We start from the raw sequence: 227,628 nt of genomic DNA on the forward strand, positions 1-227,628 counted from the left end.
AAGGACCGCACCGAGGTACGCGAGGTCAACTTCATCGGGCCCGACGAGTTCCCGTACGACCAGGGGATGACGTTCCAGGACGGCCGGCCGCTGATCTACGACAGCGGCGACTATCCCGAGATGCTCCGCATGATCAAGGAGCTGATCGGCTGGGATTCCTTCGAGGCGCGGCCCGGCAGGGGCATCGGCGTCGGGTGCTACGTCGAAGGCACCGGCGTGGGGCCGTACGAGGGCGGGCACGTGCAGGTGACCTCCGACGGGCGGGTACACGTGTCCACCGGGCTCACCTCGCAGGGGCAGGGGCACGAGACGGCCTTCGCGCAGATCGTCGCCACCGAGCTGGGCGTGCCCATCGAGCGGGTGAGCGTGGTCACCGGCGACACCCGCAGGTTCGGCTACGCCGTGGGCACGTTCGCCTCGCGGGCGGCCGTCGTCAGCGGCAACGCCATCGCGCTGGCCTGCAGGAAAGTACGCGACAAGGCGCTGCGGATCGCCGCCGACGCGCTGGAGGCCGACCCGGCCGACCTGGAGATCACCGACGGGATGGTGCACGTGGCCGGCACGCCGAGCGCGTCCATCCCGCTGTCCACGGTGGCGGTGCTGGCCAACCCGCTGCGCTACGCCTTCGACGACGAGACGGCCAGGGCCACCCAGTTCTCCGGCACCGCGTCGCCCGACCGGCCGCCGGTCGCCGAGGGCGAGGAGCCAGGGCTGGAGGGGCGCGACTACTACTCGCCGATCAGGTCCACGTTCGCGTCGGGCATGCACGCGGCGATCGTCGAGACCGACCCGGACACGGCCGAGATCAAGGTGGTGCGCTACGCGGTCGTGCACGACTGCGGCCGGCTGATCAACCCGATGATCGTGGAGGGCCAGATCCACGGGGGAGTGGCGCAGGGCATCGGCGGGGCGCTCTACGAGCGCATGGTGTACGACTCGCACGGCCAGCTCGTCAACGCCTCCTTCATGGACTTCCTCATGCCGTACGCCACCGAGATCCCCCACGTCGAGACCGCCCACCTGGAGACGCCGTCGCCGCTCAACCCGCTCGGCGTCAAGGGCGCGGGCGAGGCCGGCGTGATCCCCGTCTCCGCGGTGATCGCCTCGGCCATCGAGGACGCCGAGGGCCTCGAGATCGACCGCATGCCGATCTCCCCGTCCGAGCTCTTCGACCTGCGCGCCGCCGACCGATGACCTGCCGACCGATGGCCCGCTGCACGATGATCCGCGCCGACCGATGACCCGCGCCGTGGGATGATCGGCGCCATGCGTGCGCCCGCTTCCGGTCTGACCGAATTCCCCGCCGTTCCCGCCGACGTCCGCCTGATCGACCTGGCCTGGAACGACATCGCCGAGGTGCCCGCCTGGGTGGCCGGGCTCACCGCGCTGGAGGAGCTCAGGCTCGACGGCAACCGGCTGCGCTCGCTGCCCGACCTGTCGGGGCTCACCGCGCTGCGCGCGCTGCACCTGGACGGCAACGAGCTGACGTCCTTCCCCGGCTGCCCGCCGCGCCTGGAGGTGCTCTTCCTGTACGGCAACCGCGTCGGCGCGATCCCCGACCGGCTGAGCCCCGCCCTGCGGCACCTCGCGGCGGGCGGCAACGGGCTGACCGATGTGCCCGGCTCGCTCTGGAAGCTGACCGGCCTCGAATCCCTCAACCTCGCCGAGAACGCGCTCACCGAGGTCCCGGCCGCGATCGGCGGGCTGACCCGGCTGCGCATGCTGGACCTCGGGCACAACCGGCTCGACTCCGTCCCGCCCGAGCTGGGCGACCTGGACCTGACCGACTACCTCTACCTGAGCGACAACCGGTTCACCGAGGTGCCGGAGGCGATCGGGCGGTTGGACCGGCTCGCCTACCTCAACCTCACCGACAACCGGCTCACCCGGCTGCCCGAGTCGCTGGGGCGGATGGCCGCGCTGGTGGAGCTGCGGCTCTACAACAACCGGCTGGAGTCCCTGCCCGAGGCCATCGGCGGCCTGGCCGGGCTGCGGGAGCTGCACGCGCAGGGCAACCGGCTGACCCGGCTGCCCGCCTCCATCGCCGAGCTGGGCGAGCTGCGCGTGCTCGACCTGCGCAACAACCACCTCCGCGAGCTGCCGGACCGCCTGCCGCCCGGACTCAGGCACCTCGACCTGCGCAACAACCGGCTGCGCGAGCTGCCCGCGAGCCTGCCCCCGCTGGAGAAGCTCGACCTGCGGTGGAACAAGCTCGACGGCGAGCCTGAGGTGCTGCGACGGCTCCGCGATCAGGGCTGCGTCATCCTGCGCTGATGGAATCGCTCGGTTTTGGGCTGATTCGGGGTGAACCGGGGTGATCGAGGGTGCGTACCTCCGCACATGACGACATTTCCACGTCTGGCCGCTTTCGCGCTGCTGGCCGGACTGGTCGCCGGATGCTCCTCAGGGGGCTGGGGCGACTACGTCGCAGCGGGCGAAACGCAGAAACCAGCGGCAATCCTCACCGTCGAGCAACTCTCCGCCAAGGTCGGCTGCAAGCCGAAGATGCAGGTCGAGGCCTCCGACCTCCGCACCGGCTACTGCAAGACCAAGGCGGGTCAGTTCTTCGTCAACACGTTCGCCAGCGAGAAGCTCAAGGACGAGTGGATGGACCGGGCGCCGGAGTACAACCCGCACCTGGTCGGCCCGCAGTGGACCGTCCTGGGCCCGCTCCCGGTGCTGGAGCAGCTGAAGGAGCCGCTCAGCGGCGATCTGCATCTGATGGACCACAGGGTCTCCCAGACGCCGGCGCCACCGAAGTAACCAATCGGTATGAGGTGAACCGGGGCTGGTGGGCCCGCGTACCTTCGCACATGACGACACTTCCACGTCTGGCCGCTTTCGCGCTGCTGGCCGGACTGGTCGCCGGATGCTCCTCAGGGAGCGGAGGCGGCTATGTCGCAGCAGCCGGAAAGCAGGGCCACGCCGCCCCCCTCACCGTCGAGCAGCTCTCGGCCAAGGTCGGCTGCAAGCCGAAGATGCAGGTCAACGCCGCCGAGATCCGCACCGGCTACTGCAAGACCCCCGATGGCGAGTTCTTCGTCACGACGTTCAAGACGCAGGCGGGCAAGGACGCCTGGATGGACGCCGCCCCCGAGTACAACCCCCACCTGGTCGGCAACCTCTGGACCGTGCTGTCCAGTCGCAAGGTGCTCGACCTGCTGAAGGAGCGGCTCGGCGGCGACCTCCACCTCACTGATCACCGTACGAAGCAGATGAAGACCATCGGCTAGCGGAGCTTCAGCAACTCGTACTGGGCCCAGACCTCGGCCGGGGCCGCGACGCGGTCCAGGAACATCAGGCCGTCCATCCGGCAGTCGCAGGGGTTCTGCTCCCTGGTGTTCTGCGGATAGCTACCGCCGATCTTGATGCCTCTCGGGTCCGTCGCCGAGGTGACGTCCGGCTCGGGGTCCCCTTCGACGCCCCACGGGTCGCCGGTGACCGAGTAGAACCCGTCGAGCGGGCGGCCGTTCCTGTAGAGCTTCATCGTCCCCTTGTCGAAGTCGAACGTCGCGGCCAGGAACACCCACTGGTCCCGAGGCAGCACCTCCCGCCAGGGCTTGTTCGCGGCGAACGTCTGGGAGGCGCTGCCGTCCACCCGCCGGGCGAGCGCCACGACCCTCATCTCGCCGTTCACCGTGATGAGCTCGAGCAGGGCCCGGACGTCGTGCCCCTGGGAGTTGCCGCTGAGCACCCCGGCCAGGCCGATCGCGTTGAAGAAGTCGGCCGGGTCCTCGGTGTTGGAGTTGGGCGCCGGGCCGTCGCCCAACATCTTGAACCAGCCCATGACGGTCGCGCCCTTGACGCCGTTGAACGCGCGCAGCGTCGGCACGCCGTCCGCGCCGTAGACGCCGGCCTTCCAGTCGTCGTTGCCGGTCGTGGCCGGATCGACCTGGCGGGTCTGCAGCGCGTACGTGCTGCCCCGGTAGGCCTGGTCGGCCACGCGCATGGCGGCGCCGCCGTTGACCAGCGTGATGTTCGTGCCGGACAGGCCCTGGTCCTGCTCCTGGGCCGGGTCGGCGGGCAGCGGGTGCTCGAAGTCGTACGCGGCCACCACGTGGTCGCGCAGGGTCGGCAGCACGTTCGGCGGGGTCCAGCCGGCCTTGGTGATCTTCCAGATCTTCCCGTTCGCCTTGGACAGCACGTAGAGCTCGCCCGCGCCGTCCCGGCCGAAGCGCAGGTCCACGCGGGTGCTCCCGGCCAGGTCCTGCATGGTCAGCTGCTTTCCGGACGCGTCCACCAGTCGCGGCTTGTGGATCGTGGCCCGGCGGCCGGTGCGCTCGTCCATCTCGGAGGCGACGGTGAAGAAGACCTGGCCGTCCACGATGTCGCCGAACAGGTACTTGCCGTACAGCAGGGGCAGCTTCTGCCCGCGGTAGACGAACCCGCCGGTGACGGCGTGGCCGCTGTCGGAGGTGCAGGAGTGTCCGGGCGGCGGGTCGTGGTCGTAGGCGGCCACCGGGTAGGTGTAGCCGTACTGCGCGTCGTCGTCCGGCAGCGTGTAGAGGTGGCAGCGGTCGGACTTGCTGAACACGAACGAGCCCTCGCGCTCGCTCCAGCCCAGGTTGTCGCCGGCGCCGACGTCGTAGATGGCCTCGATGGCGTGCTCGCCGATGTGGCCGAGGAACAGCCGGTTGCCGGCCTGCGTGTCCCAGCTGAAGCGGTGGGGGTCGCGCATGCCGTAGGCGTAGATCTCACCCAGCTTGCCGGACTGGCCGGCGAAGGGGTTCGAGGCGGGGACGCCGTACTTGCCGTTCGCGCTGTTCGTGCCCGTGGGGTCGATCCTGAGGATCTTGCCGAACGGGTTCGCCAGGTTCTGCGGGTCGTCGCTGGACACCCCGCGGCCGCCGTCACCCGAGGCGACGTAGAGCAGGCCGTAGTCCTTGCCCCCGCGGCGTGCGGCCGGGTTGAAGTCGATCTGCTGGATGCCGTGGATCTGGCCGTTGAAGCCGAGCCGCAGCACCTCCCTGTGGGTGCCGGAGAAGACGTTCGCCTTCGGGTCGGTGGCCGTCCACTCGGTGATGATGCCGTGGAACCTGGTGCCCGGTTGGGGCGTCATGTCGGGCGTCTTCGTGGTCAGCGCGGCGCCCCACTCGGTGTGGACCGTGTAGAACTTGCCGTTCGTCGCGAAGTCGGGGTGGAAGGCGGCGAAGCCGAACCCGCTGCCCAGGCCGCGCCCGGAGACGAAGTCGGGCGCGAAGGCCGCGCCGACGTCGAGGTATTCGCGCGGCTGCCCCTTGTCGAGGAAGTAGAGCTTGCCGTTGAGGTCGTTGACGAACAGGCGGCGCGAGCCGTCGGGGAGCTCGCCCAGGTAGTTGATCCTGGCCGTGCGGACCAGGCGCGGGTCAGTCGGCTCGGGAGTCGTCTCCGTCTTCGGGAACGAGGCGAACTCCTCCAGCGTCAGCGTCAGCCCCGAGGCGGTCGGCTTCTCGGGGATGGGGTCGTCGACGGGGGTCGGGTCGGCCTGCGCGGCTGCCGGCGGCGCGCATAACGCGGTCACCAGCACCGCGGCGATCAGGCACCGGAGGGTTTTCGGCATACCTGTTCACCACCAGGGGAGTCGGGGGGCTATTGATCGGCGCTGTCGCAGGCGGGGGTGCCCTTGACGGTCATGTCGCGCATCCTGCCGATGTTGTCGAAAGAGCCGAAGCCGACCCGGCCCGACGCGAACGTGCGGTCGGTGGCCGTGATCAGCGGCGTCGTGGCGCCGTCCATGTAGACCGCGATGCGGCCGGTCTCGGCGCAGTGGGTGACGCGGACGCGGTGCCACGCCGTGTCGGTGACCGCGGGCGGCGCGCCCACCTGGCCGTTCCACTGGTCGTCGATGCGCAGGCGGTCCGCGTTGTTGACGACGAAGATCCCGTTGTGCGGGTAGATGGTGTTGTCCTGCGAGAGGTGGACGTAGTAGAACTCCGTGTCCGACCGGTAGCCGAACACGATGATCACGTCGCGGTTGCTGACGCTGGTCGGGGTGTCCAGGCGGACCTGCGCGTCGATCCGCACCGAGCCGAACTCGGGGCCCGTCTTCAGCACCGCGTACTCGAAGGGCCGCCGCGGGCCCGGGCGCGCGACGCCGGCCTCGGCGAGGATCACCTGGTCGCCGGGGAACTGCCACTTGGCGGGCGTCACCGGCGCCCAGTTGCGCCCGTCGTTGACGTGCTTCACCTTGGCCTGGCCGGGGCCGCAGTCCGGTGCCACTGTGGCGGTGGCGGCCTGCGCGGGGATCGGTACGGCCAGCGCGAGCATGGCCGTCAGGAGGAGGGTGCGAAAGGCTGACATCCGGGATCCTCTCGCCGGGTGCGCTCTCGTAAGCGCTTCCGAAAGCGCTTTCTTTTGAACTTCGAGCGGATCTTAACCCGGGGGATCAGGCTGTCAAGGGGTCCGGTGAAGCGGTGTCAAGGCGGCGGTGGGGCCGTGGAGGCGCGTACGACCAGCTCGTGCGCGGTGCGGCGGCGGCGCGGGCGCGAGGCGGGCGGCTTGAGAACTAGCTCAAGCGCTTGCTTGCCCATCTCGACCATGGGCAGCCTGATCGTGGTGAGCGCCGGATACACGTCGCGCGCCACCGGCACGTCGTCGAAGCCGGCCACCGAGATCTCCCCGGGCACCCTGCGCCCGTTGTTGAGCAGCCACGACAGCGCGCCCACCGCCATCGGGTCGTTGAGCGCGACCACCGCCGTCAGGTCGGGGTGCGCCCGCATCAGCCGGGCCGTGGCTGCCGCGCCGCCCTCCCTGGTGAAGTCGCCGTGCACGACGGGGAACGAGCGCCAGTCGAGCCCGGCCGCGGCCAGCGCCGCCCGCAGCCCGGCCAGCCGGTCTTCCACCGTGGTCAGGTTGGCCGGGCCGCCGAGCACGCCGAGGCGGCGGTGGCCCAGGTCGAGCAGGTGGTGCATGAGCGTGGAGCCGCCGGCCGCGTTGTCGGGCAGCACGGCGTCCACCGGCAGGTGGTGGCGGCCGATGACGGCCACCCGGCCGCCCGCCGCCGTGAACGAGCGCACCTCGGTGGCGATGTCGGCCTCGGTCGCCGCATCGACGTAGCCGGACCCGGCCAGCACGATCGAGGTCACGCGGTGCGCGCGCAACGCCCGGACCCGGGACAACTCGGCACGCGGGTCGCGCTCGGTCTGGCTGATGAGCGCCATGTAGCCGCGGCTCTCGGTCTCGCGCAGCACGCCCCTGGCGATCTCGCCGAAGTAGGGGTCGCCGACGTCGTGCACGATCAGCCCGACCATGGACGCCTGCCCGCCGGCCAGGGCCCGCGCGTGGCTGTTGGGCACGTAGCCGACCTGGGACGCGACCGCCTGGACGTGGGCGGCGACCTCGGCGCTCACGCCGCTGCTGCCCGTCAGGGCCCGGGAGGCCGTGGCCAGCGAGACCCCCGCGGCCTTGGCCACGTCGACGAGGCGGGGTGGATGAGATCGCTCGGTCATGCGCTGAGAACCCCCCTTGTCCGGGGCCGGATCTCGTGTAATCGTAACCGAAAGCGCTTACGTAAGCGCTTTCGTGGCGCCTCTTCTGACGGGGGATTTCCTCGATGGCAAGAGTTCTCAAGAGCCTGACGATCACTTCGATGTGCGCTTTGGCCCTGACTGCCTGCGCCAAGACCGACGAGCCGGGGACGGCTCAGCCGGCGGGGCAGCAGCAGGGTCCGGTCAAGATCGGCATCTCCCTTCCGCTCACGGGCGACTTCGCCGAGCCCGGCAACGGCATCAAGGACGGCTACCAGGTCTGGGCCGACCGGGTGAACGCCAAGGGCGGCCTGCTGGGCAGGAAGGTCGAGCTGATCTTCCGCGACGACGCCTCCGACCCCAACCGGGTCAGCTCCGACTACGAGTCGCTCATCACCCAGGACAAGGTCAACCTGGTCTTCGGGCCGTTCTCGTCGCGGCTGGTGATCCCCGCGGCGAAGGTCGCGGAGTCGTACAACATGCTGTTCGTGGAGCCGGCCGGGGCCGCCAAGGAGGTCTTCGAGCAGGGCTTCAAGCGGCTGTTCTACGCGGCGCCGGCGATCGCGAGCGACCACTACAACTACCTGGCCGACTACATCATCAAGCTGCCGGCCGACAAGCGGCCGAAGACGGCGGCGTACGCGAGCCTGGACGACCCGTTCGCGCAGGGCACCGCGTACGGGCTGCGGGACAAGCTGGCCGCGGCCGGGATCAAGACGGTCGTGGACGAGGTCTACCCGCCCGAGACCACCGACTTCTCGCCCATCGCCGCCAAGATCGCCGCGGCGAAGCCGGACATCGTGGTGGGCGGCACGCAGTTCGAGGACTCCGTGGGCCTGGTGCGCGCGCTGCAGGAGCTGAAGGTACAGCCCAAGCTGGCGGCGTTCTCGACGGGGCCGACGGAGCCGGAGTTCCCCGCCGCGGTGAAGGGGGCGGCCGAGAGCATCATCTCGCCCGTCGGCTGGTCGGCCACGGCCACCTTCACCGGCAACCAGGAGATGATCAAACGCCACAAGGAGATGTTCAACGGCGAGGCGAACGAGGACACCGCCAACGGCTTCACCGTCGGCCAGGTCGTCGAGGCCGCCGTGAACGCCGCCAAGTGCGTCGACGCCACCAAGGAGTGCCAGGACAAGCTGGCCGACCACATCAGGCAGGGCACGTTCGACACGGTCGTGGGCAAGCTCTCCTTCGACGACCAGGGCAGGCCCGAGCAGGCGCACATGATCCAGCAGTACGTCGGCGGAAAGGTCGAGATCGTGCTCCCCGAGCAGGCCAAGACGGCCGACCTTGTCTACCCGAAGAAGCCATGGTGAGCCTGCTCCTGCAGGGGCTGGCCCTGGGCGTGCTGACCGGAGGCCTCTACGCGCTGCTGGCCTCCGGCCTGTCGCTGTACTTCGGGGTGATGCGGGTGGTCATGGTGGCCCATCCGGCGTTCCTGTTCCTGGCCGCCTATCTGACCTACACCGTGCACACGACGTTCGGCGTGGACCCGTTCCTGGCGCTGCCCGTCACCGTGCCGCTCTTCTTCGCGCTGGGCGTGGCGGTGCAGCGGCTGCTCGTCGCGCGGCTGGCGCCGGACAACCTGGCGATGATGTCGGTGCTGCTGACGTTCGGGATCGCGCTGGCGATCGAGGGGCTGCTCGGGACGATCTACACCGGGTCCTACAAGTCGGTCAGCATGGAGTACGCGACCAAGTCGCTGACGATCGGCGGCGTGCACCTCCCGTACGACAAGATCATCGCCTTCTTCGTCGCGGCGCTCACCCTCGCGGTGCTGTTCGCGGTGCTGGTCAAGAGCCGGTTCGGGCAGGCGCTGCGGGCCACCATCCAGCACCGGGAGGCGGCCCGGCTGGTCGGCGTCCAGACCGAGCGGGTCGCCGGGTACGGCTTCGGCGTCGGCCTCGCCACCGCGGCCGTCGGCGGCACCGTGCTCGCGCTCATCACGCCGTTCTTCCCCGCCTCGCACTGGGTGTGGATCGGCAAGCTCATGGCCATCATCGTGGTCGGAGGGCTGGGGAGCGTGATCGGCGCGGCGCTGGCGGCCGTCCTGCTCGGCGTGGTCGAGGGCCTCGTGCTGGTGACCGTGGACGCCACCTGGGCCACGATGATGTTCTACGTCTTCCTCTTCCTGACGCTGCTCGCGCGCCCCCAGGGGTTCTTCGGAGGCCGGCTTGCGCATCGCTTCTAGAGGGATCCCGCTGCTGGTCGCCTGCCTGGCGCTGGCCTATCCGTGGCTGGTCCCCAACTACTACCTCGTGTACGCGGGCGCGCTGACCGTCATGTACGCCGCCATGTCCACGTCCTGGAACCTGCTGGGCGGTTTCACCGGATACGTCTCCCTCGGCCACTCGGCGTTCTTCGGCCTCGGCGCGTACGGGACCGGCCTGCTGATCGTGCGCCTGGGCATGCCGTGGGTCGCGGCCCTGCTGGTGTCGGCCGTCGCCGTGACGGCGTTCGCCGTGTTCGTCGGCGTCGCGGCCGTGCGGGTGCGCGGCGCGTCGTTCGTGATCGTGTCGATCGCGCTCGTGTCGATGATGAACCTCGTCGTGCAGGGCTGGCGCTCGCTCACCGGCGGCTCCACCGGGCTGCAGGTCCCCTCGCCCTTCCCCGACCTGCACCGGGGGCAGACGCACATCGTGTTCTTCTACCTGTTCCTGGCGCTGCTCGGGCTCGCGCTGCTGTCCTGGTGGTACGTCTCGCGCTCCCGGTTCGGCGCCGGCCTGCGGGCGATCAGGGAGGACGAGGACAAGGCCGAGTCCCTGGGGGTGCCGACGGGGGCGTACAAGGTGACGGCCTTCGCCCTGTCGGCCCTGTTCGTGTCGCTCGCCGGAGGGCTCTACGCGGTCTGGTTCGGCAGCCTCGACCCGATCTTCGTCTTCTCCATCCTCATCGGGTCGTACATGGTGCTGATGAGCCTGCTCGGCGGGGTCAGGCACCTGTTCGGGCCGCTGCTCGGGGCGCTCATCGTGGCCCCGGCCGGCGAGTACTTCCTGATCGCGCTGGGTGAGACGCAGATCCACCTGACCGCGACGGGCCTGCTGCTCGTGCTGGTCGTGCTGTTCATGCCGGACGGCATCCTCGCCCGGCTCACCAGGAGGCGCGCCGGGCCCTCCATCCCGGACGAGACGGCCGAACAACGGCTCCAGAGGGCGGCCCGATGACTTCGCTGCGCACCGAGGGACTGACCAAGTCGTTCGGCGGGGTGCTCGCCGTGGACGGCGCGAGCGTCGAGCTCCAGGAGGGCAGGATCAACGGCCTGATCGGCCCCAACGGCTCCGGCAAGACCACGTTCTTCAACATCGTCACCGGCATGATCAAGCCGGACTCCGGCCGGGTGCTCTACCGCGACCGCGACATCACCCGCCACTCGCCGCACCGCGTCGCGCACGCCGGCATCGGCCGCACCTTCCAGCTCTGCCGCGTCTTCCCGCGCCTGACCGTGCTGGAGAACATGCTGGTCGCCGTCCGCCGCACCCGCCTGCGCGAGCTGCTGGCCGGGCTGCGGGACCAGGGCGAGGTCGAGCGGGCCCGGCACTGGCTGCGGCGCATGGGCATCGAGCACCTGGAGGACGCCGAGGCCCGCGACCTGTCCTACGGCCAGCAGAAGCTGCTGGAGCTGGCCGCCGTCCTCATGGCCGAGCCCGAGCTGGTGCTGCTGGACGAGCCGGCGGGCGGGGTCAACCCGGCGCTGATCGACCGGATCGTCTCGCTCGTACGCGACCTCAACGCGGAGGGCCGTACGTTCCTCGTCGTCGAGCACAACATGGACATGGTGATGGGCATGTGCGACCACGTGATCGTCTTCGACCGGGGAGCGCCGATCGCGGCGGGCCCGCCCGCCGAGGTGCGGGACGACCCGCGCGTGCTGGAGGCGTACCTCGGTGTCTGAGACCATCCTGGCGCTGGAAGACGTCGAGGCAGGCTACGGCAGGGCCGCGCCGGTGCTGCGCGGCCTGACCGTCACCGTGCGCGCCGGCGAGGTGGTCTGCCTGGTGGGGCCGAACGGCGCGGGCAAGTCCACCGCGCTCAAGGTCGCCAGCGGCCTGCTCGCGCCCCGGTCGGGGCGGGTCCTGCTGGCCGGCCAGGACGTGACGGGCCTGTCGCCGCAGCGCCTGCTCGGGCGCGGGCTCGCCCACGTGCTGCAGGGGCACAGCGTGTTCCGCGAGATGACCGTGGCCGAGAACGTGCGGCTCGGCGGCTTCACCGTGCGCGACTCCGCGAAGCTCCAGGCCCGGATGGAGGCGGTCAAGGAGCTGTTCCCCGTGGTGGGCGAGCGGTGGGGGAGCATGGCCGGGCTGCTGTCGGGCGGGCAGCAGAAGCAGGTGGAGTTCGCGCGGGCGCTCATGCTGGAGCCCTCCGTGGTGCTGCTGGACGAGCCGTCGATGGGGCTCGACCCGCGTAACACGCAGGTGGTCTTCGACCAGATCGACCTGATGCGCCGTACGGGCGTCGCCGTGCTGCTGGTGGAGCAGAACGCGCGCCGGGCGCTGGAGATGGCCGACGTCGGCTGCGTGCTCGACCTCGGCCGTGTCCACATCTCCGGCCCCGCCCGCGAGCTGGCCGCCGACCCCCGGCTCGGCCGCCTCTATCTCGGCGGCGCCCCTGTCACCTAGCCCTGCGTGAGGAGGGTGCCCTCCACCCGGACGCGCTTCCTGAACACCCAGTACGTCCACCCCTGATACACCAGCACGAACGGGAGCGTGATCAGGCCGATCCAGCTCAGCATCGTCAGCGTGTACGGCCCGGAGGCCGCCTCCGCCAGCGTCAGGCCGGGGAACGGGCGCAGGCGCAGCTCCATGAAGACCGCCAGGGTCGACAGCACGATCGCCCCCGCCGTGGCCGCGAAGGCCCAGCCCTCGCGGCGGCGCCAGATCAGCGCCGTGGCGGCCGCCAGCGCCGCCATGGCGGCCAGCGCGGGGAACGTGCCCAGGCTCGACAGGGCGGCCACGGCCACCGGAACGGCCACGCCGCTGGCGGCCATCGCCACGATGCGGGCGCGGCGGCGTACCGGGCCGGTGGTCTTGAGCGCCAGGAAGACGGCGCCGTGCAGGGCGCACACCGCCAGCGAGAACGCGCCTCCGAGCAGGGCGGCCGGCACGCTGTCGAACACCAGGTCGGCGAAGACCGCCCCCCACAGGAACGCCGGGAGCGCGCTGCCCACCACGATGCCCAGGTCGCACCAGCGCGGGTCGTTCACCTTGCCGCGCCACTCCAGGCCGACGCCGCGCACGATCAGGCCGACCAGGACGAGCGTCACCGGCAGGTAGAACGAGCTGAACACCCCCGCGTACCAGGCGGGGAACGCGGCGAACATGGCGCCGACGGCGGTGATCAGCCACACCTCGTTGCCGTCCCACACCGGGCCGATGGTCTGCAGGCTCTGCCGCTGCTCGCCGGGGTTGCGGCTGACCAGCGGGGCCAGCATGCCGACGCCGAAGTCGAAGCCCTCCAGCACGAAGTAGCCCGTCCAGAGGAAGGCGATGATGACGAACCACAACTCGATCATTGTCTGCTCCCTCAGTACATCAGCGACGGCTCGCGCCGCTCGGCGGCGGCGGGGGTGGGCGCCTGCTCCTCGACGCCCTTGCGGACATGCCTGGTCAGCAGGACGACCTCGGCCACGGCGAGCGCGCCGTACAGGAGCGTGAAGATCGTCAGGGACGTGGCCACCTCGGCCAGGCTCACCCCCGGGGACACGCTGGAGGCGGTGAGCAGCTCGCCCGCGACCGTCCACGGCTGGCGGCCGATCTCGCTCAGCAGCCACCCGGCGATCACCGAGGCCAGCGGCAGCGGCACCGCCAGGAGCATCGCCCGCGACAGCCACCTCGGGAACTCACGCCTGCGCCGGGTCAGCCAGAGGCCCAGCACCGACAGGCCCACCGTGGCCATCCCGAACCCCATCATCACCCGGAACGACCAGAACACGACCGGCTCGTTCGGCCGGTAGTCGCCCGGGCCGAACTGCTGCTCGAAGCGGCGCTGCAGGTCCTCGGTGCCCTGGACGGTGGCGTTCGGGTCGTGGGCGGACAGGAAGCTGAGGACCTTGGGGATCTCGATGCCCGGGACGAGGGAGAACGCCGCGCCGGCCGTATCGCGCTCCAGGCCCTCGGCGGAGGCCAGCTTCATGGGCTGCTGCTCGTACATCAGCCTGGCCGACATGTCGCCGGTGCCCGCGACGACGGCGCCCGCGAGGGCCGTCATGACGAGGGCGGCGCGGGCCGCGCTGCGCCACATCGGGGCGCGCGTCCTGAGCAGCCAGTAGCCGCTCACGGCCAGCACGAATCCGCCCGCCACGATGAACGCCGCCCCGATCACGTGGGGCACCTGCGCCACCGCCGTGGAGTTGGTCAGCACGGCCCACAGGTCGGTCATCCTGGCCCTGCCGTCCACGACCTCGTAGCCGACGGGGTGCTTCATCCAGGCGTTGGCCGCGAGGATGAAATACGCCGACAAGTTGGACCCGATGGCGGCCGCCCAGATGCACGCCAGGTGCGCCTTCTTCGGCAGCCGGTCCCATCCGAAGATCCACAGCCCCAGGAACGTGGACTCCATGAAGAAGGCCAGCAGCGCCTCCATGGCCAGCGGCGCCCCGAAGACGTCGCCGACGAACGTTGAGTATTCACTCCAGTTCATCCCGAACTGGAACTCCTGCACGATGCCGGTGACCACGCCCATGGCGAAGTTGATCAGGAACAGCTTCCCGAAGAACTTCGTGAGCTTCAGGTAGTGCTCTTTCCCTGTCCGGTGCCAGGCCGTCTGCAGGCCCGCCACGAAGATCCCCAGACCGATGGTCAAGGGCACGAACAGAAAGTGGTACACGGTGGTCACCCCGAACTGCCACCGTGCCAGGTCAAGTGCGTCCATCTCCCCGCCGACTCCCTGAGCTCTACAGCGTGTAGTTTATCTACTTGAAGTAGTACTACAGCTCGTAGAGCAACGCGATGCGAGCTTGGTCACATCGCTCCCCGTTGGTTGTTGCCGCATCGAGGATCCCGTGCGGGCGGGCCCCGGCGCGTCCGCCGCCGGGGTGATTCGGGGGTACGCCTACCGGTCGACAGCCATGGCGGCCAGGTACGCCTGGAGGTTGCCCAGCTCGAATCCGCGGCGCTTGATCTTGTTGACCAGGATGCGGAAGTCCCCGGCCAGGTTGGGACGGAAATGGAGGAGCAGGATGTCGCCCGGGCGCAGGCGCTTGTCGGGCACCTGGTAGGCGATCTTGCCGCCCGGCTGGACGGTGGCCGTCCAGAGGAGGACCGCCTCGATGCCGCAGCTCTTGGCGGCCCTGAGCGTGTCGGTGTTGTAGTTGCCGAACGGGGGCCTGAACAGCGTGGGCCTGGCGCCTAGCTCCTTCCTGATGACCTGGGAGGAGCCGCAGATCTCGCGGCGCTGGGCGTCCTGGGAGAGCAGGCGGAGGTTGGGGTGGGTGAGGGTGTGGTTCTCGATGGCGACGTTGGCGTTGCGGAGCTGCCGGAAGTATCCCCATTTACCGGCACCTACGTATTTCCCTGGGCCGCCGGCCGGGTCCGGGGTGCCCTTGGCCTCCACGGCGTCGCGCATGGCGAAGGCGGTGATGGGGATGTGCTGGTCGCGTACCTGCTTGACGAAGCCCGGATCCTGCTCCCAGCCGTCGTCGATGGTCAGGAAGACGACCTTGCGCTTGGTGGGGATCGAGCTGATCACGGGCGGCAGGTCGCCGGCACGCTCGACCGGGCGCACCTCGCCCGTGCGCGGCTGCTCGCCCGGCGGGCCGTGCCGGGTGGCCTTGGGTCGTGCGGACGGGGAACTCGGGGCGGAGGTGGTGCCGGGCCGGCGGACGCTCGCGGTCCCGGCGGGGGTGCACGCGGCGAGGAGGGCCAGCACGCAGGCGACGGCGGCCGGACGGGGCATGATCTTCAACGCGCGCATGGGGCCCCATCTTGCCAGGCATGATCCTCAAGTCTTGTCTTCCTCTGGCAGGTGTTGCCCTTATCCACCTGGTCCCGGCTGCTTAGAGTGGCGACATGAAGGTGGCGGGTACTGCCGTGATCGGCGTTCAGAGGGATCGGGTGTGGGCTGCGCTCCAGGATCCGGCGGTGCTGGCGAGCACCATTCCGGGATGCGAGTGCCTTGAGGAGACCGGGCCGGACACGTACCGGATGACCGTGAACGCGGGCGTCGCGTCCATCAAGGGCGTCTACCAGGGGGAGGTGTCGCTCACCGACCCGCTGGCGCCCGAGAGCTTCACGCTCAAGGCGTGCGGGCAGGGGGCGCCCGGGACGGTGGACGCCACCGTCGTGGTGCGGCTGAGCGAGGTCGGCGACGGGACCCGGGTCGACTACGACGCCGACGCGGTGATCGGCGGGATGATCGGCGGGGTCGGGCAGCGCATGCTGGGGTCGGTGGCCAAGCGGACGGCGGGGGAGTTCTTCGCGGCCGTGGAGGATCACCTGTGCGCGGCGGCCGTCCCCGCCGGGGTGCAGGCGCCCGCCGAGGCGGAAGCGGTGAGCCCGGCGGGCGGCGCCGTGTACGGGCGGGTCCCCAGACCGCACACGCAGACGCGGCCGTGGGTGATGCTGGCGTCGTTCGGGATGGGGGCGGGCATCGCGCTCACGGGCGTCGCGGTGGGCTGGCTGATCGGACGAGCCTCCCGGCGCCCATGAGGGCTCTCGCGGAAAAGGATCTCCAGGCGTAGCGTGGCTGGTATGCGGCAGGCACACGCGGAAGACGCACGAACCGAAGCCAGGAGAGTCGTTCGCAACCTGCTGGGCGACGAGCGCCCCACAGCCGAGACCTTGATCGTCGACGTGCGCCCGGTGCTCGGGGACGAGCGGACCGGGCGGACGCTGGGGCTCGCGCTCGGAGCCTCGCTCACCCGGCGCTCGGCCGAGCTGGCCGCCATCGCCGCGCTGCTCGTGGGCACCCGCGAGCTGGGCGAGGAGTGGTGGAGCCGGCCCAGGGGCGGCAAGCTGCCGGCCCCCGACGAGGTGGTGCGCACGGCGGTCGCGATCGAGCCCTGGACCGATCTGACCGCGCTGGAGATGCTGGCCGCCTGGATCTCCGACGACGCCGCCGACCAGCTGTGGGGCCGGCCCGTCGCCGAGGTCGACCTCAACTCGTGGCATGCCGAGGACCGCTTCCGGCTGCCGCCCGGGGTGAAGCCCGGGCAGCGGCTGGTCGTTCACTTCGACGCCGGCGGGCGGCTCGACGCGGTCGTCACCCGCAGGCCCGACGAGGATCTCGGGTCCAACCTCGACTTCCACTCGCTGCGTTACTCCCGGCCCGCCGAGGCGCAGTGGAGCTGGGGAGTGGCGGCCGGGCTGGGGCCGCACCGGTTGCCCGGCGAGGACCCCGACCCGTACGCCCGCGAGGTCCCGGCCGCCGCCGGGGGAGTCCTGCGGGCCTGGGCGGTGCGGCACGGCGCCACCCGGGAGCAGCTCGGCGAGCGCTGGGAGACGGTCGGCGACGTGGTGGCCGCCATCGAACGCGTGGACTGGATGTGGCGGAGCGGGGAGTGGTTCGGGTGGTGGCGGGGCGCCTCGGCGCTCGTGGACGACTCGGCGTACCTTCCCTACCGCCTGGAGGAGCTGGCCGCCGGATAGCCGTCCGGCGAAAGGGTTGTGTGACAATCGAGGCGTGTCGCGACGTCGCCTCGGTTATCTGCTCAAGCACGCCAACCTGCGCCTGGGGGAGCTGACGGGGCCGGCGCTGGAGCCGTACGAGATCGACGGGCGGGAGTTCGGGGTCATGTCGGTGCTCCGCACGCCGGAGCCGCTCTCCCAGCTGGAGGCCGCCCAGCGGCTGGGCATCGACCGGACGACGATGGTCGCGCTGCTGGACGGCCTGGAGCGCAAGAAGCTCGTCGGGCGCCGGCCGCATCCCGCCGACCGGCGCAAGAACATGGTGGAGCTGACCGGCCACGGGCGCGAGGTCCTGGAGGCGGCCACCCGCGCCGTGGGCGTGGCGGAGGAGGAGTTCCTGGCAGACCTGCCGGAGGAGGATCGGCGGCTGTTCAGAGACCTGCTGGACCGCCTGGTGTGAGGACGCTCCGGTCCGCGCCCGCGCCCGCGCCCGCGCCCGTGCCCTCGCCCTCGCCGAGCCGGCCGGAGCGGTGGTGGCGGCGGCAGAGCACCTGGTAGCGCACCGGCGAGGCGTCGGTGTCGCCGATCACGACCTGCTCGCCCGTACGCGCCATGACCCCGCCCACCACCCTGGCGTTGAGCTGCCCGGGACGGCCGCACCAGCACAGCACCTCGACCTGCAGCCGGCACACCTCGTCCGCCAGCTCGAACAGCCGCTGCGCCGCCGGGAACATCACCGAGCGGAAGTCCGAGGCCAGCCCGAACGCGTAGACGTCCACGCAGTGCTCGTCCACCAGGTCCGCGAGCTGCTCGATCTGCGGGACGGTGTAGAAGCAGGCCTCGTCGCAGATGAGGAAGTCGATGCGGTCGTGGGAGGTGACCAATTCCACGATGTCGAGGGAGTCCTCCACCTCGATGGCCTCCAGGCCGAGGCCGATCCGGCTGGTGATCTTGGGGCCGCCGGAGCGGTCGTGCTTGGTCAGCACCAGGCCACGCCTACCCTGGCGTCCGTGGTTGTAATTCATCTGGAGTGCCAAGGTGGACTTCCCGCAGTCCATGGGGCCGAAGTAAAACTTGAGCACGGCATCCCGGGCGCCAGACGGCACGGCAGACAAGGCAGACAGTTCAGTCACGGGGGGCCAGCTTAGTGGCTTGGCTTGTTCCATGACCTCGTGGGACATTTCTCCTCTGGAGTTCGCAGGAGGAACAGTGGTCACCGAGCTGAGGAGCCATGCGTAGCGTGCGTATCGGAGTGGACACCGGAGGAACCTTCACCGACGTGGTCGCGGTGGACGAGGAGACCGGTGAGATCCTCACCACCAAGACCCCGTCGACGCCCGCCGACCCGGCGGACGGGTTCGTCGCGGGCATCGAGAAGCTCGGCGCGATCGACGTCGGGTCGATCGTCCACGGCACCACGGTGGCCACGAACCAACTGCTCGAGGACCGGATCTCCAACCTCGGGTTCATCACGACCGAGGGCTTCGAGTACGTCCTGGAGATCGCCAGGCAGAGCGTGCCCGACGGCTACGGCAACTCCTACTTCTGGGTCAAACCGCCCAGGATCGTTCCCGTGCACCTGGTGAAGACCGTCGGGGGGCGGCTCGACCACCTGGGGCAGGAGGTGTGGCCGTTCTCGGAGGAGCAGGCCGTGGAGGTGGCCCGCTGGTTCCGGGCCAAGGGGATCAACGCGATCGGCGTCTGCTTCCTGCACTCCTACGCCAACCCCGAGCACGAGCGCCGCATGCGCGAGGTGCTCTGGCGCGAGCATCCGGAGGCGGTGATCTCGCTGTCGAGCGACGTGCTGCGCGAGTACCGCGAGTACGAGCGCTCGGTCACCACGCTGGTGGACGCCGCCGTCAAGCCCGCCATGCGCGGCTACATCGCGAGCCTGTCCAACCGGCTCGGCAAGCCGTTCTCCGTCATGAAGTCCAACGGCGGCATCCTGTCGGCCCGCGAGGTCGTCAACCAGCCGATCACCACCGTCCTGTCGGGCCCGGCGGCGGGCGCGCTCGGCGCGGCGCTCATCGCCTCCACGGCGGGGCACCCGTCGGTGATCACGCTGGACGGCGGCGGCACCTCGACCGACGTGGCCGTGGTGATCGACGGCGAGCCCTCGATCACCACCGAGGGCTCTGTGGGCCGCTACCCGTGCAAGATCCCGATGATCGACATCATCACCGTCGGCGCGGGCGGCGGCTCGATCGCGTGGATCTCGCCCGAGGGCACGCTCAAGGTCGGCCCGAGGTCCGCGGGCGCCGACCCCGGCCCCATCTGCTACGGCAAGGGCGGGACGGAGGTGACGGTCACCGACGCGCACGTGTTCCTCGGCCGGATCCCGCCCCACCTGCTCGGCGGCGAGATCCCGCTGGACGCCGACGCCGCGCGCGGCGGCATCGAGGCGCTGGCCGACAAGCTCGGCCTCACTCCCGAGCGGACGGCGACGGGCATCCTGGAGATCAGCGCGTTCAACCAGAGCAACGCGATCAGGCAGCTCACCGTCAAGCGCGGGCTGGACGTGCGTGACTTCCCGCTGGTGACGTTCGGCGGGTCCGGGCCGCTGCTGGCGTGCCGGCTGATCGACATCCTCGGCCTGCCGGCCGTGATCGTCCCGCGCGATCCCGGGAACGTTTCAGCGTTCGGGTTGCTGACGGTGGACGTCAAGAACGACTACGTCCGTACGTACGTCACCCGCGACCTCTCGCTCGGCAAGGCCGTCGAGATCTTCCACGACCTGGAGCATCAGGCGGGCGAGGCGCTCGACCGGGAGGGCTTCGACGACCCGGTCTACCTGCGCAGCGCCGACCTGCGCTACTACGGCCAGGCGTACGAGGTGCGGGTGCCGGCCCCGGCGGGCGAGATCGACGAGGACTGGCAGGCCGAGGTGGTCGACCGCTTCCACGCGGCCCACGAGAAGCTGTACGGGTACGCGTACCGCGACGACCCGCGCCACGGCGTCGAATGGGTGAACCTGCGCGTCTCCGGCATCGGCCCCATCACCCGCCCGGCCATCCGCCGCCTGGACAAGGCCGGCGAGGGCGCCACCTCGGTGCGTCCCGTGCATTTCGACGAGACCCGCGACACCGCGATCCACCAGCGCTCCGCCCTCGGCCCCGGCGCCACGGTCATCGGGCCGGCCGTGATCGAGGAGTACGGCTCGACGATCCCGATCCACCCAGGCTTCACCGCGAAGGTGGACGAGTACGGAAATGTGGAGGTCCGCCGTGACTGATCCGATCTTGGTGGAGATCGTCGAGGGCACGCTGGCGTCCGTCGAGAAGGAGGTCGAGACGGCCATCGCCCGTACGGCCCGCTCGCCGATGATCCGCGACGCGCACGACTTCCGCGCGGGCATCCACGACGTACGGCTGCGCAAGCTCACCGGCCGCTCCTACAGCGCGCTCGTCCAGCCGGTGGTGCGCGACTTCCCGGTCGAGACGATGAAGCCCGGCGACGTCTACTTCCACAACGACGTCTACCTCTCCGAGGGCGGCATCGGCCACCTGCCCGACCTGTGCGTGACCGTGCCCGTCTTCCACGAGGGCGCCGTCGTGGCGTTCGTGCAGGCATTCGGCCACCACGACGACATCGGCGGGTCCGTGCCCGGCTCCATGCCCTCGCACGCCCGGTCGGTGTTCGAAGAGGGCCTGATGGTGCCGCCGATCAAGCTGTGGGACCAGGGCGTGCCGAACGAGGCCGCGCTGCGCATCATGACCCGCAACTCCCGCATGCCCGACTCGCTGGCCGGCGACCTCGACGCCGAGTGCTCGGCCTGCCTGATGGGGGCGCGGCGGCTGGGCGAGCTGTTCGACCGGTACGGCAGGCAGGCCGTCGAGGAGTGCTTCGACGCGATCATCTCCAAGACCACCGAGACGTTCCGCAGGGAGCTGCTGGCCAAGATCCCCGAAGGGACGTACGTGTGGGAGGACTACGCCGAGCACGACGGCGTGGACGAGCCCCGCCTGCACGCCCAGCGGATCACGCTCACGGTCGACCACGCCGCCGACTCCCCGCTCACGATCGACTTCACCGGCACGTCGCCGCAGGCCAAGGGGCCGATCAACCACGCGGGCGACTACGCCGACGGCGTGTTCCTGAAGAAGTGGCTGGCCCCGGTGCTGCGCAACCTGGCCGACACGCCCGAGCGGATGGCCGAGCTGGACGTCAACGAGGGCGTCGTGCCCCTCATCAAGATGATCTTCCCGGAGAAGGGCACCCTGCTCACCCCGGTCTTCCCGGCCCCCACGAACGCCCGCACGTTCGTCATCCTGCGCCTGCTCGGCGTGCTCGCCGGAGTGCTGGCCAAGGCCACGAACGGCCGCATGCCCGCCGACCAGGAGACCATCCGCTACACCGGCGTGTACGGCACGGACGCCGACGACCAGCCGTACCTGATGCGCGAGGTCCTGGGCGGCGGGTCGGGCGGCCGCTGGTACGCCGACGGCGAGGACACCATCCACGTGGTGCCCGACTCGCGCAACATCCCGGTGGAGTTCGCCGAGGCGCGCTGGCCGTTCCGGGTGGAGCGGCTGGCGCTGGCCTGCGACTCCGGCGGGCCCGGCATGTTCAGGGGCGGGCTGGGCTACGACAAGCACATCAGGATGCTCAGGGACGCCTCCTACATGTCGATCGCCGACCGCTCGATCCTGTCCTGCTGGGGCGTCAACGGCGGCCTCGCGGGGCGGCCGTTCCGGGTGGAGATCGCGGGCAAGGAGATGGAGGGCCTGGTCGACGACCATCCGGTGCAGGCCGGTGAGCTGATCCGTATCCGCACGACCGGGGGCGGCGGCTGGGGTTCCCCGTACGACCGCGACCCCCGGGCGGTGGCCGCCGACGTGCGGGACGGGAAGGTGTCGATCGCGGGCGCGCTGGGCGACTACGGCGTGGTGCTCGACGGCGACCGCATCGACGAGCAGGGCACCGCCGAGCTCCGCGCCCGACTGCGCCCTCCGGGCGACCGCTTCTTCGACCGTGGGCCCGGGTACGCGAAGCTGTCGGGCGGACGCGCGTACGCCGAGGTGGACGAGCTTTAGGGAGATACCGTCGTGCGCATTGTCCTGGCCGGGCTGGCCACCAGCCATCCGTACACCGACGCCCACACCCTGGCCCGCCACGCGGAGCTGGTGGTGTGGGAGCAGGACCCCGAGCGGCTGCGGCGCTTCACCGGCCAGCACCCGGCGGCGAAGGTGGCCGGCAGCCTCGGGGAGGCGCTGGCCACCGGGCCCGACGGCGTGGTGCTGACCGTCCCCAACCCGCAGGTGCCCGGGGCGCTGGCCCGGGTCCTGGAGACCGGCGCCCCCTGTTTCGTGAACAAGCCGGCCGCCGCCAGCCGGGTCCAGCTGGACGCGCTCGACCGGCTGGCGATCGGCGACCGGGTGCTGTCGAGCTCGGTGCTGAGGTTCGCCCCCGCGTTCGCCGGGGTCCGGGTCGATCCCGGCGAGGTGCTGGCCGTGCGGGCCACCGTACGGCATGACGTGGGGTTGTGGGCCGACGGCTACAACGCCTGGCAGGACACGCCCGGCGAGGGCGGCGGGACCATGGTGACCATGGGCATCCACGGCGTCGAGCTGCTGGTCGCCCTGCTGGGGCCGGACGTGCGGCTGGTGGGCGCCGCCGGGGCCAAGCGGCACTACCAGGGCCTGCGCTCCGAGGACACCGGCGTGATGGCGCTGCGGTGGGCGAGTGGCGTCACGGGGACGGTGGAGATCCTCGGCGTCTCCGAGGGTGAGGCCTACACCGTCACCGTGCACAGGCGCGACGGCTCCGAGTCGATCGTGATCGAGAGCGGCGACGACCCGGTCAAGGGGCTCGGGTACGAGGGGACGATCGACGCGTTCCTCTCCATGGTGCGCGGCGCGCCCAGCCCGGTGCCGTGGGAGCAGACCAGGGCGATCCTCGATGTGCTGGTCACAGCCCGTGAGGTCGCCTGACCCAGTTGTGCGTACCCGTTGACAGCCGAAGTCTGCGACAGTTACGGTCTGGACCGTAAATAACAGACGGAGGAGATACCCGCGTGCGCACGACAGCGGAACTCGAGGAGCGACTGGCCCGGCCCAGCGCCGGGCTGGTGGACGATCTCAGCGGGCTCGACGGCGACATCCTGATCCTCGGCGCCGGCGGCAAGCTGGGGCCGAGCCTGGTACGGCTGGCCCTCAACGCCACGAACGGGGACCGGCGGATCATCGCGGTCTCGCGCTTCTCCGAGCCGGGGCTCGCCGAGTCGCTGGCCGAGGACGGCGCGACGGTGGTGTCCGCCGACGTGGCCGACGAGCAGGCGCTGCGCGACCTGCCCGACGCCCCGAACGTGGTCTTCCTGGTCGGCGCCAAGTTCGGCACGCAGGGGCGCGAGCACGCCACCTGGTTCACCAACGCGTACCTGCCCGGGAGGGTCGCCGACCGCTTCCGGCACAGCCGGATCGCCGCCCTGTCCACCGGGAACGTCTACCCGCTCGTCCCCGTCACCGGCGGCGGCAGCACGGAGGACTCCCCGACGGGGCCCGTGGGCGACTACGCCATGAGCTGCCTGGGGCGCGAGCGGGTGCTGACGCACTTCTCCGAGACGTACGGCACGCCGCTGTCGCTCGTCCGCCTCAACTACGCGGTCGAGCTGCGCTACGGCGTGCTCATCGACCTGGCGCAGAAGATCCTCGTCGGAGAGCCCGTCGACCTGTCGACGGGCCAGGTGAACGTGGTCTGGCAGGGCTACGCGAACGAGGTCACGCTCCGGTCGCTGGCCCTGGCCTCCGCGCCGCCGTACGTCCTCAACGTGACCGGGCCCGAGCTGCTCTCCGTGCGGCGGATCGCCCTGGACCTCGGCGCGGCGCTGGGCAAGGAGCCCGTGTTCACCGGGGAGGAGGCGCCGACCGCGCTGCTGTCGAACGCGGGGCGCTGCCACCGCCTGTTCGGCTACCCCGAGCTCACGCCCGCCGAGCTCATCGAGCACACGGCGCGATGGGTGGCCGACGGCGGGCCGCTGCTCGGCAAACCCACCAAGTTCGAACGCCGTGACGGCCGTTTCTGACCGGCTCCGGCACCCTGCCCGCCACTCTGCCCGCCCACACCGACCAACACCAAGGGGGACCTCACGTGCTCAGCACGGCTCCACAGGCGCAGACGTCCGTTCGTGACCTGTTCAGGCGCGGCCTGGTGATCCCGGCGCACCCGCTCGCGCTCACCGAGGACAGGAAGCTGGACGAGCGCCGCCAGCGGGCGCTGACCCGCTACTACGTCGAGGCGGGCGCGGGCGGGCTGGCGGTGGGCGTGCACACGACGCAGTTCGCCATCCACGGCACCGGCCTGCTGCCGCCCGTGCTCGAACTGGCGGCCCGCACCGCCAAGGAGGTCGAACGCGAGGTGGTGCTGGTGGCCGGGGCGACCGGGCCCGCCGCCCAGGCGGTGGCCGAGGCGGAGCTGGCCAGGTCGCTCGGCTACCACATGGTGCTGCTGAGCCCCTACCGGGAGCTCGACGAGAACGCGCTCATCGAGCGGGCCAGGGCCGTGGGCGAGGTGCTGCCGGTGATCGGCTTCTACCTGCAGCCCGCGGTGGGCGGGCGCACCCTGTCCCGTGACTTCTGGACGCGGCTGGCCGCCGTGGAGTCCGTCGTCGGCATCAAGGTCGCGCCCTTCGACCGCTATCGCACCCTGGACGTGCTGCACGGCGTCGTACGGGCGGGGCGGGCCGGGGAGGTGGCGCTCTACACGGGCAACGACGACCACATCCTGGCCGACCTCATCACCTCGCACCGGGTGGTCGTGGACGGGCGCGAGGTGGAGGTCGAGTTCGTCGGCGGGCTGCTCGGGCAGTGGGCCGTGTGGGTGCGGCGGGCCGTGGAACTGCTGGAGGAGGCCAAGCTCGCCCGGGGCGGTGACGACGCGGTGGTACGGCGGCTGCTCACGCTGGACGGGCACCTGACGGATGCCAACGCGGCCATCTTCGACTCGGCGAACGGGTTCCACGGGTGCATTCCGGGCATCCACGAGGTGCTGCGGCGGCAGGGGCTCTTGGCGGGGCGGTGGTGCCTGGACCCGGCGGAGGAGCTTTCGCCGGGGCAGCTCGCGGAGATCGACCGGATCTGGGGCGCGTACCCGTGGCTCCGGGACGACGACTTCGTCTCGGCCGGGCTCGACCGCTGGCTCTCCTGACCCCATGCCCCTCCTCCCCACCACCCCCACACCCACCACCCCTGCGCCCGGGGTGCGGGGGTCAGAGGGTCAGGCGGTAGAGGGTCAGGGGGCGGCCGCTGGTGCCGCTGGTGAGGTTGCCGGTGCGCTCCGCCAGGCCCGCGAGCTCCAGCCGATGAAGCATGCGCCGGGCCGTGCGCTGCTGGACGGCCAGCCGTTCGGCGATCTCCCGGGTCGTCAGCGGCTCGTCCCCCGCCGCCGCCCGCGCCTCCAGGAGCTTCTCCAGCGTGGGCACCGACAGGCCGACGCGGCGGGCGATGACCGACAGGTTCTGCGCCCCCGTGGGCGCCGGGGTGACCGACTCCAGGACGATGTCCGTGTCCGCCCGCAGCGACAGGACCGCGGCCACCTCGCCGATCCGGCGGGCCCTGGCCAGGGCGCGGCGGGCCAGGCTCTCGGCCTCCGCCGCGCTGCGGCCCAGGCCGAAGCCGACGCGTACGACGTCGTTCTGGCCGGCCAGCCGCGCCAGCATGGGCAGCCCGGTGAAGCCGCCCGTGGCGTCGTGGAGCGGGCCGCGGGTCGTCACCAGCAGGTGCGTGCCGCCGCGGAAGGCCGCCAGGGTGCCGCCGAGCGCCGTGGCCTCGCGCAGCAGGCCCTCCTCGTTGGCCACCTCGACGAGCCCGATCGCGATCTGGGCGTCCTCCTGGGCCTGGCCCTCGGCGGTCAGCATGAGCTGGCGCAGCGCCACCCGTACCGAATGGACGGAGGGCACCAGGCGCAGCACGTGGCGCTCGTCGCGCAGGGCCTCGTGCACGGAGCTCAGGCAGGTGATCACCGCGTGCGCGGGCCCCTTCCGGTGGAAGGTGACGGCCTTCTTGGAGGTCATCTCCGGCCGGTACGGCAGCGTGCGCAGATCGCCGGTGGGCAGCCCGGCCTCGGCGAACGTGGTCTGGACGTCGGCGGCCGACAGCGTGTCGATCGACAGCCGGGTGATGTCCTGGCCTTCGTGCTGGAGGCGTACGAGGGCGCTGAGCAGCGTCGCGCCCGAGTAGTCGACGAACGCCGCCGGGCGGGTGAGCGCGTCGGCGTCACGCGAGAGCATGTAGGGCACTATGCCGGTGAACAGCCACCCCTCCACGGAGGAGGCGTGCGCCTCGACGATCGCGGGCGCCTGAGACTCGTGGTCGTAGTCGAGGCGCAGCGTGCTGACGCCCGGCTGCTCCTCGCAGACGGCCGCGACGTCGTCGACCAGGTCGTGCGGGCCGACGACCCCGATGACGATTCCCACCCACGCCTCCCTCTCGCTATTTTCGGTCAAGACCGCAATCATATCTTGTGAGGTGCCCGGTGAAGTTCCCGTCCATGGCAGAAGCGGACGGCCGTACGCTCGGCGACGAGGAGGTGGCCGCCGCCGAGCGGGTGATCCGCTCGGGCATGCTCAACTCCGTCTGGGGGACCGAGGCGCGGGCGCTGGAGCGTGAGATCGCCCGAGTCTACGGCTCCCGTCACGCGATCACCTGCAGCTCCGGCACCGCGGCCCTCCACCTGTCGGTCGTCGCGGCCGCGCCGGACCCCGGAGACGAGATCATCACGACCCCGATCACGGATTTCGGGACCGTGGCCCCCATCTTGGCGCAGAACGCCGTCCCTGTCTTCGCCGATGTGGATCCCTCCGACGGCAATCTCCATCCGGACGCGGTGGCCGCGCTCATCGGCCCCCGTACGAAGGCGATCATGGCGGTCCACCTGTTCGGCGCGCCGGCCAGGGTCGGCGAGCTGCGCGCGCTCGCCGACGAGCACGGCCTGACGCTGATCGAGGACTGCGCGCAGGCCTGGCTGACCGAGCTGCCCGGCGGCGGGCTCGCGGGCACGGCGGGCCAGGTCGGCTGCCTCAGCCTGCAGCAGTGGAAGCACATCACCTGCGGCGACGGCGGGGTGGCGATCACCGACGACGACGAGCTGGCCAGGCGGATGCGGCTGTTCTCGGACAAGGGGTGGGACCGCGCGGCCGGCCGGTCGCACGCCGCGTTCGGGATCAACTACCGCATGACCGAGCTCCAGGCCGCCGTGGCACGCGCTCAGCTCGCGAAACTCCCAAGCGTTGTCGCGGCCCGCCGCCGCACCGCCGGACAGCTCCTGGACGCGCTGAAGGGCCTCCCAGGGGTACGCCTGCCGCGTCCGGACGGCCACGCCTGGTGGTTGTTCCCGATCGTGTGCCCGGACGGCGACGCGCCCGAGCTGGCCGCCCACCTGGCCGCGGCCGGGATCCCCGCGCGGGCCGGCTACCTCGCCGAGCCGCTGAACAGGGCGCCCGTGTGGGACGCTGCCATCTACGGCTCCTCCCGCTATCCGCTCGAGGGCTACCGGCCCAACCCCTGCCCGCAGGCGGAGCTCATGGTGGACCGTACGCTGCTGGTCATCGACTGGAACGAGGCCTACACCCCCGAGCACGTCGAGCTGATCGCCCAGGAAGTCACGAAATTTCGGGCTCGACCGTAGTTACGTTCATGTATCAGGGATTGACCCGGTCAAGATGCGCTCATTAGGTTTCGGTCAGGACCGGTATTAGTTGAAAGGAAGCCGCCGATGAAGAAGGCAGCGGCAGTCGGCCTCGCGGCCGCCCTGAGCCTCGCGGCCGCCGGGTGCGGATCCAGCAGCGGCTCGGACAAGAGCACCGTGACCCTGTGGATGTATCCCGTCATCGGAGACCAGGCCAAGGCCCAGGCGTTCTGGGGCAAGGTGGAGAAGGACTTCGAGACCGCCAACCCCACGATCGACGTCAAGATCGACCAGCAGCCCTGGGAGGGCCGCCAGGAGAAGGTCACCACCGCACTGGTCTCGAAGAAGGGCTTCGACCTGGTGGTGCTCGGTCCCGACCAGATCCCCCAGTACGCCCAGCAGGGCACGGTCGAGGCGGTGGACGACATCGTCGCCCCGGCCAAGTCCTCCTACCTGCCCAACTCCCTGGCCGCCCTCACCGTCAACGGCAAGCTGTACGGCGTGCCGATCTACCAGACGATCACCGCGCCCATCTACAACAAGAAGCTGTTCGCCGACGCGGGCGTCGAGAAGGTGCCGGAGACGCTGGCGGAGCTGAAGGAGGCCGCGCCCAAGCTGGCCGCCAAGAAGGTCGCCGTACTGGACTACCCGGGCAAGCCCGACGTCAGCCTCAACCAGAGCTTCTACCCGATCCTGTGGGCCAACGGCGGCACGGTCTTCTCCGCCGACGGCAAGAGCGTCGCCTTCAACGGCCAGGAGGGCGTGGCCAGCCTGCAGTTCCTGCTCGACCTGAAGGCCGTGGGCGGCCTGCCGGAGAACACCGCGAGCAAGGCCAACGACATCGAGGGCGGCCCGCTGGCCGCCGGCAAGACCGCCATGTACCACGCGGCCACCGCGGGCATGGCCGACCAGCTCGGCGCCGCCATCGGCGCCGACAACGTCGGCATCGGCCTGCCGCTCGAAGGGACCAAGCGGGTCGCGTTCGGCATCCCCGGCGCCCTGGTGCTGGCCAAGCACTCCGAGAGCAAGGACGCCGCCAAGAAGTTCGCCACCTACCTGGCCTCGCCCGAGGTGTCCGGCGGGCTGGCCAAGGAGTCGGGCTTCTTCCCCGCCCGCACGGACGTGACCGTGCCCGACCAGTCGGCGGCCTCCAAGGAGTTCGCCAAGTCCCTGCAGTACGCCTTCCCCGGCGACACCCACCCCAAGGCCCGCCAGGTCATGGGCGTGCTCGCACCGCACATCCAGGCGGCGCTGCTCGGCAAGGAGGACGCCAAGACCGCGCTCGACGCGGCCGCCAAGGAGGCCAACCAGCTGCTCGGCACCGGCTGAGCCCCCGCACACCGCCAGAAAGGAAACTCCTGGTGCGTCATCGCCTGCGTGACCCGGTCACCGGCCTGCTGTTCGTGCTGCCCGTGCTCGTGCTGTTCCTGATCTTCCGGATCTTCCCGTCGCTCGGCGCGGCGGGGATGAGCCTGACGAACTGGAACATCGGCGGCGACTGGGAATTCATCGGCACGGACAACTACGCCCGGCTGCTCGACGACGTGAACTTCTGGTTGAGCCTGCGGGTCACGCTCGTGTACGTGGCGATCTACGTGCCGCTCACGCTGCTCGTGGCGCTCGGTACGGCGCTGCTGCTCAACCAGGTGGTGTTCATGCGCGGGCTGTTCCGCGGCATGCTGTTCCTGCCGTACGTGACCAGCTTCGTGCTGGCGGGCATCATCTGGCGCTGGATCTACGAGTTCGACGGGCTGATCAACGGCCTGCTGGCCAAGGCGGACCTCGGCCCGGTGGCGTTCCTGGAGCAGTCGGCCGTGATCCTGCCCGCGCTGGCCGTCGTGTCGGTGTGGAAGGGGTTCGGCTACTCGATGCTGATCCTGCTGGCCGGGCTGAAGTCGATCCCGTCCTCCTACCTGGAGGCGGCCACGGTGGACGGGGCGAGCGCGTGGCAGCGGTTCCGCAGGATCACGCTGCCGCTGCTCAAGCCCACGATCTTCTTCGTCGTGGTGATCGAGACGATCAGCGCCTTCCAGACGTTCGACACCGTGTACGTGATGACGGGCGGCGGCCCGGCCAGGGCCACCTACACGCTCATCTTCGGCATCTACGACCACGGCTTCCGATCGTTCGACTTCGGCTACGCCGCCACGTGGGGCATGGTGCTGTTCGCGATCGTGCTGATCGTGTCGCTGGTCCAGCGCCGCTTCCTGGATCGAGGAAACACTTGACATCCTCTCCCTCGTACACGTGGGAGAGTCCCACGGTCGCCCGTGAGAGTTCCTGTTTCACCGCCGGTTGCCCGTCTGGAAGGGACTTCCGTTGAGGTCTTACACCAGCTCCGCAGGCGTTTTAATTGTCCACCAGCCCGGCGGCCAAGATGTTTTTCGCCGCATTCACGTCCCGATCATGGGACGCGCCGCACGTGCACTCCCAAGCCCGCACGTTCAGTGGCATGGACGGTTGGATCATCCCGCACCCCGAACACAGCTTGGAAGAAGGAAACCACCGGTCGACAACCAGCAGGCGCCGCCCGTACCAAGCCGCCTTGTATTCCAGCATGCGGCGGAGCTCACGCCAGGCCGCCTCGGAGATAGCGCGCGCCAAGCGGTGGTTCTTCACCATGGTGCGGACGGTCAGATCTTCCACGGCGATCACTTGGTTTTCGCGAACAAGCCGTGTGCTGACCTTGTGCAGATGATCGCGGCGCCGATCGGCGATCCGGGCATACACCTTGGCGACCTCGAGCCTCGCCTTGGCCCGGTTGGCACTGCCCTTCTCCTTGCGACTCAGCGCCCGTTGCGCCCGGGCCAGCCTGCGCCGATCGGCCCGCTCGTACCTCGGATTCGCGATCTTCTCCCCGGTGGACAGGGTGGCCAGCGCTTTGAGTCCCGCATCCACCCCCACCATGCCCTGCACTGGTTCCAGCGGCGCGATCTCCTCCTCGACCAGCAGGGACACGAACCAACGACCTGCCGCGTCCCTGCTCACCGTCACCGTCGACGGCTGTGCACCCAGCGGCAGCGGACGCGACCACACGATGTCCAGCGGCTTATCGATCTTCGCCAGTGTGAGGCGGCCCTCACGCCAGCGGAAGGCCGACCGGGTGTACTCCGCGGACGCCTGCGACTTCTTTCGCGACTTGAACGCCGGGTATTTCGCGCGCTTGGCGAAGAAGTTTGCGAACGCCGCCTGCAGATGCCGAAGCGCTTGCTGCAACGGCACCGACGACACCTCCCTCAGGAAGTCGAACTCGGCGCTGCGTTTCCATGCTGTGAGCATCGCCGAGGACTCGGTGTAGCAGACCCGCCGCCCCTCGCGGGTATAAGCGCGAGTGCGCTCCTCCAAGGCCTTGTTGTAGACCAGGCGGACACAGCCGAAGGTCCGGGACAGCTCTGCGGCTTGTTCGGGAGTCGGGTAGAAGCGGTACTTGTAGGCCCGCTTCACGCTGTGTGCCACGATGTTCATCTTAGCGTAACCATGGCCAGGATTCGCTTGCTTGTTCCCATCCAGGGCGGCGTCGTGCCGCGTTTCCTCCCCCGTACGAAGGCGGGGAATTCCACGCTCAAGGAGCTTCGATGACGATCACCGCGTTCCGGCCCGTCACCGAGGTGCGGACGGCCCGCGCGGCCCGCCGCCGGTGGTGGCGGGGCAAGTGGCCGCTGGCCGCCCTGCTCGCGGTGCTGTCCGTGCTGACCGTCAGCCCGTTCGTGGCGATGTTCATCGTGGCGCTCTCGCCGGCGGGCCGGCCGACCGTGCCGGCCCGGTGGCCGGACTCGCTCACGCTCGACAACATCGCGCGGGTGCTGGAGTCGTCGGGGTTCGTCACGTGGACGATCAACTCGCTGATCTACGCCGTGGTCTCCGTGGTGATCATCCTGCTCACCTCGTCCATGGCCGGGTACGCGTTCGCCAAGAAGCGCTTCCCCGGCCGCGAGGCCATGTTCTGGACGTTCCTCGCCACCATGATGGTGCCGTTCCAGGCCACGCTCATCCCGACGTTCGTGCTGGTCAACAGCCTGGACGGGGTGGACACGTTCTGGGGCCTGATCGTGCCGACGCTGGCGAACTCGCAGGCCGTCTTCCTGATGCGGCAGTTCATCCTGGGGCTGCCGGACGAGCTGTTCGACGCGGCCAAGGTCGACGGGGCCTCCGAGTGGCGGGTCTACTGGACGATCGTGGTGCCGCTGACCAGGCCGATCCTGGCGACGCTGGGCGTGTTCGTGTTCCTGTGGCACTGGAACGACTTCCTGTGGCCGCTGGTCGTCGGCCAGAGCGACGCCACCCGTACGCTGACCGTCGGGCTGACCACGCTGCGGACCGAGGAGCTGCAGCTGTCGGTGCTCATGTCCTCGGCGGCCGTGTCGGTGGTGCCGTGCCTGCTGGTGTTCTTCCTGCTGCAGAGGTACCTGGTCAACAGCATCGCGATGACCGGCCTGAAATAGGGTCGTGCGGGTGGACATCGCTGTACGAAACCTTCGTGACCGGCTCCGCGGCGCGCTGATCCCCGCCGCGGCCACCCCCATGACCGCGTCCGGCGAGGTGGACCTCGACCTGGTCTCCCGCTACCTCGCCGGCCTGGTGGCCGACGGCGCCACCGGTCTGGCCGTGCTCGCCCACACGGGCCGCGGCCCGTACCTCGCCCCTGACGTCCGCGCCGCCGTCATCGAGCGCGCGGTCGCCTGCGCCGGTAGAGGGGGCGTCCCGGTGCTGGCCGGCGTGGGCGGCGGGGCGGAGGACCCGGCGGCGCAGGCGCGGGTGGCGGCCGAGCTGGGCGCGGACGGCGTGCTCGTCTTCCCGTCGGACGGTGACCGGGTGGCGCTGCACGAGGAGGTGTGGCGGGCGGCCCGGCTGCCGATGATCGCGTTCGACCTCTACACGCGCCCGTGCCCGGCCGGAACGCTGCGCGAGCTGCTGGCGCACCCCGGCGTGGCGGGGCTGAAGACGGCGCTGCTGTCGGACGCGATGGGCTGCCAGCGCGCCATCGCGCTGGCCAGGGAGGCTGACCGGCTGGCGATCACGGGGGAGGACCGCATGTTCGGCCCGTCCCTGCTGTGGGGGGCCGAGGCGGCCCTGGTCGGCATCGCCGCGGCGAGCGTCGGGGTGACCGCCGCGGTCCTGGAGGCGTTCGCGGGCAAGGACCTGCGCGCGTTCGAGGAGGCGTCCGGGCGGCTGGACCGGCTGGCGCAGGTCACGTTCACCGAGCCCATGGAGGGCTACGTGCAGCGCATGCTCTGGCTGGCCGCCGCCGAGGGCCGGGTGCCCGAGACGCATTCCCACGACCCGTACGGCCCGCCCCTCCCGGCGGAGGAGCGGGCCGTGATCGTGGCGATGAGCCAGGCGGCTCATTAGCGGCCCGCGATGGCCACCCGGACGAGGTTGCGGGCGCGCACCGCGTACAGGGCCCGGCGGGAGGGGTCGAGCGCCAGCTTGGGCTCGCCGCCGAACCACTGCCCGGCCAGCCCTTCCACGATGGCCTTCGACGTGAACGCGACCAGGTCGATCTTGTAGATCGAGCCGCCGTCCGTGCAGTACGCCACCCGGCCGGTGACGAACAGCTCGCCGCCCTTCGTCCCGACCTTGATCGTCCTGGTGACCTTCCCGCTCCGCAGGTCGAACTCGAACACCTCGCCCGTGCTCGCCATCCCGTACAGGGTGCCGTTCCTGCCGAGAGCGAGCGAGGAGATCATACGGGCGCCGGGGATCGGCTCCAGCTGCCAGAGCAGCTTGCGCGTGCGCAGGTCGAACGCGGCCAGGCGGGCGGTCGTCGTGACCGGCGGCAGGCCGAGGCCCTCCTGGATGAGGGTGCCCAGGTAGGCGACGCCGTGCCGGGCGACGACCGAGTAGACGGTCTGGCGCTCGACCACCGGCCGGTAGGTCTCGTACGTGCCCTTCCGGGGCGAGTACAGGGAGAGCGCGCCGTTCATGTGGCCGGGCTCCGGCTGGGTGGGCATCACGATCAGGCCCGTCGTGGCGTCGTAGGCGAGGTCGCGCGGGCGGTCCTGCTGGTTGCCGGTGCGGGCGATCAGGTCGGCCTCGGTCTTCCCGCGGCGGTGCGCGTACAGGGCCGCCTGGGTGTAGATGCCCAGGTACGTGGTGTCGCCGACGGTGAGCAGCGTCTTCGGCTCGCCCGAGATGCCCAGCCGGGTCACCTTGCCGGTCGCCAGGTCGTGGACGTCGGCGCCGCCCTTGCCGCCGACGTAGACGCGCCGGCCGTCGGAGTGCACGGACATCGGCTCCTCGGGTGCCGCCTTGAAGCCGCGCTGGACGAGGTTGACGTAGTCGAGCGAGCCGGTCGCCGGGTCGTAGACGAAGACCGCGCTGTCCTGGATGCCGTAGATCCGGCCCTCGTGGGCCAGGATGCGGTGGGTCAGGGCCTCGAAGTAGGGGACGCCGAGCACCTCCAGCTTCTCCGTGGCCAGGTGGTAGCGATAAAACGTGCCGGAGGGGCGGCCGGCGAAGTAGACGTACCCGTCGTGGATCAGGACCGCGACGATGTACTTCTCGCCGGCCGCGGTGGCCTTGACGACCTTGTAGTTCTGCGGCGCGGCCTTCTCCAGGACGAGCAGCTCGCCCAGCGAGTTCATGCCGCCGGCCAGGTGGGTCTCCGACATGCCCATGCTGGAGACCCAGTCGCGGTCGGCCACGGCGGACGGCAGGAGCTCGCGCTTCTCGCCGGTCCTGCGGTCGATCGCGATCAGGTGGGCGTTGGCGCCGATCCCGGCGTACACGTACGTGTCGTCGGCCTGGATGCTGCGGACGTACGCCTCGCCGGGGGCGGGCTGGCCCAGGTCGCGGCTGGTGCCGGTGGCCGGGTCGTACTCCCAGACGCGGCCGGGCTCCGACGTGCCGAGGTAGACCTTGCCGTCGGGGGAGGAGGCCATGGTCCAGATGTAGTGGTCGGGGTATTCGGCGACCTTGGTGACCTGGCCGGCGATCGTGTCGATCTTGTACAGGTCGGATCTCGCGTGGGTGCCGACGTAGACGTCGGTGCCGACCTTGCACATCGCCCAGATGCCCACGCCGGTCGGGATGTCGAAATGGGTCGTGACCGAATCCTGGCCGAGGTCGAACGCGCCGACCACGTTGGGCGACAGGCCGCGCGAGCCGGCGTAGAGCACGCCGCCGACGAACTCGCCGTTGCCCAGCGGGCTGGCGACGCTCGCCGGCCCCAGGTCGGTGAGGGTGCCCTCGGGCTGGGCTTTTTGGTGGGTCGCGGCGCGGGCCGGCGTGGTCGTGAACGTGGCGGCCGCCGTGGTCGCGGCGGCCGCCTGGAGGAAACGACGGCGGGGGATCATGCGCGGGCTCCCTTGGTGAAGTTTGGGCCGCACGCTATAACGGGCTAGGCCGTAATGTCCAGAGCGAAGAGCTCCGCGGCGTTGCGCCAGGCGATCCGCTCGGCGGTCTCACCCGTGAGCCCCGCCGCCGCGACCGCCCCGAACGCCGACGAGGGGTCGATCAGCGTCGCGTCGGTGCCGAACAGCAGCTGCGCCGGGTCCACGGCCGCCACCACCTCCGCGATGCGGCCGGCGGGGAAGTGCGACCAGCAGGGCTCCAGGTAGAGGCGGTCGCAGGCGTTCGCGGCCTCGACGGCGTACCGGAACCCGTCGGCTCCCATGTGCCCGGCGATCACCCGCAGGTCCGGGATGTCCGCGCAGACCTCCGCCAGGGCCAGCACGGACGTGCCCCAGGTGTGCACGAGCGCGGGCCGCCCGGTCGCGGCCACCAGCGTGAGCGCGTCGCGGAGCTGGGCGGAGCCGACCGGGGAACCCGTGTAGTCGGTGTGGATCTTGACGCCGACGAACCGGCCGCCCGGCAGGTACGCCGCCAGGTCCGCCTCCGCCTCGCGCAGCCGGCGCGGGTTGAGCGTGACGTAGCCGAGCAGGCGGTCCTGCGTCTCCAGGTAGGAGGCGAGGGCTCGGTTGCCGGCGGCGGCGTCGTAGATGACGGCCTCGGTGGCGGAGACGATCGCGCGGTCGATGCCGTAGCGGTCCATGGTGGCGAGGTTGGCCTCGGCCACGTCCATGGTGAAGAACCACGGGCCCCAGTGGGCGTGCACGTCGATGATCATGACTGTGGCCTCCTCAGGAGCCGTTCCGCGTTGCCGCCCGCCACGGCGGCGATCTCCTCCGGCTTCAGCCCGCTGGTGGCCAGGCGCAGGAGGGGTACGAGCGGCTCGTAGTGGGGGGCGCGCGAGCCGTACAGGAGGCGGTCGGCGCCGAGTTCGGCGGCGGCGAGCTCCAGCGCGTCGGGGGAGTTGAGCAGGCGGGTGGAGGTGTGGAAGCCGGGCTCGTCCGCGGCGGCCACCAGGAAGTCGCCCAGGTGGTAGAAGTGCGTGTCGAGGAAGACCACGTCGGCCCCGAGCCCCGCGAAGGGCTGCCAGAACCTGCGCACGTCACCGCCGGTGAGCACCACCAGGCCGAGCCGCGCAGCCCTGCGCGCGACGTGCCTGACGGACGGGAAGCCCGCCTCGACGCCCTGCTCGTCGGGGAACAGCCGGATGGCCCGGACGCCTCCGGCGGCCAGCCGCTCCAGCTCGCGCGCGGCGCCGATCGGGTCGCGCAGGTCCACGGCTCCGACGGGGACGACCTCCGGGGCCGCCCGCGCGATCAGCTCGTCGTTGCCCGAGCGAACATCAAACAGCGCGGCCCGCAGGCTCGCCACCGCCACGGCCCTGATCCGGTGCTCGCCCAGCAGCCGCAGCACCTGCTCCGGGGCGCCGGGCGGGCCGTCGCGGTCGGGGTAGGCCCCGAACAGCACGTCCACGTCCAGCGTCACCTCCAGCCCGCCGGCCAGGCGCCACGCGTCGAACGGAATACCGGACCCATCCTCAATCGCCATGGCGCACATCATGCCATTGACGAACTGTGCTTATAAAGTTACGGTCTGGCCCATAATTGCTCAGCAATGAACGCGAGGTGCGCCCATGCTCCGATCCCTCCTGGTAATTCTGTCGGCGCTCTTACCCGCGCTCCTCACCGGCCCGGTCGCGCGGGCGGCGACGGCCTGTGACACCCCGGCCGTGGAGCGATTCGGCCCGGCGTCGGTCACCGGCGCCATCGTGGGCGCCTCCGTGCTCGACGGGCACGCCTACGTGGTGACCCGCGGCCTGAAGCCCCCCGTGCTGGCCGACATCGACCTCGCCACCCGCAAGGTCGTCAGGAGCGTCACCCTGCCCGACGGCCCGGCCACCGGTGAGCCCGAGGGCGCCTGGGCCACGGCCGTGTCCGGTGGCAAGATCTACGTCGGCACCTACCCGGTGCCCGACCTCTACAGCTTCGACCCGGCCACGGGCGCCGTGGAGCGGCTGGCGTCGTTCGGGAAGAACGGCGGCTTCGTCTGGAGCCTCGCCGCCGCGCCCGACGGCACCCTCTACGTGGGCACCTACCCGGACGGCCGGGTCCGCGAGTACGTGCCGGGCACGGGCGCGGTGCGCGACTTCGGCGTGCTGGTCCAGGGCGAGCGGTACGTGCGCGCGGTCGCCGCCGACGCCACCTACGTGTACGCGGGGTTGCTCGACAAGGGTCGGCTCGTCCGGATCACCCGGGCGGACGGCACGGTGAAGGAGCTGGCCGCCGCCCCGACCGGCATCGGCGCCGTCGCCGTGCACGGCGACCGGGTGCTGGCCGCCGCCGGAGACACGCTGATCGACATCCGCTCGGACGGCACGGACGAGCGCCGGGCGACCCTGACCGGCGGCACGATCGATATGCTGACCGTGGCCGCAGATGACACCGTTTACGCCACTTCCCGGCCCGATGGCGCCGTCCACCGCTACCGCGTGGGCGAGACCGCGTTCACCAAGGTCGCCGAACCGCCGTCCCCTGGCGACGAGACCAGACGGCTGCAGCAGCTCGACGACAACACGATGCTCGGCTTCTCGGGCAGCGGCGGCATGTGGTGGCTGGACCTGCGCACCGGCAAGTCCGAGTTCGTCGACCTCATCGACGCCGGCCTGCCCAGCGGCCCGGAGCGGCCGCAGAGCATGCTCGTCGTGCCCAACCGCGCCGTCTACATCGGCGGCCACTTCTCCATGGAGGTACGCGACCTGCGCACGGGCGAGAAGCGCAGGTTCCGGATGCCCGGCGAGCCGAAGGACCTCGTGCGGAAGGGCAACAAGATCTACGCCGCCATCTACCCGAGCGGGCAGATCGTCTCCGTCGACCTGCGTACGGACCGCGTGCGCAGCCTCGGCTACCTGGGCCACGGCCAGCAGCGCCCCTGGGACATCGAGTACGACCCCGCCACCGACAAGCTGGTGGTCGCCAGCGCCCCGCTCGGCGCCAAGCTGAACGGCGCGCTGTCCGTGATCGACCCCAGGGACGGCCGCATCGACGTCTACGAGGGCGTCATCCCCGACCAGAGCCTCATGAGCCTGTCGGTCGATCCCCGGGGCGGCGTCGTCTACCTGGGCGGCGACGTGCTCGGCGGGGGCGGTACCCCGCCGGTGAAGACGTCCGCGTCCGTGGCCGCCTTCGACCTGCGCGCCCGCAAGGTGCTCTGGCAGGTGGACCCGATCCCGGGGCACCGCACGTTCCAGGACATCAAGGTGCACGACGGGCTGCTGTACGGCGTCTACAAGCGCGACTCGGGCACCTGGATCGCCATGGACCTGGCCACCAAGGCAGTGGTGCGGCAGGGCAAGCTCTCCGGGTACGGCGAGCTGACCGTGCACCGGGGCAGGGTGTTCGCGTCCACGTTCTTCGGCGGCGGGAACGCGTACGAGCTGGGCACCGAGGCCAAGTTGCTGGCCACCGGGCTCGGCGACGAGTGGTACACCAACCCGCAGCTGCACTTCGAGCCCGGCTCCTGGCGGGCCTGGGGGCTCGTGGGCCGCGACCTGGCCAGGATCCGGCTCGATCCGCGCTGCCCGTCCTTGACCGTCACTCCATAATCTCTGCTAGTTTCGGTCTGTGCCGAAATATGTGATCGATGCCCACCGGCTCATCGGTCCCGTGCCGTTCGACGACCTGCCGACGGACCCTCGGGACGAGATGGACCGGCTGGGCATCGGCCTGGCCTGCGTCACCCACACGCTCAGCCTCTACTCCGACCCAAAGGCGGGCAACGAGGCGCTGCTCGCGCTCGACGACCCCCGGCTCATCCCCGTCCCCGTCGTGGTGCCGGGGGCCGGGGAACCGGACGGGCCGGACGAGGTGGCGGCATGGGGCGTACGGATGATCAGGCTCTGCCCTGAACGCCACCGCTTCGACCTCACGGGACCGTGGGCCCTGCGGTGGCTGGCCGAGATCGGCCTGCCCGTCGCGATCGACCTCGATGAGACCTCGCCCGCCCAGCTCCGCCACCTCGCCGAGCGCCTGCCCAAGCTGCCCGTGCTCGTCCTCAACCCCGGCTACCGCCGGTTGCGCGCGCTGGCCGAGCTGATGGCCGAGGCGCCGAACGTGCGGGCCGAGATCGGCACCGTCAACACCCAGGGCGGCGTCGAGTGGCTGGCGGCGCTGTTCGGGGCGGGGCGGCTGGTGTTCGGCACGGGCGCGCCGGTGTCCGACGACTGCGGTCCCCGCTTCCTGCTCGACCACCTCGACCTGCCCCAGAAGGACATCGAGCGGATCGCCGCCGGCACGCTGGAGGAGCTGCTGTGATCCTCGACGCGCACGGCCACGTCGGCACCTGGCCCGACTTCCTCATCCCCCATCCCACCGCCGAACACCTCGTGGCCGCGATGGACCGGATCGGCGTCACCGCGATGGGCATCAGCCACCTGCTCGCGGTCGGCCCCGACGCCGTGCGCGGCAACGAGCTGGCCATGGAGATCGCCGGACGTTTCCCCGGGCGGTTCGGGGTGTGGCAGGTCTACAACCCGCACCACCGCACCCCGCTCGCCCGCGCCGGCGTGTGGGGGGTCAAGCTCCACCCCGACGTGCACCAGTGCCGCCTGGACGACCCCCTGTACGAGCCGGTCTGGCGGCTCGGCCTGCCGGTCCTGGCGCACGGCCAGACGGACTCGCCCTGGAGCGACCCCGCCCAGTTCGCCGCCGTCGCGGCCCGGCACCCGCACGTTCCGCTGATCATGGGGCACACCGGGCTCTGGGCGTACGGGTTCGGCCGCGCGGCCCGTCTCGTGGCCGACCTGCCGAACGTCTACCTGGAGACGTGCGGATCGAAGATGACCGGCCGGTGGATCGCCCGGCTGGCCGCCCTGGCGGGGGCCGAGCGGGTGCTGTTCGGCTCGGACGCCTGCTTCCTCGACCTGCGCACCGGCTACGGCCGCATCGCCCTGGCCCCGCTCACCGACACCGACCGCGCCCTCATCCAGGGCGCCAACCTGGCCCGCCTGCTCGGCCACTCGTGAAGGCCCGCCCGTAAAGGGCTCGCCCGTGAGGTCCACTCGTGAAGGTCCACTCGTGAAGGGACGTCTCCCCGTGACGCTCGCCATCCACGGCGGCACTCCTGTCCGCTCGGCCCCCTGGCCCGCCTGGCCGCCGCCCCTCGACCCCGCGCAGCGCGAGCTCGTCACCAAGGTGCTCGAGAGCGGCCTGTGGGGAGCCACGCAGGGCGGTTCCGTGGTGGCGGACCTGACCGGCGCGTTCGCCCGCCGCTCCGGTGTCCCGTACGGCGTCGCCGTGGGCAACGCCACGCTGGGCCTGTTCGCCGCGCTGCGCGGCCTCGGCGTGGGCAGGGGGGACGAGGTGATCGTCCCGGCGTACACGTTCGTGGCCTCGGCCACCGCCGTGTTGCTGGCCGGCGCCGTCCCCGTCGTCGCCGACGTGGACCCGGTGGACCTGCACCTGTCCCCGCGAGCCGTGCAGGACGCCGTGACCGGCAGGACCGCGGCGATCATGCCCGTGCACCTGGCGGGCAGCCCCGCCGACATGGACCCGCTCAACGACCTGGCCGCCCGGCACGGCCTCGCGGTCGTCGAGGACGCCGCCCAGGCGCACGGCGCCACGTACCGGGACCGTCCCGTGGGCGGTCTGGGCGACGCGGGGGTCTACAGCTTCCAGGCGAGCAAGGCGATGACCGCCGGCGAGGGCGGCCTGATCGTCTGCCGCGACCAGACCGTGCACGACCGCGTCTGGTCGGCCTGCAACGTCGGCCGCGCGCCTGGCGGCCGCTGGTACGGCCACCCGTCCGTCGGCTGGAACCTGCGCCTCACCGAGATCCAGGCGGCGCTCCTGCTGCCCTGGCTGGACCGCCTCGACGAGGAGATCGACCGCAGGAACGCCTTCTGCGCCGCCCTGGAGCGCGAGCTGGCCTACGTTCCCGAGGTGAGTGTGGTGCCGTCGCCGGAGGGCACGACCCGCGACTCGCGCCACCTGCTCATGCTGCGCCTCGACGCCGGGGTGGACCGGGAATTCGTGCTGGCCGCCATGGCCGCGGAGGGGGTGCCGCTCGACGCCGGCTACCCGCCGCTCGGCACGATGGAGGCCCTCACCGCCGAGGGCACCCGCGTCGAGCCGTGCCCGGGCGCCGAGGAGGCCGCCAGGACCGTGGTGTGGGTACGCCAGGCCATGCTCATGGACGCCCCCGAGGCGGCCGGCGACGTCGCCGAGGCCCTCGCGAAGGTGCTCGCCAATTAGTTCCTTGGCCGTAATTCGTCATTGACGGCGAAACTAGCCCCATCTTAAGTTTCGGCCATGACCTTAATTAAGCGCATGCTGGCATGCGGCATGGCGGCCACCCTCGCCGTGCTCGGCGCCGCCGCCCCCGCGGTCGCGGCGGCGCCCCGTGTGGAGGATCTCGGCGTCCCCCTCGAGGACGTGCTGCTGATCGGCGGCGTGGTGGCGCCGGGCCCCGGCGGCCGGACCGTGCTGTGGGGCGCCTCGTCGGGCACCCCCGCCCACCTCAACGCCGTCGATCCCGCCACCGGCGCCGAGGTGGCCAGGTACGACCTGCCGGGCGCCGGCGGCTCCTGGGCCGTGGAGGCGACCCCGGACGGCAGCGTGTACGCGGGCACGTACGGCGACGGCCGCCTCTACCGCTGGACGGACCAGGGCGGCGTCCAGGACCTCGGCCGCCCCCTGCCCTCGGAGAACTTCATCTGGTCCGTGGCCGCGGGCGAGGGCGCCACCGTCTACGGCGGCACCTCCCCGGGCGGCCGCCTGTTCGCCTACGACCCCGCGACCGGCGTGCGCGACTACGGCAAGCTCTCGCCCGCCCACGCCTACGTGCGCAGCGTCTCCTACGCCGACGGGAAGATCTACGCCGGCACCGAGGCCCCGGCCGCCGTCTTCGAGATCGACGCCGCCTCGGGCGCGACCAGGCAGCTCCCGACGCCCGACGGCCTCGACACGGCGGGCAAATGGGCGTACGACGTCAACGTCGCGGGCGGCTTCCTCTACGTCCGCTACGGCGGCGCGAGCCCGGGCCCGATGCACGTCTGGGACATCGGCGCCGGCAAGTGGACCGGCGCGCTCGACGCCGTACACGGCCTCGACGTCTCGCCCCCGGCCGCCGATGGCGCGGTCTACCTGGTCAAGAGCGGCGAGCTGGTCCGCTACGACCCCCGTACGCAGGCCACGACGCCGACCGGCCTGCCCTTCACCGGCCGGGTGGCCAACACGCGCGGCATCGGCTGGGCCGAGCTGGGCCTGCCGGACTATCCGGGGAAGAGCGTCGTCGGCCTGCTCTGGCGCGGGCTGATGTTCCGCTACAACCCGCAGACCGGCGCGAAGTCGTTCGTGCAGACGGCGGTCAGGGGCGAGCCCATCGACGTGACCGCGCTCGCGGAGGGCCCAGACCACCGCATGTACGCCGGCGGCTTCCTCAACGGCGGCTTCGCCGCCCTGGACCCGAAGACCATGAACAGGGAGTTCTACACGTTCTCGCAGAGCGAGGACATGATCGCGCACGACGGCAAGCTCTACGTCGGCGCCTATCCCGAGGCCAGGGTCTACGCCTACGACCCGGCGCTGCCGTGGAACAGCACCGAGTACTCGCCCAGCCCCGAGCCCGGCCCCGCGCCGAACCCGGCCCGGCTGTTCGACTTCGCCGCCGACAAGCAGATCAGGCCGCGGGCGCTGGTGTCGGCCGGCCGCTACCTCGCCGCGGGCACCATGCCCGACCTCGGCCAGCTCGGCGGCGTGCTCGCCGTGTGGGACCCGCGGACCGGGACGCTCAAGCACGCTCAGCGCAACGTCGTCCAGGACCAGAGCATCGTCTCGCTCGCCTACCGCGACGGCGTGCTCTACGGCGGCACGTCCATCTACAGCGGCCAGTCGGCGACGCCGCCGACGCAGCCGGAGGCCAAGCTGTTCGCGTGGTCGGTGAAGGCGAACCGGCTGCTGTGGGAGATCGTGCCCGCCGCGGGCAAGCCGGCCGTCCCGGCGCTGACGTTCGACGACCGGGGAAGGCTGTGGGGGATCGCGGGCGGCGAGGTGTTCGCGGTCGACACGAGCGCCCGCAAGGTGGTCTCGCGCGTCACTCTGTCGGACAGCAAGAGCGCGAGCGGGCAGCTCGCGTACAACCGGCGCGACCGCACCCTGTACGGCGCGCACGCCGGCCAGGACGTCTTCTCCCTCGACCCGCGGACCGGACGGCACGCGGTGCTGCGGCAGGGACCCGTGCACCAGCTCGCGGTGCACGGGTCCGGGGACGTCTACTTCGCCGAGGGGCCGCGCCTGTTCCGGCTGACCCGTCAGCAGACGCGGTAGGTGGAGAAGTTCTCGAAGCGTGAGAGGTAGAGGTGGCCGTCGGGGCCGAGGATCAGGTTCGAGATCGGGCGGGCGATGAGCGCGAGCGTCATCGTCCCCGGATCGATCCGGTACGCCTTGCCCTGCACCTTGCCCCACAGGTAGCCCTTGTGGAAGACGAGGTTGGTGTCCAGCCAGACCTGCGTGGCGCTGGACCAGGCGTAGGTCTGGTGCTTCACGCTCCTGACGGTCCGCCCGGTGGCCGGGTCCAGCTCGAACAGGGTGTCCGGGGTCAGCCCCCACAGCCGCCCGTCGCCGTCGAAGGCGATCGAGCCGAGCGCCAGGTCGCCGGGCACGGGGGTGGACTGCCACTTGAGCGAGTCCGTGGCGATGTCGTACGCGAACGCCACGGCGTCGCCCTGCGGCGTGCTGGTGCCGCCGAAGGCCGAGGTGGCGCCGTACACGACCCCGTCGCGGTAGGCCAGGCCGATGATGCTGTGGCCCGGGACGATGTCCCGCCTGATCACGGTGCGGCCGGTGGCGGGGTCGAGCAGGCCGAGCGCGCCGCCGTGGGTGCCGGCCTTGGGCACCGTGCCGAACGCCAGCCGGTCGCCCGCCGAGATCATCGCGAAGGGCCGGTCCTGCTCCTGGCCGCCGAGGTCCAGCAGCAGTTTGGGGGCGGTCCCGTCGAACTCGTAGATCCGGGCGCCGGGGTACACGCCGAGGTAGAGCTTGCCCTTGTGGGTGACGATGCCCTCGCTCTGGCCCACGTTCGGCCAGTTCTGGGCCTGGCCCGTGGCGGGGTCGTAGGCGGCCAGGCCGCCGGTGAAGAACCCGCCCGCGTAGACGCGGCCGTCGGGGCCCGTGCCGAGCGAGCGGATGCTGACGGGCTGGCCGGTCAGCGTGCCGTCGAGCAGCCGGCCCTGCCCGGTCCTGCGGTCGAACTGCCAGATGCGGCCGGTGGAGCTGGTGCCGACGAGGGTGTGGCCGAGCCAGCCGAGCGGGCGGGCGGCGCCCTCGCCGTACCCGGTGAAGCCCAGCCTGCTGATCTTCCGGGTCCTGAGGTCGTACTTCACGAGCTCGTCGTGCTGGAACAGGTAGAGGTCGTGGCCGCGCCTGCCGCCGCCGACGGTGAGGTTGTCGACGTCCGCCACGACGTCCTTCCACGCGCGCTTGCGCAGGTCGTACACGCCCATGGGGTTGGCACCGGTGGAGGTGACGAAGCGGACCAGCAGGTAGCGGCCGGCCACGTCCACGTCGTAGGCGTAGCCGCTGCCCTCGACGGGCGGGTCGATCACCCGCTCGACCGTGCCGGCGGGGGTGAGCACCGCGACCTTCATGCTGCGCGCGCCGACGCCGGCGTACACGGTGCCGTCCTCGCCGACGGCCAGGTCCCGGACGTACTGGTCGCCGGGGACCGGGCTGCCCAGGTCGGCGAAGGCGCCGGTCGCGGTGTCGTAGCGGAAGAGCTTGCCCGTGGGCGAGGTGCCGCCGTAGACGGCCGAGCCGTCGGGACTGGCGGCGACGGTCCAGACGAACGTCTCGGTCGCGATGGGGATGCCGAGCTCGCTCACCTGGTCGGTGGACGGGTTGTAGCGGAAGAGGCGGCCCATCGCCCCGGCGGTGGCGTTGTAGCTGCCGACGTAGACGGAGTGGTCGGGGGCGACGGTGACGGCCCAGGAGCCGAGCGCGAGCGGGAGCAGGCGTTCGGCGATCAGGCGGCCGTCGCGGGCGTCCCTGATCCCGAGCAGCGCCGGGCCCGAGGCGCTGGAGGTGACCGAGTAGACGCGCGGGCCCTGCGGGTGGCGGGCGTCCAGCGCGGTGCCGGCGGTGGTGGCGCCGGTCAGCGGGAGCGTGCCGAGGTTCTGGAAGCCGCACCCGGTGGGTGGGGCTGCGGTGGATTCGGCCTGGGCCGGAGTCGAGAGGGATAAGGCAACGAGGAGTGTTGCGAGGATGGTGCGCACGTACGACCTCCCAGAGCGATATAACGGGCTTGACCGTAATTGGCAGGAGGGTGCCGTGACAAGATGTCGGGATGGGACCGACGCGGATCATGGCGGTGCGGCACGGGGAGAGCGAGGCCAACCTCGCGCACCGGGAGGCCGGGTCGGCGCCCCTGGTCTACGAGCGCGGGGACGACGAGGTCACGCTGACGGACCTGGGCCGGGCGCAGGCCGCCGCGTTCGGACGGTCGCTGGCGGGCCTGCCCGCCGCCGAGACCCCCGAGGTGGTGTGGTGCTCGCCCTACCTGCGGGCGCTCGACACGTGGCGGGTGGCCCTGCGGGCGTGGGGCGCCGGCCCGCTCCCGCTCACCGTGGACGGGCGGCTCAGGGACCAGGAGGCGGGCGCGTTCGCGCGCTACAACCTGGCCGCGATCAAAGAGCGCTTCCCCGAGGAGATGGCGCGGCGGGAGGCCGAGGGCGCCTACGCCTTCCGGCCGCCCGGCGGCGAGTCGCTGGCCGACGTCGTGGTGCGGCTCCGTGATCTCCTCGCCGACCTGCGCGAACACGCGGCCGGGCGGCGGGTGCTGATCGTCGCCCACGACTCGGTGGTGCTGGGCCTGCGCCACGTCCTGGCGGGCGGCCCGGACGCGGACCTGGCCGCCGTCCTGGAGTTCGCGCCGGTGCTGAACGCCTCCGTCTCCGTGTGGGACGCCTCCGGGCTCGTCCGGTTCAACGACGTCGGCCACCTCTAGCCGGTCTCGGCGGCGTCGCCCGTCTCCGGTCGGTCTCGACGGCTCCCGCCACCTCTAGCCGGTCTCCGATCAGCCGGTCTCGGCGGCGTCGCCCGTCCCTGGCCGGTCCGGCCCGGTCTCGACGATCAGGTCGGCCCGGTCGCGCGTCCGGTCCTCGGCGAACCACTTCTCCTCGGCCGCGAACCACTCCAGCCACCGCGGCTCCAGCTCGGCCCCGTCCCGCTCCATGACCCGCGCGATGCGCAGCGCCCGCGGCGCGTCCATCCAGACGGTGAAGGCCAGCAGGCGGGCGATCGAGGCGCGGGCCGTGCCGACGCCCTCGATGACCAGGACCGGCGCGACCGGGACCGCCACGTGCTCGGCGTACTCGCCGCGCACCCAGTCGTACCTGCGGAAACCCCCGGGCTCGCCGTCCCGGAGCCGGACCAGCACCTGCGACTCCAGCGCGTGGAACCAGCCGCCGGGCCCCTCCTCCCACGGCACGGGGAAGTCGTCGCTGTGGATCACCTGGCAGCCGAGCGCCGCCCCCAGCCGCCCCGCGAACGTCGTCTTGCCCGCCCCCGCCGGCCCGTCCACGGCCACCAGCCGGACGGGGCCGCACGAGGGGCGCAGGGTCATGATGCGATCGGCCAGGTGGTTCACCGGACCCAGGGTAGAAGACGTGGTGTGGGCTACTGAGAGAATGTTCTTTCGCCCCGAATGCAAGCAGGAGGTTGATCTTGCTCGGACCCCTCGGTGATATCGTCGTGCTCGATCTGTCCAGGGCCCTGGCCGGGCCGCACGCGGCGCAGATGCTGGGTGACCTGGGCGCTCGGGTGATCAAGGTGGAGCATCCGGACGGGGGTGACGAGTCGCGCGGGTGGGGACCGCCGTTCGTCGGACCGGATCACGAAATTTCGACTTATTTCCTGGCGGCCAACCGCAACAAGCAGTCCATCGCCGTCGACCTCAAATCCGCCGACGGCAAGCGGCTCATCGAGCGCCTCGTCCGCCAGAGCGACGTCCTGATCGAGAACTTCCGCACCGGCGTGCTCGACCGCCTGGGCTTCTCCGTCGAGCGCCTCCACGAGCTCAACCCCCGCCTGGTCATCCTGTCGATCACCGGCTTCGGCCACGACGGCCCGGAGGGCGGACGGCCCGGCTACGACCAGATCGCCCAGGGCGAGGCCGGCCTGATGTCGCTGACCGGGCCGTCGCCCGACGAGCCCTACCGCGTCGGCGCCTCCATCGCCGACCTGCTCGCCGGCATCCACGGCGCGTACGGCGTCACCGGCGCCCTCTACGAGCGCGAGCGCACCGGCAAGGGCCGCGTCGTACGCACCTCGCTGCTGGCCGCGATCACCGGCGTCCACGCCTACCACGGCACCGCCTGGACGGTCGGCGGCAAGGTGCCGGCGGCCGGCGGCAACCACCACGCCTCCATCGCCCCCTACGGCGCCTTCCGCTGCGCCGACGGCATGCTGCAGATCGCCGCGGCCAACGACGGCCAGTGGAAGAAGGTCGCCACGCTCCTCGGTATCGACCCCGACGCCGCGAAGTACGCCACCAACAGGGACAGGTTCGCGCACCGGGACGAGCTGATCGCGGACATGGAGAAGGCCCTGGCGGCCCACGACCGCGCCCACTGGCTGGCCAGGCTGGGCGAGGAGGGCGTGCCCGCGGGCGCGATCAGGACGCTCGACGAGGTCTACGCCTGGGACCAGACCCGCTCGCAGGGGCTGGTCGTCGAGGTGGAGCACCCGGTGCTGGGCACGATCGAGCTGCCCGGGCCGCCGCTGCGCTTCGACGGTCTCGAGGGGTTCGAGCACACCGCGCCACCCGCCCTCGGCCAGGACGGCGACGCCGTGCTCGCCTGGCTCGAAGAGCGTGAACGATGATCCGCATTTCGCGGCACCGGACGATCGTTGCGATGGATCCGCAGCGAAAGCGAGGACATCCATCGCAACTCGCCGAGCGGAGCTCGGCCAGGAACAATTCGTGCGTCAACATTGCAAGGCTGGCCGACATTTAGGGAGCGATAGTGAGCCGTCCGGACGCGCGCACACTGATCGAAACGATCCTCGACCGGGGGTCGTGGAAGTCGTGGGACGCGCCGCCCGCGGACCCCGCGCCGCCCGGCTCCCCCTACGCCGACGAGCTGGCCGCGGCCCGCGCCAAGTCCGGCTACGACGAGTCCGTCATCACCGGCGAAGGGCTGCTCGGCGGCCGCAGGGTGGCCGTGGTGGCGTGCGAGTTCTCGTTCATGGCGGGCTCGATCGGGGTGGCGGCTGCCGAGCGGTTCACGGCCGCCGTCGAGCGGGCCACCCGCGAGCGGCTGCCGGTGCTGGCCGCGCCCGCGTCGGGCGGCACGCGGATGCAGGAGGGCGCGCTCGCGTTCGTCCAGATGGTGAAGATCACCACCGCGATCCAGCTGCACCGGAGCGAGGGCCTGCCCTACCTGGTCTACCTGCGGCACCCGACGACGGGCGGGGTGTTCGCGTCGTGGGGGTCGCTCGGGCATGTCACGGCGGCCGAGCCGGGTGCGCTGATCGGGTTCATGGGGCCGCGGGTGTTCGAGTCGCTGCACGGCTACCCGTTCCCCGAAGGCGTGCAGGTTGCCGAGAACCTCCACCGCAAGGGCCTGATCGACGCGGTGGTCGCGGCCGAGGAGGCGCGGGAGATCGCGATCAGGGCGCTCGGCGTGCTCGCCGACGACAGGTCGCGGGTGGAGGCGGGCACTCCTCCGGAGGAGGACCTGCGGCCCGTGGAGGCGTGGGAGGCGATCACCCGCTCGCGCCGCGACGACCGGCCCGGCGTGCGTACGCTGCTCAAGCTCGCCGCCACCGACGTGACCCCGCTCAGCGGCAGCGGGGAGGGTGAGAACGAGCCGGGGCTGCTGCTCGCGCTGGCCAGGTTCGGCACGGCGCCGGCGGTGGTGCTCGGCCAGGACCGGCGGGTCCAGCGGACCAACTCGCCCCTCGGCCCGGCCGGGCTCAGGGTGGCCCGGCGGGGCATGCGGCTGGCGGCCGAGCTGGGCCTGCCCCTGATCACCGTCGTCGACACGGCGGGCGCCGACCTGTCGAAGGCGGCCGAGGAGGGCGGGCTGGCCGCCGAGATCGCCCGCTGCCTGGCCGAGCTGGTCATGCTCGACGCGCCGACCGTGTGCCTGCTGCTCGGCGAGGGGGCGGGCGGGGCGGCGCTGGCGCTGCTGCCCGCCGACCGGGTGCTCTGCGCCCAGCACGCCTGGCTGTCGCCGCTGCCGCCGGAGGGCGCCTCGGCCATCCTCTACCGCTCGGTGGACTTCGCGCCCGAGATCGCCCAGGCCCAGCACATCCGCGCCACCGACCTGCGCCGCGACGGCATCGTGGACCGGGTCGTCCCGGAGGTGCCGGACGCCGCGTACGAGCCGCGGCAGTTCTGCGAGCGGGTGGGGCGGGCGCTGGAGTACGAGATCGCGAACCTGCTGGAGCTGAGCCCGGCGGACCGTTTCGCGGCCCGCCGGGCCCGCTACCGCAACCTCGGCTAGGAAGCAGCGCTTCGCTGCTTGGGCAGCTCGTACCTCCACAGCTCCTTGCCGCCGGCGTCGTAGCCCGTGAGGGCGACGGTCTCGCCGCCCTTGGGGGCTCCCTTGGGAACCGGGGCCGCGAACAGCGTCACGTTCTGCCCCCACGCGTCCGGGACGGCCTCGGCCGTCGCGGTGGCCCCGCCCTTCATGCGCAGCTCCACCTTGACCGTGCCCGCGGGCGCGTAGCCGTACCAGGCCTTTTCATTGCTGATCCATTGGACTGGTCGCGCGGCGTCGAGCACATCGCTCAGCCGCGCGCCGGGCAGCGGCCCGGGCAGCGGCGCGGCCTCGCCGTTCTCCCAGAAGGCCATGCAGCCCGGCACGAGGAGAGCCGTGATGCCCGCCGGCAGGGTCTGGCGGGCGGCCTCGGACCTCTCTGCCCGCTTCGTGCAGCTCTTGCTGTATTTCGGGACCTGCTGGTCCGGCTTGCCCTTCGCCTTCATGACGAAGCCCCCGACCTCGGTGCCGCGCGGGACGCTGACGTGCCAGACCGGGTACGGGGCGCCCGTGTCGCGCAGGAACGAGGCGCGCACCCGTCGCCCGTCGTAGAGCACCGCTTCGACGGACTCCCAGTCCGCGAGGGCCGGGCCGAAGTAGATGTCGGCGCCGGGGTCCGGCAGGTAGGTGGTCACCTCCTGGAAGGAGCGGGAGTTCCGCGGGAAGTCGACGAGACAGCTGCTCATACCCCTGTTGCTCGGCGCGGGGCCGCCGGTGAAGCAGAACTCGTTGGCTTCATCGGACCTCTTGGGGAACCAGACGCGTACCGGGCGGCCGGAGCCTTCGGTGCCCGGGAGGGTCATCACCTTACCGGCGACCTTGTCGGTCACGTCCGGCGCCGTCATGGCCGGTTCCTCGTTACTCCAGACCTGCTTGCCCGACGCGTCGTAGGCGGTGACGCGGCGACTTTCGGCCGGGTCGTCGGACGGGCTCATGGCGGCGAACACCGTGACGCCCAGGTTCCAGGGATCAGGCCTGGTCACGACGCTCGCCGTGCTCCCGCCGCCGAACGAGACCTCGATCCTGGCCACGTCCTTGCGGGCGAGGCCGATGATCATGTCCCGCCGACCGCTGACGGTCACCGCATGGTCTGTCGCCGGGGGCATCTGCGAGAGTTCGGCGCCGTGACGCGACCAATTCAGCCGCGTCCCCTCCTTCGTCCGGTACGGCTGGACGAAGATGCCCTGGGACAGCTCCATGGGGGCGCTCATGGGCTGCCCGTCCGGCAGGAACAGGCCGTCGCGGGACCACCACCCGAGGCCCTGGCCGTCGACGTCCGAGATCCGGATCTTGGACATGGGCTCCTGAGCCGGATACGTCACGGTCCACAGCCGGTACGGCGCACCGTCCAGGCTCCGCACTGTGCCCTGGAACTCCTGCCCGCCCTTCGTGACACCGGCCACCGCGCCCACGTCCTCGCGTGCCAGCCCCCAGTCCATCGCGGTCGCCGCGCCGTCCCGCAGCGTGCTGCCCACGTACCAGGCGTCCACGTCCTCCCACGCGACGGCGTCGGTGCAGGCTCCGTACGGCTCGCCGGCGGCCCGCTCGACGATGTAGCAGACCTCGGGATAGCCCAGCTTCCCTCTGGCGAACCAGATCCGCAGCGGCTTGCCCTCGGAGGGGTTGTCGACGGACGCCTCCTTGCCGAGGGGCGTGCGCTCCTTCATGAGCTGCTGGTAGATCCCGGTCGGGTCGATCGCGGTGTTCCTGCCCAGGCCCCCGTTGAGCAGCACAGGAACGAACACCGTCAGCAGCGCCACCGGCAGCGCGGCCAGCAGCCACCGGGCCGATCGGCGCCGCGGCCGGCGCTCCATGATGCGCGCCCAGGCGTGCGGGTCGGGCTCGTAGCTCCGGGCGCGGGCGTCGAACGCGGCTCGAAGGCGCTCTTCCAGGTCGTTCACGCGTCCTCCTCCTTCAGAGCCTTGCCCAGGGCCGCCAGGGCCCGGCTCGCGTGCGTCTTCACCGATCCGGGCGAGACGCCCATGGCGTCGGCGATCTCGCGTTCCGACAGGTCCAGCCAGTAGCGCAGGACGAGCGCCTCGCGCTGGCGGCGCGGCAGCCGGTCCACGGCGGCCAGCAGCTCGCGGTGCTCCTCGGAGGCGAGCACGGCGTGCTCGCTGCTGCGCGCCGGTTCGGGAGGGTCGGGGCGGCGCAGTCGTACGAGGCTGAGGTGGCGCAGGCGGTTGCGCGTCAGGTTGCAGACGGTGGAGCGCAGGTAGGCCAGGGCGGCCCCGTCGTCGCGCAACCGCCTTGTGTGCAGCCGGGCGAACGCCTCCTGGGCGATGTCCTCAGGGTCGTCCGCGCCGAGCAGCCCGGCCAGGCGTACCAGAGAGTGGTACTGGGCCGCGAACAGCTCGGCGAACGACGGCTGCGTCGTGGTCGCTGTTTCGGTCACCTCATAGAGACACCCGGAACGGTGGCAGGTTGACTAGGGGACCGGAATCCGTTCGACGCGGATCGAGAAGACCTCCTCGCGGGGCACCACGACCTCGTAGGCGCCGTGGTCGACCAGCCAGTAGCCCAGCGCCTCCGCCTTCATGCCGCTGTGCCCCGTGTAGGCGATGTGCAGCCCGTCGTCGTCCTCGTCGATCACGATGCACGGCTCGCCGCCGAACGCCCCCACCGTGCGGATCAGCACGAGCCACTCCACCTGCGACCTGGCCACCACCCTGCGCCAGTAGCCCGACGCGGGATCGAACCCGTCCAGCTCGACCTCGCTGAACAGCACCACCTGGTCGTTGTCGGGGCCCAGGGCGGCGGGCAGCGTGCGGCCGTCGAAGCGTGCCACGAAGCCGGACGCGACCGGCATGATCTCGTCGTCGCTCACGCGCCCTCCTTCGTCGGTCGCCTGAGCGAGAGTCGGCTGTGTTCGATGGGTCGCTCGCTACGCGCGCTCATGCGGCGGGCCGCCAAGTCAGGCCGTCGTACTCGGCGAAGGGCCGCTCGCCGTCGGCGGTGACGTGGACGATCTTCGTCCCGGCCGGGATCGGCATCGGAACGGTGTGGAACTGCGGCACCACGTGATCCGACGATGTGGTGAAACCGTTGCCGGCGAACGGCGGCGCGTCGCTCCAGTCGCCACCCATGTGGGGCCCGTACGGCACCGCGTACGTGTCGACGTCGCGCGCGTACCAGCGCATCACGTAGAGCTCGGGCACCTCGCCGAACAGCTCCGACCCGTCGAAGGACAGGTCGAGCCCGTGGTAGAGCGACTCAGGCGTGGTCAGCCTGACGCAGTCCTGCACGCGGTAGACGTAACCCGAGATCACCGTGCGTTTGCCCGACAGATATGGCACGAGCAGACGCGGCGGGACAACCTTCTGCATCTGCGTTCCGCTCACGGTACTACTTTACGATCGGTTGAACCTCAGAGAACCCGGTGTTGGAGGCACGGCAGGGTCGCCCTGGCGGCTGTTGTCCATTCGTGATCCACCCGCACGGTCTGCACGCCGGGCGCGGTGCCCAGATCGGCGCGGATCACGCCCAGGGGATCGACCAGCATGCTGCGGCCCACCCCGTAGCCGTCGGACGACTCGGCCGGGTTGGGCGCCTGGCCGACGGCGGCCGTCCACATCGTGTTCTCCAGCGCCCGGGCCCTGACCAGGGTGACCCAGTGGTCCTCCTTGAGCGGCCCGGAGCCCCACGCGGCGATCACCGCGAACAGCTCGGCGCCCTTGTCCACGAGCGCCCTGGCCAGCTCGGGGAAACGCACGTCGTAGCAGGTGACGAGGCCGACCTTGAGCCCCGCGAGCTCCACCACGGTCGGCTCCGCGCCGGGCGCGACCAGGTCGGACTCCTTCGCGCCGAACGAGTCGAACAGGTGGATCTTCCGGTACGCCGCCCGCACCGCGCCCTGCGCGTCGATGGCCACGGCCGTGTTGTGCACGCGGTCGTCGCCCGGCTCGAAGACCCCGGCGATCACCGCCAGCCCGTGCTTCCTGGCCGCCTCCGCCAGGCCCGACACGAACGGCCCGTCCAGCGGCTCGGCCAGGTCCGTGATCCGCCGCCCGTAGCGGGTGAGCGTGGCCTCGGGGAAGATCGCCAGGTCGGCCCCCTCGGCCCTGGCGAGCGCCTCCCGGGCACGTTTCAGGTTCGTGGCCGGGTCAGGAGACACCGGGATCTGGCAGAGGGCGATTTCGGTCACGGCCCGACTCTAACCGGTTGGGTACCACTCGAAACCAGGTCAGGCACCGCCAGATCCACTCAAGAGGCCCGTACCTGAACCTGGCCTGCCACCACCTGCTGAACAGCACCTGCGCCGCCACGGTCACCGCCGCCAGCGCCACCACCGACCAGCGCGTCGGGTCTGTGTCCAGCAGCGGGGTGGCCAGGACGATCACGACGGTGCCGCTGACGTAGTTGGTCAGCGCCATCCTGCCCAGCGGCTCCAGCACCGCCGACAACCACGGCCGCAGCGCCAGCAGCCCCAGCGAGTACGCCGCCGCGCCCGCCAGCGCCGCCGTGCTGTAGAGGATCCACCCGCCCTGGCTCGCCCAGGCGGCCGTCAGCAGCGCGCCGGCCAGCGCGGTGACCGCGAACGAGGGCAGCAGCAGCGACCTGGACGGGCTCAGCCGCCACAGCCCCATGCCGATCAGGAACAGGCCGGGGATCAGCCACGCCCCGCCGCCCACCTGGAGCCCCCACACCAGCACCGCCACCCCGAGCACCAGCACCGGCAGGCCGCCGGCCAGGAACGAGGCCGGCAGCAGCACCGCCGCGCCGTAGACGGCGTAGTAGGTCAGCACCTCGCCGTCGTAGAACGTGTGCTGGACCAGCCCGAGGCAGAACAGCCAGAACAGCCGGCTCAGCAGCGCCCAGCGGCTGTTTCCGCGCAGGAACAGCATGAAGCTGATGCCGAACAGCAGCGAGAAGATCGGGTAGAACCGGCTCTGGAACAGCGCCTCGATGACCCAGTCGACGCCGTTGCGCGGGTCCTTGGCGGTGTGCTGCCAGGTGTTGACCAGCATGATGCCGCCCACCGCGAAACCGCGGAGGGCGTCGAGCTCACGGATGCGCGTCACAGGAACCAGGCCAACCACCATACGAGGAATCCGGCGCCGACGGCGGCCGCCGCGATCTGCGGCCAGCGCCGGTCGCGCAGCAGCGCGGCGGCGGTCAGCGCGGCCGAGGCGGCGGCGATCCAGGTGTAGACGACGGCCGTGCCGGGCACGCCGACGGCGAGCGCGGTCTCGTTCCGGGTGACCAGGGCGTACACGGACTGCCCGACCAGCCCGGCGAAGGCCACGCCGGCCAGCCCGCCGAACGCCGCCAGCGCCCGGCCCCTCAGCGCGCCCGCGACCAGCTGGATCAGGCAGACGAGGGCGAACAGCGCGAAGGGCGCGGCCAGCCAGGGCGACTTCGAGATCTGGTACGGGGCGGCGGTCACGTGCAGGTCGCCCGGCTGCCCGGCGGCGTCGTCGACGCACGGCGAGGCCGCGCCGCCGGCCGGTGCGTCGAGGAACTCCACGATCTTGCGGCGGCCGCAGGGGCTGGTCAGGAAGACGGCGTGGGAGGCGCGGGGGAACTCCTCGAAGCGGGCGCCGGGGAGGGCCTCGGCCGCGGGCCTGGTGGTCCTGGTGGGGGTGGTGGGGTCGTACTGGCCGCCCACCACGTACACGGGGGCCTTGGTGGTGGCGTTGACGGGCTTGGACTTGGGGAGCTGCCACGCATCACACACCGCCTTGTCCCCATTTACGGTGAAAAGTCGGGATTTGGGGGTGTATGTGTTGAACGGGACCTCGTCCTGACACTGCACCGCGTGATACAGCCCGAACTCGTGCGACACCAGCCCTTCGCCCACCGCGTCGGCCAGCGCCCGCAGCAGCTCGTCGTGGCCCTTCGCGAGCGCGCCGACCATGGCGGGCGCGACCGCCGCGAAGTCCGCCTCGTGCAGCGCCTCCGCCATGATCGTGGCCACATCGTCGCCGCTGATCCGCGCCTCGAACGCCTTGCCGAGCAGCGGGTCGGTCGTCGCCACCTGCGCGGGCGTGGCGTTCAGGCGGGCCGTCATGGCCTCGAACGCGTCCTTCATGTTCAGCCGCGCCGCCGTGTCGGCCAGATTGCGGTCGGCGTCGTCGTACCAGTTGACGCTCTCCGGCAGGTACGAGTCCAGCACCACCGAACGCACGCCCTTGGGGTCCGCGGCGGCCACGTCCATCATGACCCTGGTGGAGTAGCTGACGCCGAACAGGTTCCAGGAGTCGTACCCGAGCTTCTCCCGTAACGCGACCACGTCGGCCGCGATCTCCTTCGTGTTGTATCCGCGCAGGTCGACACCCTGCTCCTGGAGCCTCTTGCGGCAGCGGACGGCCGCCGCGCCGACGTCGGCGGGGGGCCGCCTGAGCTGCCCGAGCAGCGCCTCGGCCGTCTCGGGGCACCCCAGGACCGGCTCGGAGTACTTGCTGCCGCGCTGCTCGATCGTCACCACGTCGCGATCGGGGAACATCTGGCTCAGGAACCCCGTCAGCTGCATGGACGCCGACCCCGGGCCCCCGCTCATGTACACCACGGGGTCGGGCCTGCGGTCCTTGGCGGTGGAGGCGTGGACCGCGTACCCCACCTTGATCTTCCGCTCCGGCGCGTCCCTGCGCTCGGGGACCTCGAGAAAACCGCACGTCGTACGGGGTGGCATGGCGACCGGGCAGGCGCTCGGGCCGACGTCCGACGGGGTCATGGCAGGGGGCGTCATTAAAGCGAGGGCTAGCACGACCCGAATGATCACGGGTCGAGACTACCGACAAGGCGCGGCGAACCGCCCATGCCCTTCGCGACATCAGGGGGCGGAATGATGAGCGGCTTTCCCGCCGGGCATAGCCTAAGTGCCGTGACCGAACCACTTGTTGCCAGGATGCGCGCCTTCGGCACGACGATTTTCGCGGAGATGAGCGCACTCGCCGCCGAGACCGGATCCATCAACCTCGGCCAGGGCTTCCCCGACACCGACGGGCCCGCGGCCATGCTCGACCGCGCGGTCCAGGCGATCACCTCGGGCGCCAACCAGTACCCGCCGGGTCCGGGGGTCCTGGAGCTACGCCGGGCGATCTCGGAACACCGCTCCGCCCACTACGACCTCTCCTACGATCCGGCGGGCGAGATCCTGGTTACGGTGGGGGCCACCGAGGCCATCGCGTCGGCCGTGCTCGCCCTCTGCGAACCGGGGGACGAGGTGATCGCCTTCGAGCCGTACTACGACTCGTACGCGGCCTCGATCGCGCTCGCCCAGGCCCGCCTGGTCGCCGTCACGATGCGCCCGGTGGACGGGCGCTTCACGTTCGACCCCGACGAGCTGCGCGCCGCCGTCACCCCGCGCACCCGCGTCATCCTCGTCAACTCACCGCACAACCCCACCGGCACCGTCTTCACCCGCGCCGAGCTCGAGGTCATCGCCGAGCTCTGCCAGGAGCGCGGGCTGATCGCGGTGACCGACGAGGTGTACGAGCACCTGACGTTCGACGGGGTCGAGCACATCCCGCTGGCCACGCTGCCCGGCATGCGCGAGCGCACGGTGATGATCTCGTCCGCGGGCAAGACGTTCTCGGTCACCGGCTGGAAGACCGGCTGGATCTGCGCCCCTCCCGCCCTGGTCACGGCGGTGCAGACGGTCAAGCAGTTCCTCACGTTCACGTCGAGCGCGCCGTGGCAGATGGCGGTGGCGTACGGGCTGCGGCACGAGCTCGAGTGGGTGTCCGCGCTGCGCGCCGGCCTCCAGGACAAGCGCGACCGCCTCATGGAGGGTCTCGCGGCCGCCGGCTTCTCCGTCCTGCGGCCCTCCGGCACGTACTTCGTCCAGACCGACATCCGCCCCCTGGGCTTCGCCGACGGCCTCGAACTCACCCGCCGCCTCCCGGACCTGGCCGGCGTGGTGGCCATCCCGACCCAGGTCTTCTACGACCACGCTGACCGGGGGCGGCACTTCGTCCGGTTCGCGTTCTGCAAGAAGGACGAGGTCATCGACGAGGCCGTGACCCGCCTCAAACGCCTCTCCACCTAACGGGAGTCATCGGGTCGGTGGCGAGGGGCGGAGGCCGTCGAAGACGATGGCGAGGGTCCTCGTCCGCAGGCCCTCGTCCCACCCGTTGTGCTGCGCCGCCAGACACGTGGCGCTCAACAGCGCCAGCAACTCCGCCATCCCCACATCCCCCCGAACCGCCCCGGCGCCCTGCGCCCGCACCAGCAGCGTCTCGATGGCCCCCCGGATGTCCGGCATCCCGGCCTTGGCGTCGATCCCCGCCGCCGCCAGGGCGTCCACGAGCACCTTCTTGACGGTCGAATCCTCCACGATCATCGTGAAGTACTCGAAGAACGCCTCCCCGGCGTCCGGGGCCGTGGCCAGCTCGTCGGCCAGCGCGGCCAGCCGCGCCATCCGGTCGACGACGATCGCCTGGTAGAGGTCCTCCTTGGCGGGGAACTGGCGGTAGATCGTCCCCACCCCTACTCCGGCCAGCGAGGCGATCTCGCGCATCGACGCGGACAGCCCGTCCCTGGCCAGCACCACTTCGGCGGCCTCCAGCACCCGGGCGCGATTGCGTCGCGCGTCCGCACGCATCACAGAGAGCCCCTTCCTCGTTGACAACCGGAACCGTTGTTCCGTATGGTCAACATCCGGAACAACCATTCCGATTCTAGGGGGAATCCCTTGGACTACCTGAATCTCGGCCGTTCCGGCCTGCGCGTCTCCAGGGCCTGCCTGGGCACCATGAACTTCGGCACCGAGTACGGCCTGGCCGCCAGTGACGAGGCCGAGGCGGGCCGGATCATCGACGCGTTCCTCGACGCGGGCGGCAACTTCATCGACACCGCCGACCTGTACCACCGGGGCGAGACCGAGGAGATCGTCGGCCGTGCGCTGAAGGGCAGGCGCGAGTGGGTCGTGCTGGCCACCAAGGGCGCCATGCCGGTGGGTACGGAAGGGCGCGGCCTGTCGCGGCGCCACCTCACCAGAGCCCTCGACGCCAGCCTGCGCCGGCTCGGCACCGACTATGTGGACCTCTACCAGTGCCACCAGTGGGACCCGGCGACGCCGATCGAGGAGACGATGGCCACGCTGGACGGGTTCGTCAGGGCGGGCAAGGTCCGCTACCTCGGCTGCTCCAACTTCACCGCGACCCAGCTCGTCGAGTCGCAGTGGGCCGCCGCCCGCGTGGGCGGCACGCCGTTCGTGAGCCTGCAGCCGCAGTACTCGCTCATCCAGCGGGTGATCGAGGCGGAGATCCTGCCGGCGTGCGAGCGGCACGGGATCGGCGCCGTCGTGTACGGGACGCTCGGCGGCGGCGTGCTGACCGGCCGCTACCGGCACGGCGAGGCCCCCGACCCCGACAGCCGCATGGGCAGGCTGCTCGGCCACTCCCTCCCCGGCGCGAACCGTTGGGCCCGATCGCTGCTCAACGACCGCAATCTGGACATCGCCGACGAACTCGTCAAGGTCGCGGCCGAACTCGGCGCCGCACCGGCAGCGGTGGCCCTGGCCTGGGTGGCGCGGCGGCCCGGGGTGACCTCGGTGCTGATCGGCCCGCGATCGGTGGAGCAGCTGCGGGAGAACCTGGCGGCGTTCGACCTCGACCTCCCGGACGGGGCGGCGGCCCGGCTGGACGAGATCTCCCACCACGACCTCGGCCCCATGGACGGCTCGTTCTTCCACCTCGTCCCCCGCTGATCCAGCCGCGCCCGCACCTGAGCAAACGGAGAGTAGTGAATGGTGAACTGATCGTGCTGGTATCGTCGTGATACCGCCCTCGACCTACGATGGGTGGCATGGCTATGACCCTTCGCCTGACCGACGATCAGACCGAGGCCCTCCGCAAGCGCGCCGAGTTCGAGGGGCGGAGCATGCAGCAGGTCGTTCTGGCCGCCGTCGACGAGTATCTGGCGCGGCACGCTGCGGACGAAGAGGTTCGGCGGCTCGGCGCGAAGTCCAGGGAGCGCTGGCGGTCAGTGCTTGATCGGCTCGGCGAATGACCCGCTATCTCACCTTGGAGCAGGTCCTCGCGCTCGCGGAAGCGGAGCTCGGCGGCGCTCTCGCGGTCAGAGACCTCGGCCTCCTCTCCTCGGCTGTGCATCGGCCGAGTTCCGCCATGTTCGGCCAGGAGGCCTATCCCGACCTGATCACGAAAGCCGCCGCGCTCCTGCACTCGCTCGCGATCAATCATCCGCTCATCGACGGCAACAAACGGTTGTCCTGGCTGGTGACGGACGTCTTCCTGCGGTTCAACGGAGTTGCGCTCGACACTGACGACGACTCCGCCTATGACCTGGTCGTCGCCGTCGCGGCCGGCAAGCTCACCGAGGTCGATGAGATCGCCGACGTCCTGCGTACGTTCACGATCCGGCCCTGACCGACAGCCTGCCCCGGGTCAGCGGCGGCTGGTCTCGTCGCGGGGCTCGTCCAACGGGGTGAGTGTGTCCGTGGCCGCCTCGTGCTCCATCCCGGTCGCCTGCAGCAGGTCCACGACCACCGAACGCAGCTGCGCGATGATCACGTGCGCCGAGAAGCCGAGCCCGTCGGGCCGCTCCCGCGCCGCCACCGCCAGCAGCGCCTGGCGCGCCAGCGTCGGCTCGCGGCCGGCGCCGAGCTCCAGCTGCAGCAGCAGCGCCGCCTCCGAGACCTCGCGCAGGGCCTCCGCCAGGGCGGTGGGCGGCGGGCTGGCCTCCCCGAGCGAGGCGAGGGTACGCCTGCTCAGCACCCGGGCGTTCCGCAGCGCCAGATCCACCGGCACGGCGGCGGTCTCGTAGCGCGCCAGCCTGGCCTTCCGGTGCCAGTGCAGCGGCGAGAGCATCGTGATCTCCTTGGCGGTCTCCAGCGCGTGCTCGAACTCCTCCACCGCCTCCTGCGTGTTCCGCGCCTCCTCCAGCGCCTCCGCCGCCAGCTCCACGTCCCGCTTCTCGATCGCCTCCGCCGCTCGTTCCAGCACCGTGGACAGCGCGTCGAGCACCCCGGACAGGTGCTTGGCCGCGATCGTGAACGGGCTGGCGGGCAGCAGCGCGACCGCCATGACCCCGACGATGCCCCCGGTGAGCGCGTCGGCCATCCGGTCCAGCCCGCCGGCCCCGTCGCCGGGCACCAGGGTGGCCACCAGCACGGCCGACGACCCGGCCTGCGCGACGAACAGCGCCCCGCTGTTCAGTAGCACCGCGACGGCCATCGCCAGCGCCACCACGAGCGCGAGCTGCCAGGCGCCCGAGCCGATCCAGGACACCAGCAGGTCGCCGATGCCCACCCCGAGGCTGACGCCGATCACCAGCTCGGCCACCCTGCGCAGCCGCTGCCCCAGCCCGACGCCCACGCAGATCAGCACCGAGATCGGCGCGAAGAACGGGCGGGGGTGGCCGAGCAGCTCCATGGCGATGATCCAGGCCAGTGCGGCGCCCACCGCGCACTGCGCGATGGAGGGGGCCATGAGGCCGAACGTGCCCAGTCGTTCCTTCACATGATCGCTGAGCCTGGTTCGCACCCCTCTACCTTAAGGCGGATCTCTATGACATTGAGGTCACGTTTGCCCCAGCTACGTCCTTTTCGTCGGGCGTTGTGGGGATTTTTCGGAGCTTGGGGGATCGCTCTCCGCGCCGGGGTCGGGCGAGTCGGTCGATCGGTCGTCGGGGTGGACGTCCAGCGGCGGCAGGGTCGCGACCGCCTCGTCCCGATCGATGCCGGTCGCCTGGAGGAGGTCCACGACGATGGACCTGAGCTGGGCGGTCATCACGTCCGCCGAGAAGCCCCACCGCTCCGCGCCCTGCCGCGAGGCCACCGACAGGATCGCCCGGCGCGCCCTTTCCGGCGAGCGACCGGCGGCGAGGTCGTCCCGCAGCATGAGCGTGGCGTCGGCCAGTTCGCGCAGCTCGCCCGGCAGCCGGGGCGGGAGGGCGCCGGGGCCGTCGAGTGCCACGATGGCCCGCCTGGCCAGCACTCTGGCGTTTCTGAGCGCGTGATCGAGTGGCACGGCCGCCTGCTCGTACCCGTCCAGGTAGGGGCGGCGGTGGCGGTGGAGCGGCGAGATGGTGGCGATCTCCTTGCTCGTCTCCAGCGCCTGCCTGAACTCCTCCACGTTCTTGTGGCTGCCGCGCGCCTCCTCCAGCGCGTCGGAGGCCACGCGCGCGTCGCGGTTCTCGATGGCCTCGGCGATCTGCCGCAACGCGTCGGCCAGCGCGCCGAACGTCCCCTTCGCGTGCCTCCTCGCCAGCGCCGCCGGGCTGGTGGGCAGCAGGGCGACGGCCGCGAGCCCCATGAGCCCGCCGACCAGGGCGTCGACCATCCTGTCGAACCCGCCGCTGCCGCTCGGCGGCAGGAGCGTGGCGACCAGCACGGCCGACGAGCCCGCCTGGAGGACGATCAGCGAACCGCTGTCGAGCAGCACCGCCACGGCCATGGCCAGCGCCACCACCAGCGCGATCTGCCAGGCGCCCGAACCGATCCGCGACACCAGCAGGTCGCCGACGCCGACGCCGAGGGTGACCCCGACGACCAGCTCCACCACCCGCCGCAGCCGCTGGCCCAGCGCCACGCCGATGCAGACCACGACGGCGATGGGCGCGAAGAACGGGCGGCTGTGGCCCAGCAGATTCTTGGCCACGAGCCAGGCGATCGCGGCTCCGATCGCGCACTGGCCGATCGTGGGGGCCATCAGCCTCAGTCTGCCCAGACGCTGATGTACGTGCATGTCAACCACGCCCCTACCCTGCCGTGCATACGTGACACCAGGGTTACGGCGTGATGAGATACGGCCCGTCAGCCGTCCAGAAAGGTGTCCACCGCCTGCAGGAACCGGCTGCGGGCCGTGGTGTGGATCAGATGCCCGACGTCGATCGTGACCAGCCGCGCCCCCGGGATCCGCGTCGCCACCTCCCCGGCGCCGACGGGGCTCTGCTCCCCGCCGCTCAACACCAGCGTCGGCGCCGTGATCTTGCCGAGCCCTTCCAGCCAGGCGGGATCGGGGCCGGCCAGCTGCCGTTCCGTGTCGTGCATCATGCGCCAGTCGAACCCGGTCGAATCGTCCTCGACGATCGGCGGGCGGTTCTTGAAGGGGAGCGGCGGCGGCGCGTCCTCCAGCACCAGCCGCTCGACCCGGTCCGGGTGGTTCATGGCCGCGTGGTACGCCACCACGCCTCCGAGCGAGTGCCCGACCAGCGTGGCGCGCCCGATGCCCAGGTGGTCGAGCAGCGCGACGACGTCCTCGGCCATCTCCGGCACCTCGTACGGGCCCTGGTAGTCGCTGACCCCGTGCCCGCGCAGGTCGGGGGCGATGACGTGGAAGCGCGCCGCGAAGTGCTGGGTGATGCCGTTCCAGTCGTTGTGGTTGGCGGTCCGGCCGTGGATGAGCAGGAGCGGGGGAGCGGTGGGGTCGCCTTCCTCCCGGTACACGAGCTTGATCCCGTTGACGTGTGCTTCGCGAATCACACCGGCGACCATATCGCCCGGCGTCCGGCGTGCTCCCCGGCCCGTGGCGCTGAGCGCACCTTGACATCGTCGGCGGGCTTCATGGGCAGACATTGACCATGAACCCCGCTGACCGGCTCGGATAGCGTCGCGAGGGCGGGGAGGACCGGTAACGGAGAAGGGGCGTCATATGCCGGACCCGATTGAAGTACGCAAGGTGCCGATCGAGAGCGTCACCGACGCCTCCGGTCTCGCCCGGCTCATCGCCGACGGGGTGATCGAGGCGCGCCGGGTGCTCGCCGTCGTCGGCAAGACCGAGGGCAACGGCGGCGTGAACGACTACACGCGCATCCTCGCCGACCGGGCCTTCCGCGAGGTGCTGGCGGAGCACGGGCATCCGGCGCCGGAGAGCGTGCCGCTGGTGTGGTCGGGCGGCACGGACGGGGTGCTCAGCCCGCACGCCACCATCTTCGCCACCACGGCCGACGCGCCCCCGTCCGACGAGCCGCGGCTGTCGGTGGGCGTGGCGATGAGCGAGGTGATCCTGCCCGAGGACATCGGCAGGCCCGCCATGGTGGAGAAGGTCGCGGCAGGCGTACGCGAGGCCATGAAGATCGCCGGCATCGACGACCCGCGCGACGTCCACTACGTACAGACCAAGACGCCGCTGCTCACCCTGGCCACCATCACCGACGCCAAGAGCCGCGGCCAGGACACCGCCATCGAGGAGACCGGCCCCTCCATGGACCTGTCCAACTCGACCACCGCCCTCGGCATCGCCGTCGCCCTCGGCGAGATCGACATGCCGAGCGCCGACCAGATCCACAAGGACCTGTCGCTGTACTCGTCCGTGGCCTCGTGCTCGTCCGGGGTGGAGCTGGACCGGGCGCAGATCGTGCTGGTGGGGAACGTGCGGGGGATCGGCGGCCGCTACCGCGTCGGTCACAGTGTCATGAAGGACGCCCTGGACGCCGACGGCATCTGGGAGGCCATCAGGGACTCGGGGCTGCCGCTGCCGGAGCGCCCGCATCCGTCGGATCTCGGGGGGCGGCTGGTGAACGTGTTCATGAAGTGCGAGGCCGACCCGTCGGGACGGGTTCGCGGTCGGCGCAACATCATGCTGGACGACTCGGACGTGCACTGGCACCGGCAGATCAAGGCGACGGTGGGCGGGGTGGCGGCCTCGGTCACGGGCGACCCGGCGGTGTTCGTCTCGGTGGCGGCCGTCCACCAGGGTCCCTCGGGCGGCGGCCCGGTCGCGGCCATCTCCGACCTGGGATAGCCGGCCACAGGGCCCTGGGGATCAGGGCCCTGGGGATCAGGGCAGGGCCGGGGAACCCGGGTTCAGGGCCAGGGGAGGGCGGTGAGCTCGGGCCATTCCTCGGTCCACCGGGCCACCTTGGCCTCGTACACGTGCCTGGGCGCTTGCCTGGGATTGGGTCGCAGCACCAGGCCGAACGCGTCGGCCACGCCATAGGGCGCGTAGACCTTCCACCGGCCCGACGGCGTGAGCCGCACGCCGAGGGAGCTGGTGGTGGAGGGAAAGGAGTCGATCGCGTCCTCGGCGCTCTCATAGGGCGGGCATGGCACGCCGAACCGCTCCTCGTACCACAGATGCACCCGGGCCTCGTTGCGGATCTCCACCGGCACGTCCCCGAACAGCTCGGCCCCCGCCCTGATCGCCCTGTCCTCGGCCTCCCAGGACAGGTCGGACGGATCGTAGTAGACCAGGTCGTAGTCCTTGATCCCGTGCTCGGGGTCACGGCCGGTGACGTGGTTCCAGATCGTCTGGACGACCGCGCCCGCCGCGACCCACCATCCGGGCAGGTCGAGCGCGCGAGCGCCGTGGAGCACGGTGGTCAGGGTGGGGTTGGCGCCGAGCACCGTCCGTAGGGCGGCGAGCTGCTCGTCCAGGGGAAGGCGTCCGATCCGCATCGCACCTGTCTACCAGCCGGAACCGACATCGTCGGTGGGTACGAGCATGTCGCCGGTGGGGGAGGGTGGGCCTTGTTCTAGCTATGTAGAGTACGAGATATGAAGAGAAGCCTGCGGATGACCATGCCGACCCAGGCTGTCCTCCGAGCCCTGCTCCGTGATCCCGGGCACGATCGCTACGGGCTCGAGGTGTGCGAGCTGGCGGAGCTGCCGAGCGGCACGGTTTACCCGATCCTGGCCAGACTGGAGCAGATCGGCTGGGTGGAGAGCCGGTGGGAGGACCCGGAGACGCACGTCGCGGAGGGACGTCCGCGCCGCCGCTACTACCGGATCACCGCGGACGGCGCGGAACAGGCGCGGGACGCCGTCGCGCGGGCGTACCGGTCGCGCAGGCAGCAGGTGCCCGGCTGGCTGAACCGCCCGGGCCCGGCCGGGGGCGGGTTATGAACGGCTCGCTTCGGCCACTGCTGGAGGCCGTCGGTGACACGCTGAACGGCGAGTGGCTGCGGATGGTCGAACAGGCCCACCTGACGGCGGCCCACTGGCATCGCGGTCAGCGTCGGCGCAGTGGCGAGCCCTACATCAGCCACCCGGTCGCCGTCGCCACGATACTGGCCGAGCTGGGCATGGACCACGAGGTGCTGTGCGCGGCCCTCCTGCACGACGTGCTGGAGGACACCGACTGCCCAGAGCAGGAACTGGTGCGCGAATTCGGCGAGCCGATCGTCCGCCTGGTACGCGACATGGCCGCGTTGCGGGATCCCCGGCAAGTGCGCGTGATCTGGGCGAGTGAGACGGGCGAGCGCGTGCTGATGCTCAAGCTGGCAGATCGGCTGCACAACCTGCGGACGCTGCGCTGGCTGCCCGAGGCGAGGCGCCGGCGGACAGCACAGCAGACGCTGGACATTTTCGCGCCGGTCGCCGGCAGGCTCGGTCTGGGCCGCCTCGAACAAGAGCTCGAACGGCTCGCCATCGCCAACCTCCCCGGCCGGGAAGGCATTCGGGCATCCTTCGGCGTCATCGCCGCGGGCGCGATCCTGCTTCCACGCGAATGGCGTGCCCGCTGGTTGGAGGAGTGGCTGGGTGAACTGCAGGCACTCCCGGACAGGTGGCCGAGGATACGGTTCGCCGTACAGGTGCTCGGCGGGATGCCGTGGCTGGCGATGACCCTGCGGCGGCGGGACAGCCGGGGCGGCCGCCACCGGCCGGGAGTGGACGCCGTGCGGGGCACCGGAGTACGGGCGCTGCTGGCCAGGCTCAGGGGCAGGGGCGGGCGCGGGTAGTCTCGGGGGTTGTGCCGAGCATCCCGCGACCTCTCGATCCCGACGACGACGGTGGCGCCGCGCCCGCCGTGGCCGCCGCCCTGGCCTCCTACCAGGCCGGCACCGCCGACGCCGCCGACGTGCTGAACGCCCTCAGCGGGGCCAGGCTGCTGGTGCCCGTCGTGGCGCTGCTGACCGAGAGCGAGGTCGGCGCGCACGGGCTGCGGCAGGAGAAGGAGAGCGAGATGGCGCTGCCCAAGCTCGTCGGGGCGGACGGCAGGGAGGCGGTGCTCGCGTTCACCGGCAGCCAGGCGCTGGCCCGATGGCGGCCCGACGCCCGGCCGATCCAGGCCACGGCGTTGCAGGTGTGCCGGGCGGCGGTGCAGGAGAAGGCGGCGGCGGTCGTGGTGGACGTGGCGGGGCCGGTGCAGTTCGTGATCGAGGGAGCGGTGCTGGAGGCGCTGGCGGCTGTCGAGTCGGGGACCGTCGATCGGCTCGACGGTGTGACCGTCGCCAAGGTGGAGCCCGTCCGGCGCCGCCGGTGGTTCTCCAGAAAGGGCTGATGACGTACGCCCCGCGGGGCCGGGTGCCGATCGGCGGAGCTGTGCCGGTCGTGGGGTCAGTCCGGCCGAGGCGGGCCGATGGCGTGTGCCGTGCCGGGCGCGTGTCGTCCGCTCGGGGAGGGCCGATGGCCGGGCGCATGCCGTCCGCCCGGGGAGGGTTGATGGGCGCGCGGCAAAGCCGGCAGGTGGATTGATAGGCCCCGCGTGGGCGGGGTGGCGCATTAAGGTCGGCTCGTGGTCGCACTCATGGCGCTCGCCGGGCTGATCTGCGGACGCCACATCCGCGGATTGGCCGACTCCTACGACGAGGGCCCGGTCCACTACGACCTGGGCGCGGTGATCCAGCGATCCGGCCCGGGCGTCGAGCTGGTGACCGCCGCCGTGGCCGCGCTGGTCGCCTGGCGGTTCGGGCTGCCGTACGTACCTTTTGCCCTCATCGGCACCGCGCTGGCGGTCGTCGACTGGCGTACGAGCCTGCTGCCCGACGCGATCACGCTCCCGGCGTACCCGATCATGGCCCTGGCCCTGGCGCCGACGGGAGCACTGCCCAGGGCGCTGGCCGGGGGGGTGGCGCTGACGGCCGTGTACGGGCTGCTCTGGTTCATCAGGCCGGAGGCGATGGGCCTGGGGGACGTCAAGCTGGCCGGGCTCATCGGCATGGCCGCCGCGGCGCTGAGCTGGCAGGCGTGGATCGTCGCGGCCTTCGGCGGCCAGCTGCTCGGCGCCCTCTACGGCCTGGCGCTCCTGCTGTCCAGGCGCGGGACGAGGCACACCCAGTTCCCGTTCGGGCCGTTCATGCTGCTGGGCGCGTTCACGACACTCTGTCTCGGCTGGTGAACGCGGGACATCTCACTAGGCAGCACATGGAAGACTTGTACGCATGTTGCGCTGGTTGACCGCCGGAGAGTCCCACGGCCCCGAACTCGTCGCCATCCTCGAAGGCCTGCCGGCCGGGGTGGAGGTGACCACGGCCGCCATCGACGAGGCCCTGCGCCGCCGCAGGCTCGGTTACGGCCGGGGTGCCCGGATGAAGTTCGAGCAGGACCAGGTGACGATCGTGGGCGGCGTCCGCCACGGCCGCACGATGGGCAGCCCGGTCGCGATCCGGATCGGAAACACCGAGTGGCCCAAGTGGGAGAAGGTCATGGCGGCCGACCCGGTCGACCCGGCCGAGCTGGAGGGCCTCGCGCGCAACGCGCCCCGGTCCCGTCCGCGCCCCGGCCACGCCGACCTGGCGGGCATGCAGAAGTACGGGTTCGACGACGCCAGGCAGGTGCTCGACCGGGCCAGCGCCCGCGAGACGGCCGCCCGCGTCGCGCTCGGCGAGGTCGCCAGGCGCTTCCTCAAGCAGGCGCTGGGCGTCGACATCGTCAGCCACGTCACCGAGATCGGCGGCGCGAAGAGCCCGGCGGAAACCCTGCCCGGCCCCGGCGAGCTGGCCAGGATCGACGAGGACCCGGTGCGCTGCTCCGACGCCGAGGGCAGCGCGGCCATGATCGCCGTGATCGACAAGGCCCACAAGGACGGCGACACGCTGGGCGGCGTCGTCGAGGTCCTCGCGTACGGCCTGCCGCCCGGCCTGGGCAGCTACACCCACTGGGACCGCAGGCTCGACTCCAGGCTCGCGGGCGCGCTCATGGGCATCCAGGCGATCAAGGGCGTGGCGGTCGGCGACGGCTTCGAGACCGCGCGCAGGCCCGGCTCCCAGGCCCACGACGAGATCGAATACACCGCCGAAGACGGCGTGCGCCGCATCACCAACCGCGCGGGCGGCGTCGAGGGCGGCATGACGAACGGCGAGATCCTGCGCGTCAGCGCCGCCATGAAGCCGATCTCCACCGTCCCCAGGGCGCTGGCCACGATCGACGTCAAGACCGGCGAGGCGGCCAAGGCCCACCATGAGCGCTCCGACGTGTGCGCCGTGCCGGCCGCCGGCATCGTGGCCGAGGCCATGGTCGCGCTGGTGCTGGCCGACGCGGCCCTCGAGAAGTTCGGTGGCGACTCCGTCGAGGAGGTCGCCCGCAACCTGTCCGGCTACCTGTCTTCGATGGTGATCAAATGAGCGGGGAGCGAACCCGACGCAGTGAGCGGAGTGGAGGCCCGACGGAGGAGGGACTCCGCGGAGCGAATGAGGAGTGGTGAGCGACCAAATGAGCAGGGTTGTATTGATCGGTCCCCCCGGGTCCGGTAAGACGACGCTCGGGCAGTTGCTCGCCGAGCGGCTCGGCGTCGGGTTCCGCGACACCGACGCCGACGTGGAGGCTGTCGCTGGCAAGCCCGTCTCCGACATCTTCGTCGAGGACGGCGAGGCCCGCTTCCGCGAGCTGGAGCACGAGGCCGTGCGCCGCGCCCTGGCCGAGCACGACGGGATCCTGTCGCTCGGCGGCGGCGCCGTGCTCAACGAGGAGACGCAGGCGCTGCTGGCGGGCCACCACGTCGTCTACCTGCAGGTGGGGCTGGCGGACGCGGTCCAGCGGGTGGGGCTCGCCTCGGCCCGGCCGTTGCTCGTGCTCAACCCGCGCAGCCAGCTGAAGAAGCTGATGGAGGAGCGGCGGCCGGTCTACGAGCGGCTGGCGGTGGCGACCGTGGTCACGGACAAGCGGGAGCCGGAGGAGCTCGCCGACGAGATCATCAAGGGGCTGCCCGCATGAGTGCCACGAGGATCCACGTACGCGGTGACAGCCCGTACGACGTGGTGGTCGGCACCGGGGTGCTGGCCGAGCTGACCACGCTGCTCAAGCCCGGCGTGCGCACGGTCGCCGTCATCCACCCGGAGACCCTGCCGGAGATCTCCGGCAGGGTCGGCGCGGTGCTGCGCGAGGCCGGCTACGAGGTCGTCGAGCTGCCCGTGCCCGACGGCGAGGCGGCCAAGACCGTCGAGGTGGCCGCCGGGCTCTGGTCGGCGCTCGGCCGCAGCGGCGTGACCCGCTCCGACGCCGTGGTGGGCGTGGGCGGGGGCGCGACGACCGACCTGGCGGGGTTCGTGGCGGGCACGTGGCTGCGCGGCGTACAGGTCGTGCTCGTGCCCACGACGCTGCTCGCCATGGTCGACGCGGCCGTCGGCGGCAAGAACGGCATCGACACGCCCGAGGGCAAGAACCTCGTGGGCACGTTCCTGCCGCCCGCCGGGGTGCTGTGCGAGCTGTCCACGCTGGCGAGCATGCCGAGGCGCGACTACGTGGCCGGCCTGGCCGAGATCATCAAGGGCGGGTTCATCGCCGACCCGGAGATCCTCAGGCTCGTCGAGGCCGACCCGGAGGCCGCCACGCGGCCCGACGGCCCCCACACCCGCGAGCTGATCGAGCGCAAGATCCAGGTCAAGGCCGACGTCGTGGGCGCCGACCTGCGTGAGGCGGGCCTGCGCGAGATCCTCAACTACGGCCACACCCTCGCCCACGCCATCGAACGCGAGGAGCACTACGCCATCCGCCACGGCGAGGCCGTCGCCATCGGCATGGTCTACGCGGCCGAGCTGTCGAAGCTCGCCGGCCGCGCCGACCTGGTCGAACGCACCAGATCCATCCTCACGAGCGTCGGCCTGCCCACCGCCTACCGCGCCGACGCCTGGAAGTCCCTGCGCGACCACATGCGGCTGGACAAGAAGAACCGCGGCGCCAAGCAGCGGTTCGTCGTGCTCGACGGCCTGGCCGAGCCGGGCCGGCTCGAAGGCCCCTCGGAAGAGCTGCTCGAAGCCGCCTACAAGGAGATCTCCGCATGATCCTCGTGCTCAACGGGCCCAACCTGGGCAGGCTCGGCACCCGCGAGCCCGACATCTACGGCGCCGAGACGTTCGAGGACCTCGCCACGCTCTGCCGCGACACCGGCAGGAAGCTCGGCGAGCACGTCGAGGTGCGCCAGACCAACGACGAGGCCGAGCTGATCGGCTGGATCCACGAGGCCGCCGACGGCCGCATCCCGGTCGTGCTCAACCCGGCCGCCTTCACCCACTACTCCTACGCCCTGCGCGACGCGATCGCCATGCGCACGGCACCGCTTGTCGAGGTTCACATCTCCAACCCGGCCGCCAGGGAAGAGTTTCGCCACAACTCCGTCGTGGCCGGGGTGGCGACGGGCACCATCGCGGGCTTCGGACTACAGTCATACGTCCTTGCGCTGCACGCTATCGCGGAGATGAACACCACCTCATGAGGCACTACAAGTCCTTCGTCGCTCTCGGCGACAGCTTCACAGAAGGACTGAACGACCCCGGTCATAACGGTCACTACCGTGGCTGGGCCGACCGGGTGGCCGAACGGCTCGCCGCCGACGAACCCGGCTTCCGCTACGCCAATCTGGCCGTGCGCGGGAAGCTGCTCGACCAGATCGTCGCCGAGCAGGTGCCGGTGGCGGTCGAGATGGCCCCCGACCTGGTCAGCCTCTGCGCCGGGGGCAACGACCTGCTCAGGCCGGGCACCGACCCCGACGTGATGGCGAAGAAGCTCGCCCGCGCCGTGCGCGACCTGCGGGCCGGGGGCTCGGACGTGTTGCTGTTCACGGGGGTGGACCCGCGCGACACGCCGCTGATGCGGCGGCTGCGCGGCCGCTTCGCGGTCTTCTACCTGCACGTGCGCTCCATCGCCGACCTCTACGGGTGCCGGCTGGTGGACCAGTGGTCGATGCAGGGGCTGCGCGACTGGCGGGCGTGGAGCGCGGACCGGCTGCACATGAACGAGGACGGGCACCGGCTGGTGGCGGCGCGGGTGCTGGACGTGCTGGGGGTGCCGTTCGAGGACTGGCGCAAGGACTGGCCGTCCCGCACGGTCGACCCCCGGGCGCGGCGGCGCGAGGACGCCCAATGGATCCGCGAGCACCTCGTCCCCTGGATGTCCCGCCGCCTCCGCGGCGTCTCCTCCGGCGACGGGCTCCCACCCAAGCGTCCCGACCTGACCCCTTTTTAAGTCTTTTACGGCTGCGCACGGGCAGGCCACCCGCCGTACTTCGGCTGACGGAGCGGCGAGCCTGGGGCGGAGAGCGGCAGCTTGCGTGACCAGCGGAGCCCCGTGCGAGCGCGACCATGAGCAGAGCCTTCCAGGGAACGGCCGCTGACCCTTCACCGGCTGAGCGCCGTTACGGTGCGCACGCTTGACCGGCTGGGTGCCGAGGAGCCGGACCGGCTCCGGGCTTCCCCCCTTCCCGCCGCCCGCGTTGCGCCGATCCCCACCGCATGGCTGCTCGCCGTACCGGCGCCGGCGCCCGCGTTCAGGCGGGCGGGGCGTTCAGGTGGAGGATTCGGAGGCCAGGCGCTTCAGGGCCGCCCGGGGGATGGCCGGGTCGGTGGTGCGCCAGAACGGGGGGAGGGAGCCCAGCAGGAAGCCGCTGTAGCGGGCCGTGGCGAGCCGGGGGTCCAGGACGGCGATGACGCCCTTGTCGTCCTGGGCGCGCAGGAGGCGGCCGGCGCCCTGGGCGAGGAGGAGGGCGGCGTGGTTGGCCGCGACCGCCATGAAGCCGTTGCCGCCCCTGGCCGCCACGTGGCGCTGCCGGGCCGACGTCAGCGGGTCGTCCGGGCGCGGGAACGGCACCCGGTCGATGATGACCAGCCGCAGCGAGGGCCCCGGGACGTCCACGCCCTGCCACAGCGACAGCGTGCCGAACAGGCAGGTGGGCTCGTCCTCGGCGAACTGCTTGACCAGCAGCATCGTCGAGTCGTCCCCCTGGCACAGCAGCGGCACGTCCAGCCGCTCGCGCAGCGCCTCCGTGGCGGCCTTGGCGGCGCGCATCGAGGAGAACAGGCCCAGCGTGCGCCCCCCGGCCGCCTCGATCAGCTCGACGATCTCGTCCAGGTACTGCTGCGGCAGCCCGTCGCGGCCGGGCTGGGGGAGATGCTTGGCGACGTACAGGATGCCCGCGCGGGGGTGGTCGAACGGCGAGCCGACGTCGATGCCCTGCCAGCCCTTGCCGTCGCCGAGCCCCCACTGCGCGGCCAGCGCGTCGAAGGTGCCGCCCAGGGCCAGGGTGGCGGAGGTGAGGATCACCGTGCGCTCGCCGAACAGCTTGTCGCGCAGCATGCCGCTCACCGTCAGGGGCGCGACCCGCAGCGTGGGCGGGCGCCGGTCGGTGCCCCCGTCGAGCCAGACCACCTCGGCGCGGTCGGACTCCGAGGCGTGACCGTACGCCTCCAGCATGCGCACCGCCGTGTCGTGCACCTCGTCCAGCATCGAGAACGCGGCCTTGCGCTGCCCCGCCTTGTCGGGGTCGTCCTTGTCGGCGCCGCGCGGCCCCATGGCCGTGACGCATCGCGCGGCCGAGTCGCGCACCAGCGCCAGCGTCAGGCCGAGCACCTGCGGCAGCTCGTCGATGCGCCCGGGCGGCGCGGCGGCCAGCAGCGCCTTGAGGTCCTCGCCCGCCTCCATGAGCTGGTCGGCGATCGCCTGCTCGATCAGCCTGCCCACCCGGCGCACCGCCAGCGCCACGGTCAGCTCCGACAGCTCGCCGGTCACCACCGAGGTCACCCGGTCGACCAGCTCGTGGGCCTCGTCCACGACCACGACCTCGTGCTCGGGCAGCACCGGCAGGTCGCCCATGGCGTCGATGGCCAGCAGCGCGTGGTTGGTCACCACGACGTCCACCTCGCCCGCCCGCGCCCTGGCCATCTCGGCGAAGCACTCGGCCCCGCTCGGGCAGCGGCTGGCACCGAGGCACTCCTGCGCGCTCACGGAGAACTGCCGCCACGCCTGCTCGCTCACCCCGGGCACGAGCTCGTCGCGGTCGCCGGTCTCGGTCTCGTCGGCCCACTCCTGGATGCGCTGCACCATGCGGCCGGTCGCGCTCACCTCGCGGGGGTCGAAGAGCTGGTCCTGCTCGTCCTCCTCGGGCCAGCCCGCCGTCGCCTTGTAGCGGCACAGGTAGTTGCGGCGGCCCTTCAGGATCGCGAACGTCGGCTCGTGCGGCAGCTCCTTGCCCAGCGTCTCGGCCAGCCGGGGCAGGTCGCGGTCGACGAGCTGGCGCTGCAGCGCGATCGTGGCCGTGGAGACCACGACGGGCGAGTCGCTGTCCATCGCGTGGCGGATCGACGGCACCAGGTACGCCAGCGACTTCCCGGTGCCCGTGCCGGCCTGGACCGCCAGGTGTTCCTCACCGTCGATGGCCTGTTGCACGGCCTGGACCATGGTCAACTGGCCCTGCCGTTCGCTCCCTCCGAGAGCGTTTACCGCGACCATGAGAAGTTCGTCCGCAGACGGGAGATGGGAGTCCGGCACGGCAGTAAACGCTACCCGCATTCCAGGGTCGCCGTGCCGAACGCGGTGTGATCGGCCAGATGCATCCCGGCGTTCCCGGACCCTCGCGTCGGCACCCGTGGCACACTGGGCGGTCGGGACTCCGGCGGGTCAGAGAAGGACTTCACGCGGAGTGACCAAAGGGGTTCCCGGTGTAGATGGGAAGGCCGGTTCAAGAGGGTTTTCCGGGGTTGAGTGGACGGGAAAAGGCTGGTTAAAGCAGTATGTCTGCCATGTCGGAAGTTGTCCCGTTGCCGTCGTTCGGCGAAGTGTTCTTCGATGCGCGAGGTCAGGAGCGGTGTCTCCGCGTCACGTGGCATGAGGGCACGCTGGTCCTGAGCCTCTGGCGCGGCGAGATGTGCACCGCGAGCTTCCGCATGCCGATGGAGGACGTCGGGCGCCTGCTCGACACTCTCGACGAGGGTTTCGCCGAGGCCACGGGCGAGCAGCCCGCCGTGCCCGCGCACGACCCGGGTACCGAGGTCATGCCCGGCACCGGGCAGTACCAGCGGCCGACCCCACCCGTCCAGCAGCCGCCGCAGGCGCAGCACCAGCCCGAGGAACGGCCCACGGCCGCCCTGTCGCCCAACGACGTCCTCGTGGCCAGGGGCGCCCCTCCGGCCCGCCAGGACAAGCTGGTCGCCTCGTACGGCGAGACCACGGCCCCCAGGGACACCATGCCCCCCGCGTACGGGGAGGCGCCCAGGGACGCCTACGGCGAGGCTCCGAGGGACGCCTACGGCGAGCGGGCCCCCTTCACCGGCCCCCAATACGTGGAGACGACGGCCCCGCAGCAGCGCTACACCGGAGACCCGCTCAGCGGCCCGCAGTACACCGGCGACCCCTTCAGCGGGCCCCAGTACACCGGCGATCCCCTCAGCGGCCCGCAGTACACCGGTGACGCCTACAGCGGCCCGCAGTACGCCGCCGAGCCGCAGCCGTACGGCGGCCCCGCCGCCCAGGCCGACCCCTTCATGGGTCCCCAGTACCTCGACAACGAGCCCGTCTACCAGATGCCCGGCGACCAGCGCCGCCCGGCGCCGCTGAGCACCGACCCGCTCGGCTTCCCCTCCCAGGCGGCCGCGCCCCACCAGCCGCCCCAGCACCAGCCGGCCCCTCCTCAGCAGCCCCAGCACCGGCCCGACCTCTATCAGAACGACCCGTACCAGAACGACCCCTACCCGGCCGATCCCTACGCCTACCAGCAGCAGCAACCACCGCCACCGCCACCGCCACCGCCGCAGGCCCCGGCCGCCGCGGGCCTGGGGACCCCCATGCACGGCATCCCGGGCGCGGGCCGGCGCCGTCCCGCCCCGCAGCCCGTCCGCGACGACTACGCCGCCTACCAGCAGAGTCCCGCGCCGAACCCGGTGGACCCGCTGATGTCCATGGGCCGCCAGGAGCACCAGCAGCCCGACGCGCTGTCCCGCCCGTACGTCGTGGACCCCATGTTCTCCACGGGCGAGCGCCTGCGGCCCGGGGAGCAGCCGGACTACCACGAGCGGAGCGACCGCAGGGAGTGGTGACACGCCGGGTCCGGGGGCCAGGTACGCTCCTCCCGTGAACCCGACCATGGGCCTGCAACTGCTGCTGGTGGCCGGCGGCGCGATCGGCGTCGCGGCCGTCGCCCGGCGCAAGGGCTGGCCCGCCCCCCTCCTGCTGGTGGCCGCCGGCCTGCTGGTGTCGCCGCTGGTGCCGGCGGTGCCGCTGCAGCCCGAGCTCGTGCTGTACGTGTTCCTGCCGCCGCTCCTCTACTCCGCCGCGTTCGACAGCTCCTACCTGCGCCTGCGTGACGTCAAGCGGGCCGTGGCCCTGCTGTCGATCGGGCTCGTGCTGTTCACCACCGCCGCCGTCGGGCTGGTCGTCCACCTGCTGCTGCCGCAGCTTCCGCTCGCGCTGGCGTTCGCGCTGGGCGCGATCATCGCGCCGCCCGACGCCGTGGCCGCCGTCGCGGTCGGCCGACGGCTGGGCCTGCCGCGCAGGGCGCTGACGATCCTGGTCGGCGAGAGCCTGTTCAACGACGCCACGGCGCTCACGCTCTACCGGGTCGCCGTCGGGGCCGCGCTGGGCGGCACTCTGGACATGTGGCACGGCCTCGGCGACTTCGCGCTCGCCGCGGCGGGCGGCGTGGCGATCGGGCTGGCGGTGGCGTTCGCGATGGCCTGGCTGTTCAGGCACACGCGCGACTCCCTGGTCGAGAACACGCTGATGCTGCTGATCCCGTTCGCCACCTACCTCGCGGCGGAGAGCGTGCATGCCTCGGGCGTGATCGCGGTCGTGATCGTCGGCCTCTATCTGGGCAACCGCATGCACCTGCAGGGGTTCGGCACCCGGCTGGTGTCCGACGCCGTGTGGAAGGTCACCGACTTCTTCCTGGAAGCGGTCGTGTTCGCCCTGATCGGGCTCCAGCTCACGACCGTTATCCAGGGCATCTCCGGCTACGACCCGTGGGCGGTCGCGGGCTACGCTGCCGCCGTGCTGGCGGTGACGATCGTCAGCCGGTTCGTGTGGCTGTTCGTGGTGACGCGCCTGATGAAGCTCCTGCGCAGGAGTAACGTGCCCACCGGCCCGCAGACGGTGATCCTCGGGTGGGCCGGCATGCGCGGCGTGGTGTCGCTGGCGGCGGCCTTCGCCCTCCCGCCGGACATCCCCGCGCGGGACCGCGCGATGCTGCTGTTCCTGACGTTCACCACCGTGATCGGCACGCTGCTCATCCAGGGCACCACGTTCCCCGCGCTGATCAGGCGGCTGCGCGTGTCGAGCGAGCAGGAGCAGTACGAAGATCGCCTGGCCGAGGCGGCGGCCCAGCAGGCCGCGCTGGAGGCCGGCCTGGAGGAGCTCACGCGGCTCATCGCCGAGCAGGGCGAGCCCGACGAGATCCAGAAGCAGGTCATCGACCAGCTCAGGGAGAAGTCCTGGCGCCGCTCGCTGAGCGCCTGGGAGCGGCTGGGCGGCGGCACGGGGCAGGGTGGCGCGGAGACCCCCAGCGCCCTCTACCGCCGCCTGCGCCGTGACATGCTCCAGGCAGAGCGGCAGGTCTTCGTCCGGCTGCGCGACGAACGCCGCCTCGACGACGAGGTGATGCGCGACGTGATGGCGCAGCTCGACTTCGAGGAGGCGATCCTGGAGCGCTAGCCGGGAAGAGCCGCGCCGCTCAGCCCATCGCGCTGTCGACGAAGCACCAGCGCCAGTCCTCACCGCGTTCGTAGGACTGGATCACCGGGTGGGCCGTCTCGTGGTAGTGCTGGGTGGCGTGCTTGGCCGGCGAGGAGTCGCAGCACCCGATGTGACCGCACTCCAGACAGCGCCGCAGGTGCACCCAGCGGCCCCCGACGGCGAGGCACTCCTCGCAGCCCTCCGGCGTCTTCGCGGCCGGATCGTCCGCCTGGGAAAGATGCTCGCAAATTGCCATAGGAGAAATCCTAGGACCAGCAGCACGATCAAATTTCGCCCGCCCCTCTTGTCGGCCGCCGGGCAAGCGTGGACATTGTGCTCATCAGGGAGTGACATACGCCACACCATCCCGAGGAGTCGGGTGTGCTGGAGGTCCGCAACCTCGAAGTCGTCTACGACGACGTGATGCTCGTGCTGCGCGGCGTGAGCCTCAGCGTGCCGCCTGGGGCGATCGTGGCGCTGCTCGGCGCGAACGGCGCGGGCAAGACGACCTTGCTCCGTGCCGTGTCCGGGCTGCTCGACGTGCACGACGGCGAGATCACCAAGGGCAGCGTGACGCTGGAGGGCGAGCCCATCCACCACCTCAGACCCGCCCAGATCGTGCGGCGCGGGGTCAGCCAGGTGATGGAGGGCCGCCGTATCCTCGCCGAGCTGACCGTCGAGGAGAACCTCAAGGTCGGCGGCCACACGGCGGCCGAGTCCCACCTGGACCGCGTCTACGGCCTGTTCCCGCTGCTGCGGGAGCGGCGCAGGAGCGTGTCCGGCTACCTGTCGGGCGGCGAGCAGCAGATGCTGGCCGTCGGCCGCGCCCTCATGGCCGGGCCGAAGTACCTGCTGCTGGACGAGCCCAGCCTGGGCCTGGCGCCGTCGCTGGTCGCCCAGGTGCGCGACCTCATCGTGGAGATCAACCGCCAGGGCACCACGGTCCTGCTGGTCGAGCAGAACGCCACGATGGCCCTGTCCATCGCCTCCCACGGCTACGTCATGGAGACCGGCAAGATCGTGATGGACAAGCCGTCCGGCGAACTGCTCGCCGACGACGACATCAAGGAGTTCTACCTGGGGGCCGTCAGGTCCTTCCGCGAGGTCAAGCACTACAAGCGGAGGAAACGATGGCTCTCCTGACGTTCGAGGACGTGCACCTGAGCTTCGCCGGCGTCAAGGCCGTCGACGGCGTCTCGTTCGAGGTCCGGCAGGCCGAGCTGCTGGCGATCATCGGGCCGAACGGCGCGGGCAAGACCTCGATCTTCAACGTGCTCTCGGGGGTCTACCGGCCCCAGCGCGGCCGGGTCACGTTCCTGGGCGAGGACCTGCTGCCGAAACGGCCGCACGAGATCGCCGCCATGGGCCTGGCCAGGACGTTCCAGAACGTCGAGCTGTTCCACAACCTGACCGTCCTGGACAACCTCATGCTCGGCCGCCACCACCACTTCCGCTACGGAGCCCTGGCCGCGCTGCTCTGGTACGGGCGGGCCAGGCGCGCGGAGCTGGCCGCCCGCGCCCAGGTCGAGGACATCATCGACTTCCTCGAACTCGAGGCCTGGCGGCGCCATCCCGTGCGGCTGCTGCCGTACGGGATCCAGAAGCGGGTCGAGCTGGGCCGGGCGCTGGCCATGGAGCCCCGGCTGCTCCTGCTGGACGAGCCGGTGGCCGGCATGAACCTGGAGGAGACCGAGGACATGGCCAGGTTCGTGCTGGACATCCGGGACGAGCTGGGCATCCCGGTCGTCCTCGTGGACCACGACATGGGGCTGGTGATGGACCTGGCCGACCGGGTGCTCGTGCTCGACTTCGGCCGCCCGGTCGCGCTCGGCACCCCGGCCGAGGTCCAGCAGGACCCCAAGGTCATCGAGGCGTACCTGGGAGGAGCCGCATGAGCATCGTCACCAGGGTGCGGGACCGTGCCCGCAGCACCCCCGGCGCGGTCGCCATGCGGCACAAGGACCTGGGCATCTGGCGGGAGGTCACCTGGGCCGCGTACTGGACCCAGGTGGAGCTCGTCGCGCACGCCCTGCTCGCCCTCGGCGTCGAGCCCGGGGATCGCGTCGCCGTCCACTCCGAGAACCGCCCCGAATGGCTCTACGGCGATCTCGGCACGGTCGCCGTCCGGGGCGTCACCGTCGGCCTCTACCCCACGAACCCGCCCGTCGAGGTCGCCTACCTCCTCGCGGACTCCGGCGCGAAGATCCTCATCGCCGAGGACCAGGAGCAGGTGGACAAGGCGCTCAAGGTCCTCGACGAGTGCCCCGAGCTGCGGCGCATCGTCTACCTGGAACCGCGCGGCATCCGCGGCCGCTACGACGACGACGTCCTGATGTCCTGGCCCGAACTGCTCGCCCTCGGGGCCGAGCACCGCGCCGGGCACCCGGACGCCGTGGAGCGCCGCATGGCCGAGGCCGAGCCCGGCGACGTGATGACGCTCATCTACACCTCGGGCACCACGGGCCCGCCCAAGGGCGTCATGCTCACGATCGGGAACGTGGAGTTCGCCGTCAGCACGCTCGTCCTGGGCGGCGGCTTCACCTCCCCACCGCCCTCCGAACGCGACCTGGCGCTGTCCTACCTGCCGCTGTGCCACGTGGCCGAGCGGGCGTTCACCGTGTGGTTCAACTCGGCCGCCGGCGTGCAGGTGAACTTCGCCGAGTCCATCGACACCGTGCAGGCCAACCTGCGGGAGGTGCAGCCGACGATCCTGTTCGGGGTGCCGCGGATCTGGGAGAAGGTCCTGGCCCAGGTCGACATCCGGCTGGAGTCGGCCTCGCCGGTCAAGCGGGCGGTGACCCGGTTCTGGCTGCGGGTGGCCGACCGGATCGGTGACGCGCTGGTGCGCACGGGCGGCCGGCACACCTTCGGGACGCGGCTGGCGTACGGGGTGGGCTGGGTGTTCTGCTACCGCTCGCTGCGCGAGCGGCTCGGGATGCGGCGAGTCAGGTACGCGGCCTCGGGGGCCGCGCCGATCGCGCCCGGCGTGCTCAAGTTCTACATGGGGATCGGCATCCCCATGCACGAGGTGTACGGGATGAGCGAGAACACCGCCATCGCCACCGCCAACCGGCCCGGCAGGGTGCGCCTGGGCACGGTCGGCGAGCCGCACCCCGGCGCCGAGCTGAGGATCGACGAGGCCACCGGCGAGATCATGACCCGGCATCCGGGGAACTTCGCCGGCTACTGGCGCAACCCGCGGGCCACGGCCGACGTGCTGGACGAGGACGGGTGGCTGCACACCGGGGACGTGGGCGAGTTCGTCGAGGGCACGCACGTGCGGATCATCGACAGGATGAAGGACATCATCATCACGGCCGGTGGCAAGAACGTCGCGCCCAGCGAGATCGAGAACGCGCTGAAGGCGTCGCCGTACCTGAAGGAAGCCATCGTGATCGGGGACCGGCGGCCGTACCTGGTGGCGCTCATCGGGATCGAGCCGGACACGGTGGGGGAGTGGGCGCGGCGGCGCGGGCTGCCGTACACGACCTATCGGGATCTGTCGGAGAAACCGGAGACGCGGGAGCTGGTCCGGGGGATCGTGGACGAGGTGAACACCCGCTTCGCCCGGGTCGAGCAGGTGCGGCGGTTCACGTTCCTGCCCAAGGAGCTCGACCACGAGGACGGGGAGCTGACCGCCACCCAGAAGGTCAAGCGCGCCGCCGTCGCCAAGCTCTTCGAGGACCTGGTGGAAGGGATGTACGCCCGGTGAAGGGGCTGCTCGAGACCGTGATCAGGGGCCTGGGGAGCGGCTCGGTGTACGCGCTGCTCGCGCTCGGGTTCGTGATCATCTACAAGGCCACGCGGGTGATCAGCTTCGCGCAGCCCGCGCTGATGCTGGCCGGGGCCGTCGCGGTGAGCTACCTGGCCGAGGTGACCGGCTTCTACGCCGCCGTCCTGCTGTCGGCGCTGCTCATCGCCCTGGTGGCGCTCGGGATCGAGCGGGTCGCGATCAGGCCCATGGTGGGGCGGCCGGTGTTCGTCGTGGCGATCATCACGCTCGGCATCGACGTGGTGGTGCGGGTGGTGGTGAACGGCTTCATCGGCCGGGACGTGCGGCAGGTCGGGGACCCGTGGGGGTTCACGCAGGTGTCGCTCGGGTCGCTGGTCGTGCAGCGGCGCTGGCTGGCCATGCTGCTGGTTACGGCGGTGCTGGTGGCGCTGCTGTTCGCGTTCTTCCGTTACACGAGGTACGGGCTGGCGATGCGGGCGGCGGCGTTCGACCAGGAGACCGCCCTGGCGCAGGGGGTCTCGGTGGGGGCCGTGTTCGCGCTGTCGTGGGCGCTGGCCGGGTTCCTGGCGGCCGTGGCCGGGATGTTCGTCGGGACCGGGCAGGGGATCGAGCAGCTCACCTGGGTGGTCGCGTTGAAGGCGCTGCCGGCGATCATCGTGGGCGGGCTCGACTCGCTCGGCGGCGCGGTCGTGGGCGGGCTGGTGGTCGGGGTCGTGGAGTCGCTGTTCCAGTCGTACCAGGGGGAGTTCGCGCCCTGGCTGGGGCAGAACTTCGCGGTCGTGTCGCCGTATGTGGTGATGTTGATCGTCCTGCTGGTCAGGCCCTATGGCCTGTTCGGGACCCGGGAGGTCGAGCGGGTATGACCGGCACGCGATCCGCGGCGCGCTCCGCCGTTCCTGACATACCGACCGGACGGTCTCGCCGGGTGCGCGGGCGGCCGCTGCTCTACACCTCCTACGCCCAGGACATGGCGCTGCTCGACACCCCGGCGAAGCGGGTGTGGACGGGGCTGCTGGTGCTGCTGGCGTTCGGGCTGGCGGTGCTGCTGCAGGACCGGTCGCTGGAGGTGCTGGCGGGAGCGTACGCGCTGGCCATCGGCGCCATCGGCCTCAACATCGTCACCGGCTACGCCGGGCAGGTCTCGCTCGGCCACGCGTTCTTCGTCGCCATCGGCGCCTACACCGCCGCCGCCGTGTCCGGCCCCGTGGACGGCGAGCGCATCGGCTTCGGCCTCGCGGAGATCTGGATCTGGCTGCCCGCGGCCGGACTCGTCGCCGCCGTGGCCGGGGTGCTGGTCGCGCCCCTGGCCACCCGCCTGCGCGGCCTCTACCTGGCCGTCGTCACGCTCGGGCTGGTGTTCCTCGGCGAGCACGTCTTCAAGGAGTGGCAGGACCTCACCGGCGGGCCCGGGGTCGGGCGCGAGGCGGCGGTCCCGCAACTCTTCGGCGTGCGCCTCGACCAGGACGGGCCGCTCGGCACCAGGGAGCAGTCGCTGTACGTGCTCATGCTGGCGCTGCTCGTCGTCTTCGCCCTGGCGGCCCGCAACCTGGCCCGCTCGCGCGTCGGCCGCGCCTTCGCCGCCATCCGCGACCGGGACATCGCGGCCGAGGTCATCGGGGTGCCGCTCACCCGCTACAAGGTCCTGGCCTTCGGCATCTCGTCGTTCTACGCGGGCTGCGCCGGGGGCCTGCTGTACACGATCTCCGGCTATGTCGAGCCCGGGTCGTTCAGCCTGCTGCTGTCGGTGCAGTTCATCGCGATGGTGCTGATCGGCGGCGTGGCCACCGTGTCGGGGTCGATCGCGGGGGCGCTGTTCATCTCGCTGCTGCAGCCGCTGACCAGGGCGCTGCCGGCGCTGGTGCCGTTCGTGAGCGCGGACACCACGCTGACGCCGAACGTGTTCCAGGTCGAGACCGTGCTGTACGGGCTGCTCATCGTGGTGTTCCTGATCTTCGAGCCACGGGGCCTGTTCGGCCTGTGGGTTCGGGTCCGCAACTACTGGAAGTCCTGGCCTTTCTCCTACTAGAAGGTGATTTTTCATGAAGAGTCGCTATGCAGCGGGATTTATCGCGATAGTGGCCCTTCTGTCCGCGTGCGGCGTCTTCCGGGGGGACGACGAGGGCAGCAAGGGCGGCGCCCAGGCTCCAGGTGTCACCACCGCACCCTGTCCCACCGCGGTGGACGCCAAGAAGGGCTGCATCTACCTCGGTACGATCTCCGACCTGACCTCCGGCCCCTTCGCCGCGCTGGCCGTGCCGATCACCGACGCCCAGAAGGCGTTCTGGGCCCGCGTCAACAAGGCCGGCGGCATCGGCGGCAAGTACGAGGTCGACGTCACCAAGTACGTACGGGACAACAAGTACAACCCGGAGGTGCACCGCCAGGTCTACAACGAGATCAAGGACCACGTGCTCGCGCTGGCCCAGACGCTCGGCTCGCCCACGACCGCGGCCATCCTCGGCGACCTCAAGGCCAACAGCGTCGTCGCCGCTCCCGCCTCGTGGACCTCGGCCTGGGAGTTCGAGGACGTCATGATCGAGAGCGGCTCCAACTACTGCGTCGAGGCCATGAACTCCGTGGACTACGCGATGGACACGTACAAGCCGAAGTCGGTCATGGCCGTCCACCTGGCCGGCGACTACGGCGCGGACGCCGCCGCCGGCGCCAAGATCGCCGCCGAGCGCAACGGCCTGAAGTTCACCAACGTCGAGACCCCCTCGGGCGCCACCGAGCAGGGCCGGGCCATCACCGAGATCACCAAGAACAAGCCCGACCTGGTCATCCTCACCACCGGCCCGGCCGACGCCGCCACGATCATCGGCCAGGCGGCCGCGGCCGGCTACAAGGGCCGCTTCATCGGCACCGGCCCCACCTGGAACCCGGCCCTGCTGAAGTCCCCCGCCGCCCCCGCCCTCAAGGCCCTGTACGAGCAGTCGGCCCCGGGCAAGCCGTGGGGCGCCGACACCCCGGGGCACAAGGCGATGCGCGACGCCCTGCCCGGCGTGACGCCCAACGACGGGTACACCTCGGGATGGGCCTGGGCGTACCCGATGAAGGCGGCCCTGGACGCGATGGTGGCCGGCGGGGACGTGAGCCGCAAGGGGTTGCTGGCGGCCGTCAAGACGCTGAGGACGGTGGACTACGAGGGCATGCTCCCGCCGGAGGCGGGCAACTACGCGGACGCGTCGAGCGCCGCGGTGTTCAGGCAGACGCTGATCAACAAGGTCGACGAGCAGGCGCCAACGGGCGTGACGATCGTCAAGGACTTCTTCACGGGGCCGACGGCGCAGGGGTACACCTTCGACGGTCCTTGCTACAACAAGCTCTAGCGAACGCGAAGGGCGGACTCGTGTGTTTCACGAGTCCGCCCTTTCACAGTGGGTCAGGCGCTAGTTGACGCTGACCTTGCGCTGGATGTCGATGAGGATGTTCATCATCTCGTTCTGGTTGCCCTGCAGATTGTTGATCTTGCCGTCCATGGTCTCGAACCGGGCGTCGATCTCCTCGAACTTCGTGTCGATCTTGGCGTCGAGTGCGGTGACCCGCTCGTCGAGGACGGTGACCTTGGTGTCGAGGGCGGTGACCTTGGAGTCCAGGGCGGTCACCTTCGCGTCGAGGATCTTGACGTGGTTGGCCACGCCGTTGATCCGCTCGGTGAGCTGCTGCCCGAGCTCCGCCTGGTCCGCCCGGAGCCGGATGAACTCGTTGTCCAACTCGGTGCCGAGGTTGCAGCAGAGTTCCTTGAAGCTCATGTTGATCTCCCTTACCTTGGAGGTAAGGGACCGGGGATTGTAGGGATCTCCGGTCCCGCTTCTTTGCCAAGAGGATACCCCGAGGATCGGCGATGAGAAGCGGAATCGAATGAAGATTCCCCTGGTCAGGTGGCAAGTGGCGCTTTAAGTCCGGAATTATCCCCCCGAATTGGAAAGAATTATTTTCAGGTTAAGCGCGGGTGCGAATGGGGTATCGAAATCGCCGCCCCCGCCGGTCGTCAGAGCTTGCCGAGGCCGCGGGCCAGGATGGTGGCTGTGCGGGCGATCGCCGTGTCATCGCCGGTCTCGCCCGCCGCGCGGTTCGTGTAAATGGCCATGATGATGGGAGACGCGCCCTTCTTGGGCCAGATGACCGCGATGTCGTTCCCTCCGCCGAAAGCCGAGTTGGTGCCGGTCTTGTCGCCGATCGTCCAGGTCTTCGGCAGGCCGGCGCGGATGCGGGCGTCACCGGTCTTGGTCGCGATCATCCAGGCGTTGAGCTGCTCCCGGTCCTTGGCGGTGAGCGCGTTCCCGGCCGTGACCGCGCGCAGGTCGCGGGCGATGGACGCGGGCGTCGTGGTGTCGCGCCTCTCCTTGGGCGTCCAGTCGTTCAGCTCGGTCTCCCAGCGGTCCAGGCGGGAGATCGGGTCCTTCAGCGTGCGGAAATACTGCGTCAGGCCCGCCGGCCCGCCGATCTGCTTGAGCACCATGTTGCCCGCGGTGTTGTCGCTCAGGGTGATGGTCGCCTCGCACAGCTGGTTGACGGTCAGGCCGTCCTCCACGTGCTTCTCGGTGGTGGGGGAGTTCGGCTTGAGGTCGTCGGCCGTCCAGCGCACGACCTTCTCCATCAGCCCGGGGTCGGAGGTGCGCGCCTTGTGCAGCACGGCCGCGCAGGCCATCGCCTTGAACGTGGACAGCAGCGGGAACCGCTCGTTCGACCGGTAGCCGATCGTCCTGCCGGTGGCGGTGTCGATGGCGTACGCGCCGATGCGCCCCTTGAACGACGCCTCCAGCGCGCGCAGCTCCTTGCGGGCCTGGGCCTCGCCCGAGAGCGCCTGCACCGAGCTCGTGGCCGAGGCCGCGCCCGCCGGGAGGGCCCCGCCCGTCAGGAAGGAGATGGTCAACGTGGCTGCTGCCGTGAAGCGGCGGTTTCGCATGCTTGGTCCTTACGGTCGTCCGTCAATGGGCAAGGAGCAAAGCAGATGCGATCACCACGTGTCTAATAGCGATATCGCGAAGAAGTCGATATCGGTTCACGCATGAGGGCAGGTCAGAGCCATGATTCCGGCGACGATCAGCCCGGCGGCGTGCACGCACAACGCGGGCACGACCCCGGCCACCCCGCCGAGCACCCCCGCCAGCCCCATGCCGCCCAGCGCGGTGGCGGCGTGGGCGCTGCCCAGGACGCCGAACACGCCTCCCCGCCGGTCGTCGCCGGCGACGTTCTGGGCCAGCGTGACGAAACCCGCCGTCGCGGCCGCCGCGGGCACCCCGGCCAGCCCGATCAGCACCAGCGCCGGCCACAGCGCGGGCACGGCCAGCGGGTAGGTGAACAGGGCCAGGTCCACCAGCCCGAAGACGACCGTCGCCCCGCCCAGCAGCACCCGCGGGTCGGCGCGCCCCGGACGGAGCGCCACGACGAGCCCGCCCAGGATCCCGCCGACCGCCTGCACCGACAGGAACAGCCCGTAGGCGTCGCCCGCGCCGCCGAGCACGTCGCTCACGAAGGGCGCGGCGAGCGTGGCGAAGATCCCCTCGCCCAGCCCCGTGATCATCATGTACGCCACCAGCAGGCGGACGCCCCCGTCCCCCATGGCCAGGCGGAGCCCGGCGACCCACTGCCCGCCCATCGTCGCCGTCCTCGCCGGGCGTCCGGGCGGCCGGAGGGTGGCCTGCAGGGCAGCGGAGACCAGGAAACTGGCCACGTCGATCAGCACGACCGCGGCGAGCCCTCCGGCGCTGACGGCGAGCCCGCCCAGCATCGCGCCCAGCAGGCGGGCGGCCTGGCCGGTCTGGCCGTGCAGGGCGTTGGCCCGTACGAGCTGCGACTCCGCCACGATCTGCGGCACGAGGGCCTTCTGCGCGGGAGCGAGCACGGTGCTCAGGACGCCGGTCCACAGCGCGACGGCGTACACGATCCACACCTGGTCCGGCCCGCGTACGGCCAGCAGCGGCAGCAGGCCGAGCGCGAGCAGCACGTCGGTGACGACCAGCACCCGGCGGCGATCCCACCGGTCGGCCAGCACCCCGGCCAGTGACCCGAGCACGACGTCGGGCAACCGCGAGACCAGCAGCATGATCGCGGTGGACAGGGTGGAGCCGGTGAGGCGGTAGACGTGGAACGCCAGCCCGGTGCTGATCACCCAGTCGCCGGTCTGCGAGATCAGCCCGGCGAGGAGCAGGCGCCGGTAGTCCCGGTTACCGGCCAACAGCGCGCGAACCCCGCCCCCCTCGTCGCGGGTGCCGTCCGATGCACGGACCCCGCCGGCGGGGCGGGGCTCAGTCACCGGAGCCCGTGGGTGGCAGGGGGACGACCAGTTGCGTCACCAGCACGGGCCGGGCGCCGGCGGGACGGGCCGAGGGGTCGTCGACGCGGGCCATCAGCGGCCCGAGCAGCTTCGCCACCGCCGCGCCCAGCGCCGTCACCTCCTCCGCCGTGGCGTAGAGGTACAGGTTCCCCAGACCGCCCACCCCCCGCCACGGTTCGGGCTCGTCCCCGCGATGCTGCTGCCACTCGGCCAGGCGTGACAGCGCGCGCTCGGCGATCACCTGCTCCAGCAGGTTCCGGGCGGCCGCCTGCTCCGGCCCGGCCGCGTCGTCGTCCCACTCCTGGAGGGTCTCGGTCGCCTTCCACGGCCGCTCGCGCTCGTCGCGCGCCGCCGCCTGCTCCACGAAGCCGTACTTGGCCAGCTGCCGCAGATGGTACGAGGCCAGCGCCTGGCTGATGCCCACCTCCCGCGCGGCGTCGGCGGCGGTCATCGCGCCCGCCCTCAGCAGCAGCTCGTGCAGCGCCAGCCGCACCGGGTGCGCGAACGCCCGCATCGCGGCCGGGTCGCTGAGCCGTCGCCGCGAGGATTCCAAAGACATGCTTGGAATCTTGGGCGCCCGTCGCCGGAGATGTCAAGGGAACCTTTGGAATGCGTTGGGTAGGGTCGAGGTATGCGACTCCTCAAGAGCCGATTCGTGCCCCTGGCCGCCTTCGCCGTCTGTGTCTTCGCCGCCGGATGCGGTGAGGTCAACAGCACCATCGACAAGGCCCAAGCGTGCCTCGAAGCCCCGAAGATCGTCGCCGACCTGGGTGCCCAGCTCAAGACGCTCGCCGACGATCCCAAGGCCATGGACAAGGCCCTCGACGACGCCGCCACCAAGCTCAACGACGTGGCCGACAAGGCCGCCAACACCACGATCAAGGAAGCCTCCGACGACCTGGCCAAGACGCTGAGCGGCATCAACGTCACCAACGTCAACGACGCCGTGGACGCCACCCAGAAGGTCCTCACCGAGAGCGCGGCCTATGCCGAGAAGGTGGCCAAGGCCTGTACTGGCTGAATCCCAACTTCTCTAGGGGAAATGGGGACGAATTACCGTTTTTCCCATGGAACCCGACCCGCGTTTCACCTTGGCCAATGAACGAACCTTCCTCACCTGGCTGAGCACGGCGCTGGCGCTCAGTGCGGGTGGGGTGGCGATGGCGGCGGTGCCCGAGCACGTGTTCGTGCCGTGGATCCGTACCGCGCTGGCCGTGGTGCTGGTGACGCTCTCCGCGCTCGCGGCGGGCATGGCGTATCCGCGCTGGCGCAACATCCAGCGCGCCCTGCGGCAGCAGGCGCCGCTGCCGCCCCCCGCGCTGGCGGCGGTCTTCGGGTACGGCGTGGCGGCCGTGGCCGTGATCGCCCTCGTGCTGATCATCCTGGCCGCCTGAGCCCGAGGTCGGATCAGGTGACCCCGGAGAAGGAGATCTGGGACGAGGGGCTGCAGAGCGAGCGCACCCGGCTGGCCTGGGTGCGCACGGCCGTGGCGCTGGCCACCGGCGGGCTCGGCGCGGCCGGGCTGTCCCTCAGGCACGGCCTGCCCGTGCCCTCGGTGGTGGTGTTCGCGCTGGCCGCGCTCTGCGGCGCCGTGCTGCTGATCAGGACCGGGGCGCGGTTCCGCCGCGTGCAGGAGGCCCTGCACGGCGGCAAGCCGCTGAACCCGGGGCTCGACGTGCTGTTCGCCTGGCTCGGCACCATGTGCGTGGTGGCCGGCGCCATCGTCTTTGTTCTGGCGATTCGGTAAGCGCGGTTGCCAGATCCGGAGAAGGAGGCACACACTCGGAGGTGAGGGGGTGACCTCGTTGGAAGAAGAACACAGGATCGTGCCTTTCGAGTGCCGCGGTTGCTGGCACGTATGGGAAGAGGAGTACCTCGTCAGGCACATCGACGACCGTCACGGAAACGAGCGGGAGATCTGGTTGCACGGCGGGCTCCCCGTGCTGCCGCCGTCACCAGGGGGCGTCATGTGCCCGAGGTGCGGCTGTCAGCAGGCCACGACCTTCCCGGACGGTTACCTGTCCCGACATCCGGAGCTGATCCCGCCCGCGGAGCCCCCCGCGCCGGACGCGACTCCGCTGCTCAGCCCGGTTCGGAAGTCCATCTACGAACGACTAACCTGACACTTGGTGAGCATTCCATAGCGGAAAGTGTCATAAAGCCCGTCTTGCGGGCGCGCGAAGTCAAGCGGACACTCGGGATCGACGGCGATCAGAAGCCGGGGGGTGGTCCCAGTGACCGAAGGATTCGACACCCGCGAGACGTGGCCTTTCGAATGCCTTCGTTGCTTACATGTCTGGGAAGAGAACTTCGTCGTCAGACATCTCACAGACGTGCACGGCAACGAGGTGGACCTCTGGCTCAGCGCGGGAGTGACCGTGCCGCCGCCCTGGTCGGGCACCTGCTGCCCGCTCTGCGGCGCGTACCACGTGACCTCGTTCCCCAGGGGGTATCTGGCGCGGCATCCCGAACTCGTGCCCGCCCCCGATCCGGAGCCCGAGCCGGTGTTCGCCGCGGCGACGCCGGAGCCGGGCAGGGTGTCCGCGCCGCGGACCCACCTGCCCGGCAGGCTGCTGATCGCCCTCGGGGTGCCCCTGGCGCTGTTCGTCGGGTACGAGCTGTACGCGAACGCCGTGGCCATGGCGCACCACTAGGGAGCTAGCTGAGGCTCTCCAGCCACGCCTGGTGCAGCCCGGCGTACCGGCCCGAGGCCGCGATGAGCCGGTCCGGCGGACCGTCCTCGACGATCTCGCCCCGGTCCATCACCAGCACCCGGTCGGCGATCTCCACCGTCGAGAGCCGGTGCGCGATGATCAGTGCCGTCCGGTCGGCCAGGATCGTGCGCAGCGCGCGCTGCACCAGCCGCTCGCTCGGCACGTCGAGGCTGGAGGTGGCCTCGTCGAGGATCAGCACGGCGGGATCGGCGAGGAACGCCCTGGCGAACGCGACGAGCTGGCGCTGCCCGGCGGACATCCGGCCGCCGCGCTTGCCCACCTCGGTGTCGTAGCCGTCGGGCAGGCTCGAGACGAACTCGTGGGCCCCGATGGCCTTGGCCGCCTCGCGCACCTCCCGGTCGGTGGCGTCGGGCCGGCCGAACCTGATGTTGTCGGCGACCGTACCGCTGAACAGGAAGTTCTCCTGCGTCACCATGACCACGGCCGCGCGCAGCGCCGGCTCGTCCAGCGTGCGCAGATCGACGCCGTCGAGCAGCACGCGGCCGTCGGTGGGGTCGTAGAAGCGGGAGATCAGCTTGGCCAGCGTCGTCTTCCCCGCACCCGTCGCCCCGACCAGCGCCACGGTCTGCCCGGCCGGGACCGTCAGGTCGAGCCGGGGCAGGATCGGCATCTCCTCGACGTAGGCGAACCTGACGCCCTCGAAGCGCACCTTGCCGCGCGCCCTGCCGTCCGGCAGCCTGGCCGGCTCGCGCGGCTCGGGTACGGAGGGCTCCTCCTCCAGCACGCCCGACAGCTTCTCCAGCGCCGCGCCGGCCGACTGCAGGGTGTTGTAGAACTGGCTGACCTCCTGCATCGGCTCGTAGAACTGGCGCAGGTAGAGCAGGAAGGCGGCCAGCACGCCGACCTTGACCTCGCCCTGCAGCGCCAGCCAGCCGCCGTACAGCAGCACGCCGCCGATCGTCAGGTTGCCGATCAGCTTGATCCCGGTCATGAACGTCGCGCCGAGCTGCATGCTGCGCGCGTTCGCGCCCCGGTAGTCGTCGTTGAGCTGCTCGAAGATCTCCTGGTTGCGCGGCTCCCTGCGGAAGGCCTGCACCGCGCGGATGCCGGTCATCGACTCCACGAAGTGCACGATCACCAGCGCCACCGTCTCCCGCGTACGGCGGTAGACGATCGCCGACTGCCGCCGGAACCACCGGGTGAACAGCAGCAGGAACGGCAGCGGGACGAGCGCCAGCAGGCCCAGGTGCACGTCCAGCACCAGCAGCAGCACGGCCGTGCCCGCCATGGTCAGCACGGCCTTGACCAGCGCGTCGAACCCCGACTGGAGCAGCTCCGCGATGGCCTCGACGTCCGAGGTCAGCCGCGAGATGACCCGCCCGGAGGTGTACTGCTCGTGGAAGCTCAGCGACAGGCGCTGGAAGTGGTCGAACACCCTCCTGCGCAGTTCGAGCAGGGTGCCCTGGCCGATCTGGCCGGACAGCGTCAGGAACGCCCGGCGCGTGAGCGCCTGCGTGATCGCCGCGGCCAGGATCACCCCGACCACGGTCAGCAGGACCGCGGGGCCGGCCCCGCTCGTGATCGGCGGGATGCCCTCGTCGATCCCGATGGAGACCAGGAAGGGGATCGAGAGCCCGGCCCCGTTGGAGACGACGACGATCGCGACGAGCAGCCCGATCTTCTTCCGGTACGGCCTGAGCAGCGCGCCGAGCAGCCGCCGGGAGCGCTCCCGGAGCAGGACGGACACCTTCTCCGGCAGCTCGTCCTGGTCCTCGGAGGACACGCCCCGCCAGGACGCCGTGGTGGTCGTGGTCATCGCAGCGCTCCTTCCGCGGCGTCGTCGAAGTCGGCGTCCTGGGCCAGCAGCTCGCGGTATTCGGGCACCTGGGCCAGCAGTTCGTGGTGCTGCCCGACGTGCGTGATCGTGCCGCCCCGCAGCAGCGCCACCTTGTCGGCCAGCAGCACGGTCGAGGCGCGGTGGGCGACCACGATGCCGGTCGCGTCACGCAGCACGTGCCGCAGCGCCTCCTCCACGAGCGCCTCGGTCTCCACGTCGAGCGCGGAGAGGGTGTCGTCGAGCACGAGGATCCGCGGATGGCTCAGCACGGCCCGCGCCAGGGCCAGGCGCTGCCGCTGGCCGCCGGACAGGGACAGGCCCTGCTCGCCGATGCGGGTGTCGAGGCCCCACGGCAGGTCGTACACGAACATGGCCTGCGCGGTCTGGATGGCCTCGGCCAGCTCCTCGTCGGTGGCGTCGAGCCGGCCGAGCGTGAGGTTCTCCCGCACGCTCATCGAGAACAGCGTCGGCTCCTCGAACGCCGTGGCCACCACCGAGCGGAGGCTGGTCAGCTCCAGGTCGCGCACGTCGTACCCGTCGATCGTGACGCGGCCCTCGGTGGGGTCGATCAGCCGCGGCACCAGGGCGGTCAGCGTGGTCTTGCCGGAGCCGGTCGCGCCCACGACGGCCACCGTCTCACCGGGGCGCACGTCCAGCCAGACGTCACGCAGCACCGGCTCCTCGGAGTCGTGGAAGCGGAACCCGACGCCCTCGAAGCGCAGGTGGCCGCGGGGCCCGTCGATGGTCCGCGTGCCGCCCTCGATGGCGGGCACCGTGTCCATGACCTCCATGAGGCGGTCGGCGGAGGTCATGGCCTCCTGGGCCATGGCGAGGATGTAGCCCAGGCTCGCGATCGGCCAGACGAGCTGGAGCATCAGCGTGGTGAACGCGACCAGCGCGCCCAGCGTCAGCGAGCCCGTGCCGACGGCCAGCGCGCCCAGCAGCAGCACCAGGGCCAGCGTGATGTTGGGGATGATCTCGAGGAAGGCGAAGAACTTGGCCAGCAGCCGGGCCTTGTCCATGGAGGTGCCGTAGACCTTGAGCGCGCCCTCGTCGTAGCGGTCGAAGACGTAGTGGCGGCGGCCGAAGGCCTTGATCGTGCGGATGCCGAGGGCGGACTCCTCGACGAGCGTGGCGAGGTCGCCCTGCTCGTCCTGCACCTGGCGGGAGGTCTTGATGTAGCGCTTCTCGAACCGCAGCGACAGCCACACGATCGGCACGGCCGAGGCCAGCACCAGCAGCCCGAGCGGCCAGTACTTGTTCAGCAGCAGCACGGTCACCGTGATCAGCTGCAGGATGTTCATGACCAGGAAGAGCATGCCGAAGCCGAGGAAGCGCCGGATGGTCGACAGGTCGGTCGTGGCCCGGGATAACAGCTGGCCGGACTGCCAGTCGCCGTGGAAGCCCATGGGCAGCCGCTGCAGGTGCTCGTAGAGGTCGTCGCGGATCGCGGTCTCCAGGCCGAGCACCGGCTTCACCTGGGCCCACCGCCGCAGCAGGATCAGCAGGGCCTCGACGACGCCGACGCCGATCGCGAGCAGCCCGAGGGGGAGCAGCGCGCCGGAGTCCCCGTGGGCCACGGGACCGTCGATGACCTTCTCGCTGATGAGCGGGAGCGCGATGCCGGCCGCGATGCCGACGATCGCCGCCAGCCAGATGAACACCAATCTGACGACGTAGGGGCGGAGGTAGGACTTCATCCGCCACAGGGAGTTGGAGGAGAGCAGGGGACGTTGAGGTATGTGCGTATCGGGAGGCATCCCTTCTAGGCTAATACGAGGGTTCAACCGATTTTCAGTAGCCCGAAGAGTGCGGTTCTTGTACGTGACGTGCGGAAACAGTGAAAGATCTTGCACATTCGGCTGACCGTTACTTTTGTTGTGATCTGTTGGGGTATGTTCTTGGCCCTGCTCGGCGGCCGTCTAGGATGGGGAACTCATGATCGCTGAATCGGAGATGCCGCACCTGCGCCGCTGCGTCGAGCTGGCCGCGCGGGCGCTGGAGGTGGGCGACGAGCCGTTCGGGTCGGTGCTGGTCTCCGGCGACGGGGCCGTGCTGGCGGAGGACCACAACCGGGTGGCCTCCGGCGACAACACGCAGCATCCGGAGTTCGCGCTGGCCCGCTGGTCGGCGGCGCACCTGACACCAGAGGAGCGGGCGGCCGCCACCGTCTACACCTCCGGCGAGCACTGCCCGATGTGCGCCGCCGCCCACGCGTGGGTCGGGCTGGGCCGCATCGTGTACGTGGCCTCGTCGGAGCAGCTCGCCGCGTGGCTGTCGGAGCTCGGCGTCCCGCAGCCGCCCGTACGCACGCTCCCGGTCAACGAGGTCGCGCCCGGGGTGGTGGTCGAGGGTCCGGTGCCGGAGCTGGCCGAGGAGGTCCACGAGCTGCATCGCCGTTTCCACGGCTGAGCAAATATGCCGTTTTACCTGGGATTTGTACTCTCCGTGACAGAGTACGACCATGGTGTTGGGCCGCTCGATCAGGGCCCGGATGACCATCGTGACGGTGGTGGTCTTCGGGGCCGTCGTCCTTCTGGGGATCCTGGCGATCTCGCTGACCTACCCCGTGCGGGCGCGGGCGGACCTCGTCCGGCAGGCTGACGACGCCAGCCGGCACCTGGCCGTGACCATCACCGGGCACCGGTTCAACGGCCCGATCCCGCCGCGGAAGGGTGTCTACCTCTTCCAGGTCGTGAACGCCTCCGGCCAGGTCCTGGCCGCCAGCACCGGGCTCGCCGGCCAGCCGCCGGTCACCCGGGCCTGGCCCACGGGAGGCGATCTGCGGATCCAGACCCGGGTGTGTCCCGGCAGGTGCATGGTCGTCGTGGGGACGAGCAACCCCGCCAGCGCGTACGGGTCCGTCGTCGCCTTCGCCGCCCTGCGTGAGCCGTTCCTGCTGGGCTCGCCGTTCCTGCCCCTGGTTCTGGCCGCCTTCGGGGTGGTGCTGGTGGCGCTGACGGGATGGGGCGCCTGGTACGGGGTCGGCCGGGTGCTGGCCCCCGTGGAGCGGATCAGGGCCGGGCTGGCCCGCATCAGCGCCCAGGACCTGAGCCGGCGCGTCGACGTGCCCGACACGCAGGACGAGGTCGCCGAGTTGGCCGCCACGGTCAACGAGACCCTGGAGCGGCTGGAGGGCGCCGTGGCCCGGCACCGGCGCTTCGTCTCCGACGCCTCCCACGAGCTGCGGACGCCGATCACCGGGCTCCTGGTGCGGCTGGAGGCGGGGCTCGCGGACCCGCACGAAGGCGATTGGCGGGCGGCGATCAAGGACGCCGAGCGGCTGTCGGACATCGTCCACGACCTGCTCCTGATGGCCCGGCTGGATGCGGGGGTGCAGCCCGAGCAGGAGCGGATCGAGCTGGGGAAGCTGGTCGAGGAGGAGGTCGCGCGACACCCCTGCCGGCTGCCGCTGACCATGGACGTGGAGCCCGGGCTCTTCGTCCGCGGCAACCGGCTCCGGCTCGCCCGGCTGCTGACGAACCTGCTGTCCAACGCCGACCGCTACGGGGAATCCCGGGTGTGGATCTCCGTGCGGGGGTGGGCGGACCAGGCCGTGGTGGAGGTGCTGGACGACGGGCCGGGGATCCCGGCGGAGATGCGGGACCAGGTGTTCGAGCGGTTCACCCGCCTCGATCACACCCGGTCGCGGGACACCGGGGGCACCGGGCTGGGGCTGCCGATCGCCCGCGACATCGCCAAGGCCCACGGCGGGACGCTGGAGATCGGGGACGGTCCCGGGGCCCGGATGATCCTGCGCCTGCCGCAGAGCCTGCCCGCCCCCGACGCGACGCGACTCTAGGACTTGCCGAGCTCGACGGTCTCGGCCACCTCGGCGTGCCGCTCGGCCTCCTCCTGGGTGAACCGCTCCGCGTCGAGCCTGTCGGCGATGTCCTCGTCCTGGCGCATCAGGGCGTCCAGGGACTGGCCCGCCATCTCCAGCACGCCCATCTCCGCGTACGCCTGCCGCAGCCGCGGGCTCCACAGCCCGATGTCCTTGACGCACGGAACGATCCGGCTGAACAGCAGCGACCTGAACAGCCGCAGGTATTCGGAGTGGTCGGTGGCCTCCATGGCCTCGTCGACCTCGGCCTTCGACAGGCCCAGGTTCTCCCAGGTCTCCCGTCCGCGCAGCCGGTCGCGCATGAGGTAGCAGCCCTCGATGACGAAGTCCTCGCGCTCGCGCAGCTCGCTCTCCGACAGGTTCCGGTAGTGGTCGCGCAGCGCCATCCGGCCGAAGGCCACGTGCCTGGCCTCGTCCTGCATCACGTACGCGAGGATCTGCCTGGGCAGCGGCTTGGTCGTGATGTCGCGCATCACCCCGAACGCCGCCAGCGCCAATCCCTCGATGAGCACCTGCATGCCGAGGTAGGGCATGTCCCAGCGGGAGTCGCTCAGCGTGCTGTCGAGCAGGGCCTTGAGGTGCTCGTTGATCGGGTACGCCAGGCCCACCTTCTCCTGGAGGAAGCGCGCGTAGGTCTCGGCGTGGCGCGCCTCGTCCATCGTCTGGGTGGCGGCGTAGAACTTCGAGTCGAGGTCGGGGACCGACTCCACGATCTTGGCCGAGCAGATCATCGCGCCCTGCTCGCCGTGCAGGAACTGGGAGAACTGCCACGCCGCGCCGTGCCGCCGCACCTCGTTACGGGTCTGCTCGCTCATCCGCTCCCAGAGCGGGGTGCCGTGGATCGCGATGGTCTGGTCGGGGACGCCCAGGACGTCGTACGGATCGACCTCGAGGTCCCAGTCGATGCGCTTGGTCGAGTCCCACTGCTTGTCCTTGCCCTTCTGGTACAGGGCCAGCATGCGATCCCGGCCGTCGTCGTACTCCCAGGTGAATCGGCTCGCCCCGGCCATCTCGACGTTCCACGTGGAGAGCTCGGCGGGGATGGTGTAGAGGTCGTGGGTCGACATGGAACCTCCCAAGGGGGTTACGTACACCGTACGTACGTCCGCCTTCCGAGAGTTCCACGTACACCGTACGTACGTCAATAGAATGAGGTATGCCTACGGAGCCCCTCTCGCGAGGCCGCATCGTCGCCACGGCCATCGACCTCATCGAGCGCGAGGGCGCCGACGCGGTCTCCATGCGGCGCATCGCGGCCGAGCTCGGCGTCGGTGTGATGTCCCTCTACAACCACGTGCCCAACAAGGACGCCCTGCTCAACGGGGTGGCCGAGGCGGTGCTGAGCGAGATCGAGTTCACCGATGACCCCGGCGCGCACTGGACCGAGCGGGTGCGCATGCAGGCTCGGGCGTTCCGCCAGATCGCCCACGACCACCCGCGCTCGACCATGGTGGTCGTCAGCCGCCAGCTCCACTCCACGGCCGGGCTGCTGCCGGTCGAGCGGGCGCTGGCCACGCTGCGCGGCGCCGGGTTCGACGGGGCGGACGCGGTCAGGATGCTGCGGATGTTCATCGCGTACATCGTGGGCTCGCTGCTGCGGGAGGTGGGGGTGACGCCCACGTTCGCGCCCGTCCACAGCCGGCTCGTCAAGGCCGAGGGCGTCGATCCCGCGCTGTTCCCCGAGGTCCACTCACTGGCGCCGCTGCTGGATCAGTGCGATCACGAGGCGGAGTTCGAGTTCGGGCTGGAGCTGCTCATCCAGGCGATCGAGGTGCACGTGGCGCGCAGGGAGGGCACCCGGTGAGCCCCGGGTGCCCTCTCCCGCCGTCGGCTAGTACCAGTTGTGCGATCTCCAATGTCCCCAGGCGCCGCACGGCCTGCCGTACCTCCCCTTGATGTAGGACAGTCCCCACCGGATCTGCGTCTCCGGGTTGGACTTCCAGTCGCGGCCGGCACCGCGCATCTTGCCCGCGGGCAGTGCCTGCGGGATGCCGTACGCGCCGGACGAGCGGTTGAGTGCGTGATGGTTCCAGTTGCTCTCCCTGGTCCAGAGACTGTCCAGGCAGCGGAACTCCTGCAGGTTCCACGACCGCTGGACCACCTGGCCCAGTGCGATCCTCTTGTTCTTGTTGGGCGTCGCCACCGCCACCTTGGGCTGCGCCTTCGTCGTCCAGGTCCCGATCCGCACCACGGGCGGGCGGTCGGCCCAGGCCGCGGGTGCCCCGATCGCGGTGAACGCGGTGAGCGCGGTGACGCTGATGAGCGCGCGTTTGCTGTCCAAATCGATCCTTGCTGTCGGGTCGCGTGCGGACAGGCGCACTTGCATCGGGCGCCCCTGCCGATCCGCGTCCGTGGCTCGGACGCGGAGGGTCCGCGCGGCCCTCCGGGAATCTGGCACCGCCCGATCCCGCTGGGCGGCCCGAAAGGCGCCGCGACGTGTCCTCTAGCACGATTCCTATTACGTTCGGTCACCGCGGGTCGTCCATCTCGACACGCGGTGGAGAGGTGTTTGCGCGAGCGTTGCGGATAAAAGTCCCTCTCGCAGGCCCGGCCTTGCCCGCCCCGCCGTCCGGCTGAACGGGCCTTGCCGCAAACCGCGACCAACTATGGGGTTTGACCGGGCGGGAGCCGCGGGTAAGCACGGCCTCCCACGACGGGGGATCGGCGGTGGGGTGCCGCCGATCCCCGTCGGGTCGTTACCGCTGGGCCGGTGACGTGGTCACGTACCGGGCCGTGTTCGCCTCGGCGTCCGTGTGCGACCGCTGGAAGCCCGCCTTCTCCAGGACCCTGATCGAGGCCGGGTTCGACAGTTCGACGCCGGCGCACACCGTGTGCACGCCCGGCGCCGTGAGGGCGAACTCCGTCAGCGCGCGCGCCGCCTCGGGAGCGTAGCCGCGGCCCCGGCGGGAGGCCACGATGCCGTACCCGATCTCCAGGGTGCCGTCGGCGGGCGGCCAGAACAGGCCGATGGAGCCGACCACGAGACCGCCGTCGCGCTCGATGATCTGGCGGTGGCCGTACTCGTCCAGCCACGCGGGGTGCTCGGCGAACAGGCCGGCGATGACGTGGTCACCCTCGGCGGGGAAGTCGTCGGCCCAGTGCGCGGACCGGGTGCCGTGCAGGACGGCGTCGGCTTCCCCGGAGGTCCAGGAACGCAGGACGAGGCGGTCGGTGGTCAGGTCGGTGCCGGCCACCGAGAAGAAAGAAGACACTTGTGACTCCAGGTCGTTGATACGACCGGACCGCGCTCTAGGCTCGCGCGGGCCGGAGAAGGGCACGCTGATGACGACTGCCGGCAGCCATATTCATCAACCTCCTTCGCTCCGGAGCGATCATGCGCCTCTCGCGCCGCCGCGAGCTTAGCAGCCCCGCGACGGGGGAGGGCGCGAGACCGAATCACGTTCCGGAGGCGTAGGGTGCGGTTCATGAGCCTCACTGACATCCAGCTCCACACCCTCGACGACGCCCCCACCACCTTCGGAGAGCTGGCGGCCGGCAAGGCCGTCCTCGTCGTCAACGTGGCCTCGCGATGCGGCCTCACCCCGCAGTACGGCGCCCTGGTCAAGCTTCAGGAGCAGTACGGCCCGCGCGGCTTCACGGTGGTCGGCATGCCCTGCAACCAGTTCGCCGGCCAGGAGCCGGGCACGGCCGAGGAGATCCAGGCGTTCTGCTCGGCGACGTACGGCGTGGACTTCCCGCTCCTGGAGAAGGCCGACGTCAACGGCCCCGACCGGCACCCGCTCTACGAGGAGCTGACGCGCACCGCCGACGAGCAGGGCGAGGCGGGCGACGTGCAGTGGAACTTCGAGAAGTTCCTGGTGGACCGGGAGGGCGCCGTCGTGGCCCGCTTCCGCCCCCGCACCACCCCGGACGACCCCGCGGTCACGTCCGCCATCGAGAAGCTCCTCTGAGCGGAAAATCCTTCGACGCCTCGCGAGCGGTCGGCGAGGATGATCGGATGACGTCCGAGACGAGGGTCGCCGTGGTGACCGGCGTGAGCAGGCGGATCGGGATCGGCTACGCCATCGCGCGCGAGCTGCTGGCGACGGGCGCGAAGGTGCTGGTGCAGTCGTGGACCCCGCACGACGCCGAGCAGCCGTGGGGCAGCGATCCCGCGGGCATGGACGGCGTGCTGGAGTCGCTGGGCGGCGTCGGCGACCGGCTGCACCACGTGGAGGCCGATTTCGCGGACCCGGCGGCGCCGGCGTGGGTGATGGAGCAGGCGGTCGGCAGGTTCGGGCACGTGGACGTGCTCGTGGCCAACCACGCCCGCAGCAACCGGCAGTCGCTGGCGGAGCTGACGGCCGCCGAGCTGGACCTGTCGTGGGCGGTGAACGCCCGGGCCAGCGCGCTGCTGACGCAGGCGTTCGCGGCCCAGCACGACGACCGGCGGTCCGGCGGCAGGGTGATCATGTTCACCTCGGGCCAGCATCTGGCGCCGATGCCGGACGAGCTGCCGTACGCGATCAGCAAGGGCGCGATCCACCAGATGACGGCCAGCCTGGCCGACGCGCTCGCCGACCGGGGCATCACCGTCAACACCGTCAATCCGGGGCCGGTCGACACGGGCTGGGCCGGCCCCGAGCTCGCCCGGCACGTCGGCCGCTCGCTCCCGGCCGGGCGCTGGGGGCGGCCGGAGGAGGTGGCCCGGGTGGTGCGCTGGCTCGCCTCGGACGAGGCCGCCTGGATCACCGGGCAGGTGATCAACTCCGAGGGAGGATTCCGCCGCTGGGTTCCGTAATCGTGTGATTCCGCTCCGTGACGGGTAGGGTCCAGGCGTTGGCCTGACGTCCCGCAGGGAGCACGCGATGACGATCAATCCGTACGCCGGCTCGCCCTTCAGCTATGCCACCGAGCCGGCCGTGGGACCGTACTCGATCGTGGAGCTGATGCCCGGCGTCCGGAACCTGCTGGACTACACCGGGCTCCAGCCGGGCGAGCGCGTGCTGCTGCTCATGGAGCACACCGTCGACCCGGTCGTCGTCCAGGCCATCGCGGCGGCCGCGGCCTACCGGGACGCCGATGTGCGCATCCTGTCCGTGCCGCCGTTCAGCCCCGGCGGGTGGGACAGGGAAGCGTCGCTGCACATCGAGACGGCCGCCTTCCGCGAGGCCGACCTGGTGATCAGCGGCACCTGGTGGGGCGAGGTGCACACGGCGCCGCTCTTCTTCGACCAGATCAAGTCACGCTCCTCCCGCTTCCTGTCCCTGCACATGACGGCCACCGCGGGGGCGTTGCTCACCGGCGGGCGGCTGCCCGCCGAGGTCTTCTACGCGCTGCTGCGCCGGACGCTGGGGCAGATGTCGGGCGCCCGCTCGATCCGGGTGACGTCCGCGCGGGGGACGGACGTGACGTTCTCCGGGCTGGCGTTCGACCCGGACCCCGGCGCGATGCGGCCCGGGGACTGGCGGCCCTTCCCGTACGGGGGCGCCAACTTCTGGCCGGCGGACACCGAGGGCGTCCTCATGATCGAGGACAGCACGGTCACCGGCGTGCCGGAGGAGCCCCTGCGCATCACCCTGGAGGGCAACCTCGTACGCAAGATCGAGGGCGGGGTCGCGGCCGAGCAGCTGCGGCGTTACGCGCCCGGTGGCTTCTACATGCGCCACGGCCTGATCGGGCTCAACCCGAAGGTGCGGGTGGCCGGGGGGAACCAGTTCGAGCGGGAGAAGCACGCCGGGGCCTTCTACTGCGGCATCGACGGACTGACCGACGGGGAGCCGGTCACGACGGGCCCGGGTTTCGCGCACTGCGACTGCCAGGTCGACCGGCCCACCGTGCTGGTGGACGGGGAGCTCTTCATCGAGAACGGCCGCCTGCTGATGCTGGACGAGCCGGAGATCAGGGAGGTCGCGGCGCGGTTCGGCCCGCCGGACGTGATCCTCGACGACAACCCGATCATGATCCTGCCCCGCCGCTACACGGGAGGTGGAGCCCGCTAGCGGTGGGGGCCGCAGCTGCCCCGGATGATGAGCTCCGTCGGCAGGACCACGCTGCGCGGCTTCCTGCCGCCCGCCCGGAGCACCAGCTCCGCCGCCCGGTAGCCCATGTCGCGGCCCGGCTGGGCGATCACCGTCAGGGGCGGGGAGCACAGCTCGGCCCAGGGCACGTCGTCGTACATCACCAGCGACACGTCCCTGGGCACCCGCAGGTCCAGCTCCCTGGCCGCGAGCACCGCCGCCTCACCCAGCACGTTGCCCCCGGCGACCACGGCCGACAGGTCGGGGCGGCTCTGGAAGAGGCCCGAGGCGGCGGCGTAGGCGGAGTCGCGGCTGCCGGTGCCGAACACGACGAGTTCCTCGTCCACCGGCGCCCCCACGGCCTCCCTGAAAGCGTTCACCCGGCTCTCCTGGCCGGGGCCGCCGAGGAAGGCGATGCGCTTGTGGCCCAGGCCGCGCAGGTAGCGCACGGCCGTGCGGATGCCGGCCCGGTCGTCGGCCACCACTGCGGGGATGTCCAGCGGGCGGGCCGGTGCGGCGGCGGAGAGGCCGTCCAGGGCCATGAGGTCGGCCACGGCCGCCGCCCGCACGTCCTCCGGGGACGACTGGAGCGGGAGGCGGTCGGCGAAGACCACCGTCATGCCCGCGCGGAGCGCCGGGGACCAGGTGTCCGCGTCGCCCGACGGAACGGCGATCAGGCGGTCCACGCTCTGCTCCAGGAGCATGCCGACCAGGTCGGCCTCCTGCTCGGGGTCGCCGCCCGTGGAGCCGATCACGACGGGCTCGCCGGCCGAGCGGGCGCAGGCGAGCACGCCCTCGGAAAGCTGGCCGTAGAAGGTGTCGGTCAGGTCGGGGACGAGCAGGCCGATGCCGCCCGTGCGGCGTTGGCGCAGGTTGCGGCCCAGGGCGCTCGGGCGGTAGTCGAGCTGGGCGGCGACGGCCAGGACGCGCTCCCTGGTCGCCGCACTGGCCGAGCCGCCCGACAGTACTCTGGACACGGTAGCGACGCCCACACCGGCCGCCTCGGCCACATCCTTGATCGTCGCCCGCTTCTCCATGGAAACGATTCCATCATGGTTTCCGGAAAACGGGAAGACACGCGTTCCCACAAGGGCTGGTCACGCGGTAACCCTTGACACCGATGTCCGTTTCGGGTGAGATGCTTGAAAACGTATCCACGTGAGTGGGTCACGGTAACAACGTCCGGGCCACCGCCCTGGAGCGCGAAGGAATGTCATGGCATCCATCGTTCTGACGAACGTCGACAAGGTCTACGCCGGTGGCGTGAAGGCCGTGAACGGGCTCAACCTTGAGATCAAGGACGGCGAGTTCATGGTGCTCGTGGGCCCATCCGGTTGCGGTAAGTCGACCGCACTCCGGATGATCGCGGGCCTCGAGGACATCAGCGGCGGCGAGATCGCCATCGGCGAGAAGGTGGTCAACCACCTCCCGCCCAAGGACCGCGACATCGCGATGGTCTTCCAGAACTACGCGCTCTACCCCCACATGACGGTCGAGGAGAACCTCGCCTTCGGCCTCAAGCTCCGCAAGATGCCCAAGGCGGAGATCCAGAAGCGGGTCAACGAGGCCGCCAAGATGCTCGGCCTCGAGACGTACCTCAAGCGCAAGCCGGCCGCCCTCTCCGGTGGTCAGCGCCAGCGTGTCGCCATGGGCCGCGCCATCGTGCGTGAGCCGCAGGCCTTCCTCATGGACGAGCCGCTGTCCAACCTGGACGCCAAGCTCCGCGTCTCCATGCGCGCCTCGCTCAACCAGATGCACGAGCGCCTCGGCGTCACCACCGTGTACGTCACCCACGACCAGGTCGAGGCCATGACCCTCGGCGACCGCGTCTGCGTCCTGCGCGACGGCCTGCTCCAGCAGGTCGACACCCCGCAGAACCTGTTCGACAAGCCGGTCAACCTGTTCGTCGCCGGCTTCATGGGCTCGCCCTCGATGAACTTCGCCACCGCCGAGCTCGTCCGCGACGGCGGCGACGCCGCCGTCTCCTTCGCCGGCATCAAGCTGCCGATCCCCGACTCGACCTTCACCGACAAGCCGGGCCTCGACCAGTACGTCGGCAAGAAGATCATCCTCGGCATCCGCCCCTCCGACTTCGAGGACGCGGCCTCGGCCGGCAACCACGCCAACGGCTGGGCCACGCTGCCGGTCAAGGCGGAGGTCACCGAGGAGCTGGGCTCCGAGATCAACGTGCTGTTCCTGATCGACGCCCCGCCGGTCGAGCACAAGGACACCGTCGCCGCCGCCGACGCGGGTGACGACGAAGAGGCCGCGCTGCCGCTGTCGGGCGACAAGTCCCTGTGGACCGCCCGCGTCAACGCCCGCAGCCACGCCCGTCCCGGCCAGAACATCGACCTGGTCCTCGACACGCACAACCTGCACTTCTTCGACCCCGAGAGCGGCCTGTCGATCGGCCACGAGGCCAACCGCTAGCCGACTCCTGCATTCCCGGCCGTGAGCCTCGCTCACGACCGCTCGGGCCCCCACCGCGACCCCCTCCCGCGGCGGGGGCCCGTTCCATTGGATCCGGTACAGGGTCAGCGGCCGATGCTCGACGAGACGCGGGCCTGCAGGCCGCGCGGCACGAGTCTGCCGATCGCGACGATGGCCTTGTAACGCAGGTCCGGCACGCTCACCCGCTTGCCCAGCGCCAGGTCGCGCATGGTCTCCCGCACCACGTCGTCGGCCTTCAGCCACAGGAACCCGGGGATCCCCGAGGTGTCCATCGAGGCCCGCTGGTGGAACTCGGTCCGCACGAAACCGGGGCAGAGCGCCATGATCTTGATGCGCGGGTTGCGCACGTCGCTCGCGGCGGACTCGCTGAAGTTCACCACCCACGCCTTGGACGCGCTGTACGTGCCCCGCGGGAAGAACGCCGCCACCGAGGCCACGTTGACGATCGCGCCCCGGTCGCGCTCCCGCATGCCGGGCAGCGCGGCCAGCGTCAGCCTCAGCACGGCCTCGCAGTGCACCTTGAGCATGCGCACCTCGTCCTCGACCGGCACCTCCAGGAACCGGCCCGGGTGGCCGAACCCGGCGTTGTTGACCAGCAGGTCGACGCCGCCGGCGACCCGGGACTCCACCCTGGCCAGCCCTTCCTCGGTGGCGAGGTCGGCGGACAGCACCTCGACGCCGACGCCGTACCTGAGCTTGAGCTGGTCGGCGCTCTCGGAGAGCCGTCGCTCGTCGCGGGACACCAGGACGAGCGAGAAGCCGTCGGCGGCCAGGCGCCGGGCGAAGGCGGCGCCGAGACCGGAGGTCGCGCCGGTGATCAATGCGGTAGGCATACCTGAACCCTAATGCCGTGCGAGGATGGGCCTCGTGCGACTCGTGGCGGCCTCGACGGCCCTCGTCCTCGTGACCCTCACCGCGTGCGCGCAGGAGCCCGCGCCGGCCCCGCTCGACCCCGTGGAGAGCGCCGCCCCGACGCCGGAGCCCACCGTTACGGAGCCCCTGGAGCACGGAGAGTTACGCTTCAAGCAGATCGCCAAGCTGGAGCAGCCGGTGGCGTTCGCCGTGCGCAAGGGCGACGACCGTCTCTACGTCGCCGAGCAGACCGGCAGGCTGCGCACCTCCGACGGAGACGTCGTGATCGACCTGTCCCGCGAGGTGAGCGGCGGCAACGAGCAGGGCCTGCTCGGCGTCGCGTTCCACCCCTCCGGCCGCTGGGTCTACCTCGACTGGACCGACGCGCGGGGCGACACCCACGTCACCGAATGGGCCTTCGACGGCTCCAGGGCCACGGCCAGGCGCGACGTGCTCACCCAGGACCAGCCCTACCCCAACCACAACGGCGGCCAGCTCGCCTTCGGCCCCGACGGCCACCTTTACATCGCGCTCGGCGACGGCGGCAGCGCCGGCGACCCCCAGGGCAACGGCCAGGACCTGACGACCCTGCTCGGCAAGATCCTGCGCATCGACCCGCGCGGCGGCCGGCCATACAAGATCCCGGAGGACAACCCGTTCGCCGACAAGAAAGGCGCAAAGCCCGAAATATGGGCTTATGGGCTTCGCAATCCCTGGCGGTTCGGCTTCGACCGGGGCACGGGAGGCCTGTGGATCGGCGACGTCGGGCAGAACGCCTGGGAGGAGGTCGACCACCAGCCGGCCGGGTCGCGGGGCGGCGAGAACTACGGCTGGAACACCCGCGAGGGCAAGAGCCGCTTCCGGGGCGCGAAGGGTCGCGACATGGTCGACCCGGTGATCACGTATCCCCTGGGCGAGGGTGGAAACTGCTCCGTCATCGCCGGATACGTCTACCGCGGCGAGAAGATCCCCTGGCTCCGGGGCCGGTTCCTGTACGGAGACTTCTGCGCCGGATGGATCAAGGCCGCACCGGCCGATGGGCCGACCGATGGGGCCGAGGTCGGGAAGGTCGAGCAGCTCTCGTCGTTCGGCGAGGGGCACGACGGCGAGCTGTACGCGCTCAGCCTGCGTGGTCCGATCTACCGGATCGAGCCTGCCTGACCCGCTCGATCAGCCCCTCGACCTGGTCGTTCAGCTTGCTGCCCCGGGTCCAGCCCGCGTAGAGGGTGAGGAAGACGACCACCTCGCGCAACTCGGTCTCGGTGAGCTCGCACGAGCGCAGCGCGGTGTCGAGCTGGACGTCCGTCTGCTCGTGGAGCCCCTGGCCGACGAGCAGCCCGAGAAGGAGCAGGCGCCGCTCCCGCACCGACAGGACCGTCCTCGACCAGACCTCGGCGAACTGTCGTTCCGCCGTCATGCCGAAGGAGTCGACGGTCTCCATTGCGGGTTCTGACATTGTGCGCTCCCGGGGCGGTCGGAAGGGATCCTCATATCTTTCGCTACTTCCCCAGATGAACCAATGGGGGTTGCATGAACGTTGTAGCCACCTGAACCGCCCCACGGGTGACCCGCCACGGAGCGCTACGGACCGTGCACAATGCCTTAATTGATCTGTAACAAGTAAAGCCAAGGCACGGCCAAGATTTGGTCAAGATTTTTCCCTCCGCTTCGCGCTCATTGTGTCGGAAAGCGGGCACAACAACTCCGTTGGTCCGTAAAGCGGAGGTAAGCCCTGGTGAAAAAGGCACGGGGTTTGATCGCGGTCACAGTCGCGATCCTGATGCTGTCCGCGTGCGCCGGACAGCCCGAATTCCATTACGTACGCGACTCGGCGGGCACGACCTACTTCAAGGTGCCGTCCTCGTTCACGCAGCTCAACGCCGACCCCATTGAGCTGTACCTGTCCGGAGACCAGCCGAACTCGGTGGCGGCCCTCCTCCGGGCCCAGCGGGTGTGGTCCACCGCCTTCGACCAGTCCGCGGAGCCGTCCGTCAACCACCTGCTGGGCTCGACGGAGCCCTTCGTCTACGCCACCGTGCACCAGCTCACGGAGGAGCAGCGGGACGCCATCTCACTGAACCGGCTGCGCGACTTCGTGCTGCCGGTGACCTCGCAGATGCGCGAGCTCTACGCGCAGCAGGCCATGGCGACAGGCCAGCCGTCGATGTTCAAGAACTTCGCGCTCCTCAACGACGAGGTCATGACGATGGACAACGGCGCGAGGGGAGTCCGGGTCCGCTTCGAATACCAGATCGGCGAGGACGTCCAGACGTTCGACCAGACCGCCATCCTCGACGAGAAGGGCGCCACGGTCTCCGTCATGCTCATCGGCTGCCAATCCGTCTGTTTCCGGAAGCGCGCCGCCGAGTTCGACAAGATCGAGAGTACGTTCAAGCTGCTCCGGCTGCCTGGATGAGGGAGCACCATTGACCACGACCAATCACCATGAAGGGCTGCGTGCCCCCGGCAGCGGGCCCTCCGACCCCGAATCCGTGACCAGAAAGAAGATGCAGTTCTGGGACCGGAGCAAATTCCTCATCGCCCTGGTGGTGGCCTTCCTCATCCTCACGTGGAAGGTGATGGCCGACTGGCAGGGCGTCGTCGCGTTCCCCGAGGCGGCCCAGAAGATCGCGTACGAATACCCATGGATCTTCTGGCTGCTCGGCGTGGAGGTCGTGCGGCAACTCCACTTCCTGGTCAGCGAGCACTGGTCGGCCTACCACCGCTTCTGGAGCCACCGGGTGTTCGGCGGGTTCGAGCGCTGGACGCACCGGCGGTTCGACGACTGGACGAGGTACCGGCTCTCGCGGGCGCTCAAGGTCACCTTCTTCGTGGTGCTGACGGCCCTGGTGCTGGGGGCGGTGCTGGACGTCAGCCCGTTCGTGGCGGTGATGCAGGCGCCGGCGCTGCTCTGGAACGCGATGCCGTTCCTGATCCAGATCGTCTTCCTGTTCTTCGTGGTCATCATCCAGTTCGTGGGCCTGTTCTGGTTCCTGTCCCGGGGCGGCGTGGAGACGTACTTCCCCGACGACATCAAGACCCGCTTCCACGACGTGTGGGGGCAGGACCACGTGGTCGAGCGCGTCCGGGAGAACATCGTCTTCCTCGAGCGCCCCGACGAGATCGAGCGGCGCGGCGGGTACGTCCCCAGCGGCCTGCTGCTGTGGGGGCCGCCGGGCACCGGCAAGACCCTCATGGCCGAGGCCGTCGCGGGTGAGACCGGCAAGCCGTACGTGTTCGTGGATCCGGGCGCGTTCACGAACATGTTCATGGGCGTCGGCATCCTCAAGGTCAAGGGGCTGTTCAGGAAGCTGCGCAAGCTGGCGCTCCGGTACGGCGGCGTGATCGTCTTCTTCGACGAGGCCGACTCGCTCGGCAAGCGCGGCCGCCTCGCCCAGCAGGGCCCGCCCGGGCAGGGCGGCTTCTCCGGCCTGTCCGGCGTCAACGGCTGCCACGGGCTCAACTACCTGTCCGAGGAGACCCGCCAGGTGCTGGCCTTCCGGGCCGGGCGCGAGTCGCCCGACGAGCCGGGGCGGCGCAACCGCTTCTTCATGGGCGGCGGCATGAACGGTTCGGGCGACCCGGGCACGCTGCAGGCGCTGCTCACCGAGCTGTCCGGGCTCAAGAAGCCGCGCGGGTTCTTCAACCGGCTCGTCCGCCGGCTGCTCGGCATGCGGCCCAAGCCGCCGCCCAAGTACCGCATCCTCGTCATGATGGCCACGAACCGGCCCGACGCGCTCGACGAGGCGCTGCTGCGGCCGGGCCGCATCGACCGCATCTACAAGGTCGGCTACCCGTCCAAGGCCGGGCGGGTCCGCACGTACCAGGGCTATTTCGACAAGGTGTGGCACGAGCTCACCCCCGAGCAGATCGACAAGCTGGCCACGATCACCCCGTACGCCACCGGCGCCACGATCAAGGACCTGGTCAACGAGTCGCTGATCACCGCCATCAGGGACAGCCGCGAGGTCATCACCTGGTCGGACGTGCTGCGGGCCAAGCGGCTCAAGCAGCTCGGCCCGCCCGAGGACGTCGAGTACATCGAGCGCGAGCGGCACGCCGTGGCCGTGCACGAGGCCTGCCACGCCGTCGTGGCGTACGTGACCCGCTTCCACCTCGAGATCGACATCGCCACCATCGAGAAGGGCGCCGACTACCTGGGCATGGTCGCCTCGATCAAGCCCGAGGACCAGTTCACCCGGTGGAAGTCCGAGCACGAGGCCGACATCATGGTCTCCCTGGCCTCGCTGGCCGGCGAGCGGATGTTCTTCGGGGAGGACAACTCCTCCGGGGTCTCCGGCGACCTGTACTCGGCCACGTACCTGACCGCCATGATGGAGTCGTACTGGGGGATGGGCTCCGGCGTCACCTCGCTGCCGGCCCTCCAGGAGCTGGAGATCATGGGCGGCAAGGCCATGCGCAAGGCCCGTCCGGGTGCCGGCGGCACGATCGGCATCACCGAGAGGGAGCCCGCCAGGAACCAGCCCGACCTGACCCCCGACGTGCTGGGGGAGCGGATCGAGTTCAACCTGGTGCGGATGCTGGAGAAGACCGAGGAGCTGCTGCAGGAGCACCGCAGGGAGGTCCTCTGCGTGGCGCACGCGCTGGAGACGCACAAGACGCTCAACGGCGACGACGTGGTGGCCATCATCCGCCGGGAGCCCGGGCCGCTCATCGACGGCACGATCTACGCCTCCGACGAGCTCTGCCAGGAGCTGGAGGACTACCACCGCGACGCGGCCAGGGCCCACAAGGAGCACAGCCACATCGAGCGGGACCTTCCCGGGCCCGTGGAGGAGCCGGTCGAGCTGCAGCCGGTCGCCTACGGCGGTCCCGGCGTGCCGGCCGTCCAGCCGGCGTCCCCGGCGGCGCAGTCCTCGGTGATCCAGGCTCCGCCCCTCATCACGCACGAGGTGAACGGAGAGGCGGCCGAGCGCCCCGAGTTCGTGCCGTGGGCGGCGGCCTCGCCGCCTCCCACGCCCGTGCCCGTCGTGGTGGGGACACCGACCGCCGCCGCGGTCCCGCCTCCGGCGCCGCGGCGCGCTGGCCGGGTCTGGCTGGTCGTCGCCAGCCTGCTCGGGCTCGTGGCGCTGTCCATCATCGCGGCGCTCGCGGTGACAGGCGCGGTGGCGGGCGTCGGCACGAACGCGGCCACCTCGACCGTGGCCTCGCCGGGGTTGCTGCTCCTGCTGTTCGTCGTGGTGGTCGCGGTGATCGTGGGCGCCGGGCTCGCGCTCGTCGCGATCAAGGGGGTACGCGCCGCGCAGGCCAAGGCCGAACGCGAACGCGACCAGGCCCACGCCCGCGCACAGCTCCTGGCGGCGGCGATGGATCCCGACACGGCGATGCGGCTGCTCGGCTACGACGGGAACGGGACGGAGGGCCGTACCTGACACGACGTCTCTGACCGCATGGCGTGGCGCCCTCGGCGCCACGCCATCTTTTACCTTTGGGTTGCCTGATTAACACGGCGTTCACATTCGGGCAAAAAACGGGAAACGGCCGTCCGTAAGACTCGGCGTGGCTGTGAACACCGTGAAGAAAAGGACCGCCGTGAGCTACAAGGCTGAGTACATCTGGATCGACGGCACCGAGCCCACGGCTCTGCTGCGCTCGAAGACGAGGATCCTCGCCGACGGGGCCGAGCCGCCGGTCTGGGGCTTCGACGGCTCCAGCACCAACCAGGCCGAGGGCCACTCGTCGGACCGCGTGCTCCGCCCGGTGTTCGTCTGCCCCGACCCGATTCGCGGCGGTGACAACGTCCTGGTCCTCTCCGAGGTCGAGGAGATCAACGGCGACGCGCACGTCAGCAACACCCGCGCCGTGCTCCGTCCGATCGCCGAGAAGTACGCCGCTCAGGAGTCCTGGTTCGGCATCGAGCAGGAGTACACCTTCTTCAAGGGCAGCCGCCCGCTGGGCTTCCCCGAGGGCGGCTTCCCCGCCCCGCAGGGCCCGTACTACTGCGGTGTCGGCGCCGACGCCATCTTCGGCCGCGAGATCGTCGAGCTCCACCTCGACCGCTGCCTCGCCGCCGGTCTGGCGATCTCCGGCATCAACGCCGAGGTCATGCCCGGCCAGTGGGAGTTCCAGGTGGGCCCGGCGGGCCCGCTCGAGGTCGCCGACCACCTGTGGGTGGCCCGCTGGCTGCTCTACCGGACCGCCGAGGAGTTCGGCGTCGAGGCCACCCTCGACGCCAAGCCCGCCCGCGGCGACTGGAACGGCGCCGGCGCGCACACCAACTTCTCGACCAAGGCCATGCGCGAGGGCTACGACGCCATCATCACCGCCTGCGAGGCGCTCGGTGAGGGCGACAAGCCGATGGAGCACATCACGCAGTACGGCGCGGGCGTCGAGAGCCGCCTGACCGGCGCCCACGAGACCGCCCCGTGGAACAAGTACAGCTACGGCGTGTCCAACCGCGGCGCGTCCGTGCGCATCCCGTGGCAGGTCGAGGTGGAGAAGAAGGGCTACATCGAGGACCGTCGCCCGAACGCCAACGTCGACCCGTACGTGGTCACCCGCCTGCTGGTGAACACCTGCTGCTCGGCCCTGGCGAAGGCCGGCCAGGTCTGACCCGCCCGCAAGCGACGAAGAACGGGCCCCTCGTCTCCGAGGGGCCCGTTCTCGCGTTTGATCACGGCAGGCGGAAGGCCAGGTCGGGCTCGATCTCGGCGACGTCCATCTGGGCCTTCTGCAGGCGGCCCGAATGGTCCCAGTTCATCGCCTGCCAGCGGGTGAACTGGTCGAGCACCCACATGCCGGACTGGCGGCTGCCGTTGCCGGACTTGCCGTTGCCGCCGAACGGGAGGTGGGCCTCGGCGCCCGAGGTCGAGTTGTTGACGCTGACCATGCCCGCCGAGATGCCCTCGCGGAAGCGGAAGGCGTGCTGCGGGTCGGTGGTGTAGATGGAGCTCGACAGGCCGTAGCCGGGCAGGTTGGCCAGCTCGATGGCCTCGTCGAGGGTGCTGAAGGTGGTCACGCCGACGATCGGGCCGAACGTCTCCTCCAGGAACAGGCGGTCGGTGGGCCGGACGCCGTCGACGACCACCGGGTGATAGTAGAGGCCCCTACCGCCGTCGAAGTCACGGCGCGGGTTGTCCCCCGTAATTTTCCCGATATTTCCGGACACGACCTGGTGGTGGGGTTGGATCCAGGTCAGGTACTCCTCGTACCTATCTGCGAACTTCTGGTCGAGCAGCGGGCCCGCCAGCACGTCCTCCTCGGGATCGCCGATCCTGGCCTCGCCCACGGCCCGCGCGAACCGCTCCACGAACTCGTCGTGCACGCTCTCGTGCACGATCACCGTGCCCAGGCTGGTGCAGCGCTGACCGGCCGTACCGAAACCGGAGAACAGCGCGCCCTCCACGGCCAGGTCGAGGTCGGCGTCCGGCATGATCACCATCGGGTTCTTGCCGCCCAGCTCCAGGCAGGCCGACTGCAGGTGCCGCCCGGTCAGCTCGCCGATCTTCCGGCCCACCTCGCTGGAGCCGGTGAACCCGACCTTCTGCACGCTCCCCTCGCTGAGCGCCTGCTCCAGGCCCTCGTACGTCGCGCCGCCGTCGGCGAACACGATGTTCAGCACGCCGTCGGGCAGCCCGGCGGCCACGAAGAGCTGGTACATGGCGTGCGCGGAGGCGGCGGCGTACTCGGCGGGCTTCCAGACGACGGCGTTGCCGCAGAGCAGCGCCGGGACCAGGTACCACGAGGGGACGGCGACCGGGAAGTTGCCCGCGGTGACGACCGCCGCCACGCCGATCGGGTTGCGGAACGTGAACAGGTTCTTGGCCGGCATCTCCGACGGGACCGTCTGCCCGTACAGCCTGCGGCCCTCGCCCAGGAAGAAGTCGCACGTGTCGACGATCTCCCGCACCTCGCCGAGGGCCTCGGCGTACGGCTTGCCGATCTCCTCCGTCACCAGGTGGGCCAGCCGCTCGGCGTTGGCCTCGACCAGCCGGCCGATGGAGGCGATCACCCGGCCGCGCACCGGCGCCGGCACCTTGGCCCACTCGCGCTGGGCCTCCTTGGCGGTGCGGCAGGCGGCCGCGAACGTGCCGGCGTCGGCCAGCCCGACGTGGGCCACGACCTCGCCAGGGCGCGCCGGGTTGGTCGACGGGTACGTGGTGGCGCTTCCCGTCTCCTTGCCACCCACGATGGAAACGATCTGACGGCTCACCGGTGTCCTCCTCGTAGTTCCTTCGGTCAGACAATCATCTCGCCGGAAAAAACCCAACCTGGAAAGAACCCAAGAGGTCAGCCGCTCTCCTGGGCGAGTTTGCGCAGCTCCGGTCCGAACCTCGGGTGCGCGAGCGCGGCGGCGAACTGGGCCTTGAGGTAGTTGAGCGGCGAGCCCGTGTCCCACCAGGTGCCGTCGATCACCTGCCCGTACACCGGGTGGTCCGCGGCGTGCCGGTGCAGGGCGTCGGTGAGGTAGATCTCGCCCTGCGGGTTCTCCTGCCACCTGCGCGTCTGCTCGTGGAGCTCCTCGATGACGCCCGGGGTGACGACATATCCGCCGATGGCGGCGTACCGGGAGGGGGCCTGCTCGGGGGACGGCTTCTCCACCAGCCCGGAGATGAGCAGGCGGCCGCCGCCGAGGTCCTCCTTGACGATCGGCACGCCGTACCGCGAGGCGTCCTCGACGGCCATCGGCATCAGGGCCAGCACGGGGGCGTGGGTGGCGTCGTACGCGGCCTTGAGCTGCTTGGCCCTGGGCACCTCGGCCACGAACACGTCGTCGGCCCACAGCACCATGAACGGCTCGTCGCCGATGACGCGGGCGGCGTTGAGCACGGGCGTGCCGTTGCCGTAGGGGCCGTTCTGGTACAGGTACGTGATGTGGGCCAGCGACGACAGCTCCGCCACCGCGTCGGCCAGATCGTCCTTGCCCGCGGCGCGGAGCTGGAGCTCGAGGTCGGCGTCGGGGGCGAAGTGCCGCTGGATGAGGTCCTTGCGGGACGAGGTGACGATGGTGATCTCGTCGATGCCGGAGTCCACGAGCTCCCGGATGGTGTGCTCGATGACGGGCTTGTCGCCGATCGGCAGCATCTCCTTGGGCAGCGCCCTGGTCAGCGGCAGCAGCCGCGAGCCGAGGCCGGCCACGGGGATGACGGCTTTGTGGACCATGCGTCTCTCCTTGTTGAAGCGCTCCCCACGGCTTATGCCGGGAGATTCCAGCCAGTCCGGGACTTGCCGTAGCGAAGTCCTGCACTGCTGTTGCTTGACGGTTCGCCTTCCGGCCCACGCGGCTGCGTGGTTTGCGCGCCCCAACCCGCGCTGCCGGTCTGGCCTGCGCGAGCTCCGCCCTCCCAGCGGTGAGTATGTTCTTGGCGGCGTTCACGTCCGCATGGTCACGGTGCCCGCACGAGGCGCAGACGAAGACCGCTTGGCTCTTGCGGGACTTCGCTTCCACATGCTTGCACTCATGGCACGTGATGGACGTGTTCACCGGGTTTACAGTAATCACAGAGGTGCCCGTGTACCGGGCCTTGGACCGGACGGCTAGTTCGATCCGATGCCACCCCTTATCCAAGATGGCCCGGTTCAGTCCGGACTTGGCAGCGGCCTTGTTGGGCAGGAACGCCCCCGGCCGTTCCGGGTCCGGCTTAGGCGCAACTGTCGCGGTCATGTTCTTGGTCTTGAGCGCCTCGAACACGATCAGGTCGTGGTCGAGGGTCAGCATATGGGCGGTCTTGGTGGCGAAGTCTGCCCTCCGCCTGCGGATCTTCGCGGCGAACGCCTCCACCCGGCGCGCGGCGCGACGGCGGCGATTGGACCCCTTGCGGGTGCGGGCCCAGTCCCGCTGCAGCTTGGCGGCGTGCTCTATCTCGCGGCCAGTCGCGAACACCTTGTGATGAAACCGCCCCTGGCTGGTGGTCACGATCTTCGCTACGCCGCGGTCCACCCCGATGGCGGTCTCGGGTATGGCGTGCCGGACGGGAGTTTGGATACCGTCGTCGACCAGGAAGCTGACGAACCACCGCTGGCCCTCACACAGCACGGTAGCGTTCTTGACCGCCCCGCCCAGCGGCCGGGTCCACCGCAAGCGAACCCAGCCCAGCTTGGGCAGCTTGACACGTGCCCAGCGCCGGTTGAGCCGCTCCACCGTGATCTTTCCGCCCTCAGGGAACCGGAACGACGGGCGGGTACGCGTTTTGGACTTCCAGTGCACCCTCCAAGTCCCATGCCGAGTACATGCGGCATCCAGGTCGATGAGCGTCTGTTGCAGGCAGTGGCCAGGAACCTCGGCCAACCATTCCAGCTCCGGCTCGCGCTTGGCCTCCACAAGCTGGCGGGCCTGCTCGTGGTAGCCGATGAACGCCTCCCGCCGCCGGTAGGTACGACGCTGCTCCAAGGCGGTGTTCCACACCGCCCGGCAGGCCCCGCTGATCCGCTCGGCGAAGGCGGCTTGCTCGGGGGTCAGGTCCAGGAGGTATTTGCGGCCGGTCAGCATGGGTCTACCTCGACCAGCAGGTGAACATGGTCGGGCACGACGTCGAATTCCACCAGCCATGCCCCCTTCTCCTCGATCACCTCACGAATAGCTGCTTGAACCGCTCCTCGACCCGGCCGTCCAGTACGCGGCGTCGGTACTTGGGGCGCCACGCCACATGGAACGCGCACTGAAAGGCGATCTTGCTGTTGATCCGCAGCGTCACAGCCACGCGGATCAGTATCTGGCACTGGACTCTCTACCGTATGAAGTTTCGAAAGAAGGGCCTACCCCATGGCGCAAATCAGGGGGCAGCGCTCTAGATCTTCGATCGGCCGCAGTGACGTGCGAAAACGCGGCTAGGCCGTGAAGTCGGCGAAATCGAAGCCGGGGGACACGACGCAGCTCACCAGTACCGCCTCGTCGGAGGCCGGGCGGGCCGACTGCCACACGCCGCCGGGCACGATCGCCTGGGGCACCTGACCCTTCTCCACGTCGGCCCCCAGCGTGACCACGGAGTCGCCGATCGTCAGGCTCAGCGGGCCGCCGCGGTGCCACAGCCAGACCTCGTCCGACCTGACCACGTGCGGCACCGACTCCTCGCCCGGCTGCAGCAGGAAGTAGATGCCCGTGGCGCTGGCCCGTGGCCCGGGGTAGCCGTCCGGGTGGAAGGTCACGGACGATCTCCACGTCTCCCGGAACCAGCCGCCTTCGGGGTGGGGGAGCAGGTCGAGGGCCGCGGCGACAGGCGGGCGCTCGACGAACGCCACGGGGGCGCCCGTCACGTCCCTGCGCAGGAAGAGGTTCCCGTCCAGGACGAGTTGCCCGTCGAGCGGGCTGGCCAGGGCCGCCGCCTCGTCGGGCACCTGGATGGACGGGCCGTCGGGGTAGGTTCGCAGCTCCACCTAGGAGAGTTTATGCCGATAAATCGGGACAAGATGGGTGGTTCATTCCCGGTCGATGGGCATCTCGCGGACGGGGCGCGAAATGTCGGTGGAGGTGGCTAGTCTGCGGCAGGTGATCGAACGGTGGAGCCGTGATCAGGTGCTCGCCCTGGCCCCGGACGCGGCGTCGCGGTCGGCCGCGCAGAAGGTCGCGGCGCCCGGGAAATGGTCGGCGTGCGGCACGACGGGCACGGTCGTGTACGGCGAGTGCGAGGGCAGCGGCGCCAGGCCCTACCTCGCCTGCGTCGATCTGACCGAGCCCGCCTACCGGTGCAGTTGCCCGAGCCGGAAGTTCCCGTGCAAGCACGCGCTCGGGCTGCTGCTCATGTGGGCGGCCGACGGGGTGCCCGTCGAGCAGGGCGCGCCGCAGTGGGTGACCGAGTGGGTGGAGGCGCGGGCCGAGCGCGCCGCCAAGGAAGCGGCCAAGATCGAGGAGGCGCGGGCGAAGAAGGCCGCCGAGGTGTCCTCGGGGGAGGCCGACGGTGGAGCTCCCGACGGTGGGGCGCACGGCGGTGGGGCGCACGGCGCCGGGCGGTCCGGTGGATCGTCGCGGTCGGGCGCGGAGTCCGTCCGCCACGGGCGCGTCGCCGCCGGGCTGAGCGAGCTGGAGCGGTGGCTCGACGACCAGGTGCGGCAGGGGCTGGCGGGGGCCGCCGAGCACGAATGGGAGGGGCTGGCCAAGCGGCTCATCGACGCCCAGGCGCCCGGCGTGGCGGGGGTCGTCTCCAGGCTGGTCCGGGTCCGGGCGGACGACGACTGGCCGGGGCGGCTGCTGGAGGAATACGCGCTGATCCACCTGCTCGCCGTCGCCTACCGCCGGCGGGCGGAGCTGCCCGGGGCGCTGGCCGAGACCGTGCTGAGCCGGGTCGGTTTTCCGGTCCCCAAGGAGGAGGTGCTGGCCGGGGCCGCGGTGCGCGATCAGTGGGACGTGCTGGGCCGGCGGGACGAGGAGCAGGACCGGCTGACCTCCCGGCGCGTCTGGCTGCGGGGGCGGCGCAGCGGGCGGGCGGCTCTGGTGCTCTCGTTCGCGCCGCAGGGGCAGCCGCTGGACGCCTCCCTGGTCACGGGGACGACGATCGAGGCCGATCTCACGTACTACCCGGGCGCCGCCCCCTTGCGCGCGCTGGTCGCCACCCGGCACGACCCCGGCGCGACCGACACCATGCGATACGGCCCCGGTGCGGGCGACGAAGCCCGATACGGCTCCGGCGTGGACGACGCGGCACGGTACGGCTCTCACGCGGACGATGGCGCCCGATATGGCTCCGGCGCGGGTGGCGCGGTCGCGGGGACGCCGCCCGGGGTGTCGCCGGAGCAGGCGCTCGACGAGGTGGCCGGGGTGCTGGGCGAGGATCCCTGGACCGAGTCGTGGCCGCTCGTGCTGGCCGGGGTGGTCCCGGGGCGCGACTCGATCGGCGGCCTGCCGCTGCATCGCGCGGCCCGCGACCCGTGGCGGCTGATCGCCGTCTCCGGAGGGCGTCCGGTCACGGTGGCCGTCGAATGGACGCCGCGCGGGCTGCGGCCCCTGACCACCTGGGACGACGAAGGAACGGCGGTGATCCTGTGACCGGCTGGGAGGAGCTGGCCTCGACGGCGCTCGTGGGGACCGATCGCAGGCCGTACCAGGGCGATCTGCTCGATGCCGCCGCTGTGGAAGTGGCGCGGCGAAGGGCTGGCCGCAAGACCAGCGCGGCCGAGCAACGGGAGCAGACGGCCGGCGCGGCTGAGCAGCGGGAACAGGTGCCCAGCAGAGCCGAGCAGCGGGAGCAGGCGGTCGGGCAGAGGGACGGGTCTTCCGCAGCGTCCCCCGAAACCCAGGCTGCCCCTGCCGAGGAGCGGGTGGCTGTGGGGAGGCGGGCGGCGGAGCGGCTGGTGCGGATCATGGGTGGCGAGCACGAGCGGCTGCTGCCCGAATGGCTGGCCGCGGCCGCCGCCACCGGCCGGAGGGTGCCGCCGTACGTGCTGCCCGAGCTCCTGGAGAAAGGACGGCGGGATCGCTCGATCCGGGTGCACCTGGGGGTCCTGGCCGGGCAGCGGGGCCGGTGGCTGGCCGGGCTCAATCCCGCCTGGGACTACCTCCTCGAGGAGCCGACCGGGGAGACGTGGGAGCTGGGCGGCGCCGCGGATCGGCGGGCGCACCTGCGCACGCTCAGGACGGCCGATCCCGAGCAGGCCAGGCGGCTGCTGGAGAGCACGTGGGAGCGCGAGACGCCCGACGACCGGGCCGAGTTCGTGGAGGTGCTGGCCGACGGGCTGAGCATGGAGGACGAGCCGTTCCTGGAGAGCGCGCTCGACGACCGCCGCCGGGAGGTGCGTCAGGCCGCCGCCAACCTCCTCACCCGCCTGTCCGGTTCGCGCATGTCCCAGCGCATGGCCGGAAGGGCGCGGGCCTGCGTGACCATCTCCCGGAAGGTCATCGCCGTCGACGCCCCCCACGACTGCGACAAGGCCATGGAACGCGACGGCATCCGTCCCAAACCGCCCAGGGGCATCGGCGAGCGGGCCTGGTGGCTGCAGCAGATCCTCGCCCGAGCCCCGCTGTCGATCTGGGGTCACCCGCCCGCGGCGCTGCTCACGATGAAGATCCCCGACTGGGACGCCGAGGTGAAGGCCGCCTGGGTGCGCGCCGCCGTGCTGCAGAAGGATCCGGAGTGGGCGCGGGCCATGTTCGGCTGGGACCCGATCGCCGACCTCCTGGAGTCCCTGCCGCCCGACGAGCAGCAGGAACTTGCCGCCGATTTCGTGAAAAAGCATGATCTGGACAGTCAGTTGATCATGGTGTTGGGCGGAGTGTCGTCCCACTGGCGCGAGGGCCTGGCCACGGCCGTCCTCCGCAAGATCGTGAAGGTGGCCACCACGCAGCCGTGGAACCTCGGCGAGCTGGTCAAGCTGGCCGGCGAGCGCATCGACCCGGCCCTGTTCCCGCTGGCGCTGAGCTACTCGCCCGTGGAGTCCGTCCAGCAGGTGGCCGCCCTGCTGCGTTTCCGTGCCGACATGTACAAGGAGCTTCACCCATGACTGTTCTGCGTCCGCACGCGGAAGACCAGTACGCCGAGGAGCTGGCCTTCCTGGCCAAGGACGACGACCGGCCCAGGCCGCCCGGCTGGAAGCTCTCCCCATGGGCCGTGACCACGTACATCCTGGGCGACGGAGACCGCATCACCCCCAAATACGTGGGCGCGCGCCGCATCGTCGAGGTGGCCGTCGCCACGCTGGCCACCGACCGCGCGCTGCTGCTGCTCGGCGTGCCCGGCACCGCGAAGACCTGGCTGTCCGAACACCTGGCCGCCGCCATCAGCGGCGACTCCACGCTGCTCGTGCAGGGCACCGCGGGCACCGCCGAGGAGGCCATCCGCTACGGCTGGAACTACGCCAGGCTGCTGGCCGAGGGCCCCTCGATCGAGGCGCTGACCCCGTCGCCCGTGATGCGCGCGATGGCCGAGGGCCGGGTCGCCCGCGTCGAGGAGCTCACCCGCATGCCGTCCGACGTGCAGGACGCCCTGATCACCGTGCTGTCGGAGAAGACGCTGCCGATCCCCGAGCTCAACCGCGAGGTCCAGGCCGAGCGCGGCTTCAACGTGATCGCCACGGCCAACGACCGCGACCGGGGCGTCAACGAGCTGTCCAGCGCCCTGCGCCGCCGGTTCAACACGGTCGTGCTGCCGGTCCCGGCCACCGCCGAGGAGGAGGTCGACATCGTCGCGCGCCGCGTCACCCAGCTCGGCCGCGCCCTGGAGCTGCCGGAGACGACGACCGGGCTGGCCGAGATCCGGCGGGTGGTGACGGTGTTCCGCGAGCTGCGCACGGGCGTCACCGAGGACGGGCGCACCAAGGTCAAGTCGCCCAGCGGCACCCTGTCCACGGCCGAGGCCATCTCGGTGCTCACCAGCGGCATCGCCCTGGCGGCCCACTTCGGCGACGGCGTGCTGCGGCCCTCCGACGTGGCGGCCGGGATCGTGGGAGCCGTGGTCCAGGAGCCGGTCTCCGACCGGGTGGTGTGGCGCGAATACCTCGAGACGGTGGTGCGCGAGCGTTCCGACTGGCGCGACTTCTACCGCGCCTGCCGCGAGGTGTCATGAGCGAGCGCAGCGAGCGACCCGTTGGACACAGTCGCGAAGTGCGCATGCGGCCGACGAAGGAGGACGCATGAGCGCCCTCCCGGTTCCCGGCGGCGCGGGCGGGCCGATCGTCTCGGTGCTCGGCGTGCGGCACCACGGGCCGGGCTCCGCGCGGGCCGTGCGGCAGGAGCTCGAACGCCTGCGCCCCGATGCCATCCTCATCGAGGGCCCGCCCGAGGCCGACCCGCTCGTCACGCTCGCGCCCGAGCTGGAGCCGCCCGTCGCGCTGCTGGCCCACGTGCCGGGGGCGCCGGCGCGCGCCGCGTTCTGGCCGTTCGCCGCGTTCTCGCCCGAATGGCAGGCCATCCTGTACGGCGCCGCGGCCGGCGTCCCGGTGCGCTTCTGCGACCTCCCTGCGGCCCATTCGCTGGCCGAGGACGAAGATCGGGGCCAGACCGAGGATGGGGACCGGGGCGAGACCGGGGACGACGACCGGGGCGAAACGTCCGGCCTGCGGGCCGACCCCATCGGCTCGCTCGCCGCGGCCGCCGGATACGACGACCCCGAACGCTGGTGGGAGGACGTCGTCGAGCACCGCGGCGACACGCCCTTCGAGGTGATCGCCGAGGCCATGGCCGCCGTACGCGAGGGCTACGAGCCGGACGAGCGGGAGGCCAGGCGCGAGGCGTACATGCGCAAGACCCTCCGCGCGGCCCTCAAGGAGGGTCACGGGCGGATCGCGGTGATCTGCGGGGCCTGGCACGTCCCGGCGCTGACCGGCCCGCTCCCGCCCGCCGCCAGGGACAACGCCGTCCTGCGCGGGCTGCCCAAGGTGAAGGCCGAGCTGACGTGGGTGCCGTGGACGTACGGGCGGCTGGCCTCGTGGAGCGGCTACGGCGCGGGGATCACCTCGCCCGGCTGGTACCACCACCTGTTCGGCGCGCCCGACCGGCCCGTGGAGCGGTGGCTGGCCGAGGCCGCCGCGGTGCTGCGCGACGAAGGGCTGGCCGTGTCGTCCGCGCACGTCATCGAGTCCGTACGCCTCGCGCACACCCTGGCCACCCTGCGCGGCAGGCCCCTGGCCGGGCTCGGCGAGGTCACCGAGGCGGCCAGGGCCGTGCTGTGCGAGGGCGACGACCTGGCCGTCGAGCTGATCCAGCGGCGCATGGTCGTCGGCGACCGGCTCGGTCAGGTCACCGACGGCACCCCGATGGTGCCGCTCCAGCGGGACCTGCGCGATCAGCAGCGGCGGCTGCGGCTCAGGCCGGAGGCGCTCGACCGAGAGATCGACCTCGACCTGCGCAAGCCGCTCGACCTCGACCGCAGCCACCTGCTCCACCGGCTCGGGCTGCTCGGCGTCGACTGGGGCGCGCTGGGCGAGTCGCGCGGGAAGGGCACGTTCAGGGAGACGTGGACGCTGCGGTGGCGGCCCGAGCACGACCTGGCGCTCATCGAGCAGGCCGCGCTGGGCACCACCGTGGCCGGGGCGGCGGCGCAGCGGGCCAGGGACCTGGCCGCGACGGCCCGGACGGCCCTGGCGGACCTGACCTCGCTGGTCGAGCAGTGCCTGCTGGCCGACCTGCCGCAGGCGCTGCCCGAGGTGCTGGCGGCGCTGTCGGCCAGGGCGGCGCTGGACACCGACGTGACGGACCTGATGGCGGCGCTGCCCGCGATGGTGCGCGCCCACCGCTACGGCGACGTGCGCGGCACCTCGGCCGAGGGGCTGGCGGTGATCGTCCGTTCGATGCTGGAGCGGATCTGTGTCGGGCTGCCGGTCGCGGTGACGGGGCTGGACGAGGACGCGGCGGCCGGCCTGCTCAAACACGTGGACGCCGTACACGCTGCCGTCGCGCTCCTCGAGACGGACGACACCGGCGATGAGGTGTCGCCGCGGAGCCGGTGGCTGGTCACCCTGCGGGGCGTCAGCGACCGGCAGGACCTGCACGGGCTCATCGAGGGGCGGCTCACCAGGATCCTGCTGGACGCGGGGGAGCTCGACGACGCGGGCGACCGCATGGCCAGGGCGATGTCCAGGGGGCAGGTCCCGGTCAGGGCGGCGGCGTGGGTCGAGGGGTTCCTGGCGGGCGGCGGGCTGCTGCTGGTGCACGATCCGCGGCTGCTGAGCCTGGTGGACGGGTGGCTCACGGGGCTGTCCGGCGATCAGTTCACCGACGTGCTGCCGCTGCTGCGCCGTACGTTCGGCGGGTTCGCCGCGCCCGAGCGCAGGGCGATCGGGGAGCGCGTCCGCTCGGCCGGGAGCGGCGCGCGGGAAGGGCAGCGGCAGGACGTGGACGAGCGGCGCGCGGCGGCGGCCGTGGCGACCGTGCTCGCGATCCTCGGAAAGGACGACGGATGACCGACGACGAGCGCCTGCGCAGGTGGCGGCTGGTGCTGGGCGGCGGCGACGCCGACGGCACCGGGCTCGGGCTGGAGGGCCTGGACGCGCGGATGGACGCCGCGCTGTCGGCCGTCTACGACCAGGGCGGCAGGGAGGGCGGGCTCGGCGCATCCGCGCCCCGGGTGGCCCGCTGGCTCGGCGACATCCGCTCGTACTTCCCCTCCACGGTCGTCCAGGTCATGCAGAAGGACGCCATCGAGAAGCTCAACCTCACCAGGCTCCTCCTGGAGCCCGAGATGCTGGAGGCGGTCGAGCCGGACGTGCACCTCGTCGGCACGCTGCTCGCGCTCAACCGCGTCATGCCCGACCAGGCCCGCGAGTCGGCCAGGGCCGTGGTGCGCAAGGTGGTGGACGAGCTCGAACGCAGGCTGGCCCAGAAGACCAGGGCCGCCGTGACCGGCGCGCTCGACCGTTCGGCCAGGACACATCGCCCCAAACGGGTGGCCGACATCGACTGGGATCGGACGATCAGGGCCAATCTCAAGAACTACCTGCCGGAGAAGAACACCGTCGTCCCCTCGCGGCTCGTCGGCTACGCCCGCAGGCAGCGGTCGGTGCAGCGCGAGGTGGTGCTCTGCATCGACCAGAGCGGGTCGATGGCGGCCTCGGTGGTCTATTCGAGCGTGTTCGGGGCGGTGCTGGCCTCGACGCGGTCGCTCAAGACGTCCCTGGTGGTGTTCGACACGGCGGTGGTGGACCTCACCGACCAGCTGCACGATCCGGTGGAGCTGCTGTTCGGCACCCAGCTCGGGGGCGGCACCGACATCAACCGGGCCATCGCCTACTGCCAGGGCCTCATCACGCGCCCCACCGATTCGATCTTCATCCTGATCAGCGATCTCTACGAGGGCGGCGTCAGGGAGGAGATGCTGCGCCGGGTGGCCGCGATGACGCAGGCCGGCGTCCAGGTGATCGTGCTGCTGGCGCTCTCCGACGAGGGCGCGCCGTTCTACGACCACGAGAACGCCGCCGCGCTGGCCGCGATGGGCGTGCCCGCCTTCGCGTGCACGCCCGACGCCTTCCCCGACCTGATGGCGGCCGCGATCGAGCGGCGCGACATCGCGCAGTGGGCCGAGCGTCACCTCGCGGTGTGAGCCGTCAAGCGGCCGGTTCACCGTGCGCCCCGCCACGGGCGTCAGTGGCCGGACTCGCCCGGCCTGGCCTTGCGGGGCAGTAGGTAGGACAGGGCGAACGTCAGGACCAGCAGCCCGACCTCGACCCACACGGTGACCTGCATCGACGAGCCGAAGCTCCACTGGCGCGCCAGCAGGTTGAAGAACAGCGTCCCCAGCACGGCGGTGCCGAGCGCGCCGCCGAGCTGCTGGATCGCGGTCAGGGTGCCGGAGGCCGACCCCGACTCGTGCGGCTCGACGCCGGCCAGCACGATGTCGAAGAACGGCGCCATGGTCAGGCCCATCCCGATGCCGACGAAGGCGAGGCTGGGAGCGAGCTGCCAGCCGCTGACGTCGACTCCGGCCAGGTGGATGGTCAGGGCGAGCGCGGCCGCGCCCGCGGCCATGACGGCGGTGCCGATCTGCAGCAGGCCGCGGCCCAGCTTCTCCTGCAGGCCGGACATCGCCAGCCCGAAGCCGACGACGCCGCCGAGCGCCTGCGGCAGCCCGGTGAGACCGGCCTCGAGCGGCGTGAAGCCGAGGCCGAGCTGGGTGTAGAGGTTGAAGACGAGGCCGAGGCCCATCATGCCGGAGAAGAAGGCCAGGCCGGCGACCAGACCGCCGGTGAAGGCGCGCTTGCGGAAGAGCCCGGGCGTGACCAGCGGGTCCTTGCCGGACCTGGCGCGGCGGGACTCGTACCGGGCGAAGATCGCGAACATCACGATCGAGGCCGCCATGGACACGAACGTCCACACGGGCCAGCCCAGCTCGCGGCCCTGGATGAGCGGGTAGATCAGCAGGAACGAGGCCAGGGAGACGAGGAAGACGCCGACGAGGTCGAGCCTGGTGGCGTTCGAGAGACGGTACTCGGGCAGGAAACGCATGCCGGCCAGGGCGGCGGCCAGGCCGAGCGGCAGGTTGATCAGGAAGATCATGCGCCAGCCCGTGCCGAAGAAGTCGGCGTCGACCAGCCAGCCGGCCAGCACGGGACCGCCCACGGACGAGATCGTCATGACCGGGCCGAACATGCCGAAAGCCTTGCCCAGGTCCTGCGGCGGGAACATCTCCTTGATCAGCCCCAGGCCCTGCGGGAGCATGACGGCCCCGAACAGGCCCTGCAGCACCCGGCTCCCGATCAGCATCTCCGGGCTCATCGCGACCCCGCACAGCAGCGAGGCGGCGGTGAAGCCCAGCGCGCCGATCACGAACATGCGCTTCCTGCCGAACAGGTCGCCGAGGCGCCCGCCGGTGATCAGGCCGACGGCCATGGCCAGGGTGTATCCGGCGCCGAGCCACTGCACGATGCTGTCGCTGCCGCCCAGCTCCTTCTGGATCGTGGGGGCGGCGATCGTGGTGACGAGCGCGTCGAGCAGATCCATGACCTCGGCGGCCAGGATCACGAACAGTGCGACCCAGCGCCAGCGGTAGGGCTGGGTCTCGGTCGTCGCCGCTGAGGCGGTGACTGTCATGGGGGGCTCCTTAAAACGGTGTTCTATTAACGAACGCTGTTCGCTTCGAACACTGTTTTAGTGGCGAACACCGTTCGTGTCAAGTACAGTGTTCGTATGGCAACCGAGGACGTCCCGCTTCCCCCGTGGCGCAAGTCGCGCAAGCCGGCCCAGCTCAGGCGGCAGCTCAGCCAGGACCTGATCGTCGAGGCCGGGCTGCGGATCGTCGACGCCGAAGGGTTCGACGCGCTGAGCATGAGACGCGTGGCCCAGGAGTTCGACACGGGCCCCGCCTCCCTCTATGCGCACGTGGCGAACAAGGACGAGCTGCTGGAGCTGATCTACAACCGGGTGCTCGGCGAGATCCGGCTGCCCGAGCGCGATCCGGGCCGCTGGAAGGAGCAGCTGCGGGAGTACATGCTGGAGGTGCACCGGGTGCTGTCGAAGCACAGCGACCTGGCCCGGGTGGCGCTGGCCAACATCCCCACGGGGGAGAACTCGATCCGCATGGGCGAGTTCGTCTTCGGGCTGCTGATCGAGGCCGGCATGTCGCCGAGGGACGCGTCCCTGTCGATGGACCGCATCTCCCTGTACATCGTCGGCGACGCGTACGAGGGCTCCGTCCACTTCGCCAGGATGCGCGCGGCCGGCATGACCGACCCGCAGGAGTACTTCGAGTCCTTCATCGGCCAGATCGCCGGCTACTACCGGGCGCTGCCGGCGGCGCGGTTCCCGCACATCACCAAGTTCGTGGACGACCTGGTCGCCGACGACGGCGAGCAGCGCTTCCGGTACGGTCTCGAGCTGCTCCTCGACGGCATCGAGGCCCGGATGCCCCGCACGCCCTAGGCCCAATTGCCGAGGGCGGCCTAGGACCCCCGCCGGAGGTGCTGACGTGGGGGTCAGCCATACCTTGCCCGGTATGACGATGACGGTTGAGAGATCCGCGGCGGGCGTGGTGTCGCCGCAGTACCGGGCGATCAGCATCGGGCTGGTCGCGCTGGTCATGCTGGTGGCCTTCGAGGCGATGGCGGTGGCCACGGCGATGCCCGTGGTGGCCCGCGAGCTGGGCGGGATGCACCTGTACAACCTGGCCTTCAGCGCCACCCTGGCGGCCAGCGTGATCGCGACGGTCCTGGGCGGGCGGTGGAGCGACGTGCGCGGGCCGCTGCAGCCGATCGCGGCCGGCGTGGCGGGCTTCGTGGCCGGGCTGCTGCTGGCCGGGTTCGCGCCGAACATGGAGGTGTTCGTCGCGGGCCGGTTCGTGCAGGGCCTCGGGGCGGGATTGATCCAGGTATCGCTGTACGTGCTGGTCGCCCGGGTCTATCCGGGAGCCATGCATCCCAAGGTGTTCGCCCTGTTCTCGGCGGCCTGGGTGGTGCCGTCCATGGTCGGCCCGGCCATCGCCGGGTTCGTGGCGCAGAACATCGACTGGCGGTGGATCTTCATCGGCGTCTCCTTGATCGTCATCCCGTCGGCGCTGCTGCTCTGGCGCGGCACCGCGGGGCGTGAGGTGAGCGACGGCATCGCCGCGCCCGCCCCCGGCCTCGGCCGCAAGCTCGTCTGGGCCACGCTGACCGCCGTGGCCGCCGCCCTGATCCAGTACGGCAGCGCGCTCGGGCTCGCCGGCCTGCCCCTGCTCCTCGCCGGGATCGTCCTGCTGGCCGTGGCCCTGCCCAGGCTGCTGCTGCCCGGCTCGCTCAGGGCCGCCCCCGGCCTGCCGACCGCGCCCGTGCTGCGCGGCCTGGCCTTCGGCTCGCTGACGGCCGCCGAGGTGCTGATCCCGCTCATGCTGATCAACGAGCGCGGCCTGACCCCCACCGGCGCGGGCCTCGTGCTCACCGTCGGCGCCCTGGGCTGGTCCACCGGCTCCTGGATCAAGGGCCGCGGCACGATCAGCCACCTGACCGCCATCCGCGGTGGCGCCGCCATGATCACCGTCGGCATCGCGCTGGTGACGCTCGTGCTCATCGACTCCCTGCCGCTCGCGCTCGCGTTCGTGGCCATGGCGATCGCCGGGCTCGGCATCGGCGCGCTGCACCCGACGGTGTCCGTACTGGTGCTGGAGATGTCCAAGGAGGGCGAGGAGGGCCAGAACAGCGCGGCGGTCGGCGTGGGCGAGTCGGTCTTCACCGTGGTGGCCGTCGCGATCAGCGGCGCCCTGTTCACCGCCACCGCCGAGAACTACGCGATCGGCCTGTCCTTCACCGCCGTGCTCGCGGCCGTGGCCTTTCTGCTGGCCCCCCGTTTTGCCCAGTCCCGTACAGCAGGCACTATGGAGGGAGCCGCGTCATAAAAGGGGGATACATGCCGCGAGTGCGGGAGCTTGAGGTCTTCCGGCTTGTCCTGCCGTTCGGCAGGAAGTCGGAGACCCTGCTCGTGAAACTCACCGACCACGGCGGCATGACCGGCTGGGGCGAGTCGATCGCCCCCCAGCCGAAGACGTGGTCCAGGCTGGAGGAGACGCTGGCCGCCCTGCTCATCGGCGTCGACTGGGAGCACCCCGACACGGTGTCGAGCGGCGACCCGGCGGTCGACATGGCCTGCTGGGACCTGTGGACCAGGATGCGCGGGGTGCCGCTCGCCGAGGCGATCGGCGGCACCCGCACCTCGCTCATGGCCACCGTCCGGCTGGCCCCCGACCCGTCCGTGGAGAGCCTCGTGGCCCGGGTCAACCAGCAGATCTGCGCCGGGTACGGCCACGTCACGCTGGACATCAGGCCCGGCTGGGACGTCGAGCCCGTGCGGGCGGTGCGCCAGACGTACCCCGCGCTGACCCTGGCCGTCGACTGCGGCAACGCCTACACCGACCTCGGCCAGCTCGTCGCCCTCGACTCCTACGGGCTGGAGGTCATCGAGCGGCCCTTCGCCGTCGGCGACGTCTACGCGCACGCCTCGCTCCAGGACCAGATCTCCGCCTCGGTCGCGGTCGAGGTCGCCTCCACCGCCCAGCTGGACGACTACCTGACCGTGCGGGCCGCCAGGGTGCTGCTGCTGCGGCCGAACGCGTTCCCCTCGCTGACGGAGGCGCGCCGGGCGCACGACCGGGCCGCGGCGGCGGGCCTGGACATCCAGTGCGCGGGCGGCCAGGGCGCGGGGCTGGCCAGGGCGGCGACGGTGGCGGTCGCGAGCCTGCCGGGCTGCACGCTGCCGTGCGACGTGACGCAGCCGCCGCGCCAGAACCAGATCGTCACGCCGATCGTGGGCGCCAACGCCGGCGTCATCGCGGTCCCGCTCACCCAGTCGGGGCTGGGGCACGACATCGACGAGGCACGGGTGCGAAGGCTGGCGAAGGACACTTTCCACGCGTAAGGGTCCTACCCGATCATTAGGCCGTGCGACTGACGCGGTGGCGGATGTTATGGATCCTGCTGACAAAGAATTTCCTGTCGTGCTTCCTTCCTGAATGGGCGAAGCTCCTCATCGGCCTGGCGGCGATCCTCGGCGCCGGCGTCGCGGGCACGCTCCTCAGCCTGGCGGACGGAAGCATCGTGGGAGTGCTCCTCGTGAGCCTCGGTCTCGGGGCCTGCGCGGTCGCCTTCGCCACGGACCGATGGCGGCGCCGGTTCCGGTGGCGCTGTCCCGCGCTGCCGCTGGACGACCAGCCGCGGCTGCGCGAGCTGGTCGCGGACGCGGCGCGGCTCGCGGGCTTCGACGCCGTGCCCGACGTGCACGTGTCCGCCTGGGCCGAGGTGCGGGCGAGTCGGACCAGGCGGGGCAAGCCGATCCTGCTGGTGGGGCTGCCGTTGCTGCTGGCGGCGGATGAGGCGGAGCTGCACACGCTCATGGTCGGGGAACTGCTCGCCGCCAGGCGGTGGAGCTGGCACGAGCGCTGGGCCGTCCACCTGTTCGTGGCACACCATCCGGACTGGTCCTGGCTGGGTGAGGAGACCGTGTCGCTGCGAGAGGCGCTCTGGGCCGAGACCCGCTCCATCGTAGGGAGCGAGCGCTTCGCCGCCGGTATGCGGGCCGAGCGGCTGCTGTCAGGCGCCTTCGGCTGGCACACGACCCGTTACGTCGCGCCGTTCTCGGGCAGCGGCGGCGCCGCGGACGTCTACGAGAGCTTCCTGTGGAAGATCCAGAGGGACGGGCTGCTGACCCGCGTCCGGCCCGCGCCCGCTCTTCCCGGCATGGCTGAGGTGATCGACTGGGACACCGCTCAGCCGATCGGCGACGGGGTGGCGCTCATGCCGGTGCCTTCGGGCGTGATGGCGACGGTGCCCCCCAAGCTGGCCACCAGGCTCGGGAAGGTCGTCTCGCACAAGCTGATCGGCCGGGGCGGGTTCGCGCTGGGCATGAGGCCGTTCCGCATGGCGGACCTCCCCGTGGAGGCCTGGGCGCGGGTCGGCGCGCACCAGCGCGAGGTCGTGCTCGAGGCGGCGGCCAAGCTGCTCGGCCGTCAGGCCACCAACCTGGACGTCGTCGAGCTCGTCGTCGCCGGGCGCGCAAATGAGCTTGAATGGTGGCATAAGGAGCAGCCCTGCCCGCATCCCACACCGGGCGTCTGCGTGCTGCTCCCGCTGTTCGACGTGGCGCTGCGGCGCAAGGGATATGTGCACGAGCACACCTTCGCCCAGCGCGAGCTGGTCGGTCCCCTCGGGGACCGGGTCGGCCTGGTGGAACTGGCCGCCAAGGCGGAGCGTGGCGAGCCGTACGGGATCTTGCTGGGAGGACTGATGACGGGACGGGACGCGGACGCCGATGCCAGCAGGCTGGCCGCCGAGTCGCTCGCGCACGGCGACCCGACCGGCTGGTTCGAGCGGCTCTACGCCGAGTCGGCCAGTGGTGACGCGATCGTGCCGTGGGACTCGCGGTCCCCGCACTTCCTGCTGACGGAGTGGGCCCACCCCGGCCACGGGCGGGCGCTGGTCGTGGGCGCGGGGCTGGGTGACGACGCCGAGCATCTGGCGGGCCTCGGCTACGAGACGGTGGCGTTCGACGTGAGCGAGTCGGCCGTCCGGCTCGCCCAGGAGCGCTTCCCCGGGAGCGAGGTGCGTTACCAGGTCGCCGACCTGCTGGCGCCGCCCCCGGAGTGGCGGCACGCGTTCGACCTGGTGGTCGAGATCATGACCGTGCAGGCCCTGCCGGAGCCTCTGCACGGCAGGGCCATCGCCGCGGTCGCGGAGTTCGTCCGGCCCGGCGGCACGCTGCTGGTGATCGCGTCGGGCCGGGAGGAGGGCGGGCCGGTGTTCGCGCCGCCGTGGCCGCTGACCCCGTCCGAGATCGGGGCCTTCGCGACCGGCGGGCTGGAGAGCGGGAAGGTCGAGGACCTGCGTGACGGCGAGCGTCACCGCTGGCGGGCGGCCTTCCACCGGCCCGCGTGATCAGACGAGGTTGCCCAGGGGGTCGCTCAGGATGGCGTTCAGCGTCGAGACGTAGCCGTTCGCCAGGGCGAGGGAGTTGACGATGCGCTGGCTGACGGTGGGGTACCCGCCGCTCGGGATGAGGCTGGCCGAGCCTAGGGTGACGGCCGAGCCGAGAGCGGTGAACAGGGCGGCGGTGGCGAGCAGGTGAGCGCGTCGGCGCATGCGGACCTCCTGAGTGATGGTTCGAACATCGCTCAGGAGATCACGGCAGGTCGGGGGAGGGCCGCGCCGCCACAGGGGCAAGAGCGGATCTTTACGGTTCGGGCCGCGGCGGAAGACCGATGGGCTCGACCCGCTTCAGGATCACCGCGTACGTGAAGGCGCCCAGCAGGGCCACGCACGAGATCACCGTCAGGGGGACGGCGAAGGACGACGTCCTGTCCGCCAGGAAGCCGACCATGATGGGGCTGATGATGCCGGCGAAGTTCGAGGCGAAGTTCTGGATGCCGCCGATCGAGGCCACGTACCGGTCGGCCGGGGCGACGTCGGCGGGCAGCGCCCAGATGTTGGAGGCGGCGAACGTCGAGCCGGCGTAGGCGACCGAGAGCAGGGCCAGCGCCATCCACGCCTCCGGCACCCAGACCGCGACGCCGATCACCGTCGAGACCAGGAACCCGCCCGCGATGAACGTCTTCCTGACCCGCGTGAGCGAGTCGCCCCTGGCGATGCGGCGGTCGGACAGCCAGCCGCCCAGCCACTCGGCGCCGATCGCCACCAGGCCGGGCAGCGCGCCGAACAGGCCGAGCTTCAGCAGGCTGAAGTCGCGCTCCTCCACCAGATAGGTCGGGAAGAACGTGAGGAAGAAGTAGACGACCATGTTGAGGCAGAAGAAGCCCAGCATCATCGCCCAGATCGTGCGGTAGCGGAACAGGTCGCGCCAGCGCATCCTGGCCGCGTCCCCGTCGTCGTCGCCCTCGAAGCGGGCCCCGCCCTCGCGCAGGTACGCCAGCTCCTCCTCCGTGATCTTCGGGTGGTCCTGCGGATCCCGATACGTCCGCCACCATCCGACGGCCCACGCCAGCCCGATCACCCCGATGATCGCGAACGTCCACCGCCACCCCAGCCACGCGATCAGCCCCGTGACCACCGGCAGCGCGATGACGCCTCCGACGCGCGAGCCGGAGTCCCAGATCCCGGTGGCCAGCGCCCGCTCGTGCCGGGGGAACCACCGGGCCACGACCTTGGCGCTGGTCGTGGCGGCCGGGCTCTCGCCGATGCCGAGCAGCAGCCGTACGCCGAACAGCGCCGCGAAGCTGCCGGCCAGCGCCGTCAGCGAGGTGAACAGCGACCACCACACGGAGGCGAACGTGAACGTCCTGCGCGGGCCGTACCGGTCCACGAACCAGCCGGCGGCGAGCTGGAAGAAGTCGTACGACCAGAAGAAGGCCGCCAGGATCATGCCCTCCTCGGTCTTGGAGAGCTTGAACGTCTCGCCCATGAACGGCAGGGCCACACCCAGGCTCGCGCGGTCCAGGTAGTTGATGACGAGTCCGGCGAAGACGTAGCTGATCATGTACCAGCGCAATCGGCCGCGGACAGTGGTTCGGAGGGTTGTGGCCATCGCGATCCTCAGTAATATTTCCTATTGGATATTTCCGCTATGTTGCATACATCGCACGATGCCCGTCAAGACCCGTCAAGAACTCGGACCGGAGCGTGAAGGTTGGCCAGTGAGCTCGAAAAGCGCCTGATGGGCCGCGTGCCGGCGGCCCGGCGGAGCGTTCTCACCGAGGACGTCCACGAGCGCGTCAAGGGCCTGATCATGAACGGCGACCTGGAGCCCGGCGTCCGCGTCAACATCTACGCCCTCGCCAGGCTGCTCGAGGTCTCCCAGACGCCGGTGCGCGAGGTGCTGTCCGCGCTGGAGTCCGAGGGTCTGCTGACCAAGGAGGCGCTGCGCGGCTACTCCGTGGCGCCCCTGCTCACGCCCGGCCAGATCGCCGACCTCTACCAGCTCAGGCTGCTCCTGGAGCCGTGGGCGGCCGGGCGCGCGGCCGAGCTGGTGACGGCCGAGGCGGGGGAGCGCGTGCGGGCCGAGCTGGCCAGCGTCCCGAAGGCGCCCCAGGGCACCAGGTACGAGGACTACCACGGCCTGGCCGACCACGACGCCCGCTTCCACGACCTGATCGCCGAGCTCTCGGGCAGCGGCGCGTTGCGGGAGTCCCTCCGGCGTACCCACGGCCACCTGCACCTGTTCCGCATCGAGTACGCGGGCCGGCGCGACGGCGACCCCACGCTGGCCGAGCACGCCCGCATCGCCGAGGCCGTCGTGGCGGGCAGGGCGGAGGCCGCCTCCGAGGCCATGCGGGCCCACCTCGCCGCCGCCCGCGACCGTTTCCTCCAGATGGGACCCTGACCTGACCTGGTGCGCGTGGCGGCCTCGGTGGTGGCTTCAGCCGCCGTTCGCGCGCATGCTCTTCGCCGCGCGGGCGGCGGCGCGGCGGATGCCCGCGTACCCCGTGCAGCGGCACAGGTTGGAGGCCAGCACCGCGTCGAGCCGCCGCTCGTCCCGGTCCAGCTCCGGCTCCTCGGCCAGCGCGCCCGCGAGCAGCATGAGGAAGCCGGGGGTGCAGAAGCCGCACTGCAGCGCGTGCTCGGCCGCGAACGCCTCCTGCAGCGGGTGCAGCTCGTCGCCGTCGGCCAGCCCCTCGACGGTGCGGATGTCGGTGCCCTCCACCTGTACGGCCAAGGTCAGGCAGGAGCGGATGGCCGTGCCGTCCACCAGCACGGTGCACGAGCCGCACACCCCGTGCTCGCACCCCAACGTGGTCCCGGTGAGGCCCAGCCGGTCGCGCAGCGCGTCCGCCAGGCTGGTCCGCGGCTCCACGTCGATCTGGTGGGTCCGGCCGTTGACCGTGAGGCGGACGTTCATGGGGTCCCCGCGTGGTGGACGGCTCGGGCGAGGCAGCGCCGTACGAGCGTGGACAGCGTGTGCCTGAGGTAGGCCACCGGCGCGTGCGGCGCTCCGGGCGGGTCCGCCTCGGCGGCGGCCAGCGCTCCGGCCTCCGCGAACAGCTCCTGCTCCGGCCGCTCGCCCGTCATCAGCCGCTCGGCCCCGACGGCGCGGAGGGGGACGTCCGCCGCGTTCGCGAGCCCGATGCGGACCCACGCGACGCGGCCCTCGGCCAGCCGCAGCATCACCAGGGCCGCGGCCAGCGCGAAGCCGCTGTGGGTGCGGCGGTGCTCGGTGAAGGCCGCGACGGCCCCGGCCGGCGGGCGCGGCAGCAGGACGCCGGTGACCAGCTCCTCCGGCAGGCAGGCGGTCACGAACGCGCCGCGGAACCATGAGCCGGCGGGCACCGTACGCGGTCCCGCGGGGCCGTTCACCTCGATCCCGGCGTCCATGGCCATGGCCAGCGCGCACCACTCCGACGCCGGATGCGCCCAGGCCAGGCTGCCCGCGAAGGTGCCGCGGGCGCGGATGGGCGGGTGGCCGACGTACGGCGCCACCTGGCGGAACAGCTCGGCCAGCGGGTCGTCGAACCGGGCGCGCTCCAGCTGGGCGTGCCGGACCAGCGCGCCGACGTGCACGGAGCCGTTCTCGACCGTGACCTGCGAGAGCCCGGGGATGCGGTTGACGTCCACCACCAGGGCCGGGCGCGTGGTCCGGTAGCGCAGCTCGATGAGCAGGCTCTGGCCGCCGGCCAGCACGCGGCTCTCCGGCCCGTGCTCGGCCAGCACGGCCACCGCCTCCGGTACGGAGGCAGGCGCGACGTAGTCGAATTGTGCCGGTTTCATGTCCCCCATCCCGGGCATCCGATATCGACGTTGGTACCGAAAGCGGGGGTGTCCAAACATTGCGGTACATCGGGATGCCGCTCGCGCGGCGGGAGGATCGCGACCTGGTCACCGGACGGGCGCGCCGGGTCGCCGATCTGGAGATCCCGGGCACGCTGGAGCTCGCGTTCGCCCGCGGCCCGGTGCCGCACGCGGTGATCCGCGGGGTCGACGTCGCCGCCGCGCTCAAGGAGGAGGGGGTGGCGGGCGCGTGGTCGGCTGCCGACCTGCCGTACCTCGCCGCCCGGGCGGTGCCCGGCGAGGAGGGCATGCCGCCATGGCCGCTGCTCGCCACGGGTCGCGTCCGCTATCCGGGGGAGGCGCTCGCGGTGGTCGCGGCCGGCACGCGCGCCCAGGCTGAGGACGGCGCCGAAGCCGTCCGGCTGAACCTCGAGCTCCTGCCCTTCACCCGCACCGGCGCCCCCGGCGATCCTTTGGCGGCGGAGGCGCCCCGGCTGTTCGACGACCGCGACAACCTGGCCGCCGAACGCACCTTCGGCCGCCCGGCCGACGACGTGTTCGCCACCGCCCCGGTCGTCGTCGAAGCCGCCTACCGCGAGCAGCTCCTGCTCCCCACATCCCTGGAGCCACGGGCGATCCTGGTGGACCCGGGACGCGCGGACCGCCTCACCGTGTGGGTCTCCCACCAGGCCCAGCACCGGCTGCGCGACGCGCTCGCCGCGGCGCTCGGGTACGACCGGGAGCGGATCCGGGTGATCGTCCCTGCCACCGGCGGGGCGTTCGGCGCCAAGAGCCAGACCTACCCGGAGTATCTGGTCGCCGCCCTGCTCGCCGTCCACCTCGGCCGCCCGGTCCGCTGGTGCGAGGACCGCGCCGAGGCCATGCTGGCGGGCCCGCGCGGCCGTGGCCAGCATCAGCGGGTACGGCTGGCGGCCGACGAGGACGGCACCTTCCTCGCGTACGAACTGCTCATCGACGCCGACATCGGCGCGTACCCGCACATCGGCGCCTTCGTCCCCATGATGACCGGAGCGATGAGCACCGGCGCCTATCGCACGCCCCGGGTGCACACGCGCGTCAGGTGCGTGCTCACCAACACCGCCCCGACGACCTCCTACCGCGGCGCCGGCCGCCCCGAGGCCGCCTACGCCCTCGAACGCACCGTGGACCGGCTCGCCCGCCGGCTCGGCCTGGACCCTGCCGAGCTGCGCCGCCGCAACTTCATCCGCCCCGACCAGTACCCGTACCTGACGCCGACCGGCCGCACCTACGACTCGGGCGACCACACCGCCGCCCTCGACCGGGCCCTGGCCGCCGTCGGCTACGACGAGGTCCGCGCCGAGCAGGCCCGCCGCCGCGAGGACGGCGGACGGCCGCTCGGGGTGGGGATCGCCACGTACGTCGAACGCTCGGGAGGACCGCCGGACAGCGACGAGTTCGGGAGCGTGGAGGCGTGCCCGGACGGGACGTTCATCGCCCGCGTCGGATCGACGTCCACCGGTCAGGGCCATTTCACCGCGTTCGCCCAGGTGGTGGCCTCGGTCCTGGACGTGGAGGTGGGCCGGGTCCGCGTCGTCGAGGGCGACACCGGCGAGGTCCCCTACGGCTTCGCCACCTTCGGCAGCCGGTCCATGCAGGTGGGCGGCGCGGCCCTGTGGTGCGCCGCCGAAGCCCTCGTGGCCGCCGCCCGCCGCCGCTGCGCCGAACTCCTGGGGGTGGGGGAGGAGGACGTCTCGTACAACGCGGGCCGCCTGATGGTGGGCGGCGACCCCCACACCGGCCTCCAGAGCGACACCGAGGAGGGCCCAGCGCCCCTCGCCGAGCCCGGCCCCCTCCCGGGCCCGCCCGTCGCCGAGCCCGGCCCTCTCCCGCGCCTACCCACCGGCGAGACGGCGGGCCTGCCCAACGTCGAGGTCGGCCCCCTTCCCGGGCTGCCCATCGGCGAACTGGTCGCCCGCACCGGCCCCCTGCGCGCCGACGAGATCGTCGCCCCACCCCAGGCCTTCCCGTACGGCGCCCACGTCGCCGTGGTCGAGGTGGACCCTGACCTGGGCACCGTCCACGTACGCCAGTTGGTGGCCGTGGACGACTACGGGGTGGTCGTCAACCCCATGATCGTCACCGGCCAGGGCCACGGCTCCATCGCCCAGGGCCTCGGCCAGGCCCTCTACGAGCAGGCGGTCATCGGCGAGGACGGCCTGCCCTACGCCTCGACCCTCCTGGACTACCTCCTGCCCACCGCCGCCGACATGCCCCCGGTCACCCTCCTGGAGACCGTCACCCCCAACCCCAACACCCCCTTGGGCGCCAAGGGCGCGGGGGAGGCCGGCTGCATCGGCATCCCCCCGGCCATCGTCAACGCCGTCTGCGACGCCCTCGACATCGACCACATCGACATGCCCCTGACCCCCGCCGCGGTATGGGCGGCCACCACCGAAACCCGGTAGGCGAGCCGGAACCACCCGCGTGGTTCGCCGACGCGTCTAGGGCGTGGCGAGTGCCGCTTCGATATCGGGGACGCGCTCGTGCAGCCACTCCCCGCCGCACTCGTACTCCCACATGAGAGCCAGCAGCGTGTAGAGCAGCCGGTGGTTCGCCAGGTGCGACGGCGCGTCGTCCGGAATGCCCGCGGGGAAGTACGCCTCGAGCATCGCGCGCTGCAAGCCGGGCTCGCGGAAGTCCATCCTCGCCAGGTCCAGCCATGGGCCGGCCGCACCGCAGTCCGCCCAGTCGATGATCCCCTCGACCCGGGACCCGGCCGACAGGACATGCCGCGGGTGGAAATCACCGTGCACGTACACGCAGGGCTGATCCCACCGACGTTCGTCCAGGAGGAGATCCCGGCATCGAGCATGGAGCGTCGGGGTCAGGATTCCGGCATCGGCGACAGGGCCGAGCCGATCCGCCAGCCCCGCGACCTGATCAGCCCATGTTGCCGCACCGGCGCATGGTGGCGAGCCGGACGCCTCCTTGAAAAAGCCCGCACCCCGCACAGGAAGTGAGTGCACGGCCCGCAGCACCGCGGCGACCGTGTTGGCCGCGAACCCGGACAGCGGCTCATACCCCGTCACGTGTTGGGACAGCAGGCACTCGATCGCCTCTGCGTCGATGCGCTCGGCATCGCTCACCACTGTCGGAGTCCGCAGGTCACAAGATTCGCGCGGACCGAACACCGCCCGTCCAGAAGTGCGTCCGCTCGTCACGCGACGGATCGCAAGAAGGCCAGCGTGCGGGAAAGCAGCAGCGCGGCGGCGTCCGGGTCGTAGGAGGGCAGCGTGCGGTCGGCGAAGTAGTGCTGGTCGCCGGGATAGAGGAACAGCCGACCTTGCCCGGCCGACTCGACCACCTCCCGAGCGAAACCGATGTCGCCCTCGCCGACGAAGACGGGATCGGCATCCATGCCATGCACCTGGACCGGCACGCCGTCCGGCCAGGCGTCGCCGAACTCCGAGAGCGGTGCACAGGCGTAGTACAGCAGCGCGCCCCGCGCGCCCGATCGTGTCTGCGCCAGCTTCTGCGCACAGAGCACACCGACCGAGAAGCCGGCGTAGACCAGGTCGGAGGGCAGGTTCTCGACCCCTTGGGTACCACGCTCGATCACCGCACCGAAGCCGAACTGCTGGACGTAACCCATCCCCTCCTCGATGCTGCCGAACGTGTGGCCCTCGAAGAGGTCGGGGGTGTGGACGATGTGCCCGGCCTGGCGGAGTTCATCGGCGAACGCGGTGATGCCCGGAGTGAGCCCCAAAATGTGATGGAACAGAACAACGGTTGCCATATCCATGCAGCATATTCGGAGGTCCTCGCCCGCTGTTGTGGGAATGCGCTGGTCTGGCTGACGGTTATCGAGTCCACGCTGATGGTTTTCGCATTTCCCGCGCTGCTCGTGGCGCTGACGGGCAAGTGGCCTGGACGCCGGTTCACCCAGACCGTGATCGCGTTTTCGAGAAGATGCCCTCGGGTGGCCTGGAGCTGCCGTCCATCTGGCTCGGCTTCGCGCTCATGGCCGCCGCCTATGCCCTGCGCCGAGCCGCCTGCCAAGAAGAGGAGATGAGCATCACAGTGATCGAGCCCATGTCGACAGTCAGCGACACCACTTCACCATGATGAGGCAAGGATTGCCCGGCCACAGGTCGTCCGTCTCCTCCAGCGGCGCGGGCTCATCCATGTTCGGAGGATCGCATCCGAACTTCTACCGATGCGGGTCGATTTTCGGGATGCGCCGCGCCGACCTCCGTTGAGCCGCAGCGCTCATAGTCAACTTTGGTGAACAGCCATCGATGACTTTCGCGGGCAGACCCCGGCCACCGGCGACTCCTAACGTTCTGCGCATGCTCAACACACTCATGGCGCTTGCCGTCCTCACGACGCCGGTCAGCGTCGCGACGCCGCAGCCGTCCCTGCCGTGGAGCTCCTGCCCGGTCGCGAACGCGCCCGAGCTCCAGTGCGCGGACCTGTCCGTCGCCCTGTCGCCCAAGAGCGACCGCACGATCACCCTGAAGGTGGCCCGCCTGCCCGCCACCGGCGCGAAGAAGGGGTCCGTGCTGGTCAACTTCGGCGGCCCCCAGGGGTACCAGATCGCGTTGCTGGGCTCGCGTACGCAGATCTTCGACAAGATCCGTACGTCGATGGACGTCGTGACCTGGGACCCGCGCGGTTATCCCGGACTCAGCGGCGCGGTGCTCCAGTGCGACTGGGGCTTCGTGCGCACCCCGGCGTTCCCCGCCGACCAGGCCGGGTTCGACCAGCTCGTCGCGGCGAACAAGGCCAGGGGCGACAAGTGCCGTACCACCGACCCCGAGCTCTTCGACCACATGGACGCGGCCTCCGACGCCCGCGACGCCGACGCCATCCGCAAGGCGCTCGGCGAGGACAAGATGAACTTCCTCGGGCTGTCGTACGGCAGCACGATCGCGCAGTCCTACGCCCGGCTGTTCCCGCAGCGCGTACGCACGATGTACCTCGACGGCGCCGGCAACCACAGCCTGCATGACTGGGACCGGGAACTCGACTCGATCGCCCGCGACAACGAGCGCTTCATGGACCGGTTCTTCGCCTGGGCGCCCGCGGGGACGGAGAAGCGCTGGCGGGCGCTGATCGCCAAGGCGGACCGCGAGCCGATCCCCGCCCCGAAAGCCGACGCCCGCTACGACGGCACGCAGTTGCGCTCGCTCGCGTTCCTCAAGCTCCGGCCCGGCCCCACCCGATGGGGTGACGTCGTGGCGGCCATCACGGCGGCCGAGGCCGGCGACGCGTCAGGCTTCGCGCTGTCGAGCCGCCAGCCGTATCCGGGCCTGTCCGGCGGCGGGGTCAAGGAGTGCCTGGACTTCCCGCGCCCGGCCACCCAGCGGGACGTCGCGCGCACGGTCAAGCGGCTGCGCGCCATCGCGCCCAATACCGGCGCCGCTTTCCCCTTGGCCTGGCACCTGCCGCTCACCTGCGCCGGCTGGCCGACCCTGGTGACCAACCCGCCCACGCCGATGCCCCGTACGCTGCCGCCGCTCCTGGGCGCGGGCACCTGGCAGGACTACGGGTCCACCCGCCGAGTGGTCGAGCAGATCCCCGGCAGCCGCACCATCGAACACGACGGCCCCGGCCACAACCTCTTCGGCGCGATGGCCAACCCCTGCGTCATCGACCTCGTCAGCAAGTACGTCACCGAACGCCGGCTGCCGTCCCGGGGGACCACGTGCCCGTGAAGCGACGCAAAGGGAGACGCTGGTGGATCGCGGGCACCGCCGTCGCGGTCCTCCTCACCGCCGCCGTGGTGGTGACGGCGATCGCCTTCCCGTCCGTCGCGGCCACCACCTGCCCCGGCTGTTACGGCCTGGAACGGCTCCAGCCCGGCGTGTACGCCGAACCCGGCCTGCCGCCGGACCGGCGCCGGCACGTGAGCGAGGTCGTCGAGCAGGCGAACCAGCGGGTACGTGACTACTTCGGCGGACGGAAGAGCGCTCCGGACCTTCTCGTGTGCCTGTCCGACGACTGCTACCGCAGGATCGGCGGCGGCCGCGAACGCGGCATCGCCGTGCTCAACCGGTCGGTGATGCTGTCCCCGCGCGGGGTCGATCCCGTGATCGCCTCGCACGAGATGACCCACGTGGAGCTGCACGCCCGTCTCAACGGTGCCGACGTTCCGCAGTGGTTCGACGAGGGTCTCGCCGTCCTGGTCAGCGACGACGCCCGCTACCTCGCGCCGACCGGCGACCGGTGCCTGGCCGACTCCCGTCAGCCCCTCCCGGTCACGCTGGACGAGTGGCTGCGGGCGGCATCGGCGGATCCCCAGATGTACGCCAAGGCCGCCTGCCAGGTGAGTCGCTGGGCGGGAACGAACGGCGGGAAGGAGGCCGTACGAACTCTCGTCGAACGGCTGTCAGCCGGACAGGCCTTCCCCGACCTCCGGATACCGGCCTGACGAGCGCCTGGCCCTTCACCGTCGAAGATCAGGGAAGGCGAGCGAGCAGCTCGCGCCCGGAATCCCATCGGCCCAGCCCGCTCGCGGAGTTGATGTGGCCCGCCGAGCCGACGCTGACATGGTGGAGTCGCCAGCCGGCGGCCAGCCGCGACGCGACCTCTGGGGAGCAGTAGGGGTCGTCGTCGCTGGAGACGACCAGGCCGGGCACGTGAAGAGGGGTCGCGTCCACCGCGGTGAAGGTGGGGGCCTCGGCAGGGAAGTTCGGGCCGGTGTTGTCCGGCGGGGCCACGAGGAACACTCCGCGGATGTCCGGCTGACGCAGGGCGACCCAGCGGGCGGCGGCAAGGCATCCCAGGCTGTGCGCGACGAGCACCACGTCGGCCGATGGGCGCTCGTCCACGGCCCGATCGATGGCGTGACACCAGTCGTCCAGATCCGGTTCGTCCCAGGAGGAGGGGGAGATCCGTGCAGCGGCGGCTCCCCACTCCGCCTGCCAGACGGTCTGCCAGTGGTCCGCGTCGGAGCCGTTGATCCCAGGGACGATCACATAGCGCATGGCTTGTCATTCCTTCGTCGTTCGCGGCGTTCGTCCGCGTCCAGGGCGTCAGTATGTGCGAACGGTCGAGTAGAGTCGCCTACCGCTGATGGATGGAAGGTCGATGACGGGCGAGACGACGGTTTCATTGGATTCGGTCGACCATGCGATCCTGGACATCCTGCAGTCCGATGGGCGGCTCGGTGTCACCGAGATCGGCCGGCGGGTCAACCTCTCGCAGCCGGCCGTGTCGGCGCGCATCAAGCGCCTGGAACAGTCAGGTGTCATCACCGGCTACCGCGCCGTGGTCGACCCCGCCCGCCTCGGCCTGAGCATCCACGCGGTGATCCGGCTGCGCACCACCCATGCCCGCATCTCCGCGTGCCTCGACCACTTCGCGCGGTTGCCCGAGGTCACGGACGTCCATCGGCTCACCGGTGAGGATTGCTTCCTGATCGACGTGCACGCCTCCAGCGCCGGGCGCCTTGAGACGATCGTCGACGGCATCGCCCGCTTCGGGCCCGTCACGACGTCGCTGGTGCTGCGGACCTACGAAACGAAGGCGATCACGCCGCCCCGCCCGGCCTGAGCGGCCGAGGCGACGGTGATCCGGGCCGGGGTCAGCCTGGGGAGTACGGGGGCTGCGACTGCGGTCGCAGGCGGAGATCATCACGAATGCGGACGAGGACGGCTGCCCGCGTCGCCAGGATGGAGATCGTTTCCACGACCCCCACCGAAGGAGAAGCATGCCGCCAGCGAACGGCACCCGCATGGCGGTCGCCGCCCTCGCCGTAGCCGGCCTGCTGTCACCCGTCCCGGCCGCCGCCCAGGCACAGCAGCAAGAGCCCGCCGGATCGCGGCAGGCACAGCAGCAAGAGCCCGCCGATCCGCGGCCGGCGCGGCGCGAAGAGCCCGCCGGGCTGCGGGAGGCGCTCGACGCGACCGTGGCCGCCGGCGCCCCCGGCGTGCTGGCCCGCATCGACGACGACCGCGGCACCTGGATCGGCACCGGCGGCACCGCCGACCTGGACACCCGCGAGCCGATGCCGAGCGAGGCGCGGTTCCGGGTCGCCAGCGTGACCAAGAGCATGGTCGCCGCGGTCGTCCTGCAACTGGTCCAGGAGGGCAGGCTGAGCCTGGACGAGCCGATCGGCAAGCGGCTGCCCGGCCAGATCGACGGCGGCGACCGGATCACCGTGCGGGAGCTGCTGAACCACACCGGCGGCCTGGCCACCTACGACCACGCCGCCGAGTTCGCCGACCCCGAGCAGTACGGCAAGCGGACCTACACCCCGCGGCAGCTCATCGACGAGGCCGAGCGGCTGCCCCGGCCCGAGCGGGGCCGCTTCTCCTACTCCAACACCGGCTACATCCTGCTCGGTCTGCTCGTGGAGCAGGTGACGGGCCACAAGCTGAGCGCCGAGCTGGACCGGAGGATCTTCCGCCCGGCCGGCATGACGCGCTCCTACCTGCCCACGACCTGGGACGGCATCCGCGGCCCGCACGCCACCGGCTACCACCTGCCCACGGGCGCCGACCCCGGCCTGCCGGGCTCGCTGCGGCCCATCACGCGGCTGAACCCGTCCTTCGCCTGGGCCGCGTACGGAGTGGTGTCCGACGCCCGCGACCTGAACCGCTTCTACCAGGCGCTCTTCGGCGGCCGCCTCGTCGGCCCGAAGCTGCTGACGCAGATGCGCACCGGCGTCACCACGCCACAGGCCCCGGTCTTCCCCCGGTACGGGCTCGGGCTGGAGTCGGTGGGACTCACCTGCGGTGAGACGTGGGGCGCGACCGGCTCCATCCCCGGCTACCAGACCTTCAGCTTCGCCGACGCCACGGGCGAACGCCGGATGACGCTGTCGGTCAACGTGCAACGCAACGACCGGGCGGTCGCGCGGATGCTGCTGGCCGCCGTGGACGCGCTCAACCGCTACTTCTGCGGTGAGCCGTACAAGCTGCCGGGCTGATCGATCCGCACGTCTGGAGGTCGGCCACCGCGGACGGGGGAGGGTTCTCCTTCAGGCCAGGGCGGCCTCCAGCAGGAGGGTGCCGGCGCCCAGCAGGGCCGCGTCCCGGCCGCCCCGGGCCGGGGCTATCTCCAGGTCGCGCGTCGCCAGCGGCAGGCAGCGTTCCCACACCGCCGCCCTGATCGAGGTGATCAGCGGCTCCGCCGCCGACAGGCTGCCGCCCACCGCCACCACGTCCGGGTTGAAGAAGTTCACCAGCACCGTCAGGACCTCGCCGATGCGGCGGCCCGCGGTGCGGGCCAGGCTCGTGGCCTCCGGGATGGCGTCGTTGACCAGGGTGACGATGTCCGCCGTGCGGGTCACCTCGATGCCGGACTCGCGCAGGGCCGCCATCAGGGCGGCGCCGCTCGCGTACGCCTCCAGGCAGTCCGGATGCCCGCAGGCGCACACGACGGAGGAGTCCGAGCGCACCCGCACGTGGCTGATGTCGCCGGCCGCGCCCCTGCCCCGGTGCAGGTGGCCGTTGACGATGACGCCGCAGCCGATGCCGGTGCCGGCCTTGACGATCATGAGGTTCTGGCTGCCGGGCCACCAGCGCGCCTCGCCCGCGGCCATCAGGTTGGCGTCGTTCTCGACGAGGATCGGCAGGTCGTAGCGGGCGGCCAGGTGGTCGGCCACCGGGAACTCGTTCCAGCCGGGCATGCGCGAGGGCGTCACCACGCGCAGGCTCGACGGGTCCACCGGGCCCGGGATGCCGGTGCCCACCCCCCGCAGGGGGACCGACGGGGGCACGTGGGCGGCCAGCAGCTCGTCGAACGCGTCCGCGATGTGGTCCAGGGTGACCTGCGGGCCGTCGGCGATCTCGCAGCCGCGTTCCTCGATCACGAGCGGCGTGCCGCTGAGGTCCAGCAGGCCGAGGCGTACGTGGTGGGCGCCCAGGTCGGCGACGGCCAGCACGCCGGCGCCGGGGGAGAGCCGCAGCCGGCGCGGACGGCGGCCACCGCGCGAGGTGCCCGAGCCCTCCTCGGCCAGCAGGCCCGCGTCGATGAGCTCCTCCACGCGCAGCGACACGCTGGACGCCGCCAGGCCCGATAAGCGCGCGAGGTCGGCGCGTGACTCGGCCTTGCCGGTGGCGACGAGTCTCAGCAGGTCGCCCTGTGCCCCCTGCACGGGCAGCCGCTGCTTCATGTGAGATACCTACCATGTTCAGACTTAGGCCGACAACGTATTGACTTGCTACGAAATCTCCCACTACGGTCCGGCCTATCTTCGAAATCGAAGGAAGTGACCGTTCATGAAGAGGTTTGTCGCCCTCGTCGCCGTCTCGCTGTTAGGGCTGGCGGCCTGTGGTGAGTCGAGTAGTCCCGCCGTGCCCGGAGCGCCGTCCGAGAAGGGCAGCGACGTCCTGGCCAAGGCGCCCGTCGCGGCGGCGGCCGACATCCTGCCCGGCTCCACCATGGAGAAGATCAAACAGCGCGGCGAGCTCCTCGTGGGCGGCTCGCTGGACGCGCCCCTGCTCTCCCAGCAGAACCCCGCCACCGGCGAGGTCGAGGGGTTCGACGCGGACATGGGCAAGGCGCTGGCCAAGTACATCCTGGGCGAGCCCAAGGTGAAGATCGTCAACTCGGCGTCGGAGACCCGGGAGGCGTTGCTGGCCAACGGGACCGTGGACGTCGTCTTCCAGACGTACACGATCACCGAGGAGCGGGCGAAGCAGGTGGCGTTCGCGGGCCCGTACTACACCTCGGGGCTGACGATCGCGGTGAAGAAGGGTGCGACGGGCATCGCCAAGCCGGAGGACCTGAACGGCAAGAAGGTCCTGGCGGGCGCGAACACCCCGGCCATCCCCGCGATCAAGAAGCTGGCGCCGCAGGCGGAGATCATCACCTTCGGCAGCGACCCGGAGTGCGTCCAGGCGCTCAAGCAGGACCGGGGCGTGGCCTACGTGCAGGATGAGACGATCCTCATCGCGGACGCCAAGAAGGACCCGTCGATCGAGATCGTGACCAAGCCGTTCACCGTGGACCCGTACGGGATCGGGCTCAAGCACGGTGACGACCAGTTCAAGAAGTTCGTCAACGACTGGTTGAAGAAGACCCAGGACACCGGGGTCTGGCAGGACATCTGGAAGAAGTCCATCGGCACCGTGGTGACCGGCGACGCTCCCCAGCCGCCGCAGATCGGCTCCGTGCCGGGGTCCTGATGTCCGTTCTCCTCGATCACCTGCCCGAGCTGTGGCAGGGGCTGATCGTGACGTTCCAGCTCACCGCCGCGTCCTTCGCGGGCGCGGCGGTGCTGGGGGCACTGGTGTGCGCGCTGCGCGTCAGCCCGGTGCGGGTGCTGCGCGCCATCGGCACCGGGTACGTGGAGTCCTTCCAGAACCTGCCGCTCCTCGTCCTGCTCGTCCTGGCCTTCTTCGGCCTGCCGGAGATCGGCGTCAAGGCCGAGCCGCTGGTCACCGCCATCGTGGTCATCGCCGTGTACGAGGCCGCGTACGTCGGCGAGGCCCTGCGCTCCGGCGTGAACTCGGTGGGCAGGGGGCAGGGCGAGGCGGCCCGGGCGATCGGGCTGACGTTCGGCCAGTCGCTCAGGCACGTGGTCCTGCCGCAGGCGCTGCGCACGGTCGTCCAGCCGCTCGGCAACATCTTCATCGCCACCACGATGAACACCGCCCTGGCCGCAGCCGTCGGCGTCGTGGACCTGACGGCCGCCGCCAACCGGGTGAACCTCGTCGAGGCGCAGCCCATCCCGATCTTCGTCGGCGCGGGCCTGGCGTACGCGCTGATCGCCGCGGCGGTGGGATTCGCCACCGGCCGGCTCGAACGCAAGCTGGTGATCCTGCGGTGAGCGTCCTCTTCGACGAGCCCGGCCCCAAGGCGCGCAGGCGCATCCGCGTCGCGACCGTGCTCGGCGTCCTGGCCGCCGTCGCGCTCGCCGTCCTGGCCGTGCGGCAGTTCGCGGCGAACGGGCAACTCGACGCCGCCCGCTGGCAGCCGTACGCGACCTGGCCGATGTGGCGCTACCTCCTGACGGGACTGTGGTCCACGTTCCTGGCGGCGATCGTGTCGGCGGCGCTGTCCATGGCGTTCGGCCTGGTCCTGGCCCTGGGGCGGCTCTCGCACCGCCGGTGGATCCGAGTCCCGGCCGCCGCCTACGTCGAGGTCGTCAGGGTCGTGCCGGCGCTGCTGCTGGTGTACGTGGTGCTGTTCGCGCTGCCGCGCTACGGCCTGGACCTGCCGCTGTTCTGGAAGCTGGTCGTGCCCCTGACGGCCTCGAACGCGGCCGCCTTCGCCGAGATCTTCCGCGCCGGCATCAACTCCGTCGAACGCGGCCAGACCGAGGCGGGCCTGGCCGTCGGCCTCACGCCGCTCCAGACCATGCGCCTCGTCGTGCTGCCCCAGGCGGCCCGCCGCGTGCTGCCGTCGATCATCAGCCAGTCCGTCGGCCTGCTCAAGGACACCTCGCTGGGCTTCGTCGTCAGCTACGGCGAGCTGCTCTACAGCGGCAAGGTGCTGGCGGCCTATAACGGCCTGCTCATCCAGACGTATCTGGTCGTCGCATTGGTCTATCTTGCGGTCAACGTGTCCCTGTCCAAGCTGGCCCGCACCCTGGAAGCGCGCCAGCCCGTCTCTTTCAGGAGGAGAGCCGCTCGTGCCTGACTACGCCGTGCTCGCCGAGGTGATCCGTTCCGGATTCGTGGAGAGCGTCCATTACGGCAGCGCCGTCGGCCTGGATCCGTCCGGGCGTGCCGAGGTGGCCCTCGGAAAGGTGGACGCGCCGGTGCTGCCGCGCTCGTCCGCCAAGCCGTTCCAGGCGCTGGCCTGCCTCACCGCCGGCGCGGCGCTGGCGGGGCCGCGGCTGGCCATCGCGGCGGGCAGCCACACGGGCGAGGACTTCCACGTGGAGCTGGTCCGCGAGATCCTCGACGACTACGGCCTGGACTTCGGCGCGCTGGCGTGCCCGCCGTCGTGGCCGGAGGACGCCCCCACCATGTACGGGCTCATCAGGCAGGGCGCCGACCAGTCCCGCGAGCGCATGAACTGCTCCGGCAAGCACGCCGCCATGCTCGCCGCCGCCGTGGCCAACGACTGGGACGTGCCCGGCTACCTGTCGGCCGGCCATCCCCTGCAGCTCCAGGTCCGTTCGGTCACCGAGGAGCTGGCGGGGGAGAAGACCGCGCACGTGGCGGTGGACGGCTGCGGCGCGCCGCTGTTCGGCCTGTCGCTGACCGGGCTGGCGCGGGCCGTGCAGGGCCTGGTGCTGGCCGCGCCGGGCAGCGCGCCCCACCAGGTCGCCGACGCCATGCGCGCGCACCCCGAGTACGTGGGCGGGACCGGGCACCAGAACACCGAGCTGATGCGGGCGCTGCCCGGCGCCGTGGCCAAGGGCGGCGCGGAGGGCGTGCTGGTGGTGGCCCTGGAGTCGGGCCACTCGGTGGCGGTCAAGGTCATCGACGGCAGCCCGCGCGCCACCACGGCCGTCGCCCTGGCGGTCCTGCGGCGCATGGGCTGCGACGTCTCGACGGCGGCGGCGTTCGAGCAGGTGGACGTGCTGGGCGGCGGGGCCCCCGTGGGCCGGATCGTCGCCCGCGGGTAAGTCGCGGAAGGTCAGAGCATCGCGGGAGGTCAGAGCGAGCCGTCGCAGCCGTCCGTGATGCCCTTCGCCGGGCTCTGGCCGGCCTTCTTGGCGGCCGCCGTCTTCTTGGGAGAAGGGCCGGCGGAGGCGGTGGCGGCGACGGGCGGCTTGGTCTCGCCCGAGTCCCGCATCGCCTTCGCCGCGATGGTGCGGATCCTCTCCCAGTCGGGATAGCCGGTGTTGATCAGCGGCGGCACGAACTGCACGCTCGTCACCTTGGCGTTCTTGACCTTCAGCGCCAGCGGCACCAGGTTCTTGAGCATCCCCCGCGGGATGTCGGTCCTGATCAGCTCCTTGGTGGCCAGCGCGATCCGGTTGAAGCGGGCCAGCACGGTCGCCGGGTCCGCCTGGGTGAGCAGCGCGCCGAGCACGCAGCGCTGGCGGCGCATGCGGGTGTAGTCGTCGCTGAACGTGCGCGAGCGGGCGTACCACATGGCGTCGGCGCCCTTGAGCTTGCGCGTGCCGGCCTTGACCAGGCCCTCGTTGTACTTGCCGAACACCACGTCCTGCTCGACGGTGATCGTGATGCCGCCGATGGCGTCGATGAGGCGGGCGAAGCCCCACATGTTGACCAGGGCGTACCAGTCGACCTTGACCCCGAGGGTGTAGCCGATCGTGTCCATCAGCACCCTGGGACCCTGGCGCTGCTTGCCGCCGAAGATCTCCGGGTGCGCGTCGGCGTACTCCCAGACGCTGTTGAGCAGGTCGCTGCGCCCGCCGCCGGGGTCGGGCGGGAGGCGGAAGCCGTTGGGGAAGTGCTGGGCCATCGGCGTGCCGGGGCGGAAACGCACGTTCTCCAGGTTGCGCGGCAGGCTGAACAGCACGGTGTTGCCGGTCTTCACGTCGACGCTGGCCAGGTTCATGCTGTCGGTGCGGACGCCGATCCGGTTGTCGTCGGCGTCGCCGCCCAGGAGCAGGATGTTGACCCGCTGCCGCCCCGCCCACGGGTCCTCCGGCCGCTCCGCGGCGGCGGCGTCGGACGGCGGGGCGTCGGACGGGGTCTCCTGGAAGATGTCGTTGACCGTGCTCTGCAAGGTCCACACGTACTGCGTGACCACGCCGAACGGGAGCACCACGGCGACGGCGAGGAGCCCCGCCAGCGTCCCGGTGACGATCTGCCCGCCTTGTGGCAGCCGCCCCGGCCGCAGCACGATGAACGAGTGCACGATCACGGCGAACCAGGTCACGCCCAGCACGGCGGCGCTCACGATGATCGTCGTCATCCGCTCGATGAGCGTACCCACCAGGTTGTCGGTCGTCAGCGCGAACGCGACCAGCGCCAGGAGGCCGACGACATAGCAGGAGATCAGGGCGAGGCCGGTTTTGCGCCAACCGGCGCGCAGATGGGCCGCCCCGGGCGCCAGCGCCGCCAGCGCCAGCCATCCGAGAACCGCTCCGGCGCTCGAGGGTTCCTTTGCCTGCCGCACGCCTTCCCCGTTTCCCCGAAATACAACAATAGGCCTCTTACAGAGGCGGCAGCCTACGCACCTAATACGAAATATGTCTTTATCGGAGGATGAACATCAGTAGCCGAACAGACTTCACCGAAATCGCGTACGAAGTCGCCGACCGGATCGCCACCGTCACATTGAACCGCCCGGAGCGGCTGAACGCCTTCACCTTTGCGATGCGCGGAGAGTTGATCGAGGCGTTCGACCGCGCGGACGCCGACGACGGGGTGCGCGCGGTGGTGGTCACCGGGGCGGGCCGCGCTTTCTGCGCCGGGGCGGACCTGAGCGGCGGCGGGGACACCTTCGCGCACGGCGCGGACGGCGCCCGCGGTGAGCTGGTGGACGGGGTGCCGCGCGACGGCGGCGGCACGGTCGCGCTCAGGATCGCCCGCTCGCTCAAGCCGGTCATCGCCGCGATCAACGGCCCCGCCGTGGGCGTCGGGCTGACGATGACGCTGCCCATGGACGTCCGGCTGGCCTCGGCGCAGGCCCGGTTCGGGTTCGTGTTCGCGCGGCGCGGCATCGTCACCGAGGCCGCGTCGAGCTGGTTCCTGCCCAGGATCGCCGGCATCGCCCAGGCCATGGAATGGGCCGCGACCGGCCGGATCTTCCCCGCCTCCGAGGCGCTCGAAGGGCGGCTGGTCTCGCGGGTGTATCCGCCCGAGGAGCTGCTGCCGGCGGCGTACGCGCTGGCCCGCGAGATCGCCGACAACACCTCGGCCGTCTCCGTGGCCGCCATCCGCAGGCTGATGTGGTCGGGCCTGTCGGCGTCCTCGCCGTGGGAGGCGCACGCGGCCGACTCGCGCGTCATGGCCGAGCTGGGCGGCGCGCCCGACACGGTCGAGGGGGTGACGGCGTTCCTGGAGAAGCGCCCGGCGGACTTCCCGATGCGGGTGAGCGAGGATCTGCCGCCCGGTGTCCCGTCATGGCCGGACAATCCTTATGGTGTCTAGCATGTACGAGATCACCGTGCTGCAGCTGCCGGACGACTTCGAGGGCGAGGTCGTCGCGACGCTGGTCTCCAGGAAGGCGGGATCCCGCAGGGCGGTGCTCTACCTGCACGGGTTCACCGACTACTTCTTCCAGGACCACCTCGCCGACCACTACATCCAGCGCGGCATCGACTTCTACGCTCTCGACCTGCGCAAATACGGGCGTTCGCTGCTGCCCCACCAGACCAGGGGCCTGATCAGGAGCGTCACCGACTACTTCCCCGAGATCGACGAGGCCGTCCGCATCGTCAGGCAGGACCACGACGAGCTGACGATCAACGCCCACTCGACCGGCGGCCTGGTCGCCTCACTGTGGGCCGACCGGGTCCGCGGGCGGGGGCTGGTGCAGGGGATGGTGCTCAACAGCCCGTTCTTCGACCTGAACGTGCCCGCCCCGCTGCGCATGGCAGCCGACCTGTTCAAGACGCCCCTCTCGTACACGCGGTGGGCGCTCCCGCTGGGGGTCAGCACCGTCTACGGGCAGACGCTGCACCGCAGCGAGGGCGGCGAGTGGGACTACGACCTGGAGCTCAAGCCGCTGGGCGGCTTCTCCGTGCACGCCATGTGGCTGGCCGCCATCCGCCGGGCGCAGCGGCGGCTGCAGGCGGGGCTCGCGGTGGACGTGCCGGTCCTCGTGCTGGCCTCCACCAACGGGCTGCGGGTAAGCGACCTCGTCCCGGAGGCCCGCTCGGCGGACATCGTGCTCGATCCCCAGCACATCGCCCGCTGGGCCACCTCGCTCGGCCCGCACGTCACGTGCGTGCGCATCCCGGACGGCCTGCACGACCTGGTGCTGTCGGCGGAGCCGGCGCGCAAGCAGGTCTTCGCCGAGCTGGACCGCTGGATGGATGCGTACGTCTACCAGGGGAAAGAGAACAGCCCGTAGTAGGCCGCCGCCACCAGCAGCAGCCCCGTGCCGCCCAGCACGCCGGCGACCGCCACGTGCTGCCAGCGGCCGGGCCGCATGCCCTCGCGCAGCGCCGACACGAACGCCGCCACCGCCGTCACCTCCTGGATCAGCATGAGCGCCGCGAGCAGCCGCACGATGAGCCAGCCGGCCAGCACGGCCGGCCAGGCGCCCGCCTGGTTGACCGAGAACAGCACCAGCAAGGTGATGAACGCGATCACCGAGGCCAGCAGGCCCAGGCCCGTCCAGACCATCCGGCTGAGCCGGCGTCTGATCGGGGGCCACAGCCTGGCGTTCGTCTCGGCGGGGACCTGGGGACGGCCGCGCAGGCGTACGACCATGGCCGCGACGGGGCCCGCCACGTAGCCGACGGCGGCCAGGCAGATCGTCAGCCCGAGCATCGTGCCGCCCGCGTACCAGGGGGCGGCCGGCACGTCGCTGGCCTCGAACCGCTGCACCGGCGTGGCGCCCGCCATGTGCAGGGCGGGCCGCGCGGTGCCGGGCAGGCCGGTGATCCAGTTGGCCAACGTTTCCAGGTAGCCCTTGGTGAAGGGGCCGCCGTTCACCCGCATGGCGTGGTCGCCCTTGGCCATGAAGCGGATCGTGTAGTCGTCGTTGCCCGCTTTGTTCATGCCCTTGACGAGCGCCTGGGTGGACTCGACGAACGGGATCGAGGGGTCGGTGGTGCCGTAGAAGGCCAGGACCGGCTGTTTGATCCCGCTTAATGCCGGCAGCGCGTCATATCTGAGGAAGTTGAAGCCGACCCCGCCCATGGCCCTGGTCAGCAGGTCGCGGGCGCCGATCGGGGCCCGCAGCCGGAGCAGCTGCTCGTTCAGCGCCCAGGCGACCTGGCGCAGCGGGGAGACGTTCGGGGACGACACCAGGATCACGAACCCCACCGCCGTGCTCTTCGCCGCGGCGATCGGCACCACCCAGCCGCCCTCGCTGACCCCCCACAGGCCGATGCGGGCCGGGTCGACCTCGGGACGCGTGCGCAGGAGCTCCACCATGCGCAGGGCGTCGTCGGCGAGCAGCGAGAAGTCCCGCTGGCGGAAGTTGTAGCCGACCGTGCGCTTGTCGAACGCGATCGTCACCACGCCCGCCTTGGCCAGGAACTCCGCCTGCGGCGTGAACTCCGTCCGCGACCCGTTGCCCGACCCCGACACGAACACCATCGCCGGGTGCCGCCCGGGCGTCACCGGCAACCGGAGCGTTCCGTCCAGGCGTTGACCCTCCGCCGAGACGGAGATCTCCTCCCTGCGGACGGGATCGACCGCCACCACCGGCCGCAGCTCGCTCGTGGGCTGCGCCGGGATCGTCTGGAAGGCTGGATCCACCTTGAGCGGCGGCGGATCGAACGCGGGCGGCAGCACGTATCCGACCGTCGCGAGAGCCACCAGCACCAGACCGGCGGCGACGCTCAAGGTGCCACGGCCAGTGCGCATCGGCCTCCCCATGTGCGTTGGTTTGCCCGCCGATCTTCTAGCCTACTCCCGGCCCGCGGGACAGATGAGGCCGCATTTGTCGGTGAGAGCTGTTAGCTTCCTGCGACATGCGGATCCTGCACACCTCAGACTGGCATCTGGGGCGCTCGTTCCATCGCGAGAGCCTGCTCTCGGCGCAGGAGGCGTTCGTCGACCACCTGGTGGAGACGGTCCGGGCGGAGCGGGTCGACGTGGTGGCGGTCGCGGGCGACGTCTACGACCGCGCGCTGCCGCCGGTCGACGCGGTCGCGCTCCTGGACTCGGCGCTCGGGCGGCTGCGCGCGGCGGGGGCGCGGGTGGTGCTGATCAGCGGCAACCACGACTCGGCGCTGCGGCTGCGCTTCGGCTCGGGCCTCTTCGAGGCCGCCGGGGTGCACGTACGCACCTCGCCCGACCTTTCCTGGGAGCCGGTGCTGATCGACGACGTGGCCTTCTACGGCATCCCCTACCTGGAGCCCGAGCTGGTCCGCCACGCATGGGAGCTGCCCGACCGGAGCCACACGGCCGCCCTCACGTACGCGATGGACCGCGTCAGGGCCGACGCCGCCCGCCACCGCGCCTCGGTGGTGCTGTCGCACTGCTTCGTCGTCGGGGGCCAGGCCAGCGACAGCGAGCGCGACATCAGCGTGGGCGGGGTGGCCCACGTGCCGCTGTCGGCCTTCGACGGGGTGTCCTATGTCGCGCTGGGCCACCTCCACGGGCGGCAGCGCATGTCGGAGACGGTGCGTTACTCGGGGTCGCCGCTGGCCTACTCGTTCTCGGAGGTCGGCCACGTCAAGGGCTCGTGGCTGGTCACGCTCGGCCCGGGGACGGACGCGGCGGCCGACTTCGTGCCGGCGCCGGTGCCGCGGCCCGTGGGGCGGCTGCGGGGCGACCTGGAGGAGCTGCTGACCTCTGCCCGGCACACCCCGTACGAGGACCACTGGCTGCACGTCACCCTCACCGACGCCGTCCGCCCCAAATCGGCCATGGACCGGCTCCGCGCCCGCTTCCCCCACACCCTCGCCCTCTCCTTCGACCCGGTCGGCGCCGCGCCCGCCGCCCAGCCCGTACGGCTGAGCGGGCGGCCGGAGGCGGAGGTGGCCCTCGATTTCGTCAGGGAAGTACGCGGCGAGCCTGCCGCACGTGACGAGGAAGACCTGCTAAGACAGGCCATCGAGGCGTCGAGGGTGAAGGAGACGATGGCGTAGATGCGGCCGCACCGGCTCTCGCTGACGGCGTTCGGGTCGTTCCCGGGCACCGAGACGGTCGACTTCGACGCGCTGGCCGAGGCGGGCCTGTTCCTGATCCAGGGGCCCACGGGGGCGGGCAAGACCACCATCCTCGACGCGCTCTGCTTCGGCCTCTACGGTCAGGTGCCCGACCCGCAGCGCAACGACGCCCGCAGCCTGCGCTGCGACCACGCCCCGCCGTCGGCCGGGCCCTCGGTCACGCTGGAGGTCACCATCCGCGGGCGGTTACTCCGCATCCAGCGCTCGCCGTCCTGGCAGCGGCCCAAGCTGCGCGGGACGGGGTTCACCGAGGAGAAGCCCAAGGTCGTCGTCTCGGAGTGGCGCGGGTCGGAGTGGCAGGGCCTGACCACCCGGCTGGACGAGGCGGGCGACCTGATCGGCGGGCTGCTGGGCATGAACGCCGCCCAGTTCTGCCAGGTGGCGATGTTGCCTCAGGGCAATTTCGCCAAGTTCCTGCGGGCCGAGGGGGAGGAGCGCCGCAGGCTGCTGGAGCGGCTGTTCTCGGTCAAGGTCTTCACCCAGGCGGAGTCGTGGCTGGCCGAGCACCGCAAGCTGGCCTTCCGGGAGGCGCAGGAGCTCCGGCAGGAGGTCGACTTCGCCGTCCAGCGGGTCGAGGAGGCGGCGGGCGACGACCTGGACGAGGCCTTCGAGCCCGAGGATGATCCCCTGCGATGGGCGGGGGGGCTGCTCGACGCCGCGCGGGCCGTCGTGGGCCGGGCGGGCGAGGAGCACGAGACGGCCGGGCAGGCCGCGCGTTCGGCGCGGCTGCGGTTCGAGCAGGCCGCCGCGCTGGCCGACCGGCAGCGCCGGCACGCCGAGGCGCTCACCATGCGCCGCACCCTTGACGAGCGGGCGGACGAACGGGCCGACCTGCAGGCCATCCTCGACGACGCGGCCAGGGCCGATCGGGTGCTGCCTCTGATCACGGCGGTCAGGCAGCGTTCGGAGGCCGCCGCCAAGGCACGCGCCCTCGCCGCCGATGCCCTCGCCCGGGCCCGCCCCCTGCTCGCCCGGCAGGCGGCCGACGCCACCGGCCACTCACCGGGCGGCTCGGCTGTCGTCGGGCCCGTGCCGGGCGGGTGGCCGACGGGTGAGCCGTCGGCGGCCGAGCTGGCCGCGCTGGAGCGGGAGCGGCAGGCCGAGATCGCGCGGCTGTCGGAGCTGCTCGCCGAGGAGGCCCGGCTGTCGGTGGTCCGGCGTGACCTGCTGCGCGTGGAAGAGGAGCTGGCCGAGCTGGTCGGCGCCGACGAGGCCGTCAGCGCGCGGCTGGCCGCCCTGCCCGCCCTCCTCGAGCGGGCCGAGGGCAGGCTGGCCGAGGCGCGCATGGACGCCGCCAGGATCCCGGCCGCGCAGGCCGTACGCGACGCCGCCGCCCACCTGATCGAGATCGACGACGAGCTGGCCAGGCTGGCGGCCGAGCTCGACGCGCTGGCGCAGCGCGAGGCCGAGGTGTCCGCCGCCGAGGCCGAGCTGCCCGAGCGGATCGCCGACGCCGCCGCGGCCCTCGCCGACGTGCAGACGCAGGCGGCGGCCATCCCCGCGGCGTCTGCGGGCCTCGACGCCGCCAGGGCCGCGCTGGAGGCCACCCACCGCCGCGAAGCCCTCGCCGCTGAGCTGGAGGCGGCCGCCGCCGCCCACCAGGCGCTCGTGGACCACGCCCAGGCGCTCCGCGAACGCTGGCTCGACCTGCGCCAGGCGCGCATCGACGGCATGGCGGCGGAGCTGGCCCGTGACCTGTCCGACGGCCGGCCCTGCGCGGTCTGCGGCTCCGACCACCACCCCGATCCCGCCTCCCCGGTCCCCAGCGCGCCGTCGGCCGACGACGAGCACGAGGCCGAGAGCGCCCACGAAGCCGCCCTGTCCCAGCGCGAGGCCGCCGAACGCGCCCTGGCCTCCCTGGAGTCCCGGCACGCCGACGCGGTCGAGGCCACCGGGGGTCTGGACGTCGATACGGCCGAGGCGCAGGTGCTGGGGGCGGAGCAGGAGCTGGCCCGCCTCGAGGCGGTGGCCGACCGCGAGCCCGCCCTGGCCGCGGCGCTCGAACGCGTCGAGATCGAGCGCGAACGGGTCAGGGACCAGGCCAGGGAGATCGCCGAGACCCTCGCCGGCCACCGCGCCCACCACACCCACCTGGAGTCCGAACGCACCCGCCTCCTCCAGACGACCCTGCCCACCGCAGACCCGGACCCGGAGTCCGCACGTCTGGACGGGCGGGGTGTGCTGGCGCGGGCCGAGGGGGAGTTGCGCAGGCTGCGGGCGTCGGCGGACGGGGAGCCGGTGCTGGCCCGGGAGGCGGCGGCGCTCGGCCGGGAGCGCCTGGAGCTGGAGGAGGAGAGGCGCCGGGTCGAGGCGCGGCTGGCCTCGTACCGCACCCGTCATGAGGAGCTGAGCGGCGACGCCGGACGGCTCGGCGCCCGGCTGGACGCGGCGCGGGGCGAGGATCCCACCCTGACCGCGCGCCTGTCGAGGCTGCACGACGAGGCTGGGCTGCTGCGGGAGGCCCTGGAGGCCACGCAGGCGGCGGTGGCGTCCATCGACGAGCTGGGCAGGGCCCGGCGGGCCGCGGAGGAGGCGGCGGCCGAGGCCGGGTTCGCGGACGTGCCGGAGGCGGATGCGGCGTTCCGGAGTCCCGTGGAGCGGGAGCGGCGGGCGGAGGCGCTGCGGCGGCTGGACGACGAGCACGCCGCCGTCACGAGCGTCCTGGCCGACCCCGAGCTGGTCGCGGCAGCCGCCGCGCCCGCGCCCGACCTGGCCTCGATCGGGAGCGAGCGCGACCGGCTGGAGGAGGCGCACACGAGGCTGTCCAGCGCGCGCGACCGGGCCGTGGCCAGGGCGGAGCGGCTGGCCCAGCTGCACGGCGAGCTGTCCGATCGCATCGAGCGCTGGCGCCCGGCGGCCGAGCGGCACCGGCTGGCCGAGCGCATGGCGGCGCTGGCCAGCGGCACGTCCGGCGACAACCAGTGGAGCATGAGCCTGTCGTCGTATGTGCTGGGGGAGCGGCTACGGCAGGTGGTGGACGCCGCGAACGAACGGCTCGACCACATGTCGGCAGGCCGCTACCTGCTGCGCCACGACCTGCGCAAGACGGCCGGGTCCCGGGGGCGCTCCGGGGGCGGGCTGGGGCTGCGGGTGGCCGACGGGTGGACCGGCGTCGACCGAGACCCGGCCACGCTGTCCGGCGGTGAAAGCTTCATCACGTCACTGGCGCTGGCGCTGGGGCTCGCGGACGTCGTCACGGCCGAGGCCGGGGGCACCGAGCTGGGCACGCTCTTCGTGGACGAGGGCTTCGGCACCCTCGACGAGGACACCCTCGACGGCGTGCTGGACATCCTCGACGGGCTGCGCGACGGCGGGCGGGCCGTGGGCATCGTCAGCCACGTCGCCGAGCTGCGGTCGAGGATCACGGCGCAGCTCAAGGTCACCAAGACCCGCGCCGGATCCACCGTGTCGCTGACAGGGGTGGGCTGAGCGGCGACGGCCGAGCGATCTCGCGTAGATTGCTCGCACGAACCCCATGAAGGAGTGGAACCCATGCGCGTCGTCGTCACCGGAGCCCATGGCAAGGTCGGCCGGGCGGCCGTCAAGGCGCTGGCCGAGGCCGGTCACGAGGTGACCGGCGTGGATCTCACGCGCCCGATCTGGGAGCGGCACGAGCCCGGCGAACCCGCCTACAAGCAGGCCGAGCTGACCGACGCCGGGCAGGCGTACGCCGTGGTCCACGGGGCCGACGCGGTCGTGCACGCCGCCGCCATCCCCGACCCCACCGCCAACGCGCCGCACGTGGTCTTCCAGAACAACCTGATGGCCACGTTCAACATGATCGAGGCGGCGATCCGCCTCGGCGTCCCCCGGTTCGTGAACATCTCCAGCGAGACCGTCCCCGGCTACTTCTTCGCCGACCGGCCCTTCCTGCCCGACTACGCGCCGGTGGACGAGGAGCACCCGGCCCGGCCGCAGGACCCGTACGCGCTGTCCAAGCACTTCGGCGAGCAGCTCATGGACGCCGCGGTGCGCCGCTCCGACATCAGGTGCATCTCGCTGCGGCCGAGCTGGGTGCAGCACGAGGGCAACTACGAGCGCAACATCGGACCGCAGGTCCGCGACGCCGCCTTGATCGGCGCCGGGTTGTGGAGCTACACCGACGTGTACGACCTCGCGGACGCGATCGTCCTGGCCGTCGAGTCCGACCTGCCCGGGCACGAGGTGTTCTACATCGCCGCGCCCGACAACGCGGGCGGGCACGATTTCGCCGTCAAGCTGCGGGAGCACTACGGCGACCGGATCGAGCTGCGGCCGATCTCCCGCCCGGACTCCTCGGGCATCTCGTGCGACAAGGCCCACCGCCTGCTGGGCTGGACCCCGAAGCGGTCGTGGCGCGACTACCTGGACGAGAACGGCCGTACCCGCCAGGGGTGACGACTCAGCGTTCGAGTGAGGTGATCAGCTCCGGCAGCGTGGCCGGGTCGTGGAACAGGGTGGCGCCCAGACCGGCGAGGCGGTCGCCGGGGATGAGGCCGCCGGCGAAGGCCAGGCAGCGCATGCCCGCGCGCATCGCCGCGGTCACCCCGAACGGGCTGTCCTCCACCACCACGCACCGCTCCGGCTCGGCCCCCAGCGTGGCCGCCGCGTGCAGGAACAGGTCCGGCTCCGGCTTGCCCCTGGCGACGTCCTCGGCGCTGAACACCCGCCCGTCGAACCGCCCGGCCAGCCCCACGAGCTCGAGGCTGTGGCGGATCACGCTGTGCCGGCCGTTCGAGGCCACGCAGCTCGGCACGGTGAGCCGGTCGAGCGCCTCCTCGATGCCTCGGACCGTGCGCAGCTCGGCCTTGACCGCCGCCATGTACTCGGCTCTGAGCTGATCGCGCCAGCCCGGCGGGGTCTCGCCCACCTGCTCTTCCCAGTAGTCGTTCGTGCAGCCCACGAACCGCTCGATGTACTCCGTCTCGTCAATCGACCAGCCCAGGCGGCGCAGCGCCGCCGTGCCCACGCGTACGGAGATCGGCTCGCTGTCCACGAGCGTTCCGTCGCAGTCGAAGATGACAAGATCGACAGCCAAAATCCGTTCCCTTCAGAGGTGTCTTTCCGCTGGTGATAGCTTCTTCGTATCGCTTCACAAGACGCTATTCCGCATAGTGAGACAAATGTGACAACGTCCCCCCAAATCGCCGCACCCAGCCGGTCAAGGATCGCGGCCGCCAGCCTCGTCGGCACGGCGATCGAATTCTATGATTTCTACATTTATGGCACCGCGGCGGCCCTGGTGCTCGACACCGCGTTCTTCCCCGGCATGGATCCGGTGGCGGGCAACCTGGCGGCGTTCTCGACCTTCGCGGTGGCGTTCCTGTCGCGCCCGCTCGGCTCGGCCCTGTTCGGGCACTGGGGCGACCGGGTCGGCCGCAAGTCCATGCTCGTGGTGTCGCTGCTGGTGATGGGGCTCTCCACGGTCGCCATCGGGCTGCTGCCCGGCTACGCGGCCATCGGCGTGATCGCGCCTGTGCTGCTGGTGCTGCTGAGGTTCACGCAGGGCATCGGGCTTGGGGGCGAATGGGGCGGGGCGGCGCTGCTGGCCACCGAGCACGCGCCGCCCGGCAGGCGCGGGCTGTACGCGATGTTCCCGCAGCTCGGCCCGTCGGCCGGGTTCATCGTGGCGAACGGGCTGTTCCTCGTGCTGGGGGAGACGCTCAGCGATGAGCAGTTCGGGGCGTGGGGGTGGCGGCTGCCGTTCGTGGCGAGCCTGCTGCTGGTGATCGTCGGCCTGTACGTACGGCTCAAGATCTCCGAGACGCCGGTCTTCCAGGCGGCCATGGACCAGCACCGGATCGCCAAGGTGCCGATCGTGGCCCTCCTGCGGCAGCAGTGGCGGCGCGTGCTCCTCGGCGCCGGCGCCATGACCGTCGCCTACACGCTCTTCTACACCGCCACCACCTACTGCCTGGCGTACGGCACCACCGCGCTCAAGATCCCGAAGACCACCATGCTCGGCCTGACCATGGTCGGGGTCGTGTTCATGGCCGCGGGCACGGTGGTCTCCGCGATGGTCTCCGACCGGCTGGGCCGCCGCCGCACCCTGCTCACCGGGACGGGCGTGGCCGTCGTGTGGGGGCTGGTGATGTTCCCGCTGATGGAGACCGGGTCCGTGTTCCTGGTGGGCGTGGCGCTGGCGGGGGCGCTCGGCCTGATGGGGCTGGTCTTCGGGCCGATGGGCGCGTACCTGCCGGAGCTCTTCAAGACCCAGTACCGCTACAGCGGCGCCTCGGTGGCCTACAGCCTGGGCGGCGTGCTCGGCGGCGCGGTGCCCCCGCTGGTCGCCACGAGCCTGCAGGCCGGCGGGGTGGGCGTGATGGGCGTCGGCGCGTACGTCTCGGCGATGGCCCTGCTGAGCCTGCTCTGCCTGCTCGCCCTCCCCGAGACGGGCGAGGACAGCCTCCAGTAGTGCTTTGTCAGGTCGGCGCGTCGTGGGCGGTGAGCGCTGCGGCAGCCAAGGCGACGGCTATGCCGGCGGCGGTTCCGGGCGGCCGTTGGCGACCCAGGTGGGGTGGAAGCGGCGGAAGATGATGCTCATGTTCTTGTCGCTGCCCGAACTGTTCTGCTCGCCCCACTCGATGGCCGCGCCGACCTGATTGTCGGCGGTCTGCAGCATGCTGGAGTAGCCCCCTTCGACCCCGTTCACGTTCGGCCTGCCGTCCCGTCCCTTCGGCTGGGGCGCGGGAAAGTCGCCGAGCAGGCGGGTGTACGGCCAGCCGACGCCGTCGTCGTAGCTCATCCAGACGCGCATGGGGGTCCGGCTACGGGAGTCGCCGCCCGGGTGGGGGCCGAGGAACAGGATCCGGTTCGGCGACCCGGCGAAGCGCAGCGTCGAGGCCTGGCAGTCGGGATCGGGCAGGACACGGCCGTCCGGCTCGAGGTGATCGGCGTAGCCGGAGAAGCGGCTGTCGAGGGTGCCGGTGGCGACCAGTCGCTTGAGCAGCGGCGGATCGCCGGCGTTGGCGAACCTGGCACGATCGTTGCGATACAGGTCGCCGCTGAACCGCTGCAGGATCGTGGCCTCGTCGGTCTTGGTGACGTCGGTGTTCGTCAACTCCTGGTAGTGCCAGTCAGTATCCCCTGGCCGCTTGTAGATGTTGCGCCACTTGGCCGGGATGACCAGCGTTCCGTCGGTCATCTTGATGCCGGCGCCGGGGCCGATCGAGTCGTTGAACCATCTCCTGTTCAACGGATCGCTCGGGTCCTTGTGCGGTTTGAGCGTGTCGGTCTTGTCGATGAGGGTCCAGCCGCCGGTGGGCAGGCCGTTGGCGTCGGTGGCTGACGAGGCCACCCACACCGCGCGGTCGTCCCAGCTGTCGAAGTCGCCGACGCTCGTCCAACTGGCCGCCATCCGGTTGAAGAACAGGTAGACGGTCTGCCCGTCGAAGACCGCGGTGGGGTTGCCGACGGCGTCCGGCCACCCGGTGGCCACCGCCTTGATCCCGGACCAGGTGCCGGGTTTGCCGGAGTCCCTGGAGGTCTTGTAGATGAGGTCGATGTTGCCGTAATCGTCGTTGTCGCCGACCCGGCCTTCGGCGAAGGCGATGACCGTGTTCCCCTTGGTACGGATCACGGCCGGCGCGCGGAAGGAGTGGTAGTCGACCCGGTAGGCGCCGTTGACGTAGGCCTCGTTGCCTCCGTCGAAGAGCACTTCCGCGGAGGGCGTGGACGCCGCATCGGCCGGAGTCGCTACGAGGAGGCTCGCGGCGACCAGCGCGATGGCCGCGAGCGATCGGACACATAAAGGTCTCACCGTGCGAAAAGTACAACTACCTGTTGATCGTGGGAAGTCCGGGACAGAAGAGGTCAACAACTAGGTGTGCGGCGCGGCAGTACTCCCGCACGCTCGGAAAGATGACGAACTGCCGGGTCGGGGTGTGAGCTCGCCGTTCGTCTTCCTGCGCGTGCGCCCGGCTAGGGGTTGTCGTAGCCGGGGAACAGCAGGGACAGCTCCCGCGGGTACGCGGCGATCAGGCGCAGCTCGTCGTCCGTGAGCGGGCGGCCGGTCATGGCGTTGCAGAGCTGCACCAGCCGGAACGCCAGGTCCTCCTCGCGGACCTCCACGCCCAGCCCGTCCATGACGTGCCGGAAACCGGCCTTGCCGCCGTACTCACCGGTCAGCACCACCCGGCCGTCCCGCGCGTGCCAGTCCTGCGGGAACGGGCCCAGTGTGGCCTCGTCGTACAGCTCGTAGTGGCCGTGGTCCTTGAGCGCGCCGTCGGCGTGGATGCCGCTCTCGTGCGCGAACGCGTTGCGTCCCACCCCGACCTGGTTGTACGGCAGCGGCTGCCCGAACGCGTAACCGGCCCACAGGCCGAACCTGCGCGCCCATGACAGGTCGAGGGCGTCGCCGATCTCCGCGTCGAGCCCGAAGCCGTGCCGGAAGGCCAGGACGGTCGAGAGCAGGTCGGCGTTGCCGGAGCGCTCGCCGATGCCGTTCACGCACGTGTTGATCCACGCGTCCTGCCCGGCGTCGAGGTCGCCGAGGGCGCCCGAGACGGAGTTGGCCACGGCCATGCCCAGGTCGTTGTGGCAGTGGGTCTCGACCGGCATCGCGGTGGCGGCGGCCAGCTTGGCGAGGCGCTCGCGGATCCTGTCGGGCGTGTCGCCGCCGATCGTGTCGCAGTAACGCACCCGGTCGGCGCCCGCCTCCTTGGCCGCCAGCGCGAACTCCAGCAGGAACCCGTCGTCCGTCCTCGAACCGTCCTCGGCGTTGACCCCCACCGTCTCGGCGCCCGCGGCCTTGGCCGTGCGCACCGCGGCCGTCATCTCCCTGACGATCGCGCCCCTGTCCAGCCGTCCCCGGAACTTGTTCTGGATCATGTAGTCGGACGTCGAGATGGACAGGTTGTAGTGCCTGAGCCCGAGCGGGGCCGCCTTCTCGACGTCCTGCGGCACACCTCGGCACCAGCCCGACAGCCGCAACCCGCCGAACGCCCCCGCCTCGGCCAGCGCCACCTGCGCCTTGACGTACGGGACCTCGTGGAACAGGAAGGGGAACCCGATCTCGGACTGCGCCACGCCGAGCTTGGCCAGATAGAAGTTGACCATGGTCTTGCCGAACTTCGACAGGCCGGTGCGCGCGGTCTGCACGCCGTCCCGGTTGGTCACATCGAGGAAGTGAACTTTTGGCATGCCTTCACGTTGACATGCTCTTTCAACGTGTATCAATATTGATTTTCATCAACCATCCTGTTGGGGTTCGGAGGGACTCGCCGACGTGGATTGGATCGACGCGGCCACGGCGTCCGAGCGTCTCGGCGTCAAACCGGCCACTTTGTACGCGTACGTGAGCCGGGGGGTGCTGCAGCGGCGGCACAGTGACGACGGGCGGCGCAGCCTCTTCTCGGCGGAGGAGATCGAGCGCCTCGCCCGCCGCGGCCGTCCCCGGAGCCAGCCGCCGGAGCTCGTCATCGAGTCGGCCATCACGGCCCTGGGCGTGGACCGGCCCCACTACCGGGGCCTCGACGCGCTGGGGCTGGCGCTCACCAGCGACTTCGAAACGGTCGCTGCCTGGCTCTGGACCGCCGACCCCGCCCTCTGGCACTCCCCACCCCCTCCCACCCCCACCACCCCAGCACCCCCACACCCGCCCACCACCCCAGCACCCCCACACCCGCCCACCACCCCGCCACACCTGCACCCGCCCACCACACCAGCGCACCCACATTCGCCCACCACACCGGCGGACCCACGCCCGTCTGCCACCCCCGCCCGCCAAACGGACCCGCGCTCGCCCGCAGCCCCCGCCCGTCAAAGGGACCCGCACCCGTCCGCCACGTCGGCGGACGCACCTCCGCCCGCTCTCCCCGCCCGCCAAGGGCACCCGCACCCCTCCACCACTCAAGGGGACCCGCGTCCGTCCGATCACCAAGGGGACCCGCGTCGCGTGGCGGGACCTGCCGCCTCGGGCCCTCATGCGGCCCCCCACCCCACCACAGGGCCGAGCGCCCAAGGGGTGCGGATCCGATGGCCGGAGCCGTGGCGGTGCGAGGACGATGCGCTGCGGGCGGCCGTGACCGCCCAGCGCGGCCTCCCCGATGACCTCCTGCCCCTGGACCGGCTGCAGGTGATCACCACGGTCCTGGGTGCCTCCGACTCCCTGCGCTACCAGCTCGACCCCGCCTCCGTAGCCGCGACCGGCCGCCGCATGATCGCGGGCCTGGTCGACGCGCTCCCGCAGCTCAGCGAGCCCCAAGGCGACTCGATCGCCGAGCGGCTCTGGTCCCGCCTGTGCCCCCACCCCGCCACCCCCGGCCTCCTGAACGCCGTCCAGGCCGCCCTGGTCCTGCTCGCCGACCACGAGCTCGCCGCCTCCACCCTGGCCGCCAGGGTCGCCGCCTCCGCCAAGGCCGACCCGTACGCCGTCGTGCTGACCGGGCTCGGCGTGCTGGGCGGCCCACTGCACGGCGGCGCGTCGTACGGCGCCGAACGCCTGCTCGCCGAGGTCGCCGAGCCGCACCAGGCCGCCCGGGCGATCGCCGAGCGGGTACGCCGAGGCGAGCGCATCCCCGGCTTCGGCCACAGCGTCTACAAGAACGGCGACGCGCGCGGCGCCCTCCTGCTCGACCTGGTCAAGGAGGCGGCGCCGGGGCACGACCGGATCGCCGCCGGGACGTCCGTCCTGGAGGAGATGCGCAGGCGCCGCCTCCCGGAGCGCAACGTCGACTTCGCCCTCGCCATCCTCACCGCCGTCAGCGGCATGGTGAGCGGCGCGGGCGAGGCCATCTTCGCGGTGGCCAGGGCGGCGGGGTGGCTGGCGCACGCGATGGAGGAGTACGACCGAGGCGCCCTCCTCCGCCTGCGCGCCTCCTACACGGGCCAGCCCGTCAAGTGACCGCCCTCGGGCCCGCCCGTAAGGTGGGCTCCCTCGGGCTCGCCCGTCAGGTGGGCACCATCCGGCCCGCCCGTCAGATGAGCGCCTTCAGGGCCGCCCGTCAGGTGGGCTCCCTCGGGCCGCCCGTCAAGTGAGCGCCGCCGCCGTCCTGTCGACGTAGGCGGCCAGGGCGCGCACCCGGTCGGCGTGCTGGTCGTGCCCGACGATCACCGGCGGCTCGTTGTACGGCATCGCGTCCGACGACCGCCGCAGCTTGATGTACTGCCCGCAGGCGTCGATCGCATACGGCTCCATGTCGTCCTGCAGCGCCCCGATCACCGTGATCCCGTACGTCTCCCCGATCCGCCTGAAGAGCGCGACCGCCTCCCGGCGGTGCTCCTTGCCCAGGTTGCGGCCCAGTTCGTCGAGCACCAGGCACAGGTGACCGCCCCCGGACGAGGCGATGGCCGCCGCGCACACCAGCTTGACGGCCTTCTCGTCCATGAGCGCGGTGTTGGCCCGCCGGTTGTACGGCACGAACCCCTGTCCCTCGCCGCGCCGCCACTTCGGCGTCACCCGCCACTGCCAGCGCTGCTCGGGATCGGCCGGCGCGGGCGGCACCGGGAACTCCAGCGTCGCCCCGTAACCCCCGTACGACGTGTCGAGCTTCTCGAACTCCTCGGCCACCCGCGTGAGCCGCGCCTTGATCGCCGCCGTCAGCGCCGCCCGGTGCACGGCCGTCGACTGCGCCGCCTCCTCGGCGCCCCTGGCCGCCGCCGAAAGGTCACGCTGCCGGGTGACGACCTGCGCCTCGATCTGGCGGCGCTGGTGCCGTTCGTACTCCTCCTGGCCCCGCAGGTAGGAGGCCAGCGCCCCGCACACCGCCGCGAACGTCGCCTGCTCCCGCGCCGTGCTCCCGCCCCGCTCGCTCAGCAGGAACCGCAGCTCCTCGGGAATCTCGGCGTCCTCCTCCGGGAACGTGTCGCGCAAGGCCTGGTCGAAGTGGCGTTCGGCGACCCGCCACCACTCCTCGGCCGCACGCGGCCGCTCCTCCTCGGGCAGCGCGTTCAGCCATTCGCGGGCCGTCTCGACCGTGCCGCCCCAGTCGGCGGCCAGCGCGTCGAGCTTGAGCGCCTCGCGTTCGGCGCCGACCTTGGTCTCCTGGTCGCGTGCCTGCGTTCGCTCGGCCTCGTGCCGGTGCCGCCGCCCCTCCAGGCGTTCGATCTCCATGTCCCTGGTCCTGGCCCGGAAGTCCAGCGCACCGGCATGCCGCTCGGCCTCGGCCACCTTCGGCGCCAGCTCCCCGATCGCCGCGTTCAGCTCGGTCAGCCTGGCCCGCCGCTCGCCCAGCTTCTCCTCCAGCTCGGCCAGGCGCACCCCGGCCCTGGCCCCTTCCAGCCGGCGCTGCGCCTCCGCGACGTCCTCTTCTCCGTCACGTACGGCCTGCGCCGCCGTCTCCTGGACGTCCTTGGCCCGGTTGAGCCGCAGCTCGGCGGCCTTGATCCGAGCCTCACGCCCGGTCGCCACCCCGTCGAACGCCCCCACGACGCTCACCCCGGCCGAGCTGACCAGCACGGACCCGGGCAACTCGGCCAGGGCGGCAGCGGCGGCGTCGAGCTGCGCGGCATCCACGATCACCGCATGCTCGTTCGGCCACCCCCGCAAATCCCCCAACGCGACCCCGGCCAACCGTCCACCGGTACCACTCATCGCGCCGTCGCCGGGCGCCTTCCCGTAGCGTGCTTTGAGGGCGGCGCCGAGAGCGTCGGCATCGCCCGACCCAGCAGCAGCCCCGGTCGCCCCAGCGGCGGCCGAGGTCGCTCCGGGGGTGGCCGAGGTCGCTCCGGTCGTTCCGCGTAGTGCCCGGCCTCCGCCGGCGGACGGTGCCGGGGGTGTGTGGGCGGCGTCGCGGGCCTGCTCGGCCACGTCGAGCGCGTCCAGCAGGCCGGTCGCGCCGATGCCCGCCGCCGCCAGGGTGTTGAGCTGGGCCGCCGCCGGACCGCCCTCGGCGTCGTCCAGCGCCGCCTGCGCGGAGGACACCTCCCGGTCGGCCACCCCGAGCGCTTTGAGCGCCTCGTTCAGCCGCAGCCGGACCTCCCGCAGCTCCCGCTCGGCCGTGGGCACGTCACGCCCGTCCGCGAACCTGCGCGTCTCCTCCAACGCCGGGATCAGACCGCGCAGCTCGTCGGCAGAGTTCTCGGCCACCGCGCGGTCGGCGTCCAGCTTGGCCGCCCGCGCCTGCTGCGCCGCCAGCTCCTTGCGGGCCTGCGAGACCTGCCTGTCGAGGGTGTCCTCCCGCAGCGTGCCGATCTCCGCCTTGACCATGGCGATCGCCTCGGCCGCCGCCTCACCGGTCGCGTGGTGCCGTTCCAGGTCGGCGGCCAGCGCCTCGTCCTTGCCCGCCGCGTCGGCCAGCTTGCGCGCCTGCCTGCCGCGCCAGCACCGCAGCGCGTCCGCCAGCCGGATCCTCGCCTGATCACGCCGGTCGAACGTGGTCACCAGCGCCTTCGACTCCATCTCGAACTCCGCCAGCCGTTCGGCCGCCTGCGCGGCGCGCACCCGCTTGGCGTGCTCGTCGCGGCGGGCCTCCCGCTCCTGCTCCAGCTCGGCGTCGAGGCCGGTGAGGGCCGCGATGGCCTCGAAGACGCGTTCGGGCGAGATCTCGTTGAGCGGCTGGGAGAGCAGGTTCGTGGCCACCTTGCTGCGTACGGAGGTGGACAGGAACGACACACACCTGACCCGGTCGCCGTAGAGCACCTTGGTGAGGTCGCGCGCCACCACGTCGCGCCGCCCGGCCGACTTCGGCAGCGTCGCCCAGATCTCGTCGGCGCGTGCCACCCGCTCGGCCTCGGACGGGGAGGCCGCCAGATGCACCCCTTCCCGCCACCGGATCTCCAGGTGCGGCGCCTCCTGGTTGACCTTGAGCCACACGGTGAGCGCCCCGCCCGAGGTGTCGGGCACCTCGAACAGCTCACCGCTCAGCTCATCCCCGGCCACCTGACTCTCGAGCGCGAACTCGCCACCCCCTGAAACGGCTGCGCCACCCGTGGCCGCTCCGTCGCCTGCCGCACCGGTCGGGGTCGCGCCACCCTGGGTCGTGGTGCCGGCTCGGGCCCGGTCCGACGAGTCACCGTCCTCCGCACCAGCCGGAACGGCGCCCGCCGCCTCCGCCGCGTCGTACGGGGCGAAGCCGTCCATGCCGGGCGGGCCGAAGACGCCCACGATGTAGCCGTGGTCGGCGCTCGCCCACTGGCGGGATCCGGCGCCGCTGGCCAGCTCGGCGTTGAAGAGCAGCTCCGACACCGCCTTGGCGCCCGAGGCGAAGCGCCACTGCTCGTCCCCGAGCAACGCCGTGATCGAGGCGATGAACGATGACTTGCCCGCGCCGTTGGAGTCCTTGGGCCCGGCGCCCGCCACGACGATGAGCGTGCCGGGGACGGTGGGCACCGGATGGGTCGAGAGCCGCGAAATGTTGACCGCCTGCACAGCGATCAGCACCCGGTCTCCGACGACGTTCTCCACCTGCGACACCTGTTACCCCCGTAGTCCTTCCATCAGTCATGACGCTGAATCTGTGTGCCGTCGCGGTCACTTCGCCGATCTTCGGGCTCGTACGGCGGACGCCAGCGGCGTGTTGGGCCCGGCCGCCAGGATCAGCTCCTCCTGCAACCGCCGCCGGGCCGCCGGAGTGAGCCGGTGGAACTGCGGCCCCGGCACGTAACCGCCCGCCTCCTCACCGGCCTTGACCTGCCCTATCAGTCCCGCGTGCCGCAATGCCCGCAGCGCCGCCTCCAGCTCGCCGATCGGCAGCTGGGTGTGGCGGCGCAGCTCGTCCACCGGCGTGGGGTGCGGCGACAACCACGAGTCCTCGGGCAACAGCCCTTCGGCCCTCGGGATGGCGACGGAGTGCACCAGGACGAGCGTCAGCACGGCCCGCTCGCTCACCCCGAGCCGCGGCCCCGCCGGGACAGTGGCCCGGACGCTGGGAGCCACCGCCCGCACGGCCACCGGATCGCCACCGCCCGCCCGATCACGGCCCTCGCCCACATCCCCGGCCACGGCCGCGCCCGCCTCCCCGACGACGGCCGCGCTCGCTTCTCCGGGGATGGCCGTGCCTGCGGGACTCTCCACCGGAGCCGAGCCGCCACCGGCAGAAGCCCCGTGCGCGGCTCCGCCCGGGACCTCATGCGCGACCTCGCGCCGGGCCCCGCGTGGGGTCGCGTGCGTCGCCTCGGGCGGGACCTCCTGCGTGGCTTCGCGCCCGCCGTCGGCCGTGGTCGTGCGTGACGACTCGTGCGTGTCCTGGTGCGGGGTCTCGGTTGCGGAGGTCGTGAGGGTGGCGGCTCGGGTGTCGTCGTAGCCGGAGGTCCAGCGGTCGCGGTGCTGGATCAGCGTACGGCCGCGCCTGGCCAGCATCTCGCTCACCGTATGGCGCAGCGCAGGGTCACGCAGGGCGGCGAAGCGGACCTCCTGCACCGGCTCGGCGGCGTGCTCCACCACCATGAACGCCGCCACCAGCTCCGCCCGCCGCCGCTCGTCATAAGCCCCCAGCAGGTCGTCGAACTCCGCGGACCCGCCCTCGACCCGCCCCCCGAGCCCCGCCTCCGGGTCGGGGACGGGTTCGGCCGGGTGGGCGGCGGCCACGCTGTCGGCGTCGCCGACCACGGTGAGCTCGGGGCGTTCGGGCTCGGGCAGGCGGCGGACCAGCTCCTGCAACTGCGCGTGCGACTCGACCGGCCACAGCGCACAGCGCGGGCCGAGGGTGACCACGCCGTCGTCCACGACGACCCACGCCGAGTCGTGCAGGCGCCGCATCGCGCCGATCGCCCAATTGCGCATCAGGTCGTCGGTGCGGCCGATCAGCGCCCGGTACGTGTCGAGCACCAGCTCCATGGGCGCGGGCTCGCCCGGCCACGGGTCCACGGACAGGTCGGTCCAGCAGCACTTGAGCACCGCCGCCAGCACTCGCCTGGTCTCGCCGGACCGCTCCACCGGAACGGGCGACACCTGGTACTCCTCCAGCAGCGACGGCGTCACGCCGTCGGGCCACACCGGCAGAGCCTGCCCGGTGGAGTCGGGCCGCGTCAGCCGCGCCATGCCCGGCGGCGCGGGCTCCCCGGCCGCCAGCCACAGCGGTCCACCCGAGCGCACCCGCACATGCGCAGCAGGCCCGTCAAGGGCACGCGCCCGAGCCCGCGTCCTCGCGACGCCCTTCGAACGAGCCCCCGCACGGGCGCCGTCGTGCCCGCGCGCCGACGTGCCCGCCTCCGTGGTGGTCGCATCCGGACGGTCGGCTTCAGGGTGGTTCGGGGTGGGCATCAGGTGCGCTCCAAGTAGCCCTGGGAGAGCCAGGCCGGCTCGCGGTCCGGATCGATCGAGATCCCGTCGGACCACCTCAGCCGGTAAGGCAGCTCAGGCCGCAGGTCCACGGTCGTCAGGTCGGCCAGCACGCGACGCGCCGAGGGCCAGTCGGAGCCCAGCACGTCGGCCAGCGCCACCCGAGGGGCGTCGCCCAGCAGCGACTCCGCCACCTCCCGCAGCCGCTCCATGGCCGCGCTGAGCGAGGTGTCGAGCGAGTCGCCGGGACCGGGGTCGGGGAGGTTGGAGCGCGGGGGAGTGGGCTGGGCGGGAGCGGGGCGCGGGGCCTCGTCCACGGCGCGGGCGATGGCGGCCGGATCGTGCCACGGCGCGGGCACGTCGAACACGAACCCGTCGAGCACCGCCGCCAGCTGCTCCCGCGACGCGGTCTGCGAGAAGGTGCGCCACGTCTCGGTGGGCAGCAACGTCAGGTTGCGGGTGGTGCCCGCCGAGTCGGCCAGGCGTCCGGCGGCGCGGCGGGAGGCGTCGCTGTAGGCGTAGATGGCCGCCCGCAGGTCGGTGCAGACCCGGTCGAGCTCCGGCCATCGGGTCAGGATGGTGCCGTGCAGCCCCTGCGCGCGCCGGGCGATCTCCTCGGTGCCCCACAGCTTGGGCGCCTGCTCGCGCAACTCCTCGATGGTGCCCGTGGTGAGCGTGATCAGCTCCAGCGCCCACAGCCGGAACGCCCGCGCCAGGTTGACCGCGCTCTGCCTGGCCTCCTCCATCGTCGTGCGGGGGTCGGCGACGTTGAGGTCTTCGAGCGCCAGCAGCCGGTGCATCTCCGACTGCCCGCCGTCGGACATCATCCGCCGGATGAACATCAGCCCGACCACGCTCGTGAACGAGGCCCGGTAACGCAGCTGGTTGGGCTTGGGGAACACCTCGCGGATGGCCCCGAGCCCCTTGAGCACCCGCAGCCGGTTGTCGCACTGGTCGCCCGGATAGGCCCGGCACACGAAGCGCATCTGCTCGTGCGTCATCCACTCCTCGCCCGCCTCCGCGAACGCCGAGAACAGCGTCTCGGCGATGTCGACCAGGGCAGGGTCGTCGACGACCGCGCCGCTGTCGCGCGCCAGCGCGGCGAACATCCGGCGGTAGGTCGACAGGACCGCCTCGTCGGTGAGGACGGCGTCGAGGGTCAGGGGCTGTTCGGACACGGGCACTAAGGTACGGCTTCGCGCCGACAGTCTCGGCACACCACAACCACCTCACGAGCCTTACCAGCCGGTACATACGCACAAGCGACCGGTGAGCGCTAGTGTGATGCCCGATAATACGGGGGCAAACGCTCTGTAATCGTACATACGGGGTGAGTTACGCGTGCAGTTGCGCATGCTCCGAGGTGACCGAAGCACGGCCGTGATCGCCGGGGTGGCCGCCGTGGTCCTGGTGGCCGCGGCGGCGTGGTTCGGTGTGGGCGTGTCCAGCGCCAACCCGAAGCTGGCCGATGTCGGCGCCTGGCTCTGGACCCGCGCCAAGGGCAAGATCGTGCACGTCAACGGCCTGTCCGGCGAGGTCGACGGCTACCTCGGCGACAAGGCCGGCCGGCAGCTGCGCGTCGTGCAGGACGGCGGCAACGTGCTGCTCGTCGACGACGCCACCGGTTACGTCAGCCGCGTCGAGCCCAGCCAGCTCACGGTCTCCCAGACCCGCGACCTCGGCGCGGCCGGCCTGCAGATCGCGGTGTCCGGCGACACCGGGTACGCGGTGGACCCGGCCTCCGGCAAGGTCCAGCGGATCGACCCGGCCACGCTCAACTCCGTCGGCGCCCCGATCACCCTCCCCGGCCCGCTCGGCGCGGCCCGCATCGACGGCGGCGGCCGCCTGTGGGTCCCCGTGACCGCGAAGGGCCAGGTCGTACCGGTGTCGAACGGCGCCGCGGCGAGCCCGCTCAAGGTCGGCGAGCCGGGCGAGGAGCTGGCGATCACGATCGCCGGCGGCCTGCCCGTCGTGGTCAACAGCCGGGCCGCCACCGCCACGGTCATCGGCGCGGACGGCGGGGTCGGCGAGATCACCCTGCCCAAGGGCGTGGCCCAGGCCGCCAAGGGCGGCGCGCTCACCCCGGCCACGACGGAAGGCCCGCTGGTCCCGATCCTCACGCCCGGCGGCTCGGGGCTGCTCGTCGTGATCGACACCTCGTCCAACTCGGTGCTGAGCACCAAGTTCGAGTCGCAGGACCCCGCCAAGCTCGGGGTGCCGCAGGTGCTCGGCAGCAAGGTGTACGTGCCGGACCAGGGCAAGGGCTCCCTCATCGTCTGGGACAGCGCGGCCGGCGGCCGGCCCACCACGCTCCAGGTGGCCCAGGCGCCGGGCCCGGTGGACGTGTTCGTCAAGGACGGCCTGCTCTGGGCCAACGACGAGAACGGCGACAAGGCGGTCGTCATCGACCCCGAGGGCCGCAAGCACGACGTCGACAAGGACGACTCCGACGTACCGGGACCGACCAGCACGCCCAAGCCCAAGCAGACGCCGCGCCCGGACCCGTCCAAGACGGACGCCCGGCCCGACCCCGTACCCACGAGGACGGAGCCGCGCCCCACGGAGACCCGTGAGGCCGAGCCGACCCGCGAGGCCGAGCCCACGCCGACCCCGAGCCGCGAGCCCACCAGGTCGCCCACGCCGACCCCGTCGCCCAGCGCGCCGTCCGCGCCCGGCGCGGTCAGCGCCAGGTCCGGGCCCGGCAAGGTGACGGTGACCTTCACCCCGGCCACCGGCGGCAAGGTCGAGCGGTACACCCTGAAGACCTCGTCCGGCGCCGGCCGGTCCGTGCCGCAGTCGGTGGACGCGAACGGGCCGTTCCAGTTCGAGTTCACGGGCGGGGACTGCGCGAACGAGTACACGTTCGTGGTGGTCGCGCACTGGGCGGGCGGCGAGGTCGAGTCCCAGCCCAGCGCCGGGGCCAAGCCCTGCGTGGCGCCCGGCTCGCCGACCGGCTTCGCCGCCAAGGCCAAGAACCGGGGCGCCGAGCTGAGCTGGAGCGCCCCCGAGAACGCCGACGACGGCGTCACCTACGAGCTGACCGGCGCGGCCACCAACAACGGCATCAAGGGCACGTCGTTCACGGTGGACGGGCTGAAGAACAACCAGAAGCACGCGTTCAAGCTCAAGGCCAAGAACGCGGCGGGGGAGAGCCCGGACGTGGCCACGACCGAGGTGGACCTGGCCTACCCGAGGCAGCAGTACAAGAACAAGAACAACGCCCAGACCAACACGCTGATCCGGCCCACTCCCGCCAAGAACGGCGACGACAACGTCGGAAAGATCCCGAAGGACCAGTACATCACGGTGACCGTGATCTGCCAGGTCAAGGGCCAGTCTGTCACCGAGTCGCAAGACGGCAGCACCAGTGACATTTGGAACAAAGTTGAAACGCAGTACGGGAACGGGTGGCTCAGCGACACTCTGGTGGCGACTCCGGACGGCGGCTTCCCCGAGGGGCCGCTCTTCGAGTGCACCGACTGAGGAGGGGGGCTCAGTTGACCCAGTACAACTATCAGGACCAGTTCGAGCAGACCGTGCAGCCGTACCAGCAGCAGGGGCTGGAGCAGTCCTACCAGCAGCAGCCGCAGCAGAGCGCGCAGCTGGCCGGGCAGTTCGCGCAGCGCTTCCAGCTGCTCGCCGGCAACATCGAGCGCATCATCCGGGGCAAGCACGAGGCGATCGAGCTGGCGCTGATCAGCCTGTTCTCGGAGGGGCACCTGCTCGTCGAGGACGTGCCCGGCACCGGCAAGACCACGCTGGCCAGGTCGCTCGCGGCCAGCGTGGACGCCGAGTGGCGGCGCATCCAGTTCACGCCTGACCTGCTGCCCAGCGACATCACCGGCGTGTCGATCTTCAACCAGGCGCACCAGAAGTTCGAGTTCCACCACGGGCCCGTCTTCGCGAACATCGTGCTCGCCGACGAGATCAACCGCGCCTCGCCGAAGACCCAGGCCGCGCTGCTGGAGGTCATGGAGGAGCGCCGGGTCACGGTGGACGCCGAGCCGCATCCGGTGCCCAGGCCGTTCATGGTGGTGGCCACGCAGAACCCGGTCGACATGGACGGCACGTACCCGCTGCCCGAGGCCCAGCTCGACCGCTTCCTGATGAAGATCTCCGTCGGCTACCCCGACCACGTCTCCGAGGTGGAGGTGCTCAAGGGCATGCCGACGGGGCCGCAGGTCGAGCGGCTGCCGGTGGTGGCGCGGTCGTCGGACGTGGCCGGGATGATCGACTTCGCCTCCCGGATCCACGTGGCCGATGCCGTGTACGACTACATCGTCGCGCTGTGCTCGGCCACCCGTACCAGCCCTCACCTGCGGCTCGGGGCCAGCCCCCGGGGCAGCCTGGCGTTGCTGCGCGCGTCCCGGGTCAAGGCCGCCGCGGCCGGCCGGCACTACGTCGTGCCGGAGGACGTGAAGGCGCTGGCCGCGCCCGTGCTGGCGCACCGGCTGATCCTCACGCCCGAGGCCGAGCTGCGCGAGGTCACCGCCGCGGCCGCGCTCGGCGAGATCCTCGCCGGGATGCCGGTGCCGCAGGCGGCGTAGGTGCCCACCCCGCCACCGGCTCCCTGGCAGCGGCTCACCGCGGTGCTGACCCCGCTGGGCTGGGGAACCCTCGCCGGGTCCCTCGCGCTGTACGCGGCGGGGTTCGCGCTCGGTTACCCCGAGCCCGTCGTGCTCGCCACCGGCGGCCTGCTCGCGCTGGCCGCCGCGCTCGCGTGGACCGCCCCCAGGCCCAGGCTGGAGGTGCGGCGCGAGGTCACGCCCCTGAAGGTGCCGCGTGGGGAGGCCGCCGTCGCGGTCCTGAACGTGACCAACCTCGGCCGCCGGGGCCTGTCCGGCCTGCGTGCCCAGGACCGGATCGGCGCGGCGGAGCACACCGTCGACGTGCCCAGGCTGCCGAAAGGGGCCGTCCGCACGGTGTCGTACCCGCTGCCGACGGACGCCCGCGGCGAGATCCCGGTGGGGCCGCTGCTGCTCGTCCGGGCCGACCCGTTCGGGCTCACGCGCCGCGTCAGAGCGTACGGCTCGCCCGTCACCCTCCTGGTACGGCCCCGCACGGTCGCCCTGCCCGTCCCCCCGTCCGGCCGGGCCCACCACCTGGAGGGCCCCACCAGCGACAACGCCCCCAGCGGCACGGTCACCTTCCACACCCTGCGCGAGTACGTCGTCGGTGACGACCTGCGCCACGTCCACTGGCGGTCGAGCGCCCGCACCGGGACGCTCATGGTCCGCCAGCTCATCGACGCCAGCCTCCCCACCACCACCGTCGTCCTGGACACCCGCGACCTCACGGAGCTGGCCGTGGACGCCGCCGCCTCGGTCGCGCTCGCCGCCGCCACGGCGGGCTTCCCGGTACGCCTCGTCACCGGCGACGGGCCCGTACCGGACGCCAAGGACCCCGAGACGGTGCTGGACCGCCTGGCCCTGGTGTCGACGGGTACGGGCGGCGTCTCGGAGCCGACGCGCCTGGCCCGGGGCGGCGGCTCGCTGGTCCTGGTCACCTCGGACCCGGCGGAGGCGGGGCGCGTCGCGGGGGTGCGCCGCCGCTTCGACCGCGTCATCTGCGTCTACGTCGGCCCCGGGGCGGTCGCGGTACCCGGGGTGGCAGTCCTGCCGATCGGCTCCCTGGACGCGCTCCCGCTCGCGTGGGGATCCCGATGACCACCCAGGCCCCCAGGCGCGGCCGCCGGCACGGGCGCGCGCCGGACGCGGCGACGCCTGGCGAGGCGGCCGGAGGCCGGACGGGCAGCGTGCCGTCCGGGGGCGTGGCGGGTGGGGCGTTGTGGCGGCGGATGGCGGGGGCGGCGCTGGTCGCGGCCGTCGCCGGGGTGGCGGGGTGGGGGTTCCATCGGGTGTTCCCCGGCACCGAGCTGCTGACCGCCGTGATCCCCGCGGCCATCGCCCCCGCCGTCGTCGCCGCGATCCTCGGCCGTCGTCCCCTCTGGCTGGCCCTGCTCCTGGACGTCGTCCTCTGGTTCGCCGGCACCGTCCTCCTCTACGAGGCCGCCAACCCAGGTGTGTTCGCCGACGTGGCGAACTCCTGGCACGCCCTGCTCACCACCCTCCTCCCCGCCCAGCCCGAGCCGCACCTCCTCGTCCTCGTCCACACCCTCGTCTGGGCGGCCGCCGTCATCGGCGCCGAGACGCTGGCCCGCACCCGCACCAGGATCGCCGCCGCCGTCCCGGCGCTGGTCGTCTACGGCACGGCGCTCGTGCTGGGCGTGGACGGCGAGGGCTCGAACGTCCCCGTGGCGGGCGCGCTGTTCGTGCTGATCGCCGCGCTGGCCCTGCTGCGCGACGACCGTTCCCCGCTCTGGCTCCTGGCCGGGTTGCCGGCCGCCACCGCGCTGGCCGCGCTGGCGCTGGTCGTGGGCCCGCTGCTGCCCATCGCCGCGCAGCCGTACAACCCGCGGCAGGACGCCGACCTCCCTCCGCCGCGGCGCGTCGACAGCGTCAGCCCGCTGGACCGGGTCTCGGCGTGGCTGCAGATCCCCGACAGGGAGCTGTTCACCGTCAAGGCCGACAAACCGCTCAACTGGCGGCTGGCCGTGCTCGACCGGTACGACGGCGTCCGATGGACCTCCGGGGCCCGGTTCCAGCCCACCGGTGGCCGGGTGCCCGAAGCGGACTGGACGGGCAAGGCGGACGTCGTCCATCAGAAGGTGACGTTCGACGGGCTCCCGGGCACCTGGCTGCCCGCGGCCGAACGGCCGGAGCGGGTCGAGGGCGTGCGGGGGCTGGTGGTGGACCCCGAGAGCGGCGCGCTGCTGGCCGGTGCCAAGCCCGCCAAGGGGTTCAGCTACGAGGTGACCTCGAAGGTGCCCCGGCCGTCCAAACAGGAGCTGCTCGACGCCACGCCCGCCGACGACCCGGGGCTGACCGCGTTCCCGGCCGGGCCGCAGCAGCGGCTGTTCCGCAAGCTCGCCCAGGAGGCCACCAAGGGCGCGACCACGCCGATCACGCGGGCGTACCGGCTGCAGAAGTACCTGCGCACCAACGCCAGTTACGACGTCACCGCGCCGCCGGGGCACTCGCTCAAGGGGCTGGAGTTCTTCCTGCAGACCACGCACCGGGGGACGTCGGAGCAGTTCGCGACCACGTTCGCGCTCATGGCCAGGACGCTCGGGCTGCCGTCGCGGGTGGTGGTGGGGTTCAGGCCGGGCCAGACGTCCGGCGGGATTTATCACGTTAAATCTGGCCATGTGATGGTGTGGGCGGAGATCAAGTTCGACCGGCTGGGCTGGCGTCCGTTCTACCCCACACCGGGCCGCAGCGGCGCCAAGGACGACCATGATGTCGTGTCCTCGGCCATCGAGGAGAGCGAGGAGCTGGAGGGCGAGTTCACCCAGGGCGGGAGCGACCGGCCCAAGACCTCCCGGCCGCAGGCCACGGGCAACGGTCAGGAGCCGTCGAACGGCCCGGCGGTCTGGCTGATCGCGTCGGTGGCGGGCGGGGCGCTGCTGGTGGCGTACGCCGGGGTGGTGGTGGCCCTGCCGTGGTGGCGCAGGCGCAAGCGCCGCCGGGCCGAGGGGCCCGAGCAGCGGGTGCTCGGCGCGTGGCGGCAGACCTGCGACGACCTGGGGCTGAGGGGCCGGTACGCTCTGACGGCGGCGGACGTCGTCGCCGGGCAGGCGGGCTCGGGTGATATTTCCACGCACATCCAGCCATTGGCTGAAATTTCGAACTTCGTCCGGTACGCCCCCGACGCCGTCACCGAGGACGCCGCCACCGCGGCCTGGCAGCGCAGCGACGCCATCCGCAGAGCCGTACGCGCCAGAACCCCCCTGACCACCCGCCTGCGCAATCGCCTCCTGCTGAGATGACGGTGAACATGAGAAGCGTGGAGTCCCAGCTCCTGCATCGCCCCCCGGGCCTGGCGGCCGGCGAGATCGTCAGACATCTGGCGGCGATGCAGGCCCAGGACGTCCCCTCCGCCCTGCTCGCCTTCCGCGCCCGCTCCGCCACCCTCACCAGGCAGGACGTCGAGGCCGCGGTGACCTCCCGCGAGATCGTCAGAACCTGGGGCCCGCGCGGCACCCTCCATTTCGCGCACGCCGACGACCTGCCCTGGCTGCACGCCCTCACCGCCCGCGCCACGAACACTCTGCGCCGCCTCCACGAGGAAGGCGTCACCGGCGACGACCTGCTCGGGCTCATCGCCGGCGCCCTCGAAGGCCAGGGCCCGCTCACCAAGGCCGACCTGGAGGAGCGCCTGGCGGGCCGGGCCACCGGCCAGGGGGTCGTGCACCTGGTGGGGCTGGCCGCGCACCACGGCCTGGCCGTGCTGGGCCCGCTCCGCGCGGGCAAGCCCACGTACGTGCACGCCGCCGACTGGCTGGGCGCCCCCATCACCCCCGAGCCCGACCGGGACCGCGCGCTCAAGGAGCTGGGCACCCGTTACCGCCGCGCCCACCGGCCCGCCGAGCCCGAGGACCTGGCCGCCTGGTCGGGCCTGCCGCTCGGCGAGGCCCGCACGGCCTGGCGCCTGAGCGCCGCCCCTCCGCCGCCCGCCCGCACGGAGGAGGAGCCGGTGGCCCGCCTCGCGCCCGCCTTCGACGAGTACCTGATGGGCTGGCGCAGCCGCGACCCGATCCTGGCCGCCGAGCACGCCAGGAAGGTGTTCCCGGGGGGAGGCATCCTGCGGCCGGTCGTGCTGGTGGGCGGGGTGATCAGGGGCGTGTGGGGGCGCAAGGGCGCGCGGGCGAGCGTCGAGCCGTTCGACGAGCTGCCGGACGGCCTGCTCGACGCCGAGATCGCGGACGTCCGCCGTTTTCTGGAATGAGAGCGTGAAAGCAAACCGGTGCATCGGGTGATAAGAGATGACCACTGATTCACCGGAAGGCAGCGCATGACGGGGGAGACCATCGCGACGCCGGCGGCATGGACGGCTCGCGCGCACGTCCACGGGGGGACGCGCAGCTCGCCGCCGAACGTTCTCGACGACACCGACGGTTTCGCCGCGGTGTTCGGCGCCCACTTCGGCGAGATCCACACCTACGTCGCCCAGCGGCTCGGCCCCGACCACGCCGAGGACGTCGTGGCCGAGACGTTCCTCACCGCGTTCCGCAAGCGGGCGCAGTACGACCCGGCCCGCGCGAACGTGCGCGCCTGGCTGTACGGCATCGCCACGAACCTCATCGGCAAGCACCGCCGCCTCGAGGCCCGCACCCTGCGCGCGCTCGGCCGCTGCGCCCCCGACCCCGAGTCCCCCGGGCACGAGGACTCGGTCGCCCGCCGCGTCAGCGCCCAGAGCCTGCGGCCCGAGCTGGCCGCCGCCCTGGCCGAGCTCGACCGCCGCGACCGCGACGTCCTGCTGCTCGTCGCGCTCGCCGGGCTGAGCCACGACGAGATCGCCACCGCGCTCGGCATCCCGTACGGCACTGTCGGGTCCCGCCTGAACCGGGCCAGGAAGAAGCTGCGCGCCCTGCTCGGCGAGATCGAGGTGTTCGTCCGTGGATGAGATGGAGCACATCAAGGACCTGTACGGCCGGCCGCAGTCCGATCCGGACGCCCAGGCCAGGGTGTGGCGGCGGGTGACGGTGGCACGCAGGCGCAGGCGGCTGTCGTGGCTGGTGCTCCCCGCCGTGGCGATGGCCCTGGCGGCGGCGTTCGTGATCTATCAACCGGCCCCCACCGGACGATCCGTGCTGCTGGCGGCGGCCGGCACCGCCGCCTCGGGCCACGTTCCGGACGGGACGTACTGGCACATCAAGAAGGTCCGGGACGGGTCCCAGGTGGTCGGGCTCTGGGCGGCCAGGGACGGCCGGGCGTGGACCCTGGAACAGGGCCGGATCACGCAGGTCAAGGGACGGTCGCCGTTCAGCATGGCGGGGCGTGACCTGACGTTCCAGCAGATCGAGAGCCTTCCCACGGACCCGGACGCGCTCAGGGAGCGGGTCGCGGGCATGCTGCCGTCCAAGGGCCTGCTCGCCGACGCGCTCAGCGGCCTGCTGTGGACCAAGCCGTCCCCGCCCGCCGTGCGCGCCGCCGCCTACCGCGCGCTCGCCGACCTGCCCGAGGTCCGTTACCTGGGCGAGCGCGACCGCGGTGAGGCGTTCTCGTACACGCTGCCCGACGGCACCCAGCGGACGCTCGTCATCGACCCGGCGACCTCGCAGGTGCTCTCCCGCACCGACAACGGGCCGTCCCCGGGCACAGAGCGCGTGATCGAGGCAGGCTGGACCGACCGGGGTCCCCGCTAGAGCATTCCGACGCCGGCGCGTGGGTTTCGCGCGCCCTGAAACAGGAGTCCCGACGTGTTCTGGCGTGCGATCTCGGGCAAAGCCATCTGCCTGAGCGACCAGTTTCCCTTGATCAAGGTGGAGGAGGTGATGCGCGGGCAGGTCACGTTCGTCGGCCTGCCGCCGGTCGAGCTGGGTACGGAGGTCGACTGGACCGCGAACCCGCACGGCAACCGCTCCTGGGCGCTGAACCTGCACACGCTGCGCTGGATGGGCCGGCTGGTCGCCGAGTACGAGCGCTCGGGCGAGCCCGCGTACCTCGACCGCGCGAGCAGCCTGGCCGAGCACTGGATCCGCGAGAACCCGCACGGCGGCCGCGGGGTCAGCCCGTGGGCGTGGGCCGAGCACGCGGTCGCGTTACGCGCCCCCGCGCTCGTGTGCCTCAGCGAGCACGTGCGGAGCCGGGCACTGTGGAACAGCCTCGCCGAGCACGGGGAGATCCTGGCCGACTCGTCGCTCTACCGCGCGGGCCACAACCACGGCCTGGACCAGGACATCGGGCTGCTCGTCGTCGGCTGCCGGCTCGGCCGGGCACGCTGGCGCGATCTGGCCATCCGCAGGATGACCGCCTCCGCCGAGCTGGCCATCGACGCTCAGGGGGTGCTGCAGGAGCAGGCCCCCCGCTACGGCCTGTACGTGCACCGGCGGCTCGGCACGGCGCTGCGGGCGATCGGCGAGAGCGGCGCCGCACCGCCCCAGCGGCTCATCGCCCGGCGGGCCGCGCTGGAGGCGTACGTCGCGCACGCCACCCAGCCCGACGGCCGCCTCGCCCCGATCGGCGACAGCCCGGCCGACACCCGCGCCGACGGCTTCCCGCACGAGGGGCCGGTGGTGCGGGTGTTCGACGGCGGGTACGTCTTCGGCAGGACCGCCTGGGACGACCCGCGGTCCGCCTTCTACTCGATCAGGTTCGGGCCCGGGCGGCGGCTGCACGGGCACGAGGACCACCTCGGCGTCACCTACAGCGCCCAGGGCCGCCGGATCCTCGTCGAGGCCGGGTTCCACTCCTACGAGCGCACTGGATACGTGGAGTGGACGCGCTCGCCCGAGGCGCACAACGTGCCCGTCGTGGCCGGGACCTTCCGTCCGGGGACGGCCACGCGGCTCGTCGGATCGTCCGTCGAGCCGTCGCGCCAGTCCTTCGAGCTGGCCGACGACGCCTACGGGGTGACCAGGACCCGGCGCGTCCTCGTCAACCACGGGCCCGACCTGATGGCCGTGCACGACTCCGTCGAGGGCGGAACCCTGCGCAGCCTGTGGCACTTCGACCCGTCGCTGCAGGTGGTCTCCCGGGGCGACGGCCGGGTGGTGCTGGGGGACGGGGACTGGCGGGTGACGCTGCTGCAGCTCCCGGGGGCGGGGCAGGGGGTGCGGCCCGGGCTGGCCTCGACCGGTTACCTGCGGACCGCCGAGGTGGCGACCGTGGTGTCCCCCGCCGCCCCGAGTGTGCTGACCGTGATCGTGCCGGGCGCGGCCGATCCGCGCGTGTCGGTCTCCGGCGACGCGCTGACCGTCCACACCCCGGACGGCCCCGTCACCCTTCACCCCCCGTACAGCCAGTCGACGTAGTCGTGGGCGGCCAGGTCCCTGGTCCGGAACAGCTCGTTGCGCAGCACCCGGGCCACGCCGTCCACGTGCCAGATGTCGCCCCACAGCCGCGCCGTCGTCTGCACGCGCGCCGTCCTCGGCACGCGGCTCTCCTGGTACGCGGCCAGCGCCCGGTCCCAGTCGCCGGCGGCCGACTGCTCGGCCAGCTCGTGGGCGTCCTCGATGGCCTGGCAGGCGCCCTGGGCCAGGTACTGGAGCATGGGGTGGGCGGCGTCCCCCAGGAGGGCGAGCCTGCCCCGCACCCAGGTGCCGATGGGCGGGCGGTCGAGCATGGGCCAGTGGCGCTCTCGCCACAGGTACGGCAGGCCCTTGCCGATCGCGTCGCAGCAGCCGTCGAAGGCCGCCTCCAGGTCGCCGGGGCCGCGGAAGACGGCCACCTGGTTGAGCAGCTCGCCGCCGCGCAGGGCGTACTGGACGAAGTGGCAGCCGGGGCCCAGGTACGCGACCACGTCGGAGACGTCGAAGTCCTCGGGAAGCGGACGGGTGCCCCTATAAGCGACAAATCCGGAATCGTGGGGTTGGTCGGCGACGAGCTGCGCCCGCAGGACCGACTGCAGGCCGTCCGCCGCGACCACCACGTCACCCTCGTGCACCTCGCCGTCCGCGCAGTGGGCCCTGGCGCGTCCGGCGTCCACCCGCTCGACGTGCCGGCCGTTCAGCAGCTCCACGCCCGCGGCCGCGCAGGCCCGCAGGAGGACGGCGTGCAGGTCGCCGCGGTGCGCCACCACGTAGGGGCCGCCGTAGCGGTGCCGGAAACCCTCGCCCAGGTCGAGGTGGGTGAGCTCCTCGCCGGTCATGGCGTCCCTGAAGACCAGCCGCCGGGGGAGCACGCCCCTCTCGATCACCTGGTCCAGCAGGCCCCAGCGGTGGAGCACGCGGGTGGCGTTGGGGCCGAGCTGCAACCCGGCGCCCACCTCGCCGAACTCGGCCGACCGCTCCAGAACCCGGACCGTCCGCCCGGCCCTCGCCTGCGCGAAGGCGGCCGCCAGCCCGCCGATGCCGCCTCCGACGACGACCACCTCGACCACGAGCCCTCCTCTCCACCGACGACGCCCGCACCCGGACCGAGCCTTCAGAGCCCGAGCCTTCAGAGCCCGAGCCTTCAGAGCCCGAGCCTTCAGAGCCAGCGGCCGATGGCGGGGGCGGCGGGATCGGGGGCGGGGCCGCGCCCGGTGACCCAGGCGGCCAGCTCGGCGGCCGTACCCCGCGCCTCCGGCAGGCCGTCCCCATCGGATGGCCAGGTGGTGAGGCGGTCGGTGGGGCGCAGGACCATCGCGGGTTCCTCGCCGCGCCGTGCCCACAGCGCCGTCACATCCGTGAGCAGCGCGTCCACCAGCTCGCCCGGTAGATCCTCGAACCGCCCGCCCAGGTCCACACCGTGCACCCACACCTCGCGGGTCCGCAGCCACACCACCTCGGACGCGGGCACGAGCCGCCCCTGAGCGGTCCGCACCCGGGCCTCCCACTGGTCTCCGGACAGCTCGCCCAGGGCGTCGCGCAGCTCCTCGGACGTCTCCCTGGCCAGGCTCTCCAGCGCGGCGGCGTCCAGCCGGGCGGCCAGGTCCTCGATCTCGGCGTCACGGGCCTCGGCCGAGGCGTACATCGGGCGTTCCTCACCCGTGCGCGCCCAATACACCAGTCTGCCGAGAGCTCGGGCGTTCGCGGCGACGTGCGCCACCACGTGCCGTCCCGACCACCCGGGCAGCCTGCTCGGCCGTCCGAGGTCGGCGCCGCGTACCTGTGCCTCGAAGTACGCGGTGCCGGCGTCCATCCAGCCCAGGTCAGGCATCTCGGCGCGCCACGTTGACCAGCTCGCCGAGGCCCGCGATCCGGGTCACGACCTTGTTCCCGTCGGCGAGGTAGCGCGGAGGCTTGCGGGCGTGGCCGACGCCTCCGGGCGTGCCGGTGGCGATGACGTCCCCGGGCTGGAGCGTGATGATCCGTGACACGTACGAGATCAGCTCGGCCGGGCCGAACACCAGGTCGGACGTGTCCGTCTCCTGCACCACCTCGCCGTCCACCTCGCACTGCATGGTCATCGTCACGCCCTCGAGCTCGTCCGGGGTGACGAGGTACGGGCCGAACGGCGTGCTCGACTCGAAGGTCTTGCCCTGGAGCCACTGCAGCGTGCGGTACTGGTAGTCGCGGGCGGTCACGTCGTTGATCACGGAGTAGCCGGCGATGGAGGCCGCCGCCTGCTCGGGCGACACGTTCCGGGCCGCCGTGCCGATGATCACCGCCAGCTCGGCCTCCCAGTCGACGGCGTCGGAGACGGCGGGTAGCGCGATGTCGTCGTACGGCCCGACCAGCGCCTCGGCGAACTTGGCGAACAGCGTCGGATGCTCCGGCAGCTCCCGCCCCATCTCCAGGATGTGGTTGCGGTAATTGAGCCCCACGCAGACGATCTTCCCCGGCCTCGGCACGACGGGGGCGAGGTCGGCCGTGGACAGGGGATGCCGGGGCCCGTCGGCGGCGGCCGCCACCTCCCGCCAGCGCGGATCGGCCAGCAGCGCCCCGACATCGGGCGCGCCGACCTCCACGGCAAGGTCGCCGTCGATTCTGGCGGCGGTCGTACGGTGCGGCAGCCGCAGCGTCGCGAGCCTCACACGAACTCCTCTCGATATTGACGCAGGCCCTCGAAAACGGGCGTGTCAGCGAAACGGAACAGGTCGAAACGGGTCTCGGCGCGGAACGACCACGCGCACCACGACGGCACCACGACGAGGTCGCCGCGCGACAGCCGCCGCTCCGCGCCGTCGAGGGTCACGAACCCCTCGCCGTCGAACACCTGGTACACCGACGACCCCACCTCTCTCCGCGCGGCCGTCGCGGTCCCCGCCCGCAGCCGGTGGAACTCGGCCCTGATTGTCGGCATGACGTCGCCGCCGGTGGTGGGGTTGGTGTAGCGGACGGCGGCGTGGCCGGGCTCGACGGTCCCGGGGTGGCCCTCGTCCTCCAGCGCCAGCTGCTCGTCCAGCGCCCGGTCGGTGTGCTCCCAGCGGTACGCGGCTATCGGCGAGCTGGGCGTGGCTTGCAGCGCCGAGACGGGACGCAGCCCCGGGTGCGCCCACAGCCGTTCCGAACGCGACACGCTCGGCGTCGTCACGTCGGTGACCTGGTCGGGGCCGAACTCGAAGAACGAGGTGTCGGTGTAGTGCACGAGCGGGATGTCCAGCCCGTCGATCCAGGCCATGGGCGCGTCGGTGGTGTTGTGGTGCCCGTGGAAGTGCCAGCCGGGAGTCAGCAGGAAGTCGCCGCGCCGCATGGCGACCGGGTCGCCGTTCACGACGGTCCAGACACCTTCGCCCTCGACGACGAAGCGGAAGGCGTTCTGGGTGTGGCGGTGCTCGGGGGCGACCTCGCGCGGCCCCAGGTACTGGATGGCCGCCCAGAGGGTCGGCGTCGCGTACGGCATCCCGCCCAGGCCGGGATTGGCCAGCGCGATGGCCCGCCGCTCGCCGCCGCGCCCGACGGGCACCAGCTCGCCGGCCCGCTCGGCCAGCGGGTAGAGCGTCTTCCACTCCCACACGTGCGGGCGCGCCTTCGGCTTCGGGTGCTCCGGCATCAGGTCGCCGACCTGCGTCCACAACGGAATCAGGCCTTCCGCCGCGAAGTCGGCGTAGAGCCTCTCCTCTGGGTTCATGGAGCCCACGCTAGGAGGTGATTCTGCATACGGCACTAGCATTCTGCTATGAAGAACAGGCCCGCCTATGCCCTGGGCTCCGTCGACAACGTGCTGCTGCTCCTGCACATGCTGCGCGACCAGGGCCACCTCAAGGTCGCCGACGTCGCCAGGGAGCTGGGCATCGCCCGCTCGACCGCCCACCGCCTGCTGGCCATGCTCGTCTACCGCGACTTCGCCGTGCAGGACGAGCAGCACACGTACCTGCCGGGGCCGTTCCTCACCTCGACGCAGGCCGGCGCGGGCGGGGCGGTCCTGCGCGAGCTGCGCGCCCGGGTCAGGCCGGTGATGGAGGCCCTGTGCGCGCGGGCCGCGGAGACCGTGAACCTCATGCTCCGGGTCGGTACGGAGGTGCGCTTCCTGGACAGCGTGGAGTCGTCGCAGATCCTGCACGTCGGCGACCGCCGCGGCACGATCCTGCCCGCCCGCCGGGCCTCCGGCGGCAAGGTCCTGCTCGCCACTCTGCCCCCCGACCAGCTCCGCGACCTCTATCCCGACCTTTCCGACCACGAGCGCGCGACCCTGACCCGCGAGCTCGACGACGTCAGTGCCCGCGGCTACGCGCTCAACATCGACGGCACGGAACGCGGCGTCTCCGCCATCGGCGCGACCCTGCGCAACGGGAACGGCGTCGCTCTGGCCGCCCTGTCGATCTCGGCCCCCTCGGCCCGCTTCGGCCCGGACCGGGTGGGGTTCTTCGCGGCTCAGCTGAAGGCCGCGGTCAGGGAGGCCGAACAGGCGCTGACCGATTTCCCCGACGCTTGACGTGTGTAACCCCATGGGGGTTATCGTAGGGGTATGCCAAAGATTAACGTCTACCTGCCGGACGAACTCGCGGAAGCGGTCAAGCAGGCCGGGGTGCCGGTGTCGGCGGTGTGCCAGCGCGCGCTGGAGCAGGCGGTCCGCCGGGTGACCGCCATCAGGGAGACCGTCCTGAGCGACCTCGACCTCGAAGAGCCGACCGGGGCGCTGAGGCACCTGACGCCCAGGACGCGCACCGTCCTCAAACTGGCCGCCGACCAGGCCAGGGCGGAAGGAGCCGCAGCCGTCGGCACCGAGCACCTGCTGGGCGCCATGCTGAGCGAGGGGACCAACCTGGCGCTGCACGTCCTGCGGGCCGTGGAGATCGACCACGAGCAGGTCGGCCGCGACCTCGCCCGCCACCAGCCCGCCCCCGGCGCGGCCGGCGGCTCGGAGCCGCGCAACTTCAGCGGGGCGGCGGCCAACGCGCTGGAGTTCGCCGTCACGGAGGCGACCTCACTCGGCCACAACTACGTGGGCTGCGAGCACCTCCTGCTCGGCCTCGTCGCCGAGCCCGACGGGACCGCCGGCCAGGTCCTGCGCGGGCTGGGCGCCGAGCCCAGGCTCACCAGGCGCGCCGTGGTGGCGGCCCTGGCCGGGTACGTCCACCTGCGGGCGCAGACGCAGCAGGACGCCGAGGCCCAGGGAGACCAGGGCCGGCCCGCCGCCGTCCAGGCGATGCTGTCCGCCGCCGTCCGCCAGGAGCTGCAGCCCCTCGTCCAGCGGCTCGAGCGGCTGGAAGCGCACGTGGGGCTGGACACCTGAGGATCGTGAGGTGTCCGCCGCCATCCGCGTCACCCTGGTGGCCCTGATCGTGGTCGGGATCGTGATCGGGGCCACGTGGTGACGCTCAGAGCCAGTCGCGGCGTTTGAAGACGAGATAAAGGGTCAGACAGACGGCCGCCATCAGCACGATCGCGAATGGGTACCCGAATGCCCAGTGCGTTTCCGGCATGAAATCGAAATTCATCCCGTAAATGGTTCCGACCAATGTCGGAGCGAACAGGATGGCGGCCCAGGCGGAGATCTTCTTGACCTCCTCGCCCTGCTGGATGCTCGCCTCCGTCATCCGGGCCATCTCCGCGTTCTGCGCCTGCGTCACCAGCGTCGAGTTGACGACCAGGATGTCCTGCAGCATCTGCCGGAACGCGGAGATCCGCTCCGACACCGTGATCGCGTGGTCGGCCACGTCACGCAGGTAGCTCTGCAGCTCGTCGTTCATCCCGTGCTTGGAGGCCCCAGCGATGAACGCGTGGAGCATGCCCACCAGCGGCGCCGTCGCCCGCTGGAACTCGATCACCTCGCCGGACAGCTCGTAGACCCGCCGCGACACCGACGGGTCGCCGCCGAAGACCTGGACCTCGATCTCCTCGATGTCCTTCTGCAGCCCGGCCACCACCGGGGCATAGCCGTCGACCACAGCGTCGAGGATGGCGTACAGGACGGCCTGCGGGCCCTGCCGCAGCAGCTCGGGCTCGGACTCCATGCGCTTGCGGACGGCCTGGAGGTCGGGGGCCTCGGCATGGCGTACGGTGATCACGAAGTTGGGGCCGATGAAGACGTGCACCTCCCCGAACGCGACCTCCTCCACGTCGTCCAGGTAGCGCGCGGCCCGCAGCACCACGAACAGCGTGTCGCCGTAGCGGTCGGCCTTGGGTCGCTGGGAGCCGACGATCGCGTCCTCCAGCGCCAGCTCGTGCAGCTCGAACTCCTCGCCGAGCTTGACCAGCTCCCACTCCTTCGGCCGGTAGAGGCCGATCCAGGCCATGCTGTCCGGCATCTCCTTGAGCCGCTCGAAGGCGTCGGCCAGAGAGCCGGGGGTGTCGACGCGCCTGCCGTCGCGGTAGATGGCGTTGTCGATGACGGTCGGCCGGTAGGGCCGCTCCTCCGTGGCACGCGGGTCCATCGAGTGCTCGGGCGCTTCCTCGTGGACGTCGCCGCTGCGCCTGAACCCCTTCACCCTGGCCATGGCCCTCCCTGGACCTAAGAGAGCTCGTCGAGCCGTTGCGTGGCGCGGTCTCTGATGGTCTTGCGCCACATCGGCGTCCAGCCGAACAGCAGCCCGTGCGGCCTGCCCAGCGCCATCTTCGACCAGCGCCTGAAGTCGAATTCGTCGTGGTGGCGGACGATCAGGTCGCCCTCGAACCTGAACAGCGCGTCGATCTCGTTGACGACCTGGCGCCCGGTCCTGGAGAAGGTGTAGCGGGACGTCCAGTGCGCGGTGCCGGTGAAGTCGTCGGCCGTCACGTCGCCGTAGGTGGATCTGAGGCCGTCGCGCACGCCGAGCTGCAGCCGCCACATCGTCATCACGCGGTCACGCCCCTCGACCTCCTGGAAGATCGGATCGCCGAAGCTGATCTCGGGGTGGTAGCAGCGCTCCATGGCCGCGAAGTCCGCGCGCCCCAGAGCGTCGTAGAAAGCGCCGATGAGCGCGACGTGCCGATCGTTCACTCCTCTATCAGATCATGGCCGCTGCGTTGCCCCAGCACACCGCCCGCAACCAGGCATCGCCCAGGTCGAGCCGGGCGAGCGCGTCGAGCTGATGGGCATAAGGATATGGAATCGTCGGGAAGTCACTACCGAGCACCACCTTGCCTGAAATGCCCAGATCAAGCAATGCCGGCCGCAGCCGCGGGGGGAACGGCATGCCCAGCTCGGCGAAGTCGGTGAACGCCATCGTGGTGTCCAGCGCGACCCGCTCGTAGCGGGCGGCCAGCTCGAAGAACGGGTCGTACTCCGGCATCCCCAGATGCGCGATCACCACCCGCAGCCGCGGATGCCTGCGCAGCACCTCGCCGATCGGCCCGGGGCCGATGTGCCCGCCCGGCACGGGCACCGAACTGGCGTGCGTCACCACCGGCACCCCGGCCTCCGCCAGCAGCCCCCAGACCTCGTCCAGCTCGGCGGCCCGCGGGTCGAACCCGCCGACCTGGAGATGCACCTTGAAGATCCTGGCCCCGTCCTCCAGAGCGCGGCGCACGTACTCCACGACGCCAGGCTCGGGGTAGAAGGTCGCCGAAGGGAGGCATCCAGGTGTACGGCGGGCGAAATCCAGCGTCCAGGCGTTGAGATCGAGCGCCATGTCCGGCTTGTGCGCGTAGGCGAGAGCGGGGAACGTGCGCACGCCCATGGCCCGCAGCAGCGCGACCCGCTCCTCCGCCGGCCACTCGTACTCGATCTTCCAGCCGTTCCCCATCAGCGGGCCGCCGTGCCTGAAGTGGTGCCACACCCGCCGCTCCATCCGCTCCGGCAGGAAGTGGACGTGCAGGTCGATCAGGCCGGGCAACCCGAGCCCGCGCCACCAGTCCGGAATCCGGGCGTCAGAATCTTGTTCTGTGGCCACGCAGGAGACTCTACCTGGATAGGGTTTCTCCTCGATGGAACAGCTCTGGGCCCACCTGATCAAGGTTCAGCCTGACCCCGACCCCTGGGTCGTGGGGGTCTCGGCTCTCGCCGCGTTCGTGCTCGTCGGCTTCCGCATGCCCTGGCAGGTGACCAGAGGCCTGATCACGATCGCCCACGAGGGCGGCCACGCGCTGATGGCGCTGGTCACCCGGCGCAAACTCGAAGGCATCCGCCTCCACTCCGACACCTCCGGCGTGACGCTGACCAGGGGCAGGCCCACCGGGCTTGGCATGGTGCTGACCGCGCTCGCCGGCTATGTGGCGCCTCCGCTGCTGGGGCTGGGCGCCGCCTGGCTGACCGAGATGGGGCACATCACGCTGCTGATCTGGAGCGTGCTGCTGTTCCTGGTCTGCATGCTGCTGCTGATCCGCAACCTGTACGGCGCGCTGATCCTGCTCGCCACCGGCGGCGCCGTGTTCGCCCTGATCATGTACGCGCCCGCCGAGGTCCAGCAGGTCGTCGCCCTGGTCGCGGTCTGGTTCCTGCTGTTCGGCGGGATCAGGCCGATCATCGAGCTGCAGCGCAAGCGGAGCAGGCGGCAGGCGCGAGACTCCGACGCTGACCAGCTGGCCAGGCTGACGTTCCTGCCCGGCGGGTTCTACGTGTTCCTCTTCCTGCTGGTGTCGGTCGCGTCCGCGGCCTTCGGCGCGTACCTCATGAATCCGCTCTAACCCCCAAAATTCGCACTAAACTCGCCTGCAACAGGGGGGAGTGCCGTGCTGCCAGTCGAGGACGCGCCCGGCTACCGGGTACTCGATCAGGCGGGCCAGGGCGGCTTCGCCGTCGTGTACCGCGCCTACCAGGAGCGCCTCGACCGGGTCGTGGCGCTCAAGGTGCTGTCCGTCGACCGGGTCGACCAGCGCACGATGCGCAGGTTCCAGCGCGAGCTGCAGCTCACCGGCCGCCTGACCGGCCACCCCAACGTCGTCACCGTCTTCGACACCGGCGTCACCCGCTCCGGCAAGCCGTACATCGCGATGGACTACTTCGAGAACGGCTCGCTGCGCGACAGGGTCCGCAAGGAGGGGCCGCTGCCGGTGCCCGACGTGCTGCGGGCCGGGGTGAAGCTGGCCGGGGCGCTGGCCGCCGTACACGAGGCCGGGGTCCTGCACGGCGACATCAAGCCGCAGAACATCCTCGTCTCCCGGTACGGCGAGCCCGCCATCGCCGACTTCGGCGTGGCCCGGGTCGTGGACTCCTCGGAGATCTCGGCCACGTCGCAGGCGTTCACCCCGCTGCACGCCGCCCCCGAGGTGCTCACCGGCCAGCCGCACTCGGCCTCGACCGACATCTACTCGCTCGGCTCGACCCTCTACCACCTGCTGGCCGGCCAGCCCGCCTTCCACAACCCGACGGACCCGTCGATCGCGCCCCTGATGTACCGGGTGCTCAGCGTCGAGCCGCCCCCGATCAACCGCTCCGACGTGCCGCCGCCGGTCCTCGAGACGGTCATGCGGGCGATGTCCAAGCAGCCCGAGGTGCGGTACGGGTCGGCGCGGGAGCTCGCCCGGCGGCTGCAGGAGGTGCAGGCCGAGCTGGGCCTGCCGGTGACCGACCTGGTGGGCCAGGACCCCGGCCCGGGACCGGCGATGTCCACGGTGCCCCGCCCCCGCCTCGACGACCCGCCCACCGGCGAACCCCAGCCCCCGGGGAGCCCTCAGCACACGGGGAGCCCTCAGCCCCCGGGGAGCCCCCAGCTCCCGACCACGGGCAACCACCTGCCGTCCACGGGCAGCCATCTCCCGACCACCGGCAACCACCTGCCCGGCGGCACCGGCGGGCCGTCGCCGTTCGCCCCCGAGGCGCGGCCGTCGCCCTTCGCGCCGGAGGCGCAGCCGTCACCGTTCGCGCCGGAAGCGCGGGCGGCGGGCACCGGCGGCATGCACGCCACCGGCCGGCACGGGCCGGGAATCGCCGGCATCCCTGGGGGCGGGCATCCGGGCGCGCCCACACCACCCGCGATCGCCTCGGCCACCACTCCGCCGGGGCGGGGCGGGACGACCGCGCCGGGCGGAGGGGGGCGCCTGCCACGGGGCCTCGTGATCGGCGCCGCCGTTGCGGCCGTCGTCGTGGGCGGCACGAGCGCGGCCGTCTACCTGTCGCTCCAGCAGAACGAGCCATCACAGACCACCCAGCCCTCGGCGTCCGAGCCGGGCACCCGGGACACCGAGGCCATCGACAAGCAGTCCGTGGCCGCGCTGACCCCGCGCGGCCTGAAGGTGACCGCCGACCAGGGCGCCCTCGTCGAGCTGAAGTGGACGCTCCCCGCGGCCGCCCGCCGCTACCCGGTGGTCCTCCAGCGTTCCCCGCTCAAGAGGGGCGAGCAGGCCGTCACCGCCCTGGGCCAGGGCGCCACCACGACCCGCGTCGCGGGACTGGACCCGAGCACCGGCTACTGCTTCCTGGTGGGCGTCCTGCTGCGCGTCTCGGAGAGCTCGACGGTCGCCTGGTCGAAGCCCACGTGCATCAGGGGCGCCGTCGCCCGCTCGAACCCGTAGCCCGCGGCGCTCACCCCAGGAGCTTGCGCGCCGCCTGCTCGATCTCCGCCTCCGACAGCAGCACGTGCTCGGCCGCCCCGCCCAGGGGGATGAAGCTGTCGGACGAGGTCACCCGCGCGAGCTTTCCGGTGAACCCGGCGTCGGCCAGCTCCGCCATGATCCCCTCCGACACGCCGCCGGTGTGCCGGGTCTCGTCGGCGATCAGCACGTTGCCGGTCAGCTCGGCCGCCCGCAGCAGGTCGTCCATCGGGAGCGGCGCCAGCCAGCGCAGGTCGAGCACGCGGCAGCCGTACCCCTCCTGGGTCAGCCGCACCGCGGCCCGCAGGCTCATCCGCACGCCGTTGCCGAACGTCACGATCGTCAGGTCGCGCCCGTCGCCGTAGGAGCGCGCCTGCCCGATCGGCACGTGCGTCTCCGGCCAGCGCCCGGGCGCCGCGTACGGCGCCAGCCAGCCCCCGTCGCCCTCCTCGAACAGGTCGCGCGTGTGGTAGAGCGCGATCGGCTCCAGGAACACGCACACCGACCCGGACGTGCGGGCCGCCGCCAGGCACGTGCGCAGCATGGCGGCCGCGTCGTCGGGGCGCGCGGGCGAGGCGATGACCAGGCCGGGGATGTCGCGCAGCGCGCCCACGGCGTTGTCGTTGTGGAAGTGGCCGCCGAACCCCTTCTGGTAGGCGTACCCGGCCACCCGGACCACCATCGGGTTGGTGTAGGAGCCGCGCGAGAAGAACGACAGCGTGGCCGCCTCCCCCCGGATCTGGTCGAGCGCGTTGTGCAGGTAGGCGAGGTACTGGATCTCCGGCACGGGCAGCAGCCCCGACACGCCGGCGCCGAGCGCCAGCCCCAGGATGGCCTGCTCGTCCAGCAACGTGTCGAACACCCGGGCGGCGCCGAACCGCTTCTGCAGCCCCCTGGTCACGCCGTAGACGCCGCCCTTCTTGGCGACGTCCTCGCCGAACACGGTCATCTCGGGGTAGACGGCCAGTGTGTCGGCGAGCGTGCGGTTGATGGCCTGCGAGAGCGTCATCGGCTTGTCGTGCTCGGGCAGCGCCCCGGCGAACGCCTTCTCCCGGTCCGGGGCCGGGGCCGCCATCGGGCTGATCTTGGCGATCAGCTCCGGCTTGCGCGGGGCGATCGGCTCCATGACCTCCTTGGCGGAGCCGAGCCGCGGGCTGCGCGTCGTCTCCAGCGCGATCCGCAGCACGTGCTCGCGCTGGGACTCGTACGTCCTGAGCAGCTCTTCCGGCGTGCTCTGCCCGGCCTCCACGAGCAGCTGCGCCGTGCGCACCAGCGGATCGCGGTCCAGGTCGGCCCTGATCTCGCGCTGCGTGCGGTACGCCTGCTCGACGTCGGAGCCGGCGTGCCCCATGAGCCGCACGGTGGTCAGGTGGAGGAAGGCGGGGGAGCGGCGCTCGCGGACGTGCCGGACCGCGCTGACGGCGGCGTCGTACGCCGCGGCGAGGTCGCAGCCGTCGGCGGCGAAGTATTCGATCCCGGGGCGGCGCAGGGCCGACTCCACCCAGCCCTTGGGCGTGCGGACGCTGATGCCGATGCCGTTGTCCTCGCACACGAGCAGCAGCGGCATCGCCTGGCCCTGGTAGGTGGCGTAGGAGGCGGTGTTGAAGCCGCTCAGGGCGCTCGCGTGGTTGATCGAGGCGTCCCCGAAGCTGCACACCGCGACCGCGTCGGCGGGCCAGCGGGCCTGCTCGCCGATCGCCGCCGCGGCCCGCTCGATGGCGAACGCCACGCCGACGGACCTGGGCAGGTGGCTGGCGATCGTGGAGGTCTGGGGGATGACGGCCAGGTCGGGATGGCCGAACACCTTGTGCCGGCCGCCCGCGATCGGCTCGTCGGCCGCCGCGGCCAGGCCCATCAGCACGTCGCGGATGCCCTGCTCGGGCAGCCTGCCCGCCTGCTCGGACCTGGTCAGGTAGAACGCGCCGGAGCGGTAGTGGAGCAGGGCGGGGTCGGTGGGCCGCAGGGCGGCGGCGACGGCCGCGTTGCCCTCGTGGCCGGCGGAGCCGATCGTGTAGTAGCCCTCGTCCCGCTCGCGCAGCCAGCGGGCCGCGATGTCCAGCAGGCGGCTGTCGAGCTGACGCTGGAACAGCGTCATGCACTGCTCGCCGGTCAGCGAGCTGCCCTCGCGGACCGGCAGCCCCGGATCTCGCGCGGGGCCCGCCTTCAGCGTCGCAACCGCCTGGGTGAAATGAGTCTCAACTGTGTCGCGCGCCACACCTCGATTATGTCTTTCATCGGCGCCGACGTCTGCCGGACGTGGCTGACATGTTGTGGACCGGTCCGTTTGACACCGGCATATAACGGTTTGTCAGATTCCTAAACCTTCCGGTCGGCGCGTACGTCTACTTAATTGACACACGTGGCACCCTCAATGCCGCGTTGAACCGTTGGGTCTCTGGAAGGAACCCGCATGTTACAACGCATTCGTGTGGCCGCCCTTGCCATAGCGCTCGGAGCCGGAGCCCTGGTCATGGCTCCCTCCGCTGCGACGGCGGCCGCGGATCCCGTCATCACCCGAGTCGGGATCAGTCCCAATTCTCCGATCGACGTCACCAATGGCGCGGCCACGGCCACGTTCAGCTTCGCCACCAAGGGGGCCGACAAGGCCGAGCTCCAGCTCAAGCCCCCGGGCGACATCAGCGTCGGCAAGCCCGTCGACCTGACGTCCACCAAGGACGGCGACTGGACGAAGTGGTCCGGCACCAGGTCCTTCGACTCCACGAACGTCGGCACGTGGAGCTGGCTCGCCGTCGCCGGCGGCGCCTCCCGCGGCGGCACGTTCGAGGTCTCGGTCAAGAAGGTCCTCGACACCAAGATCGTCGACTTCGACGCCAGCCCCGACTCCGTGGACAAGGGTGACCTGATCAAGGTCTCCGGCCAGCTCCTCGCCGACGGCAAGGGGTACGGCGGCCAGAGCGTCGCCATCACCTTCCGCGAGCGCGGCACCGACGCCTACCGCCACGTCACCAAGGTGACGACCGGTGGCAACGGCTGGTTCAGCGCCACCGTGCGGGCCGACGAGACGGGCTGGTGGCGGGCCGAGTTCGCGGCCACCTCCGCGGCCAAGGGCTCGGTCAGCGACACCGACCGGGTCGACGTCAGGCGCGGCGTCCTGAGCAGCAGGATCGCCGGCTTCGATGCCCGCCCGGAGCCCGTGGACAAGGGTGACCGGCTCACGTTCAGCGGCGCCCTGCTGGTCGAGGACCGCGGCGGCGTGGCCGGCGAGCGGGTCTCGATCTTCTTCAAGGCCGACGGCTCGTCCAGGTGGGAGTACGTCACCAGTGACGTGACCGGCCGCGACGGCCGCTTCTGGGCCTCTGCTCCCGCGGAGACCTCAGGCTGGTGGCGGGCCGAGTACGGCGGCACCCGCGGCATCCGCGGCTCGGTCAGCGACGCCGACTGGGTCAAGGTCAACGAGCCTGCGCCGCCTCCTACGGCGTCCAAGGCGGACACGCGGCTGATCAAGTTCAACGCGTACCCCGAGCCGGTCAAGCGCGGCAAGTACCTGAAGTTCAAGGGCCGCCTGCAGGTCTTCGACGAGGGCTCCTGGGAGGGCTACTCGGGCAAGGTCGCGCTGTTCTTCAAGCCCGCGGGCTCGAAGAAGTGGCAGTACGTGAAGACGGCCTGGTCGAACGACGGCGGCGGGCTCTACACCAAGGTCAAGGGCTGGAACTCGGGCCGCTGGCGGTTCGTGTTCGGCGGTGACGACGACACCTACGGCGCCACCAGCGGCTCGGACTACGTCCGAGTCAAGCGCTGATCTGACGCGGCGTTGATCTGATGCGAGGCCGAGGCCCGGGGCACGCCGCCCCGGGCCTCGTTCCGTCTACTCCGCCCGCCTGAACTCCGCGATCCCCACCCCCAGCAGCGCCAGCCCCAGGGCCGCCACGAGGCCGAGTTCGAGCATCACCGGCACCTGGAAGTCGAACCACCGGACCCCGGGGTTCAACACCGCGTCGACCTGCGCCGGCACGTCCAGGTGCGAGAAGACCGCCTGGCGCAGCGGGTCCACCGCGTACGTCATCGGGTTGACCACGGTCAGCACGTGCAGCCACGACGGCAGGTTGGCCAGCGGGAACATCGCCCCCGACAGGAACATCATGGGCATGATCGCCATCTGCATCAGACCGAAGAAGGTCTGCATGTTCTTCATCCGGGCGGCCAGCATCACCCCGAAGGCCGTGATCGTGAACGCCGCGAGGAACATCTCCGCCAGCAGCGTCACGAAGAGCGCGGGCGAGTAGGGGACCCCCACCAGCCCCGCCATGGCCAGGATGAGGATGCCCTGCCCGGTGGCCACGATGGCGCCGCCCAGGCACTTGCCGACCACGATCGCCCCGCGCGAGACGGGCGCGACCAGCATCTCCCTGAGGAAGCCGAACTCGCGGTCCCACACGATGGACCCGGCCGAGAACATCCCGGTCATGATCACGGTCATCGAGATCATGCCGGGGTACATGAACGTGCGGTAGTCGATCCCGGGGATCGCCCCCCGCACCAGCGACCCGAGCCCCGTGCCCATGACGAACAGCCAGAGCACGGGCTGCACCAGCATGGACGCCATGCGGGTGCGGTCGTTGACGAAGCGCAGCATCTCCCGGTGGAGCACGACCTTGATCGCCCGCAGGTCGTGACCGGCGCTGCGGACCGGCACGCGGACGCTGATGGCCTCTGTCGCCATGACTATCGCCTCGCCATCGCTCTCATGAACGCCATGTTGCCGTCGCCGGCCTCGGCGTCGCGGATCGTGGAGCCGGTGTAGGACATGAACACGTCGTCCAGGGACGGCCGTGACACGCTCACCGATTTGATCGGCATGCCGAGCTCGGCGAACAGCCTCGGCACGAACTCCTCGCCCGAGGCCACCGCGAACGTCACCGCGCCCTCGCGCACGGCCGCCTCCAGCCCGAACCGCTCCCGCAGCGCCTTGATCGCCTCCGCGTCGTCGGGGGTCTGGATCTGCACCCGGTCCTTGCCGACGCTGGCCTTCAGCGCCTCGGGCGAGTCGATGACGACGACCTCGCCGTGGTCGATGATCGCGATGCGGTCGCAGTACTCGGCCTCGTCCATGTAGTGCGTGGTCATGAAGATGGTGATGTCCTCCAGGAGCCGCAGCTGGTTGATGTAGCCCCAGATGGCCGAGCGGGTCTGCGGGTCGAGCCCCACGGTGGGCTCGTCGAGGAAGAGCACGCGCGGGGAGTGCAGCAGGCCGCGGGCGATCTCCAGCCGCCGCTTCATGCCGCCCGAGAACGTCATCACCTTGGCGTCCTTGCGGTCCCACAGCGCGACCATCTCCATGACCTGCCGGATCCGGTCGCCGACCATGCTCTTGGGCACGCCGTACAGCTCGGCGTGGAAGCGCAGGTTCTGCTCGGCGCTCAGGTAGCCGTCGAGGGTGGGGTCCTGGAAGACGAGGCCGATGTTCCTGCGGACCTCGTCACGATCCCTGACCACGTCGTGGCCCGCCACGGTGGCGCTGCCGCCGGTGGGGTTCACCAGTGTGCAGAGCATGCTGATGGTGGTGGTCTTGCCGGCGCCGTTCGGGCCGAGGAAGCCGAACACCTCGCCCGGGCGCACCTCGAAGTCGACGCCCTTGACCGCCTCGACCTTCCCGTACGTCTTCCGCAGGCCGCGCACGGCGACAGCCGCGTCCGCCGCCATCTCAGCCCTCCGCCAGGATCTGGAACATGGACTTGCGCGTCTTCTTGATCAGCTCCTTGGCCGCCGCGATCTGACGCTCGTCGGCCGTGCGGACCAGGTGGGAGAACGCCTCGTTGAGCTGGGCCCAGAGCAGGCGCAGCTCCTGGTGGTCCGGCGGCACGGCCGTGCGGGCGACCTCGTCCCACGGCGCCTCGTCGGCGTACCTGGCCGCCTGGCCGCGGCCCTCCTCCGTCAGCCGGTACGTACGGCTCCCGCCGGACTCGTCGCCGGACACCAGGCCCTCGTCCTCGAGCTGCTGCAGCGCCGGATAGACGGAGCCGGGGCTGGGCCGCCAGACGCCGTGGCTGCGCTCCTCGATGCCCTGGATCATCTGGTAGCCGTTCTGCGGCCCTTCGAGGAGCAGCGCCAGCAGGGCGGCCCGTACGTCGCCGCGGCGCACCCGCGGAGGCGGCGTCTCCCAGTGGACCACGGTGCCGAAGTGGGGCCCGGGCGGGGGCGGCGCGAACGGCGGGCCGAAGCCGCCCGGCCCCGGCGGTGGACCGGGCGGTGGACCGGGCGGCCGACCCGGCGGTGGACCGGGTGGGTGCGGGGGGAACGGGTGGTGGGGGTGCGGGGCATCCCAGAAGTCGGGCTCTTCCATGATTACCTCCAACTATCGAGATATCTTTACGATATATCTAGATAGTTGGCACGGGAAGGCCATTTCGGGCAGATCCCTGAAAGTTAGCGAGCGCTAACAGCGGCGGTGACGGCCGCGCGCGCCATGGCGTGCAGCAGCGGCCGCATGTCCCCCGCGCCCAGCTCACCCGCGCTGTGCGGCGTGGAGTTGAGCAGCCCGAACACGGCGTGCGTCGCGGCCCGCAGCCGCGCCGCCGGGCACTCCGGGTGCAGCTCGGCCAGCACGGTGACCCACTCCTCGACGTAGAGCCGCTGCAGCCGCCTGATCTGGCGCCGCTCGGGCTCTGGCACGTTGCCCAGCTCCCGGTCGTGCACGGTGATCAGCGCCGGCTGCTCGAGAGCGAACGTGATCTGCACGTTGAGCAGCGCGTCCAGCGTCTCCTGGGGATCGGGGTACGAGGTGACCACCGCGGCGGCCGACTCGCGCAGCCGCGAGCTGACATCGAGCAGCATCTCCGACAGCAGCGCGTCCTTGCCGCTGAAGTGCCGGTAGAGCGCGGGGCCCGAGACGCCGACCGCGGCGCCGATGTCCTCGATCGAGACGCCGTGGAAACCGCGCGCGGCGAACAGCCGGGCCGCCGCCTCCAGGATCTCCCCGCGCCTGTTGCGGCGATTCCGGGTAGGGGCGGTAGTGGTCACGTCTCACATGCTAGACGACTACGTTAATGATGACTAACATCTCGTGCTATGAGAGGGGCGTCATGAGCGAGTGGCCGGTGCTGAAGTCGTCCGCCGATCCCGGCGGCGAGGCGTTCAAGCGCAACGTCGAGCTCAACGAGCGGTTGGCGGCCGAGCTGCTGGAGCGGCTGGAGGTCGCCGCCCGGGGCGGCCCCGAGCGCTCGCGCCTGCGCCACGTCGAGCGCGGCAAGCTGCTGCCGCGCGACCGCGTCGACGGCTTGCTCGACCCCGGCTCCCGCTTCCTGGAGCTGTCGCCGCTGGCCGCGAACGGCCTCTACGACGACCAGGCGCCCGCCGCGGGGATCATCACCGGGGTCGGCCGGGTCTCCGGCCGCGAGTGCGTGATCGTCGCCAACGACGCCACCGTGAAGGGCGGCACGTACTACCCGATCACGGTCAAGAAGCACCTGCGCGCGCAGGAGGTGGCCCTGCACAACCACCTGCCGTGCGTCTACCTCGTCGACTCGGGCGGCGCGTTCCTGCCCAGGCAGGACGAGGTGTTCCCCGACCGCGAGCACTTCGGCCGCATCTTCTACAACCAGGCCACCATGTCCGCCCGCGGCATCCCGCAGATCGCCGCCGTGCTCGGCTCGTGCACGGCGGGCGGCGCGTACGTGCCCGCGATGAGCGACGAGGCCGTCATCGTGCGCGGCCAGGGCACGATCTTCCTGGGCGGCCCGCCGCTGGTGAAGGCGGCCACCGGCGAGGAGGTCACGGCCGAGGAGCTGGGCGGCGGCGACCTGCACGCGCGGGTCAGCGGCGTCACCGACCACCTGGCCGAGGACGACGCGCACGCGCTGGCCATCGTCCGCGACATCGTCTCCACCCTGGCGCCGCGCCGGAGCTCGGCCGCGCGGCCCTGGGACACGATCGCGCCAGAGCCGCCCCGGCACGACCCGCGCGACCTGTACGGGATCGTGCCCGCCGACACGCGCCAGCCGTACGACGTGCACGAGGTGATCGCCAGGATCGTGGACGGGTCGCGCTTCCTGGAGTTCAAGGCCGAGTACGGCTCGACCCTCGTGACCGGGTTCGCCCACCTCCACGGCCATCCGGTGGGGATCGTGGCGAACAACGGCATCCTGTTCAGCGAGTCCGCCATGAAGGGCGCCCACTTCATCGAGCTGTGCGACCAGCGCCGGATCCCGCTCGTCTTCCTGCAGAACATCAGCGGCTTCATGGTCGGCAAGGCCTACGAGGCGGGCGGCATCGCCAAGCACGGCGCCAAGATGGTCACCGCCGTGTCGTGCGCGCGGGTGCCCAAGTTCACCGTCGTGATCGGCGGGTCCTTCGGGGCGGGGAACTACGCGATGGCCGGACGGGCGTACTCGCCCAGGTTCCTGTGGATGTGGCCGAACGCCCGCATCTCGGTCATGGGCGGCGAGCAGGCCGCGAACGTGCTCACCACGGTCGGCACCGCCGACGCCGACGCGATCAGGGCCCAGTACGAGCACCAGGGCAACCCGTACTACTCCACGGCCAGGCTGTGGGACGACGGCGTGATCGACCCGCTCGACACCCGCACCGTCCTCGGCCTGGCGCTGTCCGCGGCGGCCAACGCCCCGCTCGAGCCCGCCGGTTACGGCGTCTTCCGGATGTGACGCATGTTGTTCGACCGTGTTCTGATCGCCAACAGGGGCGAGATCGCCGTACGGGTCATCCGCACGCTGCGCCGGCTCGGCATCACGTCGGTGGCCGTGCACACGGCGTCGGACGCCGGAGCCCGGCACGTGCTGGAGGCCGACCTCTCCCACCAAGTGCCGAAATATCTGGATATTGAGGCAATTGTCGGGGCGGCGCTGGCGTCCGGGGCGCAGGCCGTCCACCCCGGATACGGGTTCCTCGCCGAGAACGCCGCGTTCGCGCGGCGGTGCGCGCAGGCCGGGCTGGTGTTCGTCGGCCCGCCGCCCGAGGCCATCGACGCCATGGGCGACAAGATCCGCGCCAAGGCCACGGTGTCGGCGGCCGGGGTGCCCGTCGTGCCCGGCGGGGCCGAGCCCGGCGACTCGCTGGAGACCTGGCGCGACTTCCCCGCGCTGATCAAGCCCTCCGCGGGCGGCGGCGGCAAGGGCATGGTGCTCGTACGGTCGGCCGCCGAGCTGCCCGACGCCCTGGAGTCGGCCCGGCGCACGGCGCGGGCGGCGTTCGGCGACGCGACCCTGCTCATCGAGCGGTACGTCGAGAGCCCCCGCCACATCGAGCTGCAGGTCCTGGCCGACACCCACGGCAACGTCGTGCACCTGGGCGAGCGCGAGTGCAGCCTGCAGCGCAGGCACCAGAAGATCATCGAAGAGGCACCCTCGCCCTTCGTCGGCCCCGAGACCCGCGCCCGCATGGGCTCGGCCGCGGTGGAGGCCGCGCGCTCGGTGGGCTACGTGGGGGCGGGCACGGTCGAGTTCATCGTGGACGGGACCACCGGCTCCTACCACTTCATGGAGATGAACACCCGCCTGCAGGTGGAGCACCCCGTCACCGAGCTGGTGACCGGGCTCGACCTGGTCGAGCTGCAACTGCGGGTGGCGGCGGGGGAGCCGCTGCCGTTCGGGCAGGACGACGTGCGGATCGACGGGCACGCCGTCGAGGCCCGCGTCTACGCCGAGGACCCGGCCCGCGGCTTCCTGCCGACGGGCGGCCGCGTGCTGGCGTTGCGCGAGCCGGACGGCGGCGTCCCGGGCGGTCCCGCGCCCGTCGTACGGGTGGACTCCGGGCTGGTCGAGGGCGGCGTCGTCGGCAGCGAGTTCGACCCGATGCTCTCCAAGGTCGTCGCCTGGGCGCCGGACCGGGCCTCGGCGCTCAGGACGCTCGACCGCGGCCTGGCCCGCACGGCCGTCCTCGGCGTGGTCACCAACATCCCGTTCCTGCGGGCCCTCGCCGGGCATCCGGCCGTCAAGGCGGGCGAGCTGGACACCGGGCTGGTCGAGCGCGTGCTCCCCGAGCTGCTCCCGTCCGCGGACGTGCCCGCCGAGGTGCTCGCGGCGGCGGCGCTCGCCTTCCACGCTCTGCCCCGGGGCGACGACCCGTGGGAGGTCACGGACGGCTGGCGGGTGGGCGAGCGGGCCTGGACGACGTGGCGGCTGGAGTCGAGGGACGGGGTGCACGCGGTCCAGGTCCGCGGCCTGCCCGAAGAATCCGCCGAAGTCCGGATAAACGATGAGATCGTGCCCGCGCGCATCCGGCTCGGCGACGGGGAGCTGACCGTCACGATCGGCGGCCGTACCGAGCACTACCTGCGCGTACGCCACGCCGACACGCTCTGGCTCGGCAAGGACGGCGCGGCGTGGGCGCTCACCCGGCACCTCATCGGCGACCCCGGCGACCGGCCCGGCGCGGCGGCCACGGGCGACGGCGTCGTCAGGAGCCCCATGCCCGGCACCGTCCTGGTGGTCAAGGCCCAGGCTGGCGACCGGGTCACCGAAGGCCAGCCGCTGGTGATCGTGGAGGCCATGAAGATGGAGCACACGGTCACCGCCCCGCGCGACGGCGTGGTCTCCGAGCTGGCCGTCCAGGCGGGCCAGCCGGTCGACATGGACGCGGTGCTGGCCGTCGTGAGCGAGGAGGCGTGATGCCGTACCCCATGGAAGGGCTGCCGCAGCAGGTCACGATCTACGAGGTCGGCCCGCGCGACGGCCTGCAGAACGAGTCCTCGATCGTGCCCGTCGAGGTGAAGGCCGAGTTCATCGACCGCCTCGCGGACGCCGGGCACAAGGTGATCGAGGCGACCAGTTTCGTGCACCCGAAGTGGGTGCCGCAGCTCGCCGACGCCGACGAGTTGCTGGCCCGGCTGCGCAGGAAGCCCGGCGTGCGCTACCCGGTCCTCGTCCCCAACCTGCGCGGCCTCGACCGGGCCCTGGAACGCGGCGTGGACGAGATCGCCATCTTCGCCAGCGCCACCGAGACGTTCGCCGCCAAGAACCTCAACCGCAGCCTGGAGAGCCAGTTCGAGATGTTCGAGCCGGTCGTGGCCAGGGCGCTGGACAACGGCGTGCGGGTGCGCGCGTACGTGTCGATGTGCTTCGGCGACCCCTGGGAGGGGCCGACGCCGATCACGCAGGTCGTCTCGGTCGGGGAGCGGCTGCTCGGGCTCGGCTGCCACGAGCTGTCGCTCGGCGACACCATCGGGGTCGGCACGCCCGGGCACGTGACCGCGCTGATCAAGGCGTTCCGCCGCCCCGAGCGGCTCGCCGTGCACTTCCACGACACCTACGGCCAGGCGCTCGGCAACACCCTGGCCGCGTTGAGAGCGGGTGTGACCACGATCGACGCCTCCACGGGCGGCATCGGCGGTTGCCCCTACGCCGAGTCCGCCACCGGCAACCTCGCGACCGAAGACCTGGTCTGGATGTTGCGCGGGCTCGGCATCGAGACCGGGCTCGACCTGGGCAAGCTCGTGTCCACCAGCACCTGGCTGGCGGAGCTGCTCGGCCGGCCCAGCCCCTCCCGCGTCGTACAGGCGCTGTCGAAAGGCTGACCATGCTCAAGGACGAGTACGAAGAGCTGCGCAAGACCGTCGAGTCGTTCGCCCGCGAGGTGGTCGCGCCGGTGATCGGCGACTACTACGAACGGGAGGAGTTCCCGTACGACATCGTCCGGCAGATGGGCGCCATGGGGCTGTTCGGTCTGCCGTTCCCGGAGGAGTACGGCGGCATGGGCGGCGACTACTTCGCCCTGTGCGTGGCGCTGGAGGAGCTGGCCCGCGTCGACTCCAGCGTGGCGATCACCCTGGAGGCCGCGGTGTCGCTGGGCGCGATGCCGATCTACCGGTTCGGCGACGCCGAGCAGCGCGAGCACTGGCTGCCCAAGCTGACCTCGGGCTCGGCCCTGGGCGCGTTCGGCCTGACGGAGCCGGGCGGCGGGTCCGACGTGCCTGGCGGGATGCGCACCACCGCCGTGCTGGACGGGGCCGAATGGGTGATCAACGGGACGAAGGCCTTCATCACGAACTCCGGCACCGACATCACAGCCGTCGTCGGCGTGGCCGCGCTCACCGGCGAGCGGGAGATCTCCACGATCCTCGTGCCGAGCGGCACGCCCGGGTTCACGGTGTCGAAGAAGTACTCCAAGGTCGGCTGGAACGCCTCCGACACCCGCGAGCTGTCCTTCAGCGACTGCCGCGTCCCCGCCGCGAACCTGCTGGGCGAGCGCGGCCGCGGCTACGCCCAGTTCCTGCAGACCCTCGACGAGGGCCGCATCGCGATCGCCGCGCTCAGCGTGGGACTGGCCCAGGGGTGCGTGGACGAAAGCCTCAAGTACGTCAGGGACCGGAAGGCGTTCGGCCACCCGATCGGCCACTACCAGGCCATCCAGTTCAAGATCGCCGACATGGAGGCCCGCGCCCACACCGCCCGCCTGGCCTACTACCACGCGGCCGAGAAGATGCTGGCCGGGGCGCCGTTCAAGAAGGAGGCCGCGATCGCCAAGCTGGTCTCGTCGAACGCGGCCATGGACAACGCGCGGGACGCCACGCAGGTGTTCGGCGGGTACGGGTTCATGAACGAGTTCCCCGTGGGGCGCTTCTACCGCGACGCCAAGGTGCTGGAGATCGGTGAGGGCACGAGCGAGGTCCAGCGCATGCTCATCGCCCGGCAGCTCGGCCTGGGCGACCTCTGACCGTTTCCGGCCGAGCGTTTCCGGCGGGGCGAATCGAGGGAGTTTGCGTCCGCGACCTCGGACGATCTAGTGTCGTCAGTCATGACGGCTGACGATCTTCTCATCAGGAGGGCGGAGAAGGCGGACGCGGACGAGGTGTTCGCGCTGGCGCGCGAGTTCGGTCTGACGTTCAGACCGGAGCGCGGGGCCTTCGACGCCGCCCTGCCCGAGCTGCTGGCGAACGAGGACGCCCTGCTGCTCGCGGCCGTCGTGGGCGGGCGCGTGCAGGGCTACCTGCTGGGGTTCGTGCATCTGACCCTGTTCGCCAACGGGCCGGTGGCCTGGGTCGAGGAGGCCATGGTCGGCTCCGGGGCGCGCCGGCAGGGGATCGGCCGGGCCCTGCTGGAGGAGTTCGAGCGGTGGGCTCGCACGCGGGAGGCGGGCTACGTGGCGATGGCCACGCGGCGCGCGCCCGAGTTCTACCACGCGCTGGGCTACGAGGCTTCTGCCACGTTCTTCCGCAAGGTCCTGCGCTAGCCCGGCCGGGAATTCTGTCGTGATCTGATGGCATTCTTAGGGCGTGAGTATCCATGCCGTCAGTCCCCGCTTCGTCGGGCGCGCCCGTGAGCTCGCCGCTCTCGGCGACGCGCTGGTCGGGGCGCGTGCCGGGGCGTCGTCCGCCGTGCTCGTCGGCGGCGAGGCCGGGGTCGGCAAGACCCGGCTGATCAAGGAGTTCACCGATCGGGCCGACGACGCCCTGGTGCTCGTCGGCGGATGCCTGGAGCTGGGCACCGAGGGCCTGCCGTTCGCGCCGTTCACCGCCGTGCTGCGCGGGCTCGTGCGCGAGCTGGGCCGCGACGGGGTGGCGGCGCTCGTGCCCGGCGGCACCACGCGCGGGCTGGCGCGGCTGCTGCCCGAGTTCGGGGAGCCGGACGGAGACGGGCCCGAGGCCAGGGCGCGGCTGTTCGAGCAGGTGCTGGGGCTGCTGGAGCGGCTGGCCGAAGAGCGGCCCGTGCTGCTGATCGTCGAGGACGCCCACTGGGCCGACCGGTCCACCCGCGACCTGCTGTCGTTCCTGGTCCGCTACCAGCCGACCGCGGCGGGCCTGCTGATCGTGGTCACGTACCGCACCGACGAGCTGCACCGCACCCACCCCCTGCGCCCGCTCCTCGCCGAGCTGGGCCGGGTCGAGCGGGTGCGCAGGGTCGAGCTGCGCAGGCTCACCCGCAGGGAGGCCGTCGCGCAGGCGGCCGGCATCCTGGAGCGGGAGCCGTCCCCCGCCGACATGGACCTGATCTACGCGCGCAGCGAGGGAAACCCGCTGTTCGTGGAGGCGCTGCTCAGCGACGGCGGCGGCGTCGCGCTGCCGGAGTCGCTGCGCGACCTGCTGCTGGCCAGCGTCGAGCGGCTGCCCGCCGAGACGCAGGAGCTGCTGCGCGTGGCCAGCGCCGGCGGTCAGCGCATCGAGCACGACCTGCTCTCCGCCGTCGCCGGGCTCGACGAGAACGCGCTCTCCAGCGCGCTGCGGCCCGCCGTGGCGGGAAACGTGCTCACCGTCGACGGCGAGGGCTACTGCTTCCGGCACGCGCTGATCCGCGAGGCGCTCCACGACGACCTGCTGCCCGGCGAGCACACCCGCCTGCACACCCGCTTCGCCGAGGCGCTGGAGCGCGACCTGTCGATCCTGCCCGCCCCGCGCGGCGCGATCGAGCTGGCCCACCACTGGCACTCCGCCCACGACGCCACCTGGGCGCTGGTCAGCGCCTGGCAGGCGGCCGGCGTCGCCCGCAGGTCCACCGCCTATGACGAGCAGCTCAGGATGCTGTCCAGGGTGCTGGAGCTGTGGGACCAGGTGCCCGACGCGTCCGAGCGCATCGGCTGCGACCGCATCGACGTGCTCAGGAACACGGCCACGGTCGCGCACCTCGCCGGGGAGTACGAACGCTCCATCGCCCTGGCCGGCGCCGCCCTCGCCGAGATCGACCACGAAGCCGACCCGATCAGGGCGGCCAAGCTGCTGCGCCAGCGCGGCCTGACCCGCTACGACCTGGGCCGCTCCGGCTTCGTCGACGACCTGCGCGAGGCGGCCGCGCTGGTGGCCTCCGACCGGCCGACCAAGCTCCACGCCCAGGTCCTGGAGACCCTGTCCCGCATGCTCCACGGGCGGGAGGTCTGGTCGGAGCGGCTCGCCACGAGCCGGCTCGCCATGAAGATCGGCCATGAGCTGGGCGACCGCAAGGTGGAGGCGCACGCGCTGATCGACCTCACCTGGGCGCGATTCGGCTTCTCCGAGATCGACGCGCAGCTGGAGGCGTTCGCGGAGGCGCGCAGGCTCGCCGGCGGCGACGAGGCGTACAACGCGCTGATGCGCTGCGCGATCTCCGAGTCCGACGCGCTGGAGGGGGCGGGCCGCCACGAGCGGGCCGCGCAGGTGGCCCGCGACGGCATCGAGGAGGCCCGCCAGTACGGGCTGGCCCGCACGTCCGGCGCGTTCCTGTCGATCAACCTGGCCGAGCCGCTGGTGTCACTGGGGCAGTGGGACGAGGCGCTGGAGGTGGTCGAGCACGCGCTCGACCTCGCGCCGCCGGCTCCCTACCAGGCCAGCCTGCAGGGGTTCGCCACGGACATCGCGCTGGCGCGCGGGGAGTTCGACCGGGCCGAGCGGCTGCTGGGGTCGTCGCGGAGCGTGCTGTCGCGCGGGACCTTCCGCGACCAGACGGTCCTGCCGCACCTGTGCAGGGAGGTGCGGCTGCTGCACGCGCGCGGGGAGCTCGAGGCCGCGGTGGAGGTGGCCGCGAAGGCCCTGGAGGAGCGCGATCTGGTGGAGACCCCGCGCTACTCCTGGCCGGTGCTGGTGACCATCGCCGACCTGCTCGGCTCCGTGGTGCCGCAGCAAGGGTCCGGTGTGGGCACCCCGCTGGCGCAGCTCGGCGCGGCCCTCCTGACGCGGCTGCGGGCGCTGGGGCGGGAGCTCGAGGTCGACGGCGACCTCCAGCGGGCGCAGCACCTCACCTTCACGGCCCTGACGGGTCCCGAGCCGGACGACGGCGCCGCCGAGCCGCCCGCGTGGCGGTTCGAGGCCTGGGACCGGGCGGCGGGGGCGTGGGCGGCGCTGCGGCAGCCGTACGCCGAGGCGCGGTGCCTGGTGGGCGCGGCGCAGGCGGCGCTGGCGGACGGCGACCGGCAGGGGGCCGCGGAGCGGCTGGGCCGCGCGCGGGAGCTGGCCGCCCGGCTGGGCGCGACGCCGCTGCTGGAGCAGCTCGACGCCTTCGGGCGGCGGGCCAGGATCGGAGGCGCCGAGGAGGCGGCCGACGGGCTTCCGCTGGGGCTGACGGCTCGTGAGCTGGAGGTGCTGCGGGAGGTGGCTAACGGGCGGAGCAACCGGGAGATCGCCGAGGCGCTGTTCATCTCGGCGAAGACCGTGAGCGTGCACGTCTCCAACATCCTGGCCAAGCTGGGCGTCGCCACCCGGGGCGAGGCCGCCGCCACCGCCTACCGGCTGCGGCTGTTCGACGCGCCCCTTTGAACGGCAGGGCGAGTGCTCAGCCCGTCAGCTGGGCTTCCAGGCGGTAGCCGTCCACCGTGACGTAGACCTGGTCGCCGGGGCGCGCGTTCAGGCGCATCAGCACCGGCTGGAGGGAGTCGAAGACCGGCTGGTGGCCCTGCCAGACCAGGACGATGGCGTTGTCCCCGGGCCCGGTCACCGACAGCAGGGTGCCGGGGCGCATGCCGAGCTGGGCCGCGTAGCCCTCCGGCACCGGCACGGGGCCGCCCCTGAGGTGCTCCGGGGTCACCTCGATGCGCTGCCAGCGGCGCGGGTCCGAGGACGGGCTCGGCAGCGGCGGAGGTGGCGTCGGGGGAGTGCCCGCCAGGTTCCCGGAGAGCATCGGCGAACGGCCGCCCGACAGCGCCGAGAGCGTCGCCAGGGCCGCGGACGGGTCGATCGAGTTCGCCGGGGTCGGCGGGATGGGCTGGCCGCCCCGGTGGTGGTGGCCGTTGGCGCCCGGCGTGCGGCGGGGCAGGGGCTGGGCGGGCGACGGGGCCTCGGCCACCGGGTCGCCGCTCGTCTCCTGGGGCAGGGCGTCGTACCAGGCCCTGGCGGAGTGGGCGCGGATGCCCAGCTCGCCCATCAGTTCCACGACGTCCGCGTCGGGCGGGCTCGAGGCCAGCAGCTGCCTCGTACGGTCCTGCAGGCGGTGCAGGTCGCCCACGACCAGCCAGCCGTCCTGGAAGCGGCGGTCGGGCATGAGCGTCACCAGCACGCGCCAGAGCGGGGTGCGCAGCGAGGGGACCGTCACGGGGTGGGCCGGGTCGGCGCCGATCAGCTGGTCCTCGGTGGCCGCCGCGCCGAGCCATTCGGTCAGGCGGAACATGTGGCCCGTGACCGGCGCGGACTCCGAGGAGCGCAGCCAGTGCAGCACGCGTTCCTCGGCCGTGCGCTGGGCCTGGGAGAGCGCGTCCCGGTCGACCAGCATCTTGTGGGCGAGCGTCCGCAGGCTGACCGGGTCCTCGGCGAACAGCCGGTGCACGGCCACCGCCAGCTCCAGCTTGTCCAGGCTGCGGAACAGGTTGTCCACGACCCGCACCATCGCGTGGTCGGCGTCGGTCGGCACGGGGGTGCTGGGGGCCGGCGGAGCGGTGGGAACGGGCGCCGCGTAGCTCGGGGTGCCGTTGCTCTTGGAGGAGCCCGGCGCGCCGGGGACGGCGGGCATGGACCCGGTGCTGGGGCCGCCGGGGACCGCGGGCATCGACCCGGTGCTGGGGCCGCCGGGGACCGCGGGCATCGACCCGGTGCTGGGACCGCCCGGGATCGCGGGCATCGACCCGGTGCTGGGACCGCCGGGCTGGGCGTCGGACTGGGGGCTCGCGGGGCGCTGTGGGGCGCGGTCGGCCTGGCCAGGCTGGCCGGGGGCCGGGCGGCCCTCGCCGGCGAACCCCTGCGCCGGGAACGAGCCGCTCTGCGGCTGCGCGGAGAACGAGCCGGTCTGCGCGGGGAACGACCCCGTCTGCCGCGCCGGCCCACCGGCATCCGGCTGGGCCGGGAAGGAGCCGGTCTGGCGGTCCTGGGACGGGCCGGTCTGGCGGTCTTGCGAGGGGGCGACCTGGCGGTCCTGGGAGGGGGCGCCAGGGCGGTCGGATATCGAGGGGAAGGAGCCGGTCTGGCGGCCGCTGTCCGGCCCCTGGGCGGCCTGGGGGCCGGTGCCCGAGGGCTGCTGGGCCGGGAACGAGCCCGTCTGGCGCTGGTCCGCGGCGGCGGCCGGGCGCTGCGGCGCGGCGTCGGGGCGCTGCTCGGCGGCGGCGCCGCTCTGGGCGGCGAACATGCCGGTCTGGGGCACCGGATCGGCCTGGACGGGGAAGGAGCCCGTGCCCCGGACGAGCGGCCGGGTGACCTCGGGATGATCGGCCGCGGGGGCCGGACGCTGGGCCGGGATGCGGCCGAGGATCTCGCGGAAGACGGAGCCGATCACCACTTCGGGCGTTGCCGACGGCGTGCCCAGGTCGCTGGGGGACAGGCGGCGCAGCCGCTGCCAGCCGCCGAGCCCGGTGATCGCCGTACGGGTGTCCTCGGGCCAGCCTGGCAGCGCCGGATCGATGTGGTGGACGGTCAGCGCGGGCAGCAGGTCGGCCAGCGGCAGATGGTCCCAGCGAGAGGAGGCCAGGCGCGCCAGCCGCTCGCAGATCCAGTCGAGCCCCGCCGTGCCGAGCGCCCTCGACAGCGCGAGGGAGTGCCACCATCCTGCCGGCAGCCGCGGATCGGCCAGTGCTTCGGCCACCTGCTGCGGGCGGCTCCAGCGCAGAGCAGGGACTAGGTCGCTCAGGCAGATCGATGACTCGACTTCCATCGGCGGACCTTATCCTCCCCAGTGAGCCGCGTGGTGCTGACCGAAACGCGTGTGGCTAATGGTGTAGCTTACGCGGCAAGCTATCAATCAGTGTGAATAGGGTAAAGACGGTTCAGATCCAAACCGTACCGTGGCCGACCGCCCACCTGGGCCACACATGCGGCACCAGCACGGCAACCTACCTCCAAAGCCGCCTCCTCGCCGACACCCTGCAGAACCCCGGTGAGGTACCCGGCGGCGAACGCGTCACCCGCTCCCGTCGAGTCCACGACCTCGGTGGACACACCTGCCGCCGCCGCGACGACCTCGCCGTCCACGGCGGCCAGCGCGCCCCGTGCTCCCAGCTTCACGATCGCTGTGCCGTATGTCTCACTCAAGAGTACGGCGGCGCGCTCCGCCGTCGTGGCTCCACTCAGCAAGAGGGCCTCATCAAGATTCGGGAGGATCAGGCCCGCGGGGGCGGATTCGCGGATGAAACGTTCGACCCCGAAGTCGCGCAGCGGGCCGGTGGAGGCCGGGTCGACGCTGATCGCGATCCCGGCGGCGGCGGCCTCGGCCATCGCCAGCCTGGCCAGCCGCAGCCCGCCCTCCGCGAACAGCAGGTAGCCCGACAGGTGGAGCCGGGCGACGCCGTCGAGCAGGGCCGGGTCCCAGTCCGCCTCGGAGATCAGGCCGCCCGCGCCGCGGTTGGTGAGCATCGTACGCTCGCCGCTCCGGTCCACCATCGCGATCACGACGGCGGTGGGGCGGTCGGGATCGACCGAGACGTGCGGCCGGACCCCCGTCTTGGCCAGCTCGGTGGTGTGCCACTCGCTGCTGTCGTACCCGAGCCTGGCCAGCAGGCGCACCTCGGCGCCGAGGCGGGCGGCCCAGGCGGCGGTGTTCGCGCCGGAGCCGCCGGGGCGCAGGACGATGTCGGCCGCCGTGTCGGTGCCCGACATGACCGGCGAACCATGCAACGCCACCACATCGGTGACCACGTCGCCGATGACGAGCAGGGCCCCGCCTGTCACACTGCCCGTCACCCCGTCCGTCACGGGCGCGCCCATGACCGGGCGATCTGCGAGGCCAGGGCGACGTTGCCGCGCACGGCGGCCAGGTTGGCCTCCAGGGAGGCCCCGCCGGTGCCGTCCACCAGGTAGCCGAGCAGGAACGGCGTGATCGCCTGCCCCTTGACGCCCTGCCGCTCGGCGGCGGCCAGCGCCTCGGCCAGCACGCGGTCATGGAGCTCGGGGTCGAGCTGCTGGTCCACGGGGACGGGGTTGGCGACGATCAGCGCCGTCTCCTGGCCGCCGAGCGCGTCCTGGCCCCGCATGATCTCCGCCGCGTCGGCGGGCGACTCGATCCGCCATTCGATCGGCTGGCCGGAGGAGTGGAGGTAGAAGCCGGGGAAGGTGTCCGTACGGTAGCCCGCAACGGTCACGCCGCGCGTCTCCAGGCGCTGCAGCGTCGCCGGCACGTCGAGGATCGACTTGACGCCGGCGCAGACGACGGTGATGCGGGTGCGGGCCAGCGTGTCGAGGTCGGCGGACTCGTCCTGGTCCTCGGTCCAGCCGCGGTGCACGCCGCCGAGGCCGCCGGTGGCGAAGACGCGGATGCCGGCGCGGGCGGCGAGGAACGACGTGGCCGACACGGTGGTGGCGCCGCTGGCCTTCAGCGCCGCCGCCACGGGCAGGTCCCGCTGTCCCAGCTTGCGCAGGCCGGACTCGGTCGCGATCCGCTCCAGCTCCACCTCGTTGAGGCCGATGCGGGGCACGCCGTCCAGCACGGCGATCGTGGCCGGGACGGCGCCGGCCGCCCGCACGATCCCCTCCAGCTCGCGCGCCACCTCCAGGTTGCGCGGCTGCGGCAGCCCGTGGGAGATGATCGTGGACTCCAGGGCGACGACGGGCGCGCCACTCGCCAGGGCCTCGGCGACCTCGTCGGACGGCTGCAGAACGGAGTCGGGGGTGCTGCGCATGGTGAGTTTCGTGCTCCTTGGGTGAGTCCTGGCCTACTAGGGCGAAAAGCGTATTTTACGGGATTTTGCGTGGAGCTCAGCAGCTTGCAGGGCTGATCAGGTGGCGGTCCACCTGAGGATCACACAGGGGGTGCGGCGCCCGCCAGTGACCCGGCGGATCGGGAGAAATGTCCGAGAGTGGGCGTTGACGGATGGTGTGGGTGGGGTCGTATGGTGCGGTGATGGGGTCGTATGACGTGATCGTGGCCGGAGGCGGGCACAACGGGCTGGTGGCGGCCGCCTACCTGGCCGGAGCGGGGCGCAGCGTGCTCGTCCTGGAACGCCACGACCACGTGGGCGGCCTGGCGATCTCCACGCGGGCCTTCCCGGGCGTCGACGTACGGCTGTCGCGCTACTCCTACCTCGTCAGCCTCCTGCCCTCCGCGATCGTCCGTGACCTGGGGCTGGACCTGGAGCTGCGCCGCCGCCGCTACGCCTCGTACACGCCCAAGGGCGGCACCGGCCTGCTCGTCGACAACGAGGACGCGGCGGCCACGGCGGCCTCGTTCAGGGGCGTCACCGGCGGCGAGGCCGACCACGAGGCGTGGCAGGGCTTCTACGCCATGACCGCGCGCGTGGCGCAGGCGCTGGCGCCCACTCTGCTCGAACCCCTCCCGTCCGCCGCCGAGGTCGAACGGCTCGTCGGCCCCGAGGCGTGGCGGGACCTGTTCAGGCAGCCGATCGGGCGGACCGTGGAGGAGCGGTTCGGGGACGACACCGTGCGCGGCGTGGTGCTGACCGACGCGCTCATCGGCACGTTCGCCGACCCCGCCACCGACCTGCTCGCCAACCGGTGCTTCCTCTACCACGTGATCGGCGACGGCACCGGCGAGTGGAACGTCCCCGTCGGCGGCATGGGCGCCGTCTCGGGGGCGCTCGAGGCGGCCGCCAGGCGGGCGGGCGCCGAGATCAGGACCGGGGCCGAGATCGTCGGGATCTCGCCGTCCGGCGAGGTCACGTTCGCGGACGAGGGCGGCGAGCACACGGTGAACGGCGGCCACGTGCTGGTCAACCTGCCGCCGGCCGTGCTCGACCGGGTGCTGGGCAGGCCCGGGGAGGTGCCGGAGGGCGCGCAGCTGAAGGTCAACATGGTGCTGACGAGGCTGCCCCGGCTGAAGGACGCGTCCGTGGACCCTCGGGCGGCCTTCAGCGGCACGTTCCACATCAACGAGAGCCGCGACCAGCTCGCCGCGGCCTACGGGCAGGCGGCGCGCGGGGAGATCCCGGAGCTGCCGCCGGCCGAGGTCTACTGCCATTCGCTGACCGACCCGTCGATCCTCGGGCCGGGGCTGAGGGGCAGGGCCGAGACGATGACGCTGTTCGGCCTCCACATGCCCGCCCGCCTTTTCCGGAAAAATCCGGATAAAGCGAGAAAGGCCGCCCTGGACGCCACCTTCGCCTCCATCAACTCCGTCCTCGCCGAGCCCATCGAGGAATGCCTGCTCAGGGCTCCCGACGGCACCCTGTGTGCCGAGGCCAAGACCCCGGTCGACCTCGAGAACGAGGCCGGGCTGCCCGGCGGCCACATCTTCCACACCGACCTGAGCTGGCCGTACGCGGAAGAGGGCGAGCGGTGGGGCGTGGAGACCGAGCACGAGCGCATCCTGATGTGCGGCGCCGGCGCCCGCAGGGGCGGCGGCGTGAGCGGCATCGCCGGCCACAACGCGGCCATGGCGGTGCTGAAGCGCTGATCCCCTGCGGCTTGGGCCGGCCTCCTGGGCTAATCCTCCGAGATCAGCCTCGTGGCCACCTCCATGGCCACGGCCGACCGCTCCGCCTCCGGCACGTCCAGGTCGAAGAGGAACGGCACGCTGCCCAGGATCACCGCGAACACCGCCAGCCGGGCCTCGAACTTCCGCACCGGGCCGGACTCCGGATCCTCCAGCAGGGACACCATCTTGACGATCCCGGCCTGCATCCGCTCACCGGCCGGCAGGCCCTGCATCACGCCCTGGTTGACCTGCGCGAACTTGAACAGGGGACGCCACTGCCCCTCCAGCAGCTCGCCGATCCGCCGCAGGATCTCCCGCCTCGATTCGGGGGTCCTGGGCTGCGCGTGCCCCCACTCCACCAGCTCGTCGATCGACTCGGCCAGCCGCTCCCCGACGCTCTCCAGGATCGCCTCTTTGGTGCTGAAGTGGTAGTAGAGCGCCGGCCGGGTGATCTGCAGCCGCTCGGCCACCTCCTGCAGCGTGGTCTGCTCGTACCCCTGCTCGGCGAACAGCTCCAGCGCCACCTGCCGGATCCGGTCCCTGGTGTCCGTCCGCCGCCCTGCCATCCCGCTCCCATCACTTGACGACCGGCCCACGATTGCTTACTTTCGCGTAAGTAAGCAATGCGATCCGGCTTGTACGGGAGCAGACTATGGCCGAAACCTTCCCTGTCCAGCGCACCTGTCCGTTCGCGCCTCCGCCCGAGTACGAGCGGATGCGCGAGCAGGCCCCCCTCGTACGGGCCTCGCTCCCCGGCGGGGACGTCTGGCTCGTCACCCGGCACGCCGCGGCCAAACAGGTCCTGTCGGGCACGGGCATCAGCACCAACCCGGCGACTCCCGGTCACCCCAACTGGGCGTTCAGGCCGGAGCCGCCCACCCCCGAGGAGCGGGCCGCGGCGAAGGAGTTCGCGATCGGACACTTCATCGACCTCGACCCGCCCGAGCACGGCCGGTTCCGGCGGCTGCTCATCCCCGAGTTCACCGTCAGGCGCGTCAAGGAGCTGCGGCCCGGCATCCAGCGCACCGTGGACGAGCTCATCGACGACATGCTGGCCAAGGGCGACGAGGCGGAGCTGGTGGAGGCGTTCGGGCTGGCGCTGCCGTCGCTGGTCATCTGCCAGCTGCTCGGCGTCCCCGTCGACGACCGCGAGTTCTTCCAGTCGCGCACCCGCGAGATGCTCTCCAGCGCCGACGGCCCCGACGCGAGCTTCGCCGCGATCATGGCGCTCAGGGACTACCTCGACACCCTGGTCGCCAAGGCGGAGCAGCAGCCCAAGGACGACCTGCTCGGGCGGCTGATCGAGAGCGGTCAGCTCACCCATGCCGAGCTGGTGGGCGTGACCTTCCTGCTGCTCGTCGCGGGCCACGAGACCACCGCGAACATGATCCCGCTCTCCGCCCTCACCCTCCTGCGCCACCCCGCCCAGCTCGCCGCGCTGCGCGAGAACCCGGACAGGTGGCCCATGGCGATGGACGAGCTGCTGCGCTACCACTCGATCGTGGACTGGGTGGCGTTCGACCGGGTGGCCGTCGAGGACCAGGAGATCGACGGACAGCTCGTCAGGGAGGGCGAGGGCATCTTCGTGCTCGGCGCCTCCGCCAACAGGGACGAGCGGGCGTTCGAGCGGCCGGACGAGTTCGACGTCGAGCGCGGGGCGCGCCACCACGTGGCGTTCGGGTACGGTGTCCACCAGTGCCTCGGCCAGAACCTGGCCAGGGCCGAGATGGAGATCGCGCTGCGCACGCTGTTCGAGCGCATCCCCGGCCTGCGGGTCACCGTGCCGGACGAGGAACTGCCGATCAAGAGCGACGGCCCCATCTTCGGGCTCAAGGCGATGCCTGTGGCGTGGTGATCTCATGGAACGCGCATGATGGCGTTTATCAGGTTTTCATGATGAGCCTCTAGCGTTTGTCGCATGAGTGAGCCCGCACGGTTGCTGGTGGTGGACGACGAGCCCGCGTTGCGCGAGGCGCTGCAGTCGAGCCTGGAGTTCGAGGGCTACAAGGTCGTCACGGCCAACGACGGGCAGGCGGCGCTGGACGCGGTCGCGGCCGACACCTACGACGCCGTGCTGCTCGACGTCATGATGCCCCGGCTCGACGGGCTGACCGCGTGCCGGCGCCTGCGCGCCTCGGGCAACCACATCCCGGTCCTCATGCTCACCGCCCGCGACGCGGTGGGCGACCGGGTCTCGGGGCTCGACGCGGGGGCCGACGACTACCTTGTCAAGCCGTTCGAGCTGGACGAGCTGCTGGCCCGCGTCCGCGCGCTGCTGCGGCGGGGCGCGCTGAGCTCGAGCCCCGCCGAGGGCGCCGACACGCTCACGTACGGCGACCTGCGCATGGACCTGGCGACCAGAGAGGTCACGCGCGCCGACCGCCGGCTGGACCTGACGCGGACCGAGTACCTGCTGATGGAGCTGTTCCTGGCGCATCCGCGCCAGGTGCTCACGAGGGACCAGATCCTCAGCGAGGTGTGGGGGTTCGACTTCGAGCCGACGTCCAACTCGCTCGACGTGTACGTCATGTACCTGCGGCGCAAGACCGAGGCCGGGGGGCAGCCCCGCGTGATCCACACGGTGCGCGGGGTGGGGTACGTCCTACGGGCCACGCCGTGATCTGGCGCAGCCTCCGCACCCGCCTCACACTCCTGGTCACCGCGGCCGTAGCCCTGGCCATCGCGATCAGCGCGGGCGCGTGCTTCATGATCGTGCGCGGGCAGCTCTACGACCAGGTGGACCGGGATCTGAAGCACAAGGGCGACCTGCCCTGGCTCGTCAAGAACTGCCTGCCCGCGCCCGAAACCCCGGGACCCTATGGCCCGCCGCAGTCGACGCAGATCATCTACAGCGACGGTCGCCCCACCTGCTACCTGGGCTCGGCGCTCAAGATCACGCAGGAGGACCTCGACATCGCGTCGCGGGGCGGCGGGCCGCACTTCCACAACGGCTTGGCCGAGGACGGCACGCCCATGCGCATCATGACCGCCAATGTCGGCCCTGGGAGCGCCGTCATGGACGCCCGGCCGATGGGGCATCTGCAGGACACCCTGCGCAACGTCGCGTTGCTGCTCGGCTTTGTGTCCGCACTGGGAGTGCTGGGCGCCGCGACAGCGGGCCTGCTCATCGCCCGGACCGCTCTGCGTCCTGTGGGGCGCCTCACCAGAGCGGTCGAGCACATCGCCCAGACAGAGGACCTCGACACCCGCATCCCCGTCACCGGCAACGACGAGATCGCCCGGCTCTCATCCTCCTTCAACGCCATGACCACCGCCCTGGCCGGTTCCCGCGAGCGTCAGAAGCAGCTCGTCGCCGACGCCGGCCACGAGCTGCGCACCCCCCTGACCACCCTGCGCACCAACATCGACCTCCTCCTCCGCAGCGAGCAGACGGGCCGCAGCCTCGACCCCGACGCCAAGAAACGCCTGCTCACCAACGTCAAGGCCCAGTTCGCCGAGCTGTCCACGCTCGTCGCCGACCTCCTCCAGCTGGCCAGGGGCGACACAGAGCACGAGCCGCACGTCGAGCTGCCCTTCCACGAGGTCGTGACGGCGGCCGTCGAGCGGGCCAGGCTGCGCGGCGCCGAGGTGGTCAGCGACCTCAGGCCCTGGTACGTCGTCGGCAGCGCCACCTCCCTCGAACGCGCCGTGCTCAACCTCATCGACAACGCCGCGAAGTTCAGCCCAGGCGGCCAGGTCGAGGTGTCCTTGTCGCACGGCCGGCTGTCCGTGCGGGACCACGGCCCAGGGTTGCCGGAGGAGGAGCTGCCGCACGTCTTCGAGCGCTTCTGGCGCTCCCCGTCCGCCCGTGGCCTGCCCGGATCCGGGCTGGGCCTGGCGATCGTGGCGCAGGCCGTCGCGGAGGCCGGGGGAGAGGTACGTCTGGCGAACGCGCCCGGTGGTGGAGCGATCGCGACAATGGACCTTCCCGGAACTCTCATGCGTAACTCAGAATCGGATAAGTCCCGTTAAAGACCCGACCCGTGAGCTGGCTGCATGGAGATAACAGCAGTAAGGACGCGCCTGGTCGAGGTGGTCGTCCCGGTCTACAACGAGCAGCGGGCGCTCCGCGGGAGCATCACCCGGCTGCAGACGTACCTCACCGGGAACTTCCCCTACGGCTTCCGCATCACGATCGCCGACAACGCCAGCACCGACAACACCTGGCAGATCGCCACGGAGCTCTCCCAGGAGCTCCCGCACGTGCGGGCCGTGCACCTCGACGAGAAGGGCCGGGGCCGGGCGCTGCGGCTGGTCTGGTCGCAGAGCGAGGCCGACGTCGTCAGCTACATGGACGTGGACCTCTCCACCGACCTCGACGCGTTCCTCCCGCTGGTCGCGCCGCTCCTGTCCGGCCACAGCGACCTGGCCATCGGCACCCGCCTGGCCAGGGCATCGCGGGTCGAGCGGGGGCCGAAGCGCGAGTTCATCTCCCGCTCGTACAACCTGCTGCTGCGCTCGGTGATGGGGGCCGGGTTCTCGGACGCGCAGTGCGGGTTCAAGGCCGTCCGCACGGAGATCGCGCAGGCGCTGCTGCCCGGCGTCGAGGACGAGCAGTGGTTCTTCGACACCGAGCTGCTGCTGCTCGCCGAACGGCACGGGCTGCGCATCCACGAGGTGCCCGTGGACTGGGTGGACGATCCGGACAGCCGGGTCGACATCATCCAGACCGCGCTCGACGACCTGCGCGGCCTGGCCAGGGTCGCGCGTAAGACGCTGTCGGGGGCGGCCCGCATCCCGGTGCCGGCCCGGGTCCAGCGGGCCGAGCTGCCGAAGGGGATGGCCAAGCAGCTGCCCAGGTTCGCGATCGTCGGCGTGGTGAGCACGCTGGCGTACCTGGCGCTGTTCTCGCTGCTGCGGCAGATCGTCTCCCCGCTGGCCGCCAACGCGGTCGCGCTGCTGGTCACGGCCGTGGCCAACACCGCCGCGAACCGCCGCTTCACGTTCGGCGTCAAGGGCTCGGTCGGGGCGATGCGGCACCAGTTCGAGGGCCTGATCGCGTTCTTCGTCGGGCTGGCGCTCACCTCGGGGAGCCTCGCGCTGCTGCCCGCCGGCGTCTCGCACGGGGTGGAGCTGGTCGCGGTCATCATCGCCAACGCGGCGGCCACGCTCGTCCGCTTCCTGCTGCTGCGCGTGTGGGTCTTCAACCCCAGGCGGAGGACGGCACGATGACCGCCACCGCCATGCGGCCCGGGCACCGGGCCGCCACGAGCCGCAGCCTGCCCGCACGCGTCCTGCTGGGCGCCGAGGAGGACCCGCGCTGGTCGCGGCCCGCCATGTGGGCGGTGCTCGCCGCCGCGTTCGTCCTGTACGCGTGGGGGCTGAGCGGCAACGCCAACGAGTACTACGCCGCCGCCGTCCTGTCCGGCACGCAGAGCTGGAAGGCGTTCTTCTTCGGCGCGCTCGACGCCGGATCGTTCATCACCGTGGACAAGCCGCCGCTGGCGCTGTGGGTGATGGGGCTGTCCGCGCGGATCTTCGGCTACGGCACGTGGAGCATGCTGCTCCCGCAGGCCCTGGCCGGGGTGGCCGCCGTCGGCCTCGTCTACTCGGCCGTGCGCCGCGCCTGCTCCGGGAGGACGTACGCCGACGCGGCGGCCCTGGTCGCGGCCGTGGCCATGACGCTCACCCCGATCACCGTGGCGATCAACCGGGACAACAACCCCGACACGATCCTCGTGCTGCTGCTCGTGCTGGCGGCCTGGTTCTGCCTGGAGTCGCTGCGTACCGGGCGCCTGCGGTCGCTGCTGGTGTGCGCGCTCTTCGTGGGGCTGGCCTTCAACGCGAAGATGCTCCAGGCCTACCTGGTGGTGCCGGCCTTCGCGCTGGCGTACCTGCTCTGCGCCCGCGTGCCGTGGCTCAGGCGGGTGGGGCACCTGCTGGCGGCCGGTCTGGTCATGCTGGTGTCGAGCGCCTGGTGGATGGTGATCGTCGACCTCTGGCCCCGCGACTCGCGGCCGTACGTCGGCGGCTCCACGGACAACTCCGTCTGGGACCTGGTGATCGGCTACAACGGGCTCGGCCGGATCTTCGGCCAGGGCGGCGGCCCCGGCGGTGGACCCGGTGGTGGCGGTGGTGGTGGCGGCTTCGGCGGGGAGTCCGGGGCCGGGCGGCTGTTCAACGACATCCTGGCGGGGCAGATCTCCTGGCTGCTGCCGTTCTGCGTGGTGGCGCTGGCGTTCGCCGCGGTCATGCGGGTGCGCCGGATCGAGGGCCCGTCCGGGGCGGCGTGGCTGGTGTGGGGCGGCTGGCTGGTCGTCCACTACGTCGTGTTCAGCTTCTCCAGCGGCACCTTCCACCCGTACTACACCACCGCGATGGCGCCCGCCGTGGCCGCGCTGTGCGGACTGGGCGGGGTGGCCATGTGGCAGGAGTATCGCCGCTCGCGGACCTGGGCCTGGGTGCTGCCGCTGGCGGTGGCGCTGACGGGCGGCTGGTCGTTCGTGGTGCTGCGCCGCACGCCCGACTGGGCGCCGTGGCTGGCCTGGGTCGTGCTCGGGGCGACCTTGGCGGCCGTGGTGGTGCTGGTGCTGGCCAGGGTACGGGCGCAGGTGACGGTCAGGATCGCCGCCCTCGCGCTGGCGGCCACGGTGGTCGCCGGTTTGGCCGGGCCCGCCGCGTACGCCGTCACGCCGCTGGGGTCGCAGGTGAACGGGACGAACCCGACCGCCGGCCCGAATGCGGGGCAGATGGGCTTCGGCCGGATGGGCGGTCAGTTCCCGGGCGGCCAGTTCCCCGGCCGCGACTTCCCCGGCCAGACCTCCAACGGCCAGCTGCCCACCGGGCAGGACGCGGGCGACGGGACGGCACGGACCGGCCGGGCGGGCTTCATGGGCGGCGGCCCCGGCGGCGGGATGAGCGACTCCATGGTCAAGTACCTCCTGGCGAACCAGGGCAAGGCCACCTGGCTGGTCGCGGTGAACAGCGCCATGCAGGCCTCGCCGACCATCCTGTCCACCGGCAGGCCCGTGCTCGCCATGGGCGGCTTCACGGGCAGCGACGCCGCCATGACCGTGGATCGCCTCAAAGAGCTCACCTCCTCCGGGCAACTCCGCTACGTTCTGTCGGGCGGCGACCGCGGCGGTCCGGGCCGGGGCAACACCGAGGTGACCACCTGGGTCCAGCAGAACTGCAAGGCCGTGGACGGCCAGGACGGCCTCTACGACTGCGCCGCGTAACGGGAAAGGGGCGCCTTGACGGTGCCCCTACCCATCAACCAGCACATTCTCGGGCCATCTGCCCATCAAGGCCCAAGTCGCCCAAGGCAGGATGAAATATGGCCAACGATCCCGGCATCCCCGCGCGTCGCATTTCTCTCTCCCGCTCCTCTGCTGCCTAACCTGCGAAAGTCGAGCACTTAACTAGGGGGAGAGACCATGACGGTCAAGATCGTCAAGCGCAGTGCCTGGAACGCCCGCCCGCCGGCAGACCCGGACGCCGTCGTCAAGGTCCCGTGGTCGAAGCGCACCGAGTTCGTCGTCCACCACACCGAGGGACCGACGACGCAGACGCCGCGGCAGATCCAGGACTTCCACATGGACGAGCGGAGGTGGAACGACATCGGCTACAACTTCCTCGTGCGGGACGACGGCACCGTGTACGAGGGCCGAGGCTGGGACGTGCAGGGGGCCCACGCCACGGATCACAACGTCCGCGGCATCGGATGCGCCTACATCGGCCTGAACAGCCCGACCGACGCCGTGAAGATGGCGCTCCGGGCCCTGTACGACGAGGCCTGCGCCAAGGCCGGCCGTACGCTGGACAAGCGGGGCCACAGCCAGGTGGGCAACACCGACTGCCCCGGCACGAAGCTGCTGGACTGGGTGGATGCCGGCATGCCGGTCCCCGCCGCGGCGGGCGTCAATCTGCCGTCGGACGACGACCGGCTCGCCTGACGCGGCGGGGACAGCACCTCAGGCCGTGACGCCGGACCGGCGCCACGGCGCGAACGCGTTCCCCACGCGGTGCAGGGCCGGGCGCAGCTCCGGATGGTGGCGCAGGATCACGGAGGCCATGCTGCTGTTCGCGATCCAGTCCAGCCCTGCCCTCGTGTAGACGCGCTCGGCGTAGTCAGGGGTGAAGAACCTGTCGCTGTTGAGCCTCCGCGAGGCCATGAGAATGAAGACCCGGAAGGCCGTGTCGCTGAAGGCGAACCCTTCCGGGCGCTTCTCGGCGAACATGCCCACGACCAGGTCGACGTCCTCCAGCCGGTCCGCGTACACCTCGCGCAGCTCCTCCGCCAGCGTCGGGTCGTCCGTGAGCGTGTCGAACCCGCTCGCCGGCGGCAGGTTGAGCAGCCTGCGGAACTCGTTGTAGCGGGGCACGCCCAGCTCCCGGCAGCGGATCAGGTCCGTGGCCGCCAGGTCCACCAGCTTGCCGTCGGGGCGTTCGAACTCCTGCAGCAGGCGCGGGAAGTTGTGCAGGACGATCGCGCCCGGGTGCTCGGTCCCGAAGGAGTACAGCAGGTCGGCGGCGGAGATGGCCGAGGCGACCCGCAGCGCTGCGGGGCCGGACAGCTCGCGCAGCGTGGTGTCGCGGATCCGGGAGTCGTCGCGCAGGTGGCGCAGGCTGTAGTCGTCGGGGATCAGCGGGTGCATCCGGTAGACGGCCGCGAACTCCTCGGTGATGCTGAACGGCACCCCGAAGTGATCGGTGCGCGAACCCGGGATGCCGCTGATCGTCTCGCTCTGGCTGATCCTGCCCAGCGCTCTGTTGATCGGCTCGGAGGCCAGGCCCCACCAGTTGGCCCGCAGGCCGGTCACCGCCGTGGGGTGGCTGAGGACCGCGGGCGTCCACTCCACGGTGTGGATCTTGGCGACGAGCGCGGCGTTGATCAGCCTGGCGCGCTCGAACAGCTCGTCGTCGCCCCAGGCCGGATACTCGGCGTGCAGCCGCTCGCAGATGGCGTTGTGCTCGTGCTCGAACAGCCCCTGCATCATCACCAGGCCGAGCCAGAAGCCCGGTTCGCGGGTCGGGTCGGCCTTGCCGCCCGCCATCGCCCGGGTCCCGGACGGGCGATGGCGGATCCTCCCCCGGGTTCCGGTGCGCAGGGCGCGCTGCTCCTCGTCGCTCAGGCCGTAGACCAGCGACAGGTCCCACCAGTGGGTGAGGGTGTTCAGCGAGGTCGCCGGGCCCTCGTAGCCGGGTGGGCGGGTCGGGTCGGGAGGGACCCGCGGGATCGTCAGCAGGGGTTCGGGCCAGTCGTCGCCCGGCTCCAGCGGGATGGTCCACGGGTCCTCCGACGGGCTGATCCCGTGGCTGAACCAGTCCCTGATCATGAACTGCAGCCAGGTCGCGGCCAGGACGTTGAGGGAGCGCGCGGGCTGGAACTCGGTCCGCGTCATGAGCCGCCGGCTGATCGTGCGCGGGTTCGGCGTCATGACCCGCTCGGGAGGCTCGGCGTACGCGTGGTCCAACGGGACGTTCCGCCCGAACCGGGTCCCGGCCATGCCCATGGCCGGATGGTCCACGTCGTTGTACGAGCCGTCGGCTGTGCGCCGTTCGTCGTAGCCCTTTGGATCCGGGGCGGGCGGCGGCGGGCCGACGGAGGGCAGGCGGCCGGTGTCGTACAGGTTCTGTTTGCGCAGCCGGTTGCGGATGCCCACCAGGACCGCCAGGCCGAGCGGAGTGGGCAGCCGGTCCCAGCCGAAGCGGTGGTCGAGCGCCCGGGCCAGCGCGTCGTAGGCGGTCCAGAACCACGAGCGGCGATAGCCGGCCCCGGCGACCGGCGGTTCCCGCCCGGCGGGCGGCCGGACGCGTTCGGGCGCTTCGGCGCGTTCGGGCGCGGGCGCGGTGGCGTGGGCGGAGGCGGCGGTGAGGCGCGCGGCGATACGGAGTCGGTGCTTCATCGGATCTCCCCGTGGGCGGTCGGCGGCGGGTTTCTGTGAGTGGTCGGCTACGGCATCGGCGTGGCGTACTCGCGTGGCCGGGGCAGGCCCAGGAGGCGGTCCGTCGCCGCGCGGTCGGGAGGCGGCAGCCGGTCCTGCCCGAGCCCCAGCCCGACCACGGACTCCAGGCCCTCCCGGGGCGGCGGGGGCGGCGTGGCCGACGTGCGGAACCAGCCCTCCACGTGGTCGTGGAGCACCCCGCGCACGGAGGGGATGAAGGCCGTCAGGAACGGCCGGTCGCGGATGTCCAGCCGCTTCAGCCAGTCCGCCCGCTCGTGGTCGCCGAGCAGGAGCCGGCTCTCCGGGCCGCCGCCCCACGACAGGCCCATCCGGCCCCAGAGCGTGACGGACGACTTCCAGAGCATCCCGCGGAAGGAGGCGTAGCCGATGCCGGTGAACCGCATCGGCAGCCACGCCCGCGGCGGGCGCGGCACGTCCACGCGCATGACCAGTCGCCCGTCGAGGTCGTACTGGCTGCTGACCGTGGACCCGTCGGTGACGAAGTCGAGCGAGGCCCGCCGCTTGGGCATGCCCCAGATGCCGAGGCCGCCCTTGACGGAGATCTCGGTGCTCACCGGCATGTCGCCGATGTGGACGCCGGTGCCGAAGGCCGAGCGGAACAGCAGCGGGAGCAGCGGTGGGGCGGGCCGGCCGCCCGGCGTGCACAGGATCCCGGTGCAGAACTCCACGTACGTGCCGATCGGGGTGTCCTGGTAGTCCACGACCGCGATCAGCAGCACTCCCTCGCCGCGGATCCGGTACGGGCTCAGCTCCTCCGGCAGCGCCTCACGCGCGCCGCGCGGGTCGATCGGGTAGGCGGCGATGAGCGCCGGGCTGCTCCGCGTCCCCACCGGCATCCGGAACGGGATGCCGTCCACGTTGGCGAATCGGCCGGCGACTCTGCCGGCTGGGCGCCGGCGTCGTGCGGTGAAGGTCATCGGTCCCCCCTGTGCCGGGCCGGCGTGCCGGCCAGCTCCTCGATGATCAGCGGAAAGACGTCGCGGTGGGCGCGCTCGCCGAAGAACACGTCCAGATGGCTGTATCCGCAGAGAAGGTGCAAGGAGTGGTGGGGGGCGAAGCGGGAGAAGAAGTCGTAGGACCGGCGCTGGCTCTCCGGGAGGAAGCAGCGGTTCAGCTCGCCCGCCAGGAAGACGATCCGGGCGTCGGTACGCGGTTCCTGCGCCGTGTAGTCGTCCGGCAGGCCGTCGATGTGCTCGTAGCTGACCAGATGGCCGCTGCGCACGCATTTGTCCATCTGCCGGAAGAAGGTCAGCGGCACCGGGCCGAACTCGTGCGGGATCCAGAGGTCGTGCGTGGCCGCGCCGAGGTTCTCGTGCCGCCACAACGCGGGGCACCCGCTGCCGTACGTGAAGCTGACCAGCTTGCACACCGTGCTCCCGCACTCGGCGTGGGCGGCCTTGACCAGCTGCGTGATCAGCGCGGCCGCGCCCGGAGGCGGGTGGTCGCCCCAGGACGGGTCGAGGTAGGGCAGGAACCTGCGCGTGACCGGCACCGCGTACCGGAGCTTGGCCCGCGACCAGCGCGGCACGACCGGGTGCAGGGACACCGCGTTCGTGATGATCGTGTCGACCTGGGGCACCAGGCCCGCGCACGCGGACATCATGAACGAGGTCGAGCCCTGGCAGTGGATGATCGCCTTGATCCGGTCGGCCCCGGTCTCCTCGACGACCTTGCGCACCGCGGCGGGGTGGTCGTATCCCGCCGCCTGGTCGAGGGTCCACGGGTTGGGCGGCAGGTCGATGCTGGCCCGCCAGTCCTCCAGCCAGACGTCGTAGCCCTGAGAGACGAGCATGTCGACGATGCTGGCGGGCACCGGCGCACGGAACACCTTGGACCGGACCCCCGCGCCGTGCACGAGGAGGACCGGGGCCTTGGCCGGCGGGGCGTGCCCGCGCACGTTGACGAGGCGCAGGTTCTTGCCGTCTCCGGCGGTGAAGGGTACGACGCGTTCGTGTGTAGCGGGTCGTCCATGCATACCGATCGCCACGATCTCGGGCCGCTGCCGGCCCCGGGCCGGCAGACCTGGTCTGGACTCCTGGACTTCCTGGTTCCGGTGCTCAGCTCACCGATCGGTTACTCTTGCATTCTACATCTCCCCGACTTTTCGGACCTGTCCGGACGAGGGAGAGACAATGCGCCATAACGGTTCTGACCAGGCAAGACGTCCTGCCCGCGAGCACGCCGACGTCGTCGTGGTGGGCTCGGGGTTCGGCGGCGCCGTGGCGGCCTACCGGTTCGCGGAAGCGGGGCTGCGGGTGGTCGTGCTGGAGCGCGGCCGGTCGTACCCGCCGGGGTCGTTCCCGCGCGCGCCCGCCGCGATGGCGCGCAACCTGTGGGACCCGAGCGAGGGCCTGTACGGCCTGTTCGACCTGTGGAGCTTCCGCGGGCTCGGCGCGGCCGTCTCCAGCGGGCTCGGCGGCGGCTCCCTCATCTACGCCAATGTGCTGCTGCGCAAGCCGGAGCGGTGGTTCGTGAAGGAGAGCCCGCTGCCCGGCGGCGGCTACGAGCACTGGCCCGTCACGCGGGCCGACCTCGACCCGCACTACGACGCCGTGGAGCGGATGCTCCAGCCCCAGCGCTACCCCCTCGGCCAGCCGCCGTACGACACCACGGCCAAGACCCTCGCCATGCGCGAGGCGGCCGGGCGGCTGGGACTGGAGTGGGAGCTGCCGCCGCTGGCCGTCGCCTTCGCCCCGGAGCCCGGCGGCCATCCCGCTCCCGGGCTGCCCATCCCGGACCCGGAGTACGGCAACCTGCACGGCCTGCCGCGTACGACGTGCCGGCTGCGCGGCGAGTGCGACCTCGGCTGCAACGACGGCGCCAAGAACTCCCTCGACCACACCTACCTGTCGGCGGCCCGGCACGCCGGCGCCGACCTGCGCACCCTGCACGAGGTACGGTGGCTCGCCCCCGCTCCCGGCGGCGGCTACGCCGTGAGCTACGTGGTGCACGAACCGCGCGAGGACCGGCGGCGGGTCAACACCCGGCGGCTGCCCCAGCGCACGATCACCTGTGACCGGCTCGTCCTGGCCGCGGGCACGCTCGGGACGACGTACCTGCTGCTGACCTGCGCTTCGGAGTTCCCCGGCCTGAGCCCCATGCTCGGGGCCCGCTTCAGCGGCAACGGCGACCTCCTCACGCTGGTCACGGACGCCCGCGACGGCGCGGGCCGCCACCGCTCGCTGGAGGGCAGCCGCGGACCGGTGATCACCAGCGCCATCCGGGTGCCGGACGCGGCCGACTCGGGGCACGGGGACCGCCGGGGCTTCCTGGTCGAGGACGCGGGCTACCCGCCCTTCGCCGAGTGGCTGGGGGAGTTCGCGGGGGTGCGCGGCCAGGCCAGGAGGGCCGGCAGGTTCGTGCTGCGCAGGATCGGGGCCCTGCTGAGCCACTCGCCGAGCAGCCGGATCAACGCCGAACTGGCCGCGCTGCTCGGCG

199 protein-coding genes and 3 pseudogenes (2 of these 202 only partly in view) are annotated in these 227,628 nt (G+C 71.5%); 121 read left to right on the plus strand and 81 right to left on the minus strand.

Translation table 11 applies throughout. From position 1 onward, the window contains the following. From cutA to ACIHFD_RS02355, 4 genes are all read left to right on the plus strand, one after another. Positions 1-1,194: the 3' portion of an aerobic carbon-monoxide dehydrogenase large subunit gene (cutA, locus tag ACIHFD_RS02340; protein WP_397365207.1), read on the plus strand. Its footprint begins 1,164 nt before the window's first position; the window shows 1,194 of its 2,358 coding nt (coding positions 1,165-2,358); its start codon lies beyond the left edge, outside the window; its stop codon occupies positions 1,192-1,194. Between the two features lie 72 nt (positions 1,195-1,266). Continuing rightward, positions 1,267-2,274 (plus strand): leucine-rich repeat domain-containing protein, encoded by a 1,008-nt coding sequence (locus ACIHFD_RS02345; RefSeq protein WP_397365208.1) that lies wholly within the window; start codon positions 1,267-1,269, stop codon positions 2,272-2,274. 66 nt (positions 2,275-2,340) lie between these two features. Continuing rightward, positions 2,341-2,763: a hypothetical protein gene (locus ACIHFD_RS02350; RefSeq protein ID WP_350722606.1), complete on the plus strand. Its 423-nt coding sequence runs from the start codon at positions 2,341-2,343 to the stop codon at positions 2,761-2,763. 50 nt (positions 2,764-2,813) lie between these two features. After that, a complete protein-coding gene (locus ACIHFD_RS02355) occupies positions 2,814-3,233 on the plus strand; it encodes a hypothetical protein (protein WP_350722604.1) in 420 nt (139 codons plus the stop codon). On the opposite strand, the gene ACIHFD_RS02360 is transcribed toward ACIHFD_RS02355, so the two are convergent. The 3 genes from ACIHFD_RS02360 to ACIHFD_RS02370 all read right to left on the minus strand — a co-directional run bounded on the left by ACIHFD_RS02360 (position 3,230) and on the right by ACIHFD_RS02370 (position 7,427). After that, a complete protein-coding gene (locus ACIHFD_RS02360; RefSeq protein WP_397365209.1) occupies positions 3,230-5,539 on the minus strand; it encodes a PQQ-dependent sugar dehydrogenase in 2,310 nt (769 codons plus the stop codon). The genes ACIHFD_RS02355 and ACIHFD_RS02360 overlap by 4 nt on opposite strands. 29 nt (positions 5,540-5,568) lie before the next feature. Next, positions 5,569-6,279, minus strand: coding sequence for a hypothetical protein (locus ACIHFD_RS02365; protein WP_397365210.1), 711 nt, complete (start codon positions 6,277-6,279; stop codon positions 5,569-5,571). A gap of 116 nt (positions 6,280-6,395) precedes the next feature. Beyond that, entirely contained in the window at positions 6,396-7,427 is a 1,032-nt protein-coding gene (locus tag ACIHFD_RS02370; RefSeq protein ID WP_350722600.1) for a LacI family DNA-binding transcriptional regulator, read from the minus strand. A gap of 104 nt (positions 7,428-7,531) precedes the next feature. Here ACIHFD_RS02370 and ACIHFD_RS02375 point away from each other — a divergent pair, with 104 nt between their 5' ends. From ACIHFD_RS02375 to ACIHFD_RS02395, 5 genes are read left to right on the plus strand one after another with little or no spacing between them, the layout of a single operon-like run. Next, a complete protein-coding gene (locus ACIHFD_RS02375) occupies positions 7,532-8,761 on the plus strand; it encodes an amino acid ABC transporter substrate-binding protein (RefSeq protein ID WP_350722598.1) in 1,230 nt (409 codons plus the stop codon). Further along, positions 8,755-9,636 (plus strand): branched-chain amino acid ABC transporter permease, encoded by an 882-nt coding sequence (locus ACIHFD_RS02380; RefSeq protein WP_350722596.1) that lies wholly within the window; start codon positions 8,755-8,757, stop codon positions 9,634-9,636. Before ACIHFD_RS02375 ends, ACIHFD_RS02380 begins: the two co-directional genes overlap by 7 nt. Continuing rightward, positions 9,620-10,609: a branched-chain amino acid ABC transporter permease gene (locus ACIHFD_RS02385; RefSeq protein ID WP_397365211.1), complete on the plus strand. Its 990-nt coding sequence runs from the start codon at positions 9,620-9,622 to the stop codon at positions 10,607-10,609. Before ACIHFD_RS02380 ends, ACIHFD_RS02385 begins: the two co-directional genes overlap by 17 nt. Next, the gene (locus ACIHFD_RS02390) at positions 10,606-11,337 is read left to right on the plus strand and encodes an ABC transporter ATP-binding protein (protein WP_397365212.1); all 732 of its coding nucleotides are present in this window, start codon (positions 10,606-10,608) and stop codon (positions 11,335-11,337) included. The genes ACIHFD_RS02385 and ACIHFD_RS02390 overlap by 4 nt, the downstream gene beginning before the upstream one ends. After that, on the plus strand, positions 11,330-12,061 hold the full coding sequence (locus ACIHFD_RS02395) for an ABC transporter ATP-binding protein (RefSeq protein WP_364239435.1): 732 nt from the start codon (positions 11,330-11,332) through the stop codon (positions 12,059-12,061). Before ACIHFD_RS02390 ends, ACIHFD_RS02395 begins: the two co-directional genes overlap by 8 nt. On the opposite strand, the gene cydB is transcribed toward ACIHFD_RS02395, so the two are convergent. The 3 genes from cydB to ACIHFD_RS02410 form a co-directional block, all read right to left on the minus strand. After that, a complete protein-coding gene (cydB, locus tag ACIHFD_RS02400; RefSeq protein WP_397365213.1) occupies positions 12,058-12,954 on the minus strand; it encodes a cytochrome d ubiquinol oxidase subunit II in 897 nt (298 codons plus the stop codon). The two genes, ACIHFD_RS02395 and cydB, sit on opposite strands and share 4 nt — an antisense overlap. 11 nt (positions 12,955-12,965) lie before the next feature. After that, entirely contained in the window at positions 12,966-14,312 is a 1,347-nt protein-coding gene (locus ACIHFD_RS02405) for a cytochrome ubiquinol oxidase subunit I (RefSeq protein ID WP_397365214.1), read from the minus strand. A gap of 180 nt (positions 14,313-14,492) precedes the next feature. Continuing rightward, positions 14,493-15,353: a polysaccharide deacetylase family protein gene (locus ACIHFD_RS02410; protein WP_397365215.1), complete on the minus strand. Its 861-nt coding sequence runs from the start codon at positions 15,351-15,353 to the stop codon at positions 14,493-14,495. Positions 15,354-15,448: 95 nt separating this feature from the next. Here ACIHFD_RS02410 and ACIHFD_RS02415 point away from each other — a divergent pair, with 95 nt between their 5' ends. The 3 genes from ACIHFD_RS02415 to ACIHFD_RS02425 are packed head-to-tail and all read left to right on the plus strand — an operon-like array spanning position 15,449 to position 17,465. Beyond that, positions 15,449-16,087, plus strand: a complete 639-nt coding sequence (locus tag ACIHFD_RS02415) for a carbon monoxide dehydrogenase subunit G (protein ID WP_397365216.1) — start codon at positions 15,449-15,451, stop codon at positions 16,085-16,087. Positions 16,088-16,129: 42 nt separating this feature from the next. After that, positions 16,130-17,026 carry a hypothetical protein gene (locus tag ACIHFD_RS02420; protein WP_397365217.1) on the plus strand — a complete coding sequence of 299 codons (897 nt, stop codon included), beginning with the start codon at positions 16,130-16,132 and terminating at the stop codon, positions 17,024-17,026. Positions 17,027-17,060: 34 nt separating this feature from the next. Further along, positions 17,061-17,465: a MarR family transcriptional regulator gene (locus ACIHFD_RS02425; RefSeq protein ID WP_350722579.1), complete on the plus strand. Its 405-nt coding sequence runs from the start codon at positions 17,061-17,063 to the stop codon at positions 17,463-17,465. Here the strand turns inward: ACIHFD_RS02425 and ACIHFD_RS02430 are convergent. Then, a complete protein-coding gene (locus ACIHFD_RS02430; protein WP_397365218.1) occupies positions 17,437-18,186 on the minus strand; it encodes a thymidine kinase in 750 nt (249 codons plus the stop codon). The two genes, ACIHFD_RS02425 and ACIHFD_RS02430, sit on opposite strands and share 29 nt — an antisense overlap. 50 nt (positions 18,187-18,236) lie before the next feature. Between ACIHFD_RS02430 and ACIHFD_RS02435 the strand changes: the two genes are divergently transcribed. From ACIHFD_RS02435 to ACIHFD_RS02455, 5 genes are all read left to right on the plus strand, one after another. Continuing rightward, the gene (locus ACIHFD_RS02435) at positions 18,237-20,237 is read left to right on the plus strand and encodes a hydantoinase/oxoprolinase family protein (RefSeq protein WP_397365219.1); all 2,001 of its coding nucleotides are present in this window, start codon (positions 18,237-18,239) and stop codon (positions 20,235-20,237) included. Beyond that, entirely contained in the window at positions 20,230-22,038 is a 1,809-nt protein-coding gene (locus ACIHFD_RS02440) for a hydantoinase B/oxoprolinase family protein (protein ID WP_355194640.1), read from the plus strand. Before ACIHFD_RS02435 ends, ACIHFD_RS02440 begins: the two co-directional genes overlap by 8 nt. 12 nt (positions 22,039-22,050) lie before the next feature. Further along, the gene (locus tag ACIHFD_RS02445) at positions 22,051-22,935 is read left to right on the plus strand and encodes a Gfo/Idh/MocA family protein (RefSeq protein WP_397365220.1); all 885 of its coding nucleotides are present in this window, start codon (positions 22,051-22,053) and stop codon (positions 22,933-22,935) included. Positions 22,936-23,018: 83 nt separating this feature from the next. Next, on the plus strand, positions 23,019-24,026 hold the full coding sequence (locus ACIHFD_RS02450; protein ID WP_397365221.1) for an NAD-dependent epimerase/dehydratase family protein: 1,008 nt from the start codon (positions 23,019-23,021) through the stop codon (positions 24,024-24,026). Between the two features lie 65 nt (positions 24,027-24,091). After that, a complete protein-coding gene (locus ACIHFD_RS02455; protein WP_397365222.1) occupies positions 24,092-25,147 on the plus strand; it encodes a dihydrodipicolinate synthase family protein in 1,056 nt (351 codons plus the stop codon). Positions 25,148-25,208: 61 nt separating this feature from the next. Here the strand turns inward: ACIHFD_RS02455 and ACIHFD_RS02460 are convergent, their stop codons facing one another. After that, complete coding sequence (locus ACIHFD_RS02460) at positions 25,209-26,444, minus strand: hypothetical protein (RefSeq protein WP_397365223.1); 1,236 nt, start codon at positions 26,442-26,444, stop codon at positions 25,209-25,211. Positions 26,445-26,488: 44 nt separating this feature from the next. On the opposite strand from ACIHFD_RS02460, the gene ACIHFD_RS02465 reads away from it, so the two are divergent. The 3 genes from ACIHFD_RS02465 to ACIHFD_RS02475 all read left to right on the plus strand — a co-directional run bounded on the left by ACIHFD_RS02465 (position 26,489) and on the right by ACIHFD_RS02475 (position 29,853). Then, positions 26,489-27,625, plus strand: coding sequence for a DegT/DnrJ/EryC1/StrS family aminotransferase (locus ACIHFD_RS02465; RefSeq protein WP_397365224.1), 1,137 nt, complete (start codon positions 26,489-26,491; stop codon positions 27,623-27,625). 87 nt (positions 27,626-27,712) lie between these two features. Then, positions 27,713-28,954 carry an extracellular solute-binding protein gene (locus ACIHFD_RS02470; RefSeq protein ID WP_397365225.1) on the plus strand — a complete coding sequence of 414 codons (1,242 nt, stop codon included), beginning with the start codon at positions 27,713-27,715 and terminating at the stop codon, positions 28,952-28,954. A 32-nt stretch (positions 28,955-28,986) separates the two neighbouring features. Beyond that, positions 28,987-29,853, plus strand: a complete 867-nt coding sequence (locus ACIHFD_RS02475) for a carbohydrate ABC transporter permease (protein WP_397365226.1) — start codon at positions 28,987-28,989, stop codon at positions 29,851-29,853. 34 nt (positions 29,854-29,887) lie between these two features. Here ACIHFD_RS02475 and ACIHFD_RS02480 read toward each other — a convergent pair. Then, positions 29,888-31,081, minus strand: a pseudogene (locus tag ACIHFD_RS02480) (RNA-guided endonuclease InsQ/TnpB family protein); the annotation flags it as partial. A gap of 119 nt (positions 31,082-31,200) precedes the next feature. On the opposite strand from ACIHFD_RS02480, the gene ACIHFD_RS02485 reads away from it, so the two are divergent. Both ACIHFD_RS02485 and ACIHFD_RS02490 read left to right on the plus strand, forming a co-directional pair. Further along, positions 31,201-32,067: a carbohydrate ABC transporter permease gene (locus ACIHFD_RS02485; RefSeq protein WP_397365227.1), complete on the plus strand. Its 867-nt coding sequence runs from the start codon at positions 31,201-31,203 to the stop codon at positions 32,065-32,067. 10 nt (positions 32,068-32,077) lie between these two features. Continuing rightward, entirely contained in the window at positions 32,078-32,974 is an 897-nt protein-coding gene (locus ACIHFD_RS02490; RefSeq protein WP_397365228.1) for a dihydrodipicolinate synthase family protein, read from the plus strand. Here the strand turns inward: ACIHFD_RS02490 and ACIHFD_RS02495 are convergent. The 3 genes from ACIHFD_RS02495 to ACIHFD_RS02505 are packed head-to-tail and all read right to left on the minus strand — an operon-like array spanning position 32,971 to position 36,463. Continuing rightward, on the minus strand, positions 32,971-34,920 hold the full coding sequence (locus tag ACIHFD_RS02495) for a hypothetical protein (RefSeq protein ID WP_397365229.1): 1,950 nt from the start codon (positions 34,918-34,920) through the stop codon (positions 32,971-32,973). The two genes, ACIHFD_RS02490 and ACIHFD_RS02495, sit on opposite strands and share 4 nt — an antisense overlap. Before the next feature lie 44 nt (positions 34,921-34,964). After that, positions 34,965-35,693, minus strand: a complete 729-nt coding sequence (locus tag ACIHFD_RS02500) for an amidohydrolase family protein (RefSeq protein ID WP_397365230.1) — start codon at positions 35,691-35,693, stop codon at positions 34,965-34,967. Further along, a complete protein-coding gene (locus ACIHFD_RS02505) occupies positions 35,690-36,463 on the minus strand; it encodes an amidohydrolase family protein (protein WP_397365231.1) in 774 nt (257 codons plus the stop codon). The genes ACIHFD_RS02500 and ACIHFD_RS02505 overlap by 4 nt, the downstream gene beginning before the upstream one ends. 85 nt (positions 36,464-36,548) lie before the next feature. Here ACIHFD_RS02505 and ACIHFD_RS02510 point away from each other — a divergent pair, with 85 nt between their 5' ends. The 5 genes from ACIHFD_RS02510 to ACIHFD_RS02530 are packed head-to-tail and all read left to right on the plus strand — an operon-like array spanning position 36,549 to position 43,236. Then, positions 36,549-38,516, plus strand: a complete 1,968-nt coding sequence (locus tag ACIHFD_RS02510) for a hypothetical protein (protein ID WP_397365232.1) — start codon at positions 36,549-36,551, stop codon at positions 38,514-38,516. Positions 38,517-38,535: 19 nt separating this feature from the next. Next, positions 38,536-39,225 (plus strand): amidohydrolase family protein, encoded by a 690-nt coding sequence (locus ACIHFD_RS02515; protein ID WP_397365233.1) that lies wholly within the window; start codon positions 38,536-38,538, stop codon positions 39,223-39,225. Next, complete coding sequence (locus ACIHFD_RS02520; protein ID WP_397365234.1) at positions 39,222-39,935, plus strand: amidohydrolase family protein; 714 nt, start codon at positions 39,222-39,224, stop codon at positions 39,933-39,935. Before ACIHFD_RS02515 ends, ACIHFD_RS02520 begins: the two co-directional genes overlap by 4 nt. Positions 39,936-39,987: 52 nt before the next feature. Beyond that, positions 39,988-41,163, plus strand: coding sequence for a DegT/DnrJ/EryC1/StrS family aminotransferase (locus ACIHFD_RS02525; RefSeq protein ID WP_397365235.1), 1,176 nt, complete (start codon positions 39,988-39,990; stop codon positions 41,161-41,163). A 57-nt stretch (positions 41,164-41,220) separates the two neighbouring features. Then, positions 41,221-43,236: a PQQ-binding-like beta-propeller repeat protein gene (locus ACIHFD_RS02530; protein WP_397365236.1), complete on the plus strand. Its 2,016-nt coding sequence runs from the start codon at positions 41,221-41,223 to the stop codon at positions 43,234-43,236. Here ACIHFD_RS02530 and ACIHFD_RS02535 read toward each other — a convergent pair. Beyond that, complete coding sequence (locus ACIHFD_RS02535) at positions 43,221-45,179, minus strand: hypothetical protein (RefSeq protein WP_397365237.1); 1,959 nt, start codon at positions 45,177-45,179, stop codon at positions 43,221-43,223. The genes ACIHFD_RS02530 and ACIHFD_RS02535 overlap by 16 nt on opposite strands. A gap of 71 nt (positions 45,180-45,250) precedes the next feature. Between ACIHFD_RS02535 and ACIHFD_RS02540 the strand changes: the two genes are divergently transcribed. After that, entirely contained in the window at positions 45,251-45,910 is a 660-nt protein-coding gene (locus tag ACIHFD_RS02540; protein ID WP_397365238.1) for a histidine phosphatase family protein, read from the plus strand. Positions 45,911-45,979: 69 nt separating this feature from the next. Here ACIHFD_RS02540 and ACIHFD_RS02545 read toward each other — a convergent pair whose 3' ends face one another. After that, positions 45,980-46,552 carry a uridine kinase gene (locus ACIHFD_RS02545; protein WP_397365239.1) on the minus strand — a complete coding sequence of 191 codons (573 nt, stop codon included), beginning with the start codon at positions 46,550-46,552 and terminating at the stop codon, positions 45,980-45,982. Positions 46,553-46,629: 77 nt separating this feature from the next. Here ACIHFD_RS02545 and ACIHFD_RS02550 point away from each other — a divergent pair, with 77 nt between their 5' ends. Next, entirely contained in the window at positions 46,630-47,787 is a 1,158-nt protein-coding gene (locus ACIHFD_RS02550) for a CoA transferase (protein WP_355194669.1), read from the plus strand. A gap of 143 nt (positions 47,788-47,930) precedes the next feature. Beyond that, positions 47,931-49,415, plus strand: a complete 1,485-nt coding sequence (locus tag ACIHFD_RS02555) for a carboxyl transferase domain-containing protein (RefSeq protein ID WP_397365240.1) — start codon at positions 47,931-47,933, stop codon at positions 49,413-49,415. On the opposite strand, the gene ACIHFD_RS02560 is transcribed toward ACIHFD_RS02555, so the two are convergent. From ACIHFD_RS02560 to ACIHFD_RS02590, 7 genes are all read right to left on the minus strand, one after another. Beyond that, positions 49,412-51,352 carry a hypothetical protein gene (locus tag ACIHFD_RS02560; protein WP_397365241.1) on the minus strand — a complete coding sequence of 647 codons (1,941 nt, stop codon included), beginning with the start codon at positions 51,350-51,352 and terminating at the stop codon, positions 49,412-49,414. The two genes, ACIHFD_RS02555 and ACIHFD_RS02560, sit on opposite strands and share 4 nt — an antisense overlap. Continuing rightward, positions 51,349-51,846, minus strand: coding sequence for a SigE family RNA polymerase sigma factor (locus ACIHFD_RS02565; RefSeq protein WP_397365242.1), 498 nt, complete (start codon positions 51,844-51,846; stop codon positions 51,349-51,351). The genes ACIHFD_RS02560 and ACIHFD_RS02565 overlap by 4 nt, the downstream gene beginning before the upstream one ends. 33 nt (positions 51,847-51,879) lie before the next feature. Further along, a complete protein-coding gene (locus ACIHFD_RS02570; protein WP_350722531.1) occupies positions 51,880-52,278 on the minus strand; it encodes a hypothetical protein in 399 nt (132 codons plus the stop codon). A 67-nt stretch (positions 52,279-52,345) separates the two neighbouring features. Beyond that, on the minus strand, positions 52,346-52,792 hold the full coding sequence (locus ACIHFD_RS02575) for a hypothetical protein (RefSeq protein ID WP_397365243.1): 447 nt from the start codon (positions 52,790-52,792) through the stop codon (positions 52,346-52,348). Between the two features lie 26 nt (positions 52,793-52,818). After that, on the minus strand, positions 52,819-53,595 hold the full coding sequence (locus ACIHFD_RS02580) for a carbon-nitrogen hydrolase family protein (RefSeq protein WP_355194677.1): 777 nt from the start codon (positions 53,593-53,595) through the stop codon (positions 52,819-52,821). Next, positions 53,555-54,472, minus strand: coding sequence for a DUF418 domain-containing protein (locus ACIHFD_RS02585; RefSeq protein WP_397365244.1), 918 nt, complete (start codon positions 54,470-54,472; stop codon positions 53,555-53,557). Before ACIHFD_RS02585 ends, ACIHFD_RS02580 begins: the two co-directional genes overlap by 41 nt. Beyond that, on the minus strand, positions 54,469-56,124 hold the full coding sequence (locus ACIHFD_RS02590) for an alpha/beta fold hydrolase (RefSeq protein ID WP_397365245.1): 1,656 nt from the start codon (positions 56,122-56,124) through the stop codon (positions 54,469-54,471). The genes ACIHFD_RS02585 and ACIHFD_RS02590 overlap by 4 nt, the downstream gene beginning before the upstream one ends. Before the next feature lie 150 nt (positions 56,125-56,274). On the opposite strand from ACIHFD_RS02590, the gene ACIHFD_RS02595 reads away from it, so the two are divergent. Next, complete coding sequence (locus ACIHFD_RS02595; RefSeq protein WP_397365246.1) at positions 56,275-57,441, plus strand: pyridoxal phosphate-dependent aminotransferase; 1,167 nt, start codon at positions 56,275-56,277, stop codon at positions 57,439-57,441. Positions 57,442-57,447: 6 nt separating this feature from the next. Here the strand turns inward: ACIHFD_RS02595 and ACIHFD_RS02600 are convergent, their stop codons facing one another. After that, positions 57,448-57,996, minus strand: coding sequence for a helix-turn-helix domain-containing protein (locus tag ACIHFD_RS02600; protein WP_350723220.1), 549 nt, complete (start codon positions 57,994-57,996; stop codon positions 57,448-57,450). 90 nt (positions 57,997-58,086) lie between these two features. Between ACIHFD_RS02600 and ACIHFD_RS02605 the strand changes: the two genes are divergently transcribed. From ACIHFD_RS02605 to ACIHFD_RS02615, 3 genes are all read left to right on the plus strand, one after another. Beyond that, entirely contained in the window at positions 58,087-59,103 is a 1,017-nt protein-coding gene (locus ACIHFD_RS02605) for an aldo/keto reductase (RefSeq protein WP_397365247.1), read from the plus strand. Positions 59,104-59,201: 98 nt separating this feature from the next. Then, positions 59,202-59,405 (plus strand): CopG family transcriptional regulator, encoded by a 204-nt coding sequence (locus ACIHFD_RS02610; RefSeq protein WP_397365248.1) that lies wholly within the window; start codon positions 59,202-59,204, stop codon positions 59,403-59,405. Further along, entirely contained in the window at positions 59,402-59,782 is a 381-nt protein-coding gene (locus tag ACIHFD_RS02615) for a type II toxin-antitoxin system death-on-curing family toxin (protein ID WP_397365249.1), read from the plus strand. Before ACIHFD_RS02610 ends, ACIHFD_RS02615 begins: the two co-directional genes overlap by 4 nt. Positions 59,783-59,800: 18 nt before the next feature. On the opposite strand, the gene ACIHFD_RS02620 is transcribed toward ACIHFD_RS02615, so the two are convergent. The 3 genes from ACIHFD_RS02620 to ACIHFD_RS02630 form a co-directional block, all read right to left on the minus strand. Continuing rightward, positions 59,801-60,898 (minus strand): FUSC family protein, encoded by a 1,098-nt coding sequence (locus ACIHFD_RS02620; RefSeq protein ID WP_350722511.1) that lies wholly within the window; start codon positions 60,896-60,898, stop codon positions 59,801-59,803. A gap of 51 nt (positions 60,899-60,949) precedes the next feature. Then, on the minus strand, positions 60,950-62,065 hold the full coding sequence (locus ACIHFD_RS02625; RefSeq protein WP_397365250.1) for an aromatic acid exporter family protein: 1,116 nt from the start codon (positions 62,063-62,065) through the stop codon (positions 60,950-60,952). Between the two features lie 104 nt (positions 62,066-62,169). Beyond that, the gene (locus tag ACIHFD_RS02630; RefSeq protein ID WP_397365251.1) at positions 62,170-62,838 is read right to left on the minus strand and encodes an alpha/beta fold hydrolase; all 669 of its coding nucleotides are present in this window, start codon (positions 62,836-62,838) and stop codon (positions 62,170-62,172) included. 169 nt (positions 62,839-63,007) lie between these two features. Between ACIHFD_RS02630 and ACIHFD_RS02635 the strand changes: the two genes are divergently transcribed. Continuing rightward, positions 63,008-64,099: a ring-opening amidohydrolase gene (locus ACIHFD_RS02635; RefSeq protein WP_397365252.1), complete on the plus strand. Its 1,092-nt coding sequence runs from the start codon at positions 63,008-63,010 to the stop codon at positions 64,097-64,099. A 62-nt stretch (positions 64,100-64,161) separates the two neighbouring features. Here the strand turns inward: ACIHFD_RS02635 and ACIHFD_RS02640 are convergent, their stop codons facing one another. Beyond that, positions 64,162-64,752: a nucleotidyltransferase family protein gene (locus ACIHFD_RS02640; protein WP_397365253.1), complete on the minus strand. Its 591-nt coding sequence runs from the start codon at positions 64,750-64,752 to the stop codon at positions 64,162-64,164. Positions 64,753-64,851: 99 nt separating this feature from the next. Between ACIHFD_RS02640 and ACIHFD_RS02645 the strand changes: the two genes are divergently transcribed. The 9 genes from ACIHFD_RS02645 (at position 64,852) to ACIHFD_RS02685 (ending at position 71,475) form a co-directional block, all read left to right on the plus strand. Further along, positions 64,852-65,199 (plus strand): helix-turn-helix transcriptional regulator, encoded by a 348-nt coding sequence (locus tag ACIHFD_RS02645; RefSeq protein WP_350722500.1) that lies wholly within the window; start codon positions 64,852-64,854, stop codon positions 65,197-65,199. Further along, positions 65,196-66,035: an HD domain-containing protein gene (locus ACIHFD_RS02650; RefSeq protein WP_397365254.1), complete on the plus strand. Its 840-nt coding sequence runs from the start codon at positions 65,196-65,198 to the stop codon at positions 66,033-66,035. The genes ACIHFD_RS02645 and ACIHFD_RS02650 overlap by 4 nt, the downstream gene beginning before the upstream one ends. 11 nt (positions 66,036-66,046) lie before the next feature. Beyond that, positions 66,047-66,577 carry an SseB family protein gene (locus tag ACIHFD_RS02655; protein WP_350722496.1) on the plus strand — a complete coding sequence of 177 codons (531 nt, stop codon included), beginning with the start codon at positions 66,047-66,049 and terminating at the stop codon, positions 66,575-66,577. A gap of 234 nt (positions 66,578-66,811) precedes the next feature. Further along, positions 66,812-67,414 carry a prepilin peptidase gene (locus ACIHFD_RS02660; RefSeq protein WP_397365255.1) on the plus strand — a complete coding sequence of 201 codons (603 nt, stop codon included), beginning with the start codon at positions 66,812-66,814 and terminating at the stop codon, positions 67,412-67,414. A 43-nt stretch (positions 67,415-67,457) separates the two neighbouring features. Next, entirely contained in the window at positions 67,458-68,639 is a 1,182-nt protein-coding gene (aroC, locus tag ACIHFD_RS02665; protein ID WP_350722492.1) for a chorismate synthase, read from the plus strand. A gap of 88 nt (positions 68,640-68,727) precedes the next feature. Next, positions 68,728-69,228, plus strand: a complete 501-nt coding sequence (locus ACIHFD_RS02670; protein WP_350722490.1) for a shikimate kinase — start codon at positions 68,728-68,730, stop codon at positions 69,226-69,228. Further along, a complete protein-coding gene (aroB, locus tag ACIHFD_RS02675; protein WP_397365256.1) occupies positions 69,225-70,295 on the plus strand; it encodes a 3-dehydroquinate synthase in 1,071 nt (356 codons plus the stop codon). The genes ACIHFD_RS02670 and aroB overlap by 4 nt, the downstream gene beginning before the upstream one ends. Continuing rightward, positions 70,292-70,726: a type II 3-dehydroquinate dehydratase gene (aroQ, locus tag ACIHFD_RS02680; RefSeq protein WP_185077687.1), complete on the plus strand. Its 435-nt coding sequence runs from the start codon at positions 70,292-70,294 to the stop codon at positions 70,724-70,726. The genes aroB and aroQ overlap by 4 nt, the downstream gene beginning before the upstream one ends. Further along, positions 70,723-71,475, plus strand: a complete 753-nt coding sequence (locus ACIHFD_RS02685) for an SGNH/GDSL hydrolase family protein (RefSeq protein ID WP_397365257.1) — start codon at positions 70,723-70,725, stop codon at positions 71,473-71,475. Before aroQ ends, ACIHFD_RS02685 begins: the two co-directional genes overlap by 4 nt. 318 nt (positions 71,476-71,793) lie before the next feature. On the opposite strand, the gene ACIHFD_RS02690 is transcribed toward ACIHFD_RS02685, so the two are convergent. Beyond that, entirely contained in the window at positions 71,794-73,794 is a 2,001-nt protein-coding gene (locus tag ACIHFD_RS02690; RefSeq protein ID WP_397365258.1) for an ATP-dependent DNA helicase, read from the minus strand. 230 nt (positions 73,795-74,024) lie between these two features. Between ACIHFD_RS02690 and ACIHFD_RS02695 the strand changes: the two genes are divergently transcribed. Continuing rightward, positions 74,025-75,317 carry a hypothetical protein gene (locus ACIHFD_RS02695; RefSeq protein ID WP_397365259.1) on the plus strand — a complete coding sequence of 431 codons (1,293 nt, stop codon included), beginning with the start codon at positions 74,025-74,027 and terminating at the stop codon, positions 75,315-75,317. Between the two features lie 34 nt (positions 75,318-75,351). Further along, on the plus strand, positions 75,352-76,926 hold the full coding sequence (locus ACIHFD_RS02700; RefSeq protein WP_397365260.1) for a Na+/H+ antiporter: 1,575 nt from the start codon (positions 75,352-75,354) through the stop codon (positions 76,924-76,926). A 19-nt stretch (positions 76,927-76,945) separates the two neighbouring features. On the opposite strand, the gene ACIHFD_RS02705 is transcribed toward ACIHFD_RS02700, so the two are convergent. Beyond that, positions 76,946-77,203: a UBP-type zinc finger domain-containing protein gene (locus ACIHFD_RS02705; RefSeq protein ID WP_350722476.1), complete on the minus strand. Its 258-nt coding sequence runs from the start codon at positions 77,201-77,203 to the stop codon at positions 76,946-76,948. A gap of 125 nt (positions 77,204-77,328) precedes the next feature. Here ACIHFD_RS02705 and ACIHFD_RS02710 point away from each other — a divergent pair, with 125 nt between their 5' ends. Genes ACIHFD_RS02710 through ACIHFD_RS02735 form a run of 6 tightly spaced genes read left to right on the plus strand, consistent with a single transcriptional unit; the run spans position 77,329 to position 84,009 of the window. After that, positions 77,329-78,090, plus strand: coding sequence for an ABC transporter ATP-binding protein (locus ACIHFD_RS02710; protein WP_397365261.1), 762 nt, complete (start codon positions 77,329-77,331; stop codon positions 78,088-78,090). Then, positions 78,078-78,842 (plus strand): ABC transporter ATP-binding protein, encoded by a 765-nt coding sequence (locus ACIHFD_RS02715; RefSeq protein ID WP_397365262.1) that lies wholly within the window; start codon positions 78,078-78,080, stop codon positions 78,840-78,842. Before ACIHFD_RS02710 ends, ACIHFD_RS02715 begins: the two co-directional genes overlap by 13 nt. Next, a complete protein-coding gene (locus ACIHFD_RS02720; protein ID WP_397365263.1) occupies positions 78,839-80,659 on the plus strand; it encodes an AMP-dependent synthetase/ligase in 1,821 nt (606 codons plus the stop codon). Before ACIHFD_RS02715 ends, ACIHFD_RS02720 begins: the two co-directional genes overlap by 4 nt. After that, the gene (locus ACIHFD_RS02725; protein ID WP_397365264.1) at positions 80,656-81,543 is read left to right on the plus strand and encodes a branched-chain amino acid ABC transporter permease; all 888 of its coding nucleotides are present in this window, start codon (positions 80,656-80,658) and stop codon (positions 81,541-81,543) included. The genes ACIHFD_RS02720 and ACIHFD_RS02725 overlap by 4 nt, the downstream gene beginning before the upstream one ends. Next, positions 81,540-82,706: a branched-chain amino acid ABC transporter permease gene (locus ACIHFD_RS02730; RefSeq protein ID WP_397365265.1), complete on the plus strand. Its 1,167-nt coding sequence runs from the start codon at positions 81,540-81,542 to the stop codon at positions 82,704-82,706. The genes ACIHFD_RS02725 and ACIHFD_RS02730 overlap by 4 nt, the downstream gene beginning before the upstream one ends. Before the next feature lie 13 nt (positions 82,707-82,719). After that, complete coding sequence (locus tag ACIHFD_RS02735) at positions 82,720-84,009, plus strand: ABC transporter substrate-binding protein (protein WP_397365266.1); 1,290 nt, start codon at positions 82,720-82,722, stop codon at positions 84,007-84,009. Positions 84,010-84,069: 60 nt separating this feature from the next. On the opposite strand, the gene ACIHFD_RS02740 is transcribed toward ACIHFD_RS02735, so the two are convergent. The 4 genes from ACIHFD_RS02740 to ACIHFD_RS02755 all read right to left on the minus strand — a co-directional run bounded on the left by ACIHFD_RS02740 (position 84,070) and on the right by ACIHFD_RS02755 (position 87,519). After that, the gene (locus ACIHFD_RS02740; RefSeq protein WP_397365267.1) at positions 84,070-84,432 is read right to left on the minus strand and encodes a hypothetical protein; all 363 of its coding nucleotides are present in this window, start codon (positions 84,430-84,432) and stop codon (positions 84,070-84,072) included. A 239-nt stretch (positions 84,433-84,671) separates the two neighbouring features. Further along, a complete protein-coding gene (gene bla / locus ACIHFD_RS02745) occupies positions 84,672-85,589 on the minus strand; it encodes a class A beta-lactamase (RefSeq protein WP_397365268.1) in 918 nt (305 codons plus the stop codon). A 96-nt stretch (positions 85,590-85,685) separates the two neighbouring features. Next, positions 85,686-86,939 (minus strand): MFS transporter, encoded by a 1,254-nt coding sequence (locus ACIHFD_RS02750; protein WP_397365269.1) that lies wholly within the window; start codon positions 86,937-86,939, stop codon positions 85,686-85,688. Then, positions 86,932-87,519 carry a winged helix-turn-helix domain-containing protein gene (locus ACIHFD_RS02755; RefSeq protein ID WP_397365270.1) on the minus strand — a complete coding sequence of 196 codons (588 nt, stop codon included), beginning with the start codon at positions 87,517-87,519 and terminating at the stop codon, positions 86,932-86,934. Before ACIHFD_RS02755 ends, ACIHFD_RS02750 begins: the two co-directional genes overlap by 8 nt. 72 nt (positions 87,520-87,591) lie before the next feature. Between ACIHFD_RS02755 and ACIHFD_RS02760 the strand changes: the two genes are divergently transcribed. The 4 genes from ACIHFD_RS02760 to ACIHFD_RS02775 all read left to right on the plus strand — a co-directional run bounded on the left by ACIHFD_RS02760 (position 87,592) and on the right by ACIHFD_RS02775 (position 89,614). Next, positions 87,592-87,981 carry a hypothetical protein gene (locus ACIHFD_RS02760; RefSeq protein WP_350722455.1) on the plus strand — a complete coding sequence of 130 codons (390 nt, stop codon included), beginning with the start codon at positions 87,592-87,594 and terminating at the stop codon, positions 87,979-87,981. Between the two features lie 46 nt (positions 87,982-88,027). Continuing rightward, positions 88,028-88,354, plus strand: a complete 327-nt coding sequence (locus ACIHFD_RS02765) for a YidH family protein (protein ID WP_185077672.1) — start codon at positions 88,028-88,030, stop codon at positions 88,352-88,354. 17 nt (positions 88,355-88,371) lie between these two features. Then, positions 88,372-88,707 carry a YidH family protein gene (locus tag ACIHFD_RS02770; protein ID WP_397365271.1) on the plus strand — a complete coding sequence of 112 codons (336 nt, stop codon included), beginning with the start codon at positions 88,372-88,374 and terminating at the stop codon, positions 88,705-88,707. Positions 88,708-89,293: 586 nt separating this feature from the next. Next, positions 89,294-89,614, plus strand: coding sequence for a hypothetical protein (locus ACIHFD_RS02775; protein WP_355194725.1), 321 nt, complete (start codon positions 89,294-89,296; stop codon positions 89,612-89,614). 4 nt (positions 89,615-89,618) lie between these two features. Here the strand turns inward: ACIHFD_RS02775 and ACIHFD_RS02780 are convergent, their stop codons facing one another. Then, complete coding sequence (locus ACIHFD_RS02780) at positions 89,619-91,451, minus strand: ABC transporter ATP-binding protein (protein WP_397365272.1); 1,833 nt, start codon at positions 91,449-91,451, stop codon at positions 89,619-89,621. Beyond that, complete coding sequence (locus tag ACIHFD_RS02785) at positions 91,448-93,232, minus strand: ABC transporter ATP-binding protein (RefSeq protein WP_363965594.1); 1,785 nt, start codon at positions 93,230-93,232, stop codon at positions 91,448-91,450. The genes ACIHFD_RS02780 and ACIHFD_RS02785 overlap by 4 nt, the downstream gene beginning before the upstream one ends. A 178-nt stretch (positions 93,233-93,410) precedes the next feature. Between ACIHFD_RS02785 and ACIHFD_RS02790 the strand changes: the two genes are divergently transcribed. Both ACIHFD_RS02790 and ACIHFD_RS02795 read left to right on the plus strand, forming a co-directional pair. After that, the gene (locus ACIHFD_RS02790; RefSeq protein WP_397365273.1) at positions 93,411-93,884 is read left to right on the plus strand and encodes a nucleoside deaminase; all 474 of its coding nucleotides are present in this window, start codon (positions 93,411-93,413) and stop codon (positions 93,882-93,884) included. A 52-nt stretch (positions 93,885-93,936) separates the two neighbouring features. Then, positions 93,937-95,274, plus strand: coding sequence for a sensor histidine kinase (locus ACIHFD_RS02795; RefSeq protein ID WP_397365274.1), 1,338 nt, complete (start codon positions 93,937-93,939; stop codon positions 95,272-95,274). On the opposite strand, the gene ACIHFD_RS02800 is transcribed toward ACIHFD_RS02795, so the two are convergent. Then, positions 95,271-96,383, minus strand: coding sequence for a ferritin-like domain-containing protein (locus tag ACIHFD_RS02800; protein ID WP_397365275.1), 1,113 nt, complete (start codon positions 96,381-96,383; stop codon positions 95,271-95,273). The genes ACIHFD_RS02795 and ACIHFD_RS02800 overlap by 4 nt on opposite strands. Positions 96,384-96,472: 89 nt before the next feature. Between ACIHFD_RS02800 and ACIHFD_RS02805 the strand changes: the two genes are divergently transcribed. Then, complete coding sequence (locus ACIHFD_RS02805; RefSeq protein WP_397365276.1) at positions 96,473-97,120, plus strand: TetR/AcrR family transcriptional regulator; 648 nt, start codon at positions 96,473-96,475, stop codon at positions 97,118-97,120. A 27-nt stretch (positions 97,121-97,147) separates the two neighbouring features. On the opposite strand, the gene ACIHFD_RS02810 is transcribed toward ACIHFD_RS02805, so the two are convergent. Then, positions 97,148-97,597, minus strand: coding sequence for a lytic transglycosylase domain-containing protein (locus ACIHFD_RS02810; protein WP_364239343.1), 450 nt, complete (start codon positions 97,595-97,597; stop codon positions 97,148-97,150). 415 nt (positions 97,598-98,012) lie between these two features. Continuing rightward, positions 98,013-98,528 carry a GNAT family N-acetyltransferase gene (locus ACIHFD_RS02815; RefSeq protein WP_350722436.1) on the minus strand — a complete coding sequence of 172 codons (516 nt, stop codon included), beginning with the start codon at positions 98,526-98,528 and terminating at the stop codon, positions 98,013-98,015. A 213-nt stretch (positions 98,529-98,741) separates the two neighbouring features. Between ACIHFD_RS02815 and ACIHFD_RS02820 the strand changes: the two genes are divergently transcribed. The 3 genes from ACIHFD_RS02820 (at position 98,742) to ACIHFD_RS02830 (ending at position 101,258) form a co-directional block, all read left to right on the plus strand. Further along, positions 98,742-99,227: a glutathione peroxidase gene (locus ACIHFD_RS02820; protein ID WP_363965584.1), complete on the plus strand. Its 486-nt coding sequence runs from the start codon at positions 98,742-98,744 to the stop codon at positions 99,225-99,227. Positions 99,228-99,274: 47 nt separating this feature from the next. Then, positions 99,275-100,057: an SDR family oxidoreductase gene (locus tag ACIHFD_RS02825; protein WP_397365277.1), complete on the plus strand. Its 783-nt coding sequence runs from the start codon at positions 99,275-99,277 to the stop codon at positions 100,055-100,057. Positions 100,058-100,124: 67 nt separating this feature from the next. Then, positions 100,125-101,258 carry a hypothetical protein gene (locus tag ACIHFD_RS02830; protein WP_397365278.1) on the plus strand — a complete coding sequence of 378 codons (1,134 nt, stop codon included), beginning with the start codon at positions 100,125-100,127 and terminating at the stop codon, positions 101,256-101,258. On the opposite strand, the gene ACIHFD_RS02835 is transcribed toward ACIHFD_RS02830, so the two are convergent. Continuing rightward, the gene (locus ACIHFD_RS02835; RefSeq protein ID WP_397365279.1) at positions 101,255-102,313 is read right to left on the minus strand and encodes a LacI family DNA-binding transcriptional regulator; all 1,059 of its coding nucleotides are present in this window, start codon (positions 102,311-102,313) and stop codon (positions 101,255-101,257) included. The two genes, ACIHFD_RS02830 and ACIHFD_RS02835, sit on opposite strands and share 4 nt — an antisense overlap. A gap of 178 nt (positions 102,314-102,491) precedes the next feature. Between ACIHFD_RS02835 and ACIHFD_RS02840 the strand changes: the two genes are divergently transcribed. Continuing rightward, a complete protein-coding gene (locus tag ACIHFD_RS02840) occupies positions 102,492-103,706 on the plus strand; it encodes an ABC transporter ATP-binding protein (protein WP_397365280.1) in 1,215 nt (404 codons plus the stop codon). Between the two features lie 104 nt (positions 103,707-103,810). On the opposite strand, the gene ACIHFD_RS02845 is transcribed toward ACIHFD_RS02840, so the two are convergent. Beyond that, positions 103,811-104,560, minus strand: coding sequence for an SDR family oxidoreductase (locus ACIHFD_RS02845; protein WP_350722425.1), 750 nt, complete (start codon positions 104,558-104,560; stop codon positions 103,811-103,813). Between the two features lie 25 nt (positions 104,561-104,585). Here ACIHFD_RS02845 and ACIHFD_RS02850 point away from each other — a divergent pair, with 25 nt between their 5' ends. Then, the gene (locus ACIHFD_RS02850; protein ID WP_397365281.1) at positions 104,586-105,740 is read left to right on the plus strand and encodes a PQQ-dependent sugar dehydrogenase; all 1,155 of its coding nucleotides are present in this window, start codon (positions 104,586-104,588) and stop codon (positions 105,738-105,740) included. On the opposite strand, the gene ACIHFD_RS02855 is transcribed toward ACIHFD_RS02850, so the two are convergent. Further along, positions 105,700-106,035 carry a carboxymuconolactone decarboxylase family protein gene (locus ACIHFD_RS02855; protein ID WP_397365282.1) on the minus strand — a complete coding sequence of 112 codons (336 nt, stop codon included), beginning with the start codon at positions 106,033-106,035 and terminating at the stop codon, positions 105,700-105,702. The genes ACIHFD_RS02850 and ACIHFD_RS02855 overlap by 41 nt on opposite strands. A 297-nt stretch (positions 106,036-106,332) precedes the next feature. Here ACIHFD_RS02855 and ACIHFD_RS02860 point away from each other — a divergent pair, with 297 nt between their 5' ends. From ACIHFD_RS02860 to glnII, 3 genes are all read left to right on the plus strand, one after another. Further along, on the plus strand, positions 106,333-106,995 hold the full coding sequence (locus tag ACIHFD_RS02860) for a hypothetical protein (protein WP_397365283.1): 663 nt from the start codon (positions 106,333-106,335) through the stop codon (positions 106,993-106,995). 10 nt (positions 106,996-107,005) lie between these two features. After that, a complete protein-coding gene (locus tag ACIHFD_RS02865) occupies positions 107,006-109,972 on the plus strand; it encodes an AAA family ATPase (protein ID WP_397365284.1) in 2,967 nt (988 codons plus the stop codon). 160 nt (positions 109,973-110,132) lie between these two features. Further along, positions 110,133-111,152, plus strand: a complete 1,020-nt coding sequence (glnII, locus tag ACIHFD_RS02870; RefSeq protein ID WP_397365285.1) for a glutamine synthetase — start codon at positions 110,133-110,135, stop codon at positions 111,150-111,152. A gap of 61 nt (positions 111,153-111,213) precedes the next feature. On the opposite strand, the gene ACIHFD_RS02875 is transcribed toward glnII, so the two are convergent. From ACIHFD_RS02875 to ACIHFD_RS02895, 5 genes and pseudogenes are all read right to left on the minus strand, one after another. Continuing rightward, on the minus strand, positions 111,214-112,752 hold the full coding sequence (locus ACIHFD_RS02875) for an aldehyde dehydrogenase family protein (RefSeq protein ID WP_397365471.1): 1,539 nt from the start codon (positions 112,750-112,752) through the stop codon (positions 111,214-111,216). 77 nt (positions 112,753-112,829) lie between these two features. Beyond that, positions 112,830-113,702 (minus strand): UTP--glucose-1-phosphate uridylyltransferase, encoded by an 873-nt coding sequence (locus ACIHFD_RS02880; protein WP_350722412.1) that lies wholly within the window; start codon positions 113,700-113,702, stop codon positions 112,830-112,832. A 199-nt stretch (positions 113,703-113,901) separates the two neighbouring features. After that, a pseudogene (locus ACIHFD_RS02885) lies at positions 113,902-115,089 on the minus strand (RNA-guided endonuclease InsQ/TnpB family protein); the annotation flags it as partial. Then, a pseudogene (gene tnpA, locus ACIHFD_RS02890) lies at positions 115,029-115,240 on the minus strand (IS200/IS605 family transposase); the annotation flags it as partial. The pseudogenes tnpA and ACIHFD_RS02885, both read right to left, overlap by 61 nt. Before the next feature lie 127 nt (positions 115,241-115,367). Continuing rightward, positions 115,368-115,913 (minus strand): cupin domain-containing protein, encoded by a 546-nt coding sequence (locus tag ACIHFD_RS02895; protein ID WP_355194760.1) that lies wholly within the window; start codon positions 115,911-115,913, stop codon positions 115,368-115,370. 112 nt (positions 115,914-116,025) lie between these two features. On the opposite strand from ACIHFD_RS02895, the gene ACIHFD_RS02900 reads away from it, so the two are divergent. The 5 genes from ACIHFD_RS02900 to ACIHFD_RS02920 all read left to right on the plus strand — a co-directional run bounded on the left by ACIHFD_RS02900 (position 116,026) and on the right by ACIHFD_RS02920 (position 123,502). Next, positions 116,026-117,519 (plus strand): SWIM zinc finger family protein, encoded by a 1,494-nt coding sequence (locus tag ACIHFD_RS02900; protein ID WP_397365286.1) that lies wholly within the window; start codon positions 116,026-116,028, stop codon positions 117,517-117,519. Beyond that, entirely contained in the window at positions 117,516-118,970 is a 1,455-nt protein-coding gene (locus ACIHFD_RS02905; RefSeq protein WP_397365287.1) for a DUF5691 domain-containing protein, read from the plus strand. The genes ACIHFD_RS02900 and ACIHFD_RS02905 overlap by 4 nt, the downstream gene beginning before the upstream one ends. Next, positions 118,967-120,031 (plus strand): AAA family ATPase, encoded by a 1,065-nt coding sequence (locus ACIHFD_RS02910; protein ID WP_192786357.1) that lies wholly within the window; start codon positions 118,967-118,969, stop codon positions 120,029-120,031. The genes ACIHFD_RS02905 and ACIHFD_RS02910 overlap by 4 nt, the downstream gene beginning before the upstream one ends. 67 nt (positions 120,032-120,098) lie before the next feature. Next, the gene (locus tag ACIHFD_RS02915; protein ID WP_397365288.1) at positions 120,099-122,366 is read left to right on the plus strand and encodes a DUF5682 family protein; all 2,268 of its coding nucleotides are present in this window, start codon (positions 120,099-120,101) and stop codon (positions 122,364-122,366) included. After that, positions 122,363-123,502: a VWA domain-containing protein gene (locus tag ACIHFD_RS02920; protein ID WP_355194770.1), complete on the plus strand. Its 1,140-nt coding sequence runs from the start codon at positions 122,363-122,365 to the stop codon at positions 123,500-123,502. Before ACIHFD_RS02915 ends, ACIHFD_RS02920 begins: the two co-directional genes overlap by 4 nt. 41 nt (positions 123,503-123,543) lie before the next feature. Here the strand turns inward: ACIHFD_RS02920 and ACIHFD_RS02925 are convergent, their stop codons facing one another. Then, the gene (locus ACIHFD_RS02925) at positions 123,544-124,989 is read right to left on the minus strand and encodes an MFS transporter (RefSeq protein ID WP_363965558.1); all 1,446 of its coding nucleotides are present in this window, start codon (positions 124,987-124,989) and stop codon (positions 123,544-123,546) included. A 96-nt stretch (positions 124,990-125,085) separates the two neighbouring features. On the opposite strand from ACIHFD_RS02925, the gene ACIHFD_RS02930 reads away from it, so the two are divergent. The 4 genes from ACIHFD_RS02930 (at position 125,086) to ACIHFD_RS02945 (ending at position 130,292) form a co-directional block, all read left to right on the plus strand. Further along, a complete protein-coding gene (locus tag ACIHFD_RS02930) occupies positions 125,086-125,817 on the plus strand; it encodes a TetR/AcrR family transcriptional regulator (protein ID WP_397365289.1) in 732 nt (243 codons plus the stop codon). 73 nt (positions 125,818-125,890) lie between these two features. Next, positions 125,891-127,264: an MFS transporter gene (locus ACIHFD_RS02935; RefSeq protein ID WP_397365290.1), complete on the plus strand. Its 1,374-nt coding sequence runs from the start codon at positions 125,891-125,893 to the stop codon at positions 127,262-127,264. Between the two features lie 11 nt (positions 127,265-127,275). After that, positions 127,276-128,280 carry an enolase C-terminal domain-like protein gene (locus tag ACIHFD_RS02940; protein ID WP_397365291.1) on the plus strand — a complete coding sequence of 335 codons (1,005 nt, stop codon included), beginning with the start codon at positions 127,276-127,278 and terminating at the stop codon, positions 128,278-128,280. Between the two features lie 23 nt (positions 128,281-128,303). After that, positions 128,304-130,292 carry a class I SAM-dependent methyltransferase gene (locus ACIHFD_RS02945; RefSeq protein WP_397365292.1) on the plus strand — a complete coding sequence of 663 codons (1,989 nt, stop codon included), beginning with the start codon at positions 128,304-128,306 and terminating at the stop codon, positions 130,290-130,292. On the opposite strand, the gene ACIHFD_RS02950 is transcribed toward ACIHFD_RS02945, so the two are convergent. Beyond that, entirely contained in the window at positions 130,293-130,496 is a 204-nt protein-coding gene (locus ACIHFD_RS02950) for a hypothetical protein (RefSeq protein ID WP_355194782.1), read from the minus strand. A gap of 91 nt (positions 130,497-130,587) precedes the next feature. Next, positions 130,588-131,895: an MFS transporter gene (locus ACIHFD_RS02955; protein ID WP_397365293.1), complete on the minus strand. Its 1,308-nt coding sequence runs from the start codon at positions 131,893-131,895 to the stop codon at positions 130,588-130,590. 129 nt (positions 131,896-132,024) lie between these two features. Here ACIHFD_RS02955 and ACIHFD_RS02960 point away from each other — a divergent pair, with 129 nt between their 5' ends. Beyond that, positions 132,025-132,690: a GntR family transcriptional regulator gene (locus ACIHFD_RS02960; RefSeq protein WP_363965546.1), complete on the plus strand. Its 666-nt coding sequence runs from the start codon at positions 132,025-132,027 to the stop codon at positions 132,688-132,690. Between the two features lie 36 nt (positions 132,691-132,726). Here the strand turns inward: ACIHFD_RS02960 and ACIHFD_RS02965 are convergent, their stop codons facing one another. Both ACIHFD_RS02965 and ACIHFD_RS02970 read right to left on the minus strand, forming a co-directional pair. Then, positions 132,727-133,206, minus strand: a complete 480-nt coding sequence (locus ACIHFD_RS02965) for a (2Fe-2S)-binding protein (protein ID WP_397365294.1) — start codon at positions 133,204-133,206, stop codon at positions 132,727-132,729. Further along, complete coding sequence (locus tag ACIHFD_RS02970; protein WP_397365295.1) at positions 133,203-134,072, minus strand: FAD binding domain-containing protein; 870 nt, start codon at positions 134,070-134,072, stop codon at positions 133,203-133,205. Before ACIHFD_RS02970 ends, ACIHFD_RS02965 begins: the two co-directional genes overlap by 4 nt. A 59-nt stretch (positions 134,073-134,131) precedes the next feature. On the opposite strand from ACIHFD_RS02970, the gene ACIHFD_RS02975 reads away from it, so the two are divergent. After that, on the plus strand, positions 134,132-136,519 hold the full coding sequence (locus ACIHFD_RS02975) for a molybdopterin cofactor-binding domain-containing protein (RefSeq protein ID WP_397365296.1): 2,388 nt from the start codon (positions 134,132-134,134) through the stop codon (positions 136,517-136,519). A gap of 36 nt (positions 136,520-136,555) precedes the next feature. Here the strand turns inward: ACIHFD_RS02975 and ACIHFD_RS02980 are convergent, their stop codons facing one another. Together ACIHFD_RS02980 and ACIHFD_RS02985 are read right to left on the minus strand one after the other, a co-directional pair. Then, a complete protein-coding gene (locus tag ACIHFD_RS02980) occupies positions 136,556-137,200 on the minus strand; it encodes a phosphotransferase family protein (RefSeq protein WP_397365297.1) in 645 nt (214 codons plus the stop codon). A gap of 71 nt (positions 137,201-137,271) precedes the next feature. Then, positions 137,272-137,856 carry a dienelactone hydrolase family protein gene (locus ACIHFD_RS02985; protein WP_397365298.1) on the minus strand — a complete coding sequence of 195 codons (585 nt, stop codon included), beginning with the start codon at positions 137,854-137,856 and terminating at the stop codon, positions 137,272-137,274. Positions 137,857-137,975: 119 nt separating this feature from the next. Here ACIHFD_RS02985 and ACIHFD_RS02990 point away from each other — a divergent pair, with 119 nt between their 5' ends. The 3 genes from ACIHFD_RS02990 to ACIHFD_RS03000 all read left to right on the plus strand — a co-directional run bounded on the left by ACIHFD_RS02990 (position 137,976) and on the right by ACIHFD_RS03000 (position 140,487). Further along, positions 137,976-138,179: a hypothetical protein gene (locus tag ACIHFD_RS02990; protein WP_397365299.1), complete on the plus strand. Its 204-nt coding sequence runs from the start codon at positions 137,976-137,978 to the stop codon at positions 138,177-138,179. A gap of 224 nt (positions 138,180-138,403) precedes the next feature. Then, complete coding sequence (locus tag ACIHFD_RS02995) at positions 138,404-139,771, plus strand: alpha/beta fold hydrolase (protein ID WP_397365300.1); 1,368 nt, start codon at positions 138,404-138,406, stop codon at positions 139,769-139,771. Beyond that, complete coding sequence (locus ACIHFD_RS03000) at positions 139,768-140,487, plus strand: hypothetical protein (RefSeq protein ID WP_397365301.1); 720 nt, start codon at positions 139,768-139,770, stop codon at positions 140,485-140,487. The genes ACIHFD_RS02995 and ACIHFD_RS03000 overlap by 4 nt, the downstream gene beginning before the upstream one ends. Before the next feature lie 28 nt (positions 140,488-140,515). Here the strand turns inward: ACIHFD_RS03000 and ACIHFD_RS03005 are convergent, their stop codons facing one another. Further along, the gene (locus ACIHFD_RS03005; RefSeq protein ID WP_397365302.1) at positions 140,516-141,043 is read right to left on the minus strand and encodes an RBBP9/YdeN family alpha/beta hydrolase; all 528 of its coding nucleotides are present in this window, start codon (positions 141,041-141,043) and stop codon (positions 140,516-140,518) included. Positions 141,044-141,146: 103 nt separating this feature from the next. Here ACIHFD_RS03005 and ACIHFD_RS03010 point away from each other — a divergent pair, with 103 nt between their 5' ends. Together ACIHFD_RS03010 and ACIHFD_RS03015 are read left to right on the plus strand one after the other, a co-directional pair. Next, positions 141,147-141,611 carry an Lrp/AsnC family transcriptional regulator gene (locus tag ACIHFD_RS03010; protein WP_397365303.1) on the plus strand — a complete coding sequence of 155 codons (465 nt, stop codon included), beginning with the start codon at positions 141,147-141,149 and terminating at the stop codon, positions 141,609-141,611. Positions 141,612-141,768: 157 nt separating this feature from the next. Further along, the gene (locus tag ACIHFD_RS03015) at positions 141,769-142,989 is read left to right on the plus strand and encodes a serine hydrolase domain-containing protein (protein WP_397365304.1); all 1,221 of its coding nucleotides are present in this window, start codon (positions 141,769-141,771) and stop codon (positions 142,987-142,989) included. Positions 142,990-143,040: 51 nt separating this feature from the next. Here ACIHFD_RS03015 and ACIHFD_RS03020 read toward each other — a convergent pair whose 3' ends face one another. Next, positions 143,041-144,177, minus strand: a complete 1,137-nt coding sequence (locus tag ACIHFD_RS03020) for an ROK family transcriptional regulator (protein WP_350722365.1) — start codon at positions 144,175-144,177, stop codon at positions 143,041-143,043. 106 nt (positions 144,178-144,283) lie between these two features. Here ACIHFD_RS03020 and ACIHFD_RS03025 point away from each other — a divergent pair, with 106 nt between their 5' ends. Genes ACIHFD_RS03025 through ACIHFD_RS03040 form a run of 4 tightly spaced genes read left to right on the plus strand, consistent with a single transcriptional unit; the run spans position 144,284 to position 147,585 of the window. Next, entirely contained in the window at positions 144,284-145,192 is a 909-nt protein-coding gene (locus tag ACIHFD_RS03025; protein WP_350722363.1) for a glutamate ABC transporter substrate-binding protein, read from the plus strand. Continuing rightward, the gene (locus tag ACIHFD_RS03030) at positions 145,192-145,836 is read left to right on the plus strand and encodes an amino acid ABC transporter permease (protein WP_397365305.1); all 645 of its coding nucleotides are present in this window, start codon (positions 145,192-145,194) and stop codon (positions 145,834-145,836) included. Before ACIHFD_RS03025 ends, ACIHFD_RS03030 begins: the two co-directional genes overlap by 1 nt. After that, positions 145,833-146,648: an amino acid ABC transporter permease gene (locus tag ACIHFD_RS03035; RefSeq protein WP_397365306.1), complete on the plus strand. Its 816-nt coding sequence runs from the start codon at positions 145,833-145,835 to the stop codon at positions 146,646-146,648. Before ACIHFD_RS03030 ends, ACIHFD_RS03035 begins: the two co-directional genes overlap by 4 nt. After that, complete coding sequence (locus ACIHFD_RS03040) at positions 146,641-147,585, plus strand: asparaginase (RefSeq protein WP_397365307.1); 945 nt, start codon at positions 146,641-146,643, stop codon at positions 147,583-147,585. Before ACIHFD_RS03035 ends, ACIHFD_RS03040 begins: the two co-directional genes overlap by 8 nt. 29 nt (positions 147,586-147,614) lie before the next feature. Here ACIHFD_RS03040 and ACIHFD_RS03045 read toward each other — a convergent pair whose 3' ends face one another. Then, positions 147,615-149,051 carry an LCP family protein gene (locus ACIHFD_RS03045; protein ID WP_397365308.1) on the minus strand — a complete coding sequence of 479 codons (1,437 nt, stop codon included), beginning with the start codon at positions 149,049-149,051 and terminating at the stop codon, positions 147,615-147,617. A gap of 89 nt (positions 149,052-149,140) precedes the next feature. Between ACIHFD_RS03045 and ACIHFD_RS03050 the strand changes: the two genes are divergently transcribed. Next, on the plus strand, positions 149,141-150,028 hold the full coding sequence (locus ACIHFD_RS03050) for a crotonase/enoyl-CoA hydratase family protein (protein ID WP_397365309.1): 888 nt from the start codon (positions 149,141-149,143) through the stop codon (positions 150,026-150,028). Position 150,029: 1 nt separating this feature from the next. Beyond that, the gene (locus tag ACIHFD_RS03055; RefSeq protein ID WP_397365310.1) at positions 150,030-150,953 is read left to right on the plus strand and encodes an alpha/beta hydrolase; all 924 of its coding nucleotides are present in this window, start codon (positions 150,030-150,032) and stop codon (positions 150,951-150,953) included. Here ACIHFD_RS03055 and ACIHFD_RS03060 read toward each other — a convergent pair. Continuing rightward, positions 150,926-152,419, minus strand: coding sequence for an alpha/beta hydrolase family protein (locus ACIHFD_RS03060; protein WP_397365311.1), 1,494 nt, complete (start codon positions 152,417-152,419; stop codon positions 150,926-150,928). The two genes, ACIHFD_RS03055 and ACIHFD_RS03060, sit on opposite strands and share 28 nt — an antisense overlap. Before the next feature lie 107 nt (positions 152,420-152,526). On the opposite strand from ACIHFD_RS03060, the gene ACIHFD_RS03065 reads away from it, so the two are divergent. The 3 genes from ACIHFD_RS03065 to ACIHFD_RS03075 are packed head-to-tail and all read left to right on the plus strand — an operon-like array spanning position 152,527 to position 158,106. Next, complete coding sequence (locus tag ACIHFD_RS03065) at positions 152,527-153,648, plus strand: exonuclease SbcCD subunit D (RefSeq protein ID WP_397365312.1); 1,122 nt, start codon at positions 152,527-152,529, stop codon at positions 153,646-153,648. Next, positions 153,649-157,158: an AAA family ATPase gene (locus ACIHFD_RS03070; RefSeq protein WP_397365313.1), complete on the plus strand. Its 3,510-nt coding sequence runs from the start codon at positions 153,649-153,651 to the stop codon at positions 157,156-157,158. It begins immediately after the preceding gene. Between the two features lie 54 nt (positions 157,159-157,212). After that, the gene (locus tag ACIHFD_RS03075; RefSeq protein WP_397365314.1) at positions 157,213-158,106 is read left to right on the plus strand and encodes an NAD-dependent epimerase/dehydratase family protein; all 894 of its coding nucleotides are present in this window, start codon (positions 157,213-157,215) and stop codon (positions 158,104-158,106) included. A 4-nt stretch (positions 158,107-158,110) separates the two neighbouring features. On the opposite strand, the gene ACIHFD_RS03080 is transcribed toward ACIHFD_RS03075, so the two are convergent. After that, a complete protein-coding gene (locus tag ACIHFD_RS03080) occupies positions 158,111-158,746 on the minus strand; it encodes an HAD family hydrolase (RefSeq protein WP_397365315.1) in 636 nt (211 codons plus the stop codon). An 87-nt stretch (positions 158,747-158,833) separates the two neighbouring features. Here ACIHFD_RS03080 and ACIHFD_RS03085 point away from each other — a divergent pair, with 87 nt between their 5' ends. Beyond that, complete coding sequence (locus ACIHFD_RS03085; protein ID WP_397365316.1) at positions 158,834-160,123, plus strand: MFS transporter; 1,290 nt, start codon at positions 158,834-158,836, stop codon at positions 160,121-160,123. Between the two features lie 57 nt (positions 160,124-160,180). Here the strand turns inward: ACIHFD_RS03085 and ACIHFD_RS03090 are convergent, their stop codons facing one another. Continuing rightward, the gene (locus ACIHFD_RS03090) at positions 160,181-161,467 is read right to left on the minus strand and encodes a sialidase family protein (protein WP_397365317.1); all 1,287 of its coding nucleotides are present in this window, start codon (positions 161,465-161,467) and stop codon (positions 160,181-160,183) included. A 161-nt stretch (positions 161,468-161,628) separates the two neighbouring features. Then, positions 161,629-162,849, minus strand: coding sequence for a LeuA family protein (locus ACIHFD_RS03095; RefSeq protein ID WP_397365318.1), 1,221 nt, complete (start codon positions 162,847-162,849; stop codon positions 161,629-161,631). Positions 162,850-162,934: 85 nt separating this feature from the next. Between ACIHFD_RS03095 and ACIHFD_RS03100 the strand changes: the two genes are divergently transcribed. Further along, the gene (locus ACIHFD_RS03100; protein ID WP_397365319.1) at positions 162,935-164,551 is read left to right on the plus strand and encodes a citrate/2-methylcitrate synthase; all 1,617 of its coding nucleotides are present in this window, start codon (positions 162,935-162,937) and stop codon (positions 164,549-164,551) included. Between the two features lie 126 nt (positions 164,552-164,677). On the opposite strand, the gene ACIHFD_RS03105 is transcribed toward ACIHFD_RS03100, so the two are convergent. The 3 genes from ACIHFD_RS03105 to ACIHFD_RS03115 form a co-directional block, all read right to left on the minus strand. Then, a complete protein-coding gene (locus tag ACIHFD_RS03105; RefSeq protein WP_397365320.1) occupies positions 164,678-168,052 on the minus strand; it encodes a chromosome partitioning protein ParA in 3,375 nt (1,124 codons plus the stop codon). Between the two features lie 66 nt (positions 168,053-168,118). Next, on the minus strand, positions 168,119-169,687 hold the full coding sequence (locus ACIHFD_RS03110) for a hypothetical protein (protein WP_397365321.1): 1,569 nt from the start codon (positions 169,685-169,687) through the stop codon (positions 168,119-168,121). Between the two features lie 161 nt (positions 169,688-169,848). After that, positions 169,849-171,045: a hypothetical protein gene (locus ACIHFD_RS03115; protein WP_397365322.1), complete on the minus strand. Its 1,197-nt coding sequence runs from the start codon at positions 171,043-171,045 to the stop codon at positions 169,849-169,851. Positions 171,046-171,220: 175 nt separating this feature from the next. On the opposite strand from ACIHFD_RS03115, the gene ACIHFD_RS03120 reads away from it, so the two are divergent. The 8 genes from ACIHFD_RS03120 (at position 171,221) to ACIHFD_RS03155 (ending at position 181,682) form a co-directional block, all read left to right on the plus strand. Further along, positions 171,221-173,350: a hypothetical protein gene (locus ACIHFD_RS03120; RefSeq protein ID WP_397365323.1), complete on the plus strand. Its 2,130-nt coding sequence runs from the start codon at positions 171,221-171,223 to the stop codon at positions 173,348-173,350. A gap of 14 nt (positions 173,351-173,364) precedes the next feature. Then, complete coding sequence (locus ACIHFD_RS03125; protein ID WP_350722330.1) at positions 173,365-174,414, plus strand: MoxR family ATPase; 1,050 nt, start codon at positions 173,365-173,367, stop codon at positions 174,412-174,414. Continuing rightward, positions 174,415-175,533 carry a DUF58 domain-containing protein gene (locus tag ACIHFD_RS03130; protein ID WP_397365324.1) on the plus strand — a complete coding sequence of 373 codons (1,119 nt, stop codon included), beginning with the start codon at positions 174,415-174,417 and terminating at the stop codon, positions 175,531-175,533. Continuing rightward, positions 175,530-177,695 (plus strand): DUF3488 and transglutaminase-like domain-containing protein, encoded by a 2,166-nt coding sequence (locus ACIHFD_RS03135; protein WP_397365325.1) that lies wholly within the window; start codon positions 175,530-175,532, stop codon positions 177,693-177,695. Before ACIHFD_RS03130 ends, ACIHFD_RS03135 begins: the two co-directional genes overlap by 4 nt. Before the next feature lie 17 nt (positions 177,696-177,712). Beyond that, positions 177,713-178,654, plus strand: a complete 942-nt coding sequence (locus ACIHFD_RS03140) for a winged helix DNA-binding domain-containing protein (RefSeq protein ID WP_350722324.1) — start codon at positions 177,713-177,715, stop codon at positions 178,652-178,654. A gap of 66 nt (positions 178,655-178,720) precedes the next feature. Next, positions 178,721-179,332, plus strand: a complete 612-nt coding sequence (locus tag ACIHFD_RS03145; RefSeq protein ID WP_397365326.1) for an RNA polymerase sigma factor — start codon at positions 178,721-178,723, stop codon at positions 179,330-179,332. Further along, positions 179,325-180,074, plus strand: a complete 750-nt coding sequence (locus ACIHFD_RS03150; RefSeq protein WP_397365327.1) for a hypothetical protein — start codon at positions 179,325-179,327, stop codon at positions 180,072-180,074. The genes ACIHFD_RS03145 and ACIHFD_RS03150 overlap by 8 nt, the downstream gene beginning before the upstream one ends. Positions 180,075-180,128: 54 nt before the next feature. Further along, a complete protein-coding gene (locus ACIHFD_RS03155; protein ID WP_397365328.1) occupies positions 180,129-181,682 on the plus strand; it encodes a heparinase II/III family protein in 1,554 nt (517 codons plus the stop codon). Here the strand turns inward: ACIHFD_RS03155 and ACIHFD_RS03160 are convergent. From ACIHFD_RS03160 to ACIHFD_RS03175, 4 genes are all read right to left on the minus strand, one after another. Next, the gene (locus tag ACIHFD_RS03160; RefSeq protein ID WP_397365329.1) at positions 181,655-182,749 is read right to left on the minus strand and encodes an FAD-dependent monooxygenase; all 1,095 of its coding nucleotides are present in this window, start codon (positions 182,747-182,749) and stop codon (positions 181,655-181,657) included. The two genes, ACIHFD_RS03155 and ACIHFD_RS03160, sit on opposite strands and share 28 nt — an antisense overlap. A gap of 89 nt (positions 182,750-182,838) precedes the next feature. Beyond that, entirely contained in the window at positions 182,839-183,510 is a 672-nt protein-coding gene (locus tag ACIHFD_RS03165) for a maleylpyruvate isomerase family mycothiol-dependent enzyme (protein WP_397365330.1), read from the minus strand. Continuing rightward, complete coding sequence (locus ACIHFD_RS03170) at positions 183,503-184,327, minus strand: fumarylacetoacetate hydrolase family protein (RefSeq protein ID WP_397365331.1); 825 nt, start codon at positions 184,325-184,327, stop codon at positions 183,503-183,505. Before ACIHFD_RS03170 ends, ACIHFD_RS03165 begins: the two co-directional genes overlap by 8 nt. Further along, the gene (locus ACIHFD_RS03175) at positions 184,324-185,364 is read right to left on the minus strand and encodes a cupin domain-containing protein (protein WP_397365332.1); all 1,041 of its coding nucleotides are present in this window, start codon (positions 185,362-185,364) and stop codon (positions 184,324-184,326) included. Before ACIHFD_RS03175 ends, ACIHFD_RS03170 begins: the two co-directional genes overlap by 4 nt. 48 nt (positions 185,365-185,412) lie before the next feature. Here ACIHFD_RS03175 and ACIHFD_RS03180 point away from each other — a divergent pair, with 48 nt between their 5' ends. Together ACIHFD_RS03180 and ACIHFD_RS03185 are read left to right on the plus strand one after the other, a co-directional pair. After that, positions 185,413-186,168, plus strand: a complete 756-nt coding sequence (locus tag ACIHFD_RS03180; RefSeq protein ID WP_397365333.1) for an IclR family transcriptional regulator — start codon at positions 185,413-185,415, stop codon at positions 186,166-186,168. Positions 186,169-186,201: 33 nt separating this feature from the next. After that, complete coding sequence (locus ACIHFD_RS03185) at positions 186,202-186,969, plus strand: Clp protease N-terminal domain-containing protein (RefSeq protein ID WP_397365334.1); 768 nt, start codon at positions 186,202-186,204, stop codon at positions 186,967-186,969. 85 nt (positions 186,970-187,054) lie between these two features. On the opposite strand, the gene corA is transcribed toward ACIHFD_RS03185, so the two are convergent. Genes corA through ACIHFD_RS03200 form a run of 3 tightly spaced genes read right to left on the minus strand, consistent with a single transcriptional unit; the run spans position 187,055 to position 189,547 of the window. Next, complete coding sequence (gene corA, locus ACIHFD_RS03190) at positions 187,055-188,173, minus strand: magnesium/cobalt transporter CorA (RefSeq protein ID WP_397365335.1); 1,119 nt, start codon at positions 188,171-188,173, stop codon at positions 187,055-187,057. A 14-nt stretch (positions 188,174-188,187) separates the two neighbouring features. Beyond that, complete coding sequence (locus ACIHFD_RS03195; RefSeq protein ID WP_397365336.1) at positions 188,188-188,655, minus strand: nuclear transport factor 2 family protein; 468 nt, start codon at positions 188,653-188,655, stop codon at positions 188,188-188,190. A gap of 7 nt (positions 188,656-188,662) precedes the next feature. Next, positions 188,663-189,547, minus strand: coding sequence for an amidohydrolase family protein (locus ACIHFD_RS03200; RefSeq protein ID WP_397365337.1), 885 nt, complete (start codon positions 189,545-189,547; stop codon positions 188,663-188,665). Positions 189,548-189,581: 34 nt separating this feature from the next. Between ACIHFD_RS03200 and ACIHFD_RS03205 the strand changes: the two genes are divergently transcribed. Together ACIHFD_RS03205 and ACIHFD_RS03210 are read left to right on the plus strand one after the other, a co-directional pair. Then, positions 189,582-190,280: a M50 family metallopeptidase gene (locus tag ACIHFD_RS03205; RefSeq protein WP_397365338.1), complete on the plus strand. Its 699-nt coding sequence runs from the start codon at positions 189,582-189,584 to the stop codon at positions 190,278-190,280. Positions 190,281-190,325: 45 nt separating this feature from the next. Beyond that, complete coding sequence (locus tag ACIHFD_RS03210; RefSeq protein WP_397365339.1) at positions 190,326-192,107, plus strand: protein kinase; 1,782 nt, start codon at positions 190,326-190,328, stop codon at positions 192,105-192,107. Between the two features lie 10 nt (positions 192,108-192,117). On the opposite strand, the gene ACIHFD_RS03215 is transcribed toward ACIHFD_RS03210, so the two are convergent. Next, positions 192,118-194,340, minus strand: coding sequence for a thiamine pyrophosphate-dependent enzyme (locus tag ACIHFD_RS03215; RefSeq protein ID WP_397365340.1), 2,223 nt, complete (start codon positions 194,338-194,340; stop codon positions 192,118-192,120). A 195-nt stretch (positions 194,341-194,535) separates the two neighbouring features. Here ACIHFD_RS03215 and ACIHFD_RS03220 point away from each other — a divergent pair, with 195 nt between their 5' ends. Further along, a complete protein-coding gene (locus ACIHFD_RS03220; RefSeq protein ID WP_397365341.1) occupies positions 194,536-195,885 on the plus strand; it encodes a hypothetical protein in 1,350 nt (449 codons plus the stop codon). A gap of 66 nt (positions 195,886-195,951) precedes the next feature. On the opposite strand, the gene ACIHFD_RS03225 is transcribed toward ACIHFD_RS03220, so the two are convergent. From ACIHFD_RS03225 to ACIHFD_RS03240, 4 genes are all read right to left on the minus strand, one after another. After that, complete coding sequence (locus tag ACIHFD_RS03225) at positions 195,952-196,806, minus strand: ABC transporter permease (protein ID WP_350722296.1); 855 nt, start codon at positions 196,804-196,806, stop codon at positions 195,952-195,954. 2 nt (positions 196,807-196,808) lie between these two features. Next, on the minus strand, positions 196,809-197,786 hold the full coding sequence (locus ACIHFD_RS03230) for an ATP-binding cassette domain-containing protein (RefSeq protein ID WP_350722294.1): 978 nt from the start codon (positions 197,784-197,786) through the stop codon (positions 196,809-196,811). Position 197,787: 1 nt separating this feature from the next. Beyond that, on the minus strand, positions 197,788-198,426 hold the full coding sequence (locus tag ACIHFD_RS03235; RefSeq protein ID WP_397365342.1) for a PadR family transcriptional regulator: 639 nt from the start codon (positions 198,424-198,426) through the stop codon (positions 197,788-197,790). An 83-nt stretch (positions 198,427-198,509) separates the two neighbouring features. Continuing rightward, a complete protein-coding gene (locus ACIHFD_RS03240) occupies positions 198,510-199,103 on the minus strand; it encodes a TetR/AcrR family transcriptional regulator (protein WP_397365343.1) in 594 nt (197 codons plus the stop codon). Positions 199,104-199,165: 62 nt separating this feature from the next. On the opposite strand from ACIHFD_RS03240, the gene ACIHFD_RS03245 reads away from it, so the two are divergent. The 6 genes from ACIHFD_RS03245 to ACIHFD_RS03270 all read left to right on the plus strand — a co-directional run bounded on the left by ACIHFD_RS03245 (position 199,166) and on the right by ACIHFD_RS03270 (position 208,254). Then, positions 199,166-200,743: a carboxyl transferase domain-containing protein gene (locus ACIHFD_RS03245; RefSeq protein ID WP_397365344.1), complete on the plus strand. Its 1,578-nt coding sequence runs from the start codon at positions 199,166-199,168 to the stop codon at positions 200,741-200,743. A 3-nt stretch (positions 200,744-200,746) separates the two neighbouring features. Beyond that, a complete protein-coding gene (locus ACIHFD_RS03250; protein WP_397365345.1) occupies positions 200,747-202,705 on the plus strand; it encodes an acetyl/propionyl/methylcrotonyl-CoA carboxylase subunit alpha in 1,959 nt (652 codons plus the stop codon). Then, complete coding sequence (locus tag ACIHFD_RS03255; RefSeq protein WP_397365346.1) at positions 202,705-203,610, plus strand: hydroxymethylglutaryl-CoA lyase; 906 nt, start codon at positions 202,705-202,707, stop codon at positions 203,608-203,610. The genes ACIHFD_RS03250 and ACIHFD_RS03255 overlap by 1 nt, the downstream gene beginning before the upstream one ends. Before the next feature lie 2 nt (positions 203,611-203,612). Beyond that, the gene (locus ACIHFD_RS03260) at positions 203,613-204,749 is read left to right on the plus strand and encodes an acyl-CoA dehydrogenase family protein (RefSeq protein ID WP_397365347.1); all 1,137 of its coding nucleotides are present in this window, start codon (positions 203,613-203,615) and stop codon (positions 204,747-204,749) included. An 81-nt stretch (positions 204,750-204,830) separates the two neighbouring features. Beyond that, the gene (locus tag ACIHFD_RS03265; protein WP_350722284.1) at positions 204,831-205,265 is read left to right on the plus strand and encodes a GNAT family N-acetyltransferase; all 435 of its coding nucleotides are present in this window, start codon (positions 204,831-204,833) and stop codon (positions 205,263-205,265) included. Positions 205,266-205,308: 43 nt separating this feature from the next. Continuing rightward, positions 205,309-208,254, plus strand: a complete 2,946-nt coding sequence (locus tag ACIHFD_RS03270; protein ID WP_397365348.1) for an AAA family ATPase — start codon at positions 205,309-205,311, stop codon at positions 208,252-208,254. A 16-nt stretch (positions 208,255-208,270) separates the two neighbouring features. On the opposite strand, the gene ACIHFD_RS03275 is transcribed toward ACIHFD_RS03270, so the two are convergent. From ACIHFD_RS03275 to ACIHFD_RS03285, 3 genes are all read right to left on the minus strand, one after another. Then, positions 208,271-210,571, minus strand: coding sequence for a hypothetical protein (locus ACIHFD_RS03275; protein ID WP_397365349.1), 2,301 nt, complete (start codon positions 210,569-210,571; stop codon positions 208,271-208,273). An 83-nt stretch (positions 210,572-210,654) separates the two neighbouring features. After that, positions 210,655-211,620 (minus strand): carbohydrate kinase family protein, encoded by a 966-nt coding sequence (locus ACIHFD_RS03280; protein WP_397365350.1) that lies wholly within the window; start codon positions 211,618-211,620, stop codon positions 210,655-210,657. Beyond that, complete coding sequence (locus tag ACIHFD_RS03285; protein WP_350722277.1) at positions 211,605-212,531, minus strand: pseudouridine-5'-phosphate glycosidase; 927 nt, start codon at positions 212,529-212,531, stop codon at positions 211,605-211,607. The genes ACIHFD_RS03280 and ACIHFD_RS03285 overlap by 16 nt, the downstream gene beginning before the upstream one ends. A gap of 221 nt (positions 212,532-212,752) precedes the next feature. Here ACIHFD_RS03285 and ACIHFD_RS03290 point away from each other — a divergent pair, with 221 nt between their 5' ends. After that, positions 212,753-214,261 carry a phytoene desaturase family protein gene (locus tag ACIHFD_RS03290; protein ID WP_397365351.1) on the plus strand — a complete coding sequence of 503 codons (1,509 nt, stop codon included), beginning with the start codon at positions 212,753-212,755 and terminating at the stop codon, positions 214,259-214,261. Between the two features lie 29 nt (positions 214,262-214,290). On the opposite strand, the gene ACIHFD_RS03295 is transcribed toward ACIHFD_RS03290, so the two are convergent. Continuing rightward, positions 214,291-214,848: a helix-turn-helix domain-containing protein gene (locus ACIHFD_RS03295; RefSeq protein WP_363965430.1), complete on the minus strand. Its 558-nt coding sequence runs from the start codon at positions 214,846-214,848 to the stop codon at positions 214,291-214,293. 86 nt (positions 214,849-214,934) lie between these two features. Here ACIHFD_RS03295 and ACIHFD_RS03300 point away from each other — a divergent pair, with 86 nt between their 5' ends. From ACIHFD_RS03300 to ACIHFD_RS03325, 6 genes are all read left to right on the plus strand, one after another. Beyond that, positions 214,935-216,137: a cytochrome P450 gene (locus tag ACIHFD_RS03300; protein ID WP_397365352.1), complete on the plus strand. Its 1,203-nt coding sequence runs from the start codon at positions 214,935-214,937 to the stop codon at positions 216,135-216,137. Between the two features lie 63 nt (positions 216,138-216,200). After that, the gene (locus ACIHFD_RS03305; RefSeq protein WP_350722270.1) at positions 216,201-216,902 is read left to right on the plus strand and encodes a response regulator transcription factor; all 702 of its coding nucleotides are present in this window, start codon (positions 216,201-216,203) and stop codon (positions 216,900-216,902) included. Next, positions 216,899-218,254 (plus strand): sensor histidine kinase, encoded by a 1,356-nt coding sequence (locus ACIHFD_RS03310; RefSeq protein ID WP_397365353.1) that lies wholly within the window; start codon positions 216,899-216,901, stop codon positions 218,252-218,254. Before ACIHFD_RS03305 ends, ACIHFD_RS03310 begins: the two co-directional genes overlap by 4 nt. Before the next feature lie 24 nt (positions 218,255-218,278). Beyond that, positions 218,279-219,454 (plus strand): glycosyltransferase, encoded by a 1,176-nt coding sequence (locus ACIHFD_RS03315; protein WP_397365354.1) that lies wholly within the window; start codon positions 218,279-218,281, stop codon positions 219,452-219,454. Beyond that, complete coding sequence (locus tag ACIHFD_RS03320; RefSeq protein ID WP_397365355.1) at positions 219,451-221,460, plus strand: ArnT family glycosyltransferase; 2,010 nt, start codon at positions 219,451-219,453, stop codon at positions 221,458-221,460. Before ACIHFD_RS03315 ends, ACIHFD_RS03320 begins: the two co-directional genes overlap by 4 nt. A gap of 198 nt (positions 221,461-221,658) precedes the next feature. Then, on the plus strand, positions 221,659-222,177 hold the full coding sequence (locus ACIHFD_RS03325) for an N-acetylmuramoyl-L-alanine amidase (RefSeq protein ID WP_397365356.1): 519 nt from the start codon (positions 221,659-221,661) through the stop codon (positions 222,175-222,177). An 18-nt stretch (positions 222,178-222,195) separates the two neighbouring features. Here ACIHFD_RS03325 and ACIHFD_RS03330 read toward each other — a convergent pair whose 3' ends face one another. The 3 genes from ACIHFD_RS03330 to ACIHFD_RS03340 are packed head-to-tail and all read right to left on the minus strand — an operon-like array spanning position 222,196 to position 226,165. Then, complete coding sequence (locus tag ACIHFD_RS03330; RefSeq protein ID WP_397365357.1) at positions 222,196-224,130, minus strand: peroxidase family protein; 1,935 nt, start codon at positions 224,128-224,130, stop codon at positions 222,196-222,198. Between the two features lie 47 nt (positions 224,131-224,177). Continuing rightward, positions 224,178-225,107 carry an acetoacetate decarboxylase family protein gene (locus ACIHFD_RS03335; RefSeq protein WP_397365358.1) on the minus strand — a complete coding sequence of 310 codons (930 nt, stop codon included), beginning with the start codon at positions 225,105-225,107 and terminating at the stop codon, positions 224,178-224,180. Continuing rightward, positions 225,104-226,165 (minus strand): hypothetical protein, encoded by a 1,062-nt coding sequence (locus ACIHFD_RS03340; RefSeq protein WP_397365359.1) that lies wholly within the window; start codon positions 226,163-226,165, stop codon positions 225,104-225,106. The genes ACIHFD_RS03335 and ACIHFD_RS03340 overlap by 4 nt, the downstream gene beginning before the upstream one ends. A 157-nt stretch (positions 226,166-226,322) precedes the next feature. On the opposite strand from ACIHFD_RS03340, the gene ACIHFD_RS03345 reads away from it, so the two are divergent. Beyond that, positions 226,323-227,628: the 5' portion of a GMC family oxidoreductase gene (locus ACIHFD_RS03345; RefSeq protein WP_397365360.1), read on the plus strand. It continues 1,067 nt past the right edge of the window; only the first 1,306 of its 2,373 coding nucleotides appear in the window; it begins with the start codon at positions 226,323-226,325; its stop codon lies off the right edge, out of view.

The sequence above is a fragment of the Nonomuraea sp. NPDC051941 genome (genome assembly GCF_044593615.1).

What these genes read in the sequence shown, in the direction of transcription:
- ACIHFD_RS02345 (WP_397365208.1), top strand. Translation starts at nt 1,267, where the DNA reads ATGCGTGCGCCCGCTTCCGGTCTGACCGAATTCCCCGCCGTTCCCGCC.
- ACIHFD_RS02350 (WP_350722606.1), top strand. Translation starts at nt 2,341, where the DNA reads ATGACGACATTTCCACGTCTGGCCGCTTTCGCGCTGCTGGCCGGACTG.
- ACIHFD_RS02355 (WP_350722604.1), top strand. Translation starts at nt 2,814, where the DNA reads ATGACGACACTTCCACGTCTGGCCGCTTTCGCGCTGCTGGCCGGACTG.
- ACIHFD_RS02360 (WP_397365209.1), bottom strand. Translation starts at nt 5,539, where the DNA reads ATGCCGAAAACCCTCCGGTGCCTGATCGCCGCGGTGCTGGTGACCGCG.
- ACIHFD_RS02365 (WP_397365210.1), bottom strand. Translation starts at nt 6,279, where the DNA reads ATGTCAGCCTTTCGCACCCTCCTCCTGACGGCCATGCTCGCGCTGGCC.
- ACIHFD_RS02370 (WP_350722600.1), bottom strand. Translation starts at nt 7,427, where the DNA reads ATGACCGAGCGATCTCATCCACCCCGCCTCGTCGACGTGGCCAAGGCC.
- ACIHFD_RS02375 (WP_350722598.1), top strand. Translation starts at nt 7,532, where the DNA reads ATGGCAAGAGTTCTCAAGAGCCTGACGATCACTTCGATGTGCGCTTTG.
- ACIHFD_RS02380 (WP_350722596.1), top strand. Translation starts at nt 8,755, where the DNA reads ATGGTGAGCCTGCTCCTGCAGGGGCTGGCCCTGGGCGTGCTGACCGGA.
- ACIHFD_RS02390 (WP_397365212.1), top strand. Translation starts at nt 10,606, where the DNA reads ATGACTTCGCTGCGCACCGAGGGACTGACCAAGTCGTTCGGCGGGGTG.
- cydB (WP_397365213.1), bottom strand. Translation starts at nt 12,954, where the DNA reads ATGATCGAGTTGTGGTTCGTCATCATCGCCTTCCTCTGGACGGGCTAC.
- ACIHFD_RS02405 (WP_397365214.1), bottom strand. Translation starts at nt 14,312, where the DNA reads ATGGACGCACTTGACCTGGCACGGTGGCAGTTCGGGGTGACCACCGTG.
- ACIHFD_RS02410 (WP_397365215.1), bottom strand. Translation starts at nt 15,353, where the DNA reads ATGCGCGCGTTGAAGATCATGCCCCGTCCGGCCGCCGTCGCCTGCGTG.
- ACIHFD_RS02415 (WP_397365216.1), top strand. Translation starts at nt 15,449, where the DNA reads ATGAAGGTGGCGGGTACTGCCGTGATCGGCGTTCAGAGGGATCGGGTG.
- ACIHFD_RS02420 (WP_397365217.1), top strand. Translation starts at nt 16,130, where the DNA reads ATGCGGCAGGCACACGCGGAAGACGCACGAACCGAAGCCAGGAGAGTC.
- ACIHFD_RS02430 (WP_397365218.1), bottom strand. Translation starts at nt 18,186, where the DNA reads ATGTCCCACGAGGTCATGGAACAAGCCAAGCCACTAAGCTGGCCCCCC.
- ACIHFD_RS02435 (WP_397365219.1), top strand. Translation starts at nt 18,237, where the DNA reads ATGCGTAGCGTGCGTATCGGAGTGGACACCGGAGGAACCTTCACCGAC.
- ACIHFD_RS02465 (WP_397365224.1), top strand. Translation starts at nt 26,489, where the DNA reads ATGGCAGAAGCGGACGGCCGTACGCTCGGCGACGAGGAGGTGGCCGCC.
- ACIHFD_RS02470 (WP_397365225.1), top strand. Translation starts at nt 27,713, where the DNA reads ATGAAGAAGGCAGCGGCAGTCGGCCTCGCGGCCGCCCTGAGCCTCGCG.
- ACIHFD_RS02485 (WP_397365227.1), top strand. Translation starts at nt 31,201, where the DNA reads ATGACGATCACCGCGTTCCGGCCCGTCACCGAGGTGCGGACGGCCCGC.
- ACIHFD_RS02495 (WP_397365229.1), bottom strand. Translation starts at nt 34,920, where the DNA reads ATGATCCCCCGCCGTCGTTTCCTCCAGGCGGCCGCCGCGACCACGGCG.
- ACIHFD_RS02500 (WP_397365230.1), bottom strand. Translation starts at nt 35,693, where the DNA reads ATGATCATCGACGTGCACGCCCACTGGGGCCCGTGGTTCTTCACCATG.
- ACIHFD_RS02505 (WP_397365231.1), bottom strand. Translation starts at nt 36,463, where the DNA reads ATGGCGATTGAGGATGGGTCCGGTATTCCGTTCGACGCGTGGCGCCTG.
- ACIHFD_RS02510 (WP_397365232.1), top strand. Translation starts at nt 36,549, where the DNA reads ATGCTCCGATCCCTCCTGGTAATTCTGTCGGCGCTCTTACCCGCGCTC.
- ACIHFD_RS02530 (WP_397365236.1), top strand. Translation starts at nt 41,221, where the DNA reads ATGACCTTAATTAAGCGCATGCTGGCATGCGGCATGGCGGCCACCCTC.
- ACIHFD_RS02540 (WP_397365238.1), top strand. Translation starts at nt 45,251, where the DNA reads ATGGGACCGACGCGGATCATGGCGGTGCGGCACGGGGAGAGCGAGGCC.
- ACIHFD_RS02590 (WP_397365245.1), bottom strand. Translation starts at nt 56,124, where the DNA reads ATGACCCCGTCGGACGTCGGCCCGAGCGCCTGCCCGGTCGCCATGCCA.
- ACIHFD_RS02600 (WP_350723220.1), bottom strand. Translation starts at nt 57,996, where the DNA reads ATGCGTGCGGACGCGCGACGCAATCGCGCCCGGGTGCTGGAGGCCGCC.
- ACIHFD_RS02610 (WP_397365248.1), top strand. Translation starts at nt 59,202, where the DNA reads ATGGCTATGACCCTTCGCCTGACCGACGATCAGACCGAGGCCCTCCGC.
- ACIHFD_RS02615 (WP_397365249.1), top strand. Translation starts at nt 59,402, where the DNA reads ATGACCCGCTATCTCACCTTGGAGCAGGTCCTCGCGCTCGCGGAAGCG.
- ACIHFD_RS02625 (WP_397365250.1), bottom strand. Translation starts at nt 62,065, where the DNA reads ATGGCCCCCACGATCGGCCAGTGCGCGATCGGAGCCGCGATCGCCTGG.
- ACIHFD_RS02635 (WP_397365252.1), top strand. Translation starts at nt 63,008, where the DNA reads ATGCCGGACCCGATTGAAGTACGCAAGGTGCCGATCGAGAGCGTCACC.
- ACIHFD_RS02640 (WP_397365253.1), bottom strand. Translation starts at nt 64,752, where the DNA reads ATGCGGATCGGACGCCTTCCCCTGGACGAGCAGCTCGCCGCCCTACGG.
- ACIHFD_RS02645 (WP_350722500.1), top strand. Translation starts at nt 64,852, where the DNA reads ATGAAGAGAAGCCTGCGGATGACCATGCCGACCCAGGCTGTCCTCCGA.
- ACIHFD_RS02650 (WP_397365254.1), top strand. Translation starts at nt 65,196, where the DNA reads ATGAACGGCTCGCTTCGGCCACTGCTGGAGGCCGTCGGTGACACGCTG.
- aroC (WP_350722492.1), top strand. Translation starts at nt 67,458, where the DNA reads ATGTTGCGCTGGTTGACCGCCGGAGAGTCCCACGGCCCCGAACTCGTC.
- ACIHFD_RS02670 (WP_350722490.1), top strand. Translation starts at nt 68,728, where the DNA reads ATGAGCAGGGTTGTATTGATCGGTCCCCCCGGGTCCGGTAAGACGACG.
- aroB (WP_397365256.1), top strand. Translation starts at nt 69,225, where the DNA reads ATGAGTGCCACGAGGATCCACGTACGCGGTGACAGCCCGTACGACGTG.
- aroQ (WP_185077687.1), top strand. Translation starts at nt 70,292, where the DNA reads ATGATCCTCGTGCTCAACGGGCCCAACCTGGGCAGGCTCGGCACCCGC.
- ACIHFD_RS02685 (WP_397365257.1), top strand. Translation starts at nt 70,723, where the DNA reads ATGAGGCACTACAAGTCCTTCGTCGCTCTCGGCGACAGCTTCACAGAA.
- ACIHFD_RS02690 (WP_397365258.1), bottom strand. Translation starts at nt 73,794, where the DNA reads ATGCGGGTAGCGTTTACTGCCGTGCCGGACTCCCATCTCCCGTCTGCG.
- ACIHFD_RS02695 (WP_397365259.1), top strand. Translation starts at nt 74,025, where the DNA reads ATGTCGGAAGTTGTCCCGTTGCCGTCGTTCGGCGAAGTGTTCTTCGAT.
- ACIHFD_RS02705 (WP_350722476.1), bottom strand. Translation starts at nt 77,203, where the DNA reads ATGGCAATTTGCGAGCATCTTTCCCAGGCGGACGATCCGGCCGCGAAG.
- ACIHFD_RS02715 (WP_397365262.1), top strand. Translation starts at nt 78,078, where the DNA reads ATGGCTCTCCTGACGTTCGAGGACGTGCACCTGAGCTTCGCCGGCGTC.
- ACIHFD_RS02720 (WP_397365263.1), top strand. Translation starts at nt 78,839, where the DNA reads ATGAGCATCGTCACCAGGGTGCGGGACCGTGCCCGCAGCACCCCCGGC.
- ACIHFD_RS02730 (WP_397365265.1), top strand. Translation starts at nt 81,540, where the DNA reads ATGACCGGCACGCGATCCGCGGCGCGCTCCGCCGTTCCTGACATACCG.
- ACIHFD_RS02735 (WP_397365266.1), top strand. Translation starts at nt 82,720, where the DNA reads ATGAAGAGTCGCTATGCAGCGGGATTTATCGCGATAGTGGCCCTTCTG.
- ACIHFD_RS02740 (WP_397365267.1), bottom strand. Translation starts at nt 84,432, where the DNA reads ATGAGCTTCAAGGAACTCTGCTGCAACCTCGGCACCGAGTTGGACAAC.
- bla (WP_397365268.1), bottom strand. Translation starts at nt 85,589, where the DNA reads ATGCGAAACCGCCGCTTCACGGCAGCAGCCACGTTGACCATCTCCTTC.
- ACIHFD_RS02755 (WP_397365270.1), bottom strand. Translation starts at nt 87,519, where the DNA reads ATGTCTTTGGAATCCTCGCGGCGACGGCTCAGCGACCCGGCCGCGATG.
- ACIHFD_RS02760 (WP_350722455.1), top strand. Translation starts at nt 87,592, where the DNA reads ATGCGACTCCTCAAGAGCCGATTCGTGCCCCTGGCCGCCTTCGCCGTC.
- ACIHFD_RS02765 (WP_185077672.1), top strand. Translation starts at nt 88,028, where the DNA reads ATGGAACCCGACCCGCGTTTCACCTTGGCCAATGAACGAACCTTCCTC.
- ACIHFD_RS02780 (WP_397365272.1), bottom strand. Translation starts at nt 91,451, where the DNA reads ATGACCACGACCACCACGGCGTCCTGGCGGGGCGTGTCCTCCGAGGAC.
- ACIHFD_RS02785 (WP_363965594.1), bottom strand. Translation starts at nt 93,232, where the DNA reads ATGCCTCCCGATACGCACATACCTCAACGTCCCCTGCTCTCCTCCAAC.
- ACIHFD_RS02790 (WP_397365273.1), top strand. Translation starts at nt 93,411, where the DNA reads ATGATCGCTGAATCGGAGATGCCGCACCTGCGCCGCTGCGTCGAGCTG.
- ACIHFD_RS02795 (WP_397365274.1), top strand. Translation starts at nt 93,937, where the DNA reads ATGGTGTTGGGCCGCTCGATCAGGGCCCGGATGACCATCGTGACGGTG.
- ACIHFD_RS02800 (WP_397365275.1), bottom strand. Translation starts at nt 96,383, where the DNA reads ATGTCGACCCACGACCTCTACACCATCCCCGCCGAGCTCTCCACGTGG.
- ACIHFD_RS02805 (WP_397365276.1), top strand. Translation starts at nt 96,473, where the DNA reads ATGCCTACGGAGCCCCTCTCGCGAGGCCGCATCGTCGCCACGGCCATC.
- ACIHFD_RS02820 (WP_363965584.1), top strand. Translation starts at nt 98,742, where the DNA reads ATGAGCCTCACTGACATCCAGCTCCACACCCTCGACGACGCCCCCACC.
- ACIHFD_RS02825 (WP_397365277.1), top strand. Translation starts at nt 99,275, where the DNA reads ATGACGTCCGAGACGAGGGTCGCCGTGGTGACCGGCGTGAGCAGGCGG.
- ACIHFD_RS02830 (WP_397365278.1), top strand. Translation starts at nt 100,125, where the DNA reads ATGACGATCAATCCGTACGCCGGCTCGCCCTTCAGCTATGCCACCGAG.
- ACIHFD_RS02835 (WP_397365279.1), bottom strand. Translation starts at nt 102,313, where the DNA reads ATGGAGAAGCGGGCGACGATCAAGGATGTGGCCGAGGCGGCCGGTGTG.
- ACIHFD_RS02840 (WP_397365280.1), top strand. Translation starts at nt 102,492, where the DNA reads ATGGCATCCATCGTTCTGACGAACGTCGACAAGGTCTACGCCGGTGGC.
- ACIHFD_RS02845 (WP_350722425.1), bottom strand. Translation starts at nt 104,560, where the DNA reads ATGCCTACCGCATTGATCACCGGCGCGACCTCCGGTCTCGGCGCCGCC.
- ACIHFD_RS02850 (WP_397365281.1), top strand. Translation starts at nt 104,586, where the DNA reads ATGGGCCTCGTGCGACTCGTGGCGGCCTCGACGGCCCTCGTCCTCGTG.
- ACIHFD_RS02855 (WP_397365282.1), bottom strand. Translation starts at nt 106,035, where the DNA reads ATGTCAGAACCCGCAATGGAGACCGTCGACTCCTTCGGCATGACGGCG.
- ACIHFD_RS02880 (WP_350722412.1), bottom strand. Translation starts at nt 113,702, where the DNA reads ATGGTCCACAAAGCCGTCATCCCCGTGGCCGGCCTCGGCTCGCGGCTG.
- ACIHFD_RS02910 (WP_192786357.1), top strand. Translation starts at nt 118,967, where the DNA reads ATGACTGTTCTGCGTCCGCACGCGGAAGACCAGTACGCCGAGGAGCTG.
- ACIHFD_RS02915 (WP_397365288.1), top strand. Translation starts at nt 120,099, where the DNA reads ATGAGCGCCCTCCCGGTTCCCGGCGGCGCGGGCGGGCCGATCGTCTCG.
- ACIHFD_RS02920 (WP_355194770.1), top strand. Translation starts at nt 122,363, where the DNA reads ATGACCGACGACGAGCGCCTGCGCAGGTGGCGGCTGGTGCTGGGCGGC.
- ACIHFD_RS02925 (WP_363965558.1), bottom strand. Translation starts at nt 124,989, where the DNA reads ATGACAGTCACCGCCTCAGCGGCGACGACCGAGACCCAGCCCTACCGC.
- ACIHFD_RS02930 (WP_397365289.1), top strand. Translation starts at nt 125,086, where the DNA reads ATGGCAACCGAGGACGTCCCGCTTCCCCCGTGGCGCAAGTCGCGCAAG.
- ACIHFD_RS02935 (WP_397365290.1), top strand. Translation starts at nt 125,891, where the DNA reads ATGACGATGACGGTTGAGAGATCCGCGGCGGGCGTGGTGTCGCCGCAG.
- ACIHFD_RS02940 (WP_397365291.1), top strand. Translation starts at nt 127,276, where the DNA reads ATGCCGCGAGTGCGGGAGCTTGAGGTCTTCCGGCTTGTCCTGCCGTTC.
- ACIHFD_RS02950 (WP_355194782.1), bottom strand. Translation starts at nt 130,496, where the DNA reads ATGCGCCGACGCGCTCACCTGCTCGCCACCGCCGCCCTGTTCACCGCT.
- ACIHFD_RS02955 (WP_397365293.1), bottom strand. Translation starts at nt 131,895, where the DNA reads ATGGCCACAACCCTCCGAACCACTGTCCGCGGCCGATTGCGCTGGTAC.
- ACIHFD_RS02960 (WP_363965546.1), top strand. Translation starts at nt 132,025, where the DNA reads ATGGGCCGCGTGCCGGCGGCCCGGCGGAGCGTTCTCACCGAGGACGTC.
- ACIHFD_RS02965 (WP_397365294.1), bottom strand. Translation starts at nt 133,206, where the DNA reads ATGAACGTCCGCCTCACGGTCAACGGCCGGACCCACCAGATCGACGTG.
- ACIHFD_RS02970 (WP_397365295.1), bottom strand. Translation starts at nt 134,072, where the DNA reads ATGAAACCGGCACAATTCGACTACGTCGCGCCTGCCTCCGTACCGGAG.
- ACIHFD_RS02985 (WP_397365298.1), bottom strand. Translation starts at nt 137,856, where the DNA reads ATGGATATGGCAACCGTTGTTCTGTTCCATCACATTTTGGGGCTCACT.
- ACIHFD_RS02995 (WP_397365300.1), top strand. Translation starts at nt 138,404, where the DNA reads ATGCTCAACACACTCATGGCGCTTGCCGTCCTCACGACGCCGGTCAGC.
- ACIHFD_RS03005 (WP_397365302.1), bottom strand. Translation starts at nt 141,043, where the DNA reads ATGCGCTATGTGATCGTCCCTGGGATCAACGGCTCCGACGCGGACCAC.
- ACIHFD_RS03010 (WP_397365303.1), top strand. Translation starts at nt 141,147, where the DNA reads ATGACGGGCGAGACGACGGTTTCATTGGATTCGGTCGACCATGCGATC.
- ACIHFD_RS03015 (WP_397365304.1), top strand. Translation starts at nt 141,769, where the DNA reads ATGCCGCCAGCGAACGGCACCCGCATGGCGGTCGCCGCCCTCGCCGTA.
- ACIHFD_RS03020 (WP_350722365.1), bottom strand. Translation starts at nt 144,177, where the DNA reads ATGAAGCAGCGGCTGCCCGTGCAGGGGGCACAGGGCGACCTGCTGAGA.
- ACIHFD_RS03025 (WP_350722363.1), top strand. Translation starts at nt 144,284, where the DNA reads ATGAAGAGGTTTGTCGCCCTCGTCGCCGTCTCGCTGTTAGGGCTGGCG.
- ACIHFD_RS03030 (WP_397365305.1), top strand. Translation starts at nt 145,192, where the DNA reads ATGTCCGTTCTCCTCGATCACCTGCCCGAGCTGTGGCAGGGGCTGATC.
- ACIHFD_RS03050 (WP_397365309.1), top strand. Translation starts at nt 149,141, where the DNA reads ATGAACATCAGTAGCCGAACAGACTTCACCGAAATCGCGTACGAAGTC.
- ACIHFD_RS03055 (WP_397365310.1), top strand. Translation starts at nt 150,030, where the DNA reads ATGTACGAGATCACCGTGCTGCAGCTGCCGGACGACTTCGAGGGCGAG.
- ACIHFD_RS03060 (WP_397365311.1), bottom strand. Translation starts at nt 152,419, where the DNA reads ATGCGCACTGGCCGTGGCACCTTGAGCGTCGCCGCCGGTCTGGTGCTG.
- ACIHFD_RS03065 (WP_397365312.1), top strand. Translation starts at nt 152,527, where the DNA reads ATGCGGATCCTGCACACCTCAGACTGGCATCTGGGGCGCTCGTTCCAT.
- ACIHFD_RS03070 (WP_397365313.1), top strand. Translation starts at nt 153,649, where the DNA reads ATGCGGCCGCACCGGCTCTCGCTGACGGCGTTCGGGTCGTTCCCGGGC.
- ACIHFD_RS03095 (WP_397365318.1), bottom strand. Translation starts at nt 162,849, where the DNA reads ATGCCAAAAGTTCACTTCCTCGATGTGACCAACCGGGACGGCGTGCAG.
- ACIHFD_RS03120 (WP_397365323.1), top strand. Translation starts at nt 171,221, where the DNA reads ATGCTCCGAGGTGACCGAAGCACGGCCGTGATCGCCGGGGTGGCCGCC.
- ACIHFD_RS03135 (WP_397365325.1), top strand. Translation starts at nt 175,530, where the DNA reads ATGACCACCCAGGCCCCCAGGCGCGGCCGCCGGCACGGGCGCGCGCCG.
- ACIHFD_RS03145 (WP_397365326.1), top strand. Translation starts at nt 178,721, where the DNA reads ATGACGGGGGAGACCATCGCGACGCCGGCGGCATGGACGGCTCGCGCG.
- ACIHFD_RS03165 (WP_397365330.1), bottom strand. Translation starts at nt 183,510, where the DNA reads ATGCCTGACCTGGGCTGGATGGACGCCGGCACCGCGTACTTCGAGGCA.
- ACIHFD_RS03175 (WP_397365332.1), bottom strand. Translation starts at nt 185,364, where the DNA reads ATGAACCCAGAGGAGAGGCTCTACGCCGACTTCGCGGCGGAAGGCCTG.
- ACIHFD_RS03180 (WP_397365333.1), top strand. Translation starts at nt 185,413, where the DNA reads ATGAAGAACAGGCCCGCCTATGCCCTGGGCTCCGTCGACAACGTGCTG.
- ACIHFD_RS03185 (WP_397365334.1), top strand. Translation starts at nt 186,202, where the DNA reads ATGCCAAAGATTAACGTCTACCTGCCGGACGAACTCGCGGAAGCGGTC.
- corA (WP_397365335.1), bottom strand. Translation starts at nt 188,173, where the DNA reads ATGGCCAGGGTGAAGGGGTTCAGGCGCAGCGGCGACGTCCACGAGGAA.
- ACIHFD_RS03205 (WP_397365338.1), top strand. Translation starts at nt 189,582, where the DNA reads ATGGAACAGCTCTGGGCCCACCTGATCAAGGTTCAGCCTGACCCCGAC.
- ACIHFD_RS03220 (WP_397365341.1), top strand. Translation starts at nt 194,536, where the DNA reads ATGTTACAACGCATTCGTGTGGCCGCCCTTGCCATAGCGCTCGGAGCC.
- ACIHFD_RS03225 (WP_350722296.1), bottom strand. Translation starts at nt 196,806, where the DNA reads ATGGCGACAGAGGCCATCAGCGTCCGCGTGCCGGTCCGCAGCGCCGGT.
- ACIHFD_RS03230 (WP_350722294.1), bottom strand. Translation starts at nt 197,786, where the DNA reads ATGGCGGCGGACGCGGCTGTCGCCGTGCGCGGCCTGCGGAAGACGTAC.
- ACIHFD_RS03235 (WP_397365342.1), bottom strand. Translation starts at nt 198,426, where the DNA reads ATGGAAGAGCCCGACTTCTGGGATGCCCCGCACCCCCACCACCCGTTC.
- ACIHFD_RS03245 (WP_397365344.1), top strand. Translation starts at nt 199,166, where the DNA reads ATGAGCGAGTGGCCGGTGCTGAAGTCGTCCGCCGATCCCGGCGGCGAG.
- ACIHFD_RS03250 (WP_397365345.1), top strand. Translation starts at nt 200,747, where the DNA reads ATGTTGTTCGACCGTGTTCTGATCGCCAACAGGGGCGAGATCGCCGTA.
- ACIHFD_RS03255 (WP_397365346.1), top strand. Translation starts at nt 202,705, where the DNA reads ATGCCGTACCCCATGGAAGGGCTGCCGCAGCAGGTCACGATCTACGAG.
- ACIHFD_RS03260 (WP_397365347.1), top strand. Translation starts at nt 203,613, where the DNA reads ATGCTCAAGGACGAGTACGAAGAGCTGCGCAAGACCGTCGAGTCGTTC.
- ACIHFD_RS03265 (WP_350722284.1), top strand. Translation starts at nt 204,831, where the DNA reads ATGACGGCTGACGATCTTCTCATCAGGAGGGCGGAGAAGGCGGACGCG.
- ACIHFD_RS03275 (WP_397365349.1), bottom strand. Translation starts at nt 210,571, where the DNA reads ATGGAAGTCGAGTCATCGATCTGCCTGAGCGACCTAGTCCCTGCTCTG.
- ACIHFD_RS03280 (WP_397365350.1), bottom strand. Translation starts at nt 211,620, where the DNA reads ATGGGCGCGCCCGTGACGGACGGGGTGACGGGCAGTGTGACAGGCGGG.
- ACIHFD_RS03285 (WP_350722277.1), bottom strand. Translation starts at nt 212,531, where the DNA reads ATGCGCAGCACCCCCGACTCCGTTCTGCAGCCGTCCGACGAGGTCGCC.
- ACIHFD_RS03290 (WP_397365351.1), top strand. Translation starts at nt 212,753, where the DNA reads ATGGGGTCGTATGACGTGATCGTGGCCGGAGGCGGGCACAACGGGCTG.
- ACIHFD_RS03295 (WP_363965430.1), bottom strand. Translation starts at nt 214,848, where the DNA reads ATGGCAGGGCGGCGGACGGACACCAGGGACCGGATCCGGCAGGTGGCG.
- ACIHFD_RS03300 (WP_397365352.1), top strand. Translation starts at nt 214,935, where the DNA reads ATGGCCGAAACCTTCCCTGTCCAGCGCACCTGTCCGTTCGCGCCTCCG.
- ACIHFD_RS03305 (WP_350722270.1), top strand. Translation starts at nt 216,201, where the DNA reads ATGAGTGAGCCCGCACGGTTGCTGGTGGTGGACGACGAGCCCGCGTTG.
- ACIHFD_RS03315 (WP_397365354.1), top strand. Translation starts at nt 218,279, where the DNA reads ATGGAGATAACAGCAGTAAGGACGCGCCTGGTCGAGGTGGTCGTCCCG.
- ACIHFD_RS03320 (WP_397365355.1), top strand. Translation starts at nt 219,451, where the DNA reads ATGACCGCCACCGCCATGCGGCCCGGGCACCGGGCCGCCACGAGCCGC.
- ACIHFD_RS03325 (WP_397365356.1), top strand. Translation starts at nt 221,659, where the DNA reads ATGACGGTCAAGATCGTCAAGCGCAGTGCCTGGAACGCCCGCCCGCCG.
- ACIHFD_RS03330 (WP_397365357.1), bottom strand. Translation starts at nt 224,130, where the DNA reads ATGAAGCACCGACTCCGTATCGCCGCGCGCCTCACCGCCGCCTCCGCC.
- ACIHFD_RS03335 (WP_397365358.1), bottom strand. Translation starts at nt 225,107, where the DNA reads ATGACCTTCACCGCACGACGCCGGCGCCCAGCCGGCAGAGTCGCCGGC.
- ACIHFD_RS03340 (WP_397365359.1), bottom strand. Translation starts at nt 226,165, where the DNA reads ATGCATGGACGACCCGCTACACACGAACGCGTCGTACCCTTCACCGCC.